Annotated in this window: 189 protein-coding genes and 5 pseudogenes (1 of these 194 running past the window's edge); 29 read left to right on the plus strand and 165 right to left on the minus strand. The window is 37.5% G+C overall.

Annotated elements, in window-relative coordinates; translation table 11 throughout:
• The first annotated feature begins 104 nt into the window (after nt 1-104).
• From Ana3638_RS22485 to Ana3638_RS22525, 9 genes and pseudogenes are all read left to right on the plus strand, one after another.
• The gene (locus Ana3638_RS22485) at nt 105-575 is read left to right on the plus strand and encodes a YbaK/EbsC family protein (protein ID WP_161840025.1); all 471 of its coding nucleotides are present in this window, start codon (nt 105-107) and stop codon (nt 573-575) included.
• A gap of 281 nt (nt 576-856) precedes the next feature.
• A pseudogene (gene hydG, locus Ana3638_RS22490) lies at nt 857-2,274 on the plus strand ([FeFe] hydrogenase H-cluster radical SAM maturase HydG).
• A 12-nt stretch (nt 2,275-2,286) separates the two neighbouring features.
• Nucleotides 2,287-3,498, plus strand: a complete 1,212-nt coding sequence (gene hydF / locus Ana3638_RS22495; RefSeq protein WP_161840026.1) for a [FeFe] hydrogenase H-cluster maturation GTPase HydF — start codon at nt 2,287-2,289, stop codon at nt 3,496-3,498.
• 31 nt (nt 3,499-3,529) lie between these two features.
• Nucleotides 3,530-4,846 (plus strand): aspartate ammonia-lyase, encoded by a 1,317-nt coding sequence (locus Ana3638_RS22500; RefSeq protein WP_161840027.1) that lies wholly within the window; start codon nt 3,530-3,532, stop codon nt 4,844-4,846.
• 444 nt (nt 4,847-5,290) lie between these two features.
• Nucleotides 5,291-6,157 (plus strand): AraC family transcriptional regulator, encoded by an 867-nt coding sequence (locus Ana3638_RS22505; RefSeq protein ID WP_161840028.1) that lies wholly within the window; start codon nt 5,291-5,293, stop codon nt 6,155-6,157.
• A gap of 4 nt (nt 6,158-6,161) precedes the next feature.
• The gene (locus Ana3638_RS22510) at nt 6,162-6,617 is read left to right on the plus strand and encodes a GyrI-like domain-containing protein (RefSeq protein ID WP_161840029.1); all 456 of its coding nucleotides are present in this window, start codon (nt 6,162-6,164) and stop codon (nt 6,615-6,617) included.
• A gap of 1 nt (nt 6,618) precedes the next feature.
• Nucleotides 6,619-7,563, plus strand: coding sequence for an ABC transporter ATP-binding protein (locus Ana3638_RS22515; RefSeq protein ID WP_161840030.1), 945 nt, complete (start codon nt 6,619-6,621; stop codon nt 7,561-7,563).
• Nucleotides 7,563-8,318 carry an ABC transporter permease gene (locus Ana3638_RS22520; protein WP_161840031.1) on the plus strand — a complete coding sequence of 252 codons (756 nt, stop codon included), beginning with the start codon at nt 7,563-7,565 and terminating at the stop codon, nt 8,316-8,318. Before Ana3638_RS22515 ends, Ana3638_RS22520 begins: the two co-directional genes overlap by 1 nt.
• Nucleotides 8,319-8,564: 246 nt before the next feature.
• Nucleotides 8,565-9,449: a polysaccharide deacetylase family protein gene (locus tag Ana3638_RS22525; RefSeq protein WP_161840032.1), complete on the plus strand. Its 885-nt coding sequence runs from the start codon at nt 8,565-8,567 to the stop codon at nt 9,447-9,449.
• A gap of 274 nt (nt 9,450-9,723) precedes the next feature.
• Here the strand turns inward: Ana3638_RS22525 and Ana3638_RS22530 are convergent, their stop codons facing one another.
• On the minus strand, nt 9,724-10,548 hold the full coding sequence (locus tag Ana3638_RS22530) for a TerC/Alx family metal homeostasis membrane protein (protein WP_161840033.1): 825 nt from the start codon (nt 10,546-10,548) through the stop codon (nt 9,724-9,726).
• A 158-nt stretch (nt 10,549-10,706) separates the two neighbouring features.
• A complete protein-coding gene (locus tag Ana3638_RS22535; protein ID WP_161840034.1) occupies nt 10,707-11,273 on the minus strand; it encodes a rhomboid family intramembrane serine protease in 567 nt (188 codons plus the stop codon).
• Between the two features lie 180 nt (nt 11,274-11,453).
• Between Ana3638_RS22535 and Ana3638_RS27195 the strand changes: the two are divergent.
• From Ana3638_RS27195 to Ana3638_RS22550, 3 genes and pseudogenes are all read left to right on the plus strand, one after another.
• Nucleotides 11,454-11,618 (plus strand): annotated as a pseudogene (locus Ana3638_RS27195) (GNAT family N-acetyltransferase); the annotation flags it as partial.
• 247 nt (nt 11,619-11,865) lie between these two features.
• Nucleotides 11,866-12,819: a hypothetical protein gene (locus tag Ana3638_RS22545; protein ID WP_246240523.1), complete on the plus strand. Its 954-nt coding sequence runs from the start codon at nt 11,866-11,868 to the stop codon at nt 12,817-12,819.
• A gap of 217 nt (nt 12,820-13,036) precedes the next feature.
• Complete coding sequence (locus tag Ana3638_RS22550; protein WP_161840035.1) at nt 13,037-13,912, plus strand: AraC family transcriptional regulator; 876 nt, start codon at nt 13,037-13,039, stop codon at nt 13,910-13,912.
• Nucleotides 13,913-14,052: 140 nt separating this feature from the next.
• Here Ana3638_RS22550 and asrC read toward each other — a convergent pair whose 3' ends face one another.
• The 21 genes from asrC to ppsA form a co-directional block, all read right to left on the minus strand.
• Entirely contained in the window at nt 14,053-15,018 is a 966-nt protein-coding gene (gene asrC / locus Ana3638_RS22555) for a sulfite reductase subunit C (RefSeq protein ID WP_161840036.1), read from the minus strand.
• 39 nt (nt 15,019-15,057) lie between these two features.
• Nucleotides 15,058-15,852 carry an anaerobic sulfite reductase subunit AsrB gene (gene asrB / locus Ana3638_RS22560; RefSeq protein ID WP_161840037.1) on the minus strand — a complete coding sequence of 265 codons (795 nt, stop codon included), beginning with the start codon at nt 15,850-15,852 and terminating at the stop codon, nt 15,058-15,060.
• Nucleotides 15,839-16,864 (minus strand): anaerobic sulfite reductase subunit AsrA, encoded by a 1,026-nt coding sequence (asrA, locus tag Ana3638_RS22565; protein WP_161840038.1) that lies wholly within the window; start codon nt 16,862-16,864, stop codon nt 15,839-15,841. The genes asrB and asrA overlap by 14 nt, the downstream gene beginning before the upstream one ends.
• A gap of 64 nt (nt 16,865-16,928) precedes the next feature.
• Nucleotides 16,929-17,621: a Crp/Fnr family transcriptional regulator gene (locus tag Ana3638_RS22570; protein ID WP_161840039.1), complete on the minus strand. Its 693-nt coding sequence runs from the start codon at nt 17,619-17,621 to the stop codon at nt 16,929-16,931.
• 146 nt (nt 17,622-17,767) lie between these two features.
• Nucleotides 17,768-17,980 carry a hypothetical protein gene (locus Ana3638_RS22575; protein ID WP_161840040.1) on the minus strand — a complete coding sequence of 71 codons (213 nt, stop codon included), beginning with the start codon at nt 17,978-17,980 and terminating at the stop codon, nt 17,768-17,770.
• Between the two features lie 99 nt (nt 17,981-18,079).
• Nucleotides 18,080-19,108 carry a Cfr family 23S rRNA (adenine(2503)-C(8))-methyltransferase gene (locus Ana3638_RS22580; protein ID WP_161840041.1) on the minus strand — a complete coding sequence of 343 codons (1,029 nt, stop codon included), beginning with the start codon at nt 19,106-19,108 and terminating at the stop codon, nt 18,080-18,082.
• A gap of 499 nt (nt 19,109-19,607) precedes the next feature.
• On the minus strand, nt 19,608-20,498 hold the full coding sequence (locus Ana3638_RS22585) for a MerR family transcriptional regulator (RefSeq protein ID WP_161840042.1): 891 nt from the start codon (nt 20,496-20,498) through the stop codon (nt 19,608-19,610).
• 170 nt (nt 20,499-20,668) lie between these two features.
• Nucleotides 20,669-21,463 carry a ZIP family metal transporter gene (locus tag Ana3638_RS22590; protein WP_161840043.1) on the minus strand — a complete coding sequence of 265 codons (795 nt, stop codon included), beginning with the start codon at nt 21,461-21,463 and terminating at the stop codon, nt 20,669-20,671.
• Between the two features lie 60 nt (nt 21,464-21,523).
• The gene (locus tag Ana3638_RS22595) at nt 21,524-22,471 is read right to left on the minus strand and encodes a hypothetical protein (protein ID WP_161840044.1); all 948 of its coding nucleotides are present in this window, start codon (nt 22,469-22,471) and stop codon (nt 21,524-21,526) included.
• 239 nt (nt 22,472-22,710) lie between these two features.
• Nucleotides 22,711-24,660: a glutaminase domain-containing protein gene (locus Ana3638_RS22600; RefSeq protein WP_161840045.1), complete on the minus strand. Its 1,950-nt coding sequence runs from the start codon at nt 24,658-24,660 to the stop codon at nt 22,711-22,713.
• A 217-nt stretch (nt 24,661-24,877) separates the two neighbouring features.
• Nucleotides 24,878-25,948 carry an acyltransferase gene (locus tag Ana3638_RS22605; protein WP_161840046.1) on the minus strand — a complete coding sequence of 357 codons (1,071 nt, stop codon included), beginning with the start codon at nt 25,946-25,948 and terminating at the stop codon, nt 24,878-24,880.
• Nucleotides 25,949-25,952: 4 nt separating this feature from the next.
• The gene (locus Ana3638_RS22610) at nt 25,953-27,833 is read right to left on the minus strand and encodes a glycoside hydrolase family 127 protein (RefSeq protein ID WP_161840047.1); all 1,881 of its coding nucleotides are present in this window, start codon (nt 27,831-27,833) and stop codon (nt 25,953-25,955) included.
• Between the two features lie 46 nt (nt 27,834-27,879).
• Nucleotides 27,880-28,728 carry a carbohydrate ABC transporter permease gene (locus Ana3638_RS22615; protein WP_161840048.1) on the minus strand — a complete coding sequence of 283 codons (849 nt, stop codon included), beginning with the start codon at nt 28,726-28,728 and terminating at the stop codon, nt 27,880-27,882.
• On the minus strand, nt 28,728-29,639 hold the full coding sequence (locus tag Ana3638_RS22620; protein WP_246240526.1) for a carbohydrate ABC transporter permease: 912 nt from the start codon (nt 29,637-29,639) through the stop codon (nt 28,728-28,730). The genes Ana3638_RS22615 and Ana3638_RS22620 overlap by 1 nt, the downstream gene beginning before the upstream one ends.
• A gap of 82 nt (nt 29,640-29,721) precedes the next feature.
• Nucleotides 29,722-31,125 carry an ABC transporter substrate-binding protein gene (locus tag Ana3638_RS22625; RefSeq protein WP_161840049.1) on the minus strand — a complete coding sequence of 468 codons (1,404 nt, stop codon included), beginning with the start codon at nt 31,123-31,125 and terminating at the stop codon, nt 29,722-29,724.
• A 138-nt stretch (nt 31,126-31,263) separates the two neighbouring features.
• Nucleotides 31,264-33,069, minus strand: coding sequence for a sensor histidine kinase (locus tag Ana3638_RS22630; protein ID WP_161840050.1), 1,806 nt, complete (start codon nt 33,067-33,069; stop codon nt 31,264-31,266).
• An 8-nt stretch (nt 33,070-33,077) separates the two neighbouring features.
• Nucleotides 33,078-34,682 carry a response regulator transcription factor gene (locus tag Ana3638_RS22635; protein WP_161840051.1) on the minus strand — a complete coding sequence of 535 codons (1,605 nt, stop codon included), beginning with the start codon at nt 34,680-34,682 and terminating at the stop codon, nt 33,078-33,080.
• 316 nt (nt 34,683-34,998) lie between these two features.
• On the minus strand, nt 34,999-35,955 hold the full coding sequence (locus Ana3638_RS22640; RefSeq protein WP_161840052.1) for a tRNA dihydrouridine synthase: 957 nt from the start codon (nt 35,953-35,955) through the stop codon (nt 34,999-35,001).
• A gap of 429 nt (nt 35,956-36,384) precedes the next feature.
• A complete protein-coding gene (locus Ana3638_RS22645; protein WP_161840053.1) occupies nt 36,385-38,658 on the minus strand; it encodes a glycoside hydrolase family 3 C-terminal domain-containing protein in 2,274 nt (757 codons plus the stop codon).
• A gap of 126 nt (nt 38,659-38,784) precedes the next feature.
• Entirely contained in the window at nt 38,785-39,282 is a 498-nt protein-coding gene (locus tag Ana3638_RS22650; protein ID WP_161840054.1) for a GNAT family N-acetyltransferase, read from the minus strand.
• A gap of 357 nt (nt 39,283-39,639) precedes the next feature.
• Entirely contained in the window at nt 39,640-42,267 is a 2,628-nt protein-coding gene (ppsA, locus tag Ana3638_RS22655; protein ID WP_161840055.1) for a phosphoenolpyruvate synthase, read from the minus strand.
• Between the two features lie 142 nt (nt 42,268-42,409).
• Between ppsA and Ana3638_RS22660 the strand changes: the two genes are divergently transcribed.
• Together Ana3638_RS22660 and Ana3638_RS22665 are read left to right on the plus strand one after the other, a co-directional pair.
• Nucleotides 42,410-42,985, plus strand: coding sequence for a TetR/AcrR family transcriptional regulator (locus Ana3638_RS22660; RefSeq protein WP_161840056.1), 576 nt, complete (start codon nt 42,410-42,412; stop codon nt 42,983-42,985).
• Between the two features lie 71 nt (nt 42,986-43,056).
• Nucleotides 43,057-43,239 (plus strand): H-type small acid-soluble spore protein, encoded by a 183-nt coding sequence (locus Ana3638_RS22665; protein ID WP_161840057.1) that lies wholly within the window; start codon nt 43,057-43,059, stop codon nt 43,237-43,239.
• Between the two features lie 141 nt (nt 43,240-43,380).
• On the opposite strand, the gene Ana3638_RS25520 is transcribed toward Ana3638_RS22665, so the two are convergent.
• The 5 genes from Ana3638_RS25520 to Ana3638_RS25860 all read right to left on the minus strand — a co-directional run bounded on the left by Ana3638_RS25520 (nt 43,381) and on the right by Ana3638_RS25860 (nt 46,088).
• Nucleotides 43,381-43,518 (minus strand): hypothetical protein, encoded by a 138-nt coding sequence (locus Ana3638_RS25520; RefSeq protein ID WP_246240529.1) that lies wholly within the window; start codon nt 43,516-43,518, stop codon nt 43,381-43,383.
• Entirely contained in the window at nt 43,515-43,697 is a 183-nt protein-coding gene (locus Ana3638_RS25525) for a VOC family protein (RefSeq protein WP_246240531.1), read from the minus strand. Before Ana3638_RS25525 ends, Ana3638_RS25520 begins: the two co-directional genes overlap by 4 nt.
• Before the next feature lie 64 nt (nt 43,698-43,761).
• Complete coding sequence (gene pdxA, locus Ana3638_RS22675; protein ID WP_161840058.1) at nt 43,762-44,802, minus strand: 4-hydroxythreonine-4-phosphate dehydrogenase PdxA; 1,041 nt, start codon at nt 44,800-44,802, stop codon at nt 43,762-43,764.
• Nucleotides 44,803-44,823: 21 nt separating this feature from the next.
• A complete protein-coding gene (locus Ana3638_RS25855; protein WP_281352851.1) occupies nt 44,824-45,801 on the minus strand; it encodes a four-carbon acid sugar kinase family protein in 978 nt (325 codons plus the stop codon).
• Between the two features lie 8 nt (nt 45,802-45,809).
• Complete coding sequence (locus tag Ana3638_RS25860) at nt 45,810-46,088, minus strand: four-carbon acid sugar kinase family protein (protein ID WP_281352852.1); 279 nt, start codon at nt 46,086-46,088, stop codon at nt 45,810-45,812.
• 208 nt (nt 46,089-46,296) lie between these two features.
• On the opposite strand from Ana3638_RS25860, the gene Ana3638_RS22685 reads away from it, so the two are divergent.
• Nucleotides 46,297-48,093: a sigma-54-dependent transcriptional regulator gene (locus Ana3638_RS22685; RefSeq protein WP_161840059.1), complete on the plus strand. Its 1,797-nt coding sequence runs from the start codon at nt 46,297-46,299 to the stop codon at nt 48,091-48,093.
• Nucleotides 48,094-48,388: 295 nt separating this feature from the next.
• Here Ana3638_RS22685 and Ana3638_RS22690 read toward each other — a convergent pair whose 3' ends face one another.
• The 10 genes from Ana3638_RS22690 to Ana3638_RS22735 all read right to left on the minus strand — a co-directional run bounded on the left by Ana3638_RS22690 (nt 48,389) and on the right by Ana3638_RS22735 (nt 59,055).
• Nucleotides 48,389-49,132 (minus strand): glycerophosphodiester phosphodiesterase, encoded by a 744-nt coding sequence (locus tag Ana3638_RS22690; protein ID WP_161840060.1) that lies wholly within the window; start codon nt 49,130-49,132, stop codon nt 48,389-48,391.
• Between the two features lie 210 nt (nt 49,133-49,342).
• On the minus strand, nt 49,343-49,837 hold the full coding sequence (locus tag Ana3638_RS22695) for a histidine phosphatase family protein (protein WP_161840061.1): 495 nt from the start codon (nt 49,835-49,837) through the stop codon (nt 49,343-49,345).
• An 85-nt stretch (nt 49,838-49,922) separates the two neighbouring features.
• A complete protein-coding gene (locus tag Ana3638_RS22700) occupies nt 49,923-52,169 on the minus strand; it encodes an ABC transporter permease (protein ID WP_161840062.1) in 2,247 nt (748 codons plus the stop codon).
• Nucleotides 52,169-52,867, minus strand: a complete 699-nt coding sequence (locus tag Ana3638_RS22705) for an ABC transporter ATP-binding protein (protein ID WP_161840063.1) — start codon at nt 52,865-52,867, stop codon at nt 52,169-52,171. Before Ana3638_RS22705 ends, Ana3638_RS22700 begins: the two co-directional genes overlap by 1 nt.
• Before the next feature lie 16 nt (nt 52,868-52,883).
• A complete protein-coding gene (locus Ana3638_RS22710; RefSeq protein WP_161840064.1) occupies nt 52,884-53,492 on the minus strand; it encodes a TetR/AcrR family transcriptional regulator in 609 nt (202 codons plus the stop codon).
• A gap of 418 nt (nt 53,493-53,910) precedes the next feature.
• Nucleotides 53,911-56,160 carry an ABC transporter permease gene (locus Ana3638_RS22715; protein ID WP_161840065.1) on the minus strand — a complete coding sequence of 750 codons (2,250 nt, stop codon included), beginning with the start codon at nt 56,158-56,160 and terminating at the stop codon, nt 53,911-53,913.
• Nucleotides 56,160-56,858 (minus strand): ABC transporter ATP-binding protein, encoded by a 699-nt coding sequence (locus Ana3638_RS22720; protein ID WP_161840066.1) that lies wholly within the window; start codon nt 56,856-56,858, stop codon nt 56,160-56,162. Before Ana3638_RS22720 ends, Ana3638_RS22715 begins: the two co-directional genes overlap by 1 nt.
• A gap of 1 nt (nt 56,859) precedes the next feature.
• Nucleotides 56,860-57,492, minus strand: a complete 633-nt coding sequence (locus Ana3638_RS22725) for a TetR/AcrR family transcriptional regulator (RefSeq protein WP_161840067.1) — start codon at nt 57,490-57,492, stop codon at nt 56,860-56,862.
• Between the two features lie 214 nt (nt 57,493-57,706).
• On the minus strand, nt 57,707-58,063 hold the full coding sequence (locus Ana3638_RS22730) for a DUF4180 domain-containing protein (protein WP_161840068.1): 357 nt from the start codon (nt 58,061-58,063) through the stop codon (nt 57,707-57,709).
• A gap of 17 nt (nt 58,064-58,080) precedes the next feature.
• A complete protein-coding gene (locus Ana3638_RS22735) occupies nt 58,081-59,055 on the minus strand; it encodes a DUF4180 domain-containing protein (RefSeq protein ID WP_161840069.1) in 975 nt (324 codons plus the stop codon).
• Between the two features lie 234 nt (nt 59,056-59,289).
• On the opposite strand from Ana3638_RS22735, the gene Ana3638_RS22740 reads away from it, so the two are divergent.
• Complete coding sequence (locus Ana3638_RS22740) at nt 59,290-61,659, plus strand: glycoside hydrolase family 2 TIM barrel-domain containing protein (protein WP_161840070.1); 2,370 nt, start codon at nt 59,290-59,292, stop codon at nt 61,657-61,659.
• A gap of 45 nt (nt 61,660-61,704) precedes the next feature.
• Here Ana3638_RS22740 and Ana3638_RS22745 read toward each other — a convergent pair whose 3' ends face one another.
• The 9 genes from Ana3638_RS22745 to Ana3638_RS22785 form a co-directional block, all read right to left on the minus strand.
• Nucleotides 61,705-62,661 carry an AraC family transcriptional regulator gene (locus tag Ana3638_RS22745; RefSeq protein ID WP_161840071.1) on the minus strand — a complete coding sequence of 319 codons (957 nt, stop codon included), beginning with the start codon at nt 62,659-62,661 and terminating at the stop codon, nt 61,705-61,707.
• Nucleotides 62,662-62,759: 98 nt separating this feature from the next.
• Nucleotides 62,760-64,415 (minus strand): glycoside hydrolase family 35 protein, encoded by a 1,656-nt coding sequence (locus Ana3638_RS22750; RefSeq protein WP_330587753.1) that lies wholly within the window; start codon nt 64,413-64,415, stop codon nt 62,760-62,762.
• Between the two features lie 208 nt (nt 64,416-64,623).
• The gene (locus Ana3638_RS22755) at nt 64,624-66,261 is read right to left on the minus strand and encodes an extracellular solute-binding protein (protein ID WP_161840072.1); all 1,638 of its coding nucleotides are present in this window, start codon (nt 66,259-66,261) and stop codon (nt 64,624-64,626) included.
• 120 nt (nt 66,262-66,381) lie between these two features.
• Nucleotides 66,382-67,287: a carbohydrate ABC transporter permease gene (locus Ana3638_RS22760; RefSeq protein ID WP_161840073.1), complete on the minus strand. Its 906-nt coding sequence runs from the start codon at nt 67,285-67,287 to the stop codon at nt 66,382-66,384.
• Nucleotides 67,288-67,297: 10 nt separating this feature from the next.
• Nucleotides 67,298-68,260 carry an ABC transporter permease gene (locus Ana3638_RS22765; RefSeq protein WP_330587755.1) on the minus strand — a complete coding sequence of 321 codons (963 nt, stop codon included), beginning with the start codon at nt 68,258-68,260 and terminating at the stop codon, nt 67,298-67,300.
• Nucleotides 68,261-68,585: 325 nt separating this feature from the next.
• A complete protein-coding gene (locus Ana3638_RS22770; protein ID WP_161840075.1) occupies nt 68,586-69,617 on the minus strand; it encodes a LacI family DNA-binding transcriptional regulator in 1,032 nt (343 codons plus the stop codon).
• A gap of 46 nt (nt 69,618-69,663) precedes the next feature.
• Entirely contained in the window at nt 69,664-70,977 is a 1,314-nt protein-coding gene (locus tag Ana3638_RS22775; protein WP_161840076.1) for a glycoside hydrolase family 27 protein, read from the minus strand.
• 217 nt (nt 70,978-71,194) lie between these two features.
• A complete protein-coding gene (locus Ana3638_RS22780) occupies nt 71,195-71,761 on the minus strand; it encodes a histidine phosphatase family protein (RefSeq protein ID WP_161840077.1) in 567 nt (188 codons plus the stop codon).
• Nucleotides 71,762-71,851: 90 nt separating this feature from the next.
• Nucleotides 71,852-72,694: an AraC family transcriptional regulator gene (locus Ana3638_RS22785; RefSeq protein WP_161840078.1), complete on the minus strand. Its 843-nt coding sequence runs from the start codon at nt 72,692-72,694 to the stop codon at nt 71,852-71,854.
• A 308-nt stretch (nt 72,695-73,002) separates the two neighbouring features.
• Here Ana3638_RS22785 and Ana3638_RS22790 point away from each other — a divergent pair.
• A pseudogene (locus Ana3638_RS22790) lies at nt 73,003-74,042 on the plus strand (glycoside hydrolase family 88/105 protein).
• A gap of 202 nt (nt 74,043-74,244) precedes the next feature.
• On the opposite strand, the gene Ana3638_RS22795 reads toward Ana3638_RS22790, so the two are convergent.
• The 12 genes from Ana3638_RS22795 to Ana3638_RS22850 form a co-directional block, all read right to left on the minus strand.
• Nucleotides 74,245-74,886: an HAD family hydrolase gene (locus Ana3638_RS22795; protein WP_161840079.1), complete on the minus strand. Its 642-nt coding sequence runs from the start codon at nt 74,884-74,886 to the stop codon at nt 74,245-74,247.
• Nucleotides 74,879-75,487 (minus strand): sugar O-acetyltransferase, encoded by a 609-nt coding sequence (locus Ana3638_RS22800; protein WP_161840080.1) that lies wholly within the window; start codon nt 75,485-75,487, stop codon nt 74,879-74,881. Before Ana3638_RS22800 ends, Ana3638_RS22795 begins: the two co-directional genes overlap by 8 nt.
• Before the next feature lie 124 nt (nt 75,488-75,611).
• Complete coding sequence (locus Ana3638_RS22805; protein WP_161840081.1) at nt 75,612-76,325, minus strand: MurR/RpiR family transcriptional regulator; 714 nt, start codon at nt 76,323-76,325, stop codon at nt 75,612-75,614.
• A gap of 36 nt (nt 76,326-76,361) precedes the next feature.
• Nucleotides 76,362-78,170 carry a methyl-accepting chemotaxis protein gene (locus Ana3638_RS22810; protein WP_161840082.1) on the minus strand — a complete coding sequence of 603 codons (1,809 nt, stop codon included), beginning with the start codon at nt 78,168-78,170 and terminating at the stop codon, nt 76,362-76,364.
• A gap of 282 nt (nt 78,171-78,452) precedes the next feature.
• A complete protein-coding gene (locus Ana3638_RS22815) occupies nt 78,453-79,124 on the minus strand; it encodes a TetR/AcrR family transcriptional regulator (protein ID WP_161840083.1) in 672 nt (223 codons plus the stop codon).
• A gap of 14 nt (nt 79,125-79,138) precedes the next feature.
• Nucleotides 79,139-79,303 carry a hypothetical protein gene (locus Ana3638_RS22820; RefSeq protein WP_161840084.1) on the minus strand — a complete coding sequence of 55 codons (165 nt, stop codon included), beginning with the start codon at nt 79,301-79,303 and terminating at the stop codon, nt 79,139-79,141.
• A 65-nt stretch (nt 79,304-79,368) separates the two neighbouring features.
• Nucleotides 79,369-80,964 carry a xylulokinase gene (locus Ana3638_RS22825; protein WP_161840085.1) on the minus strand — a complete coding sequence of 532 codons (1,596 nt, stop codon included), beginning with the start codon at nt 80,962-80,964 and terminating at the stop codon, nt 79,369-79,371.
• A gap of 55 nt (nt 80,965-81,019) precedes the next feature.
• On the minus strand, nt 81,020-82,216 hold the full coding sequence (locus Ana3638_RS22830) for a class II aldolase/adducin family protein (RefSeq protein ID WP_161840086.1): 1,197 nt from the start codon (nt 82,214-82,216) through the stop codon (nt 81,020-81,022).
• A 21-nt stretch (nt 82,217-82,237) separates the two neighbouring features.
• On the minus strand, nt 82,238-83,716 hold the full coding sequence (locus tag Ana3638_RS22835) for an aspartate aminotransferase family protein (RefSeq protein ID WP_161840087.1): 1,479 nt from the start codon (nt 83,714-83,716) through the stop codon (nt 82,238-82,240).
• A gap of 300 nt (nt 83,717-84,016) precedes the next feature.
• Entirely contained in the window at nt 84,017-85,831 is a 1,815-nt protein-coding gene (locus tag Ana3638_RS22840) for a leucine-rich repeat protein (protein ID WP_161840671.1), read from the minus strand.
• A 12-nt stretch (nt 85,832-85,843) separates the two neighbouring features.
• Nucleotides 85,844-86,518 carry a hypothetical protein gene (locus tag Ana3638_RS22845; RefSeq protein ID WP_161840088.1) on the minus strand — a complete coding sequence of 225 codons (675 nt, stop codon included), beginning with the start codon at nt 86,516-86,518 and terminating at the stop codon, nt 85,844-85,846.
• A 173-nt stretch (nt 86,519-86,691) separates the two neighbouring features.
• Complete coding sequence (locus tag Ana3638_RS22850; RefSeq protein WP_161840089.1) at nt 86,692-88,005, minus strand: DUF2156 domain-containing protein; 1,314 nt, start codon at nt 88,003-88,005, stop codon at nt 86,692-86,694.
• A 704-nt stretch (nt 88,006-88,709) separates the two neighbouring features.
• On the opposite strand from Ana3638_RS22850, the gene Ana3638_RS22855 reads away from it, so the two are divergent.
• Nucleotides 88,710-89,555 (plus strand): deoxyribonuclease IV, encoded by an 846-nt coding sequence (locus tag Ana3638_RS22855; protein ID WP_161840090.1) that lies wholly within the window; start codon nt 88,710-88,712, stop codon nt 89,553-89,555.
• A 58-nt stretch (nt 89,556-89,613) separates the two neighbouring features.
• Here Ana3638_RS22855 and Ana3638_RS22860 read toward each other — a convergent pair whose 3' ends face one another.
• The 7 genes from Ana3638_RS22860 to Ana3638_RS22890 all read right to left on the minus strand — a co-directional run bounded on the left by Ana3638_RS22860 (nt 89,614) and on the right by Ana3638_RS22890 (nt 97,653).
• On the minus strand, nt 89,614-91,380 hold the full coding sequence (locus tag Ana3638_RS22860; protein WP_161840091.1) for a Na/Pi cotransporter family protein: 1,767 nt from the start codon (nt 91,378-91,380) through the stop codon (nt 89,614-89,616).
• 214 nt (nt 91,381-91,594) lie between these two features.
• Nucleotides 91,595-92,428 (minus strand): sugar phosphate isomerase/epimerase family protein, encoded by an 834-nt coding sequence (locus Ana3638_RS22865; protein ID WP_161840092.1) that lies wholly within the window; start codon nt 92,426-92,428, stop codon nt 91,595-91,597.
• A 13-nt stretch (nt 92,429-92,441) separates the two neighbouring features.
• Nucleotides 92,442-92,900, minus strand: a complete 459-nt coding sequence (locus tag Ana3638_RS22870; RefSeq protein ID WP_161840093.1) for a VOC family protein — start codon at nt 92,898-92,900, stop codon at nt 92,442-92,444.
• Between the two features lie 25 nt (nt 92,901-92,925).
• The gene (locus Ana3638_RS22875; RefSeq protein ID WP_246240535.1) at nt 92,926-93,828 is read right to left on the minus strand and encodes a carbohydrate ABC transporter permease; all 903 of its coding nucleotides are present in this window, start codon (nt 93,826-93,828) and stop codon (nt 92,926-92,928) included.
• A 38-nt stretch (nt 93,829-93,866) separates the two neighbouring features.
• A complete protein-coding gene (locus Ana3638_RS22880; RefSeq protein WP_202621530.1) occupies nt 93,867-94,787 on the minus strand; it encodes an ABC transporter permease in 921 nt (306 codons plus the stop codon).
• 158 nt (nt 94,788-94,945) lie between these two features.
• On the minus strand, nt 94,946-96,661 hold the full coding sequence (locus Ana3638_RS22885; protein ID WP_161840094.1) for an extracellular solute-binding protein: 1,716 nt from the start codon (nt 96,659-96,661) through the stop codon (nt 94,946-94,948).
• Between the two features lie 104 nt (nt 96,662-96,765).
• Nucleotides 96,766-97,653 (minus strand): TolB family protein, encoded by an 888-nt coding sequence (locus Ana3638_RS22890; protein ID WP_161840095.1) that lies wholly within the window; start codon nt 97,651-97,653, stop codon nt 96,766-96,768.
• Nucleotides 97,654-98,464: 811 nt separating this feature from the next.
• Here Ana3638_RS22890 and Ana3638_RS22895 point away from each other — a divergent pair.
• From Ana3638_RS22895 to Ana3638_RS22905, 3 genes are all read left to right on the plus strand, one after another.
• Nucleotides 98,465-99,502, plus strand: coding sequence for a LacI family DNA-binding transcriptional regulator (locus Ana3638_RS22895; protein ID WP_161840096.1), 1,038 nt, complete (start codon nt 98,465-98,467; stop codon nt 99,500-99,502).
• Between the two features lie 101 nt (nt 99,503-99,603).
• Entirely contained in the window at nt 99,604-100,065 is a 462-nt protein-coding gene (locus Ana3638_RS22900; RefSeq protein WP_161840097.1) for a VOC family protein, read from the plus strand.
• Nucleotides 100,066-100,077: 12 nt separating this feature from the next.
• Entirely contained in the window at nt 100,078-100,764 is a 687-nt protein-coding gene (locus tag Ana3638_RS22905) for an SDR family NAD(P)-dependent oxidoreductase (RefSeq protein ID WP_161840098.1), read from the plus strand.
• Nucleotides 100,765-101,032: 268 nt separating this feature from the next.
• Here the strand turns inward: Ana3638_RS22905 and galE are convergent, their stop codons facing one another.
• Together galE and Ana3638_RS22915 are read right to left on the minus strand one after the other, a co-directional pair.
• Complete coding sequence (galE, locus tag Ana3638_RS22910) at nt 101,033-102,043, minus strand: UDP-glucose 4-epimerase GalE (protein ID WP_161840099.1); 1,011 nt, start codon at nt 102,041-102,043, stop codon at nt 101,033-101,035.
• 205 nt (nt 102,044-102,248) lie between these two features.
• The gene (locus tag Ana3638_RS22915) at nt 102,249-103,532 is read right to left on the minus strand and encodes a Gfo/Idh/MocA family protein (RefSeq protein ID WP_161840100.1); all 1,284 of its coding nucleotides are present in this window, start codon (nt 103,530-103,532) and stop codon (nt 102,249-102,251) included.
• A gap of 403 nt (nt 103,533-103,935) precedes the next feature.
• On the opposite strand from Ana3638_RS22915, the gene Ana3638_RS22920 reads away from it, so the two are divergent.
• A complete protein-coding gene (locus tag Ana3638_RS22920; RefSeq protein WP_161840101.1) occupies nt 103,936-104,958 on the plus strand; it encodes a LacI family DNA-binding transcriptional regulator in 1,023 nt (340 codons plus the stop codon).
• A 198-nt stretch (nt 104,959-105,156) separates the two neighbouring features.
• On the opposite strand, the gene asnA is transcribed toward Ana3638_RS22920, so the two are convergent.
• The 3 genes from asnA to Ana3638_RS22935 form a co-directional block, all read right to left on the minus strand.
• A complete protein-coding gene (gene asnA / locus Ana3638_RS22925) occupies nt 105,157-106,161 on the minus strand; it encodes an aspartate--ammonia ligase (protein WP_161840102.1) in 1,005 nt (334 codons plus the stop codon).
• A 152-nt stretch (nt 106,162-106,313) separates the two neighbouring features.
• Nucleotides 106,314-106,520 (minus strand): hypothetical protein, encoded by a 207-nt coding sequence (locus tag Ana3638_RS22930; protein WP_161840103.1) that lies wholly within the window; start codon nt 106,518-106,520, stop codon nt 106,314-106,316.
• 275 nt (nt 106,521-106,795) lie between these two features.
• On the minus strand, nt 106,796-108,109 hold the full coding sequence (locus Ana3638_RS22935; RefSeq protein ID WP_161840104.1) for a DUF4317 domain-containing protein: 1,314 nt from the start codon (nt 108,107-108,109) through the stop codon (nt 106,796-106,798).
• Between the two features lie 532 nt (nt 108,110-108,641).
• On the opposite strand from Ana3638_RS22935, the gene Ana3638_RS22940 reads away from it, so the two are divergent.
• Nucleotides 108,642-109,091 (plus strand): P-loop NTPase family protein, encoded by a 450-nt coding sequence (locus Ana3638_RS22940; RefSeq protein ID WP_161840105.1) that lies wholly within the window; start codon nt 108,642-108,644, stop codon nt 109,089-109,091.
• Nucleotides 109,092-109,185: 94 nt separating this feature from the next.
• Here the strand turns inward: Ana3638_RS22940 and Ana3638_RS22945 are convergent, their stop codons facing one another.
• The 26 genes from Ana3638_RS22945 to Ana3638_RS23065 all read right to left on the minus strand — a co-directional run bounded on the left by Ana3638_RS22945 (nt 109,186) and on the right by Ana3638_RS23065 (nt 142,934).
• The gene (locus tag Ana3638_RS22945) at nt 109,186-109,971 is read right to left on the minus strand and encodes a response regulator transcription factor (RefSeq protein WP_161840106.1); all 786 of its coding nucleotides are present in this window, start codon (nt 109,969-109,971) and stop codon (nt 109,186-109,188) included.
• Nucleotides 109,968-111,839, minus strand: a complete 1,872-nt coding sequence (locus tag Ana3638_RS22950; RefSeq protein WP_161840107.1) for a sensor histidine kinase — start codon at nt 111,837-111,839, stop codon at nt 109,968-109,970. Before Ana3638_RS22950 ends, Ana3638_RS22945 begins: the two co-directional genes overlap by 4 nt.
• A gap of 321 nt (nt 111,840-112,160) precedes the next feature.
• Nucleotides 112,161-113,876, minus strand: coding sequence for an extracellular solute-binding protein (locus Ana3638_RS22955; protein ID WP_161840108.1), 1,716 nt, complete (start codon nt 113,874-113,876; stop codon nt 112,161-112,163).
• 256 nt (nt 113,877-114,132) lie between these two features.
• A complete protein-coding gene (locus tag Ana3638_RS22960) occupies nt 114,133-115,053 on the minus strand; it encodes a carbohydrate ABC transporter permease (RefSeq protein ID WP_161840674.1) in 921 nt (306 codons plus the stop codon).
• A gap of 2 nt (nt 115,054-115,055) precedes the next feature.
• Complete coding sequence (locus Ana3638_RS22965; RefSeq protein WP_161840109.1) at nt 115,056-115,967, minus strand: ABC transporter permease; 912 nt, start codon at nt 115,965-115,967, stop codon at nt 115,056-115,058.
• 183 nt (nt 115,968-116,150) lie between these two features.
• The gene (locus Ana3638_RS22970) at nt 116,151-116,507 is read right to left on the minus strand and encodes a hypothetical protein (RefSeq protein WP_161840110.1); all 357 of its coding nucleotides are present in this window, start codon (nt 116,505-116,507) and stop codon (nt 116,151-116,153) included.
• 194 nt (nt 116,508-116,701) lie between these two features.
• The gene (locus Ana3638_RS22975; protein ID WP_246240537.1) at nt 116,702-119,443 is read right to left on the minus strand and encodes a phospholipase D-like domain-containing anti-phage protein; all 2,742 of its coding nucleotides are present in this window, start codon (nt 119,441-119,443) and stop codon (nt 116,702-116,704) included.
• Nucleotides 119,444-119,455: 12 nt separating this feature from the next.
• Entirely contained in the window at nt 119,456-122,383 is a 2,928-nt protein-coding gene (locus Ana3638_RS22980) for an anti-phage-associated DUF1156 domain-containing protein (protein ID WP_161840111.1), read from the minus strand.
• Between the two features lie 16 nt (nt 122,384-122,399).
• The gene (locus Ana3638_RS22985) at nt 122,400-122,966 is read right to left on the minus strand and encodes a DUF3780 domain-containing protein (RefSeq protein ID WP_161840112.1); all 567 of its coding nucleotides are present in this window, start codon (nt 122,964-122,966) and stop codon (nt 122,400-122,402) included.
• 42 nt (nt 122,967-123,008) lie between these two features.
• Entirely contained in the window at nt 123,009-126,092 is a 3,084-nt protein-coding gene (locus Ana3638_RS22990) for a DUF499 domain-containing protein (protein WP_161840113.1), read from the minus strand.
• Nucleotides 126,093-126,202: 110 nt separating this feature from the next.
• Nucleotides 126,203-126,379 (minus strand): helix-turn-helix domain-containing protein, encoded by a 177-nt coding sequence (locus Ana3638_RS27200; RefSeq protein WP_161840114.1) that lies wholly within the window; start codon nt 126,377-126,379, stop codon nt 126,203-126,205.
• A 385-nt stretch (nt 126,380-126,764) separates the two neighbouring features.
• Entirely contained in the window at nt 126,765-127,514 is a 750-nt protein-coding gene (locus tag Ana3638_RS23000) for an HNH endonuclease signature motif containing protein (protein WP_246240540.1), read from the minus strand.
• Between the two features lie 78 nt (nt 127,515-127,592).
• Nucleotides 127,593-128,582, minus strand: coding sequence for an HNH endonuclease (locus tag Ana3638_RS23005; protein ID WP_161840115.1), 990 nt, complete (start codon nt 128,580-128,582; stop codon nt 127,593-127,595).
• Between the two features lie 134 nt (nt 128,583-128,716).
• Nucleotides 128,717-129,544, minus strand: coding sequence for an HNH endonuclease (locus Ana3638_RS23010; RefSeq protein ID WP_246240543.1), 828 nt, complete (start codon nt 129,542-129,544; stop codon nt 128,717-128,719).
• Nucleotides 129,537-131,483 (minus strand): AAA domain-containing protein, encoded by a 1,947-nt coding sequence (locus tag Ana3638_RS23015; protein WP_246240545.1) that lies wholly within the window; start codon nt 131,481-131,483, stop codon nt 129,537-129,539. The genes Ana3638_RS23010 and Ana3638_RS23015 overlap by 8 nt, the downstream gene beginning before the upstream one ends.
• Nucleotides 131,474-132,280 (minus strand): AAA domain-containing protein, encoded by an 807-nt coding sequence (locus tag Ana3638_RS25540; RefSeq protein WP_246240548.1) that lies wholly within the window; start codon nt 132,278-132,280, stop codon nt 131,474-131,476. The genes Ana3638_RS23015 and Ana3638_RS25540 overlap by 10 nt, the downstream gene beginning before the upstream one ends.
• 644 nt (nt 132,281-132,924) lie before the next feature.
• Entirely contained in the window at nt 132,925-134,019 is a 1,095-nt protein-coding gene (locus Ana3638_RS23020; protein WP_161840116.1) for a HAMP domain-containing sensor histidine kinase, read from the minus strand.
• Entirely contained in the window at nt 134,009-134,710 is a 702-nt protein-coding gene (locus Ana3638_RS23025) for a response regulator transcription factor (protein ID WP_161840117.1), read from the minus strand. The genes Ana3638_RS23020 and Ana3638_RS23025 overlap by 11 nt, the downstream gene beginning before the upstream one ends.
• A gap of 817 nt (nt 134,711-135,527) precedes the next feature.
• Nucleotides 135,528-135,824 carry a Txe/YoeB family addiction module toxin gene (locus tag Ana3638_RS23030; protein WP_161840118.1) on the minus strand — a complete coding sequence of 99 codons (297 nt, stop codon included), beginning with the start codon at nt 135,822-135,824 and terminating at the stop codon, nt 135,528-135,530.
• Complete coding sequence (locus tag Ana3638_RS23035; protein WP_161840119.1) at nt 135,825-136,076, minus strand: type II toxin-antitoxin system Phd/YefM family antitoxin; 252 nt, start codon at nt 136,074-136,076, stop codon at nt 135,825-135,827.
• 73 nt (nt 136,077-136,149) lie between these two features.
• A complete protein-coding gene (locus Ana3638_RS23040; protein WP_161840120.1) occupies nt 136,150-138,027 on the minus strand; it encodes a CocE/NonD family hydrolase in 1,878 nt (625 codons plus the stop codon).
• A gap of 650 nt (nt 138,028-138,677) precedes the next feature.
• Complete coding sequence (locus tag Ana3638_RS23045; protein WP_161840121.1) at nt 138,678-139,106, minus strand: DUF4362 domain-containing protein; 429 nt, start codon at nt 139,104-139,106, stop codon at nt 138,678-138,680.
• A gap of 171 nt (nt 139,107-139,277) precedes the next feature.
• Nucleotides 139,278-139,817 carry a hypothetical protein gene (locus Ana3638_RS23050; RefSeq protein ID WP_161840122.1) on the minus strand — a complete coding sequence of 180 codons (540 nt, stop codon included), beginning with the start codon at nt 139,815-139,817 and terminating at the stop codon, nt 139,278-139,280.
• Between the two features lie 28 nt (nt 139,818-139,845).
• Nucleotides 139,846-140,364, minus strand: coding sequence for a matrixin family metalloprotease (locus Ana3638_RS23055; protein WP_161840123.1), 519 nt, complete (start codon nt 140,362-140,364; stop codon nt 139,846-139,848).
• Between the two features lie 301 nt (nt 140,365-140,665).
• Nucleotides 140,666-140,887, minus strand: a complete 222-nt coding sequence (locus Ana3638_RS23060) for a hypothetical protein (RefSeq protein WP_161840124.1) — start codon at nt 140,885-140,887, stop codon at nt 140,666-140,668.
• A 448-nt stretch (nt 140,888-141,335) separates the two neighbouring features.
• Entirely contained in the window at nt 141,336-142,934 is a 1,599-nt protein-coding gene (locus tag Ana3638_RS23065) for a carboxylesterase family protein (protein WP_161840125.1), read from the minus strand.
• 1,026 nt (nt 142,935-143,960) lie between these two features.
• Between Ana3638_RS23065 and Ana3638_RS23075 the strand changes: the two genes are divergently transcribed.
• Complete coding sequence (locus Ana3638_RS23075; protein WP_161840126.1) at nt 143,961-144,707, plus strand: SIMPL domain-containing protein; 747 nt, start codon at nt 143,961-143,963, stop codon at nt 144,705-144,707.
• 301 nt (nt 144,708-145,008) lie between these two features.
• Here the strand turns inward: Ana3638_RS23075 and Ana3638_RS23080 are convergent, their stop codons facing one another.
• The 21 genes and pseudogenes from Ana3638_RS23080 to Ana3638_RS23180 all read right to left on the minus strand — a co-directional run bounded on the left by Ana3638_RS23080 (nt 145,009) and on the right by Ana3638_RS23180 (nt 172,798).
• The gene (locus tag Ana3638_RS23080; protein WP_161840127.1) at nt 145,009-145,431 is read right to left on the minus strand and encodes an N-acetyltransferase; all 423 of its coding nucleotides are present in this window, start codon (nt 145,429-145,431) and stop codon (nt 145,009-145,011) included.
• Entirely contained in the window at nt 145,428-145,577 is a 150-nt protein-coding gene (locus Ana3638_RS23085) for a class I SAM-dependent methyltransferase (RefSeq protein ID WP_161840128.1), read from the minus strand. The genes Ana3638_RS23080 and Ana3638_RS23085 overlap by 4 nt, the downstream gene beginning before the upstream one ends.
• Entirely contained in the window at nt 145,570-146,460 is an 891-nt protein-coding gene (locus Ana3638_RS23090; RefSeq protein WP_161840129.1) for a Cof-type HAD-IIB family hydrolase, read from the minus strand. The genes Ana3638_RS23085 and Ana3638_RS23090 overlap by 8 nt, the downstream gene beginning before the upstream one ends.
• Nucleotides 146,461-146,825: 365 nt before the next feature.
• Nucleotides 146,826-148,223, minus strand: coding sequence for a radical SAM protein (locus Ana3638_RS23095; RefSeq protein ID WP_161840130.1), 1,398 nt, complete (start codon nt 148,221-148,223; stop codon nt 146,826-146,828).
• 231 nt (nt 148,224-148,454) lie between these two features.
• Nucleotides 148,455-149,819: an MATE family efflux transporter gene (locus tag Ana3638_RS23100; RefSeq protein ID WP_161840131.1), complete on the minus strand. Its 1,365-nt coding sequence runs from the start codon at nt 149,817-149,819 to the stop codon at nt 148,455-148,457.
• A 421-nt stretch (nt 149,820-150,240) separates the two neighbouring features.
• Nucleotides 150,241-151,314: a MupG family TIM beta-alpha barrel fold protein gene (locus Ana3638_RS23105; RefSeq protein ID WP_161840132.1), complete on the minus strand. Its 1,074-nt coding sequence runs from the start codon at nt 151,312-151,314 to the stop codon at nt 150,241-150,243.
• Nucleotides 151,315-152,751 carry a PTS transporter subunit EIIC gene (locus tag Ana3638_RS23110; protein WP_161840133.1) on the minus strand — a complete coding sequence of 479 codons (1,437 nt, stop codon included), beginning with the start codon at nt 152,749-152,751 and terminating at the stop codon, nt 151,315-151,317. It abuts the gene before it with no gap.
• Nucleotides 152,752-152,872: 121 nt separating this feature from the next.
• Nucleotides 152,873-153,766, minus strand: a complete 894-nt coding sequence (gene murQ / locus Ana3638_RS23115; protein WP_161840134.1) for an N-acetylmuramic acid 6-phosphate etherase — start codon at nt 153,764-153,766, stop codon at nt 152,873-152,875.
• Complete coding sequence (locus Ana3638_RS23120; protein ID WP_161840135.1) at nt 153,759-154,616, minus strand: MurR/RpiR family transcriptional regulator; 858 nt, start codon at nt 154,614-154,616, stop codon at nt 153,759-153,761. The genes murQ and Ana3638_RS23120 overlap by 8 nt, the downstream gene beginning before the upstream one ends.
• Before the next feature lie 353 nt (nt 154,617-154,969).
• Entirely contained in the window at nt 154,970-156,979 is a 2,010-nt protein-coding gene (locus Ana3638_RS23125) for an elongation factor G (RefSeq protein WP_161840136.1), read from the minus strand.
• A gap of 479 nt (nt 156,980-157,458) precedes the next feature.
• Nucleotides 157,459-157,908 (minus strand): annotated as a pseudogene (gene msrB, locus Ana3638_RS23130) (peptide-methionine (R)-S-oxide reductase MsrB); the annotation flags it as partial.
• Between the two features lie 144 nt (nt 157,909-158,052).
• Entirely contained in the window at nt 158,053-159,708 is a 1,656-nt protein-coding gene (locus tag Ana3638_RS23135) for a response regulator (protein WP_161840138.1), read from the minus strand.
• Between the two features lie 3 nt (nt 159,709-159,711).
• On the minus strand, nt 159,712-161,388 hold the full coding sequence (locus Ana3638_RS23140; protein ID WP_161840139.1) for a sensor histidine kinase: 1,677 nt from the start codon (nt 161,386-161,388) through the stop codon (nt 159,712-159,714).
• Nucleotide 161,389: 1 nt separating this feature from the next.
• Entirely contained in the window at nt 161,390-163,183 is a 1,794-nt protein-coding gene (locus Ana3638_RS23145; protein WP_161840140.1) for a sensor histidine kinase, read from the minus strand.
• Nucleotides 163,159-164,262 carry a sugar ABC transporter substrate-binding protein gene (locus Ana3638_RS23150; RefSeq protein ID WP_161840141.1) on the minus strand — a complete coding sequence of 368 codons (1,104 nt, stop codon included), beginning with the start codon at nt 164,260-164,262 and terminating at the stop codon, nt 163,159-163,161. Before Ana3638_RS23150 ends, Ana3638_RS23145 begins: the two co-directional genes overlap by 25 nt.
• Before the next feature lie 439 nt (nt 164,263-164,701).
• A complete protein-coding gene (gene araB / locus Ana3638_RS23155) occupies nt 164,702-166,378 on the minus strand; it encodes a ribulokinase (protein ID WP_161840142.1) in 1,677 nt (558 codons plus the stop codon).
• An 86-nt stretch (nt 166,379-166,464) separates the two neighbouring features.
• Nucleotides 166,465-167,241: an SDR family oxidoreductase gene (locus Ana3638_RS23160; RefSeq protein ID WP_161840143.1), complete on the minus strand. Its 777-nt coding sequence runs from the start codon at nt 167,239-167,241 to the stop codon at nt 166,465-166,467.
• A 129-nt stretch (nt 167,242-167,370) separates the two neighbouring features.
• A complete protein-coding gene (locus Ana3638_RS23165) occupies nt 167,371-168,318 on the minus strand; it encodes an ABC transporter permease (protein WP_161840144.1) in 948 nt (315 codons plus the stop codon).
• A gap of 127 nt (nt 168,319-168,445) precedes the next feature.
• Nucleotides 168,446-169,936: a sugar ABC transporter ATP-binding protein gene (locus Ana3638_RS23170; protein ID WP_161840145.1), complete on the minus strand. Its 1,491-nt coding sequence runs from the start codon at nt 169,934-169,936 to the stop codon at nt 168,446-168,448.
• Nucleotides 169,937-170,068: 132 nt separating this feature from the next.
• Nucleotides 170,069-171,145 carry a sugar ABC transporter substrate-binding protein gene (locus Ana3638_RS23175; protein WP_161840146.1) on the minus strand — a complete coding sequence of 359 codons (1,077 nt, stop codon included), beginning with the start codon at nt 171,143-171,145 and terminating at the stop codon, nt 170,069-170,071.
• Between the two features lie 324 nt (nt 171,146-171,469).
• Nucleotides 171,470-172,798, minus strand: a complete 1,329-nt coding sequence (locus tag Ana3638_RS23180) for a dicarboxylate/amino acid:cation symporter (RefSeq protein WP_161840147.1) — start codon at nt 172,796-172,798, stop codon at nt 171,470-171,472.
• 664 nt (nt 172,799-173,462) lie between these two features.
• On the opposite strand from Ana3638_RS23180, the gene Ana3638_RS23185 reads away from it, so the two are divergent.
• Together Ana3638_RS23185 and Ana3638_RS23190 are read left to right on the plus strand one after the other, a co-directional pair.
• The gene (locus Ana3638_RS23185; protein ID WP_161840148.1) at nt 173,463-174,254 is read left to right on the plus strand and encodes an MBL fold metallo-hydrolase; all 792 of its coding nucleotides are present in this window, start codon (nt 173,463-173,465) and stop codon (nt 174,252-174,254) included.
• A 174-nt stretch (nt 174,255-174,428) separates the two neighbouring features.
• Nucleotides 174,429-175,364, plus strand: a complete 936-nt coding sequence (locus Ana3638_RS23190; RefSeq protein WP_161840149.1) for a helix-turn-helix transcriptional regulator — start codon at nt 174,429-174,431, stop codon at nt 175,362-175,364.
• A 67-nt stretch (nt 175,365-175,431) separates the two neighbouring features.
• Here the strand turns inward: Ana3638_RS23190 and Ana3638_RS23195 are convergent, their stop codons facing one another.
• The 7 genes from Ana3638_RS23195 to Ana3638_RS25545 all read right to left on the minus strand — a co-directional run bounded on the left by Ana3638_RS23195 (nt 175,432) and on the right by Ana3638_RS25545 (nt 183,562).
• Nucleotides 175,432-176,715, minus strand: coding sequence for an alkaline phosphatase family protein (locus Ana3638_RS23195; protein WP_161840150.1), 1,284 nt, complete (start codon nt 176,713-176,715; stop codon nt 175,432-175,434).
• A 9-nt stretch (nt 176,716-176,724) separates the two neighbouring features.
• Nucleotides 176,725-177,408, minus strand: coding sequence for an MFS transporter (locus Ana3638_RS26665; RefSeq protein ID WP_330587756.1), 684 nt, complete (start codon nt 177,406-177,408; stop codon nt 176,725-176,727).
• A complete protein-coding gene (locus Ana3638_RS26670; RefSeq protein ID WP_330587757.1) occupies nt 177,405-177,974 on the minus strand; it encodes an MFS transporter in 570 nt (189 codons plus the stop codon). Before Ana3638_RS26670 ends, Ana3638_RS26665 begins: the two co-directional genes overlap by 4 nt.
• Nucleotides 177,975-178,165: 191 nt before the next feature.
• On the minus strand, nt 178,166-179,308 hold the full coding sequence (locus tag Ana3638_RS23205; RefSeq protein ID WP_161840151.1) for an aldo/keto reductase: 1,143 nt from the start codon (nt 179,306-179,308) through the stop codon (nt 178,166-178,168).
• 276 nt (nt 179,309-179,584) lie between these two features.
• On the minus strand, nt 179,585-180,889 hold the full coding sequence (locus tag Ana3638_RS23210; protein ID WP_161840152.1) for a hypothetical protein: 1,305 nt from the start codon (nt 180,887-180,889) through the stop codon (nt 179,585-179,587).
• Between the two features lie 190 nt (nt 180,890-181,079).
• Nucleotides 181,080-182,735, minus strand: a complete 1,656-nt coding sequence (locus Ana3638_RS23215) for an ATP-binding cassette domain-containing protein (protein WP_246240552.1) — start codon at nt 182,733-182,735, stop codon at nt 181,080-181,082.
• Complete coding sequence (locus Ana3638_RS25545) at nt 182,702-183,562, minus strand: excinuclease ABC subunit UvrA (protein ID WP_246240555.1); 861 nt, start codon at nt 183,560-183,562, stop codon at nt 182,702-182,704. Before Ana3638_RS25545 ends, Ana3638_RS23215 begins: the two co-directional genes overlap by 34 nt.
• A gap of 200 nt (nt 183,563-183,762) precedes the next feature.
• Between Ana3638_RS25545 and Ana3638_RS23220 the strand changes: the two genes are divergently transcribed.
• Nucleotides 183,763-184,482 carry a MerR family transcriptional regulator gene (locus Ana3638_RS23220; protein WP_161840153.1) on the plus strand — a complete coding sequence of 240 codons (720 nt, stop codon included), beginning with the start codon at nt 183,763-183,765 and terminating at the stop codon, nt 184,480-184,482.
• 45 nt (nt 184,483-184,527) lie between these two features.
• Here the strand turns inward: Ana3638_RS23220 and Ana3638_RS23225 are convergent, their stop codons facing one another.
• Together Ana3638_RS23225 and Ana3638_RS23230 are read right to left on the minus strand one after the other, a co-directional pair.
• Nucleotides 184,528-185,634 (minus strand): YVTN family beta-propeller repeat protein, encoded by a 1,107-nt coding sequence (locus Ana3638_RS23225; RefSeq protein ID WP_161840154.1) that lies wholly within the window; start codon nt 185,632-185,634, stop codon nt 184,528-184,530.
• Nucleotides 185,635-185,994: 360 nt separating this feature from the next.
• Complete coding sequence (locus tag Ana3638_RS23230) at nt 185,995-186,636, minus strand: CPBP family intramembrane glutamic endopeptidase (protein ID WP_161840155.1); 642 nt, start codon at nt 186,634-186,636, stop codon at nt 185,995-185,997.
• Nucleotides 186,637-186,883: 247 nt separating this feature from the next.
• Between Ana3638_RS23230 and Ana3638_RS23235 the strand changes: the two genes are divergently transcribed.
• Nucleotides 186,884-187,081: an alpha/beta-type small acid-soluble spore protein gene (locus Ana3638_RS23235; RefSeq protein ID WP_161840156.1), complete on the plus strand. Its 198-nt coding sequence runs from the start codon at nt 186,884-186,886 to the stop codon at nt 187,079-187,081.
• 6 nt (nt 187,082-187,087) lie between these two features.
• On the opposite strand, the gene Ana3638_RS25550 is transcribed toward Ana3638_RS23235, so the two are convergent.
• The 5 genes from Ana3638_RS25550 to Ana3638_RS23265 all read right to left on the minus strand — a co-directional run bounded on the left by Ana3638_RS25550 (nt 187,088) and on the right by Ana3638_RS23265 (nt 192,796).
• Nucleotides 187,088-188,269, minus strand: coding sequence for a GNAT family N-acetyltransferase (locus Ana3638_RS25550; protein WP_246240558.1), 1,182 nt, complete (start codon nt 188,267-188,269; stop codon nt 187,088-187,090).
• Between the two features lie 119 nt (nt 188,270-188,388).
• Nucleotides 188,389-188,610 (minus strand): YdbC family protein, encoded by a 222-nt coding sequence (locus Ana3638_RS23250; RefSeq protein ID WP_161840157.1) that lies wholly within the window; start codon nt 188,608-188,610, stop codon nt 188,389-188,391.
• Nucleotides 188,611-188,978: 368 nt separating this feature from the next.
• Nucleotides 188,979-191,417: a DNA ligase D gene (gene ligD, locus Ana3638_RS23255; protein ID WP_161840158.1), complete on the minus strand. Its 2,439-nt coding sequence runs from the start codon at nt 191,415-191,417 to the stop codon at nt 188,979-188,981.
• 2 nt (nt 191,418-191,419) lie between these two features.
• Nucleotides 191,420-192,193, minus strand: a complete 774-nt coding sequence (ku, locus tag Ana3638_RS23260) for a non-homologous end joining protein Ku (RefSeq protein WP_161840159.1) — start codon at nt 192,191-192,193, stop codon at nt 191,420-191,422.
• Nucleotides 192,194-192,364: 171 nt separating this feature from the next.
• On the minus strand, nt 192,365-192,796 hold the full coding sequence (locus tag Ana3638_RS23265; protein WP_161840160.1) for a GlcG/HbpS family heme-binding protein: 432 nt from the start codon (nt 192,794-192,796) through the stop codon (nt 192,365-192,367).
• A gap of 371 nt (nt 192,797-193,167) precedes the next feature.
• Here Ana3638_RS23265 and Ana3638_RS23270 point away from each other — a divergent pair, with 371 nt between their 5' ends.
• Entirely contained in the window at nt 193,168-194,049 is an 882-nt protein-coding gene (locus Ana3638_RS23270; protein WP_161840161.1) for a LysR family transcriptional regulator, read from the plus strand.
• A 188-nt stretch (nt 194,050-194,237) separates the two neighbouring features.
• On the opposite strand, the gene Ana3638_RS23275 is transcribed toward Ana3638_RS23270, so the two are convergent.
• The 33 genes and pseudogenes from Ana3638_RS23275 to Ana3638_RS23440 all read right to left on the minus strand — a co-directional run.
• The gene (locus Ana3638_RS23275; RefSeq protein ID WP_161840162.1) at nt 194,238-195,230 is read right to left on the minus strand and encodes a DUF4349 domain-containing protein; all 993 of its coding nucleotides are present in this window, start codon (nt 195,228-195,230) and stop codon (nt 194,238-194,240) included.
• A 179-nt stretch (nt 195,231-195,409) separates the two neighbouring features.
• On the minus strand, nt 195,410-197,197 hold the full coding sequence (locus Ana3638_RS23280; protein ID WP_161840163.1) for a DUF4097 family beta strand repeat-containing protein: 1,788 nt from the start codon (nt 197,195-197,197) through the stop codon (nt 195,410-195,412).
• A 10-nt stretch (nt 197,198-197,207) separates the two neighbouring features.
• Nucleotides 197,208-197,513, minus strand: a complete 306-nt coding sequence (locus tag Ana3638_RS23285; protein ID WP_161840164.1) for a PadR family transcriptional regulator — start codon at nt 197,511-197,513, stop codon at nt 197,208-197,210.
• Between the two features lie 950 nt (nt 197,514-198,463).
• Nucleotides 198,464-199,207, minus strand: coding sequence for a hypothetical protein (locus tag Ana3638_RS23290; protein WP_161840165.1), 744 nt, complete (start codon nt 199,205-199,207; stop codon nt 198,464-198,466).
• Nucleotides 199,208-199,212: 5 nt separating this feature from the next.
• Complete coding sequence (locus Ana3638_RS23295) at nt 199,213-199,440, minus strand: hypothetical protein (RefSeq protein ID WP_161840166.1); 228 nt, start codon at nt 199,438-199,440, stop codon at nt 199,213-199,215.
• A gap of 201 nt (nt 199,441-199,641) precedes the next feature.
• Nucleotides 199,642-200,481 (minus strand): helix-turn-helix domain-containing protein, encoded by an 840-nt coding sequence (locus Ana3638_RS23300; RefSeq protein ID WP_161840167.1) that lies wholly within the window; start codon nt 200,479-200,481, stop codon nt 199,642-199,644.
• 50 nt (nt 200,482-200,531) lie between these two features.
• Nucleotides 200,532-202,217, minus strand: a complete 1,686-nt coding sequence (locus tag Ana3638_RS23305; protein ID WP_161840168.1) for a glycoside hydrolase family 13 protein — start codon at nt 202,215-202,217, stop codon at nt 200,532-200,534.
• Nucleotides 202,218-202,508: 291 nt separating this feature from the next.
• Complete coding sequence (locus Ana3638_RS23310) at nt 202,509-203,207, minus strand: DUF4256 domain-containing protein (protein WP_330587759.1); 699 nt, start codon at nt 203,205-203,207, stop codon at nt 202,509-202,511.
• A 41-nt stretch (nt 203,208-203,248) separates the two neighbouring features.
• Nucleotides 203,249-203,830, minus strand: coding sequence for an RNA polymerase sigma factor SigZ (gene sigZ / locus Ana3638_RS23315; protein ID WP_161840169.1), 582 nt, complete (start codon nt 203,828-203,830; stop codon nt 203,249-203,251).
• Between the two features lie 128 nt (nt 203,831-203,958).
• Nucleotides 203,959-205,052, minus strand: a pseudogene (locus Ana3638_RS23320) (permease).
• A 73-nt stretch (nt 205,053-205,125) separates the two neighbouring features.
• A complete protein-coding gene (locus tag Ana3638_RS23330; protein WP_161840172.1) occupies nt 205,126-206,415 on the minus strand; it encodes a LysM peptidoglycan-binding domain-containing protein in 1,290 nt (429 codons plus the stop codon).
• 164 nt (nt 206,416-206,579) lie between these two features.
• Nucleotides 206,580-207,209, minus strand: a complete 630-nt coding sequence (locus Ana3638_RS23335; RefSeq protein ID WP_161840173.1) for a CatB-related O-acetyltransferase — start codon at nt 207,207-207,209, stop codon at nt 206,580-206,582.
• A 135-nt stretch (nt 207,210-207,344) separates the two neighbouring features.
• Nucleotides 207,345-207,755, minus strand: coding sequence for a BtrH N-terminal domain-containing protein (locus Ana3638_RS23340; protein WP_330587760.1), 411 nt, complete (start codon nt 207,753-207,755; stop codon nt 207,345-207,347).
• Between the two features lie 213 nt (nt 207,756-207,968).
• Nucleotides 207,969-208,490 carry a pyridoxamine 5'-phosphate oxidase family protein gene (locus Ana3638_RS23345; protein ID WP_161840174.1) on the minus strand — a complete coding sequence of 174 codons (522 nt, stop codon included), beginning with the start codon at nt 208,488-208,490 and terminating at the stop codon, nt 207,969-207,971.
• Between the two features lie 301 nt (nt 208,491-208,791).
• Nucleotides 208,792-209,943: a DUF362 domain-containing protein gene (locus Ana3638_RS23350; protein ID WP_161840175.1), complete on the minus strand. Its 1,152-nt coding sequence runs from the start codon at nt 209,941-209,943 to the stop codon at nt 208,792-208,794.
• Nucleotides 209,944-210,299: 356 nt separating this feature from the next.
• Entirely contained in the window at nt 210,300-210,767 is a 468-nt protein-coding gene (locus tag Ana3638_RS23355; RefSeq protein WP_161840176.1) for a chemotaxis protein CheD, read from the minus strand.
• Between the two features lie 9 nt (nt 210,768-210,776).
• Nucleotides 210,777-211,802, minus strand: coding sequence for a protein-glutamate methylesterase/protein-glutamine glutaminase (locus Ana3638_RS23360; RefSeq protein WP_161840177.1), 1,026 nt, complete (start codon nt 211,800-211,802; stop codon nt 210,777-210,779).
• A 6-nt stretch (nt 211,803-211,808) separates the two neighbouring features.
• Nucleotides 211,809-212,624, minus strand: coding sequence for a CheR family methyltransferase (locus tag Ana3638_RS23365; protein WP_161840178.1), 816 nt, complete (start codon nt 212,622-212,624; stop codon nt 211,809-211,811).
• Between the two features lie 126 nt (nt 212,625-212,750).
• Nucleotides 212,751-213,221: a chemotaxis protein CheW gene (locus tag Ana3638_RS23370; protein WP_161840179.1), complete on the minus strand. Its 471-nt coding sequence runs from the start codon at nt 213,219-213,221 to the stop codon at nt 212,751-212,753.
• A 97-nt stretch (nt 213,222-213,318) separates the two neighbouring features.
• The gene (locus tag Ana3638_RS23375) at nt 213,319-215,169 is read right to left on the minus strand and encodes a methyl-accepting chemotaxis protein (protein ID WP_161840180.1); all 1,851 of its coding nucleotides are present in this window, start codon (nt 215,167-215,169) and stop codon (nt 213,319-213,321) included.
• Nucleotides 215,170-215,298: 129 nt separating this feature from the next.
• Nucleotides 215,299-215,799: a chemotaxis protein CheW gene (locus tag Ana3638_RS23380; RefSeq protein ID WP_330587761.1), complete on the minus strand. Its 501-nt coding sequence runs from the start codon at nt 215,797-215,799 to the stop codon at nt 215,299-215,301.
• Between the two features lie 152 nt (nt 215,800-215,951).
• Complete coding sequence (locus Ana3638_RS25865; RefSeq protein ID WP_161840181.1) at nt 215,952-218,444, minus strand: LuxR C-terminal-related transcriptional regulator; 2,493 nt, start codon at nt 218,442-218,444, stop codon at nt 215,952-215,954.
• A gap of 719 nt (nt 218,445-219,163) precedes the next feature.
• Nucleotides 219,164-219,886 carry a class A sortase gene (locus Ana3638_RS23390; RefSeq protein WP_161840182.1) on the minus strand — a complete coding sequence of 241 codons (723 nt, stop codon included), beginning with the start codon at nt 219,884-219,886 and terminating at the stop codon, nt 219,164-219,166.
• Between the two features lie 109 nt (nt 219,887-219,995).
• On the minus strand, nt 219,996-221,033 hold the full coding sequence (locus Ana3638_RS23395; RefSeq protein WP_161840183.1) for a DUF916 and DUF3324 domain-containing protein: 1,038 nt from the start codon (nt 221,031-221,033) through the stop codon (nt 219,996-219,998).
• A gap of 107 nt (nt 221,034-221,140) precedes the next feature.
• Complete coding sequence (locus tag Ana3638_RS23400; protein ID WP_161840184.1) at nt 221,141-221,881, minus strand: WxL domain-containing protein; 741 nt, start codon at nt 221,879-221,881, stop codon at nt 221,141-221,143.
• Nucleotides 221,882-221,909: 28 nt separating this feature from the next.
• The gene (locus tag Ana3638_RS23405; RefSeq protein ID WP_161840185.1) at nt 221,910-222,263 is read right to left on the minus strand and encodes an LPXTG cell wall anchor domain-containing protein; all 354 of its coding nucleotides are present in this window, start codon (nt 222,261-222,263) and stop codon (nt 221,910-221,912) included.
• 19 nt (nt 222,264-222,282) lie between these two features.
• Entirely contained in the window at nt 222,283-224,238 is a 1,956-nt protein-coding gene (locus tag Ana3638_RS23410; protein WP_161840186.1) for an Ig-like domain-containing protein, read from the minus strand.
• Nucleotides 224,235-225,017, minus strand: coding sequence for a pectate lyase-like adhesive domain-containing protein (locus tag Ana3638_RS23415; RefSeq protein WP_161840187.1), 783 nt, complete (start codon nt 225,015-225,017; stop codon nt 224,235-224,237). The genes Ana3638_RS23410 and Ana3638_RS23415 overlap by 4 nt, the downstream gene beginning before the upstream one ends.
• A 583-nt stretch (nt 225,018-225,600) precedes the next feature.
• Entirely contained in the window at nt 225,601-226,002 is a 402-nt protein-coding gene (locus Ana3638_RS23420; protein ID WP_161840188.1) for an RrF2 family transcriptional regulator, read from the minus strand.
• An 856-nt stretch (nt 226,003-226,858) separates the two neighbouring features.
• Nucleotides 226,859-227,257 carry a VOC family protein gene (locus Ana3638_RS23425; RefSeq protein ID WP_161840189.1) on the minus strand — a complete coding sequence of 133 codons (399 nt, stop codon included), beginning with the start codon at nt 227,255-227,257 and terminating at the stop codon, nt 226,859-226,861.
• 12 nt (nt 227,258-227,269) lie between these two features.
• Nucleotides 227,270-228,664, minus strand: a complete 1,395-nt coding sequence (pdxR, locus tag Ana3638_RS23430; RefSeq protein ID WP_161840190.1) for a MocR-like pyridoxine biosynthesis transcription factor PdxR — start codon at nt 228,662-228,664, stop codon at nt 227,270-227,272.
• Nucleotides 228,665-228,678: 14 nt separating this feature from the next.
• Nucleotides 228,679-229,653, minus strand: a complete 975-nt coding sequence (locus Ana3638_RS23435) for an aldo/keto reductase (protein WP_202621532.1) — start codon at nt 229,651-229,653, stop codon at nt 228,679-228,681.
• A gap of 165 nt (nt 229,654-229,818) precedes the next feature.
• Nucleotides 229,819-230,686, minus strand: partial view of an aminotransferase-like domain-containing protein gene (locus Ana3638_RS23440; protein WP_161840191.1) — the 3' portion only. The gene runs 521 nt beyond the window's last position; only the last 868 of its 1,389 coding nucleotides appear in the window; its start codon lies off the right edge, out of view; its stop codon occupies nt 229,819-229,821.

A 230,686-nucleotide genomic window follows, 5' to 3' on the forward strand; every position in this document is an offset into this window, starting at 1 on the left:
CTTTATAATTATTTAATTATTTATATATTAAAAACACTTTTCTTATGTTAAAAAATGGATTAAGATTAATTTATAAAATTATAATTATACAAAGGAGACTTATTATGTCAATTGAAGCAGTAAAAGAATATTTTAAAAAATGGGATATGGAAAACCGTATTCAAGAATTTTCCGAATCCAGTGCAACCGTAGAAGAAGCTGCAAAAGCATTGGGTTGTGAAGAAAAAAGAATTGCAAAAACTATGTCCTTTCTGGCAGATGGTAAGGTCATTCTAATCGTAATGGCGGGGGATGCCAAAGTGGACAACGCCAAATATAAAACCGAATTTCATACAAAAGCGGTTATGGTAAAAGGGGATGAAGTTATGGAATTGACCGGACTTCCCATAGGCGGTGTCTGCCCTTTCGGAATCCGTGATGGTGTAATCGTATATTTAGATGAATCTTTAAGAAGGTTTAAAACAGTATTTCCAGCCTGCGGCAGCCGTAACAGTGCAATTGAACTTACCATTCCTGAATTGGAAACTTATTCAAATTCCAGCGGTTGGGTAAATATAGGGAAAGGTTACGAGTAAATATATCCCGCTTTCAAAAACTCCGCCCGAATTGACATTCAATTATCAGAATGTTATAATGATAATAATTAAAAATTTAACAATCGTCAATTTATTCTGACGCCAAAATTTCATTATTAAGGCGAAAGGTTAATTCTAATAAGAATGTATCTGTGCGTCCTTTGTGGCGCATTTTTTTATGAACACAAAAGGATACTATCCGTTAACTACGGCATTCCTATGCCGATTAAATATAACTCACGGGAAAGAATATCTGACCCGAAAGAAAGGAAAATAAAATAATGTATAATCCAAAATCTCTTAAAGCAGAGGAATTTATCGACAACGGAGAAGTACTTGCTGCACTCGCCTATGCGGATGCTAACAAAAATAATCTGAAACTGGTGGATGAACTACTAGAGAAAGCAAGCTTAAGAAAAGGACTTACTCATAGAGAGGCTTCCGTTCTTCTTGCCTGTTCTGATGAGGAGAGAACACAGAAAATGTATGATCTTGCCGAACAAATCAAAAAGGATTTTTACGGTAACCGTATTGTTATGTTCGCCCCGCTATACCTGTCTAATTATTGCGTGAATGGCTGTGTATACTGCCCATATCATCTGAAAAACAAACACATTGCAAGAAAAAAACTAACCCAGGAAGAAATCATAAAAGAGGTCACCGCTCTTCAGGACATGGGTCACAAGCGTCTTGCAATTGAAGCCGGTGAAGATCCTGTCAATAATCCCATTGAATATATCTTAGATTGTATTAATACCATATACAGCATAAAGCACAAGAACGGAGCGATCCGCCGTGTCAATGTAAATATTGCGGCAACAACGGTGGAGAATTACCGTAAATTAAAAGAAGCCGGAATCGGTACTTATATTCTCTTCCAGGAAACTTATCATAAGGAAAGTTACGAAAACCTTCATCCGACAGGCCCGAAACATAATTATGCATATCATACGGAAGCAATGGACCGTGCTATGGAGGGCGGAATTGATGATGTCGGCCTTGGTGTGTTATTTGGTCTTGAACTTTACCGTTATGAATTTGCTGCTCTTTTAATGCATGCGGAACACCTGGAAGCCGTACATGGTGTAGGTCCCCATACTATCAGCGTTCCCCGTATCAAACACGCGGATGATATTGATCCCAATGCCTTTGATAACAGTATCAGTGATGATATTTTTGCAAAATTATGTGCACTGATCCGTATCTGCGTACCATATACCGGTATGATTATCTCTACCCGTGAATCACAGGAAGTACGTGAAAAAGTAATCCGTCTTGGGGTATCCCAGTTAAGCGGTGCTTCCCGTACCAGTGTTGGCGGTTACAATGAACCGGAACCGGAAGATGAACGTACGGAGCAGTTTGACGTTAGTGACCGGAGAACACTGGACGAAGTAGTAAAATGGCTTATGGATTTTGGTTATATCCCTCTTTTTGTACAGCCTGTTACAGGGAAGGCAGAACCGGCGACCGTTTTATGGCATTGTGTAAAAGCGGCCAGATTCAGAACTGCTGCCATCCCAACGCACTTATGACTTTAAAAGAGTATCTTATGGATTATGCTTCTGAAGAAACAAAAGCGATTGGTGAAAAACTGATTGAAGCAGAATTAAATAATATTCCAAAAGAAAAAGTACGTGAAGTATGTATGGATCATCTTGTAAAAATAGAAAACGGAATCCGTGATTTTAGATTTTAATGGAGGTATACCATGGGACTTAATGAAACCCCATCCGCTAACAGAATCCACATCGGCTTTTTCGGAAGACGTAATGCCGGGAAGTCAAGTCTGGTAAATGCGGTTACAGGCCAATCATTGGCTGTTGTTTCCGATGTGAAAGGAACTACTACGGACCCAGTATACAAAGCAATGGAATTGCTTCCTTTGGGGCCGGTTATGATTATAGATACACCGGGAATTGATGACGAAGGCGGTCTTGGAGAACTTCGTGTAAAAAAAGCAAAACAGGTATTAAATAAAACGGATATCGCCATATTGGTCGTAGACGCTTCGGAAGGATTAAAGGATACTGACCGGGATCTTATTCATACCTTCACAACAAAAGAGGTTCCTTATCTGATTGTTTATAATAAGTTAGACTTGCTTTCTTCCGTTCCTCCTGCAAAATCCAGCGAGATCTATGTCAGTGCGGAACATTTTACCGGTATACAGGATTTAAAAGAGAAAATTGCACATATTACTTCGGTGGATGATGAAAAATTGAAAATAGTTGCAGATTTACTTCATCCCTCCGACTTTGTTGTACTTGTAACTCCTATAGATAAGGCGGCACCGAAAGGCAGACTGATTTTGCCCCAACAGCAGACAATCCGTGACATTCTGGAAGCGGACGCAACTGCAATTGTGGTAAAAGAATATGAGTTAAGGGATACTCTTTTAAATCTTGGCAAAGAACCGGCAATGGTAATAACCGACAGCCAGGTATTTGCAAAGGTATCCGCCGACACTCCAACACATATACCCCTTACCTCTTTCTCCATACTGATGGCAAGATACAAGGGACTACTTGATACATCTGTGAAAGGGGTTACTGCAGTTGAAATGTTAAATGACGGGGATAAGGTACTGATTTCTGAAGGATGTTCCCACCACCGTCAATGTGACGATATCGGTACAGTTAAAATACCTCGCTGGTTAAAAAATTACACCGGCAAAAATATAACCTTTGAATTTACGTCCGGCACGGAATTTCCTGAAGACCTGTCCCCGTATAAAATGATTATTCACTGCGGCGGTTGTATGTTAAATGAACGTGAAGTACGTTACCGTATGAAATGTGCCGTCGACCAGGGTGTAGCGATTACCAATTATGGCGTAACCATAGCCTATATGCAGGGTATTTTAAAACGCAGCATAAAAATATTCCCGCATCTTGATGTCTTACTTGAGGATAAGAAATAGATACTTAGGCTGGTACCTAGTGGGAGGTTATATGAGAATTGAATCAGATAAATTAGGTCAGATGGAATTTTCCGACAAGGAATTATATGGCCTGCAGACCAAACGGGCTTATGAAAATTTTAAATTAGACCATAAAGCTACCAATCTTAATCTAATATATTCCATTGTAAAGATTAAAAAAGCGGCGGCAATGACTTATATCAACATCGGTGCTGATAAAAAAGGCATTTATCCACCGATTATAAATGCTTGTGACCTCATTCTGGCCGGAGAGGCAAACGAACAGTTTATAACCCAGTCTCTTCAGGGCGGAGCCGGAACATCAACTAATATGAATGTGAACGAGGTAATTGCCAATCTTACACTGAAAGCTTTAGGACATCCTCCGGGTTCTTATGACATCATTCATCCCCTGGATGATGTCAACCGGGGCCAGTCCACCAATGACGTATATCCAACCGCTTTACGTATAACTGCAATTGAAACTTTAAGAATTTTAAGCATTGAATGTGCGAAACTACAGGAAGCACTCCAGAAGAAGGAAAATGAATACGACTCCATTAAAAAAGTCGGCAGAACGGAGTTAATGGACGCCGTTCCAGTCACACTGGGTTCAGAATTTGGTGCATATGCCCAGGCTATAGCCCGTGACAGGTGGAGGCTTTATAAAGTGGAAGAACGGTTACGCCAGGTTAATATCGGCGGAACCGCTATTGGTACCGGAACCAATGCAGATAAACAATATCGGTTTGGAATTATTGAAGTTTTAAGAGATTTAACAGGTATAGGATTGGCTGTTTCGGAATACCCTCTGGATATTACTCAGAATAATGATGTATTTGTGGAAGTTTCCGGACTTTTAAAAGCGCTTGCCGTCAATTTGATGAAAGTTTCAGGTGACTTAAGGCTTATGAATTCCAATGCAATAGGTGAAATCCGGCTAAAACCGATGCAGCTGGGCAGTACAATAATGCCGGGAAAAATAAATCCCGTGATTCCGGAAATGGTAACTCAGGTTGCAATGCGTGTAATGGCAAATGATTATGCAATTACTACGGCATCGGCTCTTGGGGAATTTGAGCTGAATGCGTTTCTACCCCTTATTGCAGACTCACTGTTAGAAAGTCTGGAGCTGCTGGTAAACGCAGTAAAACTATTTCGTGAAAAGTGTATCGACCTTACCCAGCCAAATCCAGTAAGGTGTGATGTTTTATTGAACTCTTCTTTTGCTTTTGCCACGGAATATACGGCTAAGCTTGGTTATGAAACTGTCAGCCGTGTTCTGGAACAATACAAAGAGGACAAGGAAAGAGCAAAACAGATACTGGATAATATGCTTCCTAATTAATTGGCATAGAATCTGAAGTAACTCTTCGTAATTCAGCGTTTTTTGTTCCTATCAAATACATTATAACAATCCACTATGGGGCTGTCGCACTAAATGCGGCGCCCTTTTTCATTTCCGTGAAAGCAAAGTGAGAATCAGCAAGCTTGCTTGCAATAATTCGAACGCGCACCCGAACCGAAGAAACTCGCAAAGCGTGTTTCTTCCGGTTAGAGATGTTTATCACATTTTAGGGTATCAAAATAGCGTGTGATTATTATCCAACAGAGACACGTTCTCACTCGGTTGCCGCACATAGCGGTACATAAGGTTGAGGCAGATAAGTGATTCTGCCACAACCTTATGTACCAATAAAGCAATATGATAATGTAAAGTTTACAAAAGAGAACAAAAAAAGTGAGGAATAAATTTACTTTTTGCAGTATGATTTTTACAGGAGGTGAAGAAATGGAGTGGCTGAAGAACTTAAATAATGCAATCGACTATATTGAAACCAATTTAGACAGTGAAATTTCCTATGAAGAAGCCGCTAAAATCGCATGTTGCTCTACCTATTATTTTCAACGAATGTTTACCTATGTGACCGGGATTTCATTATCCGAATACATCCGACACCGGAGAATGACACAAGCTGCATTTGACCTACAGTCTATGGATGTAAAGGTTCTGGATATTGCGCTAAAATATGGTTACACATCCCCTACGGCCTTTAACAGGGCATTTCAGAGCGTCCATGGCATTACTCCCGCTTCCGCAAAGTCAAAGGGAAACAAATTGAATGCTTACCCTCCAATAAGATTTTCAGTTCAGGTGTCAGGAGGCCAAACTATGCCGTATCGGATTGAGGAAAAAAAACCTTTAAGAATTGTAGGTATCCGTGTTCTATTAACGGAGGACATGGAGGAAAACAAAAAACTTGTTCCACCTTTCTGGAACGAGGTATTATCAACCGGCCAATTTCAAGAAGTCTGTAGATTGTCAAATCAATCCCCGGCTGGCGTATTAGGAGTTACCGCTTACCAGGATGTCAATGAGATTTATTATTACATTGCAGCTGCAACCGATCAGCCTGTTCCTGCGGCAATGTTCGAACACGTAATTCCTGCTGCTACATGGGTGATTTTTGAATGTGACGGTCGTTTCAAGGAATCGATTCAAAGCATTTTTAAGCGTTTCCTAACAGAATGGCTTCCATTCTCCGGATATACTTATGCGGAACTGCCGGATATTGAAGTCTATCCAATCAGTAAAGAAAGTTCGCAAGAAGGACATTCTGAAGTGTGGATTGCAGTAAAAAAAGAGAAGGAGAATTAAAAAAATGAAATACCAGATTGAAATTAGGAATATAGAGCCAATCCGTGTTGCTTTTCTGCATTATAAAGGAATTGCAACCGAGGCAAACAAGGCTTTTCCCAATGTGTTTAAGTCCATTCGTGGAAAAACAAATGGAGCGCCGTTTTTCTGCTACTATGTGATGAACCCGGAAACAAAAATGGGTGAAATGGATTTATGCGTACCAACTGCGGAAACACCTACCGTTAATGGAATTGAAGTAAAAGAAATGCCTCAAATCAAAGCCGTTTGTGTTACGCACACCGGTTCTTATGAAACCTTACATCAAGCTTATACTGCAATTGACCAATATGTAATGGAGCATATTCTGCAATTGCAACCACCCTTTCGAGAAGTCTTTATTAAGGGGCCGGGGATGTTTCTGAAAGGGAATCCGTCTCAATATATTACAGAAATATTCTTCCCGTTTAAGGAGGATTAGAATGACTGCAATCTGCGTTGAAAATCTGGTGAAAACCTATAAGAGTGGAGTTCAGGCGTTAACTGGCCTTTCTTTCACTGTAAATGAGGGAGAGATATTTGCACTGCTGGGACAAAACGGTGCAGGAAAGTCGACGCTTATTAATGTATTGACTACCTACTTGCGGCCTACTTCCGGCTCTGTAAGCATGTTTGGTAAAGATATTTACCGTGAAACAGCCGAAATACGCACTTACATTTCTTGTGTAGCACAGCGGACATCCATTGATACCCACTTGTCCCTCACTGAAAACATGATATTTCAAAGTAAGCTATATAAAATACCAAAATCAGAAGCGAAAAAACGGATGGAACTATTGGTTTCCTACTTTGGATTGGAGAGATATTTAAAATACCCTGTTTCGTCCTATTCTGGCGGGGTTAGGAGGCGGCTTGATATTGCTCTCAATATGATGACCAATCCTAAAGTATTGTTTTTGGATGAGCCAACCGTTGGCATGGATATTCAGTCCCGTATTGCAATGTGGGATATGATGAAAAAGATACGAGCCGATTTTGGAACAACCATTTTCTTGACTACGCATTACTTAGAAGAAGCCAATCAGTTATGCGATACCATCTGTATCATGAAAAACGGGAAAGAGATCATTCAGGATACACCCCATGCTCTATGTGAATATCTTCGTCAGGATATGCTGGAAATTTCTTTTTCATCGAAAGAAGAAGCTAAAAGCTGTTTAGACTATCTGAAAAACGTTATTACATTGGAAAACTCTGATTTACGACACGATAAGATTATCACCAGTTTGAAAAACGGACGTGCCGACTTGGAAAGAGCAAATCATTGGCTATTGGATAACGGTATTCCTTTTCTAGGCATTAAAATCATTGGGTCCAATATAGAGGATGTCTTTATTCGTCTGACCGCCGATAAGGAGGCTTGCTAATGAGTATGGTTACTTTGTTGGAACGTAATATAAAGTGGCGTTTCCATAATGCTTTCACGGTTGTGATTACGATTTTACAGCCCATGCTCTGGTTAATTTTATATAGTTCCGTTGCCGGGCAATCCATGCAAGGTATCGGAATTGAAAATTATACCGCTTTTATCCTTCCAGGGCTTATTATACTGGTTAGTTTTGGGGCTTGCAGTAGCAGCGGTATTATGAACTATCTGATGAAAGCCGACCGAAGCTTTTACCGTATACTAATTGCGCCGGTTCAAAGAAGTTTTATTGTACTCGGTCAGATATTGGAAGCAGTTTTATGCACCTTTCTTGAAGTAGCTATAATGGGTGTTGTAAGTCTGTTCTTTTCGGTAAAGATTGCTTCCGGGTTGTTTGGATTTCTTTGTATCATTTTACTTGTGTTCATGACTGCGTTTTTTATGGCGGGGCTTACCTATTCCATCAGTCTTTGTCTTCCGAATGAAGTCGTTTATGAAACTGTAATGAATGCGATTGTCCTGCCATTCTTTTTTCTAAGCACGGCATTATTCCCGGCAGATATGTTACATGGTGTACTGGCAATTGTGGTTAATATTAACCCTTTCACTCATGTAATCAATGTTTTACGGGATTTAATTCTAAAAGGTAATATCAATATTAAAGATATTCTATTTATTATTTGCCTTCTCGCATCAATGAGCGTTATTAGTTTTACATGGGCGTTAAGAAGATTAAAGAAAGAAACAATGTTATAAAATAGTTCCAAATCTGCCAAACGGAAATACAGTTTCACAAGAACCGGATACACCAGAAGGCTAAAGAATGGCGCGGCTATCACACTGCGCCATTCTTTCAAATTTAATTTTACCATTGTATTAAAAATTAACAATTCACGACTTAGAGCGGTGATAATAAAAATATAATTAATTTTAAAATAACGGACTAGATACATACATTTAAATCATATAATTTTTAATAAGAAAATACTCAAGTGGTAAATTATGAAGAAATTTTTAACTTTAAAACGCAGCAAGCTCTTTTTACTGATTATAATATTCAGCCTGTTGATAATTTCTATTACTAGAAGTCTGATTGCTATCAATGCCGTATCTTCCAATAACCAGGCTGCCTGTGTGCCGATTATGATGTATCATCAGGTTAAAAACGACAACTTGGGGAAAGATGTTATCAGTCCATACGAATTTGAAAACGATCTGAAATATTTAGCGGATAATAATTATTCGACTATAACCATGTCCCAGCTGATCGATTTCGTCTATTATGGTATTGAATTACCGAAAAATCCGATTATTTTATCTTTTGATGACGGTTACATAAGTGTATATAAATATGTCTTTCCGTTACTAAAAAAATACGATAAGAAAATTGTATTATCCATAGTCGGTAAAAGTACGGATAATTTTTCAAAAGTATTTGATGATAACATTAATTATGCTTCTATCACCTGGGACCAGATTTATGAAATGGATAAATCCGGACTGGTTGAAATTCAGAACCATTCTTATGACCTGCATAAAATACGCAATGGGCGTTACGGCTGCTATCAAAAACAGGATGAATCTACGGAACACTATGAGATTGTAATAACAGAAGACCTTACTACGCTGCAGGAAAAAATAAAAGAAATTACACATAAAATTCCGACTACATTTACTTATCCTTATGGAAAATATAATGATAAAACTGAGGATATAATTAAGAAATTAGGCTTTAAAGCTACCTTATCCTGTACATATGGTGTTAATTTAATTAAGCAGGATCCTGAAAGCTTATACGGATTAAAAAGAATATGCCGTTCCCATAACGAGCCAATTGATAAGTTAATAAAGGGCGGTTTAAAAACCCTTAAATTTATTGATAATTAATATAACCTAGATACCAACAAAAAAAAGTTCACATTATCTTCATTGTTTTAACATACCTTTAACACACTCGCGAATTAAAATGTACTTGTTAGATTAAAGCACACTCATTTATCAATTTTTTCATTACAGGGCTGCTATAAAATATAAATTTTATTGAAACCACATCCTTCTGCAAACAATAAAATTTATTTTTACGCAGCCCTCTCCTCTTTTATTGTATATTTTTTCAGGTAATCACGAAACTTTATAATTTCTCGAATATACTATATAATTGTTATGAATTTTGTATGATATAAACCACAGAAGCAGCTAAACTTCCTGCCAGTATGGTAAAGATAACTGCAAGTGACCATCCAGTGGAAATTTCAATATCAAACATTAAAACGGTAAGTTTAATACCGGTAAAAGTGAGTATCGCAGCAACACCATATCTTACATAAATAAATTTTTCGTGCAGTTTTCCAAGTACGAAGTAGATGTTCCTTAACCCCAAAATAGCAAGTATATTGGAAGTATACACGATAAACGTATCCGTTGTTACTGAAAATATAGCCGGAATTGAATCCACGGCAAAGATAATATCCGTAAATTCAATCAGGATCAGAATTGCAAACAGCGGTGTCGCATAAAGAATTTTATTTTTCCTGACAAAAAATTTATCACCCTCAAGTTCTTTTGTAATTGGTAATTCTTTACTCATAATTTTAAGAATTTTACTGTTTTTCAATTCGACATCTTCTTTTTGTTTCTGCATCATTTTAATACCGCTGATTATAAGAATTATTCCGAATATATAAAGAACCCAGTGGAACATGTTTACTATAGCTACCCCTAAAACAATAAATAACAGTCTTAAAATAAATGCTCCAGCTATTCCATAATTTAAAACCCTCCTCTGATACTCCAGTTTTATGCCGAAACTTGAGAATACCAGTATGAATAGAAATAGGTTGTCTATGCTTAAACTTTGCTCAATCATATATCCGCCTAAAAATTCAAGGGATTTTTCCCTACCCATAAAGATGAAGATACCTATATCAATTAATAATGCAACATCAATCCAAAATGCGGTCCAGACTAAGGCTTTACTGGTTGACAATGTACTTACCCCCCTAAATTTTATGTAAACAGGATAGGAGTATTAAATGATCACCTAAATCCTGTTTATGTAAATCAAATGTTCACTTAATACTCAATATATAGAAAAAAGACCTTTATTATAACCGGGGAATTACCGAATTAAATAAAGATCAAACTTCATCTTTTAACTAATAGTCCAAAACCGGCTCCACAGATACCGCCCAAAATATGAGCGCCGTGTGCTATACCATCTTCTGTCCCCACACTGCTCATTGCTTCTCCGCCAAGATATATGATAACTACCAGTAATAAGGTAATTGGAATTCTGCCCTCTTTCATACCCGCCGCAGAGGATAAAACAATCATCATAAATACAATACCGCTGGCACCTAAAAGTGCGCTGTTCGGGTAAAAAACCATGTAAAATATACCGGATACCACTGTTGTTAATACAATCATTTTTAAGAAAAGCTTAGAACCGTATTTTTCTTCCAGCATCGGTCCTAATACCAGAAACAGAACCATGTTACCGGAAAAATGATTCCAGTTAGCATGTCCCAGCACATGGCCAAACAATCTCATATAGGTTAAAGGATCCGACCAGGAAGATTTATAGGTGCAAAAAAACAGGCTAGTTGATACTCCATTGGTTAAATTTCCTAATAAAAGTACTCCAAGGGAAATTAAGGCAAACGTAAGGGTAACAGGTGAATTATATTGAAATTTTCCGGTTTTACGCTTCATACTTTAGATAATCCTTTCTGATTTGCAGACTATTTGTAAACCTAAATAATCTACTTAAACATCCTTATTTTATCATAGTCTCGGCTATTTGTCGTTAAGTATGCTAAATTATTTTACCAAATTATAACTTGACCTACTGTTGTCATGTTCATTTTGGTATAATAATAAAGAGCCTACCTTTCATATCTGGCAGTAAAAGAAGAATTTCGGGGCAAAGAAATTGGAACGATACTAATAGATTATATTTCAGATTATGCAGTTAAATCAGGAATTTCAGAGCTTTCTATTAGTGTTGAACGCAGTAACATAAAGGCGCATAAATTGTATTTTAAAAAAAGGCTTTAGCGAGATAATACTTGAAAAGTCCAATCGTATTCTCTTGTTAAAAAGATATAAAATGGTATGCACAAGATAATAATATCATGAACAGGAGAAGAATAATCATGAGTGATGCTTTAAAAGATATTTATACCAGAGAATTTATACGGAATTTTGGGGACAAAGTGAAATCTGCTTATCAGGACTTTCCCTGTGAAAAATTTGTAGAATCCGTTTTACTGCCTCCATGGGGGAATTGCCGTTACGTGCCCGCATGTACAGAATCGTGGAAGTGTTGGGTACCTGTTTACCCGGTGATTATAAAGATGCTTTAAATATATTATTTTCTATTGAAAAGGAATGTACCGGCTTTCCTTATTTATTCTTTCCAGATTTCGTCGCTGCCTTTGGGCAAAGTGAGGAACACCTGGAACTTTCCATGGCTGCCTTAAAGCGCTTTACGAAACTTTCCTCCTCGGAATTTGCAATCAGGCCTTTTATACTGAAAGACCCTGAGTTTGCTATGAAATACATGCTGAAGTGGTCAACTGATTCCAATGAGCATGTCAGACGCCTCTCCAGCGAGGGCTGCCGCCCTCGACTTCCCTGGAGCATGGATCTTCCCATGTTCAAGGAAGAACCCAGACCCATACTTAAAATTCTGGAGAACCTAAAAGCAGATTCATCACTTTATGTACGAAAAAGTGTAGCCAATAATTTAAATGATATTGCAAAAGATAACCCTGAGATAGTTATAACTACAGCAAAAAATTGGATAGGCAAAGATCCTGACACTGATTGGATATTACGGCAGGGCTGCCGCACGCTTGTACGAAAAGCCAATCCTGAAGCACTTGCACTCTTTGGATATGCAAAAAATGTAGAGGAGAAGCCACTGTATCAAACTGCTTCCCTCACTGTGATACCTGAGAAGCTTACTATCGGTGATAGCTGTGAACTGACTTATTCCATGGATTTAGACTTGGATACGAATGCCCGCATACGGATAGAATACGGGATTGATTTTATTAAGTCCAATGGGAAACCATCCCGTAAACTTTTCTTATTGACGGATAAAACCGTATCCGGTAAAGTAACCTTATCAGGCTCCCGTAAACACAGTTTTGCCAATCTCACCACCAGGCGCCACTATCCGGGTATTCACCGGATTGTTTTATTAATCAACGGTCAGGAAGCTGCTCAGGTTTCTTTAACTCTTAAACTTTAAACCGGCTAATCTCCTGATTGTCTTTCTTTTTTGATAATTGCTCCAAGAACTTTATGAACCTCGACCTTGAAAGAATCCGTAGCTTTCAAGTAAAGCTGCAGCTTTAAGGTAAATTCCATTTAGGATAAATAATATTTTCACACTTCATCGCACAAAAAGTCACGAGATAAAAACTCGAATCCTCTATAATAAACTTATACAGAAAGGAGATAAACCGATGGATTGGATAACAGGTCTGCAAAAAGCGATAGACTATATTGAAGATAATTTAACCAATGAGCTTGATTATACTGAGATTGCAGGGAGAGCTTGTTCCTCAACTTTTCACTTTCAACGAGTATTTGGGATTCTTTGTGGTTATAGTCTTGGCGAGTATATCCGTAACAGGCGGCTCACACTTGCCGGCAGTGAGCTTGCCTCCTCCGATGTAAAAATCATAGATACAGCATTAAAATATGGTTATGATTCTCCGGAAAGCTTTGGCAGAGCATTTACTCGTTTTCATGGTATAACACCATCCTATGCCAAAACGGAAGGTGCTAAGCTGAAATCTTTTTCACGACTTTCTGTAAAACTTATTTTAGATGGAGGTAATATTATGAATTACAGAATTGAAAAAAAAGATGCCTTTGATGTTATTATGAAAAAAAAGTATTTTCCAACCGATATTGATTTAAGTAATAAACAACTTCCCATATTTTGGGATAGTTGCCGTAAAGATGGTACAATATCTGTCCTTGGCAAGTATATAACAAAAGACAATATATTTGGAAATGCGGTTGCTGGAATATGCTTTGAAGACAGTACAAAAGATGATGAATTTCCGTATGCAATCGGAGTTGAATTTAAAGATGGAGATGTTGCAGAGGGACTGGATGTTGAAAAGATACCTGCACATACCTGGGCTATCTTTGAATGTATCGGGGTTATACCAGTAGCAATTCAAGACCTTTTGCATAAAATATATTCCGATTTTTTTCCGACAAGCGATTATAAACCTTACGGAGGAATCGATATACAGGTGTATCCGGATGGAAATATGCAATCACCGAAATACAAATGTGAAATCTGGATTGCAGTTAAAAAGAAATAATCAATAATTTCCTTCTGCGAATATAACTTATGGTAATATCGTCCAAATAAAAAATGGACTAAGCAAAAACCATTTTTTAATGGCAGAACTGCTTAGTCCAATTATATCAGTATCATGTATAAACTGACTTTTCCTTAATATCAGGTATAATTAACCCCTTTCCAGTAGATATTGGCTGCAACTACCGCTTTGCTTGATAAGGTGACCTCTTGTAAGGCCCATTTTTTGTATTCTTCAAATCCTGTTCTGTCAACAATATAACCTATGTGTTCTTTTCTGCCCGGTGCGTCCTTATCAATGTATTTTTCCACGTAAGCATACGTATTACGGATAATTTTACGGATGCTGTCTTCATCTGCCCATTTAATAAAATCCTCTCCCAGTCTTGGATTTTTCTTACCGGTTCTTCCAAGAAGGGTAAGTCTGTAATACTTTTCATCACTTCTGGTCCATGCCCTGGTAGGACAGGCAATGACACATTCCCCGCAGCCGATACATTTCTCATGGTTCCGTTCTACCTTGTAGTTAATCATCTGCAAAGCTCCGACCGACTTCTTCTGGCAGGCTTTTACACAAGCCTGGCAGCTGATACAGCGTTCCTTATTATACTGTGGTTCTGTCATACCCATAATTCCAAAGTCATGCATCCGGACCTTGGCGCAGTCATTTGGGCAGCCTGTTAAGGCTATTTTAAAATGCAGATCATGAGGAAATACATCCTTTTCTATCCTCTGCGCAAAGCCGGTGGTATCATAACAGGCGTAGGGACATACCCTGTTTCCCACACAAGCCGAGATATTTCTGGTTCCGGAGGAGGAATAACCTTTGCCTTCTTCCGGCTGGGTTATATTAAGTCCATCAATTAACGGCTGAAGTAATTCATTGACTTTCGGCATATCCTCAAAACGTATGCCCGGAATTTCAAAACCCTGCCTAACCGTAATATGGACGGTTCCATTACCGTATTCCTGCGCTATCTTCTGAATCACAGCCAGATATTCTGCTTCCATATGCCCACCGGGTACTCTGACTCTGGAGGCTGTAATTCCTCTTTCCTTTGTTACCCGGAAAGCATTTTTCTTCAAACTTTTTGTATTAATATCCATTTAAACCTCCCATCTGTGCGTCAAACACACATCCTAATCCTAATCAATTAAATCCTTGCCCTTAGTATACCGGAATACGGGACCATCCAGGCAGACGTAGGTATCATCTATTTTACAATGACCGCATTTTCCGATTCCGCAGCACATTTTCCTTTCATGGGAAATCCAAAGGTTTTCTTCCAAAAAGCCTTCCTTTAGCAGACCGCTTACAGAGAAACGCATCATAGCCGGTGGGCCTACTACGATAGCAGCTGCATTTGCCTTGTCTAAAATCTCAAGCTGCGGAATATACTGGGTTACCAACCCCACCTGACAGGTTGTATCATCTTCCGCACTATCGACAGTTAGAATAACTTTCATATTTTGCTTCCATTTAGAAAAATCCTCTAAAAATAATATCTGTCCGGGATTTTTAAAGCCGGCAACCACTTGAAGGGATTTCAGTTCCCCTATATGGTTATTAAAATATTCTATCACACCCCGAACCGGTGAGACACCGGTGCCTCCGGCGATTATTACAAGTTCTTTTCCTTTGTAATCCTCTACCTGAAAACCATTGCCGTAGGGACCTCTTAAGAATATTTTATCTCCCTGATACCGCTCAAAAATCTCATTGGTTACCTTACCCACTTTACGGATGGTAAGTTCCACATAGTCCTTCCCAATACCGCTGACGGAGATGGGGGCTTCACCAAATTTGGGGATAGAGACCTCAAAAAATTGTCCCGGTTTTACCTCTCCTTTAAATGCTAAACGGAAAGTATACTCTATGTCCGTATGTTTTTTCACTTCAAGTATTTCTGATAAAAAAGGAGTGTACTCATTTACCGCCATTGCTGTTTACCTCCTCCATAGCCTCTTCTAATTTATTAATGCAATTGGAAAATGATATATATTCCGGACAGACATCATCGCATCGGCCGCAGCCTACACACATATGATAACCGTTTCTCTTTTTAAAGTCATAAATCTTATGAAGCACCCGAAAGCGCATCCGTTCGCTGCTTTTATTACGGTAAGAACCACCTCCGGCAACTTCTGTAAAGCCGTCCACCATACAGGAAGCATGAACTCTTCGCCTCTCACCTACCTTACCGTTATCCGTATAAAAAATGTCCTGCATGGAAAAACAGGTACAGGTAGGACAGACAAAATTACATCTGCCGCAGTTAATACACCGGCTGTTGTATTCCTCCCACATAGTGGATTTGATAATATCCAGTGACAGATTTTCAGGTATTTTTACCTGGATTTCATTCTCCTTAACAAAAGGAATCCTTACCTTTTTTTCTTCACCGGCCAGCTCTTTCAATACCGGATTTAATTCCTCCCACCGGCTGTCAACATGGAAGCTTTCTTCTTTAAAAGACAGGGCTAAATCAAAGCTTTCCGGTATATTGGTTCCCATACTTACACAAAAACAATTATCATAGGAATGTTCGCAGCCAATCACTACAAATTTTACGTTTTCCCTTAAACGCTTGTAGTAATAATCTTCAAAACCATTTTCCAAATATATCTGGTCGAGACGTTTTACCCCATGAAGATCACAACTTCTTAAGAATATCACCGCACCTTTTTTCCGCTCTGGCTTTGCCTCTTTTACTTCCTCTTCCGTGAAATAGAATAATGTCTGGCTTAATGGCAGTAATACCTCCTTAAAACTGTAATCCGACTTTCTTTGAAATTCAACTTCTGCTACGGTATCAACTGCTTCATAGCGGATACAATCCGTATCAGAGTACATCCCCTCCCCCTTCTTTCTTTTGGGGGCATAAATGACATAATCCTTTTTCCAGATATCAAAAACCTTTTGCATACTGTTTTCATTTAAAATATATCCCATATGGCACCTTTCCCTTTCTATTGTTAAATCTATCACAGTTACAAAAAGAAAACCGTGAGATATCTCACGGTTTTTTAAAAAATTCATTTAATTTTTGTTGGTCCGGAATTATAAATTTATTCTTCTGAATAATCAGCAACTGCATATCCACAAGCTTTTTGGCTTGTCTGGATACGGTTTCCCGTTTTGATCCTAACATTTCAGCCAGAAAAGTAATTGTTAAATTCAAGTCAATACAAATTCCATCTTCCTGTTTTATTCCATAGTCTTTGGATAACTTATATAACTTTGCAGCCAGCCGTTTTTCACCATTTAAATCATTGGTGGTATTCTTTAACTGTCTGTAAAGCCTCCTGATTTTTAATGCCATGGAATCAAGTACCGCTTTCGTTAATCCACTGTCATTCTCCATCACATGCCAAAGTCTTGATACGGGCATAACCAGGACAATAGAATCCTCCAGCATTTCACAATTGATGGATGCCGGGAGGTCCTGAAACATAACTTCATTGAGCATGTTTCCTTCTCCATAGACAAATATGACTTTCTTTTCACCCAGACTGTTTAATTTATAAAGCGATGCCCTCCCTTTAATTAAGATATAAATACTTTTTACCTCTTCTTTATCCAGAAACAGGTGTTGTCCTTTTTCTATCTTTAACAGGGAGGAAAATCCGGTAATTTCCGTAAGACTAGGTGCCGAAGCCGTCTTAAAAATCTCTGCTGTCACAACAGCGTCTTTTAAGGATATCAACATTTCTCCTTTCTGACAAACTCTCCTATTCTTATAGAACTCATTATAAACAAAATACTAAGGTTTGAAAAGCCGCAACCATATATTTTTAAAATAGATTGAACTATATTAAACTTGATTTAATTTTAACCTCTTTTCTTCTGATATAGCTAAATAATATCCGTTATTTTATATCCGTTATTTTGCAGATGATTATTAAGTTCCGGTACAGATGTCTGTTCGTCAAAATTTATATCAACATAATTCTGCCCTTTACTTAGGAATACATCATGTACTCCAACAACACCCTCTAATTGGTTTCTCACTTTGTCCTGTGTCTCATTTTCCTCTAACCCATCAATGTTAAATCTTATGCTCTGCATGTGTTAAATCCTCACTTTTTCTATACTAATAGTAATTTTTATTATTATCTGCCGATGATTATTTTTTATACAAATTTATACTGCAAGATAATTTTGTGTCTAATCTGTTGAACCATAAAGCTGCCCACAGGCAGCACCGATATCTGAACCAAATTGATTTCGGATCGTAATATTTACACCCTTAGCTTTTAATATCCTGGCAAAATTTATCACGCTTTTTCGTTCCGATTTATAGTATCTGTCAAATGTTTTATCCGTAGAATTGTAAGGTATCAGATCAACATGATAGAGATGCTCCCAATAACCCCGTCCCCGCAACAGCTCTGCAACTGCTTTTGCATGTTCCGATGTATCATTTATTCCCCGAAGCAGTATATAAGCTATATATACCTTCCGCCCGGTTTGTTTTAAATGATTGTCCAATCCTTTCATTACCTCATAAAGCGGATATTGCTTATTCACATGCATCAATTCGCTTCTCTGGAAGTCAAAAGGGGAATGCAGTGAGAATGTTAAATTAACTTGAGGGAAATCCCGTGTTATTTTTTGTATTCCAGGCAGTACACCTATTGTAGATATGGTTATTCTACGCTGACTTAAACCAAAAAGACCTGGTTCAGTTAATATGGAGAGCGCATCAAATACATTGGGGTTTGCAAGCGCTTCCCCCATTCCCATAAAAGATACACTATCCAGATTATGCCCATTGAGATGAAAGTACAATAGCTGATCGGTTATTTCGTCAACGGTAAGATTTCTCTTTAAACCAATCGTACCTGTTGCGCAAAAGCTGCAGCCAAATCCGCAGCCGCATTGTGAAGAAATACAAAATGATTCCCAGCCACGTTTATATTTTAAATGAACAGTTTCTATATGTTTTTCATCGGATATGGAAAATAGCACCTTTTCGGCTTGATCTGATATATGTTTGAGTACCGGTTTTATATTAACTATACTATTTCCCAGCTCGTTAACTAATGTTTTCCGTAATACCACAGGCAGGCTGGTCATCCGTTCAAATTCCCCAATTCGTTTCTTAAATATTGCATCAGCAATTTGCTTATATCTGTAATCTGGCTGTTTCAAATGATCTAATATTAGTTGAATTTTATTATATTTTGAATTCATTATTTTCTCCTTTATAACACGCAAAAAAAACGCAAAAGCGTCCATAAAATCGGCACTTTGCGTTTCACTTTACCCAAGCTATATTAGAAAACATGAAATATCAATAGAATTTTAAGCAACCTAAGAAAAACAACCAAAACGAATTGAAGTGAATCCGAAGGTCTAAATTATTGCAAGTTTACATGTATAGTCTCATTTTACTTTCTTCAAAGACTGATAAATGTCTTCTGGAAAGTTGATTATATAAGCTTTAATTTTAATATAGAAGGGTTCAGGTCCGATAGCTGGATAATTGCATAAACCTTGTTAACTATCACATTAAATAACAGGTTCGCATTATCATGTACAATTGCTATCATCACTTTCACCTTCCTAACATAATATAATAAATTTAAAAATTCCATTGAATTATAACAATAATAATTTATATTGTCAACATAAAGGATCCCTCCAAACTGGTTCGTCTGAAGGGATCCTTAAAAAAGTTTTTAATGATTGTTTATTTTCGGCCGTTTAGTCTTTCTTGGAAAAACTTCAGAGCTTCTCCGATAAATGCTGATGCACCAACTCCATATTTCTTATCCGTTGCCTCAATAGATGCAGAATTGGTTAAATATAAATCCGAAATTAGCCCCCAGTAATTGTCCCCCATGTCAGTTTTTACAATTTTATTAGTCTCATCTGTAAACCGTGCTATCTCTTCAACAATTTGCTGGATTTCTTTTGAGGTGGGATCTTTACTTAAGTCAGCAGTAAGTTGATTCATTAATTCATTTGTTCTTCCCATATAATAATCCACATTTTCTTTTATGATGTTAAACCCATCCATGGATTCCGAATAATGACTGAGATTTTTCTTCATCGCTTCCGTGTACTTTTCTATACTTCCGTACTGTTTCACAGCTAAGGAAGCAATTTCTGATTCCTTTGCTCTGCAATTTTTAATAAAATCATTAAATTTTTCTGTACTGCCCCAATATTTTATTACTTCTTCCTCTTTTTCTTTTTTAAACTCTTCCAGGGCATTAAAATATTCACTCATATCAAATTCTTTAAAACTCACTGTACCGGCTCCTATCAATGTTTTATTTACAAGCTCTATTAAATCATTTAATCTGTTACGTTTCAGAATAAGCAGTTTTTTATGATTGTTCAGGGCCTGCATTTTATCAAACTGGGGGCTTTCCATGATTTCTTTCACTTCTTTTAACGGTAAATCAAGTTCTTTAAAAAATAAAATCTGCTGCAAGGTTTCGAGAGCTTCCTCATCATAAAGCCGATACCCCGCCTCTGTAATTTTACTTGGTTTTAATAAACCGATTTCATCGTAATAATGCAAAGAACGCACACTGATACCGGTTAAATCGGAAACCTGCTTTACTGTTCTCATGAATACACCTCCAATTTTCATTTAAGAGTTATCCATACTGTTTAATACTTTGCCGGCTAGGAGTTTCTTCAATATTTTTAACTCTGACTTGATTATACACTATGACGTGTTGTCAGGGTCAATATATTTTACGCAGATTTTCTCAGATTTTCATTAGAAATATTGGCCGCTTATCCCAAAGCTACATCCAGTATCATCATGATCAGGAAACCGCCCATAACGCCCATGGTACCGATATTGGAATGTTCCCCAAGATGAGCTTCCGGAATCAATTCCTCCACTACAACGTACATCATTGCTCCTGCTGCAAATGCAAGAAGCCAGGGCATATAGGGTGAAATCAGACCTGAAACTAATACCGCCAGAATTCCGAATACCGGTTCAACAATTCCCGACATACTGCCAAGGAAAAACGCACGTCCGACACCCATTCCTTCCTGTCTAAGGGGAAGTGAAATAGCTGCTCCCTCGGGAAAGTTCTGTATACCGATACCAATTGCCAGCGCCATTGCAGAAGCGATTAACGCAGCTCCGCTGCCATGCTGTTTTGCCAGGGCAAATGACAGACCTACTGCCATTCCTTCCGGAATATTATGTAAGGTAACTGCCAAAACAAGCAGGGAAGTACGTTTCATGGATGAGTTTACCCCTTCTGTTTTATTGGCTCCCGGATGTAAGTGCGGTATCAACCGGTCCAATCCATATAAAAATGCAATACCAAGGATAAATCCGCCCGCTGCGGGTATCCATCCCACCTGTCCGTTAGCCTCCGCTTCTTCGATAGCCGGAATTAAAAGGCTCCATACCGATGCCGCAATCATAACTCCTGCAGCAAACCCCAGGAATACCTTTTGAACCTGGCCGCTCATCGTTTTGTGAAACAGAAATACCATAGCTGCCCCCAGGGTTGTCATTAAAAATGTAAAGCCTGTACCTCCTGCTGCCCATAATAAAGATTGTGCCATATTTTTATCCTCTTTTCATTTATTATTTATTTAAGCTTTGAGTATCCAAAGTCCGCTTACTCAAATGCCTTTAAAGCGATTTGCTAATCTCTCGATTCCAAGTCCGCTTATCAGCATTCTTTCTTTTTTATTCTGAAGAAGTTTCTGCGGCCAGTCTACAAAACCGCCATCCGCTATCTCCATATCATCACCATTCATATTGATATATATCTTAAATTGAAGCCCCTGATAATATTGATTTTCCGATTTCGTTCCCTGCTCTGTAATATCAACTTCCCCTTTTAGATTATCCTGTAAATGCTTTAATATTCTCTCCATAAAACCGTCCGAGTCTTTATACCCGCCAACCTCTATGAATTTGATTTTAAACTTACTGATATCCAAAGTCTGATTTAAAATGGTCTGATAGATCTGAAAATGCTCCAATAAACTTTCTTTCTCAAAAATATAAGAACCTTTATCAATGCCGGAAGTAACCATGCAAAATAATTTAAAATGAGGCAGATTTGCCGTATCCTTATAGTTCTGCGCCCGTATATGACGATGTATGGTACAATACCGTATAAATTCGGCATTTTCTTTTTCTTTCCTGTTTCTTTTTAAATCACAGATATGTAAAGCTAACGAATTCGTAGCGTCCGCTAAGACTTCCGTTCCTCTCAAAGCGGAAATAATTTTATTCTGATTTGCTTTAGCAACTGCGGAACAGGTTCCAAGTGCCGCAACCGGAGATAATTCGACGGGTGTAAAGGAAAATGTACCTGCTGCCTTAAGAATCTTAAGTTCTAACTGAATTAAATCTATTATTTTTCCCTCATATGGTTTCACGAACCGGTTCGATTCATAAAGTTTCAACAGTTCCGCTGGTCTTATTTCCTTTGATTTCATATTATATATTTCCAATAATAAAGAGTTTAATTCGGAAAATGTTAACTTATTAGTCAGTATATCCAGCAAGTCATTCTGTCCGGTTTTTTTGATTATCTTCTGAATTATGTCATTACTCATTACCTCACCACTTTCTCTCTATTTTTTCTAAATATTAACTGTTAAACCCATTTTAAACAGCGGCTCCGGTTAAGTCAAGCTTCTTTCAAATAGGTAATAAGTGTTAGTTCTTACAATGTTATACGCTGCATTTGATTTTGTCAACGTTATTACGATAAAAGATCAGACAGACAAAAAGAAACCTGATATACAATGCTGTAAATCAGGTTTCCGTATTTAATAGAGGATATTTCTTTTCATTACTTAATCAACATCGGCATATAGATACCGCCCTGTACGCTTCTAGCGATAAAATGACAGTATTCTCCGGTAACGGTTTCGTACCAGTCGGAGAAAGGTACCCGGCTCGTAGTTTTCCTTACATATTCGGCAACTGGGGATATGAGTTTTTCTGCCTGTTCTTTATCCTCTGCTAATGCCGCACACCAGAGAATCCAGTCACTCTTGGTGTAATCCCTCCGGCTGTCTAACGGTACACCGTAAGTATTATTTTTATTAATATAATAAGCAATTTCTTTCTCAAACACTTCCCTGGAAAACAGGCTGCTTCCGAAGAATTTATCCCATACCAGATTGTATTTAAGACTCCAGGAATCCGGATTATCAAAGGTCAGGCGGTAATGGTCACCGGCAAGGGAACGTACTTCCCAGTCTTTGGCCATAACAGCCGCTTTCTGGTGATATTCTTCTGATACAGCGTCTTCTCCCATCTGTTTTGCCAGTTGTGAAAAAGCCTCGATACCCATAATAGCTTTGGCGGACAGATTTACATTATGGGAGAGATGTCCGGCAAAATCATCGGTACACAGCTGTTCTCCCGGATCTGCACCATAGGTCAACAGATACTCTGTCCATTGTTTTAACAGTTCATAATGGGGTTTTGCAAATTCCGCAGATTTATCCAGAGCGCATACCACTGCTGTTAATATCAGCATGTTACCGCATTCCTCCACCGGCATCTGATATTTGATATCATAAGTTTTACTGCCGGATGGATACATGTAATAAAACGGAAAGATATTACCGTTATCATAGCGGAATTCTTTCTTTTCATGTTCACCATTCAGACCGTAAACCTGACCGGCGGCATAGGGATAACGACCCACATCGTGGGGTGCAAAATCATATTCCCAAACCGGACATTTGGCAAAATAGAATACCGGACGGAGCATTCCTTTTACGTATTCCGTATCATATAAAAGGAATAAAGGTACGGAAGGATAACTAACATCTACGGTTCCGATACATCCATTGGAATCATTTTCTTTGGATAAGAATATCAGATTCCCCTCTTTATCTGTAATTAATTTATGTGCTGCTATAGCATGGCGGTAACTTATATTACACAATAAGACATAATCTTTACCACCAATTTTCTCTGCTTTGCTTTCTATACTTTTATCCAGCAGTTCTGCCCTTTTAAGAACTTCTGCTTTATCTTTAAAGCTTGCTTCTATTGCCTCCAAGATGGTCTCATATTCTTTCGTCCAATAAGCTTTCTGCCAGGAACCGAAATAAAAGATGGATAACAGATCATCATAAGCAATAATCATGGATGCCGTATTTTTTTCTTTTCCTAGTTTTGCAGTTGCAATCAGCTTATGATTTCCAGCCTCAAATTCTGTCGTTACGTTGGATTCGTCTGCAGCTAAATATACAAATCCCCAGTCAATGGTAATATTATCTCCGCTGTGACCCAATGGGTGCTGACCAGCCTTTCCCATATAAGCATAATGGAAAGTTTTCCTGTCATTATTTCCTCCGATGATATCGCCCGGAGTATGGCATACTAAATCAGAAGTAACAATAAAATCGATTCTTACCTCTGCTTCCTGCTTTCTTGTGATCTCATAATCAATATAAGTACAGGGCCTTGACACCAATACCGGATTGTCCAGTAAAAGAGGTGAGGTAAAACAGACAGTAAGCTTTATCTTTTCGTTTTCAAACGTATATTTCGTCGCCGTAGCCGTTACTTCCACACTTTTCTGCTCAATTTCCGGATGAAATTCTCTATTTCCTAAGAAGCAATATACCGCCCCGTCAATATTCACATAACCGTATATCCTTTGAGGTGCTTTGCTCCAATGTTGTGTATCTGTCTCATACAGCTTATCGGATGGTGACCAGATACCGAAATAGGGGTCGTGTAATATTAAAGGTACACTGGCGATTCTCTCAATTTCCATCTTTTATAATCCTTTATCGCAAACAATTTTGCGAACTGCCGCATATAAGGGTTGAAAGAATCTATATGCGGCATCCTTTCTTATAACGGATTTTCTTTCAACCATTCTATTTTATTTATCGACATTAATTAAGATGCCATAAAGTGGCATCTTAATTATAAATTAAAATTATATCCCTGCATAATTAGTACAATAGCTGCTCATGTCCTGGTTTCCTTTAACTAATAAGAGGATTCCTCTCAGCTTTTACTTTCATAAATATTTTATTATTTGTAATCTTAATCATAAAGAAACATAGATATAAAATAATAATAAAGATAGTAATAACAAACCTTATCGACTGACTGTAAAAAGCTGTTCCCTTTAGGGAAAATATAACAAGATTACTTAATAAAAGGAAAAGTAACGAATTTTCTCCGATGACCTGTAATGGTAACAGAACGCGGCTCCATATATGGGAGGAATAACTTAATTTTTCCATCCGTTCACATATTAGTATATATATCATAATAATAGCTGCCGATCCCAGAATAAATAAAAGTCCTGGCGGAAAACGTTCCGGTAAATCATGATGTTTTATTATGTATAAAACACTGGGAATTGATAAAATAAGTGTACTTACCCCAATTACCGATTTCATTTTCCCGGCGAAGTTCCGTACATAATTAATATAACAAATTCCGGCTATAAAATATATAAGATATGGAAATATCGGAAACGAATAAATATTCCCCGAACCAATAAACAATGCAACAATCGGTTCTTTACTCTGCTGGTATGGAAGCACTGCACATACCAGACTGAATACTCCAAGCAGTAAAAAGTGCCCTTGCAGCATATGGCGCCAGAATGGAAGAAAAAGAAAAACAAAAAGCTGCATTACAGCAAAAGCCAGCAAAAATTCAGAATATCCCATAATTTTCCGTAAAGTAATAATATTCCAGATTGTTTGAGGCAATAAAAAACTATCCTCTACAAAAATACTAAATGCAAAGGCTGATATATAATAGGCAAATAAATAACGCCAAAATGACTTCACTATTTTTATGATTGCCTGCTTAACAGGTTTTCTAAAACATGTCACAGTATTGGTAGCTCCAAATACAAAAAAGAAACCGGAAAAAGTCGTCAGATTGGCAAATTTTGAGATACCCCCTTGTAATATCTTATTCTCGTCACCAAAAAACTGAATACAATGAGCCAAAACCATTATAAAAACCAAAATTCCTTTAAAAAAATCCAACCATATTAAACGGGAAGACTTACCCTCATCTTTTTCTATCTCCATAATCTTAATCCTCTAACAAAAACCAGGTGCACAACTCGGTTTTTCCGCGGTTTGCCCTAGCAAAATACGGGATTAATTTTAAAGGAACGGTATGTCTTGTAGCACTTTTATCCCTATAAAGCTGATCAAAGCCATCTCGAACGGAAGCGCTGGTAGTAATCACAGGTATCTCTGCCTTACAGATTGAATCCTGTATAGTGGTATATTCCCCACTCCTGGATATACGGGCATCCCGGAGTTCGTAATTATTATCTGCACTTTCCGCACAGTAAACCAAAGGCCCTCTTGTTACAGCAGCACGTCCGCATAAATCTACAACCTTTGGATTTGCTTCCAAAACCTTTATTTCCATTTCTAAATTCAGACTAACCTTATCACCTGTTTTCCAGGAACGTTTACAATACGCATAACCATCTTTAACCGGTGCAGATATTTCTTCACCATTAATTGTTATATCAGCTTTTTTAGCCCACGCAGGGATTCTTAATGCCAAAGTATAAGTTCCATCCGTTTGTGTTGTAATTTCAATGCGGCCCTCATAAGGATATTTTGTTTTCTGTACGAGAGAGATCGCTTTATCCTGAAGCCAAACCGTACCGGCAGCATCCATAAAACAATGTGCAAAGATCACATCCTCTGCCGTGGAATACATATAATCAGCAATGGAACCGACTACACGCAGGAGATTCGGCGGACAGCAGGAGCAGTCAAATACCTTAACCCGTTCCATAATCGGCAGATGTTCCTTAAGTCCTTGGGGCCTTGAATCATTAAATATATTACGGTCGGGGTCAACCGCCAGGGGATTCTCGTAAAAGAAACTGTCGCCTGAAAGGGAAACTCCGCTGAGTACGGTATTATATAAGGCTTTTTCCGCACAATCCGCATAGATACCATTTGGCTCAATTAACCACATACGTCTGCAAAACATAGCAAGTGCAATAGATGCACAGGTTTCGTTATAAGCAGTATACTCCGGTAAATCATAATCAAAGGTAAAAGATTCCCCACGGTGAGTAGAACCGATTCCTCCGGTAATATACATGCGTTTATTTACAATGTTTGAGAAAAGTTCCTTACAAACCTGGAATAATTCCTCTTCTTTATTCCTTAATGCCAGATCCGCCATTCCGCTGTAAAGATATAACGCTCGTACGGAATGCCCTTCCGCCGTAAATTGCTTTCTTACCGGAAGATGGGACTGCATATGTTCCTGGTCGGTAAAACTATAAGTTTCATCCCTGTTACTTGTACCGCGGGTATTGATAAAATACTCGGCCAGCAATTTATAACGTTCTTCTTTGGTATAGTCATAAAGCTTCATTAAAGCAAGTTCGATTTCCTCGTGCCCCGGTGTATCAAATTTGGCTGAGTGATCAATCCGAAAGACTCTGTCAATAAGATCTATGTATTTTTCTGCTACTTGAAGCATAGCCGTTTTTCCGGTTGCTTTCGCATAAGCAATTGCACCCTCAACCAGATGGCCGGCGCAGTAAAGCTCATGATCGGTTCTTCGTGTAAATCGGGCATCCGGTTCAACCACGGTAAAATAAGCATTTAAGTATCCGTTTTCGTCCTGTGTGTTTACCATTCGTTCAACCAGTTCATCCACTTTGGTTTCCAATTCCGGATCACGTTTTTTCTGCAGGAAATAAGCCGCTCCCTCAATCCATTTCGTTACATCCGATTCCCAAAAGATATGTGGTTTATTTGGCATCCCCTCTTTCCAGTTAAATTTTAATGCTTCAAACCGTCCGGTTTCTTCAAAACGGTCATATACGGATTTTATTGTTACTTTATAAAATAACTCCTGTTTTTCTTTCCAAAAACCATCCGTCACATCTATCTGATCAAAAGATACCGGCTTACCGATAAATTTCTCCATTCTTTATCCTCCTTTTGCAATAAGCTTCCTTAAGTCATTCTTTCTATTAAGCTTTCATCCCTGTTAGTGAAATTCCTTCAATCAAATATCGTTGGCCTATCAGGTAGATAAGAATACAAGGTGCAACAACTATGGTGGATGCCGCCATTAATAAATTCCATTTCGTTGCATAATCTCCCTGAAATTGCAAAAGCCCTACTGCCAAAGTAAACTTTTCCTTTGTATTAAGGTATATAATCGGTCCGAAGAAATCATTCCAGTTTCCAAGGAATGTAAACAATGCCACAACGATCAATGCTGATTTGGACAGAGGCAGAATAACCTGAAGGAATATGCGTAGTTTACCTGCTCCGTCTATTTCAGCCGCTTCATCCAAGTCATTGGGGATTGCCAAAAAGAATTGCCTTAAGAGGAATATATTAAAAGCTCCTCCTCCTAAAAATGCTGGTAATATTAAAGGCACATAGGTATCTACCATATGTAAATTTCTCCAGATCAAAAACTGCGGTACAATCGTTACGGCACCAGGTAACATCATCGTAGTCAAAATCATTGCAAAGCAAAAACTTCTGCCTTTCCATTTTACTCTGGAAAACGCGTAGGCTGCCATAGACGAGGTTAATAAGGTCCCAAATATATTTAATACTACTATGACTATAGTATTTATTGCATATCTGGTAAAAAGTGCAGATTTCCAGGCATCAGCGAAATTGCTCCAAAGCATTTCCTTGGGCCAGAAAATAAAGGGATCCATGGTATAAATATCCGTATTTTTCATAAAAGAAGACCGTACCATCCAATAAAGCGGAATGACGCAAACAAAAGCTAAAATTCCAATTAAGAGATAAAAGAAAGCTCTCTTAATATAATAAGGAGTGTTTTTTTTCACAACCATTATTCAACTCCTCCTTCGTTATATACCCATTTATTTGAAGTTTTAAAGATAAACACTGTCGCCAGTAATACTACTACAAACAAAATCCAGGCCATTGCGGAAGCCTTACCCATATCCATATATTTAAATGCCTGGCGCCATAAATTAAAGACATAAAAGAGGGAGGAATTATTTGGACCGCCTTCCGTAATGATATAAGCTGCTCCAAATACCTGCAGGGCACCGATGATCCCCATTACCAGATTAAAAAACAGGGTTGAGGATACCATGGGAAGTGTTACGCTCCAGAATTTATGCCATGCATTGCCGCCGTCAATTTCCAAAGCTTCATAATATACTCTTGGAATATTCTGAAGACCTGCCAAAAATATAACCTGGGTGGAACCGGTACCCCATATTCCCATAAATACAATTGAGGGGAGTACACTGCCCTTATCCCAGAAAAACTTACTCTCCGGTAAATGCAGGAAATGCAATATAACATTAAATAATCCAAAGTCCGGATTCATAAGTAAAATCCACACAAAACTAGATGCCACTGCCGGTAATATGCAGGGCAGATAAAATAAGGACCGGAAAAATGCCCGGCCAACCATATCACGATTAAGTAATAACGCAATTGCAAAGGCAAAAATCAAATTAGCAGGAACGGCCATAATGGTATAAAGTAAGGTTGCTTTTACCGATAACCAAAAAGTCGCATCCTTACCATTAAAAAGTGAGATGTAGTTATTTAAACCCGACCATATCGGTTTCCCAATGATATTATAATCGCAAAAGCTGTAATAACCGCTGAGCAGCATCGGAACCAGGTTTAAAAACAGAAATCCTAAAATTGCCGGTAAAGCGAATGCCCATCCTATGATATTGGATTTTGCCTTTGCATTCATTAATCTTTTTTCTATTTTCACCGATATTCTCCTTTCATCTGTTTTATGGAAAAGGCTGCCACAACGGCAGCCCCATCCTATACAGTTCATCTAAATAAAAAGATTATTTTCCTAAGTAACCCTTAACTTCAGCATTTGCCTGATCATTAACAGCAGCCATTGCTTCCTTAGCAGTCATTTCACCGGCCCAGAGTTCGTCAAGTGCCGGACTGATTATATCATTGATTTTATTAAAATTCTTAATCGTAGCCACAACAGGTCTTTGTGCCGTACCATCCATCATTGGAGCAACGATTGATTCATAATAGTTTTTAGGATGTTTATCCGTTATAAAAGACTTGATGTATTCATCCGTATATTCGTTAGCATTTGTAGGCAGCCATAAACCTGATTTATATAAAGGTTCACAAGCACCTTTAGAAAGTATGTATTTTACAAATTCCCAGGCTGCATCTGCTTTATCCGTATTCATAATACTGATACCGCCATAGGTCATGGTTGTTTTAGCCTGATCACCCATCTTAGGAAGTGCGGCTACATTGTAATCCACGCCGTCTGCCATCAGAGTTGCATTTGTCCATTGACCGTCAAAAGTCATTGCAACCTTATTGGTAGTAAGTGCTTCGGAAGCACCTGGCATGGTTTCACTAGCAGTTGGGGTAGGCGCAACATGATAAACATAGGTTAAATCTGCCAACTTTTGTAAAACGTCAAGTCCTTGTTCAGAGGTATAACCGATTGCAGTACCGTCGGCATTCAGATAATCTCCTCCCTCTGAATAAAGGAAAGGCATAATTCCTGCCCACCATTTACTGATTGTTACACCATAGGTTTCAATATTGTCGGGATCAAAATCCGGGTCAAGGGCATTTTTGCCATTTTTATCAATAGTTAGTTGCTGTGCAACATGGACAAAAGTGTCCCAATCCCATGCATCCTTATAGCTGGCCGGCGGTTCTTCCACTCCATATTTCTGGAATAAAGCAGGGTTATAGAACATTGTAATATTTTCCGAACCGATTCCGTAACCAGCCATATAGTCGTTGGTGAGCATGTATTTAAACTGATCCAGCATACTGTTCTTATCAAAATTCTGATCTTTATTTATATAGTCCTGCATATTAAGCACAATACCGTCTTCTGCATAGGTATACATTAAAGTTGCCGCATCCAGCATACATACTTCAGGTACATCGTTTCCGGCAACCATCGTTGTTATTTTTGTATCATATTCATCCGGAATGTTCATAACCGTTACATGAATTTTTGACTGTGATTGATTGAATTTCTCAGCAATTTCTTCATAAACTGCTAAGGTATCACCGCCGTCCCACTCGGTAAATCTTATCTCGGTTACTTCCTTTTTATCTCCCCCATCAGCCGTATTACCGGCCTCAGAACTGCCGTTATTCTTACTGTCAGTGGCCTCAGATTTTCCGGAACAGGCGGTAACGCTAAGAACCATAACTGATACTAATAATACACTTACTAGTCGTTTCAATTTCATAAAATATCTCCTTTCAATATTCATATCAAATTAACTGACGTCTTATTAACCCGGTAATCAAAGTTTATCATAAGGCCTTGAAGTCTTCTATATGAGGATTCTCATATAATAGTACAAATCAAAGTTGTTTTCCTAAAGTTAATTCTGACAGGGAATTATCAGCTTAAAAACCGTACCCATTCCCGGTTCTGATTTTATATCAACAGAATAATTTTCACCATAGATAAGGGTTAAACGGCGGTATACATTGGATAAACCGATTCTTCCCTCCTGGTTTTTTTGTGTTACATCCTCAAAATTCATATTAACCATTCCTTTACCGTTATCAGAAACTGTAAAAAATATATTTTCTTCCTGTTTTTCCGCGCGAATGCAGAGTATTCCTCCTTTTGTTATTCCCTCAAATCCATGCAGGATTGCATTTTCAACAACCGGCTGCAGGAAGAATTTTGGAACTTTATAAAGCAACAACTCATCCGGAATCTCTAACTTTGTTTCAAAAACCCCTTCAAATCTCTTAGACATTATATTAATATAATTAATTGTCCATTGGATTTCATCGGAAAGAGGTATTTTTTCATATGTATTTTTAAAGGAGTAATGAAGCATTTCAGATAAACTTACTATTAAATCTGAAGTTTCATAATCCTCATTCATAATAGCCATCATATTAATCGTATTCAACGTGTTATATAAGAAATGAGGATTAATCTGCATGGTCAGAGCCATTATCTGGGTATCTTTTTCCCTTAATGAGATTTTATAATTTTCATTGATTAACCTTGTAATTTCTGTTTCCATATGATTAAAGCTCTGGGTAAGAATTTTAAAGTCTTTACCTCTTGGAACCGGTGTATCCGCACTAAAGTCTCCCGTTGCAACCCGTTTTGCCGCTTTCGTAAGTACTTCAATGGGTTTACTGATTGTTAAAGATAAAAGAGCTGCAATAATGACTGCCAAAACAAGTAAAATAATGGTCAGCCACATTTGGGAACTCTGCATCTGCTCTTTTGTAGTCTGAATCACTTCCGACATTGGGATAAGGCAAAAGGAAAACCAATTTCGTTCTTCCAGGGTATCGTAACATAATAAATACTTAACACCTTTTATCCAATAGGAAGTATACCCTGAAGAGGGTTTTAATTTAAGAATATCATCGGGTGCTAAGCGGCTGATGGGAAATAACTTATTATCGGAAGAGATAATTCTTCCCTCTTCATTCACCACCGCATAGATACTGCCTTTATAATTCACACTGGATTCGTAAAGAGATGCCAATGTACTTTCCAGAACATGTACAACCAATATCGGCCGTTCCTGATTGCTTTCCATAGCATATAGCTTGCCATTCTGCGAATATTGGAAATTCATCTGTCTGACCATAGTAATCGGGTACTGATATTTGTAATATTTCTTTTTACTTAAATATTCCGTCTGAAACCACTTACCATAATCGTAACCCGTTATCCAGCACACCTGTCCACCTGCTCCCGCAGCTTTTTCATCCAGCTTAAATCTTTTGATTTCACTTATGGTTGGTTTCATGGATGTGTTATTTGCTTCGAATATCCATTTTGAAGTATATAAATATTTCGCGAATATGGTATCATTTGCTGCAAACTGCTTTCCCAGTACATCAGATATAACCCTCTCCTCCTTTAAGTAATCACTGACCGCAAACTTGTCCATGTTAGAAAAGCAATCAAAACAATCTTTGTTATTCAAAAGCAGATAGGAAACTTCCTCAATACGGTTTAAGGTAGTATTAATCAGATTATTGTTTGTTTTTACGATCGACTGTACATTCTGTGATGCTGCTTTCACCATATCATTCTCGTATGTTTTCATTACCTGACTGTATATGACAAAAGAAGGAATAATAGCGAAACATGCCAGTATAATTCCCAGTTTGGTACGCAGACTCATATACAGAATCCGTTCCATAAGTATTTTTACCATTTTTTATGAGCCTTTCTGTATTGTTCAGGTGAAATATGATATTCCCTCCGGAACATCCTATTAAAATAATTGCTGTCATTAAACCCACATCTTAAAGCAATATCCTGTATTTTATCATTGGTATCCATCAATAAGCTGGAGGCTAATTCCATTCTTAATTTTAATACAAAAACACTATAGGGCAGTCCTTCTTTCTCTTTTAACTTTCCGGATAAATAATTCGGATGAAAATGCACATATTCCGCTACCTTTTGCAGTGACAAATCACTGTCCAGGTGAGTTTTAATATAATTTATACATTCATCTACAGCATCGTTCTGAGTGGATTGTTGAAGAGAATATCGTATGGCCTGGCCCAATAACTGTTTTGAGATCTCAAACAGCTGATCAAAGGAATCACACTCCGCATACATCTGATAGGATTGATTCAATAGCTGATCATACCGTTCCTGAATAATTTTATTCTCTAATTCTTTTAAGATTAACACAGCCATGGAAGACACCCGATGCTTTATTTTATTAGGATAACATCTGGATTCATTGGATAATGCTGCTTTCAAATCGTCTATTATATTGTAAACTTGCTTAATATCAGAACCACGTATCGCACGATGCAGTTGATTTTCAAAAGTAACCATGGATTTTGTGGGAATATCCATAATGGTATACATCTTATCAAATGAAAATACCCCTCCCCCGGTTTCATAGAAGTAAAATGCCAGCATCTCCTCAGCTTGGGTTAAAGCTTCTGCTGCCGATACTGCCAGGTTTAGTTTTGTATTAGATAACCCTGCCCAGAAAATTATATTATCCTGCTGTAATTGTTCCAAACAATATTCCAGCTTTTGGGATACTTCCATGGCTGTTTCTTTTGGGAGCAATAAGGCTACCTTATGTACTGATTTTTCAAAATCATTAGACTGTGGTATTAGAAACATATGAGGAAATAAAAAGGATATATGCTCCATTAATATGCTTTCTTGCTGTTTGGTTAATTGGTTTGGCGTATTATTTGAATTCACAGCTTCCCCTCTCCACCTGATAAGAGCGACAGTACCGAATTCCTGTAATATGCGATACTTTTCTTCGTTTAATTTTAAAGGATCCACACTTCCCTCTAAAACACTCTGTAAAAATATATGTTCTTCCTGTTTTTTAGCTTTATTTGCTAAAAGCTGATATTGATTTAAGCTTTTTTCATTTTCAAATTCCTTTTGAATCTCTGTTTGGACTTTTTGCAAAAGCTTTTGCACCTCAGATACACGAAAAGGCTTTATCAGGTATTCAACGACCTTATATTTTATTGCATTCTGAGCATATTCAAATTCCTGATAAGCACTGATTAATATCATCTTCGTTCTCGGAAATTCATGATATATCTTTTTGATCAGTTCCATCCCACCCATTACCGGCATTCGAATATCCGTCAATACAATATCCACAGGTTTATCCTTCAAAATGTCATATACCTCTTTCCCGTTACTGCATGAGATAACCTCAAAAGACGGATATAGTTTGTGGATAATTTCCGTTAGAACATTACGCTGCATTGTCTCATCATCTGCTACTATAACTCTTAGCTGTGCCTCATTCATCATAATTAAATCTCCTTCAAAAATCCCATTCTCCACTTTGTAAATAAATCTCTTTTTCTATTTTCCTTATTGTTTACATTTTATATTGAATCTTGGCCATTTTTCATTAACATTATAAATATTGAATAAATGAATAGCAAGTATTATAACAAATTTATATACGCTCACCGCTCATACTTAATTATAAATGGGCAATAGAAAACTACTTATTTTATGAATTCCTATCAAGCTTCGCAGTAACCTAAATGATCTGAGTGTGAAAAGGTAAGGTAAAAAAAGAAATCTGATAAACAAAAATGTAAATCAGATTTCCCCCAAATCAGAATTCCACCTTATAATCCTCTATAATGTCCTGCTCTTTGAACAAGCTTGAAACAGCTTCCTCATAATCCTGTAACCTTTCGGATTTTTTTATTTTTTTAGCGTATTTTATATTATTCGGAAACATTGTAATCATATAAAACCATATTTCTTTCATTTTAAACAGCACATTCCTGTCTCCAAAAAGTATACGTTTATAATCTTCATAAATTTTATCATGAAAGTCTTTTAATATTTTATTATCCAATCTGCCACTGCCTGTAATCTTCCCGGTTAAACAGGGATTTACTAATAACCCTCTCCCAAACATGAAAGTATCAATATCAGGAAAATCCCTGGCAAATGTCTTAACATCATTGACAGTAAATAAATTACCGTTATAACATAACGGATTTTTACTTAAATTTATGGCGTCTTTAAATATTTTAAGATTTGGTTTATTTTTATAAAAATCAGTCTGCACTCTGGGATGGATAATAAGCTCTTCCATGGGATATTGGTTAAATATTTCTATCAATTCGTAAAACTCATCCGGATTATCTTTACCGATTCTTGTTTTTACAGAGATCTTTGTGATGGACAAAGAAAAAATTTCATCTAAAAATTTATTCAGTTCTTCTTTTTTAGCTAGAAATCCGGCGCCCTTGCCTTTCGAAACAACTGTTCCGGAAGGACATCCCAGATTTAAATTAATTTCATTATAACCAAGCTCTTTCAACTTCGTAGAAGTATTAATAAAATCCTTAGCTTTATTGGTTAATATTTGCGGTACCAAAACCAACCCCTGGTTATTCTCAGGTAAAATATCTTTAATTTCCCGGCTTTTAAATTTATCATTCTGATTTGGTACAATAAAAGGTGAAAAATATTTATCTATATGACCGAAATATTCTTGATGTGCATTTCTATAGATATATCCGGTCAGGCCTTCCATAGGAGCAAAATAAAATTTCATTTTAATACCTATTGCATAACACATCTGCTCACAGATGTGTTACTGCCACAAATAAAAGTGTGAGAATCTTATAGTGGCATTCCTTCCTTTAAGTATATTTTCTTTCACTTTAACGCCCATGCTTTTTGGGCATAAATTCTGAAGAATAGCTGTTTCTGCTATTCTTTATATTATAACAAAGATATATTAACTTCTTTTTATTTTTTTTGCAAATAAAATCGCTCTCTTATAAAATATTTTTCGGTGGAAATACTCTTGCTAAGAAATGAATCAACTTTACATCAAAAGTTGGTTCTGACACATTGCGAAACTCTAGTGTTTTTTGAATATAATTTTTAATAAATTCTATTGTAATAATCAGGGCTGTTACAAACTATAGTTAATTAACCTATAGATTACAACAGCCCCTTTAAACCGATAAAAAATTTATTATTCCTGCTTATTTAATTCATCCACTATTTTTAGGAGGTCTTCCATGGATACGGATCCGTTTCCAAAGCTTATCATACCACGGATCGGCATAAATTTCATCATCGCCATCATCATTTCCTGGGAAATTGCTTTCGAAGCAGCTGAATTGTCCTCCTCTGAACGGGCAGAGAATAATACACTGCCTTTCATCAGTTCATTGATATACTGTTTTGCTTTAGGGTCTTCCATGATATCCCCGATTGTAGAATCCAGGGTATAAACAAATGGAAGTTTAACGGTTGATTCCACCCTGATATCCTTGGTACATACAATGTCCCTTGAGGATTTCCCTATCATAATCCTAAAGTCTCCTGTTTCTACATGCCAATCATGAATCCGGGTATTCCAGTAAGCAAATGCCCTCTTACCTAATTCAAATACCACTGTCTTGGTTTCACCCGGCTGTACTTTGGCAAATTCCCTTAATTCTTTCACAGGACGGATAACCGTACTCTCAAGATCGGAAACATATAGCTGTACCACTTCTTTTCCTGCCATGGAACCGGCATTGATCACATCAACGGTAACTTTCACCGTTTCTTTATCCGTTATATTCTTTTTACTTATGGTCAGATTGGAATATGTAAAAGTCGTATAACTTAAGCCATACCCAAACGGAAAAAGTACGTCCATTTTCTTCTTATCATAATAACGGTATCCTACAAAAACTCCCTCTCTGTATTCCACTTTATCCTTTTCTCCAATATAAAACAGGTAGGACGGATTGTCTTCCAGCTTAAGAGGAAATGTCTCAGGAAGTTTTGCACTTGGGTTTACCTTTCCGAATAAAATATCCACACAGGCTCCGCCTACGGCCTGACCGCTAAGATATGCTTCTACAATACCCTTTACATCATTTACCCAGGGCATCTCTACAGGGGAACCGTTATGCAGTACCACCACGGTATTCGGCTGAACAATTGCAACCCTCTTTATTAATTCGTTCTGGCAGTCCGGCATTCTCATATGGCTTCGGTCAAAACCCTCTGATTCAAAGGCATCCGGAAGCCCGGCAAAGATTACGGCTGCCTTTGCTTTTTTAGCAGCCGCAACTGCTTCTTCTATCAGCTTTTCATCTAGTTCATCTTTATAATCAAAAAAGCCCTGTGCGAAAGTTACATTTGGCATATCCGCTACCGCATCACAGGCAGAAGTTATTTTAAAGCTGTTGATATGAGAGCTTCCTCCGCCCTGGTAACGCGGTTCTTTCGCATATTTACCGATAAACACAATGTTATCTTTTTCATCTAACGGTAAAATATTTTCATTCTTTAATAATACAATGGTTTCCTGTGCAATTTTTCTGGCTTTTTCATGATCATTTTCACGGTCAAATACAGCCTTTGTATCACGGTTTTCCTTATACCGGTAAACCTTATCCAGTATTCTCTCACAAGCCCGGTCGACAATCGACTCCTTTATTGTTTTATTCTTTACAGCTTCTACAATTAACCGGTCATTAATTCCTGCGGATGATGGCATCTCCAGATCCAGTCCGGCTGCAAGGTCCCTAACACGTGCATTTACAGCACCCCAGTCACTCATTACATATCCGTCAAACCCCCACTCATTACGCAGGACTTTCGTTAAATATGTTTCATTCTCAGCGGCATATACACCGTTTATTTTGTTGTAGGAACACATAACGGTCCATGGTTTCTGCTTTGTTACTGCTCCCTCAAATGCTGCCAGATAAATCTCCCGCAGGGTTCTTTCATCCACCTCGGAGGAAGATGACATTCTTCTGGTCTCCTGGTTATTAGCCAGAAAATGTTTGATACTCGTACCGACATTCTTACTTTGGACTCCTTTAATTAAAGCACCTGCCATTTCCGTTGCTACATAAGGGTCCTCGGAATAGTACTCAAAATTTCTTCCGCATAAGGGGGAACGTTTAATGTTTACAGCCGGTCCTAAAATAACGCTTACCCCTTCGGCCTGACATTCATTTCCCAGAGTTTCTCCCATCTCCTGGATCAACTCACGGTTAAAGGAAGCCGCTGTTCCGCAGCCTGCCGGAAAACACACTGCCTTAATACTGTCATTGATTCCAAGATGATCCCCTTCGTCTGCCTGCTTTCTAAGTCCATGAGGGCCGTCCGATACCATAACAGCAGGAATTCCAAGCCTTTCCACCGCTTTCGTATGCCAGAAGTCCGCACCGGAACACAGGGATGCCTTTTCTTCCAAGGTCATTTGAGAAATCAGTTCTCTGATTTTTTCAATTGTCATATTATCAACTCCTTTATTAAATTTTAAAATATGTTAACATAAAGTTATTCAAAGCATCTGCCTTTTATAAATGAAATATTATTTATACCTCTTGCAATAACCATTTGACATTCCTGAAATAATTAGTTATTTTTGAATTTCAAGCAGCATGATATAATCCTCTTCCTGCTCATTAACAATACGAAAGCCCAGATTTTGATAAAGCTTGAAAGCATAATTTTTCTTAGATACACTTAATGAGGCTTTTTTATAACCTTTCTCCAAAAGATACTGAATCATTTTGTTCATTAAGGCCGTACCGATACCCTGATTGCGGTATTCTTTCAATAATGAAATCGAAAATTCAGGTGTTTCCGGATTTATGTATCCATAACCTTTAATCGGACCAGATAAAATTCTTACCCAAACCGCACCTGCAATTTTACCTGTTACTTCAGCTACCAGGCAATAATCATCTTCTTTACCAAAATCCTCAATATAGATTTTAATCTCAGGCCTCTGAATGATCTCTCTTGGTAAAAGATTATTTTCATCCGGTTGAAAAATTGCTTCGTATAACATATCATCCAAAATATTTTTTTCGTCGGACCGCATTTCTCTTATCTGATATATTTCTTGGCTCATTACAAACCTCCCGTTAATCCTTTAACCCCAAAATAAATATATTTATTGCTCTATTCTTATATACAAATATTAACAGATATCCTGCTGATACGGCAAGAACTTTTTCTTCCAGACTTATAATAATTATATCTTTCCAATATAGAAAATATTTTTCAAGCTTTACCCCCAACACTATTTTATAAAGCAACTTTAACCGGAAGAAACACGCTTTACGAGTTTCTCCGGTGCACGTTCGAATTATTGCAAACAAGCTTGCTAATTCTCACTTTGCTTTCGCGTAAATATAAAAGAATGAAGAGAATTATTTTTCTCTCCATTCTTCTTTAACAGCTACGTGTAGGATAAAAGTTAAGTGTCTTACGGTTTAAGTATTTCTACATACCCTTCTGTCCCATTAACACGAATTCTTGCTCCATCCTGAATTAATTTTGTGGCATTTTCTACTCCAACTACTCCCGGGAGGCCATATTCCCTAGTTATTACAGCACCATGAGTCATAAGCCCTCCGACTTCGGTAACAAGACCTTTCACGGATACAAACAAAGGTGTCCAGCTGGGGTCGGTAAAAGCAGTTACTAATATATCTTCTTTATCAATAACAGCATCTTCTAGCTTTAAAATCACCCTCGCTCTGCCCTCGATTACACCCGATGAAACTGGAATACCGACCAGCGCTCCTTGAGGTATCGTACCGGTATCGTATTCACCGGAAATAATCTCACCCTCCGACGTAATAACACGAGGCGGTGTAAGTTTTTTATATGTCTCATAATCCTCTTTTCTCTTAATAATAATTTGATAATCAAGATTACCGTAATTGACTACTTTCCTGAATTCTTCTAACGTTAAATAATAAATGTCCTCTCTTTCTTTAATAATACCTTGTTTCACCAGTAAATCAGCCTCTTTGTTTAAAGCTTTTTTATATATATCAAAACGTTTTATGAAAGAATACTTCGGATATTCTCTAAAACCTATTACATTTCTTAAGGTATGAATCATTTTCCTGGTCTTCTTTGCTTTTTGCTTACCTCCAGGTAATCTCTTTAAACTATTAATAAGTTCCATTTCTTTTGCTTCTGCCTCAAGCTGCCCTTGTTCAAATTTGCTGCTGCTATAATTAGGTCCAAAACTATTGACATTATTGAGAATCATAGGTATAAGCGATGTTGGCTTTTCATTCCAGCGCGGCTTTGTAATATCGATTTCACCGGAGCAGCGCATACCATACTTTTTAAGGAAAACGTTAAGTTCCCTCTTAACCATGTCTCCCCCTTCCAGTTTGATCAGTTCATCAAAGAATGATTCATCCTTAGCATGATGAAAATATTCTATTACCTTTGGAAATTGACGGATTACATCCGCTGCATCCATTAAAGCAAAACCCATTTCAGATGTTACATTATAAGAAACAGATTTTGTAAGAGTATCTACTACACTTTTAGCACCCAGCCACTTTTCCATTTTTTTATTTATCCAGTTTGAAGCATAACCTCCGACCAGCATAATACTCATATTCTCAGGTCCTACCAAAGTTTTTTTAAGTTCTTTAATATCCTGCAGAATAAATTCAAACAATTCATCTCCGGATTTATTTTTAATTTCCTGCTCCATGTCTTCTATTAATTTATCATTATGAGCAATAATCCTTTTTAATAAATCCTTCTCATTTTTTTGATAAACTCTAAAAGCTGGAATTAACCAAGATAAAGCACCGGTACTCATATTGATGGAGCCTTTCCCTCCCGGCAGACCTTTTATAAAACCTTTACGCTTCATTAAATTAACCAGAGCATTCTTCATTAATATGTCGGCATTACCGGCACTCTTTATTAATATTTTTCTGCCTATAGGTGACGAGAGGTCATAGGTTCCGTCTATATAAAGTCTTCCGCCGGCAGGTGTTAAATTCTCACCAAACCAAAATGATAATAGTTTACAGAAAGATATCCCTAATGGTTTAATATCTTCCGTCATCATCTGCAAATGACCCATTGAAAAATAAACGTGTTGCTTGCCGTCATTTTCAGGTATGGGATAAAGAGTAGTGATAGGTCTGCTCTGCAGAATGTAGAATTCTCTATCACTTAAACACCATTCTATATCCTGAGGGCAGTTAAAGTATTTTTCAATTTTTCTGCCTATTGCTTCAAGATTTATTATCTGTTTGTCAGAAAGTGCCTGTATATTCTGAAGTTTAGTCTCTATTTCCCGTTCTACTGTTCCTCCCTCCTTATTTTCATATATGGCTATTTTCTTTACGGCTATTTTTTTATCTATTATTTTTCCTTCTCTTACTCTGTAAAGATCAGAATTAACAAGTCCGGAAACTAAGGCTTCCCCAAGTCCAAGACCTGCATCAATTGTTAATACCCGTCTGTTTGAAGAAGCTGGGTCGGCTGTAAACATAATTCCTGATACTTGTGGGTAAATCATAGCTTGAATCACAACGCATAGCAATACTTTTCCATGTTCAAAACCATTTTGAATACGGTAAATAATAGCACGGTCCGTATATAACGATGCCCAGCACTTTTTTACATGATACAATATGGCATCCATTCCAATTATATTTAAAAAAGTATCCTGCTGCCCTGCAAATGAGGCAGTAGGCAAATCTTCCGCTGTTGCACTGGAACGTATTGCATAGGCTTTATCTTTACCTAATCTTAAGATATAATCGGTGATTTCATTTTCAATTGCTTCCGTTAGCTCTGAATTTTCAATTACCTTGCGAATACTTCTTCCTATTTTACTTATTTTATCTTTATCATCGGCTTTAAGAGCTTCTAATTGGTTTACTAGTTTATGAAACGCTTCATTCCCCTCAATTACTTTTCTGTACGCATCGGTGGTTATACAAAACCCATCCGGCACTTTTAATCCCTCTATCTTTGATAATATACCTAGATTTAAGCCTTTTCCTCCAACAGCTATAAATTTTGAATTATTTATTTCATTCAAACCAAGTACAAAATGATTCATAGGATCCCCCGCTTTTAAATTATGAAATATTAGTTATATATATTTCATAATAAATCTAAAACTTATGGCTGTCAATAGAATTATGAAATATTTCATTGAAATATTTCATAATTTGTGATAATCTAATTACGAGGTGAATCAAATGAATGGATTTCAAAAACGCAGGGAGAATAAAATTAATGATATTCTTACTGCTGCTAACGAATTATTTTCTGCTAAGGGCATTAAAGCAGTCAGTATTGCAGATATAGCGAAAAAAGCAAATGTTTCTCAAGTCAGTATCTATAATTTTTTTGAAAGTAAAGAGAATCTGGCCAGACAGGTATTCATTAAATTAATGGATGATACTATGACTGGCTCGGAAGACTTAGTCAAAAGTGACCTATCTTTTAATGAAAAAATAAAAAAAATGCAATCTTTTTCAGTAGATGCATCGCGTAACTTTCATGATAACTTCAAGCAAATTGAGTTTATAAAAGACCCTAACATTCAAAAATTCCTTGAGGAATATGGAAAAAATAAGACACTGCCTTTATATCTTAAGCTAGTTGAACAAGGACGTAATGAAAACCAGCTCGATAAGGATATTTCTACAGATTCCATTATATTATTTATGGAAATAATAAATACGGCACTTCAATCTAACATAAGTCCGAAAGTAAGAAGTGATTTAGGCAAGTTATTTTTTTATGGTTTATTCGGTAGATCGGATAATTAGTATAAAACAGAATATTTCATGAACTTAAGGAAAAAATAAAATTGAATATAATAAGTAAAGGAGAACTAATTATGGATAGGAAACGTGCAACAGAAATAAAATCTTCTCCTGACATGATTACGGTCAGTTATAACGGAGAACCCATTTATATCGAAGACATTAATCCCAATAAAGATACTGCCAGTATTCATTACCTGAGCAGGCCTGAAAACAGCCAGGAAGTTCACTTAACGCAACTCGTGGAAGCAAAATAAATGAAAGGGCTGCTGCAAAGTCTTTGTTATTATCATAATTCTTTTAGAAAATTTTTTATATTCTCTTCTGCAAAATTTATAATAAAGGAATTGCAACAGTCCCCTTTTTTGGTTTTTGAATCCTTTCATTGTCAACTAAAATTAATCTTTTGAATTTGACGGTTTTGTTGTCTCATACGCTCTTTTTAATTCATGGATATTTATCTTTTTCATATTAAGCATAACTTCCGTAACCTGTTTTAATTGGTCAGGATCTTTGTGACGCATGTAGTCATTCATTCATCCGGTACAATCTGCCAGGATAAACCATATTTATCTTTTAACCAACCGCATTGTTCCGCTTCCCTGTCAGCAGAGAGTTTTTCCCAGTAATAATCTATCTCTGCCTGATCTTTGCAGTTTACAACAAAAGAAATTGCTTCATTAAAAGAAAATTCATGTGCATGTGCACTGTCCATAAATTTTATTACACTGTCGGTACACAGAAAATCAAATTACTTCCGGTTATAGTTGTCCACTATCCTATTTTATTCTTTCGCTCTTTGACAGCCTGATGGCATAATCGATTGCGTTTACCAAACTCAATTCGCTTGTTATTCCCAGTCCGGCCTGATCAAAAGCTGTACCGTGATCTACGGAAGCTCTGACAATTGGAAGACCCAGTGTAATATTAACACCGGAAACCGCATCCCATTTCCCTGCCATTGGATTATAGATAAAGCCAACAACTTTCAGAGGAATGTGTCCCTGATCATGATACATAGCCACCACTATGTCATACCACCCTCCTCTTGCCTTGGAAAACAGGGTATCCGGTGGAACCGGCCCATCAGCAATTATTCCTTCTGCTTTTGCTGCATTTATTGCCGGGATAATTTCATCGATTTCTTCCCTTCCGAAAAGTCCATTCTCGCCGCTGTGTGGATTTAAACCTGCAACACCGATCTTAGGTTTTTCAATTCCAAGATCCAGACAGGCCTTGTTCGCTATTTCAATTACTTCCAAGACCCTGCCTTTTTTAACCCTGTCACATGCTTCCCTTAAGGAAACGTGTGTGGAGACATGTACAACTCTTAAGTTATCGTGGGCCAGCATCATGGTATATTTCTTGGTTCCGGTATATTCAGCGTATATTTCCGTATGCCCGGAAAAATGGTGACCCGCTAAGTTAATGGCTTCTTTATTCAGTGCATTGGTTACGGTCCCATCTATTTCGCCGGCCAAAGCCAGTTCTATAACTTTCTTTACATACAAAAAAGCCGCATCCCCTGCCATAACTGAAACCTTACCGTATTCCAGTTTGTTTATATCCACAATCTTCATATCGTATACATCGATAATTCCAGGTGTAAACAGGCATTGGTCCACATTTGATACCGGGTGTATTTTCACATTCTCCTTTCCTACAATCGTGAGAGCTGCTTCCATCACACAAGCATCTCCTATTACTACCGGGCTGCACCTATCATAGATAGCCGGGTTACTTAAGGCCTTTACCGTAATCTCAGGTCCAATGCCTGCCGGATCTCCCATTGTAATGCCAATAATTATTTTTTCAGCCATTTCAACTCCTAACCCCCTAACTTAATTCCACTTATATGTTAAAATCTGTTCTGCCAGTTCGGTTAATAATTTCTCTCCGCCAAAACCTCCGGATTTGGATATTACGTGATATGCGGTATCCTGAGAAATAAATCTTGATAATACGATTCCCGGTGCCAGTTCACAGATAGGTTCCATCTCATAAACCTCCATTTGCTCCATACATCCGATTAAAGTATCACCGCCGGTAATCATGATAGTACCTTTAAAACCTTTTCGAATCAACTCTTTTACAAAACATCCTATATTTTTTGCAATACAGACCCTGATTTGTTCTGAACTGATATTATGCCTAGCCGCATATTCTTTGGTTGAATTGCTTCCGGGAAGATCATTGCTGTCCAGGATAGAACTGCTTTTTGTTTCAATCAAGTCTTTTAAATAGTCAAGCTTTTTCTGACCCACATCACTTTGCCAGTACTTATCTTTCAATTTTTCTATTGTACTCATCCTAATCCTGTAAAAATTATGGTTCTCAGCGTAATCCATCTGACTGACTGTTATAGGATTTACACTGCCGCATACTACAAAGAATCTCTGATAAAGACTCGGAATGCTGGGCAGATTACCCTCAAGACCTAAAAGCTGTGGAAGCACTGATGCAAATCCTGCACATCCCGCCATAATATGCAGCTTATCTCCCTTATACAGCCGTTCACCTAAACTTTTCAGCTGTTTATCGCTCTCTGCATCCCATACGATAATACCCGGATCATTCTGGTTTTCGAAAGGACTGTCTTCTTCTGCTGCCCGTTTCACCTCAGCCTTTGACTGAAGCTTTATTATATCCGGTACATAGGAACAAGTTACCGGTTCATATGGATCCTTACCAAAGGCGCTTTTTTCAACCGGAATTCCATCGATATAATGAATTCCATTCTTTGTGATTCGCCCCATTTTAGGAAATGCCGGAATAAAGGAAAGAGTTTTTTCACCCGCAGCATCAAGAACTGCCGTCAATTCACTGCCTATATTGCCCCGTAGTGCGGAATCAGTTTTCTTGTATATATAAGGAATGCCGTAACGTACTGCTTTTTTGTAATATTATATACAATCTCGTAAGCTTTCCCGGAATCCAGATGTCTCGTCTCTGCATCCATTACTAATACACTGACATCCTCGTCCGCCTGTCTGTAATCATAATCCCTATTTGTTATGACTCTGGTGGCTGTGCCGCTGGCTGCAAATTGAACTCCCGTATCAAGCGCTCCTGTGAAATCATCTGCTATGATTAACAGCGTTATCATTTATTTTACCATCCTCCGTCTGTTTCATAAGTGAAACATCATGTTTATTCATTCTTGATATTTAATATATTAATCAATTTTTCATCATACATCAATTATAAGTATTTCATTTTGAGTTTCATTTTTAAACATATATTATTTTTCTATAGAATCAGATGTTCAATTATGTTATAGTATTTTCAAATTGAAACAGATAGGACGTGATAATATGCAAAATACCAAAATAAAAGTTCTGGGGATTGCTCCTTATGAGGCTATGAAGACTGCCATGCAAAAAATTGCAGATGTGCGAAACGACATTGAACTGGATGTATATGCCGGGGATTTGAATTATGGGGTTGAAATAGTACGCCATAATATACAGAATAATTACGATGCCATTATCTCCCGTGGAGGAACCGCAGAAATGATAGGGCGGATGACAAATATCCCTGTTGTGGAGATTACCTTATCCGTTTATGATATTCTTCGTGCTATTAAGCTGGCTGAAAATTATTCAGACCACTACGCCATCATCGGTTTTCCAAGTATTACAGAAAGTGCCCACCTGCTCTGTTCCCTGCTGCAGTATAAGCTAGATATCGTCACTGCTCACAGTGAAGAAGAGGTAATAAGTACTCTAACCCAGTTAAAGCAAGATGGATACCATATGGTAATAGGTGATATGATTACCCATACTACAGCGAAAAACCTGGGGCTAAATGCTATTCTGATCACATCCGGCACGGAGAGTATCGTTAGTGCCTTTGATCAGGCCGTTAAAATCAGTACCAGTTATCTGCAAATAAAACAGGAAAATAAATTCTTAAAAGAAGTAATTGATAAAGAAGGAAGCAAAACTATCATTTTCTCTGAAAAAGGTGAAATTTATCTTTCAACCTGGGATCAAGAAAATGCAGAAGGATTATATATGATGCTCCGCGTTGAGATTCCCCAGATAATATCATCCGATAACCATAAAATGTTCCGAAATATCAACGGTATACTTTTCTCCATTATTGGACGGTTAATCGATTATCAAAAACAGACGTATATTGTTTATTATGTTACGGCTTCTAAAATTCCCATTGCAAATAGTAAATATGGAATTAATTTTTTCAATAAAAAAGAAGCTGAAGAACAGCTTTTTAACAGCTTCTATAGCATCACCGGCGCAATGGGCGGTCTTCAGGATTCTATTAATCAGCTCAGTTTAAGTTCCTTTCCTGTAATGCTAACGGGGGAGAACGGTACGGGCAAGGAACAGATTGCATTTATTATATACACGCATAGCCCACATCAGACCACTCCCTTTGTAACCATAGATTGTGAACTGCTCAACGATAAAAGCTGGGAGTACCTTACGAATCACTACAACTCTCCTTTTAATGATAACAATAATACCATTTATTTTAAAAGTATCGAAACCCTTTCCAAGGAACGCAGTCAGCTGTTATTATCCCTGATTATTGATATTAACTTAAGCAAACGGAACCGGCTTATTTTTTCCTGTACCACTAACCGTGACGCCTTGATTCCGGCTGTAGGGCAGGAATTCGTCAAACGTCTCTCCTGTCTGACTATTTGCCCGGCTCCTCTAAGGGAACGAGCTATGGAAATACCAAGTCTGTCCAGTATCTATCTTGGCTCTCTGAACGTAGAAATGGGTAAGCAGCTCATAGGGTTTGAACCAAAAGCTATGGAACTGCTCCAGGAGTATGACTGGCCTCAGAATTATACCCAATTCAAACGCCTGCTTAATGAACTTGCCACTCTTACCACGACCCCATATATTACCAGCCTATCCGTAATGGAACTACTGGATAAGGAACGTAATACCATAGGAAGCGGCTACAGCTCAGCACCTGACAGTAAATTTTCCCTGAACTTAAACCGTACTCTGGATGAGATTACACATGATATCATTCTTCAGGTTCTTGCAGGAAAAAAGGGAAACCAAAGTGCCGTAGCCAAACAGCTGGGTATCAGCAGAACCACGTTATGGAGATATTTAAACCGTTTATAATGCATATATTTAAAGGCAGGGTTAACAAAAATACCCTTGCCTTTAAAAACGTTTAAAATATCATCCCTGGCCGATATAAACAGAATCGGGATTGCTTTATCCTGTTTTCTAATTTCTGAAACAAACTCTAAATATTTTCCTCAGAAGATTCTTTTTGGACGATAGTACTTGTTTTACAGTGATTTCAGGTAACTCTTTTTAAGATTAAAAACCTCCCAGACCTATTAAAGGTCCGGAAGGTTCCTAATAATTTTAATCGCTTCTTAAAGCATCAATCGGATTTAATTTTGCCGAACTAACCTCTTCTAACATAATCATCCACTACTTTACGGCCAATATCCGGGTAATTCGTAATCATGGCATCCAGTTCATTCTCGCAAAGCATTATCATATCATCCACATCATTTACCGTCCATACACGAAGTTTTATACCTCTGCTTCTGCAATCCTCGATAAAATTCGGATACTGCAGGTTATATAGAGCAGGATGCAAGGCATCTACATGATATTTGCTGGCATACTCCGGCATATCCAAAAATCCGTACTCATATAAAAACCCTGTTTCTACAGCAGGATCTAATTCTTTTAACTTCATAATGGAAAAATGATTAAACGAGGAATATATGATACGTTTCTCAAGTCCCATCTTGCCGGTTAATTCCATTACCCTTTCTTCCAGGTCTTTATAAAATATAACGGTATTCTTTAATTCTACGTTAACAGTCACCCCGGTATCTTTTATGAGGGAATAAACTTCCTCCAAGGTAGGAATTCTTACATTACCATACTCAGGAAATCTCTTATTGACATTTAATTTAGACAGTTCTTCATACGTAAAATCTTTTACCCAGCCTTTCCCGTCACTTACACGGTCTACAGTTTCATCATGTATGATTACGAGCTGCCCGTCCTTAGTCATCTGTACGTCAAGTTCTATCCCGTCAGCACCCATTTCAATTGCTTTTTTAAATGCCACCAGTGTATTTTCCGGCGCATAACCAGAGGCCCCCCTATGTGCCCATACTTTAGTCTTTTTCATCTGTTTATTCCTTTCCGACATTTCATTAAGAAATGTTCCTTTCCCTATATTTTCCTCCAATTTTAATATACTACTTTTATTAATTAAGTCAATCAGAATATCCATTTTAACTTCATTAAGGGACTGTAGTAAAATTCATAATTATGACCGGTACTCCGGTGTATTCAGCAAAGTTCCTAACTCTTCCAAAGTTAATTTAGCTATGATTTCCTATCCGTTTCCCTGTCCGAGAGGTCTGATAACAACCGTTCCCATGTCCGGGATTTGCCCCAGCCCAATCTGATTTGGAAAATTGTGGGCAATAATCACCTTATTTGTTCCCTGAGGAGGTATTATTTCTAATTTTGTTTGGAGAGTATCTAATATTTTTCGCTGCTGGTCAGCGGATATATTGGTACTCAGATTATTTATTTCGGCCCAAAACGGATCGACAGAAATATTGGACCATCCAAAAGCCAGCCCGGCCGTTTCTATGGTTCTGCAAAAGGGACTTGTTTGAATAAGATAATTAATTGGTATACGTAATTTTCGTAAAATCTGGCCATAATAAAACGCCTGCCATCTTCCCAATTCAGACAGATTTCTTTGTGTTAAACAGTATCGGTAATTCAGGTTAGGCAGGTCTTCTCCGATTGTAGCTTCTCCATGCCTGGCATATAGAATTAATCCTCCCTCTCTTAGTAAATCAAGTATTGGTTTGTTCATTTTTTAATTCACCTGCAGTAAATTTTAAACTTCATAATACATTATGATATATACGATAAAATGTTAATTTATATCCTCACAGGTTTTATTCTGCCCCTGCTTTTAGGGCATCACTCATAGAAATTGCATTGACTTTTTTCTTACATAACCATTTTGATATTTCATAGGAAAACATTACAACAATAAAACCTACTCCAATGTAAATTGGTTCGATGGTCACGGGCATTGCAAATGGAGCGCTGTTCTCAAGTGCTTTCATCAGCCCGCCCATTATAGCAAAACTAAGCGGTATTCCTATAATATACCCCATTATGACTACAATCGTAGAACTATTAAGAATCAAAGAGTTTATTTCCCTCTTTCTATATCCGAAAATCTTCATCAGCGAAATCGTACTCTTGTTTTCTTCAATGATTACGGAGGTTACAATATAGATAATAATCATTCCGATGATAAATGCCACCGCCGAAATAAAAAAAACTGTTGCCTTCAAAGGCACCATGCCGCTCTGTATGGCGGCTATCTTATCTTCTATGGACAATACGGTATACTCCTCGTTTTTCGGAATATCCAGGGGTTTATTGCCGAAAAGCCCATTATAGCTTCCTTCTGGCATCCCGAACTTCTCGTTATACTCTGAAAGGGGCATGGATATAGTCATGTTATAGGATGATGCGATGCCACCGACTCTCAGCGTAAATTCCTGATAATCCGATTTTCGGACGATAGTAATTGTGTCGCCCCGCTTTACTTTCAATCTATCGGCAATCGGTTTGGTTATAATGACCTGATCCATTCTCAGTTTCTTGCCGGATTCATCCAATACCGTCATTATTTTAGAATCCGGCAGTACACCGGCAACATGAAAAACTTTATTATCATCACCCTGAAACATGAACTTTGATACCGCGAAAGGTTCACTGCCCGCAGGTGCCGGTTCTGTGCGCAGATTCTCGAACACATATTCATATTGGTAATTCTGTGAGTTTTTTACTTCAGTTGTAAGAAAATAATTCATACCGCTTTTCAGGAAAAATCCGAAGAGCAAAAGTAACGTCGCCGTGATGCAGCCGGTAAGTAACAAGATGAGACGTGACAGGCTTCTAAGCTGTTCCCGAAATTTAAATTTTACAGTAAATTTTAATTTTTCAAGCTTAAATCTGCGCTCCAGGAAATTGACCTTATTTTTCTCTCTATCTCCTTTCATCAACTCGGCAGGCGATTGCCCCAGCTCTTTATGGATCACAAGAAATACACTTATTCCCAGAAATATAATTGGAAAGATAAAGCTCAGGATTATGACGGCCAGGCTATATTCGATACCTGTCATTGGTATTTCGCAAAACTCAAAATAAACGGATAACAGAGAACGTACGGTAAATATCCCAAGGATGGTCCCAAGGATACCTCCAATTCCGGCGATTACCAGGGGAAATTTCAAATAATGGAGATAGAGCTCCTTCCTTTTATAACCCAACGCATATAATGCTCCGGCAATCACTGATTCACGTTTGATCATGCGCCCGATTACGTTACTGAGTAAGACTGCGGTCAACAATAGAACCGTAATAGGCATTGCCCTACCCATAAGACTGGCAGAATTAAATTTCGCAGCAGCTCCGCTGACTCTGACATTCACACCGATATCTGTCCATTGTAGGATGTCAATACCACGGCTTTTAAGTAATCCCAAAAACTCTTTAGACTGGCTGCGGGCACTATCTTCCTTATGGTTAAATTTCACTGCATAGAAATTGCTTCCTTTCCTAAACGCAGCGAAATCCTCCCGGCTTATAACGGCAATACCGAAACTCTGAGGCGAATACAAAAGGTCCGTTTCCGATTTAAGCGGAACAATATAATTCGGAAGCATCATGAAACCGGTAACCGTAAATTGCTTATCCCCTATGGTGAGTACATCGCCGATTTTAATTCCCTGTGCGGCAGCGAAAGTCGGGTTTAGCAGGATATCACCGCTGCTGTTTAAGTTTTTGCCCTGGGTGACGGCAGGAATATTGATCTTATCATTTTCAGTGAAGATACGCAGTGTTATTCCTTCCGATAATGAGTAATCAAAAGTTTTCCCTTCTTCAATCACCAAATCTGAAGTCAGCGAAAGTGTATCCAGATTATTAATGCTTTTGTCTGTTGTAAAGGAAGCGTCTTCCTGCACATAATCATTTGCATATTCATTCATCAGCTGTATTAAATTGTTACTAACCAAAACCAGATTCGTAAATAGAAAACAGCTGAAAATAATCAATAAAATGGAGCCGATATATTGTGCTTTGTTTTCCAGCAAAACACGTCTGATTCTCTTATTAATTACCATCACCATTCAATCCTTTCTGCCGGAATCGTTTTCTCATTTATCAGAATTTCTGCAATTTCACCGCTTCTTACCTTGTATACTCTGTTAGCCATAGCTGCAATGGCAGTATTATGGGTTATCATCAAAATAGTGGTTCCGTATTTTTTATTCACCTGCTGTAATAATTGTAAGATACTGCGGGACGTACTAAAATCTAGTGCTCCGGTTGGCTCGTCGCAAAGCAGCAGCTTCGGATTCTTGACAATCGCCCTGGCAATCGACACTCTTTGCTGCTCACCGCCGGATAACTCCCTTGGAAAACGAAATTTTTTATCCGTCATTCCCACAGAAGCTAAAACTTCATCCGTATTCAGAGGTGATTTACTTATGTTGGATACAACTTCTATATTTTCCCCAACTGTTAGGTTGGGAACCAGATTATAAAACTGGAATATAAAACCAATATCCTTACGTCTGTAGTCTGTCAGCTTCTCGTCGTTTAAACTATTTATCTCTAATCCATCGATTAAAATCTGCCCGCTGTCGCACCGGTCAATACCGCCTATTATATTTATCAGCGTTGATTTTCCGGACCCGGAAGGCCCTAATATAACACCAATCTCCCCTTTATTAAGCTCCATTCCGATTCCCTTTAGGATTTCCGTTTTAACCAGGCCGCTTGTATAACTTTTCTTTAAGTTACTAATCTCAATAAACATATTCCTTTTCCCCTTTCTATCGGTACAGGATTTTACGTAGAGTTTGCAGATACTCTTCAAGCTCTTTTCCCGCATCATCAAAATGCGCCTTGTAGGCATCTACTTCATCACCATACCGGAACAGACTTTCGGTGAAACCATTCATCGTCCATATAATAATGTTTTGCGCCTTTTCTTTATCAATACCATCTTTTAAAATTGTTTTGTTTTTGTTCGACCTTTCATAGATCTGCTTCATGAGCGTATAATTTAAATTAACTAAATCTCCTGGCAGCCCCTCCGGGAAAACATCATTAATTGATAAATATGCTTTCATCATAAATCCGAATATAAGCGGATACCGGGATGACAGGTCTCTTTTTAAATTTGATACAGTCTTGATATTTTCAAGAAAATCGCAAGAATCCGAAATGACCTTTTCATACTCAGTAATAAATATGTCCAGGACATATTTATTAAGAAACAAAAAAAGCCCCCTTTTTGATCCAAAGTAATGAAATAACAGTCCTTTTGATATACCCGCTTCTTTCACGATTACATCCGTATTCGCTGCCGTATAACCTTTTGAAAACTCCCTTAACGCAACTTCAATAAAACGCTCACGTTTTTCTTCTTCCATTGTCATAAATTTATGTTCCTTAATGTCATATTCTTTGACAAACTCGGAATCATCTATTTTTCTAGCCAGTTTTATCACCTCATTTATATTTTCATTGACTACAAGTCAATTATAGATTATATTATAGCACTTATTGACTTAAAGTCAATAAGTGTCAATTAAAAATTATCCTACTCGTATGTAATATTCTAATAAGCTTTCAATTCTAATTTAAGGGAAAGAACATAGCGCCGAATGCTGTCATTTTAGTGACAGATTCCATAGGTATTAACCTTTTGCATGAACTTTGTAATCTGTTTGGATGGTTTTTAATTAAACAGAAAATTTGAGTAAAATCTGGTATGATAAAGAAACCCTTGCTCCACGGTAAAGCAGTGCAAGGGTTGTATATAAAATTTAATATTTAACTTGAACAATGACTCTTCTATTCCATTCCTGCTTTTAGTGCCTCACTCATGGAAACTGCATTCACTTTTTTCGCACATAACAATTTACTAAGCTGATAGGTTAACATAATCGCAGCGAAACAGATAACCACATAAAGCGGGTTTATAATGATTGGCAGCACTAAATTTATCATGGCACCAAGATAGCCATACATAGCATCCATTGATGCCGCCATAATGGGAATACTGATTATAAATCCTGCTATAATTACATAGGTTGAGCTGTTTAATATCAGAGTCTGAATTTCCTTATGTCTGTAGCCAAATATCTTAAACATTGAAATAGTGTTTTTATTTTCCTCAATAATCAATGAGGTTACAAGGTAGAGGATAATCAGGCCTACAACACAGGAAATTACCGTCATGGCCACCACCATGGAAACCATCGGACCCAGTAATTCATCCATGGCATTTGAAACCTCACTCAGGGATTTTGTTCCTGAGAGTTTATCTTCCGGAATAGCAAGCTTTTTCGTACTCCAAATTCCCATATAACTATTTTCCGGAATACCAAGCTGCTCATTTAACTTAGCCATGGGCAAAAATATAAATTGGCCCGCATAGGAATCGGCTACCGCGTCAATATGAAAAGTATAAGACTTTCCGTCCTGCTTATTAATGAGACTTACAGTATCACCTGCATTAATTCCCAGCCGGTCAGCCAATGGTTTCGTAATATTAACCTGATTGTTGGGAAGCGGATTATCCTTGTTGTCCTTCAGCGTCAAAATTGTGGAATCCGGCTCAACGCCGGTTACATAAAATTCGACTTCTTCCTGGCCTTCCGGATAAAATCTTCCCGCAGAGAAAACTTCCGCACCCTCCGGTGCTTCACCGGATTGAACATCCTTAAAGGCATATTCATATTCAAATTTATACGTACCGTTAGTACTGTTTTTGAATACATAATTCATAGAATTCATTATGGTAAATCCAAAAAGCATAAAAACAGACGCACTGGTAACACCCAATAATAAAAATACAAGTCGTGAAACACTTCTCAGCTGCTCCCGCAGTTTAAATTTGGTATTGAACTTTAATTTATCTAATTTAATTGCACGTTCTATGGCATTAACCCTGGTTTTTTGTTTATCTCCTTTCATTAGCTCCGCCGGAGAAAGTTTTAATTCCGAACGTATCACGCAATAGCTGCTAAGTCCTAAAAACAAAACCGGAGTCAGTATTCCAATCAGGACATTCAAGTAGCTCAGTTTAATGCCGTTAACGGGAACATTATAATATGAAATCATAGCCATAACCGCAGGTGCAACGGATGGCAATGCCAATAAACTGCCAATAATGCCTCCTGCTAAAGCCAGAATGATAGGAATTGCCATATAGTGCCGAATTAATTCCCCTCTTCGGTAACCCTGGGCATAAAGTGTCCCTATGATCACCGATTCTTGTCGTATCATACGCCATATCATGATACCGATTATTAAACAGCACATAAGAAACATTGCAGACGGCAATGGCACACTCATGGTTTTCATACCTGTTATGGAGGCCCAAGGCATTCTGGCGCGTTTGTTGTTCATAATATCAATCCATTCAGACTCTGTAATTCCCTCATCATGCAGACGTTCCCTAAGCTGTACCGCTTGTTCATTAATACTTTGTCCTCTTTTATTAAATCTGACGGAATATATAACCGAAGGATTACCTAAACCGGTAAAATCCTCACTATCGATAACTCCAATACCAAAATTATCGGGTGAATTCATAATATCATTTACATTTTTTAATGGATAGATATAATGAGGCAAGGATACAAAACCTGCGACCGCAAATGTTTTTCCTAATATATTGATACTGCTTCCGACAGGATAACCATTCGCTTTGGCAAAGGCCGGATCCAATAATATTTCTCCCGGGCCGGAAAGAGGTTTTCCTTCTGTTACAGCCGGAATATTCACCCTTTTTGTATTACTAAGCAGCCGAAGCGTAAGAGTATCAGAAAGAGCCGCATCGAAGCTCTTTGACTCCTCGATTAAAGCATTAAAATCTTTCTCTAATTTTGCACCATCCGTAATCGGCTTATCGGTCTGAAAGGATAAATCTTCCTGCTTATTTTCTTCCGTAAAGGAAGTAACCAAGTCACCCAGATTCCGAGCTATTCCTGAAGCTACTAAAAATGTATAGCTTCCAAGGATAATTAATATAAGAACTCCAAGATACCGCATAACATTTTCCTTAAATATCCGAAATACTCTCCGTTTTAGTGCCATTACCACTCAATCCTTTCCGCCGGAACCGTCACCTGATTAACCACAGTTTCTACGATTTCCCCGCTTCTTACTTTAAATACCCGGTTAGCCATAGCCGCAATGGCAGCGTTGTGGGTTATCATTAAAATAGTTGTTCCGAATTCCTTATTTACTTTTTGTAAAAGCTTCAAAATACTGCGGGACGTCTGAAAATCAAGTGCACCGGTGGGCTCATCACAAAGAAGCAGCTTCGGATTCTTGACAATCGCTCTGGCAATGGATACACGTTGCTGCTCACCGCCGCTTAATTCCCTGGGGAAACGGTGTTTCTTATCCTGCATTTCCACCGCTTTTAAAACTTCATCTATATTGAATGGTGATTTACTTATGTTAGACACGACTTCAATATTCTCCCCGACTGTAAGATTCGGAACCAGATTATAGAACTGGAAGATAAAACCGATATCCTCTCGTCTAAAATCTGTCAGCTGGTTTTCATTCAATTTATTGATTTCTACCCCGTCAACTAATACCTTACCGCTATCGCAACGGTCAATACCGCCCAGAATATTCATCAGTGTGGATTTTCCCGAACCGGAAGGCCCTAGGATCACACCAACTTCTCCTTTCTCCAGCTGCATTTCAATCCCTTTTAACACCTCTGTTTTAACCTCACCTGACATATAACTTTTTTTCAGGCCTGAAATATAAATAAACATATTATTGTTCCTCCTTTTTGTAGAAACAGCGTTTTAATATATCAAAATATTCGTCCCATTCATAAAATAATTCAATATCAACATTTTCAAAGGAACTGACTTTCTTTATCTGCTGTTCTGAAAAACTCATGATTGTCCATGTAATAATGTTCATTATCTTTTTCGTATCCATATCATCGCGAAATTTAGATAGGTTAATATTTTTGTACCCCATACCTAAGCCGTTTTCGATCAGTTCTTTTTTAATCGCATCTATTTTTGATTTTACTTCTGGTGAATTTTCGTTGGGAACACTCTTAAGAAAATCAAACGCTTTCGGGTATTGCTTATAGATTCTAAGTTTAATCAATCCGATTTGCTTCATTCTTTCAAAAAGATCCGTTTCATTCCAATCTATTTCATCATAGATTTTATTAATTACACCGTTGACATAATCAAATAAAAATAAATACAATTCCTTTTTGCTGTTAAAATACTTAAATAATGATCCTTTCGCTATTTCTGCTTCCTTAATAATTACATTGGTTGAAGCCTTTTCATAACCGTTCTGTGCAAATTCTTTTAAAGCTGCGTTTATGATACGTTCCTGTTTCTCCCGATCTAAACTGTAAAATATCTGATAAATGATAATCACCTCTTTTTTCTTATAAAACTTTTTATTGAAACCGTAGTAAATAATCCAAATAAAAAATGACCACTTCGGTCACTATTATTATACAGCGAGTGACCGCAGTAGTCAATGGAATTTTTTAAGTCATTTTTAAATATTACTTTTCGATAACATGAAAGCTGCTTTTTATTGCATGTATTACTGTGGTATCAAATAACGTTGTATTCACTTCCGGCTGTTATAGTAGTTTTTCTATAGCCTGCTCCAGATTATTTACAAAGAAAAAATCTCTGCCTCTGTTACACTCGTATATAAAGTCGTGTAAAGGTTTGCTTGTGTATTTGGAAAAATCTCCAATGACAGCCATTTTGATATGATAATTTATAAACTTTTGAAGTATTTCACCGGCGATACCACTGCTCAGAATAAAAAATTCCTCGCATATGTTATTTTTATCAATAATGATTCTGCTGCAGCTTTTTTCATAGTTAACTGTCATCATCAAATCAAGGGCAGATTGCGTATCAGATATTAAAATATCGTCACTGTTGATAGATACTATTAAATTGTTTATCTCAGTTATAGTGTAGTTCATACTATGAACATCTCCTTTCAATGTACCAGGTCATATATCCATTTTTCCGCATCGGTTTTATTTGAAAACAATCTGAAAGTTTCATTTCTTCCGCTTTCGCTAAGTATATTTCTTAGGTTGTCTTTCACATTCTGTGTATCCTCACAGATTATTGCAGATTTAATATGATAGAGCATAAATTTTTGCAGCATAGCTGCGGCTAAACCTGTTTTAAGGTCCAGAAAATCCTGTGAAAGTATACCCGGATTAAATAGCACAAACTGCGTATTATTTTCTGCACATACAGTAATAATGTCCAGTATATTTCTTTCCGTACAAAGCTTAAATTGGGGATCATCAATATGAATATAACTTATCTCATTTTTATTAATAAAAGAATAGCGAAATGTCCCACTGCTTGTTTCTTTTTTTCCGCCTGCTTTTATCGTTGTAGGTTCCAATACATCATTATCATTGGGAATACCGGCTAACGTATTGCGTACATCCTGTATCCATACTAATTCATTTTCATATGTCCGTTTTATATTCTCATTAATCATATTCCATATTGCAGTTGTGAGTTCTGTTCTGTCCGGTGATAAATAAGTATCCTGTTTACTATTTTGCTGCATTAACAACTGCATATTAATCTGAGTTTCATAACTCTTTAGTATCTTATCCAGTTCACTTGAGTTAAGCTGCCAGGACCATGCAAACTGAACTAAAAATGGCTTTTTAAATTCACCAGGCTCCGATGGAGACAGAACCCACTCTTTTAAAGCAGTTAGCCCCTCACCGGTAATTGTATATATTTTTTTGGATGGGGAATTATCCTGGTGTTCGACGAGATAAGTAACCAAGCCTTTATCTAATAATTCTACCAGGGACTTATATATTTGATTATTGTTACCGGACCAATACATAAAAGCAGATTCTTGCATAAACTTTTTTATATCATAACCTGTCATTGACCTTTGGCTTAATATTCCTAAAATTGCGTAATCGATAGACATCTTGTTTCCTCCTTGCTTTAATAACATATGTTAATAATAACATATGTTATAATCATAATCAATAATATTTTACAAATTAAATAGAGCTACCGCCATTTATAAAATTTTTGATTTTACAACGATTCCGGGTATAAAGTCGCTAATTTACAATAACTCTCTCTAAATTACATTGTTTTCTCCGTAAAGTTTTTTATAATAGTTTCATATATAAACAAAACATGGAGGTAATTTTCTTTGAATAAAACTATCTTAACCTTAACCAATAACTGTAGGTTCCATTTGGGGGACTGCCCGGATGCCTGGCAGTCCTGGTACAACGATACCAACTGGGAAGAAATTTCCCTACCCCACGACTGGTCCGTTACTTTACCTTTTTCCAAAGAATATTCCAGCGGAACCGGCTATCTTGCCGGGGGTATAGGCTGGTACCGGCTCCGAATCTCTCCCGATGAAAATTGGATTGGGAAACGAATCCGCTTATCCTTCGACGGTATCTATAAAAATAGTAAAATCTGGTGTAACAGTTACTATCTGGGTTCCCGGCCTAATGGATATGTTTCTTTTACTTATGATATTACAGATCAGTTTCGTTATGATAGTGATACTATCATAAGTATACAGGTTGACCACCGGGATATCTCTGATTCTCGCTGGTTTACAGGTTCCGGTATCACCCGGAAAGTAACTCTGATAATAGAAGAATCCGTACATCTTATCCCTGACGGTCTCTTTTTTACTACTCCGGAAGTTTCGTCAGAAGAGGTTTCCTTTACTGTTACGAATGAGGTCATTAATGAACAGGATACGGATACTATGCTTACACTCATTAACAAGCTTATCTGGGAAAACGGAGAGATTACGGTAACGGCAGCTGATACTATTCCACCTTGCAGTCAAAAAACCCTGGTTACAAACGGAACTGTAACGGCACCAAAACTCTGGTCACCGAAACAACCCTATTTATATACTCTGGAGACCTGGATTCGTCAGGAACTGGCGGAGGGTGAAACGCTTACCTATCTGGTTGATTCCAGGAAAGTAGGAATCCGTTGTATCCGTTTTGATCCGAATAAAGGATTTTTCTTAAATGAAGTTCCTACGATTATAAAAGGTGTCTGTGTCCATCATGATGCCGGCTGCCTTGGCGCCGCGGTACCCCCTGCAGTATGGCGCCGACGCTTAGAAAAACTGAAAGTAATGGGATGTAATGCCATCCGTATGAGTCATAATCCTCACATGCCGGAACTGTATGACCTTTGTGATTCCATGGGATTTCTTGTAATGGATGAAGCCTTTGATGAGTGGGAAGGCCCTAAAAACAAGTGGAGTACCGGACATAATGTCTATCCTCCAAAACATCAGGGATATTATCTTAATTTCCCTCTCTGGCATGAACAGGATCTGACGGCTCTTATTCGCAAAAACCGCTGTCATCCGTCTATTATCATGTGGAGTATCGGCAATGAAATTGACTACCCAAACGATCCATACTGCCACCCGTCATTTAATACGATGACCGGCAATAATGATGCCAATAAACCGGCAGAAGAACGACAATACAATCCGGAACGACCTGATGCAAAACGCCTGGCTGTATTATCCAAACATTTAACTGAAATTGTTAAACGGAACGATAAAAGCCGCCCTGTCACACTTGCTGCTGCTTTTCCGGAACTCTCAGGTACTCTGGGCTTTTTGGATCCCCTGGACGTGGTGGGTTACAATTATAAGGAACATCTTTACGAAGAAAGTCACCTGGCATTTCCGGATAAGCCATTTCTCGGAAGCGAAAACGGTCACAGTCTTAAGGCCTGGAGAGCGGTTACCGATACTCCTTACATTTCCGGTCAATTTCTCTGGACCGGTATTGATTATCTGGGTGAAGCGCACGGCTGGCCGGTTCATGGCTCCAGTTCCGGTCTATTGACACTTGCCGGTTTTGAAAAACCCTGGTATTACCGCCGTCAGAGTTTCTGGTCAGAGAAACCTGTTATACATATATCAACCGCGTTTGCTTCCAACGATATGGGCGAGTGGACACCGGTTTATGATTCCTGGAATTATCCGGTGGGAGAAGAAATATTAATCAAATGTTATACCAATCTGAAAGAAGTATCCTTTTACCTGAATGAGGTGCTGCTTGGCGTTTACAAAAAAGATACGGATAAAGATTGCATTTCCTTTACAACTGCCTTCAGACCGGGTGTCTTAACGGCTAAGGGGGTAACTTCTGATAACTCCGCTATATCCCATACCCTTACAACTACGGGAAATGCCTGCCAGGTTGGGTTGCAATGCTGGGAAGATATTACCCAAACTTCACAGGAAGCACACCTTTATCAGGTTGAAGCTACTATGAAAGATTACCAGGGAAATGATGTGTTATCCGATTTCTCCTGTCTCCATGTAACAGTGGATAACGGCAGCCTCCTTGGATTGGAGAACGGAGATCTTGCAGACAACACAGATTATTCCGCTTCCTACCGCAGGGTTTACCATGGCCATCTGATGATTTACGTTAAATCGGAGGATATCTCCAAACAAACCGTGATTACTGTAGGTGGTGAAAATCTTAAAACAGCATCGATACATGTGAATATCTAAACCAAAAAGGGACTCTTGCAAAATTGGGAAATATTAACTATAACCTTACCCAAGTCCGGTCAATTTATTATTTTGCAGCAGCCCCTTTTCCACTTCAATATGTGATGTTAATTTTTCATACTGCCCGGGTGACATTCCTGTATATTTTTTAAAAACTTTACTGAAATAACACACGTCCTGAAATCCTACCCGGTATCCGATTGACAATATCTTCATGGAAGTAGTAGCAATCAGTTCTTTTGCATGGTGAATTCTTATTTCATTCAGATATACAAAGATCGTCTTGCCGATATTTTTCTTGAATACCCGGTTCAGATAATCAAAATTGCAGGAAAATTCTTCTTCTATTAAATTTCCGGAGATGTCTTTCTGATAGTTCGCATTGAGATAGTTCAGCAGTTCATGAATATTCTTATAGGACCTGGGAATACCGGGCATCTGTTTTAACGCTCTTTTTGATACGGCTTCTCTTGCTATCTCCACAAGGGCTTCCATAATCTTACATGCACAGGAAACCTTATAATTATCCATTTGATTCTGATTCTGATCCATAGCTTCCTGTACCAGCTTTAACACCTGAAGATAACTGCTTCCTGTCTGAAGACTGATAAATTTGGGAAACCGCATCCAGGAATCCTGGTAAATCTCAAAGGAACCACTATCTTCCTGGAGGGATTCACTCCTGATTTGCAGACAGCGCTCCATAAAATCAGTCTCTTCCAGTTTACGGATAACCTTAGGATGCCGGAAATGAATATAAAAATATTCACAATTGGATGCTTTTATCCCTTGATGGACAAAATCTGAATCAAGTAACATTACATCACCTTCACTTAATTCATATTTTTTACCGTTTTCCTGCAGATAAAGTGTTCCTTTTTTCATAATGTATAGTATATATTCATCTGCCTGTCTTTTTCTATGAACGTACGGAGGTTCCAGAACCGCCATATCCACCAAACGCACCTGTGGCAGAATATTTCCATTTATTTCATAATACATAATTCTATATTAACCCAAATCTGGTTCATCGCAGAGAGTGATGGTATCCGTATATTTTCCTTCTGTTTCAAAAATCAGAATGGTATTTTCACCTTTCTTTAAAATTGGTGCCGGTATATAAAGCCGTTTCTGGGGCCGACATCCCAAAATCTTCCGATATTGAACCCGTTCACCAGTACACACCCTTTTCCCCAACCGGAAAAATCCAGGAAAGTATCTGCTGTTTCCTCTACCTCAAAAGTAAATTCATAAAAGGCAGGTGTTCCCTCTTTTGCTGAAAGATTAAAATTTAGGCCTGACAAATCTTCCATAGGAAGGCAGTATTGTTTCCAATAAAAGTGCTGATGTCCGTTGATTTGAACCCCACCGCCTATTCCCTTTCTCTGGTGTTCCAAAGCCGGTCCAAAATTTACGCGACCCATATTTTCTATAAGAATATCCATCTTTCTGCCTTTTACCGGTGACTCATTAATTTCATGCTCTGTCAGCAGTTCTCTATCATACAAAGTCAGAACCGGCTTTTCATCTAAAAATACATTTGCCCTGTCATTGGCATCCCACAGACGAAACTTTTCTATTAATCCGTCACATATTAATTCACTTTCATACAGGATATAACCGTACCCCTGATTAAGCTTTTCCATGGACAACGGCACCACATTTTCTACCGGTTTTGCAAGATTATCCAGATTTTCAAATAGTCCTGTTTTTCTGACTACTTTCAATGTTCCATACGCTTTACGTATAATTACTGTCGATAACTTCACATCAGGAGTTTCCGTGTATTTACAGATAACCTTACGAAAGGCTTCGTATTTGGGCGTGATCCTGCCATCCTCCGTCAATAAGGCATCATAGTCGTAGGAAGTGACATCCGGGGTCAATTTATCATAATAATTGGCACCGCTTGTAAATCCAAAGTTGGTTCCTCCCTCAAACATATAGATATTTACATGGCCTTCGGACAGAATTGCATCCAGGTCTTTACTATTCATTTCCATATTGCCGGTCTGATGGTTTTCTGCTCCCCAATTATCAAACCAGCCGATCCAGAATTCCATACACATCAATGGCTTATCCCCGATTTTCTGCCTCATTACAGAAAACTGTTCTTTTCCTTTTGAACCAAAATTTCCTGTCTGCAGAACCCCTTCTATGCTGCCGCAGTCAAAGGCATCCCCCCACGGACCATCGGAAGTCACCAGCGGAACCTCACAGCCGCAGTTTATCATCAACTGCTTTATATATTCCATATACTCTTTATCATCACCATAATATCCATATTCATTTTCCACCTGCATCATAATGACGGGACCGCCGCGCGTTATCTGCAGCGGAGCAATTATCTCAAACAATTTTTCATAATATTCTTTTACATGTTCTAAAAATGGAGGATACATACAACGTAACCTCATACCGTCTTCTTTCAGCAGCCAGTAAGGAAGTCCTCCGAACTCCCACTCCGCACAAATATACGGTGATGGCCTGAGTATTACCATAAGCCCCAGTTCCTTTGCAGTTCTTACAAACGAAACAATATCAAGCATTCCGGTAAAATCAAATTTCCCTTTTTCTTTTTCGTGGAGATTCCACGGAATATAGGTTTCTACCGTATTACATCCCAGATTTTTTAACTTTTCCAACCGATCAGACCAGTATTCCGGAACTACCCGGAAGTAATGCATTCCTCCTGAAATAATCTTTATTTTTTTCCCGTCAAGATAAAACTCATCACGAATTTCAAATTGATGCATTATTCCTCCTATCCGGGCGATCTTTATCCGCCCATACGTGTCTTTTTCCGTTATCCCCTGATAGGGCAGATTATGATTAATCCGACTTCATTAATAGCAGCAAAAGGGGAATGCCATTCCTGACATTTTGTTTTGCCAGGCGAATGGTATCCCCATATACCCGGTACCAGGTACCGATATAAAAACACCCTGTTACGAAACAGTACTATTATTTGCCGCTGTTTTGTTTAAAAGTATCCATATTTTTTTGCAGAGATGCTTTTACCGTATCATAACCTGCATCTCTAATCTTCTGTCTCATCTCATCAATCTTTTCCTTGGGATTATCAAACTTACCATATGCCAGCTGTGGAATATATTCCGAAAGTACACTTGCAATAGCAGACTGTTCCGCTTCAATTGCATTCTTGTCAAGAATCAGGTTTTCATATCCGTAATCATAAGCAACTGCATTAAGACCTGCAATCATGTCTTTTGTACCGCTCCAGTTGAAACTGTTCTCCAGTTCAAGGTCATCATTACGTCCGCACCAGTAATTTGCACCCACTTGATCCGTACTTTGATCCCATCCCTCCGGATAGGCCAGTTTACCGTCATCTGTAATAATATAGTCCGTTCCTTCAATACCATAGTTAATATAACGGTAGCACTCCTCCTCGTTACGCAGCAGGTCATATACCATCAAAGCCCGTTCCGGATGCTTTGAATTTGCACTGATTGCAGCTGCACCGTGTGTTTTCAAGGGTTTGGCTACATTCTTATTTTCCTGTCCCCAATAATACATCTTGGCATCTGAACCCGGCTGCTTGACATCCATATTCGGTTTAATCTGAGAGTAATAAGTCTGGCTGTGATGCTGATCGGCACCTGAGGTACCTGCATATAATTCTTCTCTGCTGTCTCCGTCAAAATTCAGAACATCCTCACGCCAAACTCCTATCTCGTTCCATTGTTTCATCAAATCTGCCGCTTTATAGATCGTATCATCCTCTATGTATGGAGAAGATACCGTATAAGGATCATCTGCTTTCGTACACCAGAATTCATAGTTTCCTGCATTGCATCCGATTAAAACACGGTAATCAGAATTAGACTGAATATAGGCTCCTAATAATCCTCCGGAATTATTTTTTCCAGGAACATCCCAGGGAATTACACCCTCTTTATTCTCTTTTATATATTTAAAATAGGCAGTAAGATCATCAAACTTACTGACCGTTCCATCTGCAAGTCCGGCTTCTTTAGCCCAATCTCCACGGTAGAACATACCATGATTGGTATACTGTGTATAATGATCTTCCGGAATAAAATAAATTTCATTATTATATTTGCAGATATCCCAGTCCCCATTCCCATTTACCTGTTCGTAGGTTTTTGGTGCATAAGTTTTCAGCATCTCCTCAGATAATGGCATAAAGGCGCCTTTCTGGGTGTTTTCCCAGGCATAAAGCCAGTCTGTGGCAGTTGTTATAAGATCCAGGGAATCGTCTCCGCTTAGTAACTGCACATTGTACTGTGTCTGCCAGTCTGCCCATTCCACATAGGTAAGCTTAAGCTCCGCATTTACTTTTTCCGTAAGAGCTTTATTCAGTTGTTCCAGCATAGCTTCAAGTCTTCCATTGGTTGGCTTATCCCCAAGAACCAACATATTAATTACTTCATGGCTGGATGTATCAATACCGGTCCCCTCCTTACTGCCAGCATCGCTACCAGTATTTTTAACTGTAGTAGAAGTATTTTTTGTGTCACTGTTACTGCCGCCTCCCCCACATCCAACAAGGCTTACTGTTGTAATTGCGGCCAGAACGACTGCTAAAATACGTTTTACCAGGCTTTTCTTTTTCATCTTAATCCTCCATTTCATTTTTATTTTATTTATATTAGATTCCTGTTTATGGAATCTATATTGACGATTCCGTCACTGCGGTCCGTTCTTATCCCGAGGGTAGTAAATCGTTATTACAATTTATCCTTTTACTGCTCCTACTGTGATACCGGAGATGAAATATTTTTGTACAAACGGATATAGAAAAACAATGGGACCGGTGGCTACTACTGCTGTTGCCATCTTCAAAGTATTGGATGGCAGTTCGGTATAGGTAACATTGGCACCCGCCACAGAACCTTTTAATGCATTAGCCGTATTAATGATATTATATAAATAATACTGCAGCGGCTTATAGGTAACGGATGATCCAAGATAAAGGGAGGACTGGTACCACTCATTCCAATATCCCAATGCCAGAAAAAGACCTACCGTTGCAAGCGCCGGTTTTAACATTGGAAAAATAAGGGAGATGAATATCTTAAAATCTCCGGCACCGTCAATCTTACCGGATTCCGTTATCTCATATGGTACTGATTTCGCAAAGTTTTTCATAAGAATAATCAGCCAGGGCGACATCAACAGTTGAAGAAATACAGCCAGATAACTTCCTTTCAGATTCAGATACCTTGCCACCCAGATGAAAGTCGGTGCCATACCTGCTGAAAATAAGGTGGTAAAATAGATAAAAAATGACAATATATTACGGTATGGAAAATCCTTTCTCTGCAACGCATAACCGGTCATTGCTATCATAAATAAACCCAAAACCGTACCGCATCCGGTCATAATAATGGTTACGGCATAAGAACCGAGTATCATCTTCGGATATCGGAACACCCATCCATATGCCACAAGAGTCAGCCCCTTAGGAAGCAGTCCAAAACCCTCTTTGCTGATTATACTCTCGGTAGAAAAAGATGCGGAAATAATTAAAATAAATGGAAAGATACATATCATTGTAAACAGCAGAACAACTATGTACGAAATTAATTTTAATGCAACCGTGCTTCTGCCCAGTTTGATTTTAGTCCCTTTTTTTACCATCCTCTGCCTCCTAGAATAATGCATAATCCGGATCTATCCGTTTTACCAGCCAGTTGCTTAACATAACCAAAGTAAATCCAAAGATGGACTGATACAGTCCAACTGCTGATGATGTTGCAAAATTATTCTGAGACATCATCATACGGTATACGGAAGTTTCTATGATATCAGTTGTTTCAAACAACTGGGAATTATTGCCGACAAGGTTCCAGAATAAACCAAAGTTACCTTTCATAATACCACCGAGAGCAAACAGCAATAAAATGACAAAGGTAGGTTTCAGACATGGGAGAATGATGTAACGGATTCGCTGCCAGCTGGCAGCACCATCAACCTCCGCAGCCTCTATCATACTGGAATCTATACCACAGATTGATGCAAAATATACAACAGATCCATAACCAGTCTGCTGCCACATCTGGCAGAAAACAATGATAAACGGCCAAACGCCTGCCATACTGTAAATCTTAACAGGATCTCCGCCCAGCTCTCTCAGGACGGTATTGAGAGCACCGGTATCGTAATTGAGAATATTAAAAGTGATAGCTCCAATCAAAACCGTGGAAATAAAATATGGCAGAAACATAATTGTCTGAGATACTTTTTTAAACCATTTGTTTCTGATTTCATTCAGCATGATTGCAATTGTTATCTGAAAAACATTGCCGAGTATAATAAATACCAGATTGTAAAGTATCGTATTTTTAGTTAAATGCCACAATTGCCCGGATTTTATCAGGAATTCAAAGTTTTTAAGTCCTACGAAGGGACTACCGAAGATACCGTCACGGAAATTATAATTTGTAAATGCTATGTAGACACCCGGAAGCGGGCAATAACAAAAAACAATAAAGAATATAATGGGCGGAAGACACATAAGTAACAGTGTTTTATTGTCATTTAATGTATTCCAAAAGGATTTTTTATGAGCTTTTACCGCTACCTCACTAGAATTGTTCTTATTCTCTTTCACATCATTCTCCTCCTGTTTTTTTGAAATCGGTTTCATGATTACCCATAAAAATCGGATTTCATGATTATTCCGTCACTGCGTTTCTACATCCAGCGCATTTGTACTTATGAACACCAAGATGCAAAAAAACTGAATCAAACTTTGTACTGAAACCCGTTTCATATAACCATTATATTCCTATTACCATAATTTGTCAATTAATTATTATACATTTTTTCCCATTTTAATGTGCAAATAGTTGATTAAACTAAAAATGAGGAACCATTTTTTGTGCATTTTGCACTTTAAAATGGTTCCTCATTTATGTATTTTAGCAAACTTCTCATTAGATACTTCTGCAGGATTCCCTTACCACAAGTTCGGGTGGAATCAGCTGTAATTTAGGAGGATTTTTTCCTTCCAATGCAGTAATTGCAGTCTCAACAAGAGCATCCCCAAACTTATCATACTGATATCCCATACTGGTTAAACGCGGCGTACAGGAATCTGCAATAAAAGTATTATCAAAACTCGCTACGGAAATATCTTCCGGAATCCGGTATGAATGCCGGCGGACTGACTGAACGATTCCCAGGGCGGTAAAATCATTGATAGCAATGATCGCACTTGGTAATTCAATATTACTTTCAAACATCTCGTTCATTGCCCTGTACCCGCTTTCCAAACTATATTCTCCCGTTTCGACCATATATTCCGGCCGAAAGGGGATTCCATATTTTCTTAGGCTGCTGCGGTAGCGGATACGCTTGGCATAGGTTGAATTAACATCTTTCCTGCCGCCCATGATACAAATATTTTGGTGTCCGCTGCCGATCAGATATTCCATCAGAATATCCATAGCCTGTGCTTCATCAATGTTTACCTGATAACAGTCACTGCCGTCTAATTTACCGGTAATTACCACCGGAGTTGTATCTGCAATCTGATTCATCTTCTCAACGTATTCTTCGTCCGAAACAAGTTCGTCAACTTTACCGCCCATCAAAATCAGTGCATCTACCCTTTGTTCAAACATTTTCTGTAAATGATACTCTTCCAGCTCCATATTGCTCATTGAATTACTGAGTAAAAGAATATACCCTCTTTCACTGGCTGCGCGTTCACACTCAACTGCAAGTGTTGCATAGAAAGGATTTCGGATATCCGGTGCCAGCAACCCAATAATTTTTGACTGAGTATTGCTAAGTCCTCGCGCCATAGCATTGGGCCGAAAATCATATTTTTGAATTAATTCTTCAACTTTAATTCGTTTTTCATCACTGACATTTGCATTATGCGTTAATACACGTGAAACTGTTGCCGGGGAAACACCTGCTTCTTTGGCTATATGATAAATACTGACTCTTTCTTTTCCCATAGAATCTCCTGTATACTGTCAATTTAATAATTAATACAATGCCGTTTCAGTTTAACTTAAACAGCGCCGCACCATGTTTCTCAATCTCATCCGTAAGGTTCCCATCGACAATTCTTACCTCTTTACCCGTCCACAATTCCCGGGCCGGCACTTCTTTTAAATTAACATCCTTATAACGGTAATATCCGCATTCATCTAAAGATGTCATTACTTTTGATTTTTCATCCCTGAAATTGAATAGCGCCACATAACATTCGTTGGTTTCTTGATTTCTGGAAAACCACACTGCATAATCTTTGTTTCTGGTTACCTGAACTGCCTTATGTTCTTCACTTAACATTGCTAATACCTGTTTATTTGTAATAAGGGATAAGGTCCATTCATCCATCATTGTCAGTTCGGCTCCCAACATGAGCGGTGAACGGAAGATACACCACAAGGTCATCATGGTAATCTGTTCTTCCCGTGTAAAGTTAGTCACACGCTCTGCTTCAAATCCTTTTCCGACTAATCCTAACGGAAGCATATCACAGTCAGGATAACATCCTTTTGTCACATGGTTCTGCCATAATTCACAACGTTCAAACATATTAAGGAGTAATGGCCAGCTATCCCAAAAATCATCGGTAATCCGCCACATATTAGCATATTTTTCATAATGCCAGGCCTGTTCAATTAATGCCGGCCCCGGAGAAAGGCTAAGGACAATTGGACGACCGCTTATTTTTATAGCATGATGCAGCATTTCGATTTCATGTCTGGCTGAATAAGGGTTATTTGCATACAGATTGGTATTGCAGATATCATCACATTTGATGTAATCAACTCCCCACTCTGCATATAGTTTTAACAGAGAATTATAATATTCCTGTGCTCCCGGTTCATTTTTCAGACCATACATATCCGGATTCCAACCACAAATGGAACTTGGAGCTGCTATCATATCTGCTGTAATATCTGTACCTAAAATTCTGCTATGATTATGGGCTGCAACTCTTGGGATACCTCTCATTATATGAATGCCGAATTTGAGTCCAAGATTATGTATATAATCTGCCAAAGGCTTAAATCCATTGCCATTGGCAGAAGACGGGAATTTCTCAGGGTCTGGCAAAAGCCTTGCATATTCATCCATTTCTAACCTGCTAAACGGTATATATTGATATTGCTGCCGTTTTGTTCCCGTACCATAGGCATACCACTGAATATCCACAACCACATATTCCCATCCATATTCCTTTAAATGGGCAGCCATATAATCTGCATTTGCCCTGACCTGTTCTTCATTTACTGTCGTATCATAATAATCATAACTGTTCCAACCCATCGGTGGTCTTGAAGTAAAACTATTTTTATCCATTTATAAACCTCCATGCTAAAATAATTCTATTAAATGTAATATCTAACAGTGTTCTATTAAGATAATAGAAGACTTCCTTCTGCTATTATCCTGACATTCCCAGCTGCAATGACCTCTCCTGCAAATGGTCAGAATAATAAATCATAACTACTCTTTTTACCTCCTTTTTTCAAATGGTAAATTCTAATGTCTGAATGTGATGTTTATATTATATTTTTTATTCTGTTATATTTATTTTACTTATCTTTTCACACACATCAATGTTAAATTGCATTTTAACAATCCAGGGCATTAACCTCTTCATTTTTTCAAAGTCTTCATAACCATAAGTATTTTGATAATAATTTATAATCGTGCTTAACGCAGTTCCATGGGTTCCTATCACTATGTTTTTACCCTTATGTAACAATAAAACGTCATTTAATGCCTTGATGTTTCGTTCCTGTACTTCTCTCAAACTTTCTCCATCCGCTAATTTGTAATCAAAATCTTCCCACTGCTTTTTTGAAAAAGAGGTAAAATCTTCTATCCAGGCACTATCTACTTTCCGCTCCCTGAATTCATAAATAACCTTTATATTTAATCCGCTTTCATCTGCAAAATCCTTGACCGTATCAATTGCTCTTAGATATGGACTGGACAATACTTCATCGATTTCCTTATCCTTTAAATATGCTGTAACCAGCTTGGCATCTGCATGGCCTTTCACGGTTAATGGCCTTAAAAGATCATCGTGCACCTCAAAATCCGGTTCTGCATGTCTTATAAAATAGACTGTTGTCATAATACTCCCCCTATGGATAAATTATTTTATTATTATAACATATCTATTAATATTCAAAAAGAAATTATCTCTTCAGAGTATTGCTGCGTATTAGACTCTTTTCCTATAAAACAAAGGTTTATGACCCGTTAGTTCTTTAAACACCCGTCCAAAATGAGTGATACTTCCAAAACCAACTTTTGCAGCGATTAAACTAACTTTTAGATTACTTTCCTCTAATAACTTCTTTGCTTCTTTAATCCGAACACTGTTCAAATATTCTACGAAAGTAAACCCTGTAACTTCTTTAAAAGTACGGCTCAGATAATAAGGGCTTACATAAAACCGATTTGACAGAAATTGTAGAGATAAATCATTTTTATAATATGTATTGATATACCGGACCACCTCAGATATACGCTCATGTTTCGTATTTAAATACTCAAACGGTTTTATATTATGTTCTTCCATATATCTGGATGAAAAAATCAGTAACTGCAGGATAAGACTTTGTATATAAATTTCATAAGATGATTTTTTTTCCTGTGCTTCCAACACAATTTGCTGCAGCATATCCTCGACAAGTATTTTATGCTGTAAAGAAAAATGAATAACCAGATAATCATTTTGAAAATTTGGATGTAAGGTATTAATAAAGTTTCCATTAAATGCAGCCAGGAACTCCTCTTTAAAATTCAGGATAATTTTTTCATGTTTTGGATGCTCCGTATTAGCAGTTCTATGTAAAACATTAGGTCTTATAATTACTAAATCTCCGGTTCCCATAACAATCGTTCTGTCTTTAATAAAGAATTGTCTCTCTCCCTCTAAAAGATAATAGAGTTCGTAAGAACTATGGAAATGACTCTCCGGCATTGCATGGTTGAACTGTTTTTTCTTAGAAACGGAAAAAATGTCCTCTACATCATTACATTCAAAGCTGCTTAGCTTCATTGTCTTTCCTCCTAACTATTTCAGGTCTTTTGAGCCGGATTGCGTGTTAAAATTGTTTTCATAATATCAAATATCAATTTATAATGTTTTTGCAATTGTTTCGTTATCACTTAAATACAGTATACTACAAAAACAGCAAAATTTAAGAAGAAAATTAAAATTTGGGCAATTAATGTACAAATAAATGCATTAACATACCAATATAGAACTTGAACTTAATATAAATAATACAAAAAGGGAGCAGTAAAATGACAAAATTAAAAGATAGAACACCACTTATGTGGGGAGAACTTGCCTGTGATACATTAATGCATAAATTTAATGCAAAGGAATTGCCTCCGGTTGGACGATTCCATTATCATCAAGGTGTTTTCCTGCTGGGTATGGAAAAATGCTTCAAACAAAACAACAATGATACGTATTTTACTTATATAAAAATTGGGTTGACAGTATTATTGATGGGAAAGGCACCGTTCTTTCATATGACCCTACTCAATTCGATGATATCGAACCCGGTATTCTTCTTTTTAATCTATATGAAAAGACTGGTGATGAACGGTATAGAACCGCTTTATTCACAATGGTTCCATTATTTAAAACCTGGAAAACCAATTCAAAAGGTGGTTTCTGGCACAAAGATGACTTACCAAATCAAATGTGGCTGGACTGCCTTTTTATGTGCGGTCCGATTGGGGTAAAATTTGGTCATACTTTTCAAGATCCTGAATATTATGACATAATTGCCCATCAGGCTATTCTTATGTATCAATATACCAAAGATGACAAAACCGGACTTCTCTACCACGGATGGGATGAAACAAAAAAAGCCTTATGGGCAGATCCGGTAACCGGTAAATCACCGGAATTCTGGGGACGTTCCATCGGCTGGTTTCCCGTTGCATTAGTTGAGATTTTTGATGACTTTCCTGATAATCATGAAAAGAAACCGGAACTAGTTCAAATACTTCAAAATACACTGAAATCCCTGATTCCTTTTCAGGATGAAAAAACCGGACTATGGTATGAAGTTATAGATAAAACAGATGACCCCCAAAATTGGCTGGAAACATCCTGTACCTGCCTGTTTGTTTACGCATTGGCAAAAGCGGTAAGAAAAGGATATTTGCATAAAATATATTTAAAATATGCCTGGAAAGGGTTTGAAGGTGTTATTACCCGGCTTAAATTTGATGCTAACGGAGGTATTATGATTGACGGAGTATGTATCGGTACGGGAATCGGCGATTATAAGCATTATCTGAACCGTCCCACAAGTGTGAATGACTTACACGGAGCAGGAGCTTTTATTATGATGTGTGCAGAAATGAATCTGTCTGAAAAGTTTTAAAGATGATATCGTGTATCCGATTATTATAATGAATGCTGCAAAATACTTTGAGCATTTTGCAGCAGCCTATTATAACGTATCTAAATTTCTTAAAACATATCGTTTAATTCATTATATAAACTTCATATTCCCATCTGGTTTCTGACGAATTATTTTAGTTATAATTGATTTTCCTAAGTTCTTTTGCATTATTTCATGAATTTCAAATACAGTGTTTCAGTAAAAAATCTTTTAATTTTACAATATCATAATAGATAAACCCTGGATTAAATTTTATTAATTGTTCCAAGTTAACACCTTCTGACCATGCCGCTGAAAGGCAGGTTACACCGGCTTCTCTGCAAGCAGTTACATCCGATACTGCATCGCCTACATAGTAAAATTCATCGCTTTTAACAGAGTATTTATTCATCAATTTTTGAATAGATTCTGCTTTATTAAAGTACCCCTCATCTCCTAACATTATTTCACTGAAAGCCTCCTCTAACTTTAAATTTTTTAATGAGATATCACAGCTAATCTTCCCTTTTCCGGTAATCAAGGCAACGATGATATTTTTCTCTTTCAGAAAATTAATCAATTCAATGATCTGTGGAAACGGTTCCATACATTTGACATGTAGTTTCTCATAAGAAAAATAAAAATCTTCCAGGGCTGCTTCCCAATTATCTTTAACAAGCGATTTAACCATTCCGGTCTCATTCAGGCCAAATGTCTTTACTATCTCCTGTTTTGTTAATTTATGTCCGGCATAAGGTGAAGCCGCAGTATTAAACGCTTCCATGCATATAGGGATGGTATCTGCTATTGTTCCGTCAAAATCAAATGCAATCATTCTAATCATGTTTGTAAACTCCGTTGATTCTACGAATTACTCGGCACGGATTTCCGACTGCCACACAATTTTCGGGAATATCCCTTGTCACAACGCTGCCCGCACCTATAACGCTACCTTTTCCAATGTTGATTCCAGGTAATATAATAACTCCTCCACCGATCCAACATCCATCACCAACCGTAACGGGAAGAGCGTAGGTCCGGCAAAAATATTCACCTGATTCCGGACTCCAATCAGGTGTCAGCCTTTCATTAAGTTCTACCGGGTGTGCTGCCGTATAGATTTGAACATTAGAAGCTATTAACACATTATTGCCTATCGTAATTTTATTACAATCTACAAAAGTACAATTCATATTAATTGATACATTGCTGCCCAGATAAATATTGCATCCATAATCGCAGATAAAAGGAGAGGCTACTGATATATTTGTACCTACACTTCCAAAGAGTTGTGCCAAAACTCTCCTTTTTTCCGACTTTTGATCATATGCAAACCGATTATATTCATTAAGTAATATTCTTGCTTTTCGTTTATACTTCAAAAATACTTCATCATGGCAGTTGTAATTTTTTCCACCCAAACACTTATCCAGTTCTGTATTCATCTTTTATTCCTTTCATCTCTATATTAAAATATTACTTCAGGAGGACTTTTTATCATCAACTCCTGCTATATTTATAATATAAAAAACATCTTGTTACATAACCAGTAACAAGATGTTTCAAAAATCATATTCTTCTTGCCAGTGCTTCTATTAGAAACAATACCGGCACTTGCGTCGTAGCATTATATCCTCCGTTAATTCTCTGCATCTCCATATTATATGAAATATTCCAATCTGACATCATGGCTATGCTTGAATGAGACTGATTCGTAATGCTTAAAATGCTACATTGATTGAGTTTGAATTGATCAATTAAATCGATTACTTCTTTCGTTTCTCCTGAAACCGACAGTGCAATCACCACGGTGGCTTTTGGCTTATCTTTTAGAATTGGATAATAAGTATCTTCCAAACCTATAGAGAATTTACCTAAATTAGAGAAATACCTTGCTCCATATCTTGCAAGGGCTCCGGATGAACCCATACCAATAAAGATAACTGTTTCTGCTTTTCTGATAAAGTCAGCACCCTGCTTTATTTTCTGCTCAAAAGAATTGGTATTCGTTCTCTTAAAATAAAGTAATAGCTCGGACAAATCTTCCCGAGGCGGTATTTCACGGATTTGTTCTATATGTTTCATAAACTTTTCTTTAAATTCCTTATACCCGTCACAATTTATTTTATTGCAAAACCTAAGTATTGTTGAAGTAGAAACATGTATCACATCAGCCAGTTCCCGAATCGTCATATAGGGTATTTTTTCACTGTTATCCATTATATATTTATATATCATAATTTCAGTTTCATTGAATTTTTGGATAGTTTCATATGAAAACATGTTTACCTCCAACTAATTTCCCCGCAAATTATTAAATTAAATCTTAAACTGATTAATTATCCCATTTAACTCCTGTACCATATCATACAGCTGTGAAATACTTGAGGTTATTTCCACCATAGTTGTAGACTGCTCTTCTGCTGTGGCTGAGATTTCTTCCGTTGAAGAGGAATTTTCTTCAGCAGCTTTAGCGACATGCTGTAAAAGTTTTAATATATCATCCTTTTTTATGTTAATTTCCTTATTTCGTTCTGCAATTTCCCTTATTCCCTCTATTTGCTGCAGTAAACCTTCTTCAATCCTGTTTATGACATTACCTGTCTGTTCAACTGTTACATTAATCTTTTCAACACCTGACCGGTTGATATTGATAAATTTGACCGCTTCTTCCGATTGCTCCTGCATCTGGATAATCTTATTCCTGATGTTCTCCGTTGCAATGGCTGTTTCATTCGCTAATTTTCTGATTTCCTCTCCGACTATGGCAAAACCTGCCCCGTGTTCGCCGGCTCTGGCCGCTTCTATACTTGCATTTAATGCAAGCAGATTCGTCTGATTTGCAACATTGGTTATAATAGCAGTAATATCCCCTATATCTTTGGAGGATTCATTTATCTTATGTATTATTTTTTCTATCTTAATGGAATTTGCCTGGTTTTCTCTGTTCGCATCCATTAGATTGTTTACAGAGGTCTGGCCTTCCTCTTTTAATTCTAGACTTCTTTGTGCTGCTGACTCAATTCTTGTTCCTTCTTCGGCCGTATGCCTGATATCATCGCCAAGCAGAGTTATTTTGTGCACCGTATCCAGAGTTTCCTGATATTGTATCTCAGTTTGTTCTGCCATTTGTGATATTGCCTTTGTCACGGCAATTGTAGTTTCCGATACAACATCGGAAGATTGGCTTAAATTCATGGCAAATTGATTTAAACTGCTGCTTGAAGCTGTCATCATCTTGACGATGTGATGAAAGCTGTCCAAAAGCCGGTTAACCGAATCCGCCAGAAGCTTCGTCTCATCTTTCGTTTCCAGAATAATTTTACTCTGGGTCAAATCACCGTTTGACACTTCATAAAGCGTACCTGCCACTCTTTTTATGGGTTTTGTTATCCTGCCGGATAACCAAATGACCAGTAAAAGGGAGATAAATAAAACGACACCAACACCGATTAGGTTACTGACAAGAATCATATCGGATCCTCTGGAAAAATCTTTGTCGTAAATGACTGCACAAACTACCCAGTCCCAATATGGAAAGTATTTGGTATAAACGGTTTTACCATCCCTTATAATACTGACATCGTCAGTTAAGGTATAATGTATCATCCCTCCGCCTTCTTTTGCTAAGGTTACAGTATCCTGAATTATATTTCTTCCGTCGTCCGCTTTTAAATCGTTGATATTATCCTCTAAAAAAGGATGGAAAATAATATCCCCCTGTGAATTTATTATGTAGAAATATCCTGATTCCCCTAAATCCAAGGTATGAATTGCCATAGAAGAGTTTTTCGTCGCGGCGGAAGTTGTATCAGCCTCTTGGGCAGTTGCAGCCGACAGGGAATCGGCTTGTCCGCTTTGTAATGACTCGATGGAGCTTAAGGTAGCCTCCTTGGCTGACTCTTCTGACATTCCATTTGTATCCGATTTGGTATAAGAGTAATTTCTGTTTATATCAGCCATTATCGTTTCAATTGCATTTTTAAGTATTATTTTGTTAGATCTTGTAATCTCATTTCTTGATATCATATAATTAAATGATGATATGCCCAGTAAGGCCGCAATAATGATGAGTGATACGAATAAACCAATTTTTTTACTAATTCCATCCAGTTTAAACCATTTCATGTTCTTATCCTCCGGTATATTTTTCAGTTTTATGAGTCTGGTATTTATTAGTTATTGCACTCCCCATATGCTTTAAAATGATTGGCTTAAAGTCCACCAGCCGGACGCTAACCAAAGTAATATCACCCTTTCCGCTATGCCTGATTTCCATATTTTTCTTTATTATAATGTAAAAATCCAAGTTATTCAAACTAATTTGATAATATTATTGATATTTTTTATCAAATAGGTTTAAGGCAAGGTTTTGTTTATTACCATCTGGGATTAATTACTTCCTTGTATTTATTCAATGGCAGCTCTTATAAACTTAACAATACTTTTCTCAATATCGTTTATATCCTTAAGCTTCTCTTCCCCTAAAAATATTTTTAATCGTTCTTTATAATAATCCGAGGAAAAGGAAAATTGATATATCATAAAAATATTGTCCATACAATATGAGATCACTTTTTCATCGAGGTCATCCTTAATTCTCCCCTCTTCTTTTGCCTGCCGGATTATACCACATAGAAGTTCAGGGGTAATAATTTCAAGTTTATTTGATAATCTGACTGCCAAGGGTGAAAGTGCCTGGGTTGTGATATCAAGATATATCTGGTTTAACTGCGGATATTTAACCGCAAATTCTCTGGAAGCAGCCAGCATCCGCTCTATACAATCATAAATGTCCCTGCTGTTTTTTGCAACATCCTTTAAAATTTTTTCCATCAAATCATATGCATCATTAACAATACTTAAGAATAAATCCTCTTTTGATGCAAAATAGCTGTACAATGCACCTATACTTATATTGGATTTTTTAGAAATAACATTAATACTGGTTGCATTATATCCATTTGCGGCAAACTCCTCCGTTGCAGCCTCAAGTACCTTTTGCCTTCGGTCTTCTGTTGTCTTATTAAAAGTATCCTTGTGAAATGCAATGTGTTTATTTTTTAAAACACTCTCTTTCATATAACCTCCAAGTATTATTTGACTCTATTGATTAAACCAGATTCTTTCATTTTTAAAACAACCGGCAGTTCCAAAACAGTTACAGCTACGATTAAAAGCATAGGTAAAACAATTGAGCCTGAAAGGCCTTTTAAAACTTCGAAAATATAAACGATTACTATTCCTGCTATCTGTCCCATAAGCAGGATCAAACCTAAAGAAGTCCCTTCCTGTATGGGATAAATGCTACGGTATTGGCTCTCACTTATTTATTTATAATACGAAAAGCTCTTTTATTATTTTTATAAAGTGATTTAAAAACTATAAAATTCCTGTCATGTATTTCTTTATTGGCTGTATTTGGTACATATACTTCTTTAACCTTAATAAGTTTATCCGCATCTTCCATTCTTTCCAGTATACCCAGTCCAACAGCCACGATTACCGCTGCACCTAATGCACCGGCATTCTGAGGACTATCAACGGTCTCTATCTCACATCCCAGAATATCTGACATTGTCTGACAGGTTAGCGGAGACAATGCACCGCCTCCGACAAATCGTATTGCCTTTGATGTCTTTATTTTTTTTCTCTGAGCCTCAAGCTGCCATCTTAAATGATAGCAGATTCCTTCCATGACAGCATGAATTAAATCTCTTTTTCCCGTTTCCAGGCTAATGTTAAAAAACATTCCCCTGGCAAGGGAATCTTCGAAAGGGCAGCGGTTTCCATGCAGCCATGGGGTAAAAATAACTCCGTGACTTCCCGCAGGAATGTTTTTGATTTCTTCCAGCATAAAATCATATAAATTCACATAAAGGGATTCCAACGAGTCAGATACGCATATTTTTTGCAGATAAATATTAATCTCATCTAATGCAAGATGATTTTTAACCCATTCAAGACATTTACCTGCTGTTTCCAATTCTGCAAAATAATTATAGGAATTGTCATCAGCCCCGATAATGGAAGCTATCATGGAGGTAATATCCAGTACCCTCTTATTTACAACTGTTGAAACCCAGCCGGAAGTACCAGAATAAATATGGGTGCTTCCCATACTGACAGCACCAGCCCCCACACCTATGAGGGAAGCATCCCCGCCGCCTCCGAACACCGGTGTTCCAGCCTTTAAATGAAGCTGCACCGCGGCTTTCTCAGTCAGCAAACCCACCTTGTCGGAGCAGCCTGCTATTTGGGGCAGATGTTCCATATTAACACCCAGCAGCTTACACATTTTACTGCTGAAGCAATTTTTTCCCTTCCTGATATCAAAAAGCATGGTTCCGAAAGCACTGTCCTTTGTCATAATAAAATTGCCGGTGCATTTAAATATTAAATATTCTTTTACATCCAGCCATTTATGTACCCTTTTAAAATTTTCCGGTTCGTTCCTCTTAACCCAGTTATATTTCCAGACAGGATCTTTAACACTTGCCGCCACTGCACCGGTAATTTTAATGGACTTAAGAAGTTTTAAGAAATTAACCCCGGATATTTTAAGTCCGTTTCCCATACCTTCTTTTAACTCCCGTCTTGCCCTTTGATCCATATAACTCATTAATCTGCGGACCGGTTCACCATTCTTATCTACAAGTACAAGGCCCTGCATCTGTGAACAAAATGATATTCCTTGTATACTGCCGGGAGAAATTTTACTATTGTCAATCACCTTAATCGTAGTACTGCACATGGCATTCCATATTTCCTTAAGATCCTGTTCCGCACCGCCATTTTCTTCTATGTATAGCTGATAACCCTCTACCGCTGCCGTAATCAGCTTAATTGTGTCAGAAATCTCAAAAATACAGGTTTTTATTCCTGTCGTACCAACATCATAAGTAATGACATTTACACTCACAAATTGTCCCACCTGACTTTCCTATTATCTCGTCCAGCTTCGTTTTACAAAACCTTTATTTATCCATATTATTATTTATCTGCCTGGAATATTTTTTTAAATATACCATACGCATAAGATTCCTATCCAGCCAACTGATTGGTTTTATTGTTCCAAACAGCGTTCCGCTAATGAGAGCTTTACAATTTTTCTCCATTATCATTGAAACGGCTGATGCATCTTTCTCATTGGCTCCGCAGCAGAAAGCACCGTTGTTATTGAATAAGACGGCAGATGCCCTTTTTAAATCGGCTGCTATTTTTGACGGTTTTACTGCGGTACCTACTTTTGTACCTGCAATTTGTGCAAAATCGTCTACGAAAGGATATAATTTTATGCCTGCAAGGGAGACCGTTAAAATATTCGGGGTAACTGCATGTATGATATAGCTAATATTTTTATTTTTCTTATAAATCTCATTATGTATTTTTGCTTCCCCGTTAAAAGCATCCTCAGGCATACCAAATCTGATTTCTGTTACCTTTCCGCTTTTTTCATATAACAGAAACCCATTTTCCGTCCGCTCACTGTTACAAAAAGACTGTAATAATTCTTCACCCTGAGGCAGCCGGCTGCGGCCCATATGTGAAAGTGCAAACTGTCTCAGCGCATCGGGATTATAATTATTTCTCTGTTCTATTTTCAGATATCGGTTAATGATAAAACCTTCACATGCATCCTCAAGTTCTAGCGCAGCCTTAAAAGCTTCTTCTTCATCTTTTCCGAAGCAAACCGCTCCATGATGTTTCATGATGACTGCGTTACCTTTCGACCGCTTTAATGCCTCCGCTACTCCTTTTCTCAGCTTTTTCGTTCCCGGGAGGCCATAGGACGCACATATTATCTCATTTCCAAGTAAGGGATCTTCCGAAGCAATCTTAATGGAATCGAAACCTAAAGTACTTATAACAGACGCATTTTCCTGGTGAGTATGTATCACAAAATGAATGTCAGGGTTATGTTGATAGACCGCTGAATGAACCCCCTTTTCTGAGGAGGGTTTTATAGTTCCCGTATAACTGCAATCCTCTATTGAAACAGTAACGATATCCTCCGGTCCGATTGACATATAATCCCTGCCGCTGGGAGTGATTGCAAAATGGTTTTCATCGATTCTGCAGCTGACATTCCCCCAGGTTCGTGTTATAAGTCCTGATTCAACAAGTCTTCTCCCTGCTTTTACAACATTTTCTTTTGTCTCTTTTTCAGTCATAACAATCTCCTTACTATTCTATCATATTTCTTTTACTGCTATATTTTTTAATACATTTTCAAATCTGGCAAGTACGTCATCTATCATTTCATCCGTATACGCGGCACTGGTATAAAGTCTGCTGCCGGCCAGTGTAACAATTCCCTCGGCCATATATGCCGCACCCACATGTTCCATCTCTTTCTTTCTCTCGGAAGTTGCACTTAATACCTGAGGTATTGACCAGGGTTTTAACCAGTTAATGGAATAATGCATGGTTCCCACCGTTTCCAGGTGGCAGATGGAGCCCTGGTTAAATGCTACAAACGGAAGATTATATTTCTTTATAAGATTCTTAAGACCGAAAGTAAGTCTGTCACCTATCAGTCCGGCTTTCTCCGCCGCATTGGTTCTTTCTATTTCGCAAAGTGTATAATAACCCGCTGCACAGCTAAGCGGATTCGCTGCCATGGTACCGCCAATGAGAGCTTTCTTTACTTTAGGACCGCCGGCAATACCCGCGGAGAGATATTTCATGTATTCTTTTTTGCCGCCCAGACCGCCGGCTCCGGGATAACCGCCGGCAACTACCTTACCGAATATGGTTAAGTCAGGGCTGACACCAAAGTAACCCTGAGCTCCGGACATACCGACACGAAATCCGGTTACAACCTCGTCAAAGATGAAAAGTGCTCCGTATTTACGGCAGAGGGTTTCCACACCTTTATTAAAATCCTTATCGACCGGTGTTGTTCCGCTTTCAGGACCCACAGGTTCAATCATAACAGCAGCAGTACCACCCCGTAAAGAGTTAAATTGTAATTTTCTTTCCAGATCATTTAAATCATTGGGGAAGAATTCCTGCGTATGTTTAAAGATATAGTGCGGCACTCCGTGCGCCTGTGTCCACTTGGAACCGGGAATACGGATTCCGTAAGCCAGCTGGTCACTCCACCCGTGGTACGCTCCGCCCATCTTAATAATATTCTTCTTTTTCGTGGCTAGACGAGCTACCCGGATAGCTGCCATACAAGCCTCCGTACCTGATCCAAGCATCCGAAACATCTCAACAGTTTTAAAATTATCTGATATTTTCTTTGCAAGTTTATATTCATATTCGTGGAAAAGTCCTGTGCATGGACCACAATCATTTAGCAATTCAATTACTTTACTGCGGACTTCTTTTGGGTTGCTTCCTAAAACCGTAGGACCGCCTGCCTGTAAGAAATCATAATACCGATTACCGTCAAGATCGTACAGGTAAGCCCCTTCGGCTTTTGTAAATACCAATGGAAATGGATAATTAAAAGCCAGATTGTGCTGGACTCCTCCGGGGATAATATTTTTGGCTTCTTGTATCATTGCTTTTGATTTAGAACACTTTTTATCATAGTATTCATTCTCGTAAGCCTTTAAAGCGTCAGGCTTGACAGTATAAATCGGTTTGGTAATTAAATTATCCAGCTGCTGATTAATTTCAGCTGCATCCGGATAATTAGAAATCGCAAATCTGTTGTCCATGTTAACCTCCTATTTTAAATTTTTTTTAATTTAACAATGGAGCGAGCGTTCGCTCGTTAAATATAATATTACAACACTTATAATAACGAAATAACGTATTTCTTCTATTTACTGGTAATAATATATTCTGCTGCTGGTCAAATTATAATACCTATTTAAAATATAGAATTTATAAAATGTTTTTTTTAATCAGCATAAAACAACCTGAGGAATCAAAACCGACTCCTCAGGCTGTAATAAAATTTATTCCAATTCCATATAAATTTCAGCATAACGATCCAAAGCAAGAAAACAGAAACGTTAATCACTGAAAATCCTTTTACCATAATTTGTATCACCAATTCTTAAGTATATATGATTACCTGCATAATTACTCAGGGTTATCCCATCCGTACTAAATGCCTTATTATCACTTACCAATGAGATTGATTTTAGGTACTTATTATTAACTGCTGCATTGATAAATGTATCCTGTATTTCTCTTACACTGCCTGGTATTGTCAGGACCTCATTTCTGCAATCCCTGGGATATAGGTACATAACTGAGAACTCCTTATTGTAAAGAATCCCGTCTTTCGAGCTAAAGAATGGATTATCATTACTGACTTCAATTTTTTGAAGATTTTTAAAATCCCAGATTGTATAGTTATCATAGACAGTAAATAAGGTTTTTACCTTCTTACCAATTACTAATGTCTCCAGATAAGGGTTGGAAAACGCATTGACGGTATATTGATAATCATCAAGCATTGTATCCTTGCTATAACAAAATCCTGAAACCTCCATTACCGTATCAGGGACAATAAAGGTTTTATCCGTTTTTTGGAAAGGATACGCAACTAATACAGTCATCTCTTTGTTATAAAGAACCCCCTCCAAACTCTTATAATAAGCATTACTGTCATCTACATTAATTTCTTTTAAAGAATTACTTTTAACAAATCCGTAATCACGGTATTCCAGTGCACCTGACAAGGTTATACTTTCCAGATACGGATTATCTGTGATAGATTCGGGATTCAGTATATACTTTACCGTATCCGGCATGACATATGTTTTATCAGTTTTATTTACAGGGTAATAAATTAATACGGTTACATCCTTGTTATACAGAACACCGTTAATACTTGTAAATGCATTATTGTTTTTATCTGCTTCTATGGACACTGCAGATTTTAAGTACATAAAATCACTATAGTTAATATCAACCGCACTTTCAGGTATTGATACGCTTTTTAAATCAGTCTTCCGGAAAGTCAGGGATGAGTTAACACTCTTTACGGTATCCGGAATTTTAAGTTCCTTAATATCTCTTGGAATATCATAAAGTATTGTTTTATCCTTACTTAGTAACAAACCGTTTTCCAGGGTATAATATTTACTGTCCTTTACAACACTAACCCTCTCCAGGGTTGGTATATCATAAACATTATCTATCCAGGTGATAATTTGTGCATTTTCAGGAATGATCATTTCTTTTATCCCGCTGTTCCTAAGATAAAAAATATTAATATTCTTTAAGGTATCGGGAAATTCTGCTTTTTCTTGCTTTTTGAATAAATAAAGTTCTGTTTTATTCTTATTATAAAGAGATCCTTGATAAAGAATAAAATTCTTATTGCCGGATTCAATTGAGATTTTATTAAAACATTTACCGCTGTCTGTGTAAGTCTCCAATTCTTTCAACGCTTTTGGTATGATGATTTCTGTCGTGTCTTTCAAATTAAAACTACTCAAATTCAGACCGGTTAACGTACTTGGAAACTTAAGGACTGTTTTCTTATAAGCTTTTGGCACAAATATAATTTTCGTCCGGGCGGTATTATATAGAATCCCCTCATAAGAAACATATAACTTGCTGCCACTCTCCATATGAAAAGACTGCAAAGAATCCAAATACTTAAAATCCAGAATATTCATCCTGGTAACTGATTTGGGTATCGTTATACCGGTTAAATGAAAGCATGTTGTAAAAGCATTGTCTTTTATCGTTTTCAATCCTTCCGGCAGTGTAATTTTTTCTAGTTTACTTTGATAAAATGCATACTTTTCAATCGTACCCGTTCCCTTTGGTACCGAATAGGCTGTACCTTTTCCGTTCGGGTATAGAAGCAGGGAATCCCCTTTTTAAGTAAAAAGGACACCGTCTATTGCACGAAAAGACGAATTCCTGCTATTTACCGTAAATGCATTTATATCTTTTAACTGTTCTCTTATACTTCCGATTTGGTTAGCATTTACTTTCGCTCCGAGGGTTACGGATTTAAGGTTTTCTGCATTAATAAAAGCATTACCTGTGATGGTTGTTACCGTATCAGGTATGGAGTATGAGGTGTTATTTTGTGCTATCGGATATTGGATTAAAACTGTTTTATTTTTGTTAAATAAGCACCCCTTATCAGATGTATAATAAGCATTATCCTCCTCGACATGAATAGTCTTTAACTTTTTTAATCCATTATAAAAATAATAACCGCTGCTATTTATTTTCTTTACGGTATTTGATATGTTTACCATCTCAACATTAGGGAAATAACCTTTGGTAAGATAATCCCAATCAAAGAAAGTCACACCCTTTTCAATAATTACTTCTTTAACCTCAGGGTAACAGGGTCTTTCATTAGATTTGAAATCTTCCTCGGACACATTATCTTTAAATATAAAAATCTCTTCTCCTTTATAAGTGGATTGACTGTCTTTTGTAAAATTATAAACAGATTCTGCTATACAGACTTTTCCCGCCTGAGATAAAATAAATATTATAGTTAAAAGATATAAAATTCTTTTGCCGTTTTTAAACATCTTTTCCTCCCTGTTATGAATAAGTGCTCAATGATGGAACCCATTATTTTACAAGGAATATTAATACAATTTTATGTTAAAATAGTGTCAGCTAATAAAGAATTGCCAAAATCCAGACTATCAAGTTTATTGAGTTCTATTAACCGTTATCTCTTAAATATGTATTTGGAATATCACAAATTCTCTTTCGTCCTGTTGTTAAAGAAAGACTTTACATAATCCTTTATTCCCAATGGATTCTGTATTCTGATAATAGCATAAGCGATTGCCGGTGTAAAAACAGGAGGATAATAAACATAATAATTGGGTTCCCAATAGGTAGGATTATATTTTAGTTTTGTCTGATACAGTGCTTTGAAGCCATAGACGCTGTTCATTTTCTTATAAATGGTATTTAAAAGCTTCGCCGTAACCTCCGGTTCTTCTTCCAGCCTTGCAAGAGGTGCCTCCGCCAGGCTTCCCCATTCAATTCCTTCTTCCTTAAAAGTCATCATTGCATCATAGAATATTTTCTCCATAACTCCTCTGGTTGTATTTGTTCGATGTCTCGTTACATCTGCCATATATCCGTTCATTCCGCCAAATGGTACAAAAACGATAAATCCCTCCACTTTGTTTTCCTGATTCACCGCATAAAAATACCTCCGTTCCATGGGATTATCAAATCCAATGCTTCCCATGGTAAATACCAGTTCTCCGCTTTTTTTCATGGTAAACCATTCCTGTGATACTTCCATAATTTCCTTTTCCAGTGCTAAATTTCTTTCTTTATGGGGATTATATTCCTTAATTATGATTCCTGCTTTTGTTGCATGATTGATATTAAGTCTGATTTTAGAGGCTTTGCCACCGGCAATGGAATACTCCGGAAGGTAAAACCTTGGCTCTTCCCCACATTTAACACATCCAAATCCCAGCTTTTTATACTGGCCCAGGAACATACTGGTAGTATTTAAAAATAACAGGTTATAAGCATTTTCCTCACAGTAATTCTTAAACTCATTCAGAAATGTCAAAAAATCTTCCGGTGCGCAAATTGGTTCACCCAGAACTACTATTGTATCCCTGACAACACCGTATGCAATCACACCCTCAACGGAATTACCAAAAAAGTGACTTTTGTCTCCCTCCAATACCAGATATGAACTGCAGTTCTGTCCGTATTTTTTAACAAGCTCACGGGCTTTATCTACTTCTTCCCGAATCTGAGCTCTTGTATTGATATATGGAGTTAATACAAATATCAGTCCTGTGAGAATACAAATCCAGCTTAACCAGAAAATAAAACCATGATAAATAGAGTTCTGTAAATAGATCGCAGGTGTTAAGTTATTTAAATTAAAGATTATATCAACAGTTTCCTTAATACAATCTAAGAATGAAACCGTTCCTTTTACTTTAAATAAAGCAAGTACCGCATTAATAAAAACGAACGATACATATATCAAAAATATTCCGATTCCCTTTTTCAGCGAATATCTGTCCATTTTCCTGCAATAATAATTTTTTGATAATAGTAAAAGAAAGTAACATAGGACCTCCATCAGAAATAACAGATTCCATATTTTTTCATGATGGATCAATAAGAATTGAAATATCCTGAGTGATAACGCTATCATAACAATAGACCATGCAGCACTCACCCTTTTATATAGCTTCCATGAAACAATCAGAATAACAAAGCTGAGAAGCCTCCTGATCGTATGGTGTATTTCAAAATAATGGATAAGACTAATATCTCTGCTGTAACGAATTATAAAAAACGGGGAAATAAGATTAACTATTGATACAACTAATAATAGAATAACAGTAATTTTATTTACTTTACTAATAAATTTCGAAAGACTATTCTTCATTTTACATGCCTCACAAGTACGCAAATTTTCTTTCCTGGATTTCTGAAACCTGTCTATTGTTTTTTTAGAACTTGATAGGTTACTTCCTTAAGAATTAATTTTTATATACAGTATACTACAAAAACAGTAATATTTAAGAAAATTTTTAACTCTAAGCTAATAATATACAAATAACGAATTGAGATACAGATATGGTATAATAAATGATTACGATTATTTTAATGAAGTAATAAATGCGGCATCAGATATGTATATATTTGTAATGGTTTTATAAATATAATTCTCATAGATGGGGAAAATTTAATTAGATAAATAATACTACGGAGACTGAATATATGCTGATAATAGGACCCCACATATCCACGGCAAAAGGATATACGAAAGCTGCAAAAGAAGTAAAGAACATGGGAGCGAATGCCTTTCAGTTTTTTAGCAGAAACCCGAGGGGTTCAAATTTTAGGGCTTATGCAGAAAAGGATATTCATGAATTTCAAAAACTTAGATATAAATACGATTTCGGACCGCTCCAGGCCCATGCACCTTATACGATGAATCTTGCAAGTTCAGATAAAAGGGTATATGAATTCGGCTGTTCCGTAATAAAAGAGGATATAAAAAGAATGGATGAACTTGGCATCGATTATATTGTGTTTCACCCGGGAAGTCACGTCGGCAGCGGCCTTGATAATGGAATAGAACAAATAGGGAAAGCTTTAAATGACGCTATCATTGGAAATGAAAATATAACTGTCCTGCTTGAGACCATGCCCGGTAAAGGAACAGAGGTTGGATTCCGGTTTGAGCATTTAAAAAGAATCATCGATTTAGTAGAATATAAAAACAAATTAGGTATATGTATGGATTTATGCCATGTATTTGCATCCGACTATGATATAAAAAATGGACTGGAGGGAGTTTTGGAAGAATTGGATAAACAAGTCGGTTTAAAGGAACTAAAAACTATCCATCTTAATGATAGTATGATGCCGCTTAACTCCAGAAAAGACCGGCATACTCCCGTTGGCGAGGGAGAAATCGGTCTTGACTCAATTATAAATATTATGGAACATCCATCTATAAGGAATCTGCCCTTTTACCTGGAAACCCCTTTGGATAATGAGGGTCATAAAAGAGAGATAAGCATGATTAAAGAAATGGTGCAGCGAGGAGGCGTAAGCTAAATTACAAATATTTAGATACGCCCTCAAAACTGGAAAGAGCTGCTGCAAACTTGTTGGATTAGGGTAATTGATATTTTTCCTTAAACTGAATATATTGATAATTAAAATCTTCATTATCACTTTGCCTTAACTTATCTATATATCCATGTGTTTCTAATCCGTCTTCTTTTGAGTGAAGCAGCCAGATTGCTATATTGGAACAGTGATCGGCAATTCTTTCATAATTATTAATAATATCCGACAGAACAAATCCCAATTCTATTGTGCAGCTGCCATTTCTAAGACGTTTAATATGTCTGCTTTTAAGTTTTTCATTAACATTGTCAATCACTTCCTCAAGAGGTTCTACCGTTGTGGCAAGAGTAATATTCTCCGTTTCAAAAGCATGAATGGATGTAGATACTATTTCTTGAATCGCCTGGGTATAAAGTGTAATTTCCCGTAATGCATCATCGGAAAATCTTAGTTCTTTATCAAACATTTCCTTTGCGGCTTCCATAATATTAATGGCATGATCGGAGATACGTTCCAGGTCTCCAATGCAATGCAGTAAAATGGAAATTGTTCTGGAATCCTTTTCGGACAGGTTCTTACTGCTTAATTTAACAAGATAGGATCCCAGTTCATCCTCGTATTTATCTACTTTGTTCTCCATTTCCCGAATTTCTTTTTCTATATCCTTATCATAATTTTCAATTAACCCCATCGCTTTAAACAGTGAATCTTTTGTAAGTTCCGCCATATTAATTGTGACATTTTTACATTGCTCCGTTGCATAAGACGTCTTGTCCAGAAAACGGATATCCAAAAGTTGAAAATCACTTTTCTGCTTAACGTCGATTTCCTGCTTTTCATCCCGGATAGAGATATATGCTAACTTTACCAACCCTTTTGAAAAAGGTAATAATACAGCGGTTGCTACTATGTTAAAAAAGCTGTGAATTACTGCAATACCTGCCGGATTAGCGGTCTCGCTTAAAAATGAAAATTTAAAAAATAAATTTAAAGTATAGAACACTATCATAAATAACGTTGTTCCGATTAAGTTAAAGTATAAATGAATCAGCGCTGCCCGTTTCGCATTTTTATTTGCACCGATAGCTGAAAGTATGGCTGTAATACAGGTTCCGATATTCTGCCCCATAATTATTGGCAATGAGATTCCAAAACTTACGGATCCTGTCATACATAAAGCCTGTAAAATACCAACGGACGCGGATGAACTTTGAATAACAGCAGTAAGTACGGCACCTGCCAGCATACCTAATAACGGCTGCGAAAACATAGTTAAAGTATTCGTAAATGCCGGTACATCTGCCAGTGGTTTTACTGCATCACTCATAGTTTCCATACCAAACATTAAAATGGCAAAACCAATTAATATGGATCCTATATCTTTTTTCTTTTCATTTTTTATAAATAAAAGAAATACTACACCAATCAACGCTAATATTGGTGAAAATGTAGTAGGTTTCAGTAATTTAATATAGAAATTATTACTTTCAATTCCCGAAAGACTTAATATCCATGATGTTACCGTGGTACCGATATTAGCCCCCATAATTATTCCCACTGCCTGTGATAATCGCATGATACCTGAATTAACAAACCCCACAACCATAACAGTAGTTGCAGATGATGATTGTATAACTGCAGTAACAGCCGTACCTAAAAGTACAGCCTTTAATGGATTGGAAGTCAGTTTTTCTAATAACTTTTCAAGTTTTCCCCCAGATAACTTTTCTAATCCATTCCCCATAGTATTCATTCCATACAGGAATAACGCTAAACCGCCTATCATTGTTATTACATTAAAAAAATCCATATTGCGACTCCTTTAGATCAGCATAATATTATAAATTTTCACATACGGATATATTATATCATACTAATCATTGTAAAGGAAATGTAAAGCTATACATTTTTAGAGCTTTTTTGATTTTTTTAGTGTTTTCTGGAAGAAAAAGCAAACTTTTTGTGTAACCAAACGAAATGCGGCAGAAGACCCTAACGATCTTTTAACAAGGATAAATTTGAAATTAAATCTTTATTCCAAGCCGTTTCGCAAGGTTTTTGATGTATTTTGCAGCTTCCATGTAATCTACTTCTTCGGTCATGTGTTCCAGCATTAAACATACCCTGTCATCAAGTTTTGACACACATTTAAGATACGTTTCGTAATCAAGCTCACCAAGGCCCGGACGGCATTCGTCCAAATGGACTGTGAGTTTCCCGCTTAATTTTATATCTTTTGCATGGCAGCTTACAATGTTGCCGCCAAGCTTGTCAAACCATTCTTTTATCACTTCCCCATTCCGGTAATAGAGCTGCGGACTGCATAGGATATTAACCGGATCCAGGTGTGCAGCAAAACCCTTACGGTTTATACTTTGAATAAGTCTCAGATAAGAGTCCGCCGTGTCAGGATACATCCAGGGCATTGGTTCAAGGGAATAACAGGTATGTTTAGGATTTACCGCATCGATTATCTTCTGTGTGGTGAGGACGATTTCTTCAAAAGCTTTTTCAGTCAGATTATCCCTATGAGGCCCATCCCACTGTTCGCTATAAGAACCTGCTATATTCACACAGCAATTAGCCCCGACATAATCTGCAAGTTCAAGCTGTCTTACCGCCCGGTTATAATTTTCCTCTCTCTTTTCAGGATCTTTTACCATCAAATTATTCCAGACACCTATCTCACAGATGACGAGGTTATGTTCTTTCGCTGCTTTTGCATAACCGTCAATAACAGAAACCTTTGCAGTATAATCAACAGGAAAATATACAGCTGAATAACCGGCTTCTATGGCGGCTAAAGCCCACTCCTCCGGTGTCGTCCATTTTTTAAAGATTAATCCGCCGAAACGCATTACAATATTCCTCCTACCTGACAGGTTTGATATTTAAGTTTACTCCGAAATCGTCTTCCGTGTCAACGATTGTCCAGCTGCTTCCAGGATAGTACCCAACTGTTCGGTTTTTATAACCTTCCTTTTCAAGTTCTGAAATTAAATCATCCCGTTTGCTGCCAACTTCAAATCCGATGTGGTGAACCCCGTTACCATGCCTATCCAGATACTCCTGAAACGAATCCGGTCCGCCGTCAGGCTGATGAAGCTCAATCATAAAGCTGCCCATATCAATATTACAAACCAGAAGATCAGAAACTGCAGGCTCACCTCTGTAAAGATAAGGATATTCCTCATTACCCGCAAGGTGATTTCTGTGTATCTTTGGGACGGGGATTCCAAGCAGGTCTGCCCACTTCCCGGCAGCTTTCTTTATGTCTTTTACTACAATATTTATCTGAATAAAACCATCTTTATTAATTCGTGTATTCATAGAGACTCCTTTAAATTTAATATTTTTATCCTTTCACACTGCCCATTACCAGACCTGTGGTGAAATATTTCTGCAGAAATGGATATATACACAAAATCGGTATCATTGCAAGGAACAGCTGGGCCGCACTTGTTGTTCTTGCATTAACCAGTCTGACATAGTTTGCAATTTCTGAACTTGTATTTGAAGCATTTCGAAAGAATGACTCCGTATTAATGATAACTGTCTGCAGATAGCTCTGCAGCGGATATTTATCTACTGTATTCATGTAAATCATACCGTCAAACCAACTGTTCCAGTGATTGACGAAAGCAAATAATATTACCGTTGCAAGTGTCGGCTTGCACACGGGGAGGATGACCTTTAGCAGCACCTGAGCGTGACCCGCTCCGTCTATGTATGCGGCTTCTTCCAATTCTTTTGGAAGGCTGCGCATATAGTTCATAACAACCAGCATATTAAATACATTTACAGCTCCGGGAAGGATTAGTGCCAAGATAGAATTAAGCAGCCCTGTGTATTTAACAACCAGGTAGGTTGGTATAAGTCCGCCGTTAAAAAGTATCGTCACAACAAAAAACCATGAAAAAAAGTTTCTCGCCCTAAATTCTTTTACTGATTTCGAAAGCGGATATGCGGTAAGAACCACCAATACCGTATTGAGAATGACACCGGGTATAGTCCTCTCTATGCTAATGAAAAGAGATTTTATGAACTGATTATTATTAAGAATAAACTTATAGGAATTCATACTGAATCCAACCGGCCAGAATGTAACCTTATTTGCAATAACTGCGTCCTTTGCCGAAAATGAAATAGCCAGGAGGTTTAAAAATGGAAGTATACAAATCAGGGCCAATAAGGTTAGGATGATATAATTTATGACAAGGAACAATTTCCTTGACCACGAAGATTGCATTTTAGTCATGATTTGACCGCCTTTCCTTTTTGAAATTTACATATAAATCAGAATATCCTGTAACCTGCAAATTTATATGCCAGGCCATACGAAGCAGTAACAAATACAAGTGATACACCCGATTTGAACAAGTTTGCCGCAGTAGAAAGCGCATACTGGGCATTTTCAATACCTAACCGAAAAACAAATGTATCAAGTATATCACCCGTTTCGTAAACCGAGGCGCTGTACATGTTATAGATCTGGTCAAATCCACCATTTAAAATATTACCCATGCTAAGTACCGACATAAGTACAATTGTACTTAAGATTCCCGGCAGTGTAACATAAAACGTCTGCATTAATCTGCCTGCACCGTCTATCTGTGCTGCTTCATATAGATTCTGGTCAATCCCGGTAAGTGCCGCAAGATAAATAATCGATCCAAAACCAAATACTTTCCAGATGTCGGTTATTATCATTGTGATCGGAAACCATGCCGTACTTCCAAGGAAGAAAACAGGTTCAACTCCAAGGTGTCCTAACAATTTGTTTACAATACCGCTGCTTGGCGAAAGAATATCTGTAAAAATACTTGCCAGAATAACCCATGAAAGGAAATGTGGAAGATATACCATTGTCTGGAAGGTTCTTTTGATTTTATTTTTCGAAACTTCATTTAGCATCAGAGCAAAGAAAACAGGAACTATAATACCGCCTATCATTTTACCGAAAGCTATTACAACCGTATTTCTGATAATTGGCCATATATTCGGCATAGAGAACAGATTCTTGAAATTGTCAAATCCTATCCACTCCGATCCGAATAAACCTTTTGCCATATTAAATTTCTGGAACGCAATAACTGTACCAATCATGGAACCGTAACTGTAGATAAGCACCAGGACGAGACTTGGTATCAGCATAAGGATAAGAGGAAGCTCTCTTTTAAATTTGCCTTTAGATTTTATTTTTTTAACTTTTTCCATTAACTTCACCAGCCATTGTTTATTCTAAAATCCGATCTTACATATTAAATTGGACTGCTGCAAAATTTATATAAGCTTTCAGGGTTAAAACCGTTAAAATTTATTATTGCAACAGCCCAAAACATTTACTATTACTATTCTATCATTATATCAGCAACTTAGTTATTGGGATAAAGCTTCTCCATCTCGTCAAGAGTTTCCTGTCCGCCTGCTTCCAGCCATTCCTGTACGAAAGTATCAAAATAATTAAGATCTTTTTCGCCTGTTATAATTGCCGTGTATGCAGTACGTACAAGGTCATTGAGAACGGATGCGTTCTGAATCCAAATATCAGGTTCTTCACCTGCCATAATATTGGTTACGATCTGTCCGTTTTTCTGATAATCCAGGTCGATTTTCATGGAGCCTTCTGAGAACATCTGCCCCCAGGTACCGTATGCATTTGCATCCTTAGCAAGAGAACCATCTTCAAATCCGGTAACATATTTATAATACTGAAGGGCTGTTCCTTTAAGGTTATCGGATGATTTTGCTGCGAGAGCCTCAAGAAGCTGAGGAGCATAGTTTTCTGTAGGTACGCCGATGTAGATTGGGCAAAGTCTGTATTGTTCGTCAGCCCAGTAGGTATTAAAGTCATTCTCTGAACCGCTGATTGCTGTCTTTTCGTAGAGGTTAAGGATCTTCATGATAGCTTCCGGATTCTTACATTTTGAGCTGATTACGAAATACTCTCCAATCTGGTTACTTTGAATACCCTGTTTTACTTCGTGTCCGTCTGCTGTCGGAAGTGGATAAGGACGTGTGATAACGCCTGAATCTTCATAAATAATGTTGAAAGGATGCCATGTACCCCAATTCATATGATAGGTCATACCAATCTTACCCTGAGCCCAGTCTGTCTCAAGTTTTGATGTATCTTTAACCATGAATTCCGGATCGATAACTCCTGCTTCATACAATCCCCTTACTACTGCAAGTGCATCCTTACATTCCGGCTGGATATAGGAGAATGTCATCTTCCCCTCATCATTGCGGTAGAAGATACCATTGTCACCATAGCAAGGTACGCCATAGGCCTCCAAAAGCCCCATAATCGTACCATAATTATTTTGTACAACATCTTCAGCCAGGCAAAGGCCGTATGTATTGCCGTTAACACCGTCGCCGTCAGGATCACCGGTTGCAAATGTTTTAGCCAGTTCGACCATCTCATCCACCGTAGTCGGAGCCGACTTACCAGTGTTTTTTAACCAGTCATCACGAATCCAAAGGTTCGTAGCCTGATGGAAATTGTTACTCATATACGGAAAAGCATAGAGCTTACCGTCAACCGTGACTCCTTTAAAAGCATCCGCATAATCGGTTTGGTATTGCTTTACAGTGTCTGATGCATATTTGTTGAAAACATCCGTGATATCCATAACATACCCTGCCTGAATAGCCTGCTTTAACCAATTTCTGTCATCAAATTTGAGTACATCCGGCAGATCACCGGAAGCAAGTAAAACATTCATCTTGTTTCTGTATGCATCTGTAGTGATATCAGCAGAGAAAGCAACCTCTACGTCGATGTTAAACGTATCTTTGATAAGTCTGGTCCATTCGTTGCTTTCGTAACTGTCTCCGTCGTGGAACTCCTGAACTGCCGATGCCTGTACAGCCGAGGTGATGGTAATGGGCTTTTCGTAGGCTCCCCACTGCGGGTCGTCTTCAGCTGTGCTGGTAGTCTGAGCTACACTTGTTGCCGACGTTTCAGAAGCTGTGCTGCTTGTGTTGTCCGAACTGTTTTTGCATGCTACCAGACTTGAAAGCAATGTAATTGCTAAAATCACAGTAAAGACTCTTTTTAATGTTTTTTTCATTGTCTTTTCCATACATTATCCTCCATACCTATTGATTTATAGCGGTTATTCCGCTGAATTAACGGCTTGGGAGCCGCTATTTCCATTACCTTACCTTTTTTCTCCCCGCTGACTATTCAGCTCTTTCGTATCCTGTAACTTACAAAGGCAAATTTCTTACTGTCAGGTGACCAGGAATTTACATTTATAGTTCCCTGCCCGCCGAAAAGTTTCACCACAGTCTCAGCTTCTCCGCCCTCAGCAGGCATCAGGCGAAGCTCAACATTTTTGTGTGGAAGATGTTCGTTAGGTTTCAGGTCACCTTTTTTATAAGCAATCAAAACAATCTTTTTTCCATCCGGCGAAATATGGGGAAACCAGGTATTCCACTCCTCATCGAAAGTCATCTGTGTCTGCTCAGAACCATCTTTCTTCATACGCCAGGCCTGCATAAGTCCCGTACGAACCGAGTTAAACCAGATATAATTTCCGGTCGGATCGTATTCCGGTCCGTCATCCAACCCCAGGGCATCGGTAAGTCGTATTTCCTCTCCCCCCTCTGCGGGAATCGCATAAATATCATACTCACCGTTTCTTTCCCCACAGTAAGTAAGCATCTTTCCGTCTGGCGACCAGCCATGCAAATAACTTGGAGCAAGGGGAGTTATGAGCCTGGGCACACCCCCTGTAAGAGGAAGTGTGTAAATTCTTGATTTACCGTCTTCTTTCGTTCCATGGCTGACAGCTATATCGTTTCCGTCTGGAGAAAGTACATGATCATTGTTACAGTTTGTTACAAAGCTGCTGAAAACTTCCTCAATTTCTTTCGTAGCGAGATCAAATTTATAAATCTTACCGCCACTGTTATAGGTAAGGTATTTACCGTCTTTTGACCAGTTTGGTGCTTCTATGAGATAATCAAATTCATATATTACCTCTCTGGTTTTCTTTTCAATATCATAGATTTCAAGGATCGATTCGTCGTTATCACGGTACCATGGATTAGATTTATCAATAATTTGCATTACCAAATACTCCTTTATGTATAGAATATGGAACTAAATGTCAATGTATTGGCAAAATATAACTCTTGCACTCTGTCTTAACAATATCATAGTAAACACGTGTTTTCAAGTATATTTTATATTTTTGTTAATATTTATGCTATTTCTTCATTTCTTTTATGCATATCTAACATATAAATTGATTTTTCGAATATTTTATTTAGTTTAAACGGAATATTTTATCATGATATACCTCTATTTAACGCTGTTAACACGTGTTATATTGTAAGCATTTTTGACAAATTATATTAATTTTCTATTTGTTTTCATTAAAATGACAAAAGTAATTTTGATAAGTTATATTCAAATACCATATACCATAAATACATGGTTTCTTAAAGCACTTTATACTTTTCTTAAATTATTTTGAATATATGTAAATACTATTTTCTTAAAAGTATGTATTCCTATTCATATAAAACAGTATTAACTTTTATAACACGTGTTTTTTATATTTTGGCATTTTATACAGGTTATATTTAATATATATGTAAATATTGAACAATTATTTACGATTTTCAAAATATTATTTTTTTATTATTGACATAATTATTTTATAATGATACTATTTCTCTAAAGTAACACGTGTTTATATCCATCATTTATATTTCATAATTTTACTCCTATATTTTGCATTAAGGACTGCATTCTCATTGATTTTATTTGTTTTTTAAGATTTATATTTACATTTTCCTCTCAATTGTAATAGAATCAGTTTAGTCCCATGCGAGTAATTTATTTTGTAAAAAATTACATTTGAAAGGATGCAAAGATGAAGAAAATTACCAGTAATGATATCGCTAAGATGGCCGGCGTTTCACGAAGCACAGTCAGCCGTGTTATTAATGGTTACTCCAATATCCCACCCGAGACCAGAGATAAAGTTATGAAAGTAATACAGGAAAATCACTATTATCCCCAGCTTTCCGGTCAGCTTCTAACAGGAAAGCAGATGAATACCATCGGTTTCTTCTGGGCATCGGGCGGAAATATCGCAAACAGCCCTCTCACAAGCAGTTTCTTCGTCAATACGATAGAAGCTGCCGCTTCACGCAGTTATCTGGTACTGACCTGCATTTTAGGTGACCTGGACAGTGATGACAATATTAATTATGTTAAGAAAATATTTATGGAGGGCCGTATTGATGCCGGCATAATTGTAGGTGCCGACAACAATGAGCCGTTTATTGACGAGCTTCTTGGGCTCGGTAAGATTGTTGGACTATTCGATTATTACCACGAAAATGAAACTACCAGGAACCGTATAACCGTAAATTTTGACCGTACCTCCGGGGAACAAGCCATAGATTACCTTTACGGCCTTGGTCACAGAAAAATTGGGATTATTGATGGAAATATGAGCAGGTTCAGCTCCATGCAGCGGCATGAGGGTTATTTACGGGGAATGCTCAAACACCACCTCCCTATACAGAACAAGTGGCTCTGTTACGGCGGAATTACAGAAGAAAGCGGTTACGAAGCCGCAAAATCACTTTTATACAATTGTAACGGTGATTATCCTACAGCAATATGCGCCAGTAATGACTCGGTTGCATTTGGTGTTTATCGGGCATGCAGTGAATATGGATTAAAAATTCCCGAGGATATTTCCGTTATTGGCAATGACGGTGACATAACCGGTGAGCATAGTACTCCTCCGCTTACGACAATATCTTTTAACTTCAAAGATATGTTCTATTCTCTTGTTTCGCGGGTAATAGACGTGATAGAGGATAAAGAAGATGTGGAAACAGATATATTTATTCCCGGAACATTCACGGAGCGCAGTTCGTGCAAACGTATCGATTAACATTTATTTCTGCTGACTCCCAATGCTCATCTTGTCTTTTTAGTTAATTAAAACAGGTATCATAACTTGTTTTAAAATAATATAAGAAAAGAGGTTTTTATATGCCAGGATTTCTTGATAACAATCAAATTGCACAAGTCGGTTTTATCGTACGTGATATTGAAAAGTCAAAGAAAGTTTTTGCAGACTTCTTCGGAGTACCAGTCCCGCCAACCTGCGACGGAGGTACATACGACATAACCGGTACAACCGTAGATGGCAAACCCGCTCCCGACGCTAACTGTTTTATGGCATTCTTTGATGTCGGTCCCAACACACAGATAGAGCTGATACAGCCTAATGGTGTAAAGAGCACATGGCAGGATTTTCTTGATGAACATGGGGAGGGAATCCATCACATTGCTTTCCAGGTTAAAAATACGGATGCTAAAATCAGTAATTTTGAAAACTCCGGTATGAAATGTGTACAGCGCGGTAAATACGGTGACGGTAATGGCGAATACGCCTACATGGACGCAAACAAAGACATGAAATGTATTATTGAGCTGCTTGAAAGCTATTGATTGGAGGCTTATATGAATACCGTTATAATTGGTGCTGCTAAAGGGCTCGGCCTATGTCTTACGGAGCAGCTGCTTAATAAAGGGTTTCACGTTGCTGCCGGTACAATAAGCCAAACGTCAGGCCTCCTTGCTCTCAAGGAAAAGTATGGTGATTCTCTGCTTATTTTTGAGGCTGATGTAACAAATGAAAAACAGATTGAAGAAGGTGCCAAAAAGTGCAGTGAATTTCTTGGAAAGATTGATGCAGCCTGTATTGTTGCAGGTGTTCTGCTAGAGGGCGACCGGACAAATCTGCTGCATGAATGTGACATAACGGAGCTTAAAAAGACATTAGAAATCAATGTTGCCGGCCCAGTTACCGCCGTAAAATACCTCTTTCCTTACCTGAAAGACGGGGCAAATGTGTTCCTGGTAACATCGGAAGGGATTGGAATATCAAATTGCGGTACCTGGGTACCCTGTTATGCTCTTTCTAAAACCGCGGCAACAAAAGCATGCGGCATACTGAATCAATCCGTTCAGAATGTCAATTTCTATGCAGTACATCCCGGCAGGATGAATACGGATATGGGCAGAACAACAGCCCAAATCGAACCGGAGGAATCTGCCGCGGGATTCTGCCGTCTTCTAAGCGGTGAAACACCTGTTTCCCGCGACTGCTGGTATATTGATTACAAAGGAAACAAAATGAATTATTAAACGAAACAAACATTATTATAATTCATCAAAACGCTTTGCATTATTTCCCTGCTCACAAAATTGTTTGATAATCTCATATTCCTTCCTGGAAAAGGGCTGCTGCAAAAATCTTAAGTGTATTTAACTTGCAAGACAATACTCTAAGAATTTTGCAGCAGCCCTTTCTATGATATAAGTGACTACTTATCATACATTAACTGTTTTACCAAAAATAATCCGGCAGATGAAATATGATATCAACACTTTCTTATTTAGTAAGGAAATACCTCTATCGATAGCCATTCGGATTGCTTTTCTGCCAACGCCAGGCATCCTCACACATCTCTTCCATACCTCTTTGTGCGCTCCAACCCAGTTCTTTTTCCGCTAAAGAGGCATCTGCATAACAGACAGCGATATCCCCTGGTCTGCGGGGTTTAATAACATAGGGTATTTCTTTCTCACATACCTTAGAAAAAGCTTTTACCATATCTAATACACTGTAACCCATACCTGTGCCCAGGTTATAGATAAAAATGCCGGATTCATTATTTATTTTTTCTATGGCTTTTACGTGGCCAATTGCCAAGTCAACAACATGGATATAATCTCTGATTCCGCTTCCGTCCGGAGTATCATAATCATTTCCAAATACCCCGAGTTCTTTTAATTTTCCCGACGCAACCTGTGTAATATAAGGAACCAAATTATTAGGAATTCCATTGGGATCTTCTCCGATTAATCCGCTTTTATGAGCTCCTATCGGATTAAAATACCGCAGCATTATAATACTCCAGCTTTGATCCGCATTATAAATATCCCCGAATATTTCCTCCAGCATGAGCTTAGTTCTTCCATATGGATTGGTGGCAGACAGAGGAAAGTCCTCTTTAATTGGTACTGTGGCGGGGTTTCCATAAACTGTGGCAGAAGAGCTGAATACAATTTTCTTAACTCCAAATTCCCTCATTACATCACATAAAATCAAGGTTCCCGTTATATTGTTATGGTAATATTCTAAAGGTTTCGCTACCGATTCTCCCACTGCTTTTAAACCGGCAAAATGTATGACGGAATCAATTCTTTCCTTTTGAAATATTTCCTTAAGCCCAGACCGATCCAATAAATCAACCTTATAAAACTTAATCTTTTTACCGGTAATTTGCTCAACCCGCTTTAAGGATTCTTCGCTGGAATTACTTAAATTGTCCGCGACAACAACTTCATATCCTGAATTTAATAATTCAACACAGGTATGACTTCCGATATACCCGGCACCGCCGGTAACTAAAATTGCCATATTTACCTCCATTTCTGCGCATGTTTTTGCACATCTGAAGTATGCGCCGGAGATGAAGCGGCACAAACTTTTAACGTTAAAAGTGTTTTCTTTTAACTTCTACTCAATTATATATTATTAATACTATGATCATCTCATCATGTTTACGTTAATTGGTATTCTTCCTAAAGTGCTTCCTCAATTTTAGCACAAAATCCTTCTCTTGTCATTTGTTTCCTGCGCTTTTGTTATGTACTTCCTGCATCAGATTTTCTTTTAACTCATCTATATCGATTATTTTACCGCTGATTCTGGATTCTTCCGCTGCATAGGCCATGATATGGCTTTCTACCGATTGATTAACCGATGATTTAATGGAACCGCTTTTTTTATTAAGCAGATCTATAAAATCATTCATCAGGCCTACATCACCACCGCCGTGAGCTCCCATTACAATACCCGGATGAATGACTCTCTGTTCATACTGATCTACAGCATTGGAGCCAAACTTTGTTATTTCAATGATATTAGTACCGTCATCACCTCGTATTTCACCGTTTTCACACATAATTTTAATGGTCCGGCATATTTTATTCGTAAAACCACTGAGATTAAAACTTACGGTCACCCCATTTTTAAATTCAATTAAAACAACCTGATTATCACAAACATCATTATCGCACCGGTATACACATCTTCCGTAAGGTCCTGTCTCGATTGCTTTCAGAATTCCTTCCTCGCTTTGATCCTGGGATAACAGAGTGGCCGGCCAGCTCCCCGCTACGGGTAAATAGGCTTTTCTGGCATCAAATCTGCAATCTTTTGCAGCTTTACAGTTATAACACCGGTCTGAACTATTTTCCGGTGCATTCTCTTCCTTAAAGTATCTCAAACTTCCAAAAGAAGAAATGCGTTTTGCTTCGCTGTCTGTCAGCCACGTTAATATATCCATATCATGGCAGGACTTCTGCATGATTAAAGAGCTGGACAAGGTGCTGCTTCTCCAATTCCCTCTTACAAAAGAGTGTGCCATATGAAAATTACCTATGTTCTCATTATGTTGAATTGAAACCACTTTACCTAATTCATTACTGTCAATGATATTTTTTAAGGTGGAAAAGAAGTTCGTATATCTCAATACATGACAGACAACTACGTTAAGGTTTAACTTATTTGCTTTCTCTTTGATCTCCAGCGTCTCCTTTGGATTGGGTGAGATAGGTTTTTCCAAAAGAATATGATAACCCAAATCCAGGGCAGCCATTGTCTGGCTGTAGTGATCACGATCCATTGATGCTATAATGATTGCATCTGCTACCTTTCCGAACTGATAAAACTCCTCCACGGATGCAAACTGCATATCTGCCGATATTTTAAATAAATCTGCCGCCACCTTTCTTCTGGTTTCATCAGGTTCTACTACAGCAACAATTTCAGCTTTTTTAGTTTGGTAGACATAACTCCCATATGTCATACCTCTTTGCCCCGCACCTACTAATGCTAATTTCATATCAGATACCTCCCGTATGTATTATTATTTAGATTATAAAATCTTTTGTAATCACTCTTATATCCGAACTGTTTACAATATACTGTTACATTTGTACTTTCTTTCCGATTTTGTTACGTTATTTGTTACGTAAGTTTAGTAAACTTTATGATGTGATTATATCACCTGCCAATTAAGATGTAAACAAATTTTTTCTATTATCTTCAGAATTTATTTTATTGAAAATCCAATTGTTTCGATTTGTTTTACACCGAATTTCCCATGACATAATATAATGTTTTGAATGTTGACAATCCGCTCGTTATAATATAATCTAGTATCTAGATTATTTTAAATTCACCAACGTAAATTTTACGTAACAAAATAAATATTTTTATATTTATTATTGAAAGGGGATTATAGAATGAGTACAATTCGCGATGTGGCGAAATTAGCACAGGTATCAACTGCTACTGTGTCAAGAGTACTTAATAACGATTCTACTTATAAGATGACGGATGAAACCCGGGAGAAAGTATGGCAGGCTGTAACTAAACTGAATTACAAATCCAGCTCAGCTGCAAAGATAAAATCGAAAAAAGCAGCAAATATATCAATAAAAAGTGATATTAAAATAGGATGTGTTTTAAGTGTTACTGAAAAAAAATACAATGACCCTTATTTTATGTCCATATTAAGCGGAATAGAGTCCCGGCTGACTGAGAAAGGTTATGAAATTTCTTTTGTTAAAACCGGATATGAACTTGAGGACAAGCAAAAATTATTTACAACATTCAGTGAGCCCGTTACCGGATTAATATTAATGGTTCCGCTTAGCAACGAAAGTTATGACTTTATAAAAAATCAAGTGCCTTATATTGTCGGAATTGATACAAAACGTGGTGACATAGATAATGTCGGATATGATCATTATAATGTTGCATGTATGGCTGTACAGCATCTGATTGATAAGGGGCATAAAAATATCGGTTATATCGGTGGCGGCGGCCCAACCAAAAATCTCAAGAATAGTGAACGTTATAAAGGTTATTATAATACTATACTAACGGCGGGCCTGACAGTTAAACCCGAATGGGTCATAGATTGCTCCTGGGATGAAGATATTTGTATTGAGAAAGTGAATGATTTAATTCAAACAAATAATTACCCAACCGCGTTTTTTGCCGGAAGTGATCTAATGGCAATGGCTGCTTTAAGCTGTTTCTATGATAATTGCATATCTGTTCCCGACGATATAGCTATCATAGGACTTTCCAACATTGAAGTCTCCAAATATTCCAATCCGCCGTTGACAACATTTGATGTTCCCACCAGGGAAATCGGTGTGGTTGCAGCGGATCTGCTGCTTGCCAGAATGGACGGCGATACTCTTCTTCCGAAAAAAGTAATTTTACCTACCAGTTTAATCAGGCGCAGTTCGACTTAAATTACCAGACGAAGAGATCGAAGTAACAAGGGCATATAAAATGAGCCTTAATGATATTAAATTAATAGAAAAGATTTTATCATTAAGACTCTGTTTAATTTTTGCTTCACAACTCTAAACGTCTCAAAAATCAAGTCAGCCGGCAGGTTTAGACAGGTTCCTGACAAAATAATTCCGTGTTTTCGGCCTGTCCGCACTTTATAGGATTACAACGTCTTTCTCAGCCATGTACTCCAGCATGTCATCTTCCCATACGGAAGCTTGTACTTCACCAATATGTACCTTATCCATGAAGTACATACAAATTCTGGACTGACCGATTCCGCCTCCAATCGTAAATGGTAAGCGATTATTCAATATATCCTGGTGATACGGTAATTCTCTTCTATCATTTGCATTTGCTTCCGTCAGCTGTCTATCCATAGCTTCCGCATCAACCCTGATTCCCATGGAGGAAACTTCAAATGCTATGTCCAAAAGATTGTGATATAAAATCAAGTCACCATTTAAGTTCCAATCGTCATAGTCCGGTGCGCGTCCGTCATGCCTTTCACCATTTATTAAAGTTCCGCCTATTTTCATTATAAAAATAGCCTTCTTTTCTCTCACAAAAGCCGTTTCTCTCTCTTTTGCAGAAAGATCAGGATATAAATCCGCAAGCTCCTGACTTGTAATAAATGTTACTTCTTTCGGTAACTTGGCCTCAAATAAAGCAAACTTACTATCCACGAATTTTTCGGTTTCTAAAAATACTTCATATATTTTATTAACCGTATCTTTTAATGTTTCAATGGTTCTTTCTTCTTTTAAAATAACTTTTTCCCAATCCCATTGATCAACATAAATAGAATGAATATTATCTAATGTTTCATCACATCTGATTGCATTCATATCGGTATACAAGCCTTCGCCGGACTCAAACTTATATCTTTCTAATGCCATTCTTTTCCACTTCGCCAGTGATTGGACTACCTCACATTTTCTATTTTGTGTACCAATTCCGGTGAAGGAAACCGGACGTTCAACACCATTTAAATTGTCATTTAATCCTGTTTCAGGCAATACAAATAAAGGCGCCGAAACTCTGGTTAAGTTCAACTTTTTTGCCAAACTATTTTCAAAATAATCTTTAATAAGTTTGATTGCGATTTCGGTTTCCCTTAGCGTGGTCTTGCTGGAATACCCCTCTGGTATATAATGCATACAAATACCTCCTAATTTATTCTTTTTGTAAATAATACTTTAAACCAAATTTAACTCTGTATTTACTATTATAAATATAAATATATATATTACAATCAAAACTTACATTCTTATTAAAAAAATAATAAAAAAGCACCCCGAAGGATGCTCAATTACAATGTATGAATTCTTTCCGGTGCATTTTTGAAAATCTCATCTGCGGGACATTTGACTTGCTTACATCCATTAACAGGTTTATAAGTGCACTCTTCTTTATCGCACCTTATGTACTCACCAAGTCCATCATTTTCATACGGTATTAATACCGGAATGACTTTTTTTTGTTCTTTACAATAAACTTGGTAAAGCATATCTTTCATGGACTATCCTCCTGCTAAGCTATATTACAATTATATGTATTTCATATTTTTTTATTAACTAAATCAAACCACAATTGCATCCATGCCGTACTAAATTCTTCCACAGATAAATTTTTAGTATGAGATGATACGCGTCCCACGTTTCAACAATTCTCTTAATAGCTGCATGAGCAGGTCGTCCTGAAACTATTAACTCTTCCTCAACTTCTTTTCTACCGGGTTACTTATATAGCAATCAAGATGTCTGACGGTTGATTCAGACATCTTTATGTAACTTACGAAATCATCGTTCCGTTTACTTTAGCCTGTTCATCTTCCTCCACAGGAATCATAATATATTTCTTACCATCAATAATCTGTGATACGATTTGATTCATTTTCTCGGGTTTTACCTGAAGAATGATATCATAGTTGTCCCCGGTGCTGTTTTCATTATTAGCATGATTCATATTATATTCAGAATCCGTATCTTCCGGCTGGGTGTCTAATTCACCGTAAGCCCTAGAAGTACCGGCTGCTTTCGTCACTTCCTCCAGTTTCACCTGCAGTTGCTGAACTTTTTCTACCAGAGCCTTTTCTACTTTTCGTTTTTCATTTTCCGCTAATATTTTTTTGTCAATCAAGTGTTCTATGGCAGGCGGTTCCTCACTGAAATTTTCCGTATAGGCCGTTTCGATTTTGGATATGAGCTCTTCCGACAGGTCGGTTTCAGCTAAAATCTCCTGAACGGTTTCACCTGTTAACACCACAGGTTCTTCCGTGGTTTCTGCTGCCGCTGCCTGCTCCTCTGCAAGCTGTCCCAGACTTTCCTGAATATCACTAAAGATTCTGGTGCTTTTTTCAGAATCGGCGACCGAATTCTTAATTATATTCTGGAAGATATTTTTCTTTTCGGCACCGGTAGTTTTTACCGGACAGCCAAGTACCAGATCCATTAATTCTTTATGGGGTTCCACCGGATTTTTCTCATAAAACATAACTGAATGAATATCCGTACTGCGGTCTGTAAATGCCGGGAAGATAAATCCGTTCTCCGGCGCTCCCACAACCCAGTCCCGTTTTCTCGGTCCGATTTTATTCTCGTCTTCCAGATAACCAAGTCCCGGCTTGGTCAGTGCAACCGGACAGATTGCCGTAATTAAATATTCATATACTTCTTCCGATTCATCCAGTCTGCGGTTGTCCGATGTTTTTGTCATAACATCATAAGCATCATGGAAGACTAAGATAAGATAATTTCCCGCATAATCATAACTGTCAATAATGAGCTGATAAAAGGCCTCTAACAGTTCTTCATTTTTTAATTTACTTTCCCTGAGTCCCATTAAAAACTGTTGTTTGCCGCCCGGTTTTTCTTCCTCTAATGGGAATGCCAGTTCTAACAGATTGTTGCCTAAAGTTCCGGAGAGTGTTTTTTTCGCAATGTCCAGATATTTATAAAATTCTTCTTCCTCCAGATTTAAAAATGTTTCATTCAGTTTTAATAGGATTTCTTTCTCTGCATTTACATAACACCCACACATTTTCGTGAATGTACATCCGGTTTTCTTTAACCGGCTTTTTATCTCAAATACTTCTTTTCTATTCATTAACTTACCTCCATGATCAATTAACACATTCTAAAATAAAAGGCTCTCTGAATTCTTATTATAAATCATTGAAAATAATAAATCAAAGTAGAAATTTATTAACTTTTCGCGATAAGTAAGAAATTAAGTATTATTGCCTAGACAAAGGTTGGCCCTTATTCCATCGATTGGGAGCTTTGTTGTTACTTTAAATGCTTTGTTGTATCTTTAAGGACGTTATTCTGTTATAATAAAAATTGGAATGAACTGGTATATCATTCACAAAATAACTGGGCTACTTAACTCCGATTACTGAAATTATCGGAGGAGGTACTCAAAAGACCTCGGTTTAGTCACACTTACACTTTCGTTTTATTATCTCCTCTGAATGTTTATCCTGCATACCCGGTCCGGTTATTTGATTGATGTACCAAAAAATTATTAATTAGGAAGTGATCGTCTGAATATATTTAAATTTCATCGAATTATTATTATTGGCAATAACGGCAGCGGCAAAAGTTATCTGTCTAAGGAACTGTCCGGTATCACAGGTTTGCCGCTCGTTCATCTTGATCTGGAGTATTGGCGCCCGAACTGGGAGGCACCGTCCGCAGAAGAATGGATCCAGATACAGAAAGAGCTTACCGCAAAGGAAAAATGGATTATTGAGGGGAATCATACGAGCACAATGGAACTGCGGTTTCAATCGGCAGATTTAATTATATTCCTGGATTTCAACCGTTTTGTATGTTTATCCGGAGTTGTTAAAAGACTGGGCAAAAAGCGTTCGGACATGCCCGGGTATCTGCATGAGAGATTTGATCTGGAATTCTTACGATTTTTTAAAGGGGTATGGAATTTCTCCAAGACACGTAAACGCAAAATAATGGATCTACATAACAAATATCCGGACAAACCATTTTTCGTGATTCAGAGCAGAAGAGAAACGAAAAAGCTGTTAAGAGAATGGAGCGAGGAAAAAGAGAAAGGGATCTGTGCTTAAATCCCGGCAGTATACCAGTCAATCATTACAGTTGCTATCTGCCATCTCTGAAAAAGGCCAGGGATTTTGCCCTGGTCTTTGTCACTTCGTTTCCTTATAAATACGTAGTCTTTCTTACTTCGCTGGGTGTGATCTGGAATACCTTTTTAAACTGTTCCGTGAAATAACAGGGGTTCTGGTAACCTACCCGGTAAGCAATCTCACTGATACGCATATCCGAATTCTTTAACAGTTCCATCGCCCTGTTGATACGGTACCGCTGCATATAACTGCTTAAATTGATGCCGATTTCTTTCTTAAACAAGACACTTAAATAACTCTCATTCATGCAGAATTCTTCCGCCAGCTCCTGCACCGTAATATCCCTGGTATAATTCTTACCGATATAAACCAGTATCTTGGTTATAACCGGATGCAGATTCTTACGCTCAGTGCCGTCGGTTACGGGTTCCTCAAGAATATCATTTAAAAGGGCGAACTCGACTTTACTATCTCTCTCCATTATATTCCACTGCTTCTTTTCCGCCAGAAGAAGTACATTTTCCTCCACTTCCTCCGGTTTGACCGGCTTTAAGATATAAGCGCAGACTCCCAGGCGGATGGCCTCCTGGGCATAGGTAAATTCGTTATAGCCGCTGACGATAATAATTCCTGGCTGTTTTCCAAACAGGTTTATCCTTCGTATCAACTCAAGACCACTGATTTCCGGCATATTGATATCCGTCAGAACCAGGTCAAAGGGTTCCTCCTGCAATAACCGCAACGCTTCCGCCGCATTGTGTTTCCCTACCACCTTATCAAAGCCTAACTTTCCCCAATTGATATGTTTTATCATTCCCCGTACGTGAACCGGTTCGTCATCAATAACCAATACCTTCAACTCATCACTCCCATTTCTTTAGGCAGCATAATCCGTACCAGGGTACCGTCCTGTTTCTTGCTGCTCACCTCATAGACATAATCTGTTCCATAGTAATGTTTTAAAATATTATGGATAAACTGGATGCCAATACCGAAGGAATCCTCAGCTATCTCCTTATTTCCGTTAAATTTCTCTAAAATACTCTCGGAGATCCCGTTCCCATTATCCCAAATCTTAAATTCCACGTAGGTACCTGCATTTTTCGCAGATACCTCTATTCTTTGGTTTCCTTCCGCCGTAATATTTCCATGGAGCCAGATGTTTTCCACCAGGGGCTGGAGTATCATCTTAGGCACCATAACCTCACTGATCCCGGGGTCCATACTGATACTTACATCCACCACATAATCCCAGCGCATCTGCTGGATATTAACATACGCTTTCACCAGCTTAATCTCCTGTTCCACCTTTAGCAGACCCTGCCCTTTATTCAGAGAAAGCCGATAAAAGGCTGTCAAATCATCAATCATAGCCGCCAGCTTACTGTTGTTACTTTCTAAGGCTTCCCACCGCATCACTCCAAGGGTATTGTATAAGAAGTGGGGATTGATCTGGGATTCCAGGCTCTTTAATTCAAACTTCTGCTTCTGGTTTTTGACCTCGGCCATTTCCTCAATAGTATGCTCCAATTTCTCAAGCATGGTGTTGTATTTAATTTCCAAAGCCGTTACTTCATCATACCGCTCCGGAACTGTTATATAGCTGATATCCCCTTTCAACCGTTCCATTCTCTCCCCTAACTTCTTTAACCGGCCAAATACCTGGCTTAAGAGAAGACTTAAAGCTATGGCCGAGCAGAAACCATATCCTAATAATACGGCTCCTGCGATGCTTTTGGCACGGTTTACCTTATCCATATACTGTCTGGCAGATACCACCAGCCACACATTCCACCTCTCATCTACCGGCCCTTTTATGATCATGACATCCTTTTGTTTTGTTAAAACTCCGTCCTTATAATCGGATTCATGTCCGGGCAGCACACCGGATAAATAGGTAACACCTGCCCCCGGATCAGAAGAAGCCAATATCCTGTTATTCCCGTCGGTGAGGTATGCAAACCCATTCATGTCCAGTTCCAATTCCACAGCATCCCCAAAAGCTTCCTGGCTCTCCACCGCAATCTTTAAATATGCTCTGGTATCATTGTATAAGGAGAAAATTTTCTGATATCTGCATAATAACACGGTACCGTCGATGGATTCCAGCTTCCAGTCCGAACTTGTCAGTTTTTCTTCCTCAAACCCGTCGGCATAGACATATCTGCCGTCCTGCCCGATGTCACTTCCCTGCTGGTATACTTCCAGCTTTTTAATGATAGAGGATCTTGCCATATCTTCATTCAGGGTATATTTGATATTGGTCAAAGCTTCCCACACCGCTTCATAATTCCGGCACTTATCGGACAGGGATTTATAAATGATACGGTTATTACATAAGCGGTAAAGAATATTGTCGTAATTTTCCCTGATATTTCGTATGTTGCCCACGATTTTCTCCAAATTGTAATGCATATTATCCATTCTCTCTTTTTCCTGGGGCTGGAACAGAAAGACGGATAAAACCCACCAGGTCACAAGATGAACGACCAGTAAGGATAGAACATAAATCAAAATTAACTTTAAATGGATGGAATGACTTAACCTTACCAACAGACCTTTTATTATCGTCTTCAAATTATCCCCCATTTCTGCGCTTTTTCCCAAGTTAAAGCAGATATTCTTAGGTCCGCTGCACTGCCTGGCTCTACCCTTATACCTGCTGCGCAGGTTAAAATGTTTTCCAAATCCTGTTGTTTCGGAAACAAAATCAGGGCCTGCTGCCAAATAACCTTAATAAACTCCATCAACCGGATTGGGTGTATCGAATACTAATATTTATTATACATCCAATCCTGATAAATAGGTATATTAAGCTATTCTACAACAGTCCCATCCTTTATTAAGTGGAAGGAGGCCGCTTTTTTTGCTTTGTAACTATACCGTCACGGCGGTTCTAACAAACAGTACATGCATGATGCTTAAACTCACAAAAATATTCAAAATAAATTTAAATTCGCATATTGGGAGCCAAATGTTTTACGCTGATTTATCCGGAATTCTATTTGAGTCCGTTATTTATACTCTTTTCTCGGTTGTACGGAATCGTTACTTCTGTCCTTCATATAAGGAAAGCCATTCTGCTTTCATATCCGACCAGTGAGCCCTTAAGTCCAGCTGTTTCTGAAACTCCTGATAGACCTCCTCAAATTTACTATCGGAATCTGCCATGATCAGCTTGGCGGAATATTCATCCACAACATTATTCAGTGCTTCCAGGTTCGTGGCAATGGTGCTGTCCACATCCGCCCTGACGGAATCCATATCATTGATGGCCCTGTGGTTTACGACCTCACTGCTGATATACTTACACCATTTTGACACCAGACCTCCGCCTGCCTTATTTCCTTTGGTATCCTGATTCCACCAGGCATACCACTTATTACTGTAGCTGGCGAACTGCCAAAGCTGATGGGTGCAGGCTGCAACCCGGGCACTGTCTCCGGAGTCCCTTTCCTTTTTGTACCCGGCTTCAAAATCCCAGGTACCGGCTTCCTTATCCGTAAAATCCCAGAGCACACCCTCAGGTCCTTCATTTACTTCCTGCCCTCTGTAAGGACTGGGTTCATTGGCCCATTCCAGGAAATTAAGTACTGCATTCAGATGTTTGGTATCCTTATTGATATATACCATATATCCGGGATTGGGATTCACATAGGAGGTATAAGCTCTCTCCACACCCTGTACCTCGGGGTCTGCTACCGGTTCATAATAAAAGGTCACACTGTCGCTGCCGCTGTCATAATTCTTCCAGGTCTCATTTAAGCCCGATTCCCACAGGTCTGTCGTAAACATACCGACCTGTCCGCTTTCGATCTTTTCTGCAAATCTCTCCTTGGACATGGTGGTGGCTTCCATATCGATCAGCCCTTCTGTGTAAAGCTTGTTCATCCATTTATAAGCTTCCTTATAGTTGGGGTTGTCATAGAGAAATACCTTTTCTCCGTTACTATCCATAACCCCAGGCATACCGCTGACACCGTTTGCCGTATCAACACCAAAGGAAGCCAATATGATCCTCTCCTGATGATTCTCTCCCTGTACAAAGGACATGGGAATGATGGGACTACCATTACTGTCTTTTAATTTGGCAAATGCCCGGAGGGTATCTTCCATTCCATTGATCGTCTTAAGGTCCTCCTTCGTTTTACCGGCTTGGTCTAAAAGATCCGTTCTGACCCACCAGGCATCAACGGTCCAGCCTCCCCAGGGTTCATCATATTCAAGGGCATAATAACCGGGTATCCACCATAAATCTCCGGAGCCGGTTTTGATGTAATCCTGAATCTTGGAATCAATATTCGGAATATTCTTAAGCTTGTCACTGGTGTAAACATCATTGAGTTTCATTACCCGGTCCGCAGTGGTCAATGCACTTTCCACGGATTTATCATAGGGAAAGATAAATACATCCGGAAGTTCGGCACCGCTGCTTAACTTTAAGTTCAAGGTGGTCATGTAATCCGTACTCTGCATGTATTCCACCTTGTAATCAATACCCAGCTTCTCTTTCATGACCTGCTGTACGGTAGTCGTATTGGGACTTTCCGAGGTCCAGCCCGCCCAGATAGAGAATTGATCCGTTGTTTTTCCTCCCTTATCCTCAGGCACATAAAAGCCTTCCGCATCCGATGCCGCAGACCCTGCCTGACTGGTTACCCCTCCCGTCTGTGTGCTGTTTTCCTTTCCGCTTCCTTTACAGGCTGTGAGGGAGAAAAGCATGGATAGAACCAACAATAGCGTAATACCCTTTTTCAGTTTCATAAAAACACCCCATAACACATCTGCCCGCAGATGTGTTACTGCCACAAATAAAAGTGTGAAAGAATCTTATGTGGCAATCCTTTCTTTATTATATTTTCTTTCACATTAACGCCATGCCTTATAGGCATAACTCCTGAAGAATAGCGTCTTTTGCTATTCTTTTCCAGCCTCTTATCCGAGGCTTTTGGCTCGCATGTCATTCGCGAGATTATTCACACCGTTTCCGGTTGTTTTAAAATTTAAGAATCTTTTAGAACTATTCTTTTACAGAACCAATCAGCATACCCTTTACAAAATGCTTTTGTACAAAGGGATAGACACACAGAATCGGAAGGGTCCCAATCACTACCGCCGCCATCTTGACGGAGGTCACCGTCATCTGGGAGGTCTGGGATTCTCTTGCCGCCGCTTCTGCCACAATTGTGCTGTTAGTTGTTATCAGTCCCAAGTTATCTGCTTCAAATAACCTCTGCAGGTAGGTCTGTACCGGAAGCAGCTTAGAAGAACTGACATAAAAAGCCCCGGAATACCAGTCATTCCAATGGTATACCGCCACAAACAGGCCGATGGCTGCAAGTACGGGCTTAGATAAGGGCAGGATCACCTTAAGGAGTATTCTTACTTCTCCCGCGCCGTCCATTACCGCAGCTTCCCTTAAGCTGATCGGAATCTCGGAGAAGAATTTCATCATCACAAACATATTCCAAATATTGAACATCCCCGGGATAACATACACCCAGAAGGTATCCACCAATTTCAGGTTGGACAACTGGATATAATAAGGGATCAACCCACCGTTAAATAACATGGGGATCAGAACCACCAGCATAAGTTTCTTCCGATAAGGCAGGTCCTTAAAGGAAAACCCGTAAGCCGTTATTCCCGTTACGATCAATCCCAGCAAGGTTCCAAGCACGGTCCGTCCTATGGTTATCAGATAAGCTTTCTGTAAGCTACCATTCCCTAATACATATTCGTAGTTAAAAGCCGTAAAGATTCTGGGCCAAAAGTATAACCCGCCCTTTAAGGAATCCACCCCCTCGTTAAAGGAATAGACAATAATGTAATAAAGGGGATATATTGTTATCAGGCACAGGCAAAACAAAAACACCGTATTAACCCTTCGAAAACTTTTCTCGCCAAAACCTCTTTTAATTTTGTTTCTCTTTCCAGCCATTTCTACCACAGCCCCTCTCCGTTGATTTTATTCGCCATTTTATTTGCCAACAGAATCAGCAGTAAACTAATGACTGAGGAAATCATACCCACTGCCGTTGCCAGGCTGTATTGCCCTCGCTGCAGACCGTTGATCAGCACATAGGTATCCAACACCGTAGAAACCTCCAGATTCGCATTATTCATTAAGGGATAGATGGCATCCACGCCTGCATTCAGAAGATTTGGAATACTCAATATCAATAATAATACGATGGTCGGCCGAATCGAGGGCAATGTAATATACCTTACCTGGTTCCATTTACCGGCACCGTCCAGTTTGGCCGATTCATACATCTCCTGATTGATCCCGGCTATGGCGGCAAGATAAATAATCGTTCCCCAGCCGACTTCTTTCCAAAGGCTTGCTATTACTACCAAAGGAACAAACCAGTTTGTCTCTCCCATAAAAAATACCGGTGCTCCTCCGGCCTTTGTTATAAACCCATTGATGATTCCGTTATAGGGAGAGAGGAAAGAATCCAGCATATATGCAACTACAACCCAGGAAATAAAATGGGGTATGTACGTGATCGACTGTACGATCTTTTTAAACCAGAGGTTATTTACTTCATTGATCAGCAGCGCCAGAATAATCGGTGCCGGGAACGTTACCGCGAACTTCCATACCGTTAACACCAGGGTATTTTTAACGACCCGCCAGAATTCGCTGTCCTTAAGAAACCAGAAATTATCAAACCCAACCCATCTTGCATTCCATATGGTATTGCCCGGCTTAAAGTCCCGAAATGCAATCTGCAGCCCAACCATGGGTATATAATTGAACAATACCAGGCAGGTGATACCGATCATGATCATAATATACCGGCTTCTGTATCTCTTAATATTGCACAAAAAACTTCTGTTTTTATCCATATTTTTATCACTTCCTTTTCCTGTATGCCGTATGCTACTAATTTAACATATGCACTTCCGGCAAACAACCCAATAGATTTTGGTTTTCTATAACATATATTGTACAAAAAAAGAATCTCCGGTGTGTATCTATACTGATACACATCCGGAGATTCTCTCCTGACAGATTCATTACCCTGCCTGTTAATTAACCAGCAATTTGGTTTCCCGGTCACTCCTTTCCCACTCTTCTTTCAAGAGTTCCAGGATTTCTTTGGAGGTCTCTAGGGCACCTATGTCCTTAATCTTCTGAATCAACGATTTGGCTGCCAGACGCTTTAATGCTCTGATCGCGATTACGTCGGTTTCACTGAACAATATCATCATCATTACACTGTATAAACCGCTGAAAGTTAATGCATCACAGTCTTCCAAGGTTTTCACCGGGGCAACTAAGTCGACACTTCTTTCTCCTAAAATCTCTTCCCACTGCGTGGGATCTTCTTCCATCCATTCAAGGAAGCGGATTACTTCTTCTTTGGATACTTCTGGGGTTTGCATGAATGTACTCCTTTCTAGGTAACAATATAGATTGATTATACATTGAAAAATCAGTTATATTGTAACTAGATAGTTACAAGGATGCTAATATAATAATTCTTTAGAAAAAAGAATACTCCTCTCATTTCACAATGTAAATTACCTTTCTCCCTTTGAATGATTACGAATTAAATATTGTTAAGATATAGGTCACTCTATTTCCATCGTTTCATAAGTATTTTCTTAATCTCAATATTATTTAATACTTCTTCACATTTTTCCCATTCTATGGTTGCGACATTATCGTTATATCTTACATCAAAAGGATGTTTATCTGGAATATTACCTATTTGTTTATTAGCCTCATCAATATTATTTAAAGCCACATCTATCCAAACATCACTTAACATATCTGGTAACTGACCAAATAAATTATAAATACTTTTTAATCTTACTGAAAGCAAGCTATGTACCCTATCCTCAACAGAATCCTTATATCTTAAATTATAAAGATAAATAGTATCATTAACTTGCCCAATTCTCTGAATACGGCCTTTTCGTTGTTCTAGTCGGGTCGGGTTCCATGGCAAGTCCAAATTAATAAGAGTCCCTAGCGATTGCAGATTCAACCCTTCAGAAGCAGCATCCGTACCTACAATGATTTTAAGTTTCTTTTCTTTTACCATTTTTTTGATATTATCTCTTGTTTCTTTTTTAGGTATTCCATCAATAAACACACATGACTTATCACTACCTGCATATACACCTATTATTTCACCAACATAGTCTTCAGAAATATTTTTTGCTACCCATTCTGCAGTATCATAATATTGAGTAAAGATGATACATCCCAAGTCTTTCCAAGGACCAGTTGAGACTCCATTTTCAGTAGTTACACCTTTGTTCAGAATATCTATAACCTTATTATATTTAGGATCAATTCTGTTATTACTTTCTAGTGCTACTCCAAGTATATTTACAAATTCCTCAAGCTTTTTTCGTTCTTCAAGGGTCAAATCCTTTAAATCGAATGATATTTCTTCATCATCATCTTCGTCATAAATATTACCGTCTCCCCACTCTTTTAACATCTTTTGACCTGTTAAATAGCCAGAAATCATAGAACTTCCAATTCTCTTAAGTAGTAGAGTTTTCATAAAACCAGCTGCTCTACTTCTTTCTTTAAGCATTTCGCAGAATTCTTCTGCTCTTAAATACGCATCTTTCAAATATCCAGATAAGGTTAAAATACCACCCGCGTCTTCACCGAACAAAACCACTTTAATTGGTTGTAGATACGGAAGTCCTGTCTCTGGGTTTTTTCTATTTTCCAAAGCTGCTCGCTCTCTTCTGATAATATGTCTTATATACGGATTAGCATTTTGAAAGAAATTATTGTCAATCAGATCTTGAAGTCTAGATTTTGTTGAGCCTGACATATCAGAAATAGTCTTTTGAGCCACAAAATCTTCTTCATCCATATCAAACGCAGAACGAATCGCCATAAAATCTTTATTCTTTTCATCCGCTGGTGGCATTGGATTTCTAATCCACTCCCAATATTCATATATTTCTTCTTCATTAAGAGTCTTCTCACCAGAAATATACTTCAAACTATCAGGTATTTTATTTCTATTTCTCCAAAATGAAGTTAAACTTCCTAAAACAGAATCATTTTTCTGAGATAATATATTTAATAAATCAAATGCTTCAATAGGATACATCTGTACTGGTGTGGCTGTAGCTAATAGCATACTTTTTGTCTTTGGTGATATTTCAAACAGAAATTTGTATAAATTATTCATTTCAGGACTCTGATATTCTTTATTCTCCCCGAGATTAGCTCTTCTGGCCCTATGAGCTTCATCGCAAATGACCATCTCATAATTTCCTATTAATAATTGATTTTGAATTTCTCTACAAGATTCCGATCCATTTATTAAAATGCCTTGGCTTATAATTCCAATTCTTCTAGGACAATGAGTAATATCATTCATATATTCATTGCCAATTTCATCAATCCATTTTCCCACCCAAATAGCAGAAGGCATATCTAACAACGTATTCAATTCATCTTGCCATTGAACTACTAAAGTCTTTGGCACAATTATTAAAATAGGCCTATCACCATACAATGCAGCTAATTGCGCAGATAATGCAAGTTGTACCGTTTTACCTAAACCGACTTGATCTGCCAATACATACCTAGCTCCATATTTCTTAATATGGTCGTGAAAGACTTTATTAACAAAATACTTTTGATGATCCCACAAACCAAAACCTGTCCTATATACAGGTGACTCTACAACTGCAGCTCCAGCATTTGGACGTTCTTTCCATCTATCACAAGTTACCTCTATACGCTTCGAAATTCGCTTAATATCATCAACAACATACTTTACCTGTTTAATATCAACAGCATAAGGATTTTTCCATAAAGTATCAAATTCTTCTTGAACCCAGTCCACAGATTCTTTTGTATCATCTTCCCATACTAATTCATAATTTAATTTCCAACCAGAAAATGATTCGTTAATACTTCCAAGAAATGCTGTCTGATAACCATCTTTCATAGTGATGACTCCAGCTTTTCCATGTACTAATCCAAAGCATTCTCTTGGCAGAACTTTTATTTCTACTTTTTGTGATTGAAGCAGATTATATAACTTTTCAAAACGATTTTTACCGTCACATAGAATTTCTTCTGGTTTAAAATCGCACCATTCCTTACGAATAGCATTAACAGCCAATTGAGCAGTTTTTACATCATCTATGTCTAAATCAGAATTACAAATAATTCTAATTTTTCCATCCATTTGCTCAATAGTTTCGCCCGCTATTTCAAGTAGTGATGATGAAAAATACCCTGCTATTCTGTCATATGAAATTGCATCTTTCAACCTTTTATTAAGAAGAGATGAGAATACATCATCTCTTCTTGATGAATATTTGTTCATTATGTCCCTTCTTTAAATACTATCATTTCTCAGAGCTTCTCGTAACATCAGCGCATATTCTGAATCATTTTTCCATTTTGGCATATTTTCTTTTTCTTTCGCTTTTCCAAGATAGTCCAACAATTCCATAATATCGTTTCTATATTTCCAATATTGATTATTTTCTTCAAACTTTGATTTTAAATAATTTCTTCCAGACAATGCATTTTCATCTCTTACAGATACATAGATAGCCATCAAAATATTTCTAATTAAAGATGAACCAAATTTTTCATCATTCATAGCAGATGACTTATATTCAGAAGCATTTTTTACTCTTACACAATTAGCTTTAGTATTAGCCAACATAGCTGTATAATCTCGTATTCCAAATACCCTTGCAATCTCTTGATAAGAAGACATTTGTTTATTACCCTTTAATTCTAATTCAATGCCTTTAATATAAAACCTTTCCTCCGCCGTCAATTTCTTCCATACCGATGTCGATATTTCAGATGGAACTAAATAATCGTTTGCCTCTTTTCTCGCTATATTAATAAGTTGTGTAACTGGGCTATTTTCTGGATTATTTCTTGCTTTTTGTAACTCATACTGAACATCCAATCCCGCAATATTCTTATATGATGTGAGTACTTTTAAAGCTGCAACATATGCTGCTAGTAAATAATCACCATCTGTGAAATCAGGATTATCATTTTTATCAAGTTCTCGCATTGAATCAATTTGTTCTTTAACAGAATCTCTTATTTCCTCATAAAGTTCATCTTTAAAGATTGTTTCCTCTGATGATTGTTTTTTCAAAATCATAAGGACTGTTCCCTTTACATAATTTCCTTGTTTGATACCAACAGCATCTGTTTCAGTTGCTATACACCAGGCAGCGGTAACTCGTAAACCAGCACTCCATAAAATCATAGATAGTTCTGCCCATACTTTGGTATCTTGATGTGTGAACATAACTATTTGCATACCATTATCTGTCATATGTTTGGTAAGATTACTATATACAGCAACCATAGACTCATTAAAAGACTTACCTGTACCTTTTATTGCTAAAGCTCTTTTACTATCTACATACCATTCAGGAAACGCCTTCAATAATAATGTCCTATCCCAAGCAATAAAAAACTCACTTAACTCAGAATAATTTACAGCATCTGCATATGGAGGATCTGTAATCCATATATTACAATTATAATCTATTAATTTTGCATCCTCTAAAACAACTGTTTTATTAGACTTAATTGGATAATTAACAAAATTTAAATTAGCTACAGTATACAAAGAGAAACTACTCCTCACTCCATAGTTATACAATGTATTTAACGCTTGATTATAATATGTATTTTCTGTAATTCCTTGTCTTGAGTTTGTTCTCCATCGACATAATTTACTGTTAGAATCACAACATTTATGCAAAATAAGCATACCAATTGCATACTTCTCTTTTGTATCCGCAAGTTGACTTATTGTTTCCGCCATTATGCCAATCATCATTAACTGACGTGGATTGAATAGTTGATGCCAATATTTCCATCCTCTTGATCTTTCAAGTTCTATGGTTTTTTCACCATTTTCAATTTCTGCTATTGGCAAATAGCCTCTTTTTTGCCATTCATCAAAATGACTATTAACATATTCTATAATTTTCTTTTCTCTCTTAAGATCATTTTCTGTTGGAATAGCATAATATGTATCCCCAAATGGTTTGTCTATTCCTGTTTTTTTTCTAAATACCTCTCTTTGTTTTTTATCCTTTAGTGTAATATATTTAATAGCATATAGTCTTTCTGTAAATACATCATTGTCTTTAGGTATAAAATCTTTAATATCCCAATCACGTATTTTAGTAGAATCACCACCACCTCGAATAGCCAAAATAGAAGTTGATTTTCTACAATGCGGACAATTAAGCGCAGCATCTGATACAGTCCCCTTCTTATCAGCCTGTTTTAATTCTTCCTCTGATACATTCATGAGCATTTTGAAATTATAAGTTTTTGTTTCTGGCTCTTCTATTAATTCAATGATTGACTTGTTATCTACATTAAACACCAACGTAGGTAATAATGGTACTTTATATCCACACTCTGGACAAATAATTTCATTACAATATACATAAAATTTCGCTATATCACCATTTTCATTATCTTCTACTTCTAATTTATCAATTTTATCAACTACAGTATCAAATAATAAATTCTGAAATTCAGTAATTTTATTATAATTATCTGGTGTACTTCCAATCAAATTTAAATCAGACCAAGTAAGTAATCCTGCAATTGGATTTAAATCAGAAGCTCTTACATCGCATCCCATACGTGCAGGTTCAAATACATTAGACCCACCACCGGCAAAACAATCACCAACTACAACATTTTTTCTATACCTTTTAATAGATAATTCATTAACTAATGTTTCTATGCTGTGTGCATTAGTTTCTAAGTGAGCATTTACAAAGTGCCAATTAATATTTTCATCACTCATCTGTTCTGATCTAATACAATAAGTCAATTTATCATCATATGATAAGTTTAAAAATGCCATTTCTTGTAGATATTTTTTATCATTAGCTGATAATCTTCCTTTAATTTTGGGACTATCATTTATAATATTAAAGTATTTTTGTTGGTCTGCCTCTGATATATTTTTATATATTTCTTTTATAGTAATCTGTTTGATTTTTCTTCTCAGTAAACAATTATTTGACATACCCATTATTTCCAAAAAAACATCCCTATCTTTTTTATAATCATCACTCACTGGTAATAATGCGCCAATTATAATTGCCCTGACCATTACTAATGGTTTACGTCCCCACCATTTTCCCAAACCGGTTAAAGTTTGGTCAGCACCTGATTTTCGTTCTTTATAACTCTCTTTAGATATTTTCGATACTGGAAACTGTTCTTCTATAAACGATTTTGAATAATCTAACATCTAATTTTCTCCTTAACTATTGTGTCATACTATAAAGAACTTCTGCGAGATTACCCTGGACATTATTTTCCTTAATTGGATTTTCAGCTAAAGCGTATCTTACAGCTACCCTCCAACCAATATCTCCATCAAACGCACCGCCAGTATTAGCATTAGTCATTGTAAACATCCACCAACGCTCTTCCCTACTTAATCCAAGCCAATTTCTTGTAGCTGTTTCTATTACAGAAGGGTCACATTTTTCAATTCCCCATAGAAGAAGCATCATTTCTTTCCCTAAAAGCCTTTCTACTGGTATCTGGCCTTTGGTAAATTTCCCCACAATTTTACTATTATATTTTAATGTTTTATTAAATTCTCGCTCCAAAGCTGTTTGAACAAGCTTCCATTTATTGTAGCTAATTATTACCTTTAATCTACAATTATTCTCAGAGAGTTCACTCACTTGTTCTTCTGTATCATCCCAAACAAATCTTTCATATACCATAACATCTGCATTCTGTTTTGCTGGAATGACAACTAAAAAGTGTTGTTTGGTTTCATCTGGAATATATCCAAATCCAAGTGATTTTATTTTTGCCATAAAAATACTCCTTTTACTGCTGAACTTTTCCAAAATAATCATTTAATTCTTCCTTACGTTCAGCCACCCAATCTTCAAAATCTTGTCCAGTTTTGAAGATTGATTTTTTGTTTCTATCTGAATATCAATATCTACATCATTCATAAGTTTCACTTTAAAATCTCTAATAACTGCTAATATACTTTCAGATGAACATGTGACATCCTTTCCTCCACAAAGTAATTCAACAAAATTATTATCATTGCCACGTTCTTGTATTCCCAATTTTACCTCACTAAACAATGCATTATGATTTCTATACAAATCTAATAATGCGTATGTTTCAACGGCATTAGTTGCACTAATCTTCCTAATTAAGGTCACTTCTGTTAATTTATTAATAATTAATTCCTGTTTATCATCCAACTGATCAGGAATTTCAGTGGATAAAATTTCTGAACAAATACCAATTGTGGAACTATCTGCAACTACTTGTAATAATCTCGCTCCTCGTGGAATTATAAATGGAAGAACGTAATTTGCACCCTCATTTTTAGGATTTGAACCATTTGTAGTATATAATATTTTTACTTTTTTGCTATCCGCTTTTAATTCACACATTTTATTTCCGTTATCATCATAAAAACGATATTGTAAATGTACAGATTTAGTCCATTCTATAGATAATCCTAAAGGATGTTTCTCAGTTGAATCTACACATAAAAATGATAGTTTTAATTCATCTGTTTTGAATTCATCTAACTTATTAACTTTCGAAGACGCAGTTGTTGCTGGTTGATTTATTTCGTAATAAACTATATCCCCATTCTTCGGAATAATTTTTAATGTAACATCTCCTGTTTCTGATTCTCTATAAAGTTCCCTAACGCTTACGGTTGTTTCTGGAAGAGGTGGTTCCTTATCAACTATACCATTTTCTTCTGTCCATCTTCCCATACTTATATACTTATTTTTTTCATCCGAAAGTGATGATGGTTTATACCACTGCCATGATTCTGTTTCCGCTGCCCTCTGTAAAACATCACGCCATAACATTTGACGAGCTGTAAATATTCTTGCTTCTATCTTTTGTCTAAATTCATCTGTAGATGTATCCATCAAAAACTTTTCTACTGATATCAAAAGATCTCGAATTTGTTTTTCCGCATTAAAACTATTTTCTGTAAAATTCATTGTAATTTCTTGGCTTCTAATTCCCTTACGAGTTGGATAATATAATGTTACAAAAGTTTCTTTAATTGCAGATGATAATTTTAAATTTGTTTTTATCTGAATATCAGATGCTAAAATATACTGACTATCTGTCTCAGCTACATGCTCTTCATACTTTAATCTATGAATAATAGTATTAATAGCTTTATGCTCTTTGGCAGATTCATATAATACATTCATGGTGTCATGATTTCCAGAAAGAAACATTACCCTATTTTTCAGATTAGTTCCGCTGTAAAATGTATTTAAATCTGGATGTAACCCTCCACCAGAAACGTTTGGTTCAAATACAACAAGAGTAATTTTATCATTTGATAAGTTAATCTCATCGATTGCAGGAAATACCAATACATTTTGGTAACAATCCCTTACCGTTGGTTTTAATTTGTCTTCTAACAATTTTTTTATTTCTTGTTTTGCAATGTCAAGCGTGTATGAATCAACTGTATTTCTCATTTCTGCATTAATATTTTTAATGTCTTTGTAGAAATATCTTCCTTCCTTATCTACATATAAATACCAAGCTTTTGTCTTATATTCCGTAATTAACATCTTTATATCTGTTAAGTCCTTTTCAGGAGCAGCAACTATACCAATAATTTCAGGTTCAGATAGTCCCTGTAAAACACCTGTCACATCTCCAAGTGAAGAAAAAAGTAATAATTTGCTTATATCAATAATTGTATCATTTTTCATTTCACGGGACATCTCTTCCGCAACTCCTCTTCCAGCGCTTATAATATCGTGTGCTACAGCCACGGTAAGCTTCGGTTTAATGTCACGAATCATAGAAGACATATCTGTATCATTTAAATCAAAATCATATGGATTAATTAAATATTGATGAGCTGCCTTTGGGTCAGAACCTTCAAATAAATTTTTTACCATCTGACGAGATAATCTAATAAATCCTCTTGTTTGCTGGAAATTACTGTTTTCCTTGAATCTTGCAAATAAATCCTTTATTGACAAATGAAATGGATAAGTATCCATTATGCCTGAATAAGTAGTGTCAGCATTAGCATTTGTTGATCCAACCTGTCGCTGTTTATTCACAGTATCCTTATATGCTGTTGCTATTACTTTTACTTCTGCCTCATCTGGAAGTTTTTTAAATAATCGCTTTCTCAAAATCATATATAAATCATCTGACGTAGCACGTACAGGTTCGATATTTTTAGCAGAACGTGAGATCTCAGAATCCAGATTTTTAAATGATCTTTGAATTAACTGGCTACCAACCTCATATGTTACTTTTAAATCTGCAATAATAATGCAAACATTAGCTAACTCAGCTTTTCCTACAGCATTGAAAAGATTTGATAATGCTGTTACCGTCATAGTGGCAAGAGTACCATCACCTATCTGTTTTGTTTGGGCATATTCCATGTATGTTGGAAGCTCATCTAATAGAATTAGTAAAGGAGAACCTTTCAATAACTCAACCCAAGCTGACTGACCTGGCGCTTCTAACGGAGAATAATAATTATTAAACTGTTCTCTTTTTCCTAATTGAGTTGCAATTTCTCCCCAAATACCATATGGTATATCATTGTTTCTTCCTGTATATGCAACTACTCTAATTTCATCTTGTACATTTTCTATTTTACTTCCAAGAATTTTTTTCCTAAGTGATGGATTCTGAGCTAACAATCCAAGTGAAATCATAGCATGAGATTTACCACCACCCATATTCTGAGTCAATCGAATAATCCCGTTTGCACCTTTTCCAGCGAATCTTCTAAATGCAGAATCATACATACTTTCCATACCTTCTGTTACGTATGTTTCTTCGAAAAACTCTTTTGCATCAATACTACCATTTTTTAAATTGTCAAGATCTAATACATCTTCCCTGTTCATCCCTTCAAACACATTTTCACGAGGAATACATAATTCTTTTAATGTTTTCACTATCTGTACCTCCACATAACGTTTATGTAATTATAAGCATTCACTTTCCTTTGTCATTTTCTATTTCTATCATACTATAACAAATAGAATTTACAAATATAGTACTTACACTATGTATTAAATTTTATTTTTACTGCATCACTTATTTCACAATCTAATTCCTTACTAATTCGTTCTATAACAGCAAATATAACAGATTTACCTTTAAAAATCTTTGTTACCATTCTACTACTTATGTTTATACATTCACACAGTTCACTCTTATTACTTATTCCATTGTCTTCCACAAATTGTAAAGTGTTATTGTTATATCTGTTTTTCTTGTATTCTTTAGCTAACTGATTTCATGTATAACATTTTAATTTTACCACTTTCACTCATTATTTACAAATTCATTCTTTACAATTTAGAACATCTTATAATGCAAAAGATTCATGCGTATGAATTATAATGACATAGATTTAACTTCATACAAAAAGGAACAGATTATTTTTCTTTTTATATACCTGTAAAAGTGGACGGTACTGCTACGCGATCTGTGTGAATCACCAAAAAGCTGTAGGACGAGAAGTAGATCTTATAAATGTAAATTAATTAATAACTTTTCTTCCAATCCATTCTTATATATGTAAAGCAATCGTTTCCTGTCAAAAACAGGATTTACATCATGTATTATGCTATGATGATAGGACATACAATCATCTGATTAGATGCATCATTATTTAAACTTTTCACAAAATATTCAATATGATGAGTTTCACAAATATGTGCGCCATAGCCTTCTCCAATCAACATTCCACATATCTGGCATCGATAGCCATATAATAATTTCAGATTATCTCCAATCTTCTTATTCAGCTTTCTAATTTTAACAGTTCGTTCAGTTTCAATAATTGATGCTTCCGAATCATCTATTTCGTAGTTAAAACTATTTTCCATTACACGCTCCTGCTGCCCGTGAATCAAAGTTTTGTATTCATAAATATCCTCTGCAACAATTGGCTCTAAAATATAGGTATCATCATATTCTGTAGTATAAATAGCCAAATATTCCTTATATTCCTCGGGTAGTTTTATCATACTATTATCGCCATTTTCTTTCCTAATGTCTCTTTGGTTAACTATATACTGATAACTCTTTGAAAAATATATCTTCATTACATCTGCAAACTCTTTATTATACCTAATCTGTAATGTATCTTTTTTTCGTTTAAATTTCTTGTCAAAGTTTACATTAATGATTCTTGCTTTATAGGATTTAGCATTTAGGTATAAATAAATATCCTTACTTTCTCCCCTTTGAAGGAAACGGTTCATTTTCATACCAAAGATAACCTGGTTATCAACAGGAAGCGTTAGCCCCCAATTAAACAGTGACCAGTCTGCCTCTTTTTTATATACATAATCTTCAGTTGTTATCACTATTCAAATTCCTTCCTTTCATTCTTATCAATTCACTAATTTAAGATTTTAAAGTTTGAATTTATAAAACCTGCTTTTTCAGGGAATCCAGATCTCGTCATACCCATTACACTTAGCCCAATAGTATATGTAACGCAATTTTTGCTTTTTATATGATGCAAATCCTCTTAAGGGAGCCTGTATCTCTTCCTGTAATTGTTCATTCCGGATAATGAGGTTTTCCACATAATTATCCGGGGTTAACTTATCTGATTTTTTTAAATTACATTCCGGGCAAGCTAAAACCAGATTCCAGATATTATCATCTTTGATAAATGACCAAGGAATGAAATGATCCACATGTATCTTGCCTTCTTTCAGTTCTTTTCCACAATAGAAACATTTTCGTTCCTCAAACTCATCAAAAAGAATTTTCCGGTAATATGATAGATCGTTTCTTAGTGTAATTGTATCAAGGTTATTCAATAAATTTCTTATCACCATGTCTTCATTTACCTTTTCCAGAAATTTCGCCCACTCGAAGTAATTCATTTTCTCTAATATTTTTTTGTGCTTAGTCATAAAGGCATAAGCTATGGGGTTTAACTGGATATATTCTGCCTTTTTTGAAAAGGAATATAAAACGTCTCCGGAATCTCTAAATAATGCACCAACAACATTCTCCTTACATTTCATCTTCACCTTATGACATATTCGAAGTTTAACCTCATCCGAAAGTACTTCAAAACTAACATCTCTTATAATTTCCTCTTTTTCTAAAGCGTCTTTTAATATTCTCTCTAAAGCAGTTTCTCTATCATTTTTTGTCTTTGCTTTCTGACGTAAATTATATTTTAAAACCAAATTCCAATAAATCTCGGTAAATTTATAAAACAATTGATCAAAAGTTAATATAAGGTTGTCATCAGTGTTATAGAGGCTGTCCAAAATTGATTTAAAGAAACCAAATTTATAACTTGTATCATGTACTGCCTTATTTGAAAACATGGAACTAAAACCAGACCAAAAATCATCTTCAGTTAACTGTTTCTTTATAAAATATCCTTCATTAAGATCATATCCAGCCATAATTTAATCACCTATAAATATAAATATTTTCTGGAGTTCTACGAACAGCAAATAAATATTACTTTGATAATCTTTATATATAGTTTGCTCATTAGCTTAACCGTTTGGTTAATAATTATATTTACTAATGCTTATTACCCTTTAAAAATCATATCATTATGATACTGAATAAACTCTTTTCCAGGTAAGAATTTATCAGGTAAGTATATTTGTTTATGATTATATGATATTAGCCAATTTCTTGTCTGCTCATCCATTCCAGTCTTATTAATGTAATTAGAGATAATTATACAATAATCTTTATTTATAGTTATGAAGCCCTTATCAAAAGCTTTATCATGGAAAGCATTTAAGCATAAACCATTACTTGGATTTGTTTTCTCGGTTTTAGAATCACTGTCTTTCCAAGGTTTAATATGACTTGCAATTAATAATTCGGGTTTAGATAGACCTGTTACGCAACATCGATTATTATATGAATTTAATACTGACGTTCTAAAAAAATATTGTCCAATCCGTATTTTAATTAATTGTTCCTTATATTCGCCCTCTGGGATTATTTCGTAATCATTAATATTAAGACCCTTTTGTACTTCAATATTCTTTCTTTTAGCCAGTATAAGCTGAGCTTGATATGTAAGTTCCAACCAATTTTGTGAAAATTCCTGCCAAATCTCCTCATCTAATTTGCTTCCATGCGCCATGGCAGTGACATTCCGCTTTCTTAGTTCTGGATCAAAATGTGCTAAATTATGCATCTTCAATCCTACTGAGCTAGGTGTCCTTCCTAATAAATTTGCCAGTTCAATAATATCTTTATTATTTCTTGAAATCTTGCCAAAAGGAGTTTTACAGTACAAATCAAAAGCCAAAATTGTTTCTTCTCTGGTCCATTTTATTCCATTTCGTTCATCAGATATAATAACGGCCTCCTTTTTAAATATATATACCATATTATTCATACAAAAAACTCTGTATTCTCTCCCTCTCCCTACTTCCATTGGTAGCAAGCCTCAGAATTGGTACTTCGTATTTAGCTAGAATTGCATCCTTTAATGCATCACGCTGTAACTGTCCTGGATTATTTTCATGATAGGCAAATCCATCAACTTCGATCACAAGTGCACAGACCTTATCCTGCTTATAAAATACAACAAAATCCAGCGATGCTCTGTTATTTACAAAGAGCAGTTCTTCAGATGAAAGTAAATCCACAGTATTCAATAAGTTACGTAATAGCATACCTTGTACATAGCTGTAACGATTATATCTTGGCTCTGAGAGAATATCCTCTAATAGAACACGAAGTGCCTCTTCCGACTGATATCGAGCATTATAGTTCATTTTGGCTTTCAATGAAATCAGTTTACTGGAATACTGCCGGTAAAGCAAATCGAAAACAGATATAACTTTACTTTCGATTATATTTTCATCTAAAGTACTGTATTGAATATAGCGTATTAAGTCTCCAATGTCTTTTCCCTTTTTAAAAAAGAGGTTATGATCCGTTACCAGTACAAACTGTCTAATAGCACGGGAAACCGCCACATTGACCATATGGGGATCATCTACAAAACTCAATCCTTTCTGACCTTCCCTTGTAGTGTCCAATACAGTGGACATTATCATAACATCCTTTTCCCTACCTTGATATTTATGTACTGTATCGCTCTCAATGCTACCAGGCAATAATTGCTCAGCCCTATTAGCCTGTTTACGATATGGTGTAACAAAACCGATATTTTTATAATTCTCAGTAGCAATATGCTCTTTCAAAACCTCCTCAACTGTTACATCAAGCTCCCGCTGATTATAATTTCCTTTCTTTTCTCCTCTTGTAATCCGTCGCATGTGATTACCCTCAGCAGTTTTATAAAGCACCAGAGGACAATCTGATAGTTTCGAATTAGTGTATGGAATCAATTTTCCATCATAATATTTCTGGTTGCAAAACTCAATAATCTGGGGATGACAACGGTAATGCTCCCGCAGGATCTCACGAGGCAATCTGTTTCCATAAAGCCCTATAATTGAAGATAAAATATTATACTGAAAATAGTTATATATCTGCTGAGATGGCGCTGTTTTTAACATCGGTTTTATTTTTTCGTCAGTAATCTGAGGAAGTTGCTTAATATCACCTACAATAATTACATTCCGACAACAAGAAAAAGCCAATGAGCCAGTAATTAAGTCCACTTGTGAAGCCTCATCAATAATTACATAATCCAGTAAGTAATTCTGTGGAACAGAACGACGCAATGCATGGGTCGTGCTAAGGATAATTGGAAATCTCTTGATAAATTCCTGAAATCTCACTTTGAAATTTTTTTTATTAAAATCAGACTCTGACAATCTGTTATGACTTTGATACAAACACTTACGAAATAACCTTTCAGAATACTTCTGGTGTTTCTCAAGTAGATCATCAAAGGATTCACTGGCTAGTTTATTATCTAAAGCAGCTATTTCAATTTCCAGTTTCCGAGTCTGTTGCTTATAAAACTCCTTTTGAAGCGATAATAAAATGGATAATTCTTGTTGCTTCAGTTTTTTGTAATCCAAAACTCCATATTTAAAGAGCAGCCTCAACTTAAAAAGAAACTTTTTGGATTTATTTCTTTCTTCAGCCAAAGAGGTTTCCACCAGGAAAGAAACAATTCGGTCTGGGGTTGCCTTGAATAGCGGAAGCCTATCAATTTCCTCAATTTCCTGTCGGGCATAATATTCTTCAAAATGTTCCTGTTCCAATTGCCAAGCTCGCAAATTCTGCCAAATCTGTGCCCTTTTTCTGTCAATCCTCAATAACTGATTCAGCTTCAAGTTCAATACTTCAATCACTTGAATCAACTCTTCTTTTACTTCTTCGCAGTTCCATCCGTCTACCTGAACTATTGGCATATTACCAAAAAAGTATCTTGATTACTTCCTTTTCCCAGAAAAGCAGTTAGGAAGCCGTAACCCTGTTTTGTCATCTTTTCAATGACGTTTTTAACAGCTTCATTATTATTTGACACAACTGCTACACTTTTCCCATGAATTGCTACGAGGTTTGCGATAATATTGAGGATTGTTTGGGTTTTTCCAGTGCCAGGTGGCCCTTCAATAACTGAAATAGAGCTTGTAAGAGAATTTTCAAGTGCAGTTTTCTGACTCAGGTTAAATCGGAAAGGAAAGATGATAGTATCTGTGTCAGTATTTCGTAGTTCAACAGGGTGTCCGTTCAAGTAACAGCTCAGAACACTTTCCGGATGTATAAAAGTAAGCTGTTCCATTTCTTGTTTCAAAAAAGCTTCTTCCTCCAGGTTATCAGCAGTATATTGGGATATATCCTTTAGATAGTCCAGTATTTGTATTGAATCTTGATTGGCAACCCCATTTTTTACCAAAGAAAACGATTTATCTCTAATTGCAAGTATCTTTCCACTTTTTTGAACGATTCGAATCCATTTTCCAAAATCGAGAATAAACTGTGGCTCATAAACAGGCATATCATCTACATAGGCGGCATGTCCGTTTATTTCAATAACTTTAGGATTCTCTAAAATAACTACTTTACTCTGATTATATGCGTAAGTAGTGATTCCACCTTTATATGTAATTTCTACTTTTTTATTTTTGAGGTCACAGTCAATATTACTTATTTCTTGGGTTTTATCTTCCCCCTTAACAAGAATCATTACTTTTTTTATATCCATACTCTTTATAACTTATGAAAAATATAATTATGTGCCAGTAGTAGCTCGCATTTAATTGATTTTTTTCATTCCCCTCCATATTAAGTTATAATTCAAACTTTTCTAACATTATTTGACATTTATACTTTAAAGTTATTTTAAAACTTATTACATGATAATTCAACCAAAGATTATTAATTTTATAAATCCAATTAATTTTAGTAGTTGAAATTTAACTCTCACCATATTAAGTAAACGGATTTCATTTAATTAATCATAAAAATTTCCCTAATTTAATAATCAGAGATATCTTCCTAAATACTTACTTTTCATTATAACACCTACGCTGTTATCGGCTCATTATTATATGAATCACAACTATCCTGAAATCTGTAACATTCATAGTGCCTTTTAACTACTATATTGCCCGTTTCATATGGTATCCAGTAATACTCTGGTCCTGCGGGAAATGTACGCATATATTCCAATATATTTACCATGCCTTCCCGTCTATACTCATGTCTCTGATATTCCCCCCGATTATCAGACGTAAAATACAATAATTATAACTGCCATCCTGGGTTGATCATATCAGATATTACCATTAAGCTTATATCAAAATCTTACATCTGTTCACCCTCCATTGTTATCCAATATCTTACCCATCAATTTGTTTCACTCTCACATTTAAATGGTAACCTCACTTCAAATGTAGTTCTATCATCTTCCGATTCAGCCTTTACCGTACCATGATGCATATCCACGATGCTTTTTACAATAGCCAGTCCAATTCCTGAACCGTTTTTATCTATGCTCCTGGATTTGTCGGCTTTATAAAACCGTTCAAATAGATAGGGTAAATCCTCTGCCGGAATCGTATGACCGTTATTTATGATTCGGATGATAGCATTATGAGTTTCCTTTCGTATCTCCACTCTTAGATATTTACCTTCTTTTCCATAATTAACAGCATTGTTAATAAGATTATCAAACATTCTTGCAAGCAGCAGCGGATCCCCGTCTACCATGATTTTATCATGGGCATAAGAGATGTCATATTCCATATTGTTGTCTTTAAAAACAGGCAAAAATCCAAGTACGATCTGTTCCAACAGTTCGGTAAGATTGATATTTATTCTATTCAGCTTAAGCTCCGTACTGTTTAATTTTGAATATTCAAAAAGGTCATCCACCAACGTCTTCAGGTTAATACCTTTGTTATATGCAACATCAGCATAATGTTTCAGCGCTTTTTCATCGGTATAATTGCCTTTTGAGATTAATTCCATATACCCTAAGATTGACGTGAGGGGTGTTCTTAGATCATGGGATACATTGGTAACCATATCGTTTTTAGTTTTTTCCCAACGTTTTTCTTCCTCCTGCAATAACTTTAACTGATAAGTCATATGATTTACCGTCATTGCTAATTCCGAGAGTTCGTCCGTTCCCCTTACAGGTATTTTAAAGTCAAGATCACCCCCGGCGATATCCTCCAGTGTATTATGTATGTCCTCAAAGTACCGCATTCTTCTGTTAGTAAATAGATAAAAGCAGCAGATCAGTAAAAATACAAGGAAAAGAAATAAAAGTACGGTAAAGAAGATAATATGGTTCAGAAAAAATACAGCAAATGGTATGTTTTCGGATGCTTTCATTAATAACATAAAAATAAAAAACATGACGGAGACAGTAATCAAAGCACAGGCGAAAAAGGTTCCTATTAATTTAACACGGATCGATTTCAGTTTAATTTTCAATTTTATATCCCACTCCCCATACGGTTTCTATAATTTTCGGTTCTTTCGGATTTTCTTCAATTTTTTCCCTTAATCTCCAAATGTGGACCATTACCGTATTATTAGATTCAAAATATTTTTCTTTCCATACCCTTTCAAATATTTCTTCCGTGTTAAAAACAGTACCGGCATTACCGGCCAGTAAAACAAGGATATCAAACTCAGTGGGGGTGAGATTGATCTCTTTCCCATAGAGAAGTACCTGATGATTTTTTTTATTGATGACTAACCCTTTTATATTCAGGATACTGTCTTCGGTTTTTATTAGATTTTGTTTATCAAAATATAAATGACGTCTTAATTGGGATTTCACCCGGGCGATTAATTCCATGGGATTAAAGGGTTTTATCATATAGTCATCGGCACCGGTACCAAGTCCTAATATTTTGTCCATATCCTGCGTTTTTGCACTGAGCATAATAATGGGAATATTGTTAAACTGTCTGATCTTTCTGCAGGTCGCCAGTCCGTCTATTCCCGGCATCATAATATCCAGGATGACTAAATGTACGGTATTCGCTTCCAGAATCTGAATCCCATCACTGCCGTTAAATGCTTTCAATACCTGATAGCCTTCATTTAACAGGTATATTTCGATTAATTCAACTATTTCAACTTCATCATCGATCACTAAGATATGATACTGTTCCATAAGAAATCCCCTTAAAATAATATTTTCACTTTCTAATACTATATTTTACCATAAAAAGACAAGGGACTGTTGCAAAATTTAAAATTATCCTGTCTGGCGGAAATTTAGTTTATAGTCCAGTCCCAAACCCGATATTTTTTTATTTTGCAACAGCCCCTGGTCATTCCGGTAACCTATTATTTATTATTTTCTTATCTTCATTGGAAGAAGTAATTTCCTTTTCCATACAGGATTTGCATTATCTAAATCCTCTAAGATGGTTGATCAGGTATTTTTTCTGTTATCCCTTTCCTCGTTCCTTTAAAATGCCTTACCGCAACTACATACTCCAGACGCAGTTCCCAGAAAACAGCCTGTATAAACATACCTTTCCTGTGCCATTTTGTATCAATCGGCGGTGAGATATCAAAAATCTTTATCCATGACTTCTCTTTTCGTTTTTGCCTGGTCTGGGGCAGTTTTTCAAACCAATCATATTCAATAACGTGATTATTAGCATTAGTAATAAATTTATTGAAGCTTTCAGTATTTGTTTGTTTAGAGTAACCCCTTTATATGTACAAGCCACTCTATCTGCTCTAATCTCTTGAATTTGTTTCCATAGTCGCCTGTCATCAATAGAAAAGAAAATTAGCATAGCAATTTCATAAATAATTATGATAGGTGCAATTATTATAACTAGAATAGTACCAACAACGTAAATTTTAGAAAGTATATAAAGGATAAGAAAGCTTATCAAAAAACCTGCAAACACAATAATAAATCCAATAGAGCCCCACCAGACAGATTTCACTCTATCCAATGAGGCTTAACTGTATCATCTCATTCCATCATAATGAGTCCACATGCGAATTATCTTTACTGTTCCTTCATACTCCACATCATGAATCACAACTGACTCTGCATATACCTGATATACCAGTCTATGCTGTATATTGATTCTTCTGGAAAAGAAACCTCTTAAATTTCCGACTAATCCCTCATATGGCGGTGGATTCTTAAAGGGATTCTCTCTTACTAATTCAATGAGTTCTTTTGCTTTTCTATCCAATCCTACAGACTTAAGATTTTTAATATCTTTTACAGCCTGCTTATCATAAATGATTCGATACATTTACCACTCCACCTCATCTTCTGATAAGCAATCTTCAAGGGGAGTATTTCCGCCTGCAACAATAGATTCTGCTACTCCTGGAATAGAATTGAGATATAATGTTTCCTGAATAGCATTCCAATCATCCTCGGATATCAGCACACCATTCTTACCCCTGTTATTTGTAATAGTAATCGGCTGGCTGTTGGTATTAACATCAGAAAGTATCTGATAGATATTCTCTCTTGCTTTTGTTACACTAATCGCTGTCATGACATCATCTCCTTTCATCCTTATTATAGTGTACGTTAAAGCGTACGTCAAGTGATTTGTTATTTTTTATTAATTACTTTCTTATCCTCATTGGAAGTTCAACGTAGGAGGATTCTATCCGGTTTCTCTGAACTTGGATGGTTGGGTCTCCATTCCCAGGAATCCGCTCAAAGCTGGCGGCATCGTGGCCCGCTATGGCAATTCTTATTCGGTGTCCTTTTTGCAGATATACGGAGGTGCAGTACATACCTATTTTTAATTCAGTATTTTCTCCCGGTGTTAATTGTTCGCCGTCTTTTTTCAGATAAGAATGTTCCACACCGACTGCCTGATATCCAATATCCTTTGTCTCTGCTACTTTTCTATTTAATGCCCTTAATTCGCCTTCCGTTATGTAAGTAACTTTTCCGTCCGGTGCCACATCTTCCAGGTAAACATAAAAAGCTCCGTCGGTGGAGGTGGAAGAAATATTAAGTGTAACAACGGGAACACCGGTTATTTCTATGTCATTATCTAATGGTTCACTGGTATAGGTCAACAGTTTTTTATCCTCTTTTGCCCTATCCGGATAAAAGATGGGGCCGCCTCCGCAATTAGTAAACCACCGGTTGGATTTTCCGGTAGATGTGGTAAAATCCACTTTGTAGGTATCCTTTCCCGTAGTTTCTTCCGGTTTCTCTATGCTGAGTCTTCCGTTGGAGTCAAAATACCATTTCTTTTGGTCAAAACCGGGAATGGGCCAGGTATTTGAGGTTTTCCATGTTCCTTCCCCTAAAGTATAGTAATGAATCGCTTTCTTATATCCGTCTTTGTTAGGATTCTCTCCCTGAAGGCAGCTGTTATAAAAAGAGAGCACTTCATCTGCCTGTTTAAAATCCAGTTCTTTTTTCGAATAGGATTTGCTGATAAAAGGGTCGTAATAATGCCAGCCTGCATGACTCCATGGACCGATAACCAGTGTCTGTGGATTGGAATAAGTCAGAAATCTTGCAAGGGCACCATTTACCGTTCCCGCATCCTGCCAGCCTACTCTTGAGTAGATGGGAATTCCTGATTTTTCAATATTCTCCTTGTAATGAAAGGGAGAAAGGGAACCGGCTGTATAATTTCCAGCCAAAATGTCATCCATATAGGTGATATTTTTCATTGCTTTGTAAATATCAATGGTATGATGTTCCGCAATTGCTTCCTTTAATAATCTTTCATCCTTATCGCTATCAACGCCTGCTGTACCTGCTGTAAATAAATTGCCTTTATTCGCATCCATATCAGCTACGGAATCACCCCAGGATTTAACCAATACATCATTTAGAATACCTCCGGGTTTTACCATTTGCCGCATAACATCAAAATCAGGATACAAGGGCGCCGCGGCAAATAAAGCAGGTTGATCAGAGGCCGCTGCTATTTCGGCAGTATTACCGCTATAGGATATACCGTAAGTTCCTACCTTGCCGTTAGACCAGGGCTGTTTTGCGATCCAAACAATCATTTGGCCGATATCATTCATTTCTTCTTTGGACCACTCCATTTCCCTGGTTCCAAAGGATGCCCCCGAACCCCTGGCATCTACCGCAATATAGGCATACTTTGACTTGATCAGTTCCTGTTCCATTGCCGTAGGTACGTCATGGGCTATGCCAAGGTTTAGTAATGCCCTCAAGACAAAGCTTTCTTTGTACTGAGTGCCATATCTGGTAGTTTCCATAATAGCTGCAACTTTTTCTCCGTTTTTCAGGCCAGCGGGAAGTGTATACCTGACCGCTAACCTGGTGCCGTCTTCCATGGTAACATAACAGGAACGCCTTTCACCAATTTTATATTCCTTAACCGGAAGCATACCTGCAATAAGGAAAGTGAAAGTACTGATCAATAGAATTAAACCAACTACCGCCGGTATTATTTTGGGCCAGCTATGAAACAATTTTTCTTTCTCTAACGTCTTTTTCATTCATTTCCCTCCGTTTATTTTAAATCGTGATCACGGTTTTACTATATATGAAAAAAGACGTCGATAATTAAAAAACTGCTTACGGAAATTTAACGGAATTCTTACGATATATCACTTCCACTAATAAAAAATGTGCTTTTTCTTTCACATAAGGTAAAAAATCTGTCATACTCCCATTGTGTGTTAGCTAATGCATACCAAAAAACAGGATTTACATCATGTATTTTGCAGTGATGATTAAGTAAAATAATAATCTTATCTGTTAAATAATTTTAAAATTCAATAGTAATGACAATTTTGTTTATTTCGATTAAATCCATTAAATAATTAGTCCAATAATTTCTAAATTTATTTAAGACTCCATCCTGTTTATATTTTGAATTCATGATTCACATAATTAAGCCCATTTCTTTTTGTCTCGCTCTACCCATTCTTCAACTTCAATCTTATCCAACATTCAGTTATAACATCTGCCTATCAAAACTACATAACATAATGATAAGAGGATAAAAACGGAATTATATAGTTTCCGTCGTTATCCTCTTATACAATCATTGTAACCTTTATGTGTAACAATTCATTTATCTGAGCTACATTTATATTATCGCAGATTTCTTTTACTATGTTATTATATTTAATTATCCTATCATTCATTTAAAATTCCTGATTTGGCAAATATAAGTCTTAGTACCTAGTTTTGAATTAATTAAATACATATCTTTATCATCACCAGTACTTTCAAAATATATCTCCGTATATTCTCCTGTTATTTTCTTTTTATTAAATAAACTATTAGGATAGAATGAATGCAGTACAATAACATTATTATCGTAAGTTAAATCATTTACTTTAGGTACCCCTTCTTTTGAATATTCCGTAATCCGTATTTTGGAATTAACGTGATTATTAACATTAGTAATAAATTCATTGAAGCTTTCAATATTTGTTTGTTCAGGGTAATTAATAAAATCACCATTATCAGTGGCTTTTTCAATTGTATAAGAGTTTGTAAGTTTTAACACAACAAATATGATTATAACTATTAATAACCCAATACAAGAACCAAAAATTTTTTTCATTTTAGACCTCACTGTTTATAAAAATTCTTAAGTAAATACGAATTAACCCAAGTGTATACCCCTAAAACCTAATTAAGGCGGTTTGATTATAAATATAAGACAAATGAAATTAATTTACAGATAGAATAATATATGTAATACTATGTAAATTGTATCACCCAAAAACACTTATTAATTCTTATTTATTTTTTTTATTGATTTTTCAAGTTCATCCTTTGATTTATTTACAAATACATTTGTAATATTATTGCTATATTTTGTACTAGTAGAAATAGTATTATCTTCATTTACCGTAAAATTACCTTGATAAAGTCCCGTACAAACATAAGCATTTTCAACAATAGGTCCTTCATATTTGTTTAAAAATAGAATTTTTTTTGATCCTTTTTCAACAACTGGATCTTCATATGAATTGGTCTGCAGTAATAATACAGTATCATTTTTAAGTAAATTATCACCTTTTATTATATTGTTAATTTTTATTTCTGATAAAGTGAAAGTTATTCCAGAGTAATCAATTTCTTCTTGCTCATTATTTACAGTTGCTTCAACAACAATAGATGAATTATTTGTCAAGTCTTCTAACGAAGTAGCTGTATAATCAACCTTCAAATGCATATCTTTGTTATTACCGTCAGGCGTTATTTTAGTTACATATATTAAACCACATAATATTCCTAAAGACAATGTAAATAATATTTTTCCTTTCATAGTTGCCTCCTTTAATATATTTAATCTTTTAGTATAATTGATTTATTCCTTCAATATCGTCACTTGTTGGATATTTTGAATGATTATATCCACTACTTCTCATTAAAACTTTTGTTGAATCTACATCATCTAATCCATTAGCATGACCTACTTCATGAGCAACAAGTTCCGCTTTATCATTTATAAATGAAGAGTAATAATAATCATTTAAATTAACCAATTTAAGAACGGGATTACACCATCCATGCCAACCTGTACTTCCCATGTCATCACTCCAAAATCTCATATCCCATGAACTATCATCCCCTTCACTATAATTCAATTTACTAGTTTTTTCTTCCCATCCATTTAATCCGCTTACTATAGAAGAATGATAATCATAAACACCATCTTGAATATAAATCCATTTTATATCTTGTGGTGTACTCCATTTATAAAGTGATGCTAGGGGTAATAATTTATACTCAGCCGCTAAAACTGTGCTGCTAAAAGCCAATGTAAAAACACCAATTAAAATAATAATTTTACGTATAAATTTCGATTTCATAATTAATCTCCTTTTCTTAGAATTTAATAGGTATTTACGAAATACCATAACCTAATCTTTTATCTAAAATAAGAACTATTCCAGTCGATTTTTTGTTTATTATTCTTCTACAGCTTTTTTGAGACAATATATTCTTTAACTTATCTGAAATTTTTACATCACATCTCATTAGCATATAGACTATAGCCTTAATATTATATTTTCCAATGGAATCATCCCCTTTCAGTTAACAGAAAACGGTATTTATTTACAGTAATATTTTATAATAAATTCCAAAATCTCACAATATTATCTGCGTATTCTACATGTTTTTTGCATATTCTACAATATTATAAATAAATCTGGTGCCATCTTCCATGGTAACATAACAGGAACGCCTTTCACCGATTTTATATTCCTTAACCGGAAGCATACCTGCAATAAGGAAAGTGAAAGTACTGATCAATAGAATTAAACCAACTACCGCCAGTATTATTTTAGGCCAGCTATGAGGCAATTTTTGTTTCTCTAATGTCTTTTTCATTCATTACCCTCCGTTTATTCTAAATATTGCTTACGGTTTTACTATAGACGAAAAAAAGACTTCGATAATTAAAAAACTGCTTACGGAAATTTAACGGAATTCTTGATGTATCACTTCCTCTAAAACTATAAAATATTACGACTTGGAAAGTCTTTTACCCATTTGCAGCAATTATTTAATCACCTTCAGCCATAATTGAATATCCAAATAACAAGAAACAAGGGTCTCAAAGTTTATTTAAAACTTTAAAACCCCTGTTTCATCAAATAATCATTCATTTTCTCTCTTGTAGGAAACCGAATCACTTTCTTTTCCTTGTATCATTCTTCTATTTTGGTTTGGTTTCTTCTCGGATTTTCTGGGTTTTTACGATTCGCAGCTACATTTTTTTGGCTACGATATCGAATTGATTGTCACATCCGCGAATCTATGTAAACACTCCGGAAACTCAGCGGCTCTGATTAGCAAGCCACTCGAAGATGGTTACGCCATCTTCGTCCTCTACAATATTGTTATAAATATAATTCCATGCGTCGTGAGCGCCAAAATAATATGTTCCGTCGAAAACGGGGCCCGCAGGATACAGCTTCATCTTGGCGTCAACACCTGCCGCCAACAGGTTCCCGAGAGAGGCAGGAAGGTTGTTGGCTGCGGCGTCCGACGTGCTGCCAACAAGATACACCGGGAAACCCTTACTGGCGATTATCTGTGCCTGTGCCGCATTTAAGTTGCCTCCAGAGCAGAGAATCGCCGCGGCGAAATCAATTTTATTTTCGGTAGTAGATGTTATCAGGGGAATTGTCATGCCGGTGCCCATGGAAAGACCGCCAACATAAATCCGGTCTGTGTCAATATAATTTTCAGCGACCACCGTATTGATAAGTTGTTCCATATCATTTAACCGATTGCCGCTCCATCCGGCCGTTGTTGATTGCGGAGCCAAGATATAGCAGCCGTCAAGGTCCTCCTGAAATTCCTCATCAGCGAACGAAAGTGCTCTGTTGCCTATGAGATTGCCGCCCGGGTTAGCGCCATGATAGCGTTCTCCCGTGCCATGGAACCAGATAAGTATCGGCCTTTTATTGTCTGCGCTTGCGTTATCGGGGGTATACAGCGCGTACTTACCTCCGCCAGGGGCATCCGAGATCTCAAACTGGTCGAATAGGGGATCGTGCCTTGTTTCTCCCTGAACATAAGACGCCTCCGCTATGCCAGGAATTACTGTATTTTGTGTAATAGCAAGCTCTATGTTCGCATAGGCTATGTATCCGCCTGCCGTGTACCACGCGGCTCGGGTAGCGGGAACGTCATAGCGGTTAGCGCTGCTGGCTCCGCTTGGCTCAGTTCTGGTCAGCCATTCGATGTCGATTTTGACATATTCCCCTTTCTCGACTCTGTTCCCATTGGCATCCGAAACATAGGCATCAACAATATTCCATCTAGCCCATCCATCGCCCAGAGCGTAACTCGTTTTTTCAGGATCCCAAGCGAAATTTCCAAAAGAGCCCTGAACACTTCCGTCATATTCGGTTACCCTGGCTTTCGCGAGGAAAGTGTCCTTATCCACGGCGTCGGCTGTTAGAGTAACACCCATATCGATCAGTGCACCGGAGTAATAATATCCCGGGTTGTTCGCGGTTCTTAAAACGTCAAATGAAATCGGGCCATCATACAATGCGGGAACCATAATTGTAGCGTCAAGCTTTTGTCCATTTATCTTTGTCAGTGTAAATACAACAGTCTGTTCCTCAGTTGTCTGCGCAATCTTGATTCCCAGCGTGCCTGCTTCTTGTTTGTTATTCTCTACCGTATACGGCGTGACGATGACCTCGCCCTCGTTGCCGGCCCAGTCCACATCGACTTTATTATTACCATTACCGTGCCAACCGACATTGATTTCGCCGATATACCAGCCGTCTACCACCTCAAAATCTCCCGCCTCAAAGACGTACACATTATTGCTGGCTGGTATTTCAATGGCCATAGTTGGTACCGGAAAGTTTAAAGCTATGACAATCGCAATGACAATCGTTAAGATTTTTTTCATAGTGATTTCCTCCCTATTATTATTTGCCCCTTTTATTTCTGAGGTTGGGTTTCCTCGTTTCTGACTTGCTGCTAAAGCGCAACGTGGTTAAGCACCTCAGGTGAGGTTTCTTCATTTATGCCATTGTCATACAACACGTCCTCTGAGGTGAATTCATTTTTATCTTTGTTTTGCCGATCGAGTTCGGTGCGCAGTTAACGCTACCGTCAAGTATATCGATCATGGCTTATCATAGACAAGTATATTATACGCAAATGGGAAAATTCCACAAATAGTCTGTGAGTACGGTATTACTCTGCTATATCGTCTGCCATAGATGCTTGAAGTGTTGCATTGGCTTGTGCCGGTGTCCTTATCAGCCAGAGATTTTCTGACTGGTTGACTGATGAGCCTCGCTTACAGCCGGTCGTAAGTCCTGGTCATACCATAACTGTCAAGGCATCTTCAGCCGAAGTTTCTATCACTGCTGGTTCCGTATTCGTGTCTTTTTCTGTCTCCTTATTTGCGTTTATCGTTAGTATTACCTATTCCTTTGTTGTCTCTTTTATCGTAGACGTCGTATCTTGTGTTTTGCCGCTGTTTTCACATCCATATAATGTTATAGCCATAAATGTGAAAACTAATTTATTCGAAATCCCCCCTCCTGCAATAAATTATAGGACAAACACATAGTATCATATCAAGTAATCAAAAAACATCAACTATTATGTCCATAATCTATAATTTTTTTACTTTTATAGTTTTCTATTAAACACTTTATGGAAGTATGATTTCTGGGGTGACGAGCGTATTGTTAATACCCATATTAAAAACATCAGACTTTTTTTGAATGGTGTGAAGAAGGCGGCTCAACAAAAGATAAACGTTACCATGTCTGTTGCCTGCTGTTCCCCTATTAGCAGTATTTGGTAATATTTTAAGTTTTTATTAAATGTATTAATTTTATTTAATAAAACTTGAAGTATTTTAGGCATGAGAGTAAGATAGGTGTATGAAAAGGATCGTATTATAGGAGGATACATAGTTATGAATGATAACAAACATAGGATGATAGGGAATATCATTGTTGCAGTGATCCTTATGGCGGGTATCGTAGCTGCATCGCTGATAGGAGTGAACGGACTCGTTAAGATTAAAAGCACCAGAACCAGTATAGAAGTTACCGGTTCAGCCAAAAAACAGATCACTTCGGATCTGATTGTATGGACGGGTTATTTCAATAAACAATCCCCTGTACTGAAGGATGCCTATACCCAACTGGAAACAGACCGGGAAAAGGTAAAAAAATATCTTATGGGTAAGGGAATCAAAGAAGAGGATATTATATTTTCAGCAATTAACACAATGGTTAATTATGTGTTCGATATTAATGGAATACAGACAAATGAGATCAATAATTATGATCTAAGTGAAACCATCACGATTCGTTCCTCTGAAATTGATAAAGTAACAGAAATTTCAAGAAGTGCTACTGAGCTTCTGAATGACGGTGTACAGTTCCAATCCTATAATCCACAATATCTCTATACCAAATTAGCTGATTTAAAGGTTACGATGCTTGCCGAAGCAACCAAAGATGCCAGGAAACGTGCTCAGATGATCGCTGAAAACGCTGGAAGCAAGCTTGGTGGTTTAACAAAAGCCGATATGGGTGTTATGCAGATTACTCCGTTATATTCCAATGATGTTGAAGATTATGGAGTAAATGATACCTCTTCAATGGAGAAAGAGATCACAGCTGTCGTTCATTGTACCTTTGAAATCGGAGAATAATTTCTTAAAATTGTACCCTATTATATCGCTTATTTACAGTATAACGGACGATTGATTTGAAAACCGGAAAACTCATTATACTATTGCAGTAATATAAATCGTTATAATAACAACTAAAAAGCAGGCCGTAAATTATGCTCCCCTTGTGGCAGACAGTTTAAATAATAGTACTGTCATTTGCAAGGAGGAGCATATCATTTTCGGTCTGCTTTGGTATCTGTATACGGGTACTTTATCCGTTGTCGAATACCGGTTCTATTCGTTACTAACCTGCTTTGCTGCAAAATAATCTGATTAATGTTTATTTTGTCCAATGCATTACAAGTTCTGTTTCGCCGGTATTTTCATCTTGCTGTTCTTTTGTGACTGCAAATGACTCCCTTAGATAAAATGTAACCGCGCGGACATTCTTTTTATAAACCTGCAAAGTTAATTCATAATGGTTTGCCTTAATATAATCGAGTAACGCTTTCCCTAAACCCATGGATTGACAGCTCACCTCAACAAATATTCCTGCAATATAATTGCCCATTAAACCAACAAATCCCTGAAGCATATCATTGTTCTCGTAAACATAAATGGTTGCATCAGGTAACATTTCTTTTACCTTGTCATAATTTCCTATCCAGTAGCTTTGGGGAATAAAATCATGAGCTTGTATATTTGTATCAAGCCATAAGTTCATAACTGATTCTAAATCGCTGATTTTAAATTCTCTTATCATATTTTATCCTTCCATGATTTTTTCTCAAAGGTCTGACTCCATACGATTACAACGTCAAATGTCTCATCTTCAAAGGGAATCATTTCGCCGTCATAGTGATGAAATATCACGTGGTATTCTTTTTCGCAGCTTCTTATATTATTCAACTGTCTCCATCTTATCCAATAATTTTTCCAGAATCAGTGCCACACCCTCCTCTTTGTTGCTTTTCGTAACGGTATAAGCCTGTACTTTTATAAATTCTTCCGCATTGTCCATTGCAACGCTGTATTTTATCTGACGAAACATATCAACGTCATTCTCTCCATCTCCAAAAACCAGTACTTCATCATATTTAATATCAAATTTATTCATGAAATATTTTAAAGTCTGCCCTTTGGTAATTCCCTTGGGAGAAATCTCGATCAACCTTGGACAACTTCTTACTATTTCATAATCTTCACCATACTGTTCTTTCAGACTGTTATACACTCTTTGATTTGTTTTAGGGTCCGCAGCGCAATTTATTTTATTCAATTTCTTTGGTACTTCTTCCACCGACTGTATCTGTTTCTGCAGCGGATAACCATTCGTTATATCTGTGATCCAGGTCCATGCTCCGCCAAGATTCGGATAATCTTTTGGCAGACCACGTAAGGTACGTTCTTTTTCTTTCTCTATTCTTTGCCATTCCGGTATCCAATAATAAATTGCCTGATCCTCATAGCATTGCACTTCTACCTCCATACTTTGCCCAAATGCAAACAAAGTCCGTATATCTTCTTCCTGCAGCTGCCGTATAACCTGCCTTTCTTCTGTGGCCAGATAATATGTTGCCATTCCGTTTACTTCGATTAAGTAACCATTATGTTCTTTCATCTGCAGCTGCTGCGCATAAGGGAGCAGACGCGGATAACTCCGTCCGCTGGCTAATATAATCCGAATTCCCCTCTCCTGACAACGGATCAGACAGCTTCTTGTCCGTTCCGTAATCTGATCTATTTCATTTAACAGTGTGCCGTCCATATCCAAAACTATCCATTTAATCATGCATCAAACCTCCTGCCCTTTATCATCATTATTTTACCATACTTTTTCTTTTGCGCTACCCATTATTTTATTTAAATTGTCGGATTGTATCTTTATTGGGTATCAGAAGCAGAAAAACAGGTTTACATAATAAGGATAGCATACCCCACAAAATGTAATATGCTATCCCTTACGATTTATTGATATTATATACCGATATTAATTATTGATATTACTTATTGATATTATTTTGTGATATTGTTTTGTGATATTGTTGTGTGATACTGTTTTGTGAAATTGTTTTGTGATCATTCATTCATACAATCAGCAAAACCTGTTGAGACTTTAATTGGACACTGCCTTCCGGGTTATAAACCTATTCCTAATTATTTGAGTTCCTTTACAGTAGTCTTATCCTTTCCGTTCCTGCAATAACCGCAATTATAACAGGTATGAGTCTTGGCCCATAAGCGGTCTGCAGTAACGGCCCATTGACTTGCTGTTTCCCCGCATTTTTGCTTCAATTCATGTACATCTTCCGGGTGAAGCAAATCCGTTGATTTAGCTCCGGACCTTTCTACCATTTCAACCAGACGTTCCGGATTATCTAACAGCGGACATGGACGCAGATGATTGCCGTTAAAGGGCTGATTTTTATAATACTGCATAAACAGCGGTCCTTGAAGCGCATCCAGAATCGGTGTATTATAAATATTGGAATCGGAATAGTGGACAAAAGCACAGGGTTCTATATCTCCGGCCGAATTGATATGCAGATATCTGCGCCCACCTGCAACACAACCTCCGGCATATTCCCCGTCATTCCAGAAATCCACACAAAATATCGGTTTTGTCTTACGGAAATTATGAATCTGGCGATACATTAATTCACGTTGGTCTGCAGTGACGATTAACTCCGGTACAGCATCCGCACCAACTGGAATATAAGTAAAGAACCATGCGAACTTTGCCCCTTTGGCTACCAGGTCGTCTATAAATGCTTCGCTTCCTATAACTTCTATATTCTTGCGGGTATAACAGCACGATGCGCCGAAAGCTAATTTCTTCTTCTTTAATATCTCCATAGCCCTGACAACTGCTTTATAAGTTCCTTTTCCCCTTCTTGCGTCAGTCTCATCTTCAAAGCCCTCTATACTTATTGCCGGTATAAAGTTTTTTACACGTTGCATTTCATCTGCAAATGCTTCATCTATCAGTGTTCCGTTGGTATATGCGGTGAAAATACAGTCTTTATGCTTATCACAAAGTTTTATGATATCCTGTTTACGGATAAGAGGTTCTCCTCCTGAGTAAGCGTAAAAATGTACCCCCAACTCCTTACCCTGTTTAATGATATTATCCAGTGTTTCAATGCTCATGGATTGCTTATTGCCGTATTGTGCTGCCCAGCACCCGGTACAGTTTAAATTGCAGGCTGAGGTAGGATCCATTAATATTGCAAAGGGGATATTGCAGCCATATTTCTTTTGCAGCTTATTATGATCTTTGCTGGAAAATAACGTAGCATTACATATAAAATTGCGGAAGAAGACTTTTCTTATTCCGGGATCAATATCCTCCCACATACTAAGTATATATTTATACCAGTTACTATCCTTATCCTCGATAATTTTACGAAATACCATACGCTGTGCTTTCAGAATATCTTTTTTATCTGATTTATCTACTAACCCAACTATCTTAAGCATTCGTTTCTCCGGCTTTCGGTTCATATAGTTATATACGGTATTCGTCATGATAGTCAGGAATTTTTCTTTTACCATTACCTGCCTCCTTACTTTTTAACATTCATATAATCAATTTATGTTATATTCTGGCGAATAGTTCTTAATGAACAAAGAAAAAAGAGAATGGATTTCTCTCGAAAACTACAGAAAAAAAGGAGCCTTTTGAGCTCCTTTTTCATAATTACCCCTAATTAAAAATACATTTCATAGAATTTGTTCGCCTCTAATTAAATTCCCTGATAACAAAACTTCAAAACTCCGCCATCTTTACACTGCGAGAAATTTCCATTTTCCATGATTCACTCTGATAAGATACATGGCAGACCTTGAGCTGAAATCGAAAAAGATACCTATCATAACTGCGGTCAGGCCTATTCCAAACCAGCTGATAAGCAGGAAAGACAATAAAACCCTGAAAGTCCACAAGCCTACAAAGGAAGTAATCATAACATACTTAATGTCTCCGGCGGCTTTTAATGTTGCCGAACATAGATTAAGTACCGCCAGAAGCGGCTCTATCACTCCAAATGTACAGACTATACCGATGGATTCCTTTATTACTAGGGGATCGCCGGAATACAAACCCGCAAGATGTTTAGAGAAAATAAACATTAGGATACCAATAACAAAAGCCACTGCCATTGCTATCTTCAAGCTCTCATGGGAATAGGTTTCCGCCTTTTCATAATCCCCCTCCCCAAGGCTCTGGCCGACAAGAGTTGTATTTGCTATAGCAAAGCCGAAGATAGGGAAGAAAGCCAGTGCATTTATATTTAAACCGATCTGATATGCCGCCATAGCGACTGTTCCCAGCGGGACAATGATAATCTGCAGTACCAGGAAACCGCCCTGCATAACTGCCTGCTCGATGAAACCGGGGATGCCTATATTAATGATCCGTTTAATCATATCTCCCCTGATTCTATAATCATCCTTTAGGCTTAGATTCAGTTTAAGACCTTTAAAGTTGTATAAAACCAAAACCCTGACAGTCACACCTATGATTCTGGAAACCGTTACTGCCGTAGCGGAACCCACAATGCCAAATGCAGGGATATGTAAGGCAGGCACACCAAATATCAATACCGTATTCAATATGATGTTTAAAATATTAACTCCGCCAGTGATTATCATCGGAGTTTTTGTATCCCCTGCTCCTCTCATAGCTCCCGAAACAATGATATCAAGCACAAGAAAAGGCAGATTTATAAGTATGATATTGAGATAACTGATTCCGGCTTCAAATACTTCCGGTTCCGCTTTACCAAAAAATAAACCCAGTAACGGCAATGAAAACACCCTGCCTATAACTGCTATCAATACCCCGACTATAATTGCCATATATCCTGATTGAATTAATGCTCTTTTTGCATCTTCGTTGCGGCCTTCCCCCGTAACCCTTGCTATAATTACTGTTGTTCCTATGGATAATCCCGAAAAAACCGTTTGCAAAAACCCCATAAGCATATTTACCATACCTACGGCTGCAACTGCATAAATACCTATTCTACCCATAAAAATTGTGGAAACCATGCCTACCATCATCTCAAGTATCTGCTCGGTAATGGAAGGCCATGCCAGCGAAATTATTTCTTTATCCGCTCTCTTATCTAGTCGAAACCATTTCTTCATCGTCTACCTCGTTTTATATATACCTTATTTATGCAACGAATATTATTGTAAATCAAATAGATATATCTGGCAAGAAAAAATAGTTTATTTGCAGGATTCTGTCATTCTCTTTTTAATGTTCTGCTTTCTCTCTACGATTCAAAACCTCTGCATCACAGGAAGTAAGCCATGCCTTCTTTTTTAGCAAGTCATTTAAAGTATACATAATTTCCGTCTATAATGAGAAAAAGACTAACGAGACCTTGAACTGACCTCCCCTGTGTTAGATTTTGGTCTAACATATGGGGCCAGTTCACCCGTTAGTCTTTTTCATACTATTATTCCATATAACCATATTATTTAAATATTTGATAGTCTTAATCCCCATAGAAGCGGAAACCAGGAAAAATCAGCTGTGCACAAGAGGCTTTATTTCCATTCTTTATATCAATTTAACTCCCAAACCCATTTTAATATATGGTAAGTATTTTATACTATTTTTATTAATCTGCCCTATGATATTTACCCGTTCCTCCTTGGGTAAATCTACCCGGGCAATTTCCAGCTCACCCATATATCTTAAATATTTATTATTTGAAATAAAAATACTTCCTGTCTTTCTAAGAGGTGTATCATTTCCCTGACTTATAAACTCTAAAGGTGTTTCTTCCGGTTTAATTTCCTGTTTGTACTGTCTGGATTCCTGGGAGCGGATGACATACTCACTGGAATCCGGTCTGTCATGATGTATGGTATTTCTTACAAACTCATAGGCCGGAAGGACATCTGCTTCAAGCTCCACATAATTTTCACTTAAGCATTTCAAACCGTTCCAATCTTTCTCTTTTATATCCACATCACCGATCAATACCACATCACAGCTGCCCTCATAAGTAAGCTCCAGCATATTCAAAACAACCTCATCCTTGCGGTTTCGATGTTCTTCCACCGTCGGAAGTCCTTCATACAAAGGCCCCCTTAATTCTAAGTTCCCGGGAACAAATGCCATGGTAGTAAAGCCAAGATATTTTAACCGCTGGTTTATTTCCTTTACCCTTTGAATGGTCAATGCGCTGAACTCCTTCGGATAAAAATTATGGCACGCTGCAAATTTCGTAAAATCAGCTCCGTATTTCTTCCATTCCGCCAGTTCTTCTTCCATAATCGTAGAAGCATTGAATACAACATGAAAGCTCTTGGAGATTTGAACCGTCTCTTTTGCCGTAAATCCATAATCAAGCCTTACATGTGTAACCCCAAGCTCCTTTAGCTCTTCCATATTTTTTACACCAAGCTTTTCAAAGGTTTCCGGTCCTACATCCACGATCAGGTTTAAATTTTCCGCCCTGCATTGGGTCAGAAGCCTTTGCATATCCAACCGGTAATCAACCCCTGATTCCTCCGGGATGTGGAGTGAAGTAAAAATATACTTCACTCCGTTAATCACCGCCCTTTTTATCAGGTTTTCATTTTTCTCCGAACCATTTAAGAAATATAAAGAAATTCCTGTATTCATTTATTCAACACCATATACTTCATTGATTCTGTCTTCATTAACACCAAAGAAGTATGTTACCAGAAATCCGCCTGCATAAGCCACAAGCATGGAAATAAGGAATCCAAGCTGCTGTCCGGGACTTACGATTAAGAGACCAAACACGCCGGAAACACCCTGGGAAACTGTTCCGAGATGTAACAGTGCCGCTAACGCCCCGCCAAAACCTCCGCCGATACAGGCTGTAATAAAGGATCTGCCAAGAGGCAAAGTAACCGCGTACATCATTGGTTCTCCGATACCAAGAATTCCTACAGGAATGGAATCCCTTATATATCTTTTTAATTTCTTATTCTTTGTTTTCATATATAAAGCAATACCGGCACCAACCTGACCGCCGCCTGCCATCATAAGGATTGGAAGCAGATAGTTAATACCTTTTGTGGCACCTGCAGGATCATTTAACATAGCATGAATCGGTGTTAATGCCTGATGAAGTCCTACCGCTACCAGAGGCAGGAAACCTGCGGATAAAATATAACCTCCCACAACACCCATCTTTTCATAGGCAAAACTTAAAATAGCAAAAATAACCTTTGTAAGACCTGCACCTAATGGCTGTATTACCAACAATGCAACAAGTCCGCCGATAATCAGTACCAGTAACGGACTGGCAAAGGTATCAATTAAATCCGGCATGTGTTTTCTGATTTTCTTTTCCAGTACTGCAAAGAACATACCTGCAATTAATGCTGCCAAAAGACCGCCTGCTGCAGGATTAAAAACAGAATTGGTAATCGGCAGTAAAATCTGCTTATCATTGACTGTTGCAAGTAAAGGCATAGCAACATTTGAAATTGACATGGCACCTGCGATTGCTCCCAGAACACCGGAACCCCCAAATTCCTTAGCTGCGTTATAACCTACTAGAATCGGCAGGTAAGCAAACAACGCCCAGCCCATGGTGCGGATGCAGGCATACCACCAGGTTTCTGATAAAACTCCATTAGTAGAAACATTAATTACATTACAGATTCCGTTAATCAAACCTGCAGCAATAATTCCTGGAAGTAATGCCACAAATATGTTCGCTATTTTCTTTAAAAATCTTTGGACCGGTTTATCATATTTCGCCTTTTGAAGCTCTTTATTTTCTCTGGTCACTTCATTAATATCCGTCCCTGCCGAAGCATTCTCTGCCTGACCTTTGGCAAGTCCTGTGAGTTTGTAAAATTCGTCCAATACTTTGTTGACTTTACCAGGCCCGAAAACAACCTGAAGTGTATCACTTTCAACTACTCCAAGTACTCCTTCCACCTTTTTTACCTTTTCAATATCGACCTTGGACATATCCTTGATGCCGATACGAAGCCTTGTCATACAGGCAGCATTGGAAGTGATGTTAGATTTTCCTCCCAATAAATTAAATAGTTCTTCACTGATTTGCTTGTAGTCCATAAATTACCTCCTCTAAATTTAATTAACTTGTTCAAAATAATCTGTCAAGGCAGAAAGAATGCAAAATACATATTCTATCTGTCCTACCGGATTGCTAAGCATAACTCCTTTCTTTCCTTTTTTATTTCAAAGCCAAGCGGACATTCCCTCCGGCTTGTGATAGCTTTTGCCTTGCTTCCTCAACATCACAGCCCGACAAAATCATGGTAACGGCTGTTTTTACGTGCCCGTCTGCCTGTTCCAGCACAGTTCTTGCTTCCTCTCTGCTGCATCCCGTGGCGGTGATCAGAATATTCTGTGATCTTACCACCAGCTTTTCATTGCTTTGTTTTACATCAACCATGAGATTTTCATACACTTTTCCGATTCCGACCATGCTGCCGGTAGAAATCATGTTCAAAATCATTTTTTGCGCTGTGCCTGCCTTTAATCTTGTAGACCCCGTTAATACTTCCGGTCCGGTAACCGGTTCTATCGCAAGCTTTGCTTCTTTGCCAATATCCGATCCCCTGTTACATGCGACCGCAACAGTTTTGCAGCCCATGGAACCGGCATACTTAAGCCCATAGATCACATAAGGAGTTCTTCCTGAAGCAGCCAGGCCAATTACGATATCTTCCTTAGACAGCCCGGCTTCCTTTAGTTCTTCTTCACATAGGGTTTCACTGTCTTCCGCACCTTCCACGGCTTCTACAAAAGCTTTTTCCCCGCCTGCAATAAGGCCGACTACAAGTTCCTTTGAAACACCAAAAGTCGGGGGACATTCTACCGCATCCAAAAGTCCAAGCCGTCCTGATGTTCCTGCCCCAATATATATAATTCTTCCGCCTGCCCTTAAGCTTTGTGTCGCCCATTCTATAGCCGTGGCAATCTGTGGAATTACTTCTTTTATTGCCTTTACAACCTTTTCGTCTTCCTGATTCATTATCTGTGCTATTTCAAATGGCGTCATTTCATCTAAATTCAAGGTATCCGGGTTTCGTGACTCCGTTATTAGTTTTGATAAATCAATCATGTTCTATTCCTCCATTCTTCTGTATATGGGTCCTGCCGAACTGCTTCATACAGAATTCGTAATTTCTATTTACATAAGCAGTGAAAAATATGTCTACTACGTTTAATTGTGAAATTCTTGAAGACATTGCTCCACTTCGGTGAATCAGTTCCGTAGCTGCTACCGGCAGTACAAAATCAGCTTCCGCAGCAAGTTTGGATTCTACTGCCCTGGTAATTGCTATTACCTTGGCACTGTTCGCTTTTGCTTGTTTCGCACATTCTAACATCTCTTCTGTGAGACCGGAATAGCTGATGACGATTGCCAGGTCATTTTTCCTTAAATTTCTTGCAGCTAAGAGCTGCGCATGCCAGTCATCGCATACATTGCAGATAACGTCTGCACGAAGCAGCTTTAAATATAAATCTCTGGCAACCAAAAGGGAGGTTCCAAGTCCGAATACCGTTACACTTCTGCTGTTTTCCAACAGCTTAACACATTCCGTTATTATTTTCGGTTCAAGCAGCTTTCTGGTGGTTTCCAAAGACTCAATGTTTTTCTTTGTTACCTTGTAAATAATATTTTCTACCGTATCCTCCCGTGTAATTTTCTGAAAAGCAATATCCCTGCTCTCCCGAAACAAGGCCACCTCGTAGGCTAAAGTATTCTGAAAATCCTTATAACCTTTGCACCCCAACTTCTTGCACAGTCTTACGATAGTAGCCGGAGAAGTATATGTTTCTCTGGCAATTTCTTTTATGCTTTTTCTCAGTACGGATTCCGGATTCTTCTGCAGTCTTTTTATCAGCTCTTTTTCTGCTTCTCCGGCATTTGGAAAATAGTCTTCAATTCTTACGAGTAACCCTTTCATAGGTATTCTCCTCTCTGTAAAGCCGAAAGAATTTTTAACTTTTGTTTCACATTACTGATAAATTCATTCTAGCTTTTTTGTATTATATTTTCAATATAGCTTCAGTTTAATGAAACTTTTTTTCATTATATGATAAATTATCAAGGAAATAAAGGACCTGATTTTCGTAAAATCTGATTAATGGGAAACTTGCAAAGGGTATCCCTCAAGTCAAAGACCAGATAGATACCCTTTTACAAAATCTTATAATGTTCTAAAACAATTTCAGCAATTAACCTTTTGCTTGTTCATAATTATTCTATGAAAGAATAGATTAGAATATGACTATTTCTTAGTATTTCCTGCAAGATTTGCTAATTTAAATTTTTACAATCAGTTACCACATTCCGATATTGCCAGAAAGAAGTTTCGAAAATACCTCTTCCTTCTGTAATGGTAAAAAGCTGTGTTGCAAAATCTTTACAGGCTTCAAGGGTCACCTTACCTTTGATAATCATTTCAGATTGTGTATATTCCGTCTCTTCCATAGAGGCATTCATCCGGACCAGTTCCGATATGACTTTCTTTTCATATCCCTGGGGTGCCGTTAAGGTATATTTCATAACCGGTTCCATAGTTTTCGTACCGATTTCCCTTAATGCCTGATATACCACTTTTTCCGCCAGTCTTCGAAAATCTGCCGGTGTACTTGTGACACTGCTGTAGCCATAATCCATAAAGGTTACCTTAGTGTCTACTACCTCACCGTAAAGTCCCTTCCTGATTCCTTTCTCCACTCCTTCTCTTACGCCATTCTGAAAAGATTTGGCCAGATTTCCGAAAGAAACCTTTGTTTCATATTGAAAACCACTGCCCTCCACTAAGGGTTCCAAGGTAAGACCCACTCCTGCCTGTAACAGATTACCCTCCTCAAAAATAGGTACGATACAGGTTATTTTATCCAGAGGTTTATCTTTCTTTACAGTCGTAACACTGTCAAATTCCGTATCAAGATGGAATCTCTCCTTTAGCAGCATTTGTAATATTTCTTTCTGCAAGTTTCCGAATAGTTTTAACTGTATTTCCTCTGTTTCTTCGTCTATATTTAAATCCAGATAAGGATCTTCCATGGTAAGTATCTGTAATGCTTCCAGCAGTTCGCGCCTGTTTATGGCAGGCACAGGCCTTACTCCGACCTTTAATAGAGGTTCCGTCTGTGAAAAGGCATGCAGCTTTGTTTTCACTCCGATCCAGTCACCGCATACTAATTCTTTTGCATCCATAAGCACAGCCACATCACCGGCTTCCACTGAATCCACCGGCAGAAGTTTACCATTCTTGGTCTCAAACAGATTTCGGATTATAATCTCACTTTTATCTTTCTCAACATTTGTGCGCATTCTGACAGACAGTTGACCCGAATAGATTCGAATATAAAAAAGCTTGTGGTTATGCTCATCAAATAATACTTTATAGATATAAGCAGAAAGTGCGGTGTTCTTATTTTCCTTTGGCATAAACCACTTACTGACAGCCTCCATCAATTCAAGAATCCCAATATCCTTAAGGGCGGTTCCGTGATAAACCGGATAAAGCTTTCCGTAATGATTTCTGCTTCGAATTACATTATCATAATCTTCTTTCGTAATCTTATCATTATTCATATATTTTTCCAGCAGCTTTTCGGACATAACAATTACCTGCTCCATAAAATCCTGCTCCTGGTAACTTCTTTCAGAAATACGGAACGTTTGACCTGTTCCATCATACTCATAGATTACTTTCTGCATTAATAAAAAATCGTTCGTAAGCTGTAATTTAATCTGTTCATATACTTCTTCCGTATTGACACCCAAACGGTCAATTTTATTGATAAAAAAGATAGCAGGAATCTTCATCTGCTGTATTTTATGAAAAATGGCACGTGTCTGCGGTTGGACACCCTCCTTTGCAGAGATAACAAGAATTACTCCGTCAAGTACTGACAGAGCTCTTTCTACTTCTGCAATAAAGTCCATATGCCCCGGTGTATCAATAAGATTAATTTTAGTTTCACCAATCATAAAAGATACCGTAGCGGAACGGATTGTCATTCCCCGCTGTTTTTCCAGTTTCATAGAATCAGTGGTTGTTGTACCGTTATCCACATTTCCCATAGAATTTTTAACACCGCTGTGAAACAGGAATCCTTCCGTTACCGTAGTCTTTCCAGCATCAACATGTGCCATAATACCGATATTTAATTTTTTCATCATGATCACCCATTCTTTCCCTGACCTGCAAGTATTAAGTGCCGGTTGTATTTGCGAAAAATTTATCTTTCGCTTTGTTTTATACAGGTAATCAGCAGCTTCCCTTATGAGAACGGGCGGGTTGCCTGACATGGATTCTCATGTTTTTTTCTAAAAATAAGCGGAACAAAGTGTCAGCGTGCTGACACTTTCGCACCCGAGCGGATTGCGTAGCAATATATTCCCTTTCCGCGAGGTGTGCTTCCTGCCCAGAGGGCTTTTTTATCGTATAGGACGTAATTTCCTATACGATAAAAAACCACAGTTTTCGACTGTGGTTAAAGTTCAGATATAAAATCTAAAAATCCGTTACACTGCTTTATCTTATAACAGATTTTGCATGAATACCAAGGTCGGCTGATTGCATCTTTATTATTCTGTTCTCAATTAAATTAAGCTTGCGCATATTTCAGCCTCCTTTTTATTTTTTATATTAATTAAAATACAACAGAATCAAAGATTTGTCAACCATAATTTACATATGATTCCAACATTAAGGTTATTCTTTCATATACTTCGATTCTCTTTATCATACAAGAGTATTTTGCAGCCTCTGTTTTGAATCTCTGCTTTTAAATCGAATCGAGAAAATCACCATAACCTTCCTTCTCCATATCTTCTTTCGGTATGAATCTGAGTGATGCACTATTGATACAGTACCTCAATCCACCCATTTCAACCGGTCCATCCTCAAATACATGCCCCAGATGTGAATCTCCAGCTTTGCTTCTTACTTCCGTACGTTTCATGCCATGGCTGTAATCCGTAACTTCTACTATAATATTTTCATCAATCGGCTTAGAAAAACTAGGCCATCCGCAACCGGATTCAAATTTATCACTAGATACAAAAAGCGGTTCCCCAGTAGTAACATCCACATATATCCCTTTTCTGAACTCTTTAAAATATTCATTTTGAAAAGGCCGCTCCGTAGCATTGTGCTGAGTTACTTCATACTGTATTTTTGTTAAACTTGTTTCTAATTCTTCTTTTGATTTTTTCGGATATTTATTTTCCTTCATAAGTATTACACTTCTTTCTATTGATTTAATAATATCTAGTTATTACCGATTACAGGAGATTTACTCACACTTATCACTATACTTTAAATTGTGTCAATGTCTCTTCCAAGTTTCAGGAATAATTATTAAGGGGTACTTCCGCTGTCACAGCTCCGCTTCCATTCTTCCCTGATTCCGGTATTCTTTCGGTGTCAAAGCTACATACTTCTTAAATTGGACCGAAAAATATTTGTAATCACTATATCCAATCAATTCAGCTACTTTATAAACTTTATAATTCGTATTAACCAGCAGTTTTTTTGCTTCCTGCATACGAAGTTTCTGAATATAATCGATATAGGTTACTCCGGTAATTTTTTTGAACAGAAAGCTGAAATAGGTTTCTGATAGATAAACATACTCACTTATCATCTTTAAAGTGATTTTTTCGCTTAAGTGTGCCGCTATATATGACTTCGCCTTATCCATTACCTTATGCTGCTCTTTGATTTCAAGGGGATCAACTGATTGATCAATCTCTTTTGCCAGTGCCACCATAACACTCACGATATAAGTTTCAAGCTCCTTGACATTTAAGGCTTCTTTCACGAAATCATTATACTCATCACCGATAATTTTCTCCATTCCTTCATAACTGTTTGTAATCTTGGATTGAACCATCAATTTAAGGGCGATACAGTAATTTTTAACGATTTCCGGCAGCAGGTTCTGCTCCATAAGCACCCGGAATATGGAGGTCAGATATTTTTTCGTTTCAATATAATTTCCGGTACTGATTGAGACCGCAACATGCTCCATCTCCTCCGGATAAAACCTTATAAAATTCTGCTCATATTTTGACTCATTATTGTCCTGATAGACCTGGACTTTTTTGTCTCCCAGATAAAAACTATTCTGAATTGACCTTTTTGCCTGATTATATGATTTTGATATATGATGAATGGAGGGATAACTTAAACCAATCCCTATGGTATACGGCACTTTTACACGCTTAAAGAGACAGTTTTGAATATTTTCACTGATACTTTCCAGACATGGAATCATCTGTGTTTTTTGTTTCTCTATGGAGGTAAAACAGAACACAAAATCAATGGTATCATAATCTTTCACGATATAATAAGCATTATCCACATTACTTAATTCCTCTTTTAAAATATTTCTGTAGGAGAAAGTAAGCAGCCGCTTGTCTGTTGCCCAGGACGATTCCAATTCTTTAAAAATACTGTTTCTGTCTAACTTTATCGTAGCCGCGGTAAAATAATGTCCTGAAAAATCCAATTCCAAAGAAGCGGCTTTCTCATCAAAACCATTGAACAGACTGGTATCTCCCTCTAACATGGACTGGAGAAATTCATTTCGCATGGTTTCATAACCCGCACTGATATACAGATTACTGTAAAATATTTCCTCTTTTATTTCCCGCTTTTCATCCATACTTTCCTTTAATGCGGTAAAGGCATCCAGCAGTTTTTTCTTGTTGGTAGGTTTTAACAGATAATCGAAAGCCCTGAATCCAATCGCCTGGCGTGCGTATTCAAAATCAGCGAATCCGCTTAAGATAATAATCTCAATATCAGGGTATAACTCCCTTGCTTTTTTTGACAGTTCTGTTCCCCCCATAATAGGCATTTTAATATCTGTCAGCAAAACATCCACCGGGTTTTTCTTAAGTTGTTCCAAAGCATCTTTTCCGTTTGCACTTTCTGCTGCGACTATGAATCCTAAAGACTGCCAGGGAATACTGTTTACTATTCCTTTACGTATCATATCTTCATCTTCTACGACCATTAATCTATACATATATCACTCCTTAATCGGGATACACAGACTCACTGTGGTACCTTCCTTTATTTGGGATTTAATATTTATACCATAAGGTTCGCCAAAGTATATCTTTATCCTCTGATTCACGTTTCTCATACCAATACTATCCCCTATTCCGAGAATAGCACTGTTCATCTTCTGCCTTATTTTTTCACACACATCCTTTTCCATACCCTTGCCGTTATCCTCAATCTCAAATACAATGGTATTTAATTCTTTTTTTCCGGTTAAACGGATGATACCTCCTCCCTCCATTCCCTCAAAACCATGAACGATGCAATTTTCTATAACAGGCTGAAGAATAAGCTTAACTGTTTTATAATGTACAATATCCGGATCTATGTTCCACTCCTCAATAAACTGATTCTTATGCATGATTTTTTGCAGGCATACATAACTTTTGACATTTTCAATCTCCGTATTGATCGTTACGAATGCACCTTTTTCCGATACGCTGGTCTTAAAAAATTCACCAAGTGCTGATACCATTTCTCCAATTTCCTCATAATTTTTCATTTGTGCCATCCAAAAAACATTGTCCAGTAAATTGTATAAGAAGTGGGGATTAATTCTCTGTTGTAAGGCCACTAACTCAAGTTCCTTTATTCTTGTTCTGAGTTCAGTTTCATTAATCTTCGTTATATAAGTCTCCTCCAACACTTCATTTAACCGGTTCAGCATGGAAGTAAATACGTTATTTAAAATCTCGTGCTCATCCTTTGATTCCGTATTAATACCCTCCTCTTTCAAAACTAACACATCTTCTTCGTTCGTCTGCTCGATTCGGCCAAGTAAACGGTTCAAAGGAATCTTAATACTTTCATTTACTAAATAAATGACGGCGCCGGATGTTACCAATACCAGTAAAAAAAGTAAAATCGTTGTTATCAGCCCGTGCAGATCGTATTTCTTACCGGTAAAAGTATTTACCACATGAAGGCCGGTATCTGAAATCGGTGCAACTACCTCATAAACCAAATCTGATTTACCGAACCTGGAACCAGCAACAATTCTCCCTTTGCCGTCGGTAATAGCTATCTTTTGTTTTGATGATCCTACGGCATTGTTAAGTATATTTTCGATTTCCTCAAGATTAATCAAAACAACATACCTTGCTTTAAGACCGCTTGTATAATCGATCTCAACGTTCTCAGTACGGCATAATGCAGGTTTTTTGCCGTAATCAAGATAATACCATTCCAGACCGTCTTTTAACCGGCTTCTGATTTTCTCCATATCGATTAACGTCTTTTTATATATGAATGAGGTGCCGTCCTCAAAGAAAATGGAGGTATAGTCTATCTCGCCTTGGGTGGACATAATGCTCGCTATGGTATTTTCAATCCGGTTGGTTACCCCGTCCGTCTGATATTTTGGTGTTGTTGCATACAAATACAAGTCCGTTAAAATATCATTATTCTCTTTCAGATACTTAAATTTCAATTCCAGCTGTTCAAACATGTCATTAACCCTGATATTGGATTCATAGGCAAAGTTTTCATAATTGCTTTTCAAATTATCGTTAGAATAAAGGAATTCAAAAAACGCATTGATAATAATCATAACAGAGATAGGGATAACACATAGAACAATAAATGCATAAGCAAGGCGTCTGCGTATAGAAATTTTCCTTAAGACTTTAACAAATCTATCCATATCACTTTTTACCTTCACTTCCGTTGTCTTTATATACCGGCATTGTTACCCTGATTTCTCCCAGTTCATTATCCAGAACAACACCAAAAGTATCACCATAATAAAGAGTCAGTCTTTCATCCACACTGTTGATACCCCTTTTATCCAGTTCTGAATGATCTGCTAAACTTAAGAAATATTCCACAGCCTGACCTGTCATAACTACTCTGATTGTATCTGCTTTAGCGGTAATTGATATGTTTATGTTAATCTGGCTTTCGATGTCATCCAAATTCGTAGAGATAACGTCTTCAACGATAGGATGTATGGCTAGTTTTATGATTTTCGTATTCCGCAGGGACAAAGACACGTCCCAGCTATTGATGATTCGGTTACCAAAGCGTTTGTTTTGCAAAAAGATATAATTATTGACACTATCGACCTCATTTTCAATAGTGACATACTCCCTCCCTTTTACGATTATTACTCTTAAATAATTGCCAAGTGCATTGACAATTTCACTGATTTCCTCGTCCCCTTCCAATTGGCAGTTCCAGTAGATGGATTCCAGCGTGTTATATAAAAAATGAGGGTTTATCTGCTGCTGGAGAGCAGAAAGCTCAGCTTCTTTTCTAAGTTCCCTTAATTTTGTTTCCTGTAATTTTATGGTATACTGCCGTTTAATTGCTTCCACAAGATTGCCGCTCATTTTGTTAAAGCCCTCTATAACGGTATGATATTCATCATCCCCGTCATCTTCAACAAATTTCTTAACTTCTGTTTTTTTCATTTCCTCCATTAAGCGGTTGATCGGTCCGGTTATACTTTTAGCGAATAATATGGCAAAAACCAGAGCCAATACAGCAAGCAGAACTGCAGTAAATAAGGTAATTGCAAATTGAATAAAAGCTGACTTAAGCAGTGTTTGCAGAGCTATATGATTCACTATGGTCAGATTTGTATTTGAAATCGACTTTGAAATGGATATGGAGAGCATTTTGTCTCCGTTAAAAGTCGATCCTACCTGTTCTTCATTGGAAGCGCTGATAATAATATTGTTCTCATCAATAATCATCACTTCATTTAAAAGGTTCGTGACATTTTCATAACAGACCTTATTAAAATATGACAAATCCAAAGCAGCAACAATATTTCCGACGCAGATATCATCATTGCCGTATATCCCTCGTGTCAGTATAACGTAACTGTTACGGTCACTGGGGACCTCCTTGAAACTTACCGTCATAAGTACTCTCTTTGCCTCTTCAGACAATAACTTACTGGTTGCAAAATTACCGTTTGACACCGGTGACGGATAGTAGAAATAAGTATTGTTAAGTGAAATCATCTCACAGGCATTGATAGCGCCGCTTGCCCCGAATGTACTTCCAAGAACCAGCCGTATGTGGTTTTCAATATCACTTTTTTTGTTCCAGTCCACATATTTATATATCATAAGATCATTAATAATCTCAGGATTTGTCGCAACCTCTTCCAGTAAATTCATATGGGAAAACATATAATAAGAAATATTGTTGGCAATCTGTGCGGACGATTCTTTCAAAAAAGCCTTTGCTTCGCGTTCGTTATTTGCAAAAGAAAACACGGCATTATAACCGCCAATCAGGAGTATAGGTAAAACAAACACGCAAATAAAACACCAGATCAGACGTCTGTATATACTGTACCTGTAGAGTTTATTCAGACTCAATTCTTTTATCCTGCCTAGATATCTGTTAATCATTCCATCTCCCAATGCATCCTGCAGGCGGACCTGCGGTACTGCTTCATCTATTTGCTGTATTGAAACCCCCATAACTTTTCCGCAACGTATGCCCACTGCCTGTGGTCATTACTGTTATCTGCATTAATGATATAAGGCGGTATCGTTACTTTAGCCTGATTATCTGTAATGCTGATATCACAGACCTGCCAATAGGTGTCTTCACTGTAGTATTTACCTTCCGGAATAGGTTTACCGGCCAAAACATAGGATGCTAACAGATCCACCGTTATATTACCGTAAGCTATTACATCCTGGGCAACTGCACTATCTGCGTATCCTTTATTAATGAGGTCCACAAAGTAGGGTTCTGCATCAATGGTTACAAGAATGATATGCCCGTCCTCCCAAAAGGGAACCCAATGGTTGGATTCTTCCAGGGCCTCCACCAATCCCCTGCCCGGATGCTCACTGGAAGCATGAACCGCGTCTATCTTTAACCCTGCTTTAAAAACTTTTAGCAGTTCTTCTTTCACTAACTCAGGCCTTCCCTCCGTTGCTCTTGGCAGGTAGGTTATACCCGGATATTGATCGATTACCGACTCAAAACCTTCTTTCCGAAGCCTCCAGGCATTACTGCTTAATTCCCCATAAGCATTAAAAACAGTTCCTTTCGCCTCCCCGTATTTTTTAATCAGCTGTTCAACAATGGCTCTTGCCGCCATTTGTCCGGCTTTGTAATTGTCAAAGCTAACATCAATTGCCAACTTACCGCCAACTGCATTGGTATCAATGGTACACATGGGTATACCCGCATCATTTCCCCTGTGAATCGCTTCCTCTATGGATATACTGTCAATTGCGGTAGTAATAATCGCATCCGGTTTCTGTTCAATAAAATTTATGATCTGCTGATTTTGTCTCATTGGATCATAATCAGCAACCGAGCTTTCAAAAACCCAGCCTCGTTCTTCAACTGCTTTTTTAACCGCTTCGTTCATAATGGTATAAAAGTAGGAATTAAAACTCTTATGGGCAAATGCTATCACAACAGGTTTTTCATTTGCAGCAGTTTCATTTTTTAGAACCTTACTGCCGGAATTTAGCCTGGTACAGGATGAAACAAAAGTCAAACATAATATTACACATATAAGTATCTTACTGCGAAACATTTTATCCCCTTCCACAAACGGTTTACCATATTACGCTGTAAAAACAGATATTCTCTGTTCCTCTGTGCTACAAACTCTATTTTATACCTGCTACGCAGGTTTTTTTCATTGGTTCCCATTTCCAACCGGCAAATCAGCCCCGCCCTTTTACTTATACCGTTATTTATGCTTGATAATTAGGGGATTTACTGGTGGGTTAAACTATATCCATTATATCATATTTTGTCTGAATTAAAAACGTTAACGAACTATACTTTTATAAAATTGGGATGCCCAATCAGCTTAGACATCCCAAGGAGATATTGCAAATTATTGATAATAAACTTCAAGTTTTGATTCAACGTCGCAAATGTTGCAGGATAATCAGGAGAAATATGATAATAAAGCCCCTCTGGTTTTATTATCATATGTCCAAAGAAATTGCAAAACAATTTCTTTTTCACACTATTCTCATAGCATCACTCTTAATTACTTTAAGCCGTTTCATAACATCATTTTCGCCTTTACCGAAATAATCATGCAAAATCTTATATTCCTGAAACAATCTGTCATATCGTTTCACATGGTCGGCATTTGGTGAGTAAACCTTATCTTGCAGCCTTGACATTTGTTGTGACGCTTCCTCAATGGTATCGTATCCACCCCTTGCCGTACCGGCAGCTACAGCTCCAAACAATGCGGCTCCAAGGGCAGGTGCCTGTTTTGAGGAAGAGATGCGGATTTCTTTATTGGTCACATCTGCATAAATCTGCATCATCATCTCATTTTTCTGTGCAATACCTCCTGCTGCATAAAGTTCCTCAATAGGTACACCGTTTTCTTCGAAAGCTTCTATAATAATCCTTGTGCCATAAGCGGTTGCTTCAATCAAAGCACGGTAGATTTCTTCCGGTTTTGTATGCAGGGTTGCTCCTAACAGCATTCCGCTTAAATCTGCATCGGTTAAAATACTGCGGTTTCCGTTCCACCAATCTAAAGCGATTAGACCGCTTTCTCCCGGAAGCTGGTCTTTTACCTTTTCTTCAAGAAGCCTATGGATGCCCATACCTTTATCTGCCGCCTCTTTCTCATAATCACCCGGCACACAGTTTTTAACAAACCAGTCAAAATGGTCACCGACACAGGCCTGACCTGCCTCATATGCATAGTAACCGGGAACCACTCCGTCTTCCACGACACCGCCGACTCCAGGGATAAAATGTTCTTCCTTACTCATCATGATATGGCAGGTACTGGTACCCATAATCATAAGCATTTTACCGGGTTTTGTAATTCTAACGGCAGGCAGGGCAACATGGGCGTCAATATTCGCTACTGCCACCGGTGTCCCTTCCAAAAGTCCTGTTAATTGGACTCCATATCCATTTAGATACCCGGCACAATCAGTTGTTGCATAAATATCCGTACTTAATTTTTCTTCTGTAAAATTTGTCATTCTGGGATCTAATGCCGTAAAGAAGTCCTTATTAGGATACCCGTCTTTCTTAGACCACACTGCTTTATATCCTGCCTGGCATAAACTGCGCTTTTCTTCTCCGATAAGCATCCAGACAATCCAGTCCCCTGCTTCTATGAAGCGGTCCATAACCTGATAGATTTCTTCATCTTCCTTAAGTATCTGCATTGCTTTGGGAACCACCCACTCAGAAGACATTCTGTCACCGTATCGGCCCATAAATTTCTCTTTTCTTTCATGGGCAACTTCATTAAACCTGTCTGCCTGCCCTTGGGCAGCATGATGTTTCCACAGTTTGACATAAGCATGGGGCCTGTTTTTATATTCTTCCAAAAAGCATAACGGTGTCCCGTTTTTGTCTACCGGAAGTACGGTACAGGAAGTAAAGTCAACACCGATTCCGATTACCTGTTCTTTAGTGACATTACCCATTTTCAGCACTTCAGGTACTGCTGTTCTTAATACATCCAGATAATCCTCCGGGTGTTGCAATGCAGTTTCAGGAGCCAGACGTTTTGTTGACCCCGGTAAATATTCGTCAATGACTCCGTGCTTATATTCTGACACGGAAAAACAAATCTCTTCTCCGTTTTCAACATCCACTAATACTGCTCGCCCGGATAAGGTACCATAATCGATACCGATGGTATATTTTTTCATCAAGATCCTCCTCTATTTTATCGAGTAACAATTGTATGGCATATTCGAAAAGTAAATAGTTTCTCGAGTCCTAATAGGTAGCATTTTTAGAAACAGGTGAAAGCTCCGTCAATAATAAAGTCAGATCCGGTTGTAAAGTCACTGGTGTCACCTGCCAAATAAACCGCTATTGCCTGAAGTTCATCCGGGCGTCCCATTCTGCCAAGAGGTGCCATATCGTTCCATTTCTCAATCAAAGGCCTGAGATTCGGGGAATTCAGTGTAAGCTCTGTTCCGATATATCCGGGGCTGATGCTGTTAACTCTGACACCCCGTTTCGCAAATTCTATAGCCATGGATTTGGTCAGTTGTATAACACCCGCTTTTGAAGCATTGTAGGAACATTGCGGCTGAGGTACATTGACAATATGGCCTGACATGGAAGCCGTATTTATAATTGATCCTTTGCCTTGTTTTAACATCACTTTAGCAGCTGCCTGGGAAGTTAAAAATACACCGGTTAAGTTGATATCGATAACTTTCTTAAACTGGTCAAGTGTCATCTCTTCCGCAGGAATATTCATACAGATACCTGCGTTACAAAAAGCTACATCCAATTTGCCGAACTCTTTTAATATTACCTCTATCATTTGATCCACATCAGCCTGATTCGTAACATCTGTTTTAATTGCAACTGTCTTTACTCCCGTTGAACGTTCGATTTCTTTCGAAGTTTTGACTGCTTCATCGATGTCTACATCAACAATTGCCACATGACTTCCTGCTTCTGCAACAGCTTCAGCGATGGCTTTACCGATACCTCTTGCTCCGCCTGTTACAAATGCTACTTTGCCATCCAAACGCATTCTTTCCATTATTCCCATATGTACATTCTCCTTTTATTTAAAATTTTATTTATAACTGTTCAGTTACCGCTGCTTAACAATCTTGTCGTTTCGCAGTGACTGCTAATATAGGTATAAGCTGTTTTATAATCCTTTATGAACACGACATCAGGTAAGTGCCCGTTTCTTTTGTAAACTGTCAAAACCTACGGCCAATACAAGGACGATACCTTTCACAATCATCTGCATATAGGTACTTACATTTAAAAGAACCATACCGTTTGTCAGAATACCGATAATTAATACACCGGCAACAACATTTGACATTTTACCAAAACCACCGGAAATGGAGACTCCCCCTAATACAACACAGGTAATGACGTCAAATTCATATCCCATACCTGCGGTAGGCTGTGCCGAATTTGTACGGGATAACATTACGATACCTGCAAGTCCTGCAAACAAACCGGATAATGCATAAACCAAATACTTCGTATGACCTACCCGGATTCCGGAAAGCTTAGAAGCTTCTTCATTACCTCCGACTGCATAGAAATAACGGCCGAAGTAGCTTTTATTTAAAATAAACGAACCTATCCCAAAGCAAACAATCATAATGATAACCGGAACAGGTACCGGTCCGATATAACCCTGTCCAATTACTTTAAATCTTTCATCAAAACCATAAATAGGTGTACCGCCGCAAATAAGATAGGATGCGCCCTCAAATACGATCTGTGTTGCAAAAGTTGCAATAATAGCGGGTATTCCGATTGTGGATATCAAAAAACCGTTTAAAACACCGACTATGATTGACATGATTAATGCCAGGATAACGGCACTGACCATACCAAAGCCCATCTTTACCATTAAATAGGCTGCTACGATATTAACCAATGTAATGATTGAACCAATGGAAAGGTCAATACCTGCTATCAATATAACAAAAGTCATGCCGATTGACGCAATCCCTAACATGGATACCTGACGTGCTATTGTAAATAAATTATTTGATGAAATAAATCTGTGGTTTGACATTGAAAATGCAATAAACAGGATTACAAATACAATCCAGATTGCTTTTTCTTTAAATATATTAAGAATTGTACTTCTCATATTTATACCCTTGCATATCGCAAGCAGCCTTGCGATACTGCCACAATACAATGTGAAACGAGTTTCACAGGTTGAATGAAGCCTATGTGGCATCCTTTCTGTTTAATTTTCTTTCAACCTTTCACTTCTAAACGGCAGATGCCATTTTCATTATAGTTTGCTGATCAAATTCTTCTTTGCCTAATTCACCCGTAACATGTCCTTCCGCCAAAACTATAATTCTGTCTGACATACCCATCAATTCTTCCATTTCTGATGAAATTAATAATATGGTTTTTCCATTTGCTATTACTTCGTTCATCAGCTTATAAATTTCAGATTTGGCACCTACATCAATTCCACGTGTTGGTTCATCAAAAATAATTAATTCCGAATTTGCAGCAAGCCATTTTCCTATGATTACTTTCTGCTGATTGCCACCACTTAGATTTTTAACCAATTGATTTAATGTTGGGGTTTTAATTAATAATTCATGTTCATATTTTTTTGCATTTTCTAATTCAGCTTTATGATTAATTACTGATAATTTGGATATTTTCTTGTAGATAGGCATATTAATATTATTTTTTACAGATATGCCCAATAAAGCACCATGACGTTTACGGTCTTCCGGTACAAGAGCGATGCCAAGATCAATCGCTTCTCTTGGAGACTTCGGATTGATTTCTTTTCCCTTAAATATAATCTTACCCTCCGTCTTTTTCACCGCACCAAAAATCATTTGTACAAGCTCTGTACGGCCGGCACCTACCAAACCTCCCAGCCCAAGAATTTCACCTTTTCTAATCTGTAAATTTATATTCTTATCTCCGTTACCGCTTACATTTTGTAAATCCAGAATAACTTCTTCTTTTATATCGCTTGCCTCTCTTAAAGGATAGGTCTCATTCAGGTCACGTCCTACCATCAGATGAATTAATTCATCAACATGAGAATCTTTTGTTATCAGTGTTTTTATATATTCACCGTCACGTAATACCACAATCCGGTCCGACAGCCTGTATATCTCTTCCAGCCTGTGGGATATGTAGATTATAGATACCCCCTTAGCCTTTAACAATTCACATACTTTAAACATGCTTTCAACTTCCGCGTTGGTAAGAGGTGCGGAAGGTTCATCCATAATCAGCACTTTAGCATCCTGTAATATCGCTTTTGCAATCTCCACCATCTGCTGGTAACCAACCGTAAGATCTCCAATCAGTGTCTTCGGATTAATCTTGATATTTAATTGTGCAAATGCTTTTTCCGCTTCCTTCTCCATCGCTTTTTTATCGACAATGATACCTTTGCGGATGGGATTGCCCAGAAACAGATTCTCAGCAGCGGAAAGTCCTTTCACATTATTAAATTCCTGATATATAATCGCGATTCCATTTTCTGCAGCTAACTGGGGTGACATATGGGTAAATTCCTTACCCTCAATAATTATTTTACCGGAGGTTGGGATAACGGCACCTGAACATGTTTTAATCAACGTGGATTTTCCGGCACCATTCTCCCCAATTAATGCAAGAATCTCACCTTTTTTTACCTGCAAGGAGACATCTTTTAATGCAACGACACCGGGATATTCTTTTTTGATATTTTGTAATTCTAAAATATATTCATTATTCATTGTTTATACCACGCATTCTTATTTAATTGAATGGGGCTGCCGCAAAACAAATGTAATTTATATTCCTGCGACATCCCCATTCACAATCCGTTCTAAGCTTCGAATTATTACTAAACCGTTCTAAGCTTCAAATTATTTATAATCAGCTAAGAAATCTGCCGCATTAGAACTATCGATAACAGTAAGTGGTCTGACTAAATTTTGTTCTTCAAATTTTTCGCCATTCAGCAATTTTTCATATAGTTCCACAACGGCTGCGGCTGTTTTCTTATTAGAACCTTCAAATCCTACGGAAGCTCTTGTTGCTTCACCGTTAACGATTGCCTCTAATTGTTGTTCCGTTGCATCTGCGGAGAAAATACCCATATCATCCGGAATCTTGCCTTCTGTTTTGGTCATAAACGCTTCGTTAGCACCGATATCTCCGCCTGCTCCAATGGAACAAACAATTTTTGTATCAGGGCTTGCCTGTAATATTGTTTCCATATTGGTTAATGCTGTCTGAGCATCAAGTGCCGGCTGCTGTGCAACAATCTTGTATTTACCTTTTGCGATTTCTTCCAGTGCACTTAATATACCTGTTTCTCTTTCCAGAAGGATTGGTGTCTGAGGATAATTCATGATTGCAACTTCTGCCACTTTATCCGTTGAATAATGGTCATTTATGAAGTTTGCTGCCTCTTGGCCAATTGCATATCCTAATTTGGTGTTATCCAGAATCCAGTTAAGATCTGTATTTGTCATTGCATCATCCCAGCTCATAACTTTAATGCCCGCATCTCTTGCCTGTTTTAAATAATCTTCTATTGCATTTGGATCGGAAGGATGAACCATAATAAGATCAACTTTGTTTGTTATAAAGTTTTCAATTTGCTGAATCTGCGTAGCCGAATTATCATTACATGCAAGGATTGTATATTCCCATCCTTTTTCTTTTAAGAGTTTTTCCACTTCACCGAAAACCCCTGCCCAATAACTGTTTTCAAGTGATTGGATGGTAATGCCGACTTTAAAATTTGTTTCTGTTTTGCCCGTATCCTCTGTTTTACCGGCATCCTCTGTTTTTGTTTCTGCCGGAGTTTCGGTTGAAGCCTTATCTTCGGTTACGGTCTTATTTGTCACCGTATCCGTTTTTTTTGTGCTGCAGCCTGCCAATCCCGTTATTAACATTGCCCCAATTAGTAATACACTGATGATTTTCTTTTTCATTTACTTTCCTCCTACTTATATAGTCTGTGTGCTTTATGTATCGTTTACAGTTAATAGCTTACAGGAATTTCAAACAGATTAATATCCTAATAGATTTCTAAGTATCTTAGTATTTTACGTATTTGTCCGAAATCATAATAAAAAATCACTCCGTTTGTGGGATCCATTAACTGCAGTGTTATGTGGACAACCAACTTCCAATCAGCGCAGTGCTTTCATAAGCGGAACCTTTTTACCGAATAGGCCGAATTTACCTCGTTTGAGACAAAAAAAAGCGCCTTTTCGTTTCATTTGAAACAAAAAGGCGACTTAATTAATGATAATCTATTCAACGATCAGCTTTTGCTTATTATCTAATGTATTATTGTATTTCTCTATATCCAGTTCATTTTCATTTTTTGCAATAATCAAAGCACTCGCCGCTGCCGCACTCACATTTGTTGCGGTACGTGCCATATCTACAATAGAACTGATCGGTGCTAATATTACGATAATTTCAATCGGAAGTCCTGCTGCTGCAAATACTGCAGTTGCTGTAATGGTTGCAGTTCCCGGAACTCCAACGGTTCCTATGCTGACTAAGGTAGTAATCAGGATAAGAAGGAGATACTGTCCGATGGAATATTCAATATTTAATCCGTGAATTGCAAATACTGCCAACAGGGTAGGCCAGATGCCTGCACAACCGGGCATGCCGATATTGGCTCCTAATGGAACAACAAAGGAAGAGATACTTTCCGATACTCCTGCGTTTCTTAAGCATTTATCAGTTGCAGGGATTGTGCCGATACTGCTCTGGGTCGTGAAAGCAATTACCTGTGCCGGCCAAATATGTTTAAAAAACTTGATGGGGTTTAATTTTGCAACCGCTCCGACTAATACACTGTTAACCCCAAAGGTTTGAATGAAGCACAGTAAATAAGCTACAGCTAATACGGACAGGAGAGGAAGTAATTTATCCGGTCCGTTATTGGATACCGCATTAGCAACTAAAGCCAACACTGCGTAAGGTGTGAATTCTATGATATACGTAATAGCGGTATTAATTATTTTTGAAGCTGAATTTATAAAATCTTTAAAAGGCTTTACCCCTTCCGGATCTTTCGTAGAAAGTGCCACTATTGCAATACCGATAAATAAAGAAAATATAATGATTGGAACAATTGTATTAGCAGAAGCCTGCGAGAAAAAATTCTTAGGGAACAAATCAATAATTACCTGTGAAATCTCCGGAACTTCCTTTGCTTCATAACCGGTTGGAAGAACTATCTCTGAACCCTTTCCAACTCCTAAAGCTAACGAAATAATTATTGTAAGCGTTGATGCTATAAATGTTGTTGAGATAAGCAGCCCCGCACTCTTAAGACCTATCCTTTTCAGTCTGTGTATATTTTCCAGATTTGTTATACTTGAAATGACACTAAAGAATACAAGCGGAATTACAAATGCCGAAATTATATTAGCATATACCGTACCTATCGGCTCTACGTAATTTGTGTGATTTTCAAAGATGATTCCTAATACTAATCCAAATACCAGCGCTATAATGGTTCTAAACCCAAAATCTACTTTCCTTTTACTTAAAAATGCCAAAACCCCGATTAACAGGATTGCCGCCAGTAATGCTCCTATTCCTAAATAATCTATATTCATTGTTAATCCTCCTAAATTATTAATTTATTTATTCATAATCTTATTCCGGCTTTTGTTTTCCATCAAATCCTTAGCCTTTTTATCTTTTAATTCTCTTTATGTTAGTTTAGGGGACTACAACAGGAGCAACATACAGTATTAATCTTTCTTAGGTACTCTTTCCAAAATCCGTTTAATTCTTTCATATGAATTTCCTCCTATTTAATATATTCATATATGTTTACTATGATTTAATTTTATAATGTAACGTGTATTTTGTCAATCATAATTTAATATTTAGGAGAATTTTCCTAAAAAGAAAATAAAACCCCTGTCCGGTTATGATAGAAGTTTTAAACAGCGGCTATTATATACTGGTCATAATCCTGTGTTTTCTCTTTGTATCCCTTATATATCATTCATAACAAAAGCGACCTAACTGACATACGGTTCTGTCCTGCTTACTTTATTTATGAAATTACTTCCAAGCTCAACAAAAGGTTTTAAATAATCACTGTTCCGGTCAGAAATCCCCTTATAAATATATAATTGACATCTGGAGTATACCATCCTGGAATTGCCATGCTATACAGGATATTATCATTATCGTTTTGCAACACTGACAGGTATATGTCAGTGTTGTTTTATTATAATAATTACATAAAAGAAAATTGGAGGATTTAACATGATTATCAGAAACTTATATGGTAATTTATATGAAGCCGACTTTGTTTGCAATGATCACTACATCAAACAGGTTATTTATTTTATTTTGGAAGGTTCAAATGCCCTTTTAATTGACACCGGTTATGAGAAAGAAGCAAAACAGCTTAACGTTTATTTTGATGAAAGGAGCATTCACATAAGCAAAGTCATTATTTCACATTACCATGAAGATCATTTCGCAGGTCTTAAAACATTAAAGAGCTCGAATAAAAACATAACTATTTTTGGTTCAAGTGAATTTAAGCAGACCCTGGAAAAAGAATATAAAGAAGATTTCCTACTCGATTCGGATATCTTTCCAACTACATTTTGCGATAATTATAAATTTATCTTCGGTGGTCATAACATCAGATTTGAAGCGGCTAAAGGACATTCTGATTGCAGCATACATACGATAATTGATGAGAAATATGTACATGTTGCCGACAATATCATGTACGATACAAATAATATGCCTCTGTTACCTTTGCCTTGTGCAAGTATCATTGAACATTTGACAACGCTGGAGAAATTAAAAGAAAATCTAAATGTTTTTTTCATTGGATCTCATTTTTCTTCTGCAATTAACAACTACAAAGATATGAAGACAGAAATTGATGCCAGGATTAATTATATGCATAAGGTTCTGGAACATGAAGGAAATATTGAATATGATAGCATAAAAGAAAAACTTCCTATTACATTTAATCCAATATGGCATCATCACATGATAGATTATTATCAAGAACAAAGAACGGATATTAATAATTAGAAAATTAAAAAGTGACTTTTTTTACATATCGTAATCCAGTGTGGAATTTTAATGTTTACTTAATTCTTGAAAGCAAATATAATTATACTATAACAGCAAGCTTAATATTCCTATCGTATAATTATATTTGATAACTAATAAACATATTAGTTCATTTGAGTGAGGGTTAAACTAATGAAAAAAATTGAACGTATGAATGCCATAATTTACATACTGAAAGAAAAAGGGAAACTAACAGCCAAGGAAATTGCAAAGCTGTTAGATGTAAGTGAACGGACCATATACAGAGATATTGATGCCCTTAGCCAAATTAAAGTTCCGCTCATTACCTATGAAGGGCATCAAGGTGGTTATGAGATAGATCCAAATTATTTTATACCTTCTATCAAACTTACGGAAGCGGAAATAACCAACTTTATCATACTGTTAACGCTTGGTAAAGAACTGAAAGTTCCTGGGGTTCATAGGGATTATGAAGCGTTACGTTTAAAACTTTTAAATGCCATAACACAAGATGGCAGTCCAAAACTTAACCGTTTCCTGGATAAATTCAAGGTTTATATCAATAGAATCAATCCAGGTGATTATGTGGAGCATATTATGGAAACCATTATTAAAAGCCTGGAAGAAGAGAAAAAAGTTAAGCTCACTTACTATACACCATTAAAAGATACCTTGACAGAAAGAGAAGTATCACCTTATAGATTTACCTTTGATGAAGGAGGATGGTATTTAATTGGTTATTGCCATCTGCGTGAAGATAAGAGAACTTTTCGATTAGATCGCATTAAGAGTATTGAACTACTTCATAGCAATTGTTATTTCCCTATCGATATGGTATCTTTTGAGAACGAAAGCAAATCAAAAAGCTCCTATCATTTACAAATCGATAGGAGTTTTTACGAAATTATAAAGCATAATGATTATATGGAAGACAATAAAATCATTGAAGATTCAGAGTTCTTTACAGTTGAAATATGTACGGATTATGAGGATTCCATCATTGAACTCGCACTTAAAAATCCAACCTCCGTAAAAGTCTTAGAACCGCAAAGTATTTGTGAACATTTGAAAAAAATAGTTAAGGATCTGAGTCAGATTTATACTTAAAAGAAACCGACTGTCCGTAAGGGATACTTAATACAAAAGGGAAAACAGCACGATACCAACTTTCCGGTCAGAAAATCTCATCCAATGACCTGCCGTCACAGTTATTAAAATCGATTCCCAGGATTTTTGCCATGGTAGGAGCAATATCAACCATCTGTACCTCTCCTAGCTGAAATTCACTTTTGATACAGTCACCTGCTATAACCAAGTTGCATTTATAGTCAGGTTTATCCGGTGAAAAACCATGCGTTGCGTACTTTATACCTTGTTCTTTAAGGTCAGTGACCACCGGTCCATCCAAACTGTCATCAAAGCAATAGCCTGCCTTAGCTTCCAGCATGTACCTGACTGAGGGATCCACATGAAAGCCTGCCAGTTCCTTTCCGGTGTACAACCTCTCGATTCCATAATTTTCATCCGTTATAGCTTTTTTAAGAATATTAAGTGCAAGTAGCTCCGCTTCGCTATCCTTTTCTTTTAGATGCAGATAAGCCGCTCCACCTGCATTCTGGATATAAGCTCTCCATTTCATTTCACCATTTTCTTCATAAATTAGGCCGCTTTCTTTTAATAATGGATTCAGCTTTATCTTGTATCTCACATTAATCTGTCCATGATCCCCTACTACCAGAAAAACCGTATCCTCCTTAATACCCGCTTCCTCTACTGCCTTACAGATATCACCCAGCCTTTTGTCCATACGGATCAGCACTTTCTCGATTTCCGGGCTGTCCGTACCATATTCGTGTTTCGCATCGTCCAGATCAATCAGATGTACCAGCAGCAGATTTGGCTTTTTTCTTTTTATGGTATCCGCAGCACACATGGTTGTAAAGTTATCCAGATAGGGCTGTTCTATCCCTTTTCTTAAGTCTCCGAATTTTTTCTCCATTCTTATACTGAAGAGGGGGCTGCCGTTTCTTAAAATTTTAAGTGCCTGATTTTCATGCTTAATGGCTCTTATCTCCGGAATATTATAATGAATAGACGCTTTACCCGTAACCGGCCAAAGAATACCGGCTGATTTCATGTGATACTTATGCAAAACATCATAGATTGCGGGCACTTTGACATCCTTTTTAAACCAAAACCAGCTCTGCTCCTGTTCTCTTACAAAGGGTTGGAAAGGATTATTATGGTATATCCCATGTTTCTCCGGATAAACACCGGTTACCATGGTAGTGTGTACAACATAAGTAAGGGTTGGATAGACACTTTTTAATTCTGTACTGTAAGCTCCGTTTTTAATTAATTTTGAAAGATTAGGAAGTTTACTTGCCTTTTCCCAGTTATCTTCTGAAAATGCATCATAGGAGATAACTACCAAATATTTTGCTTTTCCTGTCTCCATATTCTTTTCTCACCCCAAACTTTCAGTACTGCTCTTCTGCTCCTTAGGCAGAATAATGAAAATTAGAAATCCAATAATAAACAGCGGGATAATTCCTAATATACTTAATCTGGCATTGCCGGAAATTGTGGTTGTCAAGGACATTACCGAAGGTCCTATAATAGCTGAAAATTTACCGAAGATATTATAAAATCCAAAAAACTCATTGGATTTTTCCTTTGGAACAATCTTTGCATAATAAGATCTGCTGAGTGCCTGAATTCCTCCCTGGGCAGAGCCAATCATAGCACCCAGAATAAAAATATGCCATACGGATGATATAAAATACGCAGCAATACAGGATATGATATAGGTAACAATACCGACGATGATCATAGTTCTGGCTGAAAACCTTTTTGCCAGGTTACCATAAAGTATGGCACAGGGAAATGCAATAATCTGAATAATCAGTAAGATTCCGAGTAAAGTAAATGTACCGAGGGTTTCGTCACCCAAAACGGAAGTAGCATAGGGCACCACCATTTTGATAATCGTATCCACACCATCAATATAGAAAAAGTATGCCCCCAGGAAAATAAAGACAATTTTATGCTGTCTGATATTCTTAAAAGTATCAGCCAACCGTTTAAAGCTGTTAAGCACCGGACGGGGTTCCGGTTCAATATAATGCCTCTGTTTCACATTCTTTATCATAGGTAATGTAAGAAGCCCCACCAAAGAGCAGTAATGATAAATCCAATCTGATATCCGATTGCTTTATCCATTCCCATTAAGTATATTAAAACAAGACTGATGCCAAAAGGAATGACACTGGATATATATCCAAATGCAAATCCACCGGAGGAAACCTTATCCATCCTCTCATCACTGGTGATATCCACTAAAAATGCGTCATAGAAAATATTTGAACCAGCAAAACCTATTGCCGACAAGACAAAGAAAAGAACCAATAGCTTCCATTGTCCGCTGGACGGAGATACGGCAGCAAGAGCAGCCGTTGCAAATACACCTAAAGCAGTAAAGAATATGAAAAAACGCTTCTTCTTGTCCTTGTAATCAGCAATTGTACCTAAAATAGGGCTAAGAATTGCTACCAATATACTTGCTATTGAATTAAAATAACCGAGATCCATACTGCTTTTTACATTTTCAAACATACCAAATATAATTGGCAGCAACGCTGTCGTAACAGCCATAGAATATGCCGAATTACCGCAATCAACTAATATCCATGATTTTTCTTCTCTGCTTAACTTCATGAATGTACTCCTATATGATAATTTGAGGGTAAAAAGTCCGGCATAGTGTTTTTAAATACGGGCATAATCTTCATAAACTCTACTCTATGGGGACTTTAGACACTCAAACTATAAGATTTATTATTGTAATTATATCATATTATTTGGGATAACAGGAAAAAGCAAAATTAGACCATAAATATAAATCTTAATTAAGCAAACAGCCCGGCTGCTTTTTCCATACGCCCAGATATAGCTACACCAAAGGGACAACGTTTCTCGCAGGCTTTACAGCTAATACAGTGGGACGCATTTGCCGAAAGACCGGTATAGTGAGCCCTGACCGTAGCCGGAATTTCTTCCTGCATTACAGCCAGATCATACAATTTATTAACCATGGCTATATCTATGTATGCCGGGCATGGCGCGCAGTGGCCGCAATATGTACATTGACCGGAATATGCATGATAAGGCGCATTGGCAAGTACAGAGGCATAATCTTTCTGATCTTCTGTGGCTGATTCATATGCTACAGCAGCATCTACTTCTTCCGGTGTGCTGCATCCTGCCATAACTGATGCTACTGCCGGACGAGTCAGTGCATAATGAAGACATTGAACAGGTGTCAATGCAACTCCAAAGGGCGAATTTTCTGCACTAAATAATCTTCCGCCGGCATAACCTTTCATTACAGTGATTCCAACATTTTCACGTTCGCAGATCTGATACAGCTCTTCCCGTTCCGGTGCAATACCTTTAAGATTTTCATTATAGTGTTCCCTGAAAAGTTCATTGATATCTTCACTTGCAGGAAGCATATCAAATGCAGGATTAAGACTGAACAAAATCATTTCAATTTCACCGCTTAATGCTGCCAGTTTTGCAACATCCGGATTGTGTGTACTTAGTCCGATATGACGAATCGTTCCATCTTTTTTTAATCCTTTCACATATTGGATAAATTCTCCCCTTATGATTTTATTAAACTCTGCCACTTCATCAACAAAATGAATCATACCAAGGTCAATATAATCTGTATTCAGACGGTTTAATAAATCCTTGAAAGCCTCCTTTACTTTATCCAGTTCACGGGTTCGTACATACTGTCCATTCTGCCAGGTTGAACCAATATGTCCCTGTATCACCCATTTTTCCCGATGTCCCGCAATTGCTGCTCCTATATTGGATCGTACCTTAGGCTCCGACATCCAGCAATCCAAGATGTTAATTCCATATGCTTCACTTCGTTCAACTACTGCTTTCACGTCAGCAGCATTGTGACGTTCTAACCATTCGGCTCCAAGTCCGATTTCACTGACACTAATCCCCGTTTTTCCTAACTGTCTGTACTTCATGATACCTCTCCCTTCTAAAATTGCTTAATCAAGTAACTACGAATAAGACTATTGCATACTAATTAGATATGAACCGTAATTCTTTTTACTCAGATAAAAATCTGTGAATATTTGGATATGTTTACATTATATCTAAATCTAATCAACCTATCAATATGAATTTATTTGATCTGCCATTTAAATCTCCATTAACAGGTTCACAAAAATAAATAGCTATCCCAAATTTAGTTTGAGATAGCTATTTTAATGAACTTATTTCATAATATTACTGAAATTCTAGTATTCTTCCACTATAACCTTGCATGTTGCTGATTGACTTCCGCATTTAATGGTAACATTTGCTTCACCAACTTTTAAAGGTGTATAGATCCAACCCTCTTCCTGGTTATATTCAACTTTTAAAACATCAGGGTTTTCAGACTCAATGGTAACTTGATCCGTAGTATCCCATGGTTCTAAATCAAAATAAATGTAAAAATCATCGCCTACATAGGTTGTATACTCATTAGAATCCAGGATAATACTTTGACAAGGAGCTTCGGATACGGTAAAGGTAACAGTTCCTATAACCGTTCCTTGTTCTGATCCTTCTTTTACCGTAACTTCCGCAGTACCGGTTTTATTTGCATTTATATATAACTCACTTCCGTCTTGATTTAAACTCAAAACATTGTTATCCGGATTAGTTTCATCATAATCTTTTATTTCAAAATAATACTGTGTATTTGCTTTCGCATAAGTAAGTAAGGTCAGTGCATTCAGACTATCACCTAAGAGCAAATTTTTCTGAGATTCGGAAATAGCGGTATCTTTGATTACAACTTTAAAGCTGCCCAGCGTTCTTGCTTTCTTATTATAAGTCTCTTTTACTGTTACTGTATAGGTACCTGCTTTTTTAGCTGTGAACTGATATCCGTAAAAGTATCGGCTACCGATAAAATCCTTAAGAATCGATTGAAATTCTGCATTATCAGTAACCTCTTTGGCTTTAGAAGCATCATATTTTACTTCTTTCATAGAAAAGTTTTCATTGTCGGAAGTCAAAGTATAAGTCGCTTTTGGATTACGATAAGTTACACTAAACAAAGAATCGGAAGAAGCATAATAATCATAGAGGCTAAATCCACCGCTTCCCACAGGGAATTCATTGCCATAATCACTTACAGTTAAAGCAGCATTTTTAACAGTTACTTTACACTTACCTACCGTAGTTTTCTTGCCCTTATAAGTCTGCGTACAGGTAATGGTTGCGCTTCCGGCCTTAACACCTGTTAAGTATCCGCCGGTTTTAGCGATTGTAACAACTTTGGTGCTGCTGGATGTAAATTGATAAGTTGCTCCTTTTACCGCATTTTTTACAGTAAGCTTCTGTGCATTGCTTAATTCCCATGAAGATGTGTTCCAACAAATCTTACTATCCATTTTACCAACAGGTATTGTCATCTGAGTTGTACTTACGGCTGCTTTTTTTGCTGCAGCCTCCGCTACTGTGCCTGTTGTTAAAAAGTTTCCTGCCATTAGTGCACAACATAATACTATTAATAATAGTAATTGTGTGACTTTAATTTTTGGTTGTTTCATAAGTTACGCTCCCTCTTTAGTAAATTTTATAAAATTAATGTAAATTATGGTAATTCACACATCAATATTACTACCTTTTTTTCCACATGTCAAAACAATTTTACTATTTTTTACCTTTTTACTTAAATTACAGCAGCCATTTATGATTTATTTCGACAAATAGACCACTCCATTATGTTTATTCTGTTCCTCAGAATTCTGCGGATGTGCTTATAGATTTTCGCAAAAAATCTGCTGTAACGGTATCTCCTTTTTGAAGCATTTCCATTGGTGTTCCTGTGAATACTACTTTACCGCCATTGATACCTCCCTCCGGACCAAGGTCAATAATCCAGTCCGAGGCTTTTATTATTTGCTGGTTATGCTCTACAACAATTACCGTATTTCCGGAATCAACCATCCGGTTTAAAAGAGTCAGAAAATTCTCAACATCTATTGGGTGCAATCCGGTTGTAGGCTCGTCCATCAAATATAAACTGTGCTTACCATTATTACTTATCAGTTCTTTTGCTAACTTTAAACGCTGTCCTTCACCTCCGGAAAGAGTTGTCAAAGACTGACCAAGTTCTAAATAACCTAAACCTACGTCCTTAAGTAAATTCAGAATCCGTTGAATTTTAGGATGGCCATGGAACATGAAGAAAGCCTCCTCAACCGACATTTGCAGAATGTCCTTTATCGTGTACCCCTTATACTTTACAGATAAAACTTCATCATTGAATTGCTTCCCGCCGCAGACCGGGCAGGTCACTTCTATATCTGTAAAAAACAGCATATTACTGGTCACATATCCCAATCCCTCGCAATTTTCACAGCGGCCTCCCGGTGTATTAAAGGAAAAGTGTTTGGAAGACAACCCTTTATCTTTGGCTTCTTTTAATCCTCCGAAAATTTTGCGGATTTCTGCGTAAACTTCAGAATAGGTGGCAATATTGGAGCGTTTCATTCTGGTGATTGCAGACTGTTCAATGGTGACAATCTGGTCAAATTGCTGTATCCCTGTCACAATATTACCGGAAATGCTGCTTTTTCCTCTTGCTGCTGCGAGCACTTCAAATACCAGGGTAGATTTTCCTGAACCTGATACACCTGTAACGGAAACAAGACAGCCAATCGGGATACGGACATCAATGTTATTTAGATTATATAAATTGGCATTTTCGATTTCAATGACATCGCCGGTTCCTTTTCTAAACTCCTCTGGCTCCTGCTGCTTCTTCTTTAAATATGCCCCAGTTACGGAGGTTTCCTGCTTATTAAGTTCTTCTAAAGTTCCTGTTCCGATAATGTCTCCGCCATGTTTTCCGGAACCGGGACCGATATCCACGATATAATCAGCCTGAGCCATAACGTCAGGGTCATGTTCTATTACGATAACAGTATTGCCCATATCACGAAGCTTTTTGAGTATCGCTATCATTCCCTCAGTATCTTTGGGATGAAGGCCAATCGTTGGTTCATCCATAATATAAATTATTCCGGTCAAATCAGAATCCAAAGCAGCTGCAAGCTTTACTCTTTGCAATTCACCGCCGGACAGGGTAATGGTCTGCCGGTCTAATGAAAGGTATCCAAGCCCCACGTTTACAATTCTTTGGATTTTTGTCCTTAAATCCAGCAAATATGCTTCTACAAGACGGTGTTCTGCATCGCTCAGCGAGTCTTCCAGATCTTGTAACCATTCATATAATTTTTCCAGAGAAAGTACAGACAGTTCCGGCAGCCGTTTGCCAATAACCGTTACTCTGCGGCTTAATTCTGCTAACCGCTCTCCCATACACTCCGGGCAAGTGTCGAAATCAAAGTATTCATTCAGTTGTTTTGAATCACCGCCCTTATCGGACATCCTCCGCCATAACGTGGGTAAAACCCCTCAAACCTTCCCGCCGCAACCGTCTTTGGAGGTTTTATATCGGGGAATGCACTCTTTACATCTTCACTTTCGACACCGTTATAAAGAATGGATTTTTGAAGATCAGTAAATTCCACTATTGGGGTGTTATCTTCTACAGGGATGTTATAATGCCTGAAAGCATTATATAAAATTGAAATCTGATATTCCTTATATTTCTGTTCCCAAAAATCCACCGCACCATTCTCCAGTGATAACGTTTCATTCACTGCTTTATCTTTATTAATTGTAAGAACCTTTCCCAATCCTTCACAAGTCTTACAAGCTCCTTCTCTGGTGTTATAAGAGTAGTGTGTCCTGGTTAGTTTTACCATCCTGTAATTACATTTGTTGCAATACATAAATACAGTATATTCCCCATCCTCTTTTTCAAACTCTTCTTTACAATCTGCGGCCGATATAATTTCATGGCAGTGGGGACAAGCCCGTACACCCAGCTTTTCATAGAGCATTCGCAGATCTGTATAAATATCGGTCTTTGTTCCAACCGTCGAACGTGGATTTTTATTTGATTCGGTTTGTGAAATTAATATTGCCGGTGAAACGTTGTGTATATAATCGATTTTGGGTTTATGTATCCCCTGAAGCCCTATTGCTTCTAAATACTGTCTTTGACATTCGTTAAAAATTACATCAATTGCCAGGGTAGATTTTCCGGAGCCTGACAGTCCCGTAAATACCACGAGTTTCTTACGAGGTATTTCCAATGAAATATTCTTTAGGTTTCCTTCTTTTGCTCCACGAATTATGATATTAGACATAAAAAGCCTCCTTTTTTATATGAAATCTCCTGTACTCTATTAGACACAGCCAATACTTCACATGAATCACCCCTTTCTATTATTCTTAACTATAGTATACAACATTAACGCAATAAACGAGGTTTTTTGGAGTTAGTTGCCTGATATATTGAAAAAACCTTAGAGTAGTATTATAATGTATAAAAAAGGAGGCGTCTGATATGGCTATACGGCCCATTGATATAGCAAGAAGATTTAAGATAAGTACAACGACTCTTAGACACTATGAAGATTTTGGTATGATTCCCGATGTTAAACGCTCACCAAACGGTTATAGAATTTACACCGCCGAGCATATTGCTTACTTTCTTTGCATTAGGGAGATGATGTGTGGTTTTACCTTGTCGGAGATTGCTAAAATTTTAAAACCGGTTTTGGCAAAGAAGGTTGACGAGGCTCTTTGGATGGCAAACAAGGCTCAAGCTGCACTTCATAAGGATAAATATGTTTGTGACCAAATAAAACAACGTTTCGTGTTCAAAAAAAATATTGCTGCTCCGAACGAGTATTCAATTGATGCTGTTAGTAAAGCTACAGGTATCATCCCCTCCACAATACGCTATTGGGATAAAATCGGCCTTATATCTGCAGGCAGATGCGCAGTAAACAATTACAGAACATTTACACAGGCGCATATTGATGAAATCCTGATGATACAAGCGCTCAAGCTTTCTATACGCGCACGTGGAGAGAAATACACCGTTGAACAAATTCATAAAGAACTACACAAATTAGACTTTGAAGATACAGAAAAGATTTCTGCCATTGTCGCCGGAATTGAAATTCATTTAACTGCGTTAAATAAAGCACAGATTCGGAGTATATCTGCGCTTTATAATCTTTGTAATCAGGTCGAGCAGAACCAGTATGATATTGGATGATCCTTTTTTTATCTTACTGATTTCATACCCACCTGTTTTCTGCTTCTATTCAATTATTGTTATTCCGTTTGGACCCTGTCCTGAGGTTAACGTACCCATTACTTTATTTGTGGCAGTATCTACAACCGTTACACTATTGTCATCGGTATTTGTTACAAAAACATTCTTACCGTCCTTGGATATCACTACACCATGGGGCTTTGCTCCTGCGTCAATATTAGTTATTACGGACATGGCTGCGATATCAATTACACTGATATTATTAGATCCTGAATTGGTAACATATGCGAATTTACTGTCAGGTGTGGCATAAATCTGAATCGGGGTTTTGCCCACAGGTATTGTTTTAGTTACTTTCATTGTAGCTGTATCTATAACTGCAACACTGTTATCACCGGTTAAGGTTACTAATACATATTTACCATCCGGAGTCGGTGCTACCTGGACCGGCTTTTTGCCAACATCAACTGTTTTCGTAACCGTATTGGCAGCGGTATCAATGATGGACACATTATCCGAATCATTATTAGCTACAAAGATATATTTATTATCCGGTGTCATTCTTAAACCATGAGGCATATAGCCGACCTTAATTTTTTTATCAATATTACCGGTATCCAGATTTATCACATAGACATTACCATATTCCTCCTCTTCCATGTTGCCCATGGCATCCTCTTCTTCCTCCAGCATTTCTGCGACAGTCACATAAGCCACTTTGGAATCGGGAGAGAAAATAATATGACTGGGACCTACTCCTACATCAATACTATTTACCATTTCATTCGTAGCCGTATCAATTGCCGTTATGGATTTTCCCATATTCTCTACCACATAAACAAATTTACCGTCAGGGGTAGCTTGTACGTTATGAGGACCATCCCATACATCTACATTTTTTATAGTTTTTGTTTTCATATCAATAACAGAAACCGTATCGTCCTCTTCATTTGCCGTATATACACAATATTGAGCCATGGTACTTTCCTCATCACTCTGGGCTGCAGTATTTTGATTCTGGGTGTTTGATTCCGTTGTCGGAGTTACCGTTGGGTTTGCAGTCTGATTTTGATCATTACTCTTTTTTGGTGAACAGGAATAAATAGTAAGAGCAAATAAAGTTAAAATAATTAATAATTGGGCTTTTTTCATCTGGTGTTCCTCCACATTAATTCTAAATTTTTTATATACCATATTTGTATTGTAATATATATAAGGAAAACTTTGTTTTTAGATTCAAATTTTACTAAGTATAGTATTTAAATGTTAATGTTAAAATATGTATGATAATATTAACCATATAATGGTATCAGATACGATTTTATTAAATTCTTTCTTATCTTAATAACTGTTTTATTTTTACGTATGTTCATTTTACGTATGTTTCATTTTTACGTATGTTTTATTCTATCCCGTAGCACAAAAATTCCCTCAAACTTTAAGTCTGAAGGAACTAATTTTAGGGCTTCTAACTTATAAGGCAATGGGAGCGGTTAATAAAATTTCATATAATCAAATTAATATGAATAAAATAACCTCAAATATATTTGCTGTAAAATGTGATAATGCACTTACCCATGCATTTTTTGTTTTATGAAAAATAATACCGTATATAATACTGTTGATAAAAGTAAAGAAAAGTCCATATATTACAACAATTGTATTTCCCTGAGTAAAATGTCCTAGAGAAAATAGTAAAGAGGAAAAAATTAAAACCGGTAAAATTGGTAAGACCTTAACTAAACTATTTTGAAAGAATGCTCTCCATGCAATTTCCTCCCCTAATGCGAAAACGAAAAACAAAAGAATAGAAGATATACTGACTTCAATAGGTACAAATGCTCCTGCTCTTGAAGTTTCATACTCGATATATTCAGGTATAAATAATTTTGAGAACAGTACACAAACAGCATCCATAATTACCGGTGATACCAGCCAGATCCATATCTTTCTATCTTTTAAATTCGTTCCAATTGCACTGATATCAAGTCCACTGTTTTTCATTGGTTGTTTTTCAATAAGCTTGTTAACAAAGAAAAAAGCAACACCGATAAAAATACACCATGGCGAGATATTGAGACCAAATAGATTTGAAAAAGATAGAACTATCATCAAAATTATAACTACTAAAGGCAATATTTTCATTCGTCCCATGTCTTTCCCCCTGTTATATACATTGTTTGACACAAATAACAATTGTATGATATGTATCCTCTATGCCAAATTATACCATGCCGGTCATAGAGAATCAATGAAAAATGGATATCACCCATAGAAATTACAAAAAAGGCTGTTCCCAAATACGGTGATTGGAAACAGCTCTTTTTCTTTCTGCCTCTGAATAATTTATAAAAAAAAATTAATAATATACTATATCTTATATCATAAAACAGGTGATCCTATGTCAAAAAGAACAAATCTTATTCCGGAAGCGCGTGCCGCTCTTGAACAATTAAAATACGAAATTGCAAATGAAACAGGCATACCGATTAAAAACAATGCTACCAGTGAGATGACATCCTATCAATATGGCTATATGGTTAAAAAAATGATAGAAGCACAAAAGAAACAAATGGAAGACGAATCGAAAAAGATATAGCTCCCATTATTCCCATTGTCCTGGGAATCTTAATTTTTGTAGTTGCGGGAATTTTTTATTATATTCTTCTACCTCTTCCTTAGGTAGATGATTGAAAACTTCTGCTTCATAGAATTTTCCTTTTACGTTTTTCATACTATCTTTTGCCAATTCAAATCCCATAAAGGCATCAAAGTTTTTACCATCAGCAGTTGTAATATTAAAATTCTCACATGTTTTAAATCCTATCCTGGGATAGTAATCCGGTTCTCCAAAAATTACAATCCCCTTATACCCCAGGTTAGCAGCTAAGTCCATTGTTTCCTTTAATAGCAGCTCACCAACACCACATCCCTGCCATTTAGGCTCTATACAAAGTGGTCCGAAGGTTATAATTTCATGAGTATCTGCCCCATCAACAACTCGTGCCTTTGAATACATGATACATCCTATTACTGCTCCATCCTTTACTGCTATTCTGCTTAACTCCGGAAGATAGTCTTTATCCTGGCGTAATTTATGTACAAGGTAGTGTTCGTCACATCCAAGACGATATTTGTTCCAAAATGCATGCTGAGTCATCAATTCTACATGGTACCAGTCATCCTCTGTTTCCCTTCGAATTTCTATTTCTTCGCGTTTTAATTTTATCTTTTTCTTCGGAAACCATCCGAATTCTAATCTGACTTCTTTCCTTTGCAAATCATTATTCTTATAACAGCAGGTATCCATACCAATCAGGCTAAAGCCTTCCTGCTGATAAAAATCGATTGCATTCACATTACAGGATTGCGTTTCCAGTATGATAGCCCGGCGGCGTTCTCTTCTTGCCTGTTCCTTTGCCATTTCAATTAAAGCATGACCTATCCCCTGCTTTTGGTATCTTTCTGATACCCAAAGTTCTGTAATTCTTAGACGATTAGACCATAATTCCTGATCAGTTTCAATTGCAGCTATTAATTCATCATGAACTAACACTCCCCAGGCATAAGCATTTTCCCAGTGATCTTCATATAATTTATCCGGAAAATCATATTCTTCCGGTGTATGCGTTACCGGCTCTGCAAAGTCTTTCTTTTCTATTTCAATAGAAAATCCTTTATCGGTTTTATTTACTAAAACATCATAATACTTATCAGTTGTATACTTTATAGGAATAACGGTGCCTTTCCATTTCTCTTTTGGTAAATGTATAATTTCGTATTCCATAGCCTTATCCTTTCTGCCTAAAACGGTTATTTTCTTAAAGCTCTCCCATTCTCTTTCTTGTTACGGGGCGGAGATGTTATTTATCTCAATAATATTAAATAATTAGAAGCACTGCTGAATTACTGCTCTATTGTATTTAAAATTTCTTTCAGTTTTATCATTTCGTCTTGGGTCATAGTTGTACCCTTACCCATCTTCTCATGACCAGGAGCCCAGTCGCGCAGATCATATTTGGGCTCACCGCCATTCCAGCTGATTAAATTCAGTTCTTTTCTCCAACCTTTCGAATTTTCTGATAATACTCCGATTTCTTTTATTATATCGTACTTTATATCCGGCATTTTCTTCTCCTCCTAATTATTTATATTTACCCAGGTAATTGCGCAACTATATAGTTTTCCGAATATCCCATAAAATTGATACGAATTTCATGGGATATAGATGCAATAATGGTGTTTCGCAAATACCTATTTAATCATTTTCTATATTTTTTATAATGTTATATATTTTTCTGTTGGCAGCCTGTTGTGAAAACTCGTCCCCATCCTCCTAACTTTTAATTATATCAAATAATGTATTAATAATAAAGAAAAATTTCCCAATTTTTTAATAAAACGAGTTAAAACCAATCCTCTCCGTAAACAATCCATAAAGATAATCCATAAAGACAGGCATAAATATAGCCGCTGTCATTGGCGGCTGTATTGCTTTATTTAAGCTGCTGATTATTCTGAAAAAAATCTTTCCAGGGGTCATTACCGCGGATTCTCCGAAGTGCATCTTCCATATTGACACCGTCGGGTGCCACTGTATCAAGTTCTTCCCAGTCGATGGGCATGGATATTCTTGCTCCTTTTCTTGCCCTGATGGAATAAGGTGCAATACTGGTAGCACCTCTGCCGTTACGAATCCAGTCTATGAATATCTTATTTGTACGTTTGGCTTTTCTAACATTACTTGTATAGCGGTCAGGCCACTTCTTCTCCATAACTTCGGCAACTGACCTTGTAAAATCATGAACCACCTCCCATGTAACGGCAGGTTTTAAAGGTACCACAACATGGTATCCTTTACCGCCGCTGGTCTTAAGGTATGAATTCAGCGAAAGTTCTGTAAGAATATTTTTCATATCCCGTACGCCCTGGCGCACCGTACTAGGATCCATTCCCTCATCCGGGTCAAGATCAAATACCATCATATCAGGTTTTTCAAGGTCATCGACACGGCTTCCCCAGGTATGAAATTCCAGTGTGCCCATTTGTGTTTCGGATATAAGCCCGGATGTATTCTCAATATAGAAATAATCTTCTGTTTCCCGGTCGCTGCCGGAAACAGGAATTATGACAATTCCTTTGCTGCCCGGGCCAGGATGTTTCTTAAAGAAGCATGTCTGTGAAATACCTTTGGGGCAGCGTACAATACTTAAGACCCTGTGACTCACATATGGCAGCATACGTTCCGATACTTCCTCGTAATACCGGATCACATCCGCTTTTGTAATTTCAGGGTCTTCAAATATCACCTTATCCGGGTTGGTTATCTTTATTCCTTTAATAATGATACTGTTTCCACCTGTTTCCATCGGCCGCTCCGTTTCTTTGGATAATGGAAGCTGTATTTCCTCATCCGCTTTTTCCATCTTAATTTCCTTAGGGTCCTTATCTGTCCGCAAGCCTTTAAAACTTGCCTGCCTTAACAGATTCTCACCGGTCCACTCGGCAAATTTAATTTCTGCGACCAGTGTGGGTTCAAGCCAGGTAATCTCTTCATTGGATTTTGGTTTCGGTGCTAGTTTAAATGGAGGTTCCATTCTCTTTATACTCTCAAATTTTTTCTCAAGTTCTTTCATGTCTCGTTCGCTTAAACCGGTTCCGGCTCGCCCGGTATAAACCAAATCCCCGCTTTGATAGACACCAAGCAGAATCGAACTGACTCCTCTTGTTTTTTTATCAGTTAGCGTATATCCTCCAATAACAAATTCCTGCCTTTTATCACATTTTAATTTGATCCAGTCTCCGTTTCTTGTTCCGCTGTAGGTGGAATCATCTCTTTTACCAACGATCCCCTCCATACCTGCCTCACAGGCTGCAGTGAAACTTTCCTTGCCGAATCCTCTGACATGCCGGCTGTAGTAGAGGTTTTTTGGAGCATTTATCATCAAAGCTTCCAGGGTTTCTTTTCTGTCAATCAGCCGTTTGCCTCTAAGGTCCGCTCCATCCAGTGCCAGGAGGTCAAAAATGATATATGTCAGGTTTTTACCCTTGGGATTTTTCATATAGCTTTGCAGCGCCTGAAAATCTGTCTTGCCCGAAACATCGGTGATAGTCATTTCACCATCCAGAATCATCGCTCTTCCGCCGGCAAAATTGACAAGAGAATAGGCGACATCTTTAAACCGCTTTGTATAGTCATTGCCGTTTCTGGTAATCAGCCGTACCCTATTGCCTTCTATAAAACTAAGTATCCTGTAGCCGTCATATTTCATCTCATAAAGCCACTCATCACCTTTAGGAACCGCTTTTACTAATTTGGCAAGCTGTACGTCAGTTACTTCAAAAGGGTTCTTCGTAAACTTTTCGTCTTCTCCTTCTTCAATTTCCTTCATGGTTCGCCCTGTTCTTATGCTGGTTGTAAACTCCGAAATCCCATTATCAGTTTTGACATACTCATCTTTTTCTTTTAACAAAAGCCAGTTGTCCTTGTTCTCGCCCTCTTTTGCTTTCAATTGCACCAGAGCCCACTTTCCCTTAAGTCTTGTTCCTTTTAAGATAAACTTAAGCACTCCTTCACGGAGTCCTTCCTCCACATTCCCATAGGGTTCCCAATCGCCTTCATCCCAAATCATGATGATGCCACCGCCATATTCCCCTTTGGGAATTGTCCCTTCAAAGTTCCTGTATTCCAAGGGATGCTCCTCCACATGTACGGCAAGCCTCTTGTCACGGGTATCATAGGAAGGACCCTTGGGTACCGCCCAGCTGAGTAAAACTCCGTCCCATTCTAAACGTAAATCATAGTGTTCTTTGCGGGCCATATGGTGCTGGACAACAAACCTAAGACCCTCCTCGGCAATTTCTGTTATACCCTCCGGTTCCAAGGTCCTGTCAAAATTCCTTTTCTCGTTATATTTATTAAGCTTTGAAGTCATAATTACGCCGGTTCTTTCTCTTTTTTAGCTTTCTCAACACTGGCTTTCAGAGCCTCCATTAAGTCGATAACTTTACCGTCTTTCTCTGGTTCTGCGGCTACAACCTCTTTACCCGATATTTTAGTCTCAATGAGAGCACGCAGCTTAATCTGGTATTCGTCTTTATATTTTGCTGGATCAAAAGGCGTGTCCATAGAATTAATCAGCATCTTTGCCATATTAAGTTCCTGGTCGGCAACTTGGGGCTTGGTATACTGCTTTTGAAGTTCTTTGATTTCATCCGCATAGTACATAGTGGAAATCAGGATGCCGTCCTCTCTGGGGATGATTGCCATTAACGTATCCCTCGTGCCCATAACGGCTTTACCTATGGCTATCTTCTGTTCGGCCATCAAAGCAGCCCGAAGCAGTTCGAAAGCTTTTTCACCTCCTGCCTCAGGTGCGGCCTGATAGGTCTTATCATAGTAGACCGGAGAAATCTGATTTAACTGTGCAAAGTGCAGGATCTGAATGGATTTTTCTTTTTCCGTTTTAATTTTTTCAATCTCACTGTCAGTGATAACAACATACTTGTCATCATCATACTCGTATCCTTTTACAATATCCTCCGCCTTTATCTCCTTACCGCAATGGGCACAGGTCTTCTTATACCGGATACGGCTATTATCTTCCTTATGCAGCTGATTAAAATGAATGTCATTGTCCTGAGTGGCTGTAAACATTGCGATGGGAATCGCAACCATACCGAAAGTTATAACTGATTTACGCGATATCATTATAGAAACACCTCCGGAATTATTGTTTCCATTTCTAAAATAAGTATTCGGTATTCTATTTTTATTATTTTTCTAAGCGTCAGAGTAACCCCCAATGGATCAGGCAGAACATTTTTGCAAAATTTTTATTACATCATAGATTGAAAGAACATTGGCAAAACGCTTACCAAATCAGTCTGCCATTAATTTTTCAAAGGCTTCACTGCCCTTTTGTGCAACTCGCCCATCATCATTAGACGCCACGCCGCTTACTCCTATTGCACCTATGACATTACCTTTATAGATCAATGGTATCCCCCCTTCAATAGGCATGCAGTCAGGCAAACTCAGTACCCCAATATTCTCGCTCCCCTCTGCCAATAGTTTCTCATGAAATATGGTATTCCGCCGGTAATTTGCTGCATGGAATGCTTTCTTTTGAGCTATACCTACCGCTGCATTTGTAGTGTTATCCTTTCTAATAAAATGTATTAATTCCCCTCTATCATCCGTCACTGCGATAGCTACCGCCCAACCGTTTTTTTCAGCTTCCGCTTCGGCAGCGGAAGAAATCACTTTAGCAGCTTCAAGAGTTAATGTGGCTTTCATATACAATTTATTCATAGAATCTCCCTCCTAATTATATTACTTCCTATTTATGAAATATCTCAGATTCGTTTTAATATCTACTGCATGTTGTTATGAGTGGAATGCAGTCTTGTAAGCCAGTTCACGTTTAGTAATGATATGATTTTTCTATACAGTCCGGAATTTACAGCATAGGCTGCTATGGAAATCTTACCTGAACCATATTTTTCATCGGGTTATTTACATTTTTGATTATAAAAGAAGTTTATCTATTTGTATAACGAATATATTTAATTGTAACTATTTAAATTATTAATTATTATTCCTGGTAAATTATTATGGACACGAATCGTTTAACACGTTACAATAATGAAAAGAGAGGTGTGTAAAAAGGGGTGATTTAATGTATGGACTATGATCTTTTAATAACTTTTATTTTATTAGCTAAGCTGAAAAACTTTACTAAGACAGCTGAACAGCTCCATGTGGTTCAGTCCACCATCACCAGTAGAATAAAACATTTGGAATATTATATTGGAGAACCTCTGTTTATCCGGACAAATAAGAATGTAGAACTGACGAATGCGGGAGAAATTTTTCTTCCCTACGCCAAGCAATTACTAAATATACAAGAATCTGCTATTTTTCGGCTTAAAGCTCAGGAATTATTTAAAGATACACTTAATATTGGTGCTGTACACTCCATTTACGATTGCCATGTGCAGGATATGATTCTTAAATTTATGCAGAAGAATAAAAAAATTGCAGTGAAAGTTACTATTGAACATAGTGAAGAGCTGATACAAATGCTTCATGAGGATCAATTAGATATTGCATTTACATATTGGGACATCAAATCTCCTAAGTGCATATGTGAACCCTTCTATAGCGATAAAATCATGTTGGTTACCGGTTCACAGAATAGTGCCACTGCATGCGGTATCACAAACGACGAGCTTAGAAATCTACCTTTATTAAACTCTGCAATTCTGACTGCCCCATTTCAGGAATGGTTCTACTCAATTTTCCCAAAAAACTATGTGTATCCGCTGGATATCAATATTAGCAGCAGTATCATCAAATTTTTAAAAGAGGGAATTGGCTTTAGCTTCATGATGGAGTCTGCTGCCAGGAGGTTTCTGGAGAAAGGCTCACTAGTGGAAGTAAAGCTTCTCGAAAGCACACCGCCAAATATGGAAAGCTATATGTTAATAAACAGCCAACGAATTAATTCCATATCAGTAAGTCAATGGTTGACTGACTTTATGCCTTCCGCTTTTCTTCACTAGTACACATTCTCTTGTTCCACGCAAATTGAGAACCGTACTAAATTTATATCTATAACACAGGGTATCTTGTTAATCAAGTTTGGTTAAATCATTATTGTATATAAAAACGAGAGCATCAGATTTGCTGTTCTGATGCCCTTGTTTTTCTGTATAAATTTGTATTTTTAATAAGATGAAGCTCTCTTGTATTATTTATCCGGCTCTTTTTCCTGATCACTTTCTTGCGGTATTACTATTTTGGCGGGAGGATTCTGCAATGTTTTATTGTATTTTTTATTAATTTTAATCCCAATCAGTGCAAGAATGACCAGAATAATTCCCCATATAATAATATAAGGACCATTTACCACGAACCAGACAATAAAATTAATAAAACCATTGCGAATATTATAAAGGCTGTCTCTAAGACCGGTACCCATTCTGTCCCAGGCATTTTTTCCTTCAGCAGGTGTAATCCGCACAACTTCATTTACTGTTAAGGTTACCGTGGAATATTCCACCAGATTGTCATAGGTACGCAGGGTAGATGCATATTTCTCCAGTTCATACCTTACATCGCTTAAACGGTCTTCCAACGTTATAATATCCTCAAGCTTTCCTGCTTTCTCCAGCAAACTCAGAAGTCTTTCCTGTTCGATTTCCAAAGCCTTTACATGGCTTTCGGTATCCACATAATTGAGGGTAATATCTTCTATGGATTCCTGTTTATTTATTACATTAGTATTTTTATCAACTAGATTAATAAACGAATCCACTTCCGATTTGGGAATACGGATAACCAGATTTGCATACCTGTTTCCCCTTTCCTCATACCCACTTCCCTGAATTTCAGATTTTTCAATATATCCGCCTGAAGTATTTACTTCTTTCGCAATAAGGTCCAGGGTTGATTTAAACTCCAGAGTCTCAAGATCCATGGAAATGCGCCTGATTAATTTGCGGTTAGTACTTACGGAATCTTTGCCTGCGGTATCATCGGGCTCTTCCCCACTGTCTGGATCTGATGTAATTCCGGTTGAAGTGTCATAATTCATTTCAGTCTTAGTTCCCCTGGAAACATCCGGACTGCCGCTTTCCCTGTTTAATTGATTTTCTGACGTCTCATTTTTTGAACTGCAGGCCGTTATTAATGTAAATACTATGAAAAAAAATATCGTTTTAAAACTTTTTCCTTTATGCATACCATCCTCTCCTATCTTGGCATATAAACCAATTGTAGTTATGCTGTGAGTGGGTCATGTAAGTTGTTTTAAATCCGATTGTATCTATATTCAAGTTCAACCATACAGTATTATTATAATATACTTTTTCCATAAATAAAAGTAAGAAATTAACAGTGTTAAATTTTAGGACAAAATGTTTAATCAGCTAAATGGATATCACCGCTCACTGAACTTAAAGTCAGCTCACTTCCCTGGTTCCCATACGTATAAGTTCCTGTTTTTAGATTTCTCTGGTGCATATTGTCATAATTAATATATAATGCACCAGAGGTGGTTCTGGATTTGATACAATATCCATTGTTATAGTTTTTCAAAGTAATGTTAACATTTCCACTGGTACTACTGGACTCTAATATAATATCCCCATTACAATTCACTTCAACATTTCCGCTCTTTGAACTTGCGTGGCATCTTTTAACATTAACTTCAGCTTTAACATTGCCGCTTGCACTGCTGGCTCTTAAGCCATCGCCTATTATTTGAAGAAGTTTTATATTACCGCTAATATTACTGACATCTGCGTTGTTCATTGTAAACTCATTCATATCTATATTTCCGCTTGTACTTCTGATTTTACATTCACCTGCTTTTATATTAATGATATCCAGGTTTCCGCTAAATGAACTGTTATCAATTACATCACTTTTTATATTTCTGGATTTAATATCACCGCTTGAGCTCTTCAGTGAAAGGAACTTTGCTTCAATGTTGTTTGCCGCAATATCGCCGCTCATAGTACCCGCACTCAGTTGAATGCTGTTTACATCATCCAGTCTGATATCTCCACTGGAAACTTTGATTCGAAGATCGGTTGTATAAGCACGGTCTATAAAAACATCCCCACTTGCTGTTGTGGCTAGTAAGCGATCTGAATTTACATCAGAGATCTTAATACTGCCGCTTGCTGTTTTAAAATTAATATGACTCATATGCTCCGGTAATTCAATATTTATATTCATGGAATAGAGTTTAGGGTTAAACAAAAATACTGCTTTTCCAACCCTGCGAATTCCAGCATAAACCGTATTTTCTTCCTTGTAACTATAGAACTCATACATCTGTCTCTGTCTATCATTACCGTTGTTTTCGTAACTGATATTTACCTTGCCATTGGAGGATTTTTGTACGTTTATGTCAGCGCATATGCCATCTACAATTAAATTGAAACCTGAGCCTGTTTTTTTTGCTTTCATATCTTCACTCTCATCAGCTTCGGACACCGGTTCTTCACTGCTCTTCCCACTGCCTGCGGTTTCTGTTTCGCTACTTGTGGTTTCTGCTTCCTTAACTTTGTTCTCCGTATCAGGTTGAACGGAATCAGATAATTCCTCATCGGTTTCCGGACCATAACTCACATTATTATTATTATTTACTTCTTCCGGCTCGGAATCACCATAGCTTTTTGATACATTTTCCTTATAACCCTCCGCATTCCACTTATTGGATTCATATTGCCCCGTACCCTGATTCTTAAGATAGTTATCTGCGAAATTATTAATGGAAGAAGTAGCCTGGTCCAGGGTACTCTTTAACGTACGGCCGATCTCATTTACATCAATTTTACTGATGGCATCACCTGCTGAATCCAAGACATTATTGATTGCATCTCCGATTTTCTCACCATCTATATTATGAATGCTGGAATACCAATCTTTAAAAGTATTATTTTTAGTATTCGACTGGTTGTCATATGATTTTTTATCTTCTTGTTTCTCTTCTTTCTTATCTGTATTATACACTTCTTTTATTTCCTCAAGCAGATCTTCAATCGCTCCCAGATCTTCGCAGATTTGCTCTTCGCTTTTTCCATTTTCCATACCAGCTTGAAAATGTTCTTCATAATCTGATACTATTTCTTCCATTATGCTTTCATCTGTATCTTTTAATGCGTTTTTTAATGCGTTTAAATATTCTGTCTTGTTCATATCTATCCTCCTATTCTATAATATCCTGAACGACTTCTATAAAATCCAGCCATTCTTTTTTTTGGGCCGCCTGATAAGTTCTCCCTTTTTCCGTCAGATGATAATATTTTCTTGCAGGACCTCCAGCAGACTCAACTAAATAAGTTTCCACATATGCATCATCTTTTAAGCGTTTTAAAATAAGATATAAGGTACCTGTTGAAATTACCATTTGTTTTGATATTGCTTCTGTCAATTCATATCCATATCGGTCTGCCTCAACTAATTTTGAAAGCACACATAACTCTAATACACCTTTTTTATATTGGGCATTCATATGTCAGCTCCTTTCCGCTTGGTTCAAAAGCGTATTTCTTATTCACCATATTAAACCAGGCATTTTTCATAAGAAAAATTCTATTATTAATATCTCACTATTTTTAACTTCGTAATATATATTATCACTAACTATTATATATTGCAATATAGTATTTATAAATTAATACTATTTTTTTAATCTCTTGTACTTTTTTAATATTTTCCATATTGCTGTTACCGATATAAAACTGCTTCAACAGCTCTCCCGGATTTTACATTATATCGTAACAAATATCCGCCATATCCCCGTTACTCTCTTTCATACCACTTTTTGCTAAAGTAGGTAAAGAATAAACGAAAACTTTCTTTATTATACTTATCTTCACAGTTTGATATCTGCTTAGAATAATCTTCAAAGAGTTCATCCAGGTAATTGCCTATATGTAGCCAAAAGTATCGGCGGAAAAATTTATTCCATTCCTCAGTTATTAAAAAAAGGGAGTTTTGATTTCGAAGATGAAAAGATCGGTATTGTATTTCCGGTATATCACAGCGGTGTGCCTGAAATAGTTGAAAAATTTCTTGATAAAGCAAGACTGAAGTCCAAGTATATTTTCGGGATTGCAACTTACGGACTCTTTTCCGGAGCGGCAGCAAGACATCTGATGAAAATTGCCAAAAGAAATGGAATTAAATTTTTATAGCATTGTTTGGCTTGTATTCAGAATTGCCCGCAAAAGACGATACACTTAAAAGGGCGAAAAAAGCAATGCCAGATATCGTAATTCGAATGTAACCCTGAATGAAATTGTTGAAGCCAATCATTAATAATAGGGTTGGAAAGTAAAAGAACGGCCACCGATAATGCATTGAAGTATCCTTAAAGCAACAAACCCGGCATTACCGGTGGATTCTTTTCATAATAATACGGTTGAGAATTCTTATAAAAAACGGGCTAAGTCTCTGTCCTTAACAACTAAAATCCATTCTGCCAAAATTCTTAAAAAGCCTAATATTATTTATCGCATCAATAATCTCCCAGCAATTTGCACTTATAAAACTCTCCATCGGGTATTCCCCTCCCCGGTTATTGTGTTCCCAGTACCAACCGTTTGCATTTACATTCCATACATTAAGTTCCGTAAGTCTGCCGGTCATCTTATCAAGCTGCCAGTCAAGCTCTTTTGACATGCTATCCTCGTTTCCCTTATAATATACACTTTCGGGTGATTTGATAAAAAAGGAAGGTCTTCCGCACCAACAACCGTCCCATTTAAACGGATCCCTCTCCATATATGTATTAACCGCCATTGGTAAACGTTCTTTAACAGTTTTGATATCAAAACGTGATTCCAGTTTATACTTTTCTATTTTTCTGACTAGTTCACAATAACTCGAAATAGTGAAAAAATCGGTAGTAGAATCACTGAATTTGCATATAACACCCTCTAATAATGCCGCTGCCTTTTTATATATTGCAGAATTTTCTTCTGTATGCCGTATAATAAAAAAGACAAGTCCTATGGTAACAAGCTCTGAATAAGCTTCCGTATTGCCGGTCTCAAATGTGTACCACGGCGCATGAGCATAATCGTTATTTGTCGGGATAGTCCAAGACCAGCTTTTTTCCGCCAAATAAACATTACTTTCAATATACTTTAAAATTCCCTGTAAAACCGGATGCTGTATGTCATCAAAATCGATTTCATCCAAAATTCCTATTCCAAAACCGGTAGTAGCCGGTGATGAATTCGGGTTCCAATTATCAGCCTCCAGTGCGTGGCCAAACCCCCGTCAGTATTTTGATAAGCCGCGAGAGCCCTAAGAACAGCATCCTTGCCACCGTTTTCAAAGTGATAATTCCACAAGGCCATTTCAAGTGGTCTGGCGATACGGTAAACCCATGATCTTATTAACTCAAAATCGTTCTTACTAAGCATTTTCATATTAACCTCTTTCCATTCACACTAACCGCCATGTTATTTCCAACGCGCCTCATGTTTGGGCCGAGGATTTCGCAGGCACAAACATGTGTGTGAATTATGCCTTTCAATAATTCACACTATACATTTTAATATTACTACACTGCCGATTATAGCATGAACTATTTGAAGCGTATTGTAAAAAAGCGACATTACTTATCGGTATTATTCAAGACCCAAAGCAAACTGTTTTGCCTGATTCGGAGTCATGCTGTGATATTTTTTAAATTCGTTCAGCAAATGGGACTGATCCGTAAATTTATATTTCTCTACCGTATCCTGCACATCAAATCCGTAAGAATTTATTAAATCATATAAAACATTTTGATAACGGACCAGATTCGAGATTTTTTTGGGAGTAGTACCAATATACTCTAAAAACAAACGCTCGAGCTGTCTTTGACTTACCGCCGTATAACCACATATTTCTTTCATGGACACTGCTCCTTTTTCATTTAGAATATGGTATATCGCATTAAAAAGATTATGATTATACATTGTGATTGAATATTTTTCCAAAAGAAATTTCTCCGTTAAACGGATTCGGTCACTGATGGTTCGGTTAAGGATAAGCATATCTTCAAAAAAATTTTTCCAGCCCTCAAAATAAACATCCAGGTCGCCGAAAACTCCATAGCTGTCTCTCATGTGGCAGCTCGTAAATAAATGTGCCGACCAAAAGTAGAACTGTATGGCAAACCGGGAAATATTTCTTTCTGACTTAATGGAGGCAGCGAGTGTCGGTTTGTCATAGATGCCGCAATAACCGCAGGAGACTTTATTGGTGCTGTGATTAACCGTAAAAATAATATCCACACATCCGTCCGGGATAATCAGCGAAGGTTCATTTTCAATGGAAGACATAATCGCCGTCGGTTCCTCCGTACCCCAAAAAGTCTTGATAAAAGGTTTTAATGGAGCACATGGAGCATATCCGGAATGTACCTTTGATGAAATAAACGGCTGGGCAGTTATAGGTTGATAAATAGAATTCAGATGAGCCAATGGATTCCTCCTTCTAAGCCTTGCCATCTCTTTTTCATTCATTGGTGGTATCATAGTATTAGTTTATACATCCTTGCTTCAAACGGACGTAACTTTATATCACAGACCGTATCCAATTTAGGATCAGCATAATTGGAAATGACTAATTCCTGAGACTTATACACGCTGCCTTCCTGCCACATAAATCTGGTTTCATCCCCTGAAAAGTTAAGAACAACCAGAAATTGCTCTGCTTCAGCTCCTCTTAAGTAAGCAAAAACTTTTTCATCATCCTCAGCCACCAATTGGAAACTACCATATATCAAATTCAAATTATCCTTACGTAGTTGTATCATATCACGGTAATAATGGTAAATAGATTCTTTATCACTTTCTGCCCGGACTACGTTAATCTCCTTATAATTCGGATTCACTTTAATCCAAGGAGTCCCCTTGGTGAAACCTGCATTTTCAGATGCGTCCCATTGCATAGGAGTTCTGGCGTTGTCCCTGCTAAAACTATGAATTCTCTCAAGCATTTCCTCAGAAGTAACCCCATTGCTTACTTCGAAATTATAAGTGTAAATCGTACTCAAATCCCGGTAATCATCAATTGTATCAAATGCTACGTTAGTCATACCGATTTCCTCACCCTGATAGATATAGGGTGTTCCCCTGAGTGTAAGCAAAAAAGTGGCAAGCATCTTAGCTGATTCTACCCGATATTCCTTATCGTCTGCGAAGCGGGACAGGGCTCTCGGCTGGTCATGGTTCATTAAAAATTGCGAGTTCCAGCCTACACCATCAAGCAAGTGGTCTTTTTCCCAAAATATCTTTTTAAAATCGGATAATGTCCAGTCCTGTCTCTTCATATTTCCTGACATTATATCCATATCCAGGCATACATGTTCCATCCTGAAAATCATATTCAGCTCATTACGATCTTCACCGACCGTTTTTATTACTTCTTCGCCAACAGTTCCGAAGCATTCCCCAACCGTCATACAATCATACTTACTTAGTACTTCCCGGTTCATCTCCTGCATATATTCATGAAAACGGGGACCATTAATTATGTACGACATTTGTTCTCCAAAATTATCTGCATTCGGTAAACCCAGCGTTTTTGATATCATATTGATGACATCCATTCTGAATCCGTCTATACCAAGTTCAAACCACCAATGCATAATATCGTAAATACCTTTCCGGACTCTTTCATTTTCCCAATTCAGATCCGGCTGTTTCTCTGCGAACAGGTGCAGATAATATTCTCCGGATTTCTCATCATATTTCCACGCTTTCCCTCCGAATAAAGACATCCAGTTATTAGGCTCATGGCCGCAGGTAGCCGGTTTCCATATGTAATAATCCCTGTATGGATTATCTTTTGACTCTCTGGACCAGGTAAACCATTCATGTTCATCAGAAGTATGATTGGCCACAAGATCCATGATCAGTTTCATGCCCTTATTATGTACTTCAGCTATCAATTCTTTCATATCATTGATATCTCCGAACTCATCCATGACAGCACGGTAATCAGATATGTCGTAACCATTATCACAGTTAGGAGATTTATATACAGGACAGAGCCATATAACATCCACACCAATACGCCTCACATAATCCAATTTGGATATAATACCTCTTAAATCTCCGATTCCATCTCCGTTGGAATCCATGAAACTTCTTGGATATATCTGATATACAACTGCTTCTTTCCACCATTTTCTTTTTAATTCCGGCTTATTCATAAATACCCTCCCAATACCTAATTTTATTACAATTCAAGAATATCATATGGCACGTCCTGATAAAATATGTAAACTTGCTAAAATGTACATGACTTTTTGCTGCATTATGACTACCGACTTGTTTCTAATCCTCTTTCCTCCCGTTTCCATAGCCTGCAAAACTATTTTTAACCAAATTACTTAAAAGCATATGAAAGAGCGTTTTGTCAACCTTTTGGTAACAGGAGGAAGGTTCGTTGCATACACATACCTCAATAGAATCGACTGCACTTCACACCGAAATTCAGACCCTTAGTAAGCCACGGAACCCCTGGAAGCATAGTAGGATTCCGCTCCATTGTGATACACAAAGACAATGTCGTAACGACGATCACAAAAGATTGCCCCTCCGAGTTTTCTGATATTATCAGGTGTTTTTACCCAGCTTGATGTTTTTGTATCAAAATCTCCGAATTTCTGCAGCTCCCGGTATTCTTCTTCCGTTAAAAGCTCAATCCCCATGTCAGCAGCCATATCAATTGCATTGTTTTGCGGTTTGTGTTCTTTCCTTGACTCCAGTGCTTTTAGATCGTAACAAAAGCTTCTGCGGCCTTTCGGACTTTCCGCAGAACAATCATAAAAAATATATTCACCGGTATTTTTATCCTGAACAATAATATCCGGTTCACCGCCGGTTTTTTCCATTTCATAAAGCGACCACAGCTTTTCAGGATTATTTTCCAGCTTTGTTCCAACTTCAGCCCATTCAAGTCCTTTATGGCGACCCATGTTTTTTTCAAAACGGGTTTTTAATATTCTGAGTATTTCTTCACGTTGTTCCGGCTGCAAATCCCTTTTTTCATTCTTCATACTAAAATCTCCTTTCATCATACGGTAAAACTGGTAATTACGAAGTTCTCCCAGTTCTATTATGGTCAAAAGTTCATCTTTTATGAGCGGATTGTGTTGTCTCATTACATTTATAAAGATTTCTCTGCCGTCAGACTGCAAAATCTTCTCATCCGTCAGCAGTTGAATGTTCTGTCACTCTGTTATTTTTTCTGGTAACAACAACTGCAACAGACAGGACGAACATTAATGATCGTCCCATATCGATCGAATTCGAAATGACAGCACTTCATCAGACTATCCTTTAATAATCGGCGTCCTCTCTGAACACGGGATTTAGCACCCGATACAGATATCCCCAATTTGTTTGCCAATTCTACCTGCGTTAACCCCTCAAATTCTACAAGATAGAGGGCTTGTGAGTATTTTTCCGGAAGATCATCAATCATTCCTCTTAATCCGGCTGTCACCTTTTGAACTGGTTCTAATTCAACCATTTCATTGATTTTATTAATTGCTTCTTCCTCTTCTAAAGGTATTTCATCGATATCCTCAAACTTAATTTTTTGCTTTCGGTAATAATCAATAATTGTATTTCTTGTAATTTGATAAACCCAGCTGCGAATTTTTGTACTCTCTTTGAGGGAATCAATATTGGAATGAATTTTAACAAAAACATCCTGTAAAATATCCTCGACTTGGGAGGAATTAGAAATCCTGTGAGAAATAAATGAACGAAGTGCCAAACTGAATTCTTCCCATATTTTTTCGGTACTATATTCCATACTTTTCACCCATACAACCTTTCTATTAATTCTATCTATTCCCTAAACCGGTGATTTTCATCAATATACAACTCAAATAAGTCCCCTTTACTTGCCTTTAAAGCAAGTTGGAGACTTATTTACATTACCTAATTTAGCCAAACAGCGGTTAGCAATTGATATAGGTACCCTATTAAAATTCCACCTGCCAGAACGAAACCGATATATAGACTAATCACTCTTTTTTTCATAAAAGCTGTTATCCCAGCTATCACCCATGCACTGGTCGCCGGGCCGGTTATCATGAATGCCATCATTGCACCTTCTCCCGCACCGCCGTCTATTAATGTTTTAATGAGCGGAATTGCACCTTCTCCGCTAACATATAGAGGTAGACCAATCAAAGCTGCCAAAGGAACTGAAACCAGGCTTTCTCCGCTAAACAGAGAAACAATTAATGATGTAGGTACAAAGGATTGTATTAGGTAACCAACTCCCGCAAAGATAGTGAAATACAGAAGTATTTGCTTTAGGCCTACATCTATCAAAGCTTTTCCCACTTCCTTCATTCGGAGCTTTTTCATTATACTCATAAAGAAATTTGTGTTTTTTGATGTTATTTGATTTGTTACAGGTGTGAAGGTATTACATTCACAGGCAGGTACTGATATAGGATGCTCGTTTACCGGAACCTCTGAATTGCAGCTGCAGGAAACCTCCAAAACCGCATCACTGCAGGCACAAGTTTGGGCGCCAGGTCTTCCTGCAAATCGCAACTGATCTTTCAAAAAATCAGTTTTTTTCTCGATTACATGTGTCAAACCACCTGAAGCCAAACCAAGCACTATTGAAGCTATCGTAAGTGCAATTGCGAATTTGATATTTAGTATACCGGCAATCATGATAAAAGCATCCGGACTCATTAGCGGAGAAGAGGTTAAAAAAGCCATAACCGGTCCCATGGTAACGCCGTAGTCAGCAATCCAATAACTACAGCCATTGTACCGCAGGCACAGAGCGGTGTAAACGTTCCGAATGCAACGCTTGCAAGAATTGAAACCTTAGGTTTTTTAAGTAGTGATTCTTTCAGTTTTTCCGAATTAACATACACTTTCATAAGTGAAGCAGTAAATATTGCCAAACTCAAAGGAAACCAATTGTGATAAAGACTGGTTAGAACTGATGAAATCGTATCAGCCGATAGTCCAGATAAATATTTGATGATTTCTTCCATATTATCCATCTCCTGTTATTTTTTTATATATATAAAGACGATGGATGATTAGAAAGGACTCAAATCACCGTATATGAATAAACTATATTAATTTAATTACATCAAATCGTGAGTTTATTGCTGTCCATAATTGTTGATAATAAACCATTATATTCCACACCCCGCTTCCATAAAGGTCATATTCTATAATTATTTGATTTAGTGCATCTATACTCCTTGCGTCGATAAACCAAACGATATGTTGAGAGGGATAGCCATAGATAACCTCATTATAGTAAAAGTATGGTGTTTGAGAAACTTCATCAAATTGTATTGATGCACCTACGTTATATGCTAACTCCAATGCAGAAGTAACAGTAAGTGAAAAAGCAACTGTCCTGTTAGGTATGTATGGTAACTGCCAGTCATAACCAATAACGGGTTTTCCAATAACAATTTTATCCGATGATACTCCGGAAGCTACATTGTCAATTAATATTCTTATATTATTTATATTACTCAAAGGTGCAGGCGGATTATCATTATAACCCCATACAAATTTTAAGAATATTAACCCATTCACATAATCACTTAGGCTGGAATAATTAATTTGTTCAACGGTTATTTTATTATCCGTTTCCTGTTCCGAATAGTTAATTGTTACATAAAATAATAGTCCCTCCTGCCTGAGACGGTTTGATACTTTTTGTGCAAAGTTCAGATAAAGTGACTGATTATTTTCATTTAAAAAATTAAAAACAAAATTAATACCCATATAACCCTGATTCTTCATTATATTGATAGATTCATCAATAACTCTCTCCTGATATGCGTCATTTAATAATATATTATATACCGCCTCAATATTAGGCAATCCTAATGGGGTCAGAGCAGTTAACATTAAGAGAGGGATAACATGGTACTCTCTTGCCGTTTGAATAATTTCTGAATCATCATAATAAGTGATTATTTCGCCTCGTTCTGTTATCGTATAATTAAAAACTGACAGATAAGTTAAATTTGGTAAAGTTCTTATGAGTATATCTTTTTTAATATAAGGATAGGCAAAACCGTTTATCGTTATACTTTTACTGGTGTTATAGCTAATAACTAATGTTTCACCCGGATTAAGATAATCCATGGCAGCATGATTTGGATTATTTCTTATAATTTGCATTTGTGTTACATTATAGAAATCAGCAATACTTTGTAAAGTTTCTCCTTCCTGCACAATATGTGTCTGTTTCGGAAAGGTTATTATCAAAGACTGCCCATTAACCAAATCATATGGATATATCAACCCATTATCCTCTACTAATTTATCCGCTGAAATCCCATATTTTTCAGCAATAGTATATATAGTATCACCTTGTTGAACTACATATATTTCCATAAAGTCCTCGATTCAGATTTTATAGGCGGATCTCACCAAGTCCTCCCTCCGTTCAGTAACACTGGGTACCCGCTTTCCTTCTAATTGCTAATATATAGGAAAAAATAAATATTATGACATCTACTATCACTAAAAACATGGAATCAATCCTTGATAAAGTGAATTTATCTCAGTTGCTCAATGTTTCCGGATTGGATTGCATCGATATTTTGCGCAATCTTTTTTCTCGGCCAATCCCACCATTTTATGTCAAGCAATGCGCTAATGGTTTCTTCGGGGAAACGCTTTCGGATTGGTTTTGCCGGAACACCGCCGACAATCGTATAGGGCGGCACATCTTTTGTCACCACTGAACGAGCTCCAATGATTGCTCCGTCGCCGATGGTTACTCCGGCCAGAATGATTGCCTCGTAACCGATCCAGACATCGTTTCCTATTACAATGTCACCTTTGTTATCCCATGCGTTTGCGACATCCTTGATATCTAAGCCCCATTCCTCAAAGAAAATCGGAAACGGGTAGGTTGAAAGCGACGATAGCTTGTGATTTGCGCTGTTAAATATAAATTTTGCACCGCAGGCAATAGAGCAGAATTTCCCGATTATCAGTCTGTCATGATTGACAGGATAGTGGTATAAAACGTTGTTCTGCTCAAATTGTATGGGATCGTTCACAAAGTCATTGTATATCGTATCGTCACCGACCGTAATACTTTGGCCGGCAATTACGTTTTTTAAGTAAACTGTTTGCTTATCCCCTGTACGTGGATAAATCTTCTTTTCCTGAATAGTCATATAAAATCCTCCAATCATCAGTGTTTGTTTCTTCAACTATCCAGTAATTGCAATGCAACGCTTCACCGCATACCACCTCATTTCTTAATTTTGATTAAGCAACACTTGTTTAATAATTCTGGCTAAATATAGATATTAAATATAATGAAAAGGAATATGTTCTCCGTGATAAAGCTTTAAATAGTACGGCAGATAGTACATATCAAGAGCGCCTAAAACAGGCGGATACCCAGCATCGATTTCTGCCTTGGCCTTTTTGATTGCCTGTTCAAACGTTTTATATTCGTAATGTTTGTATTCAAATCCTACAATGGGAGCAAGAAATTTATACATCTGTTTCGTTCGTCCGTCCCCAAGTGCAACCATTCGTTTTAGATCCTCATTTGGTGTTTTCATGTAGCAGATCGAGCCAAATGAAGAGAGGCTGAAAAAGAAGCTTGGTGGAAGTTTTTCTCCGGTATCTCGGATATATAAATCCTCTATACCGTTCCACATACATTCGTAGTCGTCTGCATGGTGCTTTAACGTAATCAATTTTTTTTGCATAAAACGTATCCTCCTATCGTTTCTATTACTCTTACAACAGGAGCATAAACCCTCGCATCGTGGGAGAGTCAAGAACTATTTTTTGATAGGGAAACAGATTTCTGTGACAAAGTTCTCTGTGTTTGGTTCATTTTCCATGATCCAATGGTAAAACCGATATTTGCTCATATTCTCTACCTTTTCTGTCTTGAGCAGCCCAATCTTGACTCCCCTTTAAACCTCGGCATTTCCATTGGAAAAGCATAAATATTGCCGTGAATCAAAGCCCAAATTTTTGAACTCCGAGCATAAAAAGTCAATACGAGTGGGCGTAACTTTGATAAGGCTCATTATGACCGGCAGCTGTTTCAGCTTCTCGGCGTTAATTTTCTTGAATGCCAATAAGTCCATGTATTCACCCGTCCACGGCTCCACAAGCTCTGCGGTACCAGTGATCTGCATCCCGCTCAATTGACCCAAACCGGTAAAGCCGTCGTAGATGGCAAGGCACACATGTTTGTTGCCCTCCAGGGCACGGAACTTTAAACCACCCTCAGAAAACAACCAGAATCTTCCGTCCTTATAGTTGTATTCGATGGGCGTGCAGCGGACAAAATCACCGCAGCCGGTAGCCATGGCGCAGGTGTTATGTGCCATGATGAACTTCTCTATCTGGGCCAAAAGCGCGTTATGATCCATCCGGGCTGCCTTTGTGTCCTTTTCCATCCAATAGGAAGCTGCTTTCTTATAATCCATATAAACCACCTCTCATATTTATTAGTCTTTAATTTATATTAATTCCGATTATTAATCAAATATCTCTTTACCATTTTAAAATAATAAATCATTATCTCATCATTCCTTTCTGCCGGAAACATATTGATTGATTCCACGTCTATGTTCTGTTGTTCTTCGAATATCGGTTCCTGGTATTCTGTCTTATTTTTAACCATTCAGTAAACAATGTTTATCAGTCGGCGCCTAATGCAGACCAGTACCTGAGATAACGTTTTTCCTTCGCAGATTTGCAAGGATAATAAATCGACCATCATTGGGTTTATTTCCTTAAAAAGCCTGATATCAAACCTGCCGCCTTATTATCATTTTTAAGCTCCACAGCTTTAAACATGCATAACTCGTGACAACACATACAATCGATACAGGTATCATAATCAATCCGCTTCGTATCCTTGTCAATAGCCTGTACCGGGCAGCTTTCCACACACATATTGCATTTTTTACATTTATTGGCATCGATCCTGGGATGTGTGCTGAAAAAATCAATTACTTTTATCAGGGCTTTACTATTGCGCTTCTTTGCTCCCCTAAAACGCTTGGGCAGTTTAAAACCAGCTAACCTGGGGACTTGTTCATAATGGCCTGCAAGTGTAATATTTTTTAACCAGCTTTCTCCCAGATTCCGTTTCCGGGCTGTTTCCAGTATCGGTACCTCTTCAACATCTATCCCCACCATTTTTGCCGCCACAACATCTAATGCTAACGGATCTTCACTGATGAGAATTTTACCAGCCTGATAAATGCCGCCTGCAGTCGGCCCCTCTCCCTGCATTGCCAGAATCCCGTCCATGATGTGAAGCTGTATTTTAGTTGCTTTGTGGATATCGCAGATGATTTGCCCAAAATCGCCTGAATCAGGAGCCATTTTATGATACTTCGCCTTCTTGAGCCCCGGTATGCATCCGAATACATTTTTCACAGCTCCGGAAAAAATCTGCGCCGAGTGTGTTTTCAATTTCGGCAAATTAATAACCACATCAGCGTCGAACATAGGCTTTGCGATATGCATCGTTTCTTCACACCGGCTTTCTGGTTGTACCGGTATCACACCCTCGCGGTCAAAATTCTTAATTTCCGCTCCTTCTTCCTCCGCCACCCGCTCGTAACCGGCAACCTTGAAGCTCTGCGCAGTGGGCGCTATTCCTGCTATAGCTCCCCCTGAGCTGTCACCGATCCATACAATGCAATTCCTGCCCTTCAATATTCTTACCATCGCTCTGACAAATTCAGCATGTGTTACAGCAGCCGACTCGGAAGACTTGGGCCCGATCAGATTCACCTTAAGGAGTACTTTATCCTGCGGCTTAACAAATTTATCCCATCCGCCGAGAATTTCTACTGCAGCATTGATTTTTTCAATTACGGTTTCCAGGTCATAATTTTTACATTCCTGTATAATTACCTTGCTCATACGATTCTCCTCTTGATACGAATATTTGAACTGCTTATTTCTTCTCCTTTGTTTATCTTAAGTATTTCGTCTGATTGGTTCTGCCTATTCAACACAATAAATCTATTTATTTTATTCTAAAATAATTATATCTTTATCTGTATTCCATGTCAATTTCCAACCCACTTAAAATAGGCGTATTGGTTGCTGCCTTATCCTCAAGATTGAATTCAGTAGCTGTAATCTGCAAATAGGATAACAATTAACCATAATAAGTATAGGTTCAAAACAATCCAAAAAAACACCCGGGGTTTTATACCCCAGATGGTATTTTTTAGTGGATGTGGCTGACAGGTTTGAAAATGAAGTCACTGATATCAAAAAATCGGTTGGCGGTAAACTCTCACTAATCCTGTTTTTACTTCCATAATCAAGGTTCTGCTTTCAATACCATGCAAATCGTCTTTATGTATTTTCAATCCCAATTCATACAGCTTATGTTTTACGGCGTCAATATTCCGTCTTCCTACGTTGTAAACATCATTATGGAATCTAGAATCTGCCCCTCCATACATTTGAATAACCAGATCTTCCTTCCTACAGCCATATTTTATGCACATTGTGTTTATAAGCAAAGGAATTCCTGTTTCAGCAAAATAACCCGGGCGTTCCTTCCTGTCATTATTGTCAAAAGGATAAGGGAGGACCACATGGATCATACCTGCCATCTTTTTAACCGGGCTGTAAGCAGTGACCCCTACACAGGAAGCCAAAGCGTAAGTGCGTATAATGTCGTTCTCTTTGTCAGATATAATATATTCTCCTAATCCTACAGTTAACTCCATCCTAAACACCTAACCGATCATGTCAAGCAACACTTGGGGTATGTTTCCCAATGCCGCCTGTTTTTCTACCGCCCCTATATCAAAAGCTGCCATTGGCATTCCGTACACAATTGACGACTCTTCGTCCTGACCGATTGTTCTGCTGCCTTTATAACGCATGGCAAGAAGCCCTTTTGCTCCATCCTGTCCCATACCTGTCAATATAATCCCTACGGCATGTCCGCAGGCTTCTTTCGCTACCGAATGAAACAGTACGTCCACTGAGGGGCAGTGTCCGTTGACTTTTTCCCCGTGAAAGCACTCTACCTGATATCTTCTTCCGATCTTTTTTATCCTCATGTGCCTGTCTCCCGGAGCAATGAGTACCGTACCTTGGTCTGCATAATCCCCGGTCTCAGCCTCTTTGACTTTTAGAGAGGTTTGGCTGTTCAATCTTTCAGCAAACATCTTTGAAAAAACAGGCGGAATATGCTGTGTAATCACGATTCCCGGAATAGTGGGAGGCAGGGAACGGAGTATGCTATAAATAGCTTCCGTACCCCCAGTGGAGGCACCAATGGCAATAATAGTGTCAGCGTTATGTATCATCTTATCGGGCACCTTTATTGCTGCCTTTTTTATTCCAGGCGACGGATTCTTGATCATTGAAGCTGTCTTTATTTTTTGAACCAGATCACATATGAATTCTTCGACCCCATTAGTCGATTGAATATCAGGTTTTACAACAAAATCGATTGCCCCAGCCTCCATTGCCTCAAAAACTGCATTACTGACTGAACTTACCATAATGATAGGAGCAAAATATTGTGGCAGCAGCCTGCGAACAAATTCAATTCCATTCATCCTGGGCATTTCCACATCACAGGTGATCACATCAGGGTGAAAATTTAGAATTTTATCCCTGGCTTCAAAGGGGTCTCTGGCTAAAGCTACGACTTCAATCAAAGGGTCAGAGGAAATCCCTCTTTTTATAACTTCACGGAACATTATGCTATCGTCAACGATCATTACCCTAATCTTTTTCCTGTTTTCCATATCCACTTACTCCTTTCTGTAGACGGCTGGCATAATGTATCTATACCGGGTGCAATCACGGTTTAAGGACTCGGAATGCCCTATAAACAAGTAACCCCCATATTCAGTCATGTCATACAGTTTCTCAGCCAATTCATTTTTAGTCTTATTGTCAAAATAAATCATTACATTCCTGCAAAAAATTACATGGAATTTCCGTTTAAACGGGAATACTGAATCCATCAAATTTAACTTTCGATATATCACTTCATTTCTAATTTTATCAGTCAGTATGAAATTCTCAGCGTCAATCTCTTTAAAGTAATTCAGCTTCCAAGCTGCCGGTAAAGCCGAGATTCTCTCTTTGCTGTATACACCTTTCTTTGCAATTTCAAGAACATTATTTGAGATATCGGTAGCTAATATTTTTGTATCCCACCACATTTTTTCCTTCCCGAAAAATTCATCGATAATCATCGCCAGGGTACAGGGTTCTTCCCCGGAAGAGCATGCTGCGCTCCAAATCCGCAAATCCTTGTCCGTAATAATTCTTGAAAAATATGGGAGTATTTCATCTCTGAAATAGTAGAAATGGTCCGCCTCCCGCATGAAGAAAGTATGGTTGGTGGTAATTTTATCAAGGAGGGTAACAACCGCCTGTCCTGTTCTGTCAGATGCCACATAGTCCATATACTCGGATAAACTTTTAAAATTCTTGCCCAGAATTACATTATTAAGTCTTCCGGCCACCAGCGACTGCTTCTCCGCTGTCAATTTGATACCATAGTTGGTTATAATGTATTCGGCAAATTGCTTGAACTCTTTTTCTGTAATGTTAACCATATTCTCACCAGCCTTTATAAAAAGGAGAAAGGGAGTCTTTCGGCTCCCTTTTATGCCTCATATACTAAAATAATCGCAATTTTTAACTAGTAGGTTTTATCAATCCGATAGAGAAGTGTCTAGTTTTTATATCTCTCTATCATTGAGTAATTTATAGCAGTCAAGGATTAACTTCATCTCGTTACCAACCTTGCCAATGCATTTTATATAATTATTGCCGGTTTTATTAACCTCTGGCGGATCAACAATCTCATCTTCCGGTATCGAAAGTATTTCTGTAACACTGTCAACGATTAGTCCAATACAGGTACCATCAATGTCAATTACTATAATGCAAGTCCTATCGTTATACTCTTTAAACGGCATTTTAAACCGAAGTCTTACATCCATAACAGGGATAATTTTCCCTCTCAAATTAATAATTCCCTTAATATAGCCAGGCAGTTCCGGTACTTCAGTAATAGGCTGAATACCAATAATCTCAGTAACATATCGGACATCGATCCCATACATCTTACTTTCCATGGAAAAGGTTAGAAATTTTCCTTTCTGTGTATCTTCTTCCTCCATTAATTCCTTAACATCAATCCCTGCCATTCTAATGCTCCTTTCCTGTAAGGAAGAAAGAGAGTCCCACAACTCTCTTTCAAGCCTCATATATACGATATACGCCTTATTCTATCTGACTTCCATCTCAATACTTTCCGAACTCGCTGTCACTCAATGCTATTTTTCTTGTATCGGCGAATGCTGCCTCGGTATGAGCCTCCGCAGCCATACTTTCATCAAATCTTTTATTTTTGTTCCTGGACTCAAGCATCCGTAAAACCTCAGGATTAATTTCCTCCAGTCCTCGATTGGATAAATGCTTGGCTGCTCTTTTTAGTTTAAATCTGCTCACTTGATCTTTCAGGAGTTCCGCCTGACTTGCCAGTTCCTCGCTGGCAGCCGCACTTTCCTCGGAAGTTGCCGAGTTGGTCTGAACTACCTGTGATATCTGCATTACTCCCTGGTTGATCTGTGCAATACCAGTCGCCTGTTCATTGGAAGATACCGCAATACCATTTACCAACCTTGCTACTTTATCAACACCTTCCTCAATCATGTTGAGTGCACCAGCCGTTTCATTGGCAATTTTAGTTCCGCCTTCTGCTTTCCTAATAGAGTTCTCTATCATATCGGTAGTTTCTTTCGCTGCGTTCGCAGACCGCTCCGCCAGGATTCTCACTTCTTCTGCAACGACTGCAAACCCCTTCCCATGCTCTCCTGCTCTTGCTGCTTCTATAGCGGCATTAAGAGCCAACATGTTCGTCTGGGACGCGATTTCATCAATGACCTTGATGATCCTGGAGATATTAGTAGAAGAATCATTGATATCCTGCATTGCTTTGAGCATCTCCTTCATTTGTTCATTGCCTTGTTCCGCATATGTCTTCGCAGTTTCAGCCAATCCATTCGCCTCATTTGCATTTTCGGCATTTTGTTTGGTTTGAGAGGATATTTCTTCGATGGAAGCAGTAAGCTGTTCTATCGAACTGGCTTGCTCTGTTGCACCCTGGGAAAGAGCAATACTGGAGTCAGATATCTGCTTCGCACCCGATGCTACCTGTTCTGATGCAGCAGTAATGCTGGATAACACTTCATTATTATTTTCTACCATCTCATAAAGCTTTTTACCAAGCAGGTCATTTTCTGATTTAATGGTGACGTCAACAGTCATATCTCCGGCAGCTATTTTTTCAGCAACGATAGCCTGACCGCGAATATTTTCTATAATATGGCTAAATGATTCCATAAGATTACCGATTTCATCCCTGGTCGTTGCTTCAACAGTTACATGTACATCACCAAGAGCAAGTTTATCAGCTGCTTCAACCAGCTTTTTAACCGGTTTACTTATGATACCGGATACAAAGATACCAAGTATGGTTGAAACGAACACACCGATTATTATTATTATTATCATTATTACTGTAGCTGTTTTTGCTGTAGCTGAATTGTCATCTGAGATTTTGGCCGCCAATTCTATATTTAATCCAGTTAATTCTTCTATAGCTCCTGAAATCTTTTTATTTACTTCAACTCCCTCGATAGTCAATGTATTATACGCCTGATCATTTTGGTTTGCAGTAGCAAGCTGAATTACCTTGTCCTTATATGGAACAAAGTCACTAGTTAAGGAACTGGTCAGATCCTCATGCACCTTAATAACTCTTGGGTCATTCATTAATTTTCCGAATTCCTTTAAATATTCCATTAACATTTCATAATTACCGTTTAATGATTCAACCGTTTTATTCAAAGATTCGTCATCCTTCAAAATAATTAAATCTCTCAAACCGCTCCTCGTCATCTGGTAGGTCTCTGTGATTGTAATCAATTGACTAAGGCTTACCGTATTCCTTTCATACATGTCAGTATACAGTTTGTCTATCTTACTTATGTTAATAATACCGACTATTCCTACTATGCCTGCTATAGCAGCTACTACAATAAAGCCTATTATCATCTTTACAGAAATCTTTAAATTATAAAACCATTTCATCTCATTGTCCTCCTCAATATTTGTTCATAAAAATAAAATTAACCTGCGTATCTCTAATACTTAACTTCTTTATCTTTTTTTTGCTTATAAAATCCTCCATTACTATTAAAAACTTAATCCCTTCGGCTCTTACGACTTAAAAACGGAACTGTTTAGATTTTCGAAATCACTATGGGTGAGTAATTTATAACAATCCAGAATTAATCTCACTCCGTTTCCAACCTTACCAATACCTTTTATATACCTGTTGCCGGCTTTATTAAGCTCTGGCAGATCGACAATCTCAACTTCCGGTATCCAAACTATTTCTGAAACGCTATCAACGATTAATCCAATATAGGTGTCTTCAATGTCAATAACTATAATACAGGTCTTATCGTTATACTCCTTAAACGGTTTTTTAAATCTAAGTCTTACATCCATAACAGGGATAATTTTCCCTCTCAAATTAATAATTCCCTTAATATACTCCGGTAGTTCCGGTACCTCCGTCATAGGCAGAATCCTAATAATCTCGATGACATTTCGGACTTCGATCCCATACATCTCACTTCCTATGGAAAAGTTGAGAAACTTTCCTTTCTGTGTATCTTCTTGCTCCATTAGTTCCTTAACATCTAGCTTGGCCAATCTAATGCTCCTTTCTTCCTTTTGTCAAAAGCTGCTATCACTACATTTCCCTGCCTATAAAGCTTCAAAAAAAATCTACTATATATAAAAAAAGAATACAGCAGACCACTATTTTATTCATACTCAATTATGTAGTATTTAGGTTTTTTTTGTCAGAATTCCTTATTAGCCAGCTCTGTTTTTGAATGAATATCAAGTTTACTGTATACGCTTCTGAGGATCGTTCTGACAGTAGTTTCAGAAATAAACAGTCTGCCTGCTATCTCCTTTGCACTCAATCTATCTCTTGCAAGCTGGGCTACTTCTCTTTCTCTTGGCGTCAGCGGTGATCTATCTGAGGTAATCGCCTTTTTAATAGTTTTAATACCCCTTTCATACCGCTTTCCAAGTTCTATTATGGTATTTATACCATCTCTGTCCGACATTGAGCTCTTTAACGCTTCTAACAGAGAATTCAATTTACCAGCTTCATTGGCAAAGGGCAGATAAATCTTGTCCGGCAACGCTATTGAAAGAGCCTGCTTAAGATATTCTTGTGCGGCGGAAAAATCTCCATTATTATATTTTGCTATTGCAAGAAGCTTTAAACAAGAAACTTGTGGCATCATATACTTAATATTATTGTGAATATCCTTTGATTTATCCAGGATAAGCTGGGACAAACCATATAACTCGCTATACCTGTTTTCCAGGAGCAGGATATTTAGGTATAATACTTGAGCGTGCGGTATAACAGGTGCATACAACACATTTTTATAATTAAGTATGTCATATAGCCAAGATGCTACATAATATTTAATATTCAATTCAAGACCTATGATTGACATACAATATTCTACCATGTGCAGAATATATAGATTGGTGTCTTCCTTGGCATAATTCTGCAAATTCTTTATCGTAGTAAAATACCTCTGCGCATCTCCGCGGAGGATAGCAATACGGACAAGAACCAGTTCCGCGCAGATGCATATGTCGGTCTGCTGATAACTGCGAGCCTCATATAGTGCCTTATAGCACATAATTTCGGCCTCGTAGTCCTGGCCTCGCATGAGCATGACCTCAGCACGCATGACGCTGTTGTGGCCCATGCCATGTCCTTGTCTTAACTGGTGATATAAGTGAGCATCTATATCTACTCGATTCAGTTCATTTTCCAACTCACCGGTTTCTCTCCATAACATATTCAGCACAGAGGTAGTAGCAAACAGCCATGGAGTGTCATACTTGCACATTATAGATGGTTTACCTAAAATCTTTAGTGCTGTCTCATATCCCTGTCTAATTTTTAACCCATCATTAAAGTCTCCCAGAGTTGTTAGAAGGGTGTATTCACCTCTTATACTCCGTAACTCCTCCTGACCGAAATCCTGGCCATTTTGGACTGCTAAACGAAGCAAGCTGCACAATCTTCCATAAGTCTCCGTATGACCGCTCCAAAAGCTATAGTAGCCGAATACAATCATGTTAAAAGGATATTTACATAAAATTTCTTCCGGGCATTCATTGACTATCGTAATAATAAATTCCGATAGTTTTATCCCTTTCTGTTTATCTAAATATTCACGGCTGAAGGGTAAAGACAGAATAGCGTCAAAATCTTGAATTTTATAAAAAAACTCTGAAGCGGGATAGTACTCTGACATAGCTGCACAGGAGACTCCGGCTTTACGAAATATTTGATTTTGATAATCCATAGACGTCTGATTATAAAACCGGTTCCGCAAATAGTTCTGCAAAACGCTGTGCATACTGTATAGACATTTATCTGGTAGATATTTTATGAAGTCGTTATTCTTGAGAAGGACTATGATATTCTCAGGCAGGGTCTCCTGATTCAGCATAATAGCCGCCTGATGTATCTTAAAACTGTCCAGTACCGATACTAACAGAAGAAAATCTTGTTCTTCCGGTGTAAGCCTATTCCAAATAGCTATTTCTACAAGCTGCTCTATATCAGCGTTGAGATCAAACGACCCAGTTTCAATAAAGTTTTTCATTTGCAGACGAATGGCCGATACCCAACCTTCTGTACTAATAAATATTTTTTCCAATACTTCATCCGTGAGACGGATGTCTTCCTTGCGAAACAAACAGACTATATCATCCTTGTCAAACAAGAAAGAAGATGCATTAATGGTATGAATATTATTATGAATTGAAATTTGCTGTTTAGCTTCCAATGGCTGGGTAATGAATATCATATGTAACTTGGGATTTCCATGCATGGAGAAAATACTAATTAATTCACGGGGAATATTGCAGTTAACAAGCTGGTAGTTATCCACTACTAAATAGGTTTCCGTTACGCAGTGGAGATCTCTGAGATATAACGTCAGATAGAATAATGTATCCATAGTGGGCATCTTCAAGTTTTTTAAAGCTTCAGCTACTTTAATATTTATTTTAGAGAACAACTCACAGATTCCCAACCATGCCATAGAAGCAGACTCGCCCAAACAGGTATACCAATATTCACAGGCACCATGGGGTAGGTACTCTTTCAAATACTCTCTGACGGCAGTTGTCTTTCCAAAACCGGATGGCGCTTCCACGATTGTTAAGGAGTGATGTGATATTTTGCTTAGCTTCATTCTAAGCTTATCCGGAAAATAATACTTATTTCGTAGGTTTACTTTATTTCTCATTTCTATACCTCTAATTCTGATCTCCTTTAGCTTTGGAGTATCCTTTAGAATCAGCCAATATTTCCATAGAAGCATCTATGAATAAAATGTGGTAATATGCAATAAATTCACAATTTAGATCGCCATATTTCTAATCAATTTCTATCTTCCTTTCAGCAATAGCTATTATTAGGCAATTACGAAACTATAGTTTTTCATTATACCATGCAGTTGATATGAATTTCATAGCTTTAGTTGCCCTCCGGGCAAGATTCAGCTCTGAAATTCATATCAATTGCATGGTATATAGATACATTATTGGAGTTTCGCAATTGCTTAAAAGGATTGGAGGGTCAAAAGCCCCAATTTAGTGTTATACATGAATGCCAGTGTATGAAAGGGCTTTTGATCCTCCACTCTTAATAGCTATAATTATCACTACATTTTCCTTGCTCAATTAAAGTATCAAAAAATAACCAGTACTATAAATAATACAACATATCACTTTCTTATTTCATACTCAATTTTGTAGTATTTTGAAGTCTTTTGTTAGTATTTTTTAGTGACTGGCTCAGTTTTTTAACAAACGTCAAGTTTTCTGTATTTGCTTCTAAAGTGCATAAGAATATTACCATATTTTTCGAGAAACCGTTACATGGTTTACTATTACCTCTCCAATCTTCCTTAATAAAAAACTCTGAACCCAGTTCCAAAACCTCCTTTGGTCAGCTAAGGTTTTTCTATTTTAATTGATTTCTGCTCAATTTTATTAGCAATATTTGCATGACCAGCGAAAGTACAAATATAATTATAAGCCAAAAATGAAAGCAATATTTGGTTGCCGCTTCTTCTTTTTTTATTTGATTTACCTGATGCTTAAATTGGGATACATATTCATTGTCAGTGGATTCATTACTTTCATCTACTAATTCACCTATTACGATAAAACGGTTGTCGGTATTTATCCCAGAAATATCGCAGGTTATCAAAGACAATAATGGAACACTCTGATCCTTAAGTACCGTGAGATCTGTCTCGGGGACAATCCTCGTCTCCGTTACCTGATAGGTATAAATCGTCTTCTTATCTGACAGCTGAATCAAACTGCCCACTTTTATTTGAAGAAGGGGACCAAACAAAAGTTCATCATTTTTCATATGATGACCTGCCAAGCAATAATTTCCTTTTCCCATTACCTGACCCGCCTTTATTGTAGTCGCTCCCACCATCAGATTTGATGTTGTTGTTCCTTCTAATACCGGCAGCAGCAGTTTCAAATCACTGATTGCGATAGCTCCTACAACATCTTTTCTATCTATGACTGTTATATTCGAAAGTACCGTCCCAAAATCCGGAGCCTCAATAGCAGACTGTTCTTCTGCTGCTTCTGCCTGCAGGATGTTTTTCTTGATTTCCTCTGGGGTAAAATTATATATAGAATACTGTGTCCTCTTCTGATCCATCAGGGCCTGCGTTAACCATGGTGAGGAAATCAAAAACAATGCGATATAAATCAGGCAAAAAAGAGATCCTTGCAGAAAGATATCCTTAAGATGTATTCTGGGTTTTGATTTATTCTTCATCTGATTTTTTTCTTTTCTTCTTTTTTAATATCAGAATCCATAGGACTATTACCAACAGAAGAAGTCCTGTCCCAATGGCGACATACAGCCAGGTATAATCTGTTTGCTTAATACTGACATCCGATTTATTCAGGGCTAACGCCATATCACGTTCTATTGTGAAGTCCCTTGTCCAAGTCCATACCTCTCCCATAGAAGCAGCCGTCATTGTCAAAGTATATTCTCCGCCTTTCAATTTTTCTCCGTTCAAAGGAATTGGATAATTGAAATTGGAATTTGGTGCCATCTGAAGACCTTCATTGCTTGACTCATACAGAATTGTACTATCCCCCTTTTTAGTCACTTTTGCCTCTACGGTCATCTGATTCATATACATGGGCATACAGTTTTGAATATTTGCACTTATTACATTACGCGCATTTACCTGATCAGGGAAGACGTCATTTAGCTTAAGTTCCGGTATGATTTCGGAATCATTTTCACTAAGCAGTATTGCTACCACATAAGCATATTCATTCTTTATGGACATACCTGCCGCATTATCACTATTTGTATTATCTGTATTCTCAACCTCTTTGAATTCCTTCAGAGTGATCCCTCCGGCTAAAAAACCGTCAAACTCTTCTTTGGGCATATTGATATCCAATTTGAGCATGCAGGAGCTCTTGGCGGGAATCTCAACTTCAGCCTTGGTTGTAACGATATCCTCCATTTTGTATAACAACGTGGAATCTGCCTTTATGTTATTGTTCCCATATTCAACCACGCCGTTCATATTGGTAGTCGCCGTATGGATTTCTGGTTTGATTTTAACATCCCTGTCCGTATCATTACGAAGCTCTATTTCAATTGTCTGAAGTTGGGATGGCTTCATTAGCAGATCAAAATACGTTTTATTCTTATCTCTTTGATTATCCGGAATAACTGTAGTAACTGCAAAATTAAACTCCGATGCCATTGTAATCGTATGAAACAGCGGCAGTATCAGCAGCATCATCGTTAAAGCCAAAAGCATTTTTTTCTTCATTATATATTTCCCCTCTAATCTAAATTAGCAAGGTGATGCACTTTAGTTCCTATAATACATCACCTTGCTTCCAAATAGGTCTTTACCCTTTTAACAAATGTTTACGGTTATGGAGTTACAATTGCATTTTCAGGAGTATCACTTAATGACCAAGTAATCGTTGTACGATATGTTTCCGCATATTTTGTAATACTTCCGGGTACAAATAATTCAACACTGCGTGCTGCGTTCGACATATCACCAAACTTAGCAATATAGGTTCCGGCTCCTTCACCCTCCGCTGCTGCCATAACTGTTTTATCAGAAGTATTAAGAAGGATACTGCTTGCCACGGTACCTGGTACAGGTGATGCAGAGGTGGTATTTACATTAATAGTATTAATTTTAATTGTCGCTCCTGGTAATGTATGAGCGGAGTCCGCTGTTGATGTAAAAATGTCATTTTGCTTTACAGATAATGTCCAGCCTGCTTCGGTTCCTCTGTTGTCTGTAACCTGTACATAATTGGGACGTTCCGCTATTGTTACACCATCAGCTAAAGTAACTTTCTGAGCCATAGCATAGTAAGTTTTATCTTGGGTACTGATTTTTTGATTACCAAAATTAAAGCTCGATACAAAATCGATGCTTAATGGTCCGGGAGTTCCTGGATCTGTTGGACCAACTGGGGTTACCGGGTTTCCCGGATTCTCAGGATCTACAGGGAGTGTTACTTCCGTGCTGGATTCAAATGTAATCGCTGCGTTTGAATTATAGGAATATGTTTCCGCTGCCATTGCTGCCATCGTGTTTAGACTAAAGCAGCTTACTGCTAATGCCATTGCTACAACTTTTTTGTTTAATTTCATGATATTCTCTCCTTTTTAGGTGCTTATATTAAGTGTTTATTAATTGCATTTTACTTTTTGGTATCAGAATACAAGATACCAGTAATACCAGACCTACGTACACATAGGTCAGATTGGAGCTATCCCCTGTCTGGGGAAGTGATGACGGTGGTACTCCAGTGGTAATAATTGGAGCTTTGGTCTGTGGTACAGCGGCAGGTTCCTCCGATTCAATCGTTAGTTCCTGCGGTTCGCCGGTTCCGGGCATAGTAGGTTTGTATTCTCCGTAAAAGCTAACACTTGTATCGGATTGATATGGTTCCGCCTCGTTTGCATCCACATCCGCCATTGGTATTACCATACTGAGAAGTAGTACAAATAAGATTCCAAATAATCGTTTCATCTGCTTTTCTCCTCTTATATTAATTCGCGGGAACATCTTCGAGAGTCCATTTAATCATCCCTTCATAGGTTCCGACTCTTGCCGTACCGGCACGTACTTTCAAGAGCAAACCGCTATTATCGTTCCATGTATCTGAGATGCTGATTGTATTATTGTTATCGCTTAAACATTGGTAAATTACGGCTTTCTCATTTATCAGAACGGTCTCATTGCCTCCTGAAATATAAACCAGTGCGTTCACCAGGGTGCTATCTTTATCAGCATTGTAAAGCGGTGATTCCAATGCTGCCGTTACTCTCCAGGTTTTCTTACTAAGCCTGGTATCCTGGACAGCCAACCTGGCATCCAATGCTTTTACTCCATAGCATTGATCAAGGGAAGAAATTCGTATATTTTCACCAAAGGAAATTGCTGCAGGAGCCGATAAAAATGTTAATTCTGAAGCGGAAACGCTGATTAAATTTGATGCACCGCTTATATTGTTTGAAGCATCAACTGCTTTTGCATAATATTTATCTCCGGAAATCAATATTACCTCCGCTGGAATGGAAATCGAAAAATTTCCGTTACCATCCGCAGTCCCTATAGCAACCAATGTTCCGCCTTCATTATAAATATTAACAGTAGAATTAACCTCTGCCGTCCCGGTAAATGCTGTACTTGTCGTACTTCCAAATTGTAATGGATCTAATACAGGCGGGTCCGGAGCAACTTCATCTAATACAACGGTTGATGTCGTACTATCTTTACCATTTAAATACGCATAGGCAGTTATAGTTTCACCAGCGGTAAGGTAACATCCGTCATTTAAAGTAATGAAAAAATAACCTTGCGCATTCGCGATTGCATGATAGAATTTTGTATCAGTATCAGCTTGTCCGGGAATAACTCCGGCAGGAATATTGGGATCTCCTGACAGCAGAACATATGCACCCGGGTCTGCGGCTCCGGTAATCGTATAACTGTTTGGCTTTGCAGTATCATTCGTTAACGGATTAAGAGTTATTCCGACATCCGGAATTAATTCGAACAAAAGACGTTTCGTGTAGATACTTGATGAATTAATCGCCTTAAACGTTTGTATAAAATCATTGGCAACAGCACCGGATAGTGAACCGGCTATAACGGAACCGGTACTTGTACTTACAACAGCGCCTGAATAAGTTGCTGTCATATCGTAGATTGGTGCCCAGGAATAGGCTGCATTGTCGTCCCCGCCAGATGTCCATGTGTTGCTTATCCAAGCACTCACTTTCTGAACATCGACAACTAATTTACCAGACATACGGATAAGCCTGCTGCTTGATGAAGTATTATCTAGTTGTAAATTCACTCTTTTTGCATCCGCGAATTGGAATAAATTGTTACTTCCAGCTAATTGAATGATATTTCTGGCGCCTGTTCCATCCACCTTGACATCAAAAGTGCCTTGTTTCCCAATCTTGAAGGTATTATTACCTTCCGCATAAATAGCATCCAAAGTAGAGCTTCCCTGATTTCGAAGATTCATATTAACCACCGCTCCATCTTGCACGATAAAGCTGGTACCGGAACTCAAATAAATCCCTGCTCGTGTTGACAAATTTCCGTTAATATCAATATTCAGTTGTGCACCGGAACTGATAAGAACGCTGGAACCAGTATTCACCACCTGGATCGCGGGTCTGGCATTGGTTGTCGCGGCATCATTATGAATATTAAGCTGCGCACCATCTTTTATAATCAAAGAACCTTGGACATAAATTGTATTACCATTAGCTTCGTAATCAGTACCAGGTGCATATAAATCAACAATAGCACCTTCATTAATCGTCACTTTTCCTCCTTGGTAAAGATGCCAGGCACCGGAATTAACCGTTCTGCCGATATATCTGGTCCCAGCCTCGATTGTCAGATTGGTTGCTTCGAAGTTCGCTTGCCCGGAGGCCTGAGTAGATCTGACAGCTGAAGTTATCGGGCTTACATAAGACGTCATCTGCTCACAAACGATATTTCCGGCATAAGTAAGGTCAGCATAGTAAGAAGCTGTAATTTGTGCCCCATAATAGACAACATCTTCGTAGCGAATCTTACCGTAGCCCTCGCCCCTGTCAGCATAATGGGACCATAATAATTGGTTCCGTATATTATGATGTTATAAAGTGTTATATTCATGGGATATGCTTCACTTACAGTAAACGATGGACAAAAACCGGTAAAATCAACGATATGTCCATTTCCATTAATAACCAGATTAGGTCGAATATAAGTAGTATAATCTGGTATTACATTACCATAATTTAATGAAAAATCAGCAGTAATATTAATGATAGAAATTGTTTTATCCCGCAAGGCTGTAATAAATGTTGCTTGGTCATAAACATCAGCTGTCACTGCAGCTTTCGCCACTACTTCAGGTATTGCCGAATCTGCGCTTATTTCCTTGGTTTGAATTTCTACTGCCTCTTGTGTTACTGTTTCATCCATCTGAATCTCATCCGGCAAACTTTCTTCTGTTTGAGTTTCTTCCATTATATCGCTTTCCGGTGGTATCCCTTCCTTTATTACCTCTTCTGCCTTTACAGCTTCTGTTATTACTTCTTCCGCTTGTGTAGCGGCATCAGAAGATGAGATATCAGAGGAACCCATTTCATCGGCAATAAAATAATTATTGAAAACATCAGAATACGCAAATGAAAAAGATGGTGGTAAACAGACGATTATTAAAACAATAGAAGTAACCAATTTAAAAAATAAAGAAAATAGTGATTTCAAAGTTTTCCCCCCTCTGCTTATAGAGTTAATTACTACTAATAATTACTGCTTATTACTATGATTTTCATCCCGGTTTCTTTTGAATATATACTTTACTTCGTAAGTATAATTTGTTTAATTTATTTTGGGTGCCTGATGCTCCGAATCCATCTTTTTTTGTATCGAATGCAATACTCACATAAAATATCATTGTCAGCCGTTATTTCCGGAGTACATAAGAGCACAAAAGAACATAATCCTGCATTAATGTGATATCACTGCCGGATAACAGAGTTAGAGCAGCGGATAGTTTCAATTTAAACATCTGCTGCTCTGCATAATAGAATAATGGATTAACGTTCTAGAATTGCTTTAATGAAAGGCTATACCCCTTGAAGAATCTCTTTTACCTCATTTTTAATATGAATTTTTTATTTGTATGTAAATAAAGTTAAGCTTCCTTATTTGCTGCTAAGGTCATATAATCACAGAAGATAACTTCAACTTGATTCCCGCTTTCCAGTAACTGTTCTGTATTAACCGGTTCCTTTATCTGCTTGTGAAAGCCCTCACCATAGGTGAGAATAACTGGTATATACCTGCTTTATATATCACAGATATTTTTGCTTTTTAATGCGGTAATAAGATTATCTTGAAGTGATTCAAGGAAGTTGTGTACCTGACATACTTGTTTATCAGCAGCAAATCTGCTGCAACACCTACCATTTTCCAAACAACGATTGATGTGGATTTGACCTTCCATGGCCTCGATAATATCGTATAATGTAATATCTGCGGCATCTTTTGCCAAAAAATATCCTCCGGCAGACCCTTGAACAGATTTTATGAAACCTGCTTGTCTAATTCGTGAAACAACTTTTATAAAGTAGGCGTAGGTAATCCCCAATTGATCTGACATCTCTCTTGCGGTAAGGAGTTGATTCTGATGTTTTGCTAAATAACAGACAATCCGTATAGCATAATCGGTTGTAATTTGTAGCTGCATATTATTTCTCCTTAATAAATGATTAATAAATTCTTTGTCGTAAACCACCTTTTTAAATATAAAGACATGTTAAATTATAAGCAATACATGTGTAAGAAATATAATATAAATATTACAACTACTTCCATACCTAAATATATTACCTAAATATATTTTGCCGTATATATAATCTGAAAAGCCTGACCACAAATTTTTTCCATAGTATCAGTGTTCCAACTGCTCCCTTGTCCCTTAATAATTGAAACATACTCCTATCTGAATATGCACCCTTATCTGATGTTTCCAGATTTCAAAATAGCAAATTTCTTTTATCAGCAAAACCTTTCGGATATTTCTTGTTATATCGCTGTCCGACTCTTATATGGATATCTATAAATCAAATTGCAATATTTATTCTCTCATCTTCTGGTTGTCATCACATTATTATATAGTCATCGTACTTTTTTACTATCCCTCTATTCTAAAGGTTTTGCTATATATCTGTAAGATAATAATCTAAAATAAAACATTGAGGTAACTGCAGGTAATAACTTACATTATTCGACATGTAAAGTAATGATAAAATTATTAATTTTTTTAGGAGCATAAATGTTCCCAATAAATGTTTTTTAGTCCCCAATTATAATTATGTGTTGCAGTCTGTATAGTAGAATGGAATCAAACGTAAAAGCAGCCCTTTTGTTGTATCTTTCTTCTCCAAGGATACAATAAAAGGGCTGCTTTTACACTGCGCCATGTTTTGAAGCACTTAAATGATACGGTTCACTGTAACGTGTATAACGTAGATTATTTCTTAACCAGGCACAAAACATAAAGAAAAATGGTTGTCTTCAAGTGAATATTTTTTACCAGTAAATTACTCGTCAAACGTTTTGAATGAGGGTTCCCCAATCTCAATAATATGCAGATCAGGGTCATAGAACCTAAAAACATTCTGCCCCCAAGGTTGTTTTTCTATTGAATGGATAAACCGGATATGATTCTCTTCCAATCTGGCATATATTTTTTCAATTTCGTTGCACTCAAAATAAATATCAATATTATTCCTGCCTTGTAAATCTGAATCTCCTTTTACTTCTCTTTTAAATATCGTGTTTTCCAACTCTTTGGCCTGATGGAGCGCAAAATTTCCTTCAAAAAATAAAAAAATTTTATGGTCTTGAATAATTTTTATTCCCAGTAATTCAGCATAGAATTTCCTTGAAACCTCAATATCTTTTACAAAAATTACAGTATGGGCAAATTTTACTCTCATAGCATATCTCCTCTAAATCCTTCGATATAAATTCATCACTTCTTTGAACCGTTGCAAGCCGTCTTCAATTACCTCCCGATTTAAGTTACCAAATCCGAATATCAGTGTATTCGTTTCTTGAGACGGATTTTGTTGGTAATCCGTTAGCAGGTCAATGGATAGGCCATTTTGCAAAAGTATTTCCGCAAAATGCTCATCAAATCGATAATTCAGAAAGGTGACTGCAATATGGAGTCCTGAATTTTCCCCATTGATACTGATTTCATCCCCAAAAAGTTCCCTAAGCCTGCTTGTAATATATAACATTCTGCTTTTGTATATCTTCTTCATTTTAAAGATATGTTTCGTATATTTGGAAGAAGCTATAAATTTATATAATGCAATCTGATTTACCAGGTCATTACTTTTTCTCAGTAAAGCTCTCAATTGCCTGGCCTCCTCCAGCATCGTTTCCGGTATTACCATATATCCCAATCGTAAGGCCGGTATTAAAGTCTTACTGAAAGTACCTAGATGTAATACATGATCAGGGGCAAGCTGATATAACGAGTTAACCGATGCTCCTTTATACCGGAATTCACTATCATAGTCATCTTCAATAAGGAAACTATGATTTCTTAGAAGCCAGTCACAGATGATTTTTCTTCTTTCAAAGGATAGCGTTCCGCCCAATGGAAACTGGTGTGAGGGTGAAACGCATATTACTGAACCGTGTTCATCCTGAAGTTCTTTCACAGATATGCCTCCCTCATCAACTGAAATTGTTTTCATATGATATCCCTGCAATCTAAAAATATCAGGAATGAAAGGTACCGTAAATTCTTCGTATATAAAGTTAGGACATCGGTTGCGAAACAAAAGTGACAGAAATTCGATTGCATCCGATGTGCCCGAAGTGATAAAAACTTGGGAACTGCTACAGCAAATACCTTTATAATTCTGTAAATAATCTGCTATCTCTATCCTGAGAGGCTTATAACCAAGAATGTGGCTATAGCCACATTCCTGGGATGTCATATCAAACATACTCTCTTTTAGAAAACCAGCCCACACATTCCGCGGAAAATTACTCAGATCAGGTATCCCGCATTCAAATGAAATAACATCACTTATCTTAGCGGGTTGATAAATCTCTTTTATGGTTTCTCGATTAGGAATCGGTTTGATTTCAACGGAGGAAATAAAAGTCCCCTTTCCCTTAACGACTTCCAGATAACCCTCCGAAATTAACTGCTCGTATACCTCTACCAGTATATTTCTTGCAACACTGAGGGAATCTGAAAATATTCTGGTCGAGGGTATTTTTTCACCAGCTTTTAACTTTCCAGTAACAATATCATTGATTATCGTATCATAAACCTGCTTTTTTAAGGGAATTTTCGAATTCCTATCGATTTTAATAAACATATAACCTCACTAATTTATGCTTTTATAATTTCATTTACTTCTTCTACCTGTTCCATCGTTAATGGTCCGAAATCAAGTGCCTTGATATTATCTTCGACCTGCTTTACATTCTTGAATCCAGGAATCGGTACCATATACGGGCTTCTTGCCCAATTCCACGCCAACGCTCCCTGCACCATGGTACGCCCACCAGATGTGATAATCTCTCTAATAGCTTCCAGTTTACTTAGTAATCGGCTGTTGGGAATTCCTTGATCAAAGTAAATCATCCAATCCAATGATCCTGAGCGAATATCGTCTTTAGGCAATTTGCTGTTTAAGTCGTACTTTCCCGACAGTAAACCCATTGCTAATGGCTGTCTATTTAACCCCATAACCTGATGTTCGTCAATGAGCTGTATCATTGCCTCATTATCTGCAAATATATTCAAGTCAAATTGTATAGCACTGCATGCGGGATACTTTAAAATGGCTTCCGCTTTTTTTGGAGAATCCGTACTCCAACCATAACTCCGGATATCGCCTCTTTCCTTAAGAATTTCAAGCGTTTCTACTACGTCATCAATTTGATCCAATTCTACCGACTGTAAATGGAGTTGGTAAATATCAATGTAATCTGTACGAAGTCTTCTTAGCGAATCATGGCATTCGGTTATAATAGAATTCCTTTCAATGCTTTCTCCCAATCCTTCTCTTTTAACCTCATCACAAGGACATCCAAACTTAGTCGCTATCAGGATTTTATCTCTCACATCATGTAACGCTTCCCCAAGTACTTTTTCACTATGTCCATAACCATACGTGGCAGCAGTATCGAATAATGTGATTCCCCTCTCATAAGCGTGTCTCAGTGCTTTGATTGATTCTTGATCGTCTACAACCGACCAGCCAAGTGGAAGATCTTTCGGTCCCCACGCACCGCCGATAGCCCAGCATCCCATACCAAGTGGTTGTATCTTTTGATTTAGTTGTTTGATATTAAGTTCCATCTTCTCTCCTTATCTCCTAATTTTATATTAAGTTATATAACTTATTAACATAATAGAACCGATTTCTGGTTTGTTCAAGGTCCACATTTTAAAGTATTTAAAGGAACCACACGATAAACTTTCCTGGACACCGAGGCAGATGGATTATATGCATAATGTAAATTTTTATATTACCGTTTGATTCTCCTCTATCAGTTTTTGAATAATTTGTAATCCTCTTTCCAGTTCGTATATTGTTGCAGGCGAACAGGTAGCCACACGAATAGCAGAAATACCAGAAGTGTTTCCAACTGCAAAACGATCGGAACATAATATCCTTACACCCCGGGTTTCAGCCTGCATTTCAAAGTTATATCCATTGACGCCAGCAGGAAGCCATAACCAATGAAAAAAGCTGTACGGATTCACCGATGTATTTACTTTGAAATACTTGCTGTACAATTTGTTTCGTTCCTCTGACAGCATACATTTCTTATTAATAATCTCGCAGGCGGATCCACTTGCAATTAACTCGCTCATAATTTCCGCATTAAGAAGAGGAATTTTTAAATTAATGTTATTGGTCGTTTTAATAAAAATTTGCTGCAAATGATATGGAACCACTAAATAGGCTATTCTCAATCCGGCAGATAGAGATTTCGACAGGCCATGCACATAGACTGTATTCTCAGGTATTAACGTCATCATAGGATTAATTTTATCGTCCATGATAAATCCATAAGTATCATCTTCGATAAGCAGCATTTCCTGCTTACTTATGACACTGCTGATTGCTTTCCTGCGTTCCAACGGCATAGCAACCCCCGTTGGATTCGTACAGGATGGCATTAGATAGATTCCTTTTATATCAAGCAGCCTGCTTTGTTTTTCCAGCTCGTCCGGCAGCATCCCCTGTCTGTCTGAAGCAATCGGTATTAACTGAATATTTAACTGTCTCGCAAGGCTAATAAAATTAGAATAGGTAAAAATATCAGTAGCAATCTTGTCACCGGCTTTAAACAGTGACAATAATGTAATAAGAAGAGCATTTTGT

The organism is Anaerocolumna sedimenticola (genome assembly GCF_009931695.1).
GTDB classification, from domain to species: Bacteria; Bacillota; Clostridia; order Lachnospirales; family Lachnospiraceae; genus Anaerocolumna; species Anaerocolumna sedimenticola.

What these genes read in the sequence shown, in the direction of transcription:
- Ana3638_RS23150 (WP_161840141.1), bottom strand. Translation starts at nt 164,262, where the DNA reads ATGTTTCGCAGTAAGATACTTATATGTGTAATATTATGTTTGACTTTT.
- Ana3638_RS23140 (WP_161840139.1), bottom strand. Translation starts at nt 161,388, where the DNA reads ATGGATAGATTTGTTAAAGTCTTAAGGAAAATTTCTATACGCAGACGC.
- Ana3638_RS23185 (WP_161840148.1), top strand. Translation starts at nt 173,463, where the DNA reads ATGATTATCAGAAACTTATATGGTAATTTATATGAAGCCGACTTTGTT.
- Ana3638_RS22705 (WP_161840063.1), bottom strand. Translation starts at nt 52,867, where the DNA reads ATGTTTATTGAGATTAGTAACTTAAAGAAAAGTTATACAAGCGGCCTG.
- Ana3638_RS23055 (WP_161840123.1), bottom strand. Translation starts at nt 140,364, where the DNA reads ATGAAATCGAAATTTATACGTAAAATTATTATTTTAATTGGTGTTTTT.
- Ana3638_RS22580 (WP_161840041.1), bottom strand. Translation starts at nt 19,108, where the DNA reads ATGAATTCAAAATATAATAAAATTCAACTAATATTAGATCATTTGAAA.
- Ana3638_RS22645 (WP_161840053.1), bottom strand. Translation starts at nt 38,658, where the DNA reads ATGACAATTGAAAAAATCAGAGAACTGATTTCTCAAATGACCTTGGAA.
- Ana3638_RS22515 (WP_161840030.1), top strand. Translation starts at nt 6,619, where the DNA reads ATGACTGCAATCTGCGTTGAAAATCTGGTGAAAACCTATAAGAGTGGA.
- Ana3638_RS26670 (WP_330587757.1), bottom strand. Translation starts at nt 177,974, where the DNA reads ATGAAGTTAAGCAGAGAAGAAAAATCATGGATATTAGTTGATTGCGGT.
- Ana3638_RS23250 (WP_161840157.1), bottom strand. Translation starts at nt 188,610, where the DNA reads ATGCCGGATATAAAGTACGATATAATAAAAGAAATCGGAGTATTATCA.
- Ana3638_RS23050 (WP_161840122.1), bottom strand. Translation starts at nt 139,817, where the DNA reads ATGAAAGGAAAAATATTATTTACATTGTCTTTAGGAATATTATGTGGT.
- Ana3638_RS22690 (WP_161840060.1), bottom strand. Translation starts at nt 49,132, where the DNA reads ATGAAAAAGACTAAAGTATGGGCACATAGGGGGGCCTCTGGTTATGCG.
- Ana3638_RS22660 (WP_161840056.1), top strand. Translation starts at nt 42,410, where the DNA reads ATGAATGGATTTCAAAAACGCAGGGAGAATAAAATTAATGATATTCTT.
- Ana3638_RS22870 (WP_161840093.1), bottom strand. Translation starts at nt 92,900, where the DNA reads ATGAATACACGAATTAATAAAGATGGTTTTATTCAGATAAATATTGTA.
- Ana3638_RS22715 (WP_161840065.1), bottom strand. Translation starts at nt 56,160, where the DNA reads ATGGCACTAAAACGGAGAGTATTTCGGATATTTAAGGAAAATGTTATG.
- Ana3638_RS22720 (WP_161840066.1), bottom strand. Translation starts at nt 56,858, where the DNA reads ATGTTTATTTATATTTCAGGCCTGAAAAAAAGTTATATGTCAGGTGAG.
- Ana3638_RS22745 (WP_161840071.1), bottom strand. Translation starts at nt 62,661, where the DNA reads ATGTATTATGAAATAAATGGAAATATTCTGCCACAGGTGCGTTTGGTG.
- Ana3638_RS25520 (WP_246240529.1), bottom strand. Translation starts at nt 43,518, where the DNA reads ATGAATGACTACATGCGTCACAAAGATCCTGACCAATTAAAACAGGTT.
- Ana3638_RS22770 (WP_161840075.1), bottom strand. Translation starts at nt 69,617, where the DNA reads ATGGGAAAAGAAAGAGTCAGTATTTATCATATAGCCAAAGAAGCAGGT.
- ppsA (WP_161840055.1), bottom strand. Translation starts at nt 42,267, where the DNA reads ATGAATCATTTTGTACTTGGTTTGAATGAAATAAATAATTCAAAATTT.
- Ana3638_RS23305 (WP_161840168.1), bottom strand. Translation starts at nt 202,217, where the DNA reads ATGAATAAGCCGGAATTAAAAAGAAAATGGTGGAAAGAAGCAGTTGTA.
- Ana3638_RS25550 (WP_246240558.1), bottom strand. Translation starts at nt 188,269, where the DNA reads ATGGAATACGAAATTATACATTTACCAAAAGAGAAATGGAAAGGCACC.
- Ana3638_RS22895 (WP_161840096.1), top strand. Translation starts at nt 98,465, where the DNA reads ATGAAGAAAATTACCAGTAATGATATCGCTAAGATGGCCGGCGTTTCA.
- Ana3638_RS22915 (WP_161840100.1), bottom strand. Translation starts at nt 103,532, where the DNA reads ATGAAATTAGCATTAGTAGGTGCGGGGCAAAGAGGTATGACATATGGG.
- Ana3638_RS22820 (WP_161840084.1), bottom strand. Translation starts at nt 79,303, where the DNA reads ATGGGACAGATAGCAGGAATAGTAATCGTTTATATTTTCGAAGTTTTA.
- Ana3638_RS22755 (WP_161840072.1), bottom strand. Translation starts at nt 66,261, where the DNA reads ATGAAAAAGAAAAGCCTGGTAAAACGTATTTTAGCAGTCGTTCTGGCC.
- Ana3638_RS22920 (WP_161840101.1), top strand. Translation starts at nt 103,936, where the DNA reads ATGAGTACAATTCGCGATGTGGCGAAATTAGCACAGGTATCAACTGCT.
- Ana3638_RS22775 (WP_161840076.1), bottom strand. Translation starts at nt 70,977, where the DNA reads ATGGATAAAAATAGTTTTACTTCAAGACCACCGATGGGTTGGAACAGT.
- Ana3638_RS22815 (WP_161840083.1), bottom strand. Translation starts at nt 79,124, where the DNA reads ATGAAAGAGAGTGTTTTAAAAAATAAACACATTGCATTTCACAAGGAT.
- Ana3638_RS22485 (WP_161840025.1), top strand. Translation starts at nt 105, where the DNA reads ATGTCAATTGAAGCAGTAAAAGAATATTTTAAAAAATGGGATATGGAA.
- Ana3638_RS22500 (WP_161840027.1), top strand. Translation starts at nt 3,530, where the DNA reads ATGAGAATTGAATCAGATAAATTAGGTCAGATGGAATTTTCCGACAAG.
- Ana3638_RS23180 (WP_161840147.1), bottom strand. Translation starts at nt 172,798, where the DNA reads ATGAATATAGATTATTTAGGAATAGGAGCATTACTGGCGGCAATCCTG.
- Ana3638_RS22905 (WP_161840098.1), top strand. Translation starts at nt 100,078, where the DNA reads ATGAATACCGTTATAATTGGTGCTGCTAAAGGGCTCGGCCTATGTCTT.
- Ana3638_RS23095 (WP_161840130.1), bottom strand. Translation starts at nt 148,223, where the DNA reads ATGGTAAAAGAAAAATTCCTGACTATCATGACGAATACCGTATATAAC.
- Ana3638_RS25865 (WP_161840181.1), bottom strand. Translation starts at nt 218,444, where the DNA reads ATGAGAAATAAAGTAAACCTACGAAATAAGTATTATTTTCCGGATAAG.
- Ana3638_RS22780 (WP_161840077.1), bottom strand. Translation starts at nt 71,761, where the DNA reads ATGACAACAGTCTATTTTATAAGACATGCAGAACCGGATTTTGAGGTG.
- Ana3638_RS22510 (WP_161840029.1), top strand. Translation starts at nt 6,162, where the DNA reads ATGAAATACCAGATTGAAATTAGGAATATAGAGCCAATCCGTGTTGCT.
- Ana3638_RS22575 (WP_161840040.1), bottom strand. Translation starts at nt 17,980, where the DNA reads ATGCAGAGCATAAGATTTAACATTGATGGGTTAGAGGAAAATGAGACA.
- Ana3638_RS22850 (WP_161840089.1), bottom strand. Translation starts at nt 88,005, where the DNA reads ATGGACAGATATTCGCTGAAAAAGGGAATCGGAATATTTTTGATATAT.
- pdxR (WP_161840190.1), bottom strand. Translation starts at nt 228,664, where the DNA reads ATGTTTATTAAAATCGATAGGAATTCGAAAATTCCCTTAAAAAAGCAG.
- Ana3638_RS22975 (WP_246240537.1), bottom strand. Translation starts at nt 119,443, where the DNA reads ATGAACAAATATTCATCAAGAAGAGATGATGTATTCTCATCTCTTCTT.
- Ana3638_RS22710 (WP_161840064.1), bottom strand. Translation starts at nt 53,492, where the DNA reads ATGACAATGGAAGAAGAAAAACGTGAGCGTTTTATTGAAGTTGCGTTA.
- Ana3638_RS23365 (WP_161840178.1), bottom strand. Translation starts at nt 212,624, where the DNA reads ATGGTTAACATTACAGAAAAAGAGTTCAAGCAATTTGCCGAATACATT.
- Ana3638_RS22830 (WP_161840086.1), bottom strand. Translation starts at nt 82,216, where the DNA reads ATGACTGAAAAAGAGACAAAAGAAAATGTTGTAAAAGCAGGGAGAAGA.
- Ana3638_RS23390 (WP_161840182.1), bottom strand. Translation starts at nt 219,886, where the DNA reads ATGGATCAGAAGAGGACACAGTATTCTATATATAATTTTACCCCAGAG.
- Ana3638_RS23350 (WP_161840175.1), bottom strand. Translation starts at nt 209,943, where the DNA reads ATGAGCAAGGTAATTATACAGGAATGTAAAAATTATGACCTGGAAACC.
- Ana3638_RS23205 (WP_161840151.1), bottom strand. Translation starts at nt 179,308, where the DNA reads ATGAAGTACAGACAGTTAGGAAAAACGGGGATTAGTGTCAGTGAAATC.
- Ana3638_RS23145 (WP_161840140.1), bottom strand. Translation starts at nt 163,183, where the DNA reads ATGGGGGTTTCAATACAGCAAATAGATGAAGCAGTACCGCAGGTCCGC.
- Ana3638_RS25860 (WP_281352852.1), bottom strand. Translation starts at nt 46,088, where the DNA reads ATGATAACGCTGTTAATCATAGCAGATGATTTCACAGGAGCGCTTGAT.
- Ana3638_RS25525 (WP_246240531.1), bottom strand. Translation starts at nt 43,697, where the DNA reads ATGGACAGTGCACATGCACATGAATTTTCTTTTAATGAAGCAATTTCT.
- Ana3638_RS22855 (WP_161840090.1), top strand. Translation starts at nt 88,710, where the DNA reads ATGCTGATAATAGGACCCCACATATCCACGGCAAAAGGATATACGAAA.
- Ana3638_RS22650 (WP_161840054.1), bottom strand. Translation starts at nt 39,282, where the DNA reads ATGAGCCAAGAAATATATCAGATAAGAGAAATGCGGTCCGACGAAAAA.
- Ana3638_RS23005 (WP_161840115.1), bottom strand. Translation starts at nt 128,582, where the DNA reads ATGGCTGGATATGATCTTAATGAAGGATATTTTATAAAGAAACAGTTA.
- asrA (WP_161840038.1), bottom strand. Translation starts at nt 16,864, where the DNA reads ATGGGATATATTTTAAATGAAAACAGTATGCAAAAGGTTTTTGATATC.
- Ana3638_RS23420 (WP_161840188.1), bottom strand. Translation starts at nt 226,002, where the DNA reads ATGCAGCTACAAATTACAACCGATTATGCTATACGGATTGTCTGTTAT.
- Ana3638_RS23280 (WP_161840163.1), bottom strand. Translation starts at nt 197,197, where the DNA reads ATGAACAAGACAGAATATTTAAACGCATTAAAAAACGCATTAAAAGAT.
- Ana3638_RS22665 (WP_161840057.1), top strand. Translation starts at nt 43,057, where the DNA reads ATGGATAGGAAACGTGCAACAGAAATAAAATCTTCTCCTGACATGATT.
- Ana3638_RS23160 (WP_161840143.1), bottom strand. Translation starts at nt 167,241, where the DNA reads ATGGGAATAATGGAAAGAATGCGTTTGGATGGCAAAGTAGCATTTGTA.
- Ana3638_RS23395 (WP_161840183.1), bottom strand. Translation starts at nt 221,033, where the DNA reads ATGAAGAAAAAAATGCTTTTGGCTTTAACGATGATGCTGCTGATACTG.
- Ana3638_RS23335 (WP_161840173.1), bottom strand. Translation starts at nt 207,209, where the DNA reads ATGACTATTCAGGAAAAGAAGATTTATCCACGTACAGGGGATAAGCAA.
- Ana3638_RS22805 (WP_161840081.1), bottom strand. Translation starts at nt 76,325, where the DNA reads ATGTTTTCATATGAAACTATCCAAAAATTCAATGAAACTGAAATTATG.
- Ana3638_RS22980 (WP_161840111.1), bottom strand. Translation starts at nt 122,383, where the DNA reads ATGTTAGATTATTCAAAATCGTTTATAGAAGAACAGTTTCCAGTATCG.
- Ana3638_RS22630 (WP_161840050.1), bottom strand. Translation starts at nt 33,069, where the DNA reads ATGGAACGGATTCTGTATATGAGTCTGCGTACCAAACTGGGAATTATA.
- Ana3638_RS23225 (WP_161840154.1), bottom strand. Translation starts at nt 185,634, where the DNA reads ATGAAAAAAGCCCAATTATTAATTATTTTAACTTTATTTGCTCTTACT.
- Ana3638_RS22735 (WP_161840069.1), bottom strand. Translation starts at nt 59,055, where the DNA reads ATGTCTATCGATTACGCAATTTTAGGAATATTAAGCCAAAGGTCAATG.
- Ana3638_RS23355 (WP_161840176.1), bottom strand. Translation starts at nt 210,767, where the DNA reads ATGGAGTTAACTGTAGGATTAGGAGAATATATTATATCTGACAAAGAG.
- galE (WP_161840099.1), bottom strand. Translation starts at nt 102,043, where the DNA reads ATGGCAATTTTAGTTACCGGCGGTGCCGGGTATATCGGAAGTCATACC.
- Ana3638_RS23120 (WP_161840135.1), bottom strand. Translation starts at nt 154,616, where the DNA reads ATGAAAGGGTTACTCGTAAGAATTGAAGACTATTTTCCAAATGCCGGA.
- Ana3638_RS23080 (WP_161840127.1), bottom strand. Translation starts at nt 145,431, where the DNA reads ATGATAAGAGAATTTAAAATCAGCGATTTAGAATCAGTTATGAACTTA.
- Ana3638_RS22800 (WP_161840080.1), bottom strand. Translation starts at nt 75,487, where the DNA reads ATGAATACAGAACTGGATAAGTGTTTGGGTGGAAAAAATTACAACTGC.
- asrB (WP_161840037.1), bottom strand. Translation starts at nt 15,852, where the DNA reads ATGGCGGTAAATGAGTACACTCCTTTTTTATCAGAAATACTTGAAGTG.
- Ana3638_RS23220 (WP_161840153.1), top strand. Translation starts at nt 183,763, where the DNA reads ATGGCTATACGGCCCATTGATATAGCAAGAAGATTTAAGATAAGTACA.
- Ana3638_RS22605 (WP_161840046.1), bottom strand. Translation starts at nt 25,948, where the DNA reads ATGGAGATAGAAAAAGATGAGGGTAAGTCTTCCCGTTTAATATGGTTG.
- Ana3638_RS23105 (WP_161840132.1), bottom strand. Translation starts at nt 151,314, where the DNA reads ATGAATACAGGAATTTCTTTATATTTCTTAAATGGTTCGGAGAAAAAT.
- Ana3638_RS23435 (WP_202621532.1), bottom strand. Translation starts at nt 229,653, where the DNA reads ATGGAACTTAATATCAAACAACTAAATCAAAAGATACAACCACTTGGT.
- Ana3638_RS22795 (WP_161840079.1), bottom strand. Translation starts at nt 74,886, where the DNA reads ATGATTAGAATGATTGCATTTGATTTTGACGGAACAATAGCAGATACC.
- Ana3638_RS22875 (WP_246240535.1), bottom strand. Translation starts at nt 93,828, where the DNA reads ATGACTAAAATGCAATCTTCGTGGTCAAGGAAATTGTTCCTTGTCATA.
- Ana3638_RS22760 (WP_161840073.1), bottom strand. Translation starts at nt 67,287, where the DNA reads ATGGTAAAAAAAGGGACTAAAATCAAACTGGGCAGAAGCACGGTTGCA.
- Ana3638_RS23275 (WP_161840162.1), bottom strand. Translation starts at nt 195,230, where the DNA reads ATGCATAAAGGAAAAAGTTTTAAAACGATATTTTTTTTCATAGTATTT.
- Ana3638_RS23165 (WP_161840144.1), bottom strand. Translation starts at nt 168,318, where the DNA reads ATGAGAAGTACAATTCTTAATATATTTAAAGAAAAAGCAATCTGGATT.
- Ana3638_RS22750 (WP_330587753.1), bottom strand. Translation starts at nt 64,415, where the DNA reads ATGCATCAATTTGAAATTCGTGATGAGTTTTATCTTGACGGGAAAAAA.
- Ana3638_RS23285 (WP_161840164.1), bottom strand. Translation starts at nt 197,513, where the DNA reads ATGAATGCCCAATATAAAAAAGGTGTATTAGAGTTATGTGTGCTTTCA.
- Ana3638_RS25540 (WP_246240548.1), bottom strand. Translation starts at nt 132,280, where the DNA reads ATGGATATAAAAAAAGTAATGATTCTTGTTAAGGGGGAAGATAAAACC.
- Ana3638_RS22865 (WP_161840092.1), bottom strand. Translation starts at nt 92,428, where the DNA reads ATGCGTTTCGGCGGATTAATCTTTAAAAAATGGACGACACCGGAGGAG.
- Ana3638_RS23425 (WP_161840189.1), bottom strand. Translation starts at nt 227,257, where the DNA reads ATGAGAGTAAAATTTGCCCATACTGTAATTTTTGTAAAAGATATTGAG.
- Ana3638_RS22615 (WP_161840048.1), bottom strand. Translation starts at nt 28,728, where the DNA reads ATGGTTGTGAAAAAAAACACTCCTTATTATATTAAGAGAGCTTTCTTT.
- Ana3638_RS23195 (WP_161840150.1), bottom strand. Translation starts at nt 176,715, where the DNA reads ATGGAGACAGGAAAAGCAAAATATTTGGTAGTTATCTCCTATGATGCA.
- Ana3638_RS23360 (WP_161840177.1), bottom strand. Translation starts at nt 211,802, where the DNA reads ATGGAAAACAGGAAAAAGATTAGGGTAATGATCGTTGACGATAGCATA.
- Ana3638_RS23410 (WP_161840186.1), bottom strand. Translation starts at nt 224,238, where the DNA reads ATGACGTCTTATGTAAGCCCGATAACTTCAGCTGTCAGATCTACTCAG.
- Ana3638_RS23045 (WP_161840121.1), bottom strand. Translation starts at nt 139,106, where the DNA reads ATGAAAAAAATTTTTGGTTCTTGTATTGGGTTATTAATAGTTATAATC.
- Ana3638_RS23400 (WP_161840184.1), bottom strand. Translation starts at nt 221,881, where the DNA reads ATGAAATTAAACAAAAAAGTTGTAGCAATGGCATTAGCAGTAAGCTGC.
- Ana3638_RS23345 (WP_161840174.1), bottom strand. Translation starts at nt 208,490, where the DNA reads ATGGATTATAAGAAAGCAGCTTCCTATTGGATGGAAAAGGACACAAAG.
- Ana3638_RS23040 (WP_161840120.1), bottom strand. Translation starts at nt 138,027, where the DNA reads ATGAAAAAGACGTTAGAGAAAGAAAAATTGTTTCATAGCTGGCCCAAA.
- Ana3638_RS23125 (WP_161840136.1), bottom strand. Translation starts at nt 156,979, where the DNA reads ATGTCAGGCAACCCGCCCGTTCTCATAAGGGAAGCTGCTGATTACCTG.
- Ana3638_RS22930 (WP_161840103.1), bottom strand. Translation starts at nt 106,520, where the DNA reads ATGAAAGATATGCTTTACCAAGTTTATTGTAAAGAACAAAAAAAAGTC.
- Ana3638_RS22550 (WP_161840035.1), top strand. Translation starts at nt 13,037, where the DNA reads ATGGATTGGATAACAGGTCTGCAAAAAGCGATAGACTATATTGAAGAT.
- Ana3638_RS23340 (WP_330587760.1), bottom strand. Translation starts at nt 207,755, where the DNA reads ATGCAAAAAAAATTGATTACGTTAAAGCACCATGCAGACGACTACGAA.
- Ana3638_RS22600 (WP_161840045.1), bottom strand. Translation starts at nt 24,660, where the DNA reads ATGGAAATTGAGAGAATCGCCAGTGTACCTTTAATATTACACGACCCC.
- Ana3638_RS22785 (WP_161840078.1), bottom strand. Translation starts at nt 72,694, where the DNA reads ATGAAGCTAAGCAGCTTTGAATGTAATGATGTAGAGGACATTTTTTCC.
- Ana3638_RS22890 (WP_161840095.1), bottom strand. Translation starts at nt 97,653, where the DNA reads ATGCAAATTATTGATAAATCTAATCCATGGTACCGTGATAACGACGAA.
- asrC (WP_161840036.1), bottom strand. Translation starts at nt 15,018, where the DNA reads ATGGATATTAATACAAAAAGTTTGAAGAAAAATGCTTTCCGGGTAACA.
- Ana3638_RS22845 (WP_161840088.1), bottom strand. Translation starts at nt 86,518, where the DNA reads ATGTTTAAAAACGGCAAAAGAATTTTATATCTTTTAACTATAATATTT.
- Ana3638_RS22520 (WP_161840031.1), top strand. Translation starts at nt 7,563, where the DNA reads ATGAGTATGGTTACTTTGTTGGAACGTAATATAAAGTGGCGTTTCCAT.
- Ana3638_RS23265 (WP_161840160.1), bottom strand. Translation starts at nt 192,796, where the DNA reads ATGAATAAATTGTATATGAAAGCCACATTAACTCTTGAAGCTGCTAAA.
- Ana3638_RS22935 (WP_161840104.1), bottom strand. Translation starts at nt 108,109, where the DNA reads ATGAATAGAAAAGAAGTATTTGAGATAAAAAGCCGGTTAAAGAAAACC.
- Ana3638_RS23405 (WP_161840185.1), bottom strand. Translation starts at nt 222,263, where the DNA reads ATGAAACGATTATTTGGAATCTTATTTGTACTACTTCTCAGTATGGTA.
- Ana3638_RS26665 (WP_330587756.1), bottom strand. Translation starts at nt 177,408, where the DNA reads ATGATAAAGAATGTGAAACAGAGGCATTATATTGAACCGGAACCCCGT.
- Ana3638_RS22885 (WP_161840094.1), bottom strand. Translation starts at nt 96,661, where the DNA reads ATGGAAAAGACAATGAAAAAAACATTAAAAAGAGTCTTTACTGTGATT.
- Ana3638_RS22545 (WP_246240523.1), top strand. Translation starts at nt 11,866, where the DNA reads ATGTACAGAATCGTGGAAGTGTTGGGTACCTGTTTACCCGGTGATTAT.
- Ana3638_RS22585 (WP_161840042.1), bottom strand. Translation starts at nt 20,498, where the DNA reads ATGAGAACAGTAAAGCAGGTTTCCGATTTAACCGGTATCAGTGTGCGT.
- Ana3638_RS22970 (WP_161840110.1), bottom strand. Translation starts at nt 116,507, where the DNA reads ATGCAAACCCCAGAAGTATCCAAAGAAGAAGTAATCCGCTTCCTTGAA.
- hydF (WP_161840026.1), top strand. Translation starts at nt 2,287, where the DNA reads ATGGGACTTAATGAAACCCCATCCGCTAACAGAATCCACATCGGCTTT.
- murQ (WP_161840134.1), bottom strand. Translation starts at nt 153,766, where the DNA reads ATGATTGATTTATCAAAACTAATAACGGAGTCACGAAACCCGGATACC.
- Ana3638_RS22535 (WP_161840034.1), bottom strand. Translation starts at nt 11,273, where the DNA reads ATGAAGCGTAAAACCGGAAAATTTCAATATAATTCACCTGTTACCCTT.
- Ana3638_RS22695 (WP_161840061.1), bottom strand. Translation starts at nt 49,837, where the DNA reads ATGAACAAACCAATACTTGATTTACTAAGAGAGGGAGGATTAATTCTA.
- Ana3638_RS22965 (WP_161840109.1), bottom strand. Translation starts at nt 115,967, where the DNA reads ATGGATAAAAACAGAAGTTTTTTGTGCAATATTAAGAGATACAGAAGC.
- Ana3638_RS23090 (WP_161840129.1), bottom strand. Translation starts at nt 146,460, where the DNA reads ATGATTAAATGGATAGTTTTGGATATGGACGGCACACTGTTAAATGAA.
- Ana3638_RS22590 (WP_161840043.1), bottom strand. Translation starts at nt 21,463, where the DNA reads ATGGCACAATCTTTATTATGGGCAGCAGGAGGTACAGGCTTTACATTT.
- pdxA (WP_161840058.1), bottom strand. Translation starts at nt 44,802, where the DNA reads ATGGCTGAAAAAATAATTATTGGCATTACAATGGGAGATCCGGCAGGC.
- ligD (WP_161840158.1), bottom strand. Translation starts at nt 191,417, where the DNA reads ATGACTTCAAAGCTTAATAAATATAACGAGAAAAGGAATTTTGACAGG.
- Ana3638_RS23190 (WP_161840149.1), top strand. Translation starts at nt 174,429, where the DNA reads ATGAAAAAAATTGAACGTATGAATGCCATAATTTACATACTGAAAGAA.
- Ana3638_RS22730 (WP_161840068.1), bottom strand. Translation starts at nt 58,063, where the DNA reads ATGAACTACACTATAACTGAGATAAACAATTTAATAGTATCTATCAAC.
- Ana3638_RS23330 (WP_161840172.1), bottom strand. Translation starts at nt 206,415, where the DNA reads ATGGAAATATATGTAGTTCAACAAGGTGATACTATATATACTATTGCT.
- Ana3638_RS22810 (WP_161840082.1), bottom strand. Translation starts at nt 78,170, where the DNA reads ATGAAATGGTTTAAACTGGATGGAATTAGTAAAAAAATTGGTTTATTC.
- Ana3638_RS22505 (WP_161840028.1), top strand. Translation starts at nt 5,291, where the DNA reads ATGGAGTGGCTGAAGAACTTAAATAATGCAATCGACTATATTGAAACC.
- Ana3638_RS22685 (WP_161840059.1), top strand. Translation starts at nt 46,297, where the DNA reads ATGCAAAATACCAAAATAAAAGTTCTGGGGATTGCTCCTTATGAGGCT.
- Ana3638_RS23010 (WP_246240543.1), bottom strand. Translation starts at nt 129,544, where the DNA reads ATGAATAATATGGTATATATATTTAAAAAGGAGGCCGTTATTATATCT.
- Ana3638_RS22960 (WP_161840674.1), bottom strand. Translation starts at nt 115,053, where the DNA reads ATGGCTGGAAAGAGAAACAAAATTAAAAGAGGTTTTGGCGAGAAAAGT.
- Ana3638_RS23170 (WP_161840145.1), bottom strand. Translation starts at nt 169,936, where the DNA reads ATGAATAATGAATATATTTTAGAATTACAAAATATCAAAAAAGAATAT.
- Ana3638_RS23015 (WP_246240545.1), bottom strand. Translation starts at nt 131,483, where the DNA reads ATGCCAATAGTTCAGGTAGACGGATGGAACTGCGAAGAAGTAAAAGAA.
- Ana3638_RS22880 (WP_202621530.1), bottom strand. Translation starts at nt 94,787, where the DNA reads ATGGAAAAAGTTAAAAAAATAAAATCTAAAGGCAAATTTAAAAGAGAG.
- Ana3638_RS23270 (WP_161840161.1), top strand. Translation starts at nt 193,168, where the DNA reads ATGGACTATGATCTTTTAATAACTTTTATTTTATTAGCTAAGCTGAAA.
- asnA (WP_161840102.1), bottom strand. Translation starts at nt 106,161, where the DNA reads ATGCATTATATACCAGAGGGGTATTCCAGCAAGACCACGCTAAGGGAA.
- Ana3638_RS23025 (WP_161840117.1), bottom strand. Translation starts at nt 134,710, where the DNA reads ATGGAACAGTATCATATCTTAGTGATCGATGATGAAGTTGAAATAGTT.
- Ana3638_RS23295 (WP_161840166.1), bottom strand. Translation starts at nt 199,440, where the DNA reads ATGAAAATGCTTAGTAAGAACGATTTTGAGTTAATAAGATCATGGGTT.
- Ana3638_RS22570 (WP_161840039.1), bottom strand. Translation starts at nt 17,621, where the DNA reads ATGTTGATATCCTTAAAAGACGCTGTTGTGACAGCAGAGATTTTTAAG.
- ku (WP_161840159.1), bottom strand. Translation starts at nt 192,193, where the DNA reads ATGATATCGCGTAAATCAGTTATAACTTTCGGTATGGTTGCGATTCCC.
- Ana3638_RS23235 (WP_161840156.1), top strand. Translation starts at nt 186,884, where the DNA reads ATGTCAAAAAGAACAAATCTTATTCCGGAAGCGCGTGCCGCTCTTGAA.
- Ana3638_RS22835 (WP_161840087.1), bottom strand. Translation starts at nt 83,716, where the DNA reads ATGGACAACAGATTTGCGATTTCTAATTATCCGGATGCAGCTGAAATT.
- Ana3638_RS22625 (WP_161840049.1), bottom strand. Translation starts at nt 31,125, where the DNA reads ATGAAATTGAAACGACTAGTAAGTGTATTATTAGTATCAGTTATGGTT.
- Ana3638_RS23210 (WP_161840152.1), bottom strand. Translation starts at nt 180,889, where the DNA reads ATGAAACAACCAAAAATTAAAGTCACACAATTACTATTATTAATAGTA.
- Ana3638_RS22640 (WP_161840052.1), bottom strand. Translation starts at nt 35,955, where the DNA reads ATGAAATTTTATTTTGCTCCTATGGAAGGCCTGACCGGATATATCTAT.
- Ana3638_RS23075 (WP_161840126.1), top strand. Translation starts at nt 143,961, where the DNA reads ATGAATGATAACAAACATAGGATGATAGGGAATATCATTGTTGCAGTG.
- Ana3638_RS23375 (WP_161840180.1), bottom strand. Translation starts at nt 215,169, where the DNA reads ATGAAATGGTTTTATAATTTAAAGATTTCTGTAAAGATGATAATAGGC.
- araB (WP_161840142.1), bottom strand. Translation starts at nt 166,378, where the DNA reads ATGAAAAAATATACCATCGGTATCGATTATGGTACCTTATCCGGGCGA.
- Ana3638_RS22985 (WP_161840112.1), bottom strand. Translation starts at nt 122,966, where the DNA reads ATGGCAAAAATAAAATCACTTGGATTTGGATATATTCCAGATGAAACC.
- Ana3638_RS23175 (WP_161840146.1), bottom strand. Translation starts at nt 171,145, where the DNA reads ATGAAAAAGAAAATCATCAGTGTATTACTAATTGGGGCAATGTTAATA.
- Ana3638_RS23100 (WP_161840131.1), bottom strand. Translation starts at nt 149,819, where the DNA reads ATGAAGAAATGGTTTCGACTAGATAAGAGAGCGGATAAAGAAATAATT.
- Ana3638_RS22955 (WP_161840108.1), bottom strand. Translation starts at nt 113,876, where the DNA reads ATGAAACTGAAAAAGGGTATTACGCTATTGTTGGTTCTATCCATGCTT.
- Ana3638_RS23215 (WP_246240552.1), bottom strand. Translation starts at nt 182,735, where the DNA reads ATGTCCGATAAGGGCGGTGATTCAAAACAACTGAATGAATACTTTGAT.
- Ana3638_RS23110 (WP_161840133.1), bottom strand. Translation starts at nt 152,751, where the DNA reads ATGGACTACAAGCAAATCAGTGAAGAACTATTTAATTTATTGGGAGGA.
- Ana3638_RS23030 (WP_161840118.1), bottom strand. Translation starts at nt 135,824, where the DNA reads ATGTATCGAATCATTTATGATAAGCAGGCTGTAAAAGATATTAAAAAT.
- Ana3638_RS23230 (WP_161840155.1), bottom strand. Translation starts at nt 186,636, where the DNA reads ATGGGACGAATGAAAATATTGCCTTTAGTAGTTATAATTTTGATGATA.
- Ana3638_RS22525 (WP_161840032.1), top strand. Translation starts at nt 8,565, where the DNA reads ATGAAGAAATTTTTAACTTTAAAACGCAGCAAGCTCTTTTTACTGATT.
- Ana3638_RS23370 (WP_161840179.1), bottom strand. Translation starts at nt 213,221, where the DNA reads ATGGCAGGGATTGATGTTAAGGAATTAATGGAGGAAGAAGATACACAG.
- Ana3638_RS22700 (WP_161840062.1), bottom strand. Translation starts at nt 52,169, where the DNA reads ATGGTAATTAATAAGAGAATCAGACGTGTTTTGCTGGAAAACAAAGCA.
- Ana3638_RS22900 (WP_161840097.1), top strand. Translation starts at nt 99,604, where the DNA reads ATGCCAGGATTTCTTGATAACAATCAAATTGCACAAGTCGGTTTTATC.
- sigZ (WP_161840169.1), bottom strand. Translation starts at nt 203,830, where the DNA reads ATGGAATATAGTACCGAAAAAATATGGGAAGAATTCAGTTTGGCACTT.
- Ana3638_RS22595 (WP_161840044.1), bottom strand. Translation starts at nt 22,471, where the DNA reads ATGAGTAATGACATAATTCAGAAGATAATCAAAAAAACCGGACAGAAT.
- Ana3638_RS22635 (WP_161840051.1), bottom strand. Translation starts at nt 34,682, where the DNA reads ATGATGAATGAGGCACAGCTAAGAGTTATAGTAGCAGATGATGAGACA.
- Ana3638_RS23060 (WP_161840124.1), bottom strand. Translation starts at nt 140,887, where the DNA reads ATGAAAAAGACATTAGAGAAACAAAAATTGCCTCATAGCTGGCCTAAA.
- Ana3638_RS22860 (WP_161840091.1), bottom strand. Translation starts at nt 91,380, where the DNA reads ATGGATTTTTTTAATGTAATAACAATGATAGGCGGTTTAGCGTTATTC.
- Ana3638_RS22610 (WP_161840047.1), bottom strand. Translation starts at nt 27,833, where the DNA reads ATGGAGAAATTTATCGGTAAGCCGGTATCTTTTGATCAGATAGATGTG.
- Ana3638_RS23135 (WP_161840138.1), bottom strand. Translation starts at nt 159,708, where the DNA reads ATGTATAGATTAATGGTCGTAGAAGATGAAGATATGATACGTAAAGGA.
- Ana3638_RS23035 (WP_161840119.1), bottom strand. Translation starts at nt 136,076, where the DNA reads ATGACAGCGATTAGTGTAACAAAAGCAAGAGAGAATATCTATCAGATA.
- Ana3638_RS25545 (WP_246240555.1), bottom strand. Translation starts at nt 183,562, where the DNA reads ATGTCTAATATCATAATTCGTGGAGCAAAAGAAGGAAACCTAAAGAAT.
- Ana3638_RS23065 (WP_161840125.1), bottom strand. Translation starts at nt 142,934, where the DNA reads ATGAAAAAAATCTTAACGATTGTCATTGCGATTGTCATAGCTTTAAAC.